This window comes from Modestobacter sp. VKM Ac-2983, from assembly GCF_026967885.1.
Lineage (GTDB): Bacteria > Actinomycetota > Actinomycetes > Mycobacteriales > Geodermatophilaceae > Modestobacter.
The window spans coordinates 715323-918319 of sequence record NZ_JAPVBK010000001.1; the positions used below are offsets into that span (position 1 = coordinate 715323).

The window sequence follows — 202997 nt, forward strand, 5'->3', positions numbered from 1 at the left end:
TCGCGCAGCAGGGTCACCAAGGCGGCTCCGGCGAGCCCGACGCCGCCACCGCCGTAGGCGGCACCGGTCGCCAGCCGCCGCGCCCTGCTCGCTCGCGTCACCCGGCCCGTCCCCTCTCCCCGGCTCCCCGGCCGCATGGCGCGGTCGAGAGTGCTGATCTCCAGGCTAGCCACCCCCTACGGTTGTGCCGTGGCCGACCGCACCGAGATCACCCCTGCTGGCGAGCACCCCGACGACCGGCAGCAGCAGATCGTCGACGTCCTCGTCGACGCCTTCTCCGGCCTGATGGCCGCCGACGCCGATGCCTTCCGGACCAAGTTCCGCAAGATGGCGGCGGACCCCTTCGCCTTCTACCGCGGGTCGGCCTGCCTGTTCTACGCCGACATGGCGACGCTGGAGGACCGCTGGTGTGACGAGCGGACGTCGCGCGTGTGGATCCAGGGTGACCTGCACGCCGAGAACTTCGGCACCTACATGGACGGCCAGGGGCGGATCGTCTTCGACGTCAACGACTTCGACGAGGCCTACCTCGGTCACGTCAGCTGGGACCTGCGCCGGTTCGCCGCCAGCTTCGCCCTGCTGGCCTGGCGCAAGGCGCTCGGCGACGACGTCATCGATGCCGTGCTCCGCCGGTACCTGGAGTGCTACCTCGACCAGGTGCACGCCTTCGTCGCCGCCGACGACGACCGCTCCTTCGCCCTCCGCCGGGAGAACACCGAGGGCGCGGTGCACGAACTCGTCCTGGAGACCACCGAGCACACCCGGATCGCCCTGCTGGAGCGGATGACGGTGATCGAGGGGCACCAGCGCCGCTTCACCGACCGCCCGCGCACCCGCCGGCTGGACGACGCCGAGCGGGACCGCGTGCTGGCCGCGGTGGAGCGCTACCGGGAGACCCTGCCGCCGGGCAAGCGCCGCCGGGAGGTGACCTACGACGTCAAGGACGTCGTCGCCACCGGGGGCTTCGGCATCGGCAGCGCGGGGTTGCCGGCGTACAACGTGCTGATCGAGGGGTACGACCAGGCGCTGGAGAACGACGTGGTCCTGTCGATGAAGCAGGGCAACGTGCCGGCCCCCAGCCGGGTGGTGACCGACCCGGAGATCCGCCGGCACTTCGAGCACGAGGGGCACCGGACGGCGATGAGCCAGCGGGCGCTGCAGTCCTACGCCTCGAGCTTCCTCGGGCACACCGAGATCGACGGCGTGGGGTTCGTGGTGGCCGAGCTCTCGCCCTACGAGCTGGACCTGGACTGGGAGGACCTGACCGAGCCCGAGGAGATCCTGCCGGTCGTCGCCCAGCTGGGGCGGGCCACGGCCAAGATGCACTGCGTCGGGGACGCCGACAGCGACCACGAGCTGGTCGACTTCCAGACCGAGGAGGCGATCACCGAGATGATCGGCGACCGGCGGGAGGAGTTCATAGCCGACCTGATCGCCTTTGCGCACTCCTACGCCGAGCGGACTCGCACCGACCACCGGCTCTTCGTGAACGCCTTCCGCTCCGGCAAGATCCCCGGGGTCAGCTCCAGCGGAGCCCACCCGGTCACCTGATCGGCAGCTCGATCATCATGCCGCGGTGCCCGCCCACCGGCCGCAGGTCGTACTCGTCGGTGATGATCGTGAAACCCAGCCGCTCGTAGAAGCCGACGGCGGACGCCCGCGCATCGCACCAGACCAGCTGGCCGCCGAGAGCCGACACCCGGGCCAGGCCCTCGGCCACCAGGGCCCGGCCGGCCCCGAGCCCCCGCACCCGGGGGTCGGTGGCCATGCCCCGCAGTTGCCAGGAGCCCTCGCCCTCCCGCCAGGGGCAGTCGCGCGGGTGGAAGCGGACCACGCCGACCACCTCGTCCCCGTCGATCCGGGCGGCCAGGTGCAGCGTGTACGGGGCGTCGTCCTCGTCGATCTCCACCGGCCGGCCCTGGCGCAGCTCCTGGGCGCGCAGCGGGTAGGTGGTCGCCGCGTCCACCTGTTCGATGGTGATCGTCCCGGTCTCCGCCTCGGTGGTCACCACAACAGTCTCCCCGATCCCGGACCAGCGCGTCGTTCGCGCACGCAGCGATCACGGCCGGTCACCGACCGCGGCGACCGCGGCGCGCTCGCAGGTAGTCGGCGACGACGTACTCGCCGAGCCGCTCGCTGTCGGGCTGGAAGACCCGCCCGCCGGCCCGCGCGGTGATGTCGTGCACGAACTCGACCAGCCCGGGCTCCGGGTCCAGCGCGAACACGTTGAGCGTCGCCCCCGAGCGGGCCACCCGCTCCACCTCGGCCACCGTGCGGGCGATCGTCTCCGGCATCGGCGGCCAGCAGAAGTACGGCGTCCCGTCGTCCTCCAGGTGGGCCGTCGGTTCGCCGTCGGTGACCACCAGCACCACCGGCTCGGCGTCCCGGTGCCGGGCCAGGAAGCGGCGGGCCAGCATCAGGCCGTGCTGCAGGTTGGTGCCCTGCAGGGTGTCCACGCTCAGCTCGGCCAGCGTCTCCGGGCGCAGCACCTGGGCGGTGGAGGAGAAGCCGATGATCTCGATGGCGTCCTGCGGGAACTGGGTGGTCACCAGCGAGTGCAGGGCCATCGCCGTCGACTTGGCCGCGCCCCAGGTGCCGCGCAGCGCCATCGAGTAGGAGAGGTCGACCAGCAGCGCCACCGCGGCCCCGGTGCGCCGTTCGGTCTCCACCACCTGGAAGTCCTCGACGGCGATCTGCACCCGGCGCTGGCCCTCCTCGCGGGGGCTGCCGGCGCTGCGCAGCACCGCGTTGCGCACCGTGCGGACGACGTCCAGCGGCTGCTCGTCGCCGAACCGCCACTCCCGCGAGGCGCCGGTCAGCTCCCCGGCGGCGCCGGCGTCGGCGACGTCGTGCTCCCCGCGGCCGGTGGCCGACAGCTTCGCGAACACCCGGCGCAGCGCCGTGGCGCCCAGCCGGCGCACCGCCTTGGGGGAGAGCTGCAGCGCCCCCTCGGAGCGGTCGAGCCAGCCCTGCCGCTCCAGCTCCCGCTCCAGCCGGCGCAGCGCCGCGAGGTCGTCGACGGCCGACCGGCCCAGCGCCTGCTCCAGCAGCTCCTCGTCGACGTCGGCCAGCGAGGCGCCGGCGTAGCCCTGGGAGAGCTGCTGGGACAGCGCCTCCAGGTCCGCGAGCTCGGCGACGGCGGTCGTCGCGTCGCCCAGCCCCAGCGGCTGGTCCCCGTCCGGGACCGGGCCGCGCTGGCCCCACGGCAGGTCCGGCCGGGCCTGCCGCAGCGCGTCGGACAGGTGCGCCATCTCGCTCTGCAACCCGAGGTCGCCCATCGCCTGGCCCATCAGGTCCTGCAGCTCGGCTCGCTGCTCGGGGGAGAGCCCGGCCATCATCCGCTCCTGCGCGGCGGCGCGGCGGGCGAGGGAGTCGATCAGCTCCTCCACCGACTGCGGGTCGTCGGGGAAGAACTGGCCGTGCTCCGCCATGAAGTCGGCGAACTGCTGGTCGGTGTCCTCGCCCCGGTTGTGCGCGTCGACCAGGGCGGAGAGGTCGGCCACCATGTCCTTGACCGCCTGCATCGCGGCGCCGTCGCCGTCCTGCATCTGCTGCAGGGCCTGCTTCATCCCCTGGAACGAGCTGTCCAGCACCTCCTGCCGGAGCAGGTCCTCGATCTCGCGGTAGGCCTGGGCGGCCTCCGGGGAGCGCCAGGCGTGGTCCTTCAGGGCGCGGACGGCCCCGGCGGTGTCCTCCGGCAGGGCGTCGAGCTCCGCCTCGGCCAGCCGGGCCGCGTCGTCGGGGTCGGGGAACAGCGCCGCGCGCTCGGCCTCGACCGCCTGGTCCAGCAGCTCCCGGACCTGCTCCAGCGTGCCGTCGAGCCGGCCGGCCTCGCGGGCCTGCCGCAGCCGGTCCCGGACGTTGCGGCGCAGCTGGTCGAGACCGCGCCGGCCGTCGACGCCGCGGCGCAGCAGGTCCCGCATCGCCTCCCGGACGCCGCTGCCGGCCAGCACCTGGTCGCCGATCTCGTCGACCGCGGCCGCCACGTCGTAGGGCGGCGCCAGGGGGTCGGGGCCGCCCCGCCACTTGCCGTACCGGTACCCGCCGTGCCGTCGCTGGGGCACGTCAGGCTCCGTAGACCGTGCGCGAGCCGTCGGTGTCCTTGGCGAGCCGGCGGGTCAGCCACAGCCCCTCGAGCGCGAACTCGACGGCGGCGGCGGCCTGCTCGGCGGACTGCTCCCCCTCGGGGACCCCCAGCCGGCCCAGCAGCTGCGCCAGGTGCGGGATCGTGCCCAGCTGCCCGAGCAGGACGGCGGCCGGCACCAGGTCGCCGGACTCCACGGTGTCCCCGCCGGTGAAGTGCTCCTGCAGGCCGGTGAGGTCCAGACCGCCGCAGCGGGCCCGGAAGGTCTGGGCGGTGGCCTGCCGGAGGAGGTGCTCGAGGACCTCGAGGCTGCGGTCGTCGTCGGCGTCGTTGCCGGCGTCGGCGAACTCCACCTTGCCGCGGCTGGCCGGGACGATGCTGGGCAGGTCGACCACCCGGGCGACCGGTCGGCTCTCCCCGGCGACCGCAGCCCGGCGCACCGCGGAGGCGGCCACCGTCTCCAGCCCGGCGATGGCGAACCGGGCGCTGACCCCGGAACGCTGGTCGACGTGGCTGGACTCGCGGACCAGCCGGGTGAACCGGGCGACGATCTCCACCAGGTGCTGGGGCACCAGCGGGGTGGCGAACTCGCCGCTGCCGCCCAGCCAGGTGGTCTGCGCCTCCTGCTCGAGCAGCCGCACCTCGTCGGCGAGCTCGATCGGGTAGTGGGTGCGCACCTCGGCGCCGAACCGGTCCTTGAGCGGGGTGATGATCCGGCCGCGGTTGGTGTAGTCCTCGGGGTTGGCGCTGGCCACCAGCAGCAGGTCCAGCGGCAGCCGCACCCGGTAGCCGCGGATCTGGATGTCCCGCTCCTCCAGCACGTTGAGCAGGGCCACCTGGATCCGCTCGGCCAGGTCGGGCAGCTCGTTGACGCTGAAGATGCCGCGGTTGGTGCGCGGCACCAGCCCGTAGTGGACCGTCTCCGGATCGCCCAGCGTGCGGCCCTCGGCGACCTTGATGGGGTCGACGTCGCCGATCAGGTCGCCGACGCTGGTGTCGGGGGTGGCCAGTTTCTCGCCGAACCGCTCGCTGCGGTGCAGCCAGCCGACGGGGGTGGCGTCGCCGTGCTCGGCGACCTGCCGGTGCCCCCAGACGCTGATCGGCTGCAGCGGGTGCTCGTTGAGCTCGCTGCCGACCAGCACCGGGGTCCACTCGTCGAGCAGGCCGACCAGGGTGCGGATCAGCCGGGTCTTGCCCTGGCCGCGTTCACCGAGCAGCACGAGGTCGTGCCCGGCGATGAGCGCCCGTTCCACCTCGGGGACGACGGTGTCCTCGAACCCGACGATGCCGGGCAGGGTGGGCTCGCCGGCGGCCAGCCGGGCGAGCAGGTTCTGGCGGATCTCGGCCTTGACCGGCCGGGGGGTGGCTCCGCTGGCGCGCAGCTCGCCCAGCGTCGTCGGAGCAGGGGCCTCGGGAGCGGGAGGGGTGGGGGACTGGGAGGTCCCCGTCAGTGCGGCGTCCGTCACCTCGACCACGGTACGACGGACCTGTGACACCCGGGTGTCCGTCGGCCCGCGCACCTGGGGACTGCGAAGATCGACGGCGTGTCCGTCCCCGGTGCAGTGCCCCTGGTCAGCGGGGCCGACGTCGAGTCGGCCGCGCACCTGCTCGACGGCGTGGTGCGCCGGACGCCGCTGGAGCACTCCCGGGCACTGGCCGAACGGGTCGGTGGGCCGGTGTGGCTCAAGTGCGAGAACCTGCAGCGCACCGGCTCGTTCAAGATCCGCGGGGCCTACACCCGGATCGCCCGGCTCAGCGACGCCGAGCGCGCCCGGGGCGTGGTCGCGGCCAGCGCCGGCAACCACGCGCAGGGGGTCGCGCTGGCCGCCCGCGAGCTCGGTGCGGCCGCGACGGTGTTCATGCCGGAGAGCGCTCCGCTGCCCAAGGTCGCCGCGACCCGCGGCTACGGCGCCGACGCCCGGCTCGGCGGGGAGACCCTCACCGAGGCGATCGTCTCGGCGGTGGAGTTCGCCGACCGGACCGGCTCCGTCTTCATCCACCCCTTCGACCACCCCGACGTCATCGCCGGGCAGGGCACCGTGGGCCTGGAGGTGCTCGACCAGTGCCCCGACGTGGCGACGGTGGTGGTCTGCACCGGCGGGGGCGGCCTGGTCTCCGGGATCGCCGCGGCCGTCAAGGCCCGTCGGCCCGACGTCCGGGTGGTCGCCGTCCAGGCGGCGATGGCGGCCGCCTTCCCGGCCTCGCTGGCCGCCGGTCGGCCCGTGCCGCTGACCACCATGGCGACGATGGCCGACGGCATCGCCGTGGCCGCCCCCGGTGACCTCACCCTGGCGCACGTCTCCGGCCTGGTCGACGAGGTCGTGACGGTCAGCGAGGGGGACCTCTCCCGGGCGCTGCTGTTCTGCCTGGAGCGGGCCAAGCTGGTGGTCGAGCCCGCCGGGGTCGCCGCGGTCGCCGCGCTGCTGGCCGACCCGGCCGCCTTCGCCCCGCCGGTCGTCGCGGTCGTCTCCGGCGGCAACATCGACCCGGTGCTGATGATGAAGGTCGTCCAGCACGGCATGGCCGCCGCCGGGCGCTACCTGTCCCTCCGGGTCCAGGTGCCCGACCGGCCGGGGTCACTGGCCGGGCTGCTGCGTGAGCTGGCCGGTCTCGCCGCCAACGTGCTGTCGGTCGAGCACGAGCGGTTGACGCCACGCCTGGTGCTGGGCGAGGTGGAGGTCGGCGTGCACCTGGAGACCCGCGGCCCCGACCACGCCGAGCACGTGCTGGCCGCACTCTCCGCGGCCGGGTACGCCCCGCGCGTCGACTGACCGGCGCGGACCGATGACTTCTCCGGGCGGGGCGGGTCTGCACCCCTGAGCCGTCGCACCGCGACGGACCGCCCGTCGTCGCGAGGAGTGTTCATGGAACGGACCCGCCGGGGGCCCGGAAAAGGCAGTGAGAACTGTCGGCGGACGGGCCTAGCGTGCCTGGCATGACCGATGCCGTCGTCGTCGAGGGGCTCGTGAAGCGCTTCGGTGAGAACACCGCGCTCGGTGGGGTCGACCTCACCGTGTCCGAGGGCACCGTCCTCGGGCTGCTGGGGCCCAACGGCGCCGGCAAGACCACCGTCGTCCGGATCCTGAGCACCCTGCTGCAGCCCGACGAGGGCCGGGCGGAGGTGGCCGGTCTCGACGTGCGCACCCAGGCCGACCAGGTGCGCGCCATGATCGGGCTGACCGGCCAGTACGCCGCGGTCGACGAGTACCTGACGGGTGCGGAGAACCTGGAGATGGTCGGGCGGCTCTACCGCCTGGGCAAGCGGGAGGCCAGGTCGCGCGCCGGCCAGCTGCTGGAACGCTTCGACCTGTCCGACGCGGCCAACCGCCCGGCGAAGACGTACTCCGGCGGCATGCGCCGGCGGCTGGACATCGCCGCCTCCCTCATCGCCCGGCCGCGGGTGCTGTTCCTCGACGAGCCGACGACCGGGCTCGATCCCCGCAGCCGGCTCGGCATGTGGGAGTTCATCGCCGACCTGGTCAGCGACGGGACGACGATCCTGCTCACCACCCAGTACCTGGAGGAGGCCGACCGCCTGGCCGACCGGATGGTGGTCATCGACCGCGGCAAGGTGATCGCCCGCGGCACCGCTGACGAGCTGAAGGCCCAGGTCGGTGGCGAGCGGCTGGAGCTGACCGTGGGCACCGTCGAGCAGCTCGCGGTGGTGACCGACGCCCTGCGTCCGCTCTCCCACGGGGAGCTGCACGCCGACCGGCAGACCCGGCGGCTGTCGGTGCCGGTCACCGGCGGCACCGACACGCTGGCCGAGGCGCTGCGCCGGCTCGCCGGCACCAGCGCGCAGGTGCTCGACATCGGCCTGCGCCGACCCGACCTGGACGACGTCTTCCTGACCCTCACCGGGCGCTCCGCCGAGGACGCCGACACCACGACCGACGCCGAGGGCTCGGCCACCGTCAGTGCAGGAGCGCAGTCATGACCACCCTGGCCGAGACGGTCTCCGACAGCGTCGTCATCACCAAGCGCAACCTGATCAAGGTCAAGCGGGTGCCCGACCTGATCGTCTTCGCGACGCTGTCGCCGATCATGTTCGTGGTGCTGTTCCGCTACATCTTCGGTGGGGCCATCGGAGGGCTGCCCCCGGGCATCAGCTACGCCGAGTTCCTGCTGCCGGGGATCTTCGCCCAGACGGTGGTCTTCGGCTCCACCGTGACCGGGGCGAGCATCGCCGAGGACCTGCAGAAGGGGCTGATCGACCGGTTCCGGTCGCTGCCGATGTCCCGGTCGGCGGTGCTGATCGGCCGCACGGTCGCCGACCTGGGGCTCAACGTCATCTCGATCACGGTGATGGCGCTGACCGGGTTGGCCGTGGGCTGGCGGATCAACTCCTCGATCGGGGAGGCGATCGGCGGGTTCCTGGTGCTGCTGGTCTTCGCCTTCGCGATCTCCTGGCTGATGGCGCTGGTCGGTCTGCTCGTCCGGACCCCCGAGGTGGTCAACAACGCGAGCTTCATCGTGATCTTCCCGTTGACCTTCGCCTCCAACGCCTTCGTCCCGCTGGAGAGCTTCCCGGCACCGCTGCGGGCGTTCGCCGAGTGGAACCCCGTCTCCACCGTCGTCCAGGCGGCCCGGGAGCTGTTCGGCAACGTCCCTGCCGGGGCCCCGGTCCCCGACGTCTGGTCGCTGCAGAACCCGGCGCTTTACACCGTGCTGTGGACCGTCGTGATCCTGGCGATCTTCGTGCCGCTCGCGGTGCGGGCCTACCTGCGCACCGCCAGCCGCTGAGGAAGGACCCCGCTGCCCTGCCACCACTCGCAAGCTCGCGGCGGGACCGTGCAGCGGGGCGATCCAGATGACGGCCGGCCGGGTGCGGGGGTGAAGATGAGCGGGATGAGCACCGCTGCACCGGCTCCCTCGCCGGACTCAACGCCCCTGTCCGAGTCGCCCCTGTCCGAGTCGCCCCTGTCCGAGTCGCCCCTGTCCGTGTCCAACCCGCTGGCCGCCCCCTCGGCGTTGCCCTACGAGCTGCCGCCGTTCGCCGACATCTCGCTGGAGCACTGCCGGGAGGCGTTGCTGGCCGGGATGGCCGAGCAGCGGGCCGAGGTCGCCGCCCTGCTGGCCGACCCGGCCGAGCCGACGTTCGAGAACACCGTCGTGGCCCTCGAGCGCTCCGGTCAGCTGCTCGGCCGGGCGGAGGCGGTCTTCTGGAACCTGTCCTCGTCGATGTCCAGCGACCGGCTGCGGGAGATCGAGCGGGAGGTCGCCCCGCTGTCGGCGGCGCACTCCGATGCCCTGCGACTGGATCCGGCGCTGTTCGCCCGGATCGACGCCGTGCACTCCACCCGGCACGAGGCGGGTCTGGACGCCGAGTCGCTGCGCCTGGTGGAGCGCTACCACCTGGACTTCGTCCTCGCCGGCGCCGGGCTGGACGACGCCGGGCGCGAGCAGCTCCGCGAGCTCAACCAGCGGCTGTCGGAGCTGTCCACGACCTTCGGGCAGAACCTCGTCGTGGCCACCGAGGCGGCGGCGGTGCTGGTCACCGACGAGACCGAGCTCGACGGGCTGAGCCCCGCCGAGGTGCAGGCCGCCGCCGGCGCCGCCGCCGAGCGCGGCCACGAGGGCGGGTACCTGCTCACCCTGGTGCTGCCCAGCGGCCAGCCGGCGATGGCCAAGCTGCGCAACCGGGAGCTGCGCCGTCGGCTGCACGAGGCGTCGCTGACCCGGGCCTCGGCCGGCGAGCACGACAACGGCCCGATCGCGGTGGAGATGGCGCACCTGCGCGCGGTCCGGGCCCGCCTGCTGGGCTTCGACACCCACGCCGACCTGATCGCCGCCGACCAGACCGCCCGCACGTCGGCCGCCGTCGACGAGCTGCTCGGTGCACTGGTGCCGCCGGCGATGGCCAATGCGAAGGCCGAGGCAGAGGTGCTGGCCGAGGTGGCCGCCGCCGACGGGGTAGAGCTCGCCGCCTGGGACTGGTCGTTCTACTCCGAGCGGGTGCGGGCTGAGCGCTACGCCGTCGACAGCGCCGCGCTGCGGCCGTGGTTCGAGCTGGACCGGGTGCTGGTCGACGGGGTGTTCCGCGCCGCCGAGCTGCTCTACGGCCTCACCTTCGCCCCCCGTCCGGACCTGCAGGGCTACCACCCCGACGTCCGGGTCTGGGAGGTCTTCGCCGATGAGCAGCCGATCGGGCTCTACCTGGGTGACTTCTTCGCCCGCGAGGGCAAGCGCGGCGGCGCCTGGATGAGCTCGTTCGTCAGCCAGTCCGGCCTGCTGGACACCCGCCCCGTGGTGTTCAACTGCCTCAACGTCACCCGGGCGGCAGCCGGTCAGCCGACGCTGCTGACCCTGGACGAGGTGACGACGCTCTTCCACGAGTTCGGGCACGCGCTGCACGGGCTGTCCTCGGCGGTCACCTACCCGCGGTTCAGCGGCACCAGCGTGCCGCGCGACTTCGTGGAGTTCCCCAGCCAGGTCAACGAGATGTGGGCGCTGTGGCCGGAGGTGCTGGCGCACTACGCCAAGCACGTCGAGACCGGGGAGTCGCTGGCCCAGGAGACGGTCGACGCGCTGGAGGCCGCGGCCCTGTGGGGCGAGGGGTTCGCGACCGTCGAGTACCTGGGGGCCACGCTGCTCGACCAGGCCTGGCACCGGATCGGGCCGGAGACCCAGGTAAGCGATGCGCAGGCATTCGAGGCCCAGGCGCTCACCGACGCCGGGGTCGCCTTCGACCTGGTGCCGCCGCGGTACCGGACGACGTACTTCCAGCACGTCTTCGCCGGCGGCTACTCGGCCGGCTACTACTCCTACATCTGGTCGGAGGTGCTGGACGCCGACACCGTGGAGTGGTTCAAGGAGAACGGCGGCCTGCGCCGGGAGAACGGCGACGTCTTCCGCGGCGAGCTGCTCTCCCGCGGCGGCTCGGTCGACCCGCTGGGCGCCTTCGCCGCCGTCCGCGGCCGGGCCGCCGACACCGGGCCGCTGCTGCGCCGCCGGGGGCTGACCCCCGTCGCCTGACCCCGACACGCAGAAACGGCCCCGCGGACGACGTCCGCGGGGCCGTTCTGCGTGCTGCCCGGTCTGCGCCCGGCGGCCCGGGGCCCGCCCGGTCGGGTGGCGGACGGTCGCTCCGCACGCGTTCGTCCGCTCCGCACGCGCTGCACCACGTGCAGAGCGGAGGAAGAGCGTGCACTGCGGCGGAGGTGGCGAGGCGGCGGCCGGTTCAGAGCCAGGGGAGGGCGAGCACCAGGTCGAGGTCGTCCGGGGCGGCGCCGTCCCGGACCAGGCGGTTGGGCTGGCGGTGGCCGCAGGCGGTGCAGCGGTGCACCACCTGCCAGCCCTTGCCCGACTTCTCGACGAGGCCGATGGGCTCCATCAGCTGCCGGCACTCGCTGGCCCGGTCGCCGGGCAGCTCGTCGACGTGCAGCGACCAGAGGCACCAGGGGCAGTGGTTGCGGTAGTGCCCGTCGGTGTTCGCCGGCACCAGGGTCTGGCAGTGCCCGCAGACGAAGGTGGTGTTCTCCGTCCGCCGGGAACGCGCCCGCCCGCCGTCCACCGTGCTCGTCCCCTCCGTCACCGCCGTGCCCGTCACCGTCCTGCCCGTCACCGCCCTGGCCCGGGGGTCAGGGGATGAACGGCTCGACCGCCAGGACCTTCACGGAGATGTCCTTGCCGTTCGGTGCCTGGTAGGTGACCGTCGCGCCGGGCGCGGCGCCCACGATCGCGGCACCCAGCGCCGACTCGGGGGAGTAGACGGTCAGGTCGGTGGTGCCGGCGATCTCGCGCGAGCCCAGCAGGAACTTGTCGGTGTCGTCCTCGTCGCCGTCGAAGGCGATGGTGATGACCGTGCCGACGGCGGCGTTGGTCGCCGTCGTGGGCGGCTGGCCGACCCGGGCCTTGCGCAGCAGGTCGGTGAGCTGCCGGATCCGGCCCTCCGCCTTGCCCTGTTCCTCGCGGGCTGCGTGGTAGCCGCCGTTCTCCTTGAGGTCACCCTCCTCGCGGCGGTCGTTGATCTCCTTGGCCATCGCCGGTCGGTTCGCCACCAGCTGCTCGAGCTCGGCTCGCAGCCGGTCGTGGGCCTCCTGCGTCAGCCAGACGCCCTGGTCCTGCTCGTCAGTGGGGGTGGACACAGTTGCTCCCGGTGCTCGTCTTCGCGACCCGCTGTTCGCGGGGTCACCGCTGGTCAATCCGAGCAACGTAACACCGGATCGGAGCGGCGTGCAGCCGTCAACGGAACGGGTCCGACCGGGGAGGCTCCTGCGCCGGAGGTCCACGGGAGTGGTGCGGGGCACACCAGGAGTCGCCGGGGTGCCTGCCGCGATCGGCCGGCCGGGGGGACAATGGAGGTCGAGACCGGGCGTGCGCGTCACGAACGGCGTGAGGGCACCGTCGAGCGCGGGCTCGACGAGCGGAGCGAGGAGCAGCACAGGTGAGCGAACCGGACCAGTTGCGCCTGCTCGCGGTGCATGCCCATCCCGACGACGAGTCGAGCAAGGGCGCCGCGACCATGGCCAAGTACGTCGCCGAGGGCGCCCGGGTGATGGTGGCGACCTGCACCGGCGGGGAGCGCGGGTCGGTGCTGAACCCGGCGATGGACCGCCCCGAGGTGTGGGAGCGGATGGCGGAGATCCGCACCGAGGAGATGGCCCGGGCGCGGGAGATCCTCGGGGTCGAGCAGGAGTTCCTGGGCTTCGTCGACTCCGGGCTGCCCGAGGGCGACCCGCTGCCGCCGCTCCCGGAGGGCTGCTTCGCCCTGGTACCGGTCGAGGAGGCCGCCGCGCCCCTGGTCGAGCTGATCCGGCGCTTCCGGCCGCAGGTGGTGCTCACCTACGACGAGCGGGGCGGCTACCCGCACCCGGACCACATCAAGACCCACGACATCTCGGTGCACGCCTTCGAGGCGGCCGGCGACCCGGACCGCTACCCCGACCTCGGAGAGCCCTGGCAGCCGAGCAAGCTCTACTACCACATGGGCTTCACGCTGCCCCGCACGAAGGCGCTGCACGAGGCGATGCTGGCCGAGGGGGCCGAGTCGCCGTACACCGAGTGGCTGGCGAAGTGGGACCCGGCCAACGACATCTCCCACCGGGTGACCACCCGGGTGCCCTGCGCCGAGTACTTCCCGGTGCGGGACGCCGCCCTGATCGCCCACGCCACCCAGATCGACCCCACCGGCCGCTGGTTCTCCGTCCCGCTGGACCTGCAGACCCGCACCTGGCCGACCGAGGACTACGAGCTGGCCCGCTCGCTGGTCGACTCCGTCGTCCCGGAGGACGACCTGTTCGCCGGCGTCCACACCTCGGAGCGTGTCTCGTGACCACCGCACTCACCCTGCTCGCCGTCAACCAGCAGCAGGTCCCCGAGGACGTCGGCAAGGCCGGCCCGCTGGGGCTGCTGCTCATCGTCCTGCTGCTCATCGCGGTGCTGTGGCTGGGCCGGTCGATGACCCGGCACCTCAAGGGGCTGCCGCGCAGCTTCGACCCGGCCGACCAGGTGCCCGACAGCCCGGCCGAGCTGATGGTCGACGTCCCGGCCCGGGCGCCCGGCGCCGAGCTGCTGGACACCCTGCGGCGTGCCCCGCTCGCGATCGAGCCGCCGGCCCGTCCTCAGGACGACGACCCCCGGGACGGGCGGCCCACCGCGCCCTGACCGCGCCGGCACCGCTGGACCGGGTACAGCCTGGGTGGTCCGGTACTGATCGGCCCTGGCCGGCCGGGACCTGACCCCCGAGAGGGACGCGCACCGTCGTCCGGGCGCGTGCGGGGCGGCGGTCGGCGATGATCGCGCGATGGCGACCCAGCGGGCCCGGCGGGACCCCGACCAGCACGACCGATCGCTCCCCGGTCGGTGGGGCACCCGCGCCCTGGAGATCGGCGAGAACGTCGTCTACGCCGGCATCGCGCTGTTCCTCGTGCTCAGCGCTCTCGTGCTGCTCTTCATCGCCGGGAGGACGACCTGGGGGATGGTCGGTGACCCCTCCCAGGCCCCGGTGCTCGAGTTGCTGGACGTGCTGCTGCTCGTCTTCATCGTCGTCGAGCTGCTGTTCGCCGTGCGGATCACCGTGGAGCGCCGGGAGCTGGTGGCCGAACCGTTCCTGCTGGTCGGGATCATCGCCTCGATCAAGGAGATCGTCGTGCTGTCGGTCGAGGCGGCGGGGGTGCTGGGCAAGGGCGCGGAGTTCGACGACCGGATCACGGAGATCGCCGTCCTCGGCGTGCTGGTGGTCCTGCTCGGGGCCACGGCCTGGCTGCTCCGCCTGAAGGAGCGCGAACCCGACGAGGGCGACGCGCCGGCGCCGGGCTGACCGGCCGGTCGCCCCTGCCGGGGCTCACCACCGGTGCGCGACGTCGACCACGACGCGGGCGCCGTCGGGGTGTCCCGGTGCACCCGCGAGCACGAAGACCCGGAAGGGCAGCCGGGCCCGGGTGCCGACCGCCAGCGACGTCTGCCCCTCGAACGAACCCGCCCAGGCCACCTGGCGCAGGGTCCGGGCGGCACCGACGTCGACGACCTGGGTCCGGTCCGGCAGGTAGGTCGGGGTGCGCGACCCGTCGTAGGCAGGTGCGCGGACGACGAGCTGCAGGACGGCGCCGCCCGCGACGGGCACCGGCGTGCCCGACCCCTGGGCACCGACCTGGTCCACGTACCGGACGTCGTAGCCGGTGTCGCCGGCCGCGGCCAGGTCGACCACCAGCCGGTCGAAGCACGGGTGCTGCCCGGCGCGGACATCCGTGACGGTGCCCGGCGGGTAGACGCCCATCGGCTGGCCCTCGGGCAGCGATCCCCAGCGGATCCCGCAGTACGGGCCACTGGTCGCCTGGGCGGGCAGTGCGCCGCCCAGCAGTGCGACGGCGGCGAGCAGCACGATGACGAGCGTCCGCGGATGCGTTCGGTGCTGGTCCATGACGACCTCCTCGGTGTCGTCCCTGGTCGTGCCCCCGAGGGCCGCTGGCTGAACGTGACGATCTCGTGACTGCCCGTCCGTTCGGGCGTCGAGGCGCCACCGCCCCCCGCACGACCGGGCGGCAGTCGCGGGACCCGCCTACGGTCGGGACATGTCGCTGACCCTCGGTACCGGTCCTCTCGCCCGGCCTTCGTCCGGACAGCTGAACGCCGACCTGTGGTCGGTCGCTCCCGCGCACGCGCTGTACCTCCACCCGCTGCAGGAGCGCATCCGCGGGGTGTCCGGCGAGCGCACCGTCGTGGACACCACGGGGGCGCAGCTGCTGCACGAGACCGGGCTGCTGCCCCGCTGGTACCTGCCGGAGGCCGACGTGGCGGCCGGTGTGCTGCAGCCCAGTGGCACCCGCACCACCTGCCCGTTCAAGGGCGAGGCCCGGTACTGGCACCTGGAGGTCGACGGGCGCCGGGTGACGGACGCGGCGTGGTCCTACCCGGAGCCCATCGACGGCTGCCCCCCGCTGGCCGGGCTCGTCTCCTTCGACCTGGCGAGCCTGGACTCGTGGTGGATCGAGGACGAGCAGCTGCTCGGGCACCCGCGCGACCCGTTCCACCGGGTGGACGCCCGCCGCTCGTCCCGACACGTGGTGGTGCGGGTCGGTGACCAGGTGGTCGCCAACACCTCTGCGCCGATCGCGGTGTTCGAGACCGGCTTGCCGGTGCGCTGGTACGTGCCCGAGGCCGACGTCCGGGCCGAGTTCCTGGAGCCGAGCGACACCACGTCGGAGTGCCCGTACAAGGGCGTGGCGAGCTACGAGCACCTGACCGTCGCCGGCCGGCGGTACGAGGACGCGGTGTGGTGCTACCGGGAGCCGCTGCTGGAGGCGCTGCCGGTCGCAGGGCACCGGTCGTTCGACGGGGACGGCGTCGAGGTCGAGGTCGCCGGCTGAGCCGTGATCGGCTGGGACGGGGACCCGGGGCCCTGCCTGGGCGTCGCCGTCCTCAGGCGGTGCCCTCCGCGGCGATCAGCTCGGCGACCGCCGCGGGCCGCTCGCTGCAGTCGTCATCGGAGTCCGGCTCGTCGGCGGCCAGCCCGGTGACGCCGGCGTCCTCGACGGGCTGGAACCCCAGCCGGTCGAGATGACGTGGCAGCCGGTTCTGGGCGTTGACCACGTGCGAACGGGAGAACCAGCCGAGGCCGTCCTCGACCTCGAAGTCGAGCCCACCGCCAGGGGCGCGGCGGACGTGCCCGGGGGAGGGCAGCAGCCCGGCGAGCTGGACGGCCTGGTGGGGGTGGAGCGTGTCCGGTGGCGTGTCGAAGTAGTACCAGCTGGCCGCACAGACGCCGTAGAGCGTGGGGCCGAACTGGGCGTGGTTGACGTAGAGCTCGAGCATCCGCCGGTCGTCGACGACCAGCGCCAGCTCCGCGGCCAGGCCGGCCTCCACCGCCTTGCGCCAGGCGCTCAGCTCCTGGTTGAGGAACAGGTTCTTGGCCACCTGCTGCGGGATCGTCGACCCGAACGGGTCGTCCTCGCCGCGCAGGTGCGCCTCCGCGCGGGCCATCAAGTCGTCCCACTCGAACGCGCCGGAGCGGTAGGGGAGCGGGGCGTCCTCGTGGGCGATGACGGCGGCGAGGAAGTTCCGGGAGACGTGCTCGACCGGCACGGACTGCTGGATCGAGCCGGCCGGGTTGGCGGCCATGAACGCCGTCGTCGGCGGGTCCACCCAGCGCAGCGACACCAGTACCAGCGCCTGGAGGACGAAGACGACGGCGACCAGTCGACCGAGCGTCCGGAGGGCGCCGCGACGGCGTCCGCGCCAGGGCCGCCCGGGGCGCGGCTCCGGGGCCTGCGGCGGTGACCCGTCGGCCCGGCCGCCGCGCCGCCAGCGCCGCTGGGGACGGGAGTGCTCCTCGGCCGGCGGGGGTGGGTACCAGCCGGCGTCCGGCGGCAGGCCGTACCGGTCGTCGCCGTACGGCGGAAACGGGTCGGACGGGTACGCAGTGCCCGCAGGTGGCCCGTCGGCCGGGCGGCGGAACCGCGCGGTCGGCCGGCGGTCCGGCGGGACGTGGGCCATGCGGTGGAGCTCCCCGGGGTCGACGCGAGCCGCCATCGTACGGGCGCCGGCCCGGCAGGCGGCGCCACTCGAGGCCCGGGGCACCGTTCGGGCGAGGCCGAGGACGGGAAGGAGAGGGCCATGCCCAACCGCCTCGCCACCGCGACGAGCCCCTACCTGCTGCAGCACGCCGACAACCCGGTCGACTGGCGGGAGTGGGGGCCCGACGCGTTCGAGGAGGCCCACCGGCGCGGCGTGCCGGTGCTGGTGTCCGTCGGCTACGCGGCCTGCCACTGGTGCCACGTGATGGCGCACGAGTCGTTCGAGGACCCGGAGACGGCCGCGCAGCTGAACGCCGGCTTCGTCTGCGTGAAGGTCGACCGCGAGGAACGACCGGACGTCGACAGCGTCTACATGACCGCCACCCAGGCGCTGACCGGCCAGGGCGGCTGGCCGATGACGGTCTTCACCACCCCTGACGGCGCACCGTTCTACTGCGGCACCTACTTCCCGCCCCGCCCGCACCCGCAGCTGCCGTCGTTCCGGCAGGTGCTGAGCGCGGTGACCGAGGCGTGGGCCAGTCGGCGCGGTGAGCTGGAGGAGGCGGGGGAGACCATCGTCGCCGGCATCTCCCGCCGGCTTGACCTCGGTGACCCCGGTCCGCTGTCGGCCGAGCTCCTGGACCGGGCCGTCGACGCGCTCGCCGAGAGCCACGACCCCCGTGCCGGTGGCTTCGGCGGCGCACCGAAGTTCCCGCCGTCCATGGTGCTGGAGTTCCTGCTCCGTGCCCACGCCCGCCGGGGCGACCCGACGTCCCTGGGCCTGGCCGTGCACACCGCCGAGGCGATGGCGCGAGGCGGCGTCTACGACCAGCTGGCCGGTGGCTTCGCCCGGTACTCCGTGGACGAGCACTGGGTGGTGCCGCACTTCGAGAAGATGCTCTACGACAACGCCCTGCTGCTGCGGGTCTACTCGCACCTGTGGCGCGCCACCGGCGCCGCCTGGGCCCGGCGGGTCGCCGACGAGACGGCCGCCTTCCTCGTGCGGGACCTGGGCACCGCCGAGGGCGGGTTCGCCTCGGCGCTGGACGCCGACACCGAGGGCGTCGAAGGGCTCACCTACGTCTGGACCCCGGCCCAGCTGGTCGAGGTGCTCGGCGCCGACGACGGCGCCTGGGCCGCTGAGGTCCTCGGGGTGACGCCGGAGGGCACGTTCGAGCACGGCAGCTCCACGCTGCAGCTGCTGCGCGACCCGGACGACGCCCCCCGACTGGCCCGGGTGCGGGCCGCGCTCTCCGCGGCGCGGGCGCAGCGTCCCCAGCCGGCCCGCGACGACAAGGTGGTCGCTGCCTGGAACGGGCTGGCGATCGCGGCGCTGGCCGACCACGGGGCGCTCACCGGTGACGAGGACCTGGTCGGGGCCGCGGTCCGGGCAGCGGAGCTCCTGCACCGGGTCCACTGGGTGGACGGGCGGTTGCGCCGGGCCTCCCGGAACGGCGCGGTCGGTGCCCACGCCGGCGTGCTGGAGGACCACGGCGACCTCGCCGAGGGCCTGCTGGCGCTGCACGCGGCCACCGCCGACGGGCGGTGGCTGACCTGGGCCGGGGAGCTGCTCGACGTCGTCGGTGCGCAGTTCGTCGACGGCGAGGGCCGGTGGCACGACACCGCGGCGGACGGCGAGGCCCTCGTCCACCGCCCGTTCGACCCGGCCGACGGTCCGGCCCCGGCGGGCATCGCCGCCGCTGCGGGTGCGCTCGTCGGCTACGCGGCCCTGGCCGGCTCGCCGGACCACCGGGCCCGCGGGGAGGCGGCGGTCGCCTCGCTGGCCCGGCTGGTCGCACAGGCGCCCCGGGCGGCGGGCTGGGCGGCCGCGGTCGGTGAGGCGCTGCTGGCCGGGCCGCTGGAGGTGGCGGTGAGCGGGCCGGCGGGTCCGCAGCGGGACGCGCTGGCGGCCGCGGCGCGCGCCTCGGTCAGCCCCGGCGCGGTCGTGGTGGCCGGCGAGCCGGACGCGCCGGGCGTGCCGCTGCTGGCCGGGCGACCGGTGCGGGAGGGCCGCCCGGCCGTCTACGTCTGCCATGGGTTCGTCTGCTCGGCGCCGGTCATCGAGGTGTCCGCTCTCAGCGCAGCGATGAGCCCGGGCAGCGCCTGATTACACGATTACAGTGCATGGTGTCCGTACTGAACGAGGAGGAACCGTGCACGCACACCACCGCTTCCCGCCCGAGGGATTCCCCGGCCGCGGGCGTGCCCGTGGCCGCGCGGCGGACGCCCCGCCGCCGGTCGAGCGCGCCGAGGTCGCCGGCTGGTTCGCCGGCCGGCTGCCCGACGAGTGGTTCACCGGCCCGGTGGAGCTGGTCGTCGACCGCGACGAGATCACCGTCGTCGGGGCGGTCCCCGAGCCCGACGTGGGCGACGGCGACCCCGCGGCCGCCCGGGCCGGGCGGATCGCCCGCTTCCGGGAGCAGACCCGCGGCCAGCGGATGGCGATCGCCGACGCCGCCCAGCAGCGCTACGGCCGGTCGGTGGCCTGGGGGGCGTCCTGCGGCGACGTCCGGGAGCTGTTCACCACCCTGTCGGTGCCGGTGATGACCCGGCTGCGCCAGCCCGAGCGCCTGGTCCTGGACACCTTGGTCGACGCCGGTATCGCCCGGTCCCGGTCCGAGGCCCTGGTCTGGGCGGTTCGTCTGGTCGGCGAGCACGCCGAGGACTGGCTGGCGGAACTGAGGCAGGCCATGGCCGCCGTGGAGGAGGTGCGCGCCCGGGGTCCCCAGTAGGACGCCCGGGGGCCCGTGCGGGGATCGGGGACACTGGGCCTCGTGCCCCCCACTGCAGAGCCCACCGACACCGACGTGCTCGTGGTGGGGGCGGGCCCGGCCGGTGCGGCTGCCGCCGCGTGGGCCGCCCGCGGTGGCGCCGAGGTCGTGCTCGCCGACGCCGCCGTCTTCCCCCGGGACAAGACCTGCGGTGACGGGCTGACCCCCCGGGCCATCGCCGAGCTCGACCGGCTCGGACTCGGCGACTGGGTGCGCTCGCACGGCCTGAACCGGGGGCTGCGGGCGGCCGGCTTCGGGCAGGAGCTGCTGCTGCCCTGGCCCGGTGGCGCGCTGCCCGACCACGGCGGCGCGGTCCCGCGCACGGAGCTGGACGACCGGATCCGCTCGGTGGCCCTGGAGGCCGGGGCCGTCCCGCTGGAGGGCGCGCGGGCGGTGGACGTCGAGCGGGACGGCGACCGGGTGGGTGCGGTCGCGTTCCGCCGTCCCGACGGGTCGACGACGACGGTCCGCTGCCGCCGGCTGGTGGTGGCCGACGGGGTCCGCTCCCCGCTGGGCCGGGTGCTCGGCCGGGAGTGGCACCGCGACACGGTCTACGGCGTGGCCGCGCGCGGCTACGTGCGCTCGGGACGCAGCGACGACGAGTGGATCAGTTCGCACCTGGAGCTCCGCGGCGCCGAGGGGGAGCTGCTGTCCGGCTACGGCTGGGTGTTCCCGCTGGGTGCCGAGCGCGGTGAGGTCAACGTCGGCGTCGGCACCCTGGCCACCGAGCGACGCCCGGCCGAGGTGGGCCTGCGCAGCCTGCTGGAGCTCTACACCGACCAGCGGCGCGCGGAGTGGCAGATCGAGGGCGCCGTCCAGGCCCCCGCCAGTGCGCTGCTGCCGATGGGCGGAGCGGTCTCCGGTGTGGCCGGGCGCAACTGGGCGCTGGTCGGCGACGCCGCAGGGTGCGTGAACCCGCTCAACGGCGAGGGCATCGACTACGGGCTGGAGACCGGCCGCAGCGTGGTCGAACTGTTCGACGAGGACGACTGGTCGAAGGTTTGGCCCACGACCCTGCGGCGGCACTACGGCGAGGCGTTCTCCATCGCCCGCAGGCTGGCCGGCCTCCTCACCGTGCCGCGCTTCCTGCCGGCCGCCGGGCCGGTGGGGATGCGGTCCCGGGTGCTGATGACGGTGGCGCTGCGGGTGATGGGGAACCTGGTGACCGACGCCGACCGGGACCTCACCGCACGCCTGTGGCGCCGGGCCGGCCGGCTCTCGGTGCGCCTGGACGACCGCCCGCCCTTCAGCTGAGCAGTGCGGCGCGCCGGACGGGTGCGGAGCCGCTACCGCGTTCTGCACAGTACTGTGCGGTGCACCGACCAACCCGGAGGACGTCGATGGACACCACGCAACTGCTCAAAGGGGTGCTGGACCTCGCCGTCCTCGCGGTGCTGCACGGCGAGGACGGCTACGGCTACGACGTCGTCCGGCGGCTGCGCGCGGCCGGGCTGGAGGAGGTCGGCGACGCCTCGGTCTACGGCACCCTGCGGCGGCTGTACGCCGCCGGGCACCTGACCAGCTACGTCGTCCCCTCGGCCGAGGGGCCGCACCGCAAGTACTACGGGCTCAACGTCTCCGGGCGCGCGCAGTTGGAGATGGCGACCAAGACCTGGCACGGTTTCGCCGACACGATGGCGGCCCTGCTGCAGACCGATCCGGAGGTGGCGGCATGACCGGCGCGACGAGTGTGGGCCGGCAGGCCGAGGTGCGGGAGTACGCGGCGGCGGTGCGAGCGGCGCTGACCGACGTCCCGGCCGACCGGTGCGAGGAGCTGCTCGAGGACCTGGAGGACCACCTGGCGGAGGTGGCGGCGGACGGCGAGGCACCGCTGGAGTTCCGGCTGGGATCGCCGCGCCACTACGCCGACGAGCTGCGGGCCGCCGCCGGCCTGCCGACCGCGCCGGTGGCCGAGCAGGACCAGGTCGGGCTGACCGAGCTGCTCGGCCGGGTCCGGGCGTGGGAGCCGGTGCGGCAGGTCGAGGCGTTCCTCCCCGAGCTCCGTCCGGCGTGGTGGGTGGTGCGTGCCTGGGCCGCCGTGACCGCGGTCGACGTGGTCTTCGTGGGGGGCACGTCCTTCCCGGTGCCCACCCTCGGTCTCGGCCCGGTCGGCCTGCTGGTCACCGGTGCGGCGATCGCCTGGTCGGTGCGGCTGGGCCTGCGCGCCCGGGCGGAGCAGCGCGAGCCGGGGCACCGTGCCGCGCTGGTCAACGCCGGGCTCGGGCTGCTGACGCTGGTCGCGCTCGTCGGCCTGGCCGACGGTCCTGGTGTCGCCACCGCCGAGACGGTGTACGTCGACGATCCGCAGCCCGACCAGCTGGTGCACGAGGACGGCACGCCGATCACCAACATCCTGCCGTTCTCCTCGACCGGTGAACCGCTGAGCGGGGTGCTGCTCTACGACCAGGACGGGCGGCCGATCGACGACCTCGCCGACGTGACGAGCGACGGCGCCCAGGTCGAGACGGTGCCCGATGCTCCGCTGCAGCCGGGCAACGCCTATCCGCAGCAGCGTCAGGTGCGGGACTGGGACGAGTACGGCCAGGAGACCGTCGTCCCGATGCCCCTCCCGAGCAGCGCACCCACCAGCGGTGGCGCGCTGGAGGAGCCGGCGCCGTCCGTGCCGGGGGAGACCCCGGCGACCGACCCGGGCGCGCCGCCGACGCCGTGAGCGTCCGGGCGGCTCAGGCGAGCGGGGAGTTGTAGAGCGCGAACCAGACGGCGATGTAGTGGCAGATGGCGGCCACGATCGTCATCGCGTGGAAGACCTCGTGGTAGCCGAACGTCCCCGGCCAGGGGTTGGGCCGCTTGCTCGCGTAGGCGATCGCACCGATGCTGTAGAGCAGCCCGCCGACGGCCAGCAGCACCATCGCGGTGACGCCGACCAGCTGCAGGATGTCGACCATCACAAAGACCGCGGCCCAGCCCAGTGCGAGGTAGATCGGCACGCCCAGCCAGCGGGGCGCGTGCGGCCAGATCACCTTCAGGGCCACGCCCAGCCCGGCGCCGGTCCAGACCAGGGCCAGCAACCACCACCCGGTCGGCTCGGGGACGGCCAGCAGCGCGAACGGCGTGTAGGTGCCGGCGATGAACACGAAGATCATCGAGTGGTCGGCGCGCTTCATCAGCTTCCAGCCGCGCGGTGACCAGCGCCGGCGGTGGTACAGCGCGCTGACCCCGAAGAGCCCGAGGATGGTGACGCAGTACAACGCCACGGACCAGCCGGCCCGGGCCCCCTGCACGGCGGCGAGCGGGATGAGCACCGCCCCGGCGATGATCGACCCGAAGAACGCGAACAGGTGCAGCCAGCCCCGCATCCGCGGCCGGGTGTCGGGGTGGTCGGGGTCTCCGTGCTCCGCCAGGGTCCACGAGCCCGGGCGCTCGACGGACTCGACCCGTTCGCCCTCCTCGTGGACGGTGGAGACCGCCTCGTCGGCCGGTGCCTGGAGCTCGGCGCCGTCGGCGGTGACCCGGACGTGGTCCTCGCGGTCTGAGGAGACGCTCATGAGCCGAGGTTACGGAGCAGTGGGTACCGCGTCATCCTGGGCGGCCTGTGACGTTGCTGGGAGACGCGCAGGCCGGGCTCGGCGCGCGGTCCGGCCACAGCCGGGGACGGGACCTAGGGTGAGGGCGTGGGGGTGCGCGCGAAGGTCCGGGACGCACTCACCCTCGTCTACGAGAAGCGGCTGGCGCGCGAGCTGCTCGGCGCCGACACCCCGCGGCACGTCGGCGTGATCATCGACGGGAACCGACGCTGGGCCCGGGCCATCGGCCTCGAGGACGTCAGCGAGGGGCACCGCCGCGGCGCGGACAAGATCGCCGACCTGCTGTCCTGGTGCGACGAGGCCGCGGTGGAGGTCGTCACCCTCTTCCTGCTCTCCACCGACAACCTGACCCGCCCGGCGCCCGAGCTCACCCCGTTGCTGCGGATCATCGAGGGCGTCGCCTGCGACCTGGCCGGTCCCGACCGGCGGTGGCACCTGCGGGCGGTGGGCGCACTGGAGCTGCTGCCCCCCGAGACCGTCGGCGTCCTCACCCGGGCCGAGCGCGACACCCGGGACCGGCCGGGGGCGACGGTGAACCTCGCGGTCGGCTACGGCGGCCGCCGGGAGATCGCCGACGCCGTGCGCTCGCTGCTGGCCGAACACGTCCAGCGGGGGACGACGCTGCCGGAGCTGATCGAGGTGCTCGACGCCGACCAGATCGCCGAGCACCTGTACACCCGCGGGCAGCCCGACCCGGACCTGGTGATCCGCACCAGCGGCGAGCAACGGCTCTCCGGCTTCCTCACCTGGCAGACCGCCCACTCGGAGTTCTACTTCACCGACGTCTACTGGCCGGAGTTCCGCCGGGTCGACTTCCTGCGGGCGCTGCGTGCCTACGCCGCCCGGCACCGCCGCTTCGGCGGCTGACCCGGGCCTCCTCGGGACGGCGCCCGGGGGCTGACAGACTCGGGGGCATGGCAGCCGGCGCGGTCGACGTCCCCCTGGAGTACGTGCGGCTGGGGCTGCGCTTCGACCGGCTGGAGGCCGGCTTCGTCGACGCCTACACCGGTGACCAGCGGCTGCGGGCGCAGGTCGCCGACGAGCCGGCGCCGCAGCCGCACCAGCTGCGCGACCAGGCCCGGGCGCTGCTGGCCGAGCTCGACTCCGCCGCCCTGCCCGCCGCCCGGACCGCCTACCTGCGCGGTCAGCTGACCGGCCTGGAGTGCACCGCCCGCAAGCTCGGCGGTGAGCCGGTCGGCTTCATCGCCGAGGTCGAGGCCTACTTCCAGGTGTCGGTCGCCCTCGGGGACCCGGCCGAGTACGCCGCCGCGCACGCCGAGCTCGAGCAGCTGCTGCCCGGCAGCGGCACGCTGGCGGAGCGGTACGCGGTGCACCGGCGGCGGGAGGAGTGCCCGCCGCAGCGGTTGGAGGAGGCGGTGCACGCGCTCTCCTCCGCGCTCCGCGACCGGGTGCGCGGCCAGTACGGCCTGCCCGAGGCCGAGACGGTGCGCTACGAGGTGGTCACCGACAAGCCGTGGTCGGGGTTCAACTACTACGAGGGCGACTACCGCTCCCGGGTCGCGATCAACGCCGACCTGCCGCACCGGCTCGCGCAGCTGCCGCACCTGGTCGCGCACGAGTCCTACCCGGGGCACCACACCGAGCACTGCCGCAAGGAGCGGGGGCTCGTCGAGCGCGGCCAGCACCTGGAGCACACGGTCTTCCTGGTCAACACCCCCGAGTGCCTGATGGCCGAGGGGCTGGCCGACCTCGGCGTCGAGGCGGCGATCGGCGCCGGCTGGGGTCCCTGGTCGGCCGACGTCCTCGGTGACCTGGGGCTGCGCTTCGACGGGCACCTGGCCGAGCGGGTCGCCGCCGCGGCTGCGCCGCTGAACCGGGTGCGCCAGGACGCCGCGATCCTGCTGCACGACCGCGGCGCCGACCCGGACGTGGTGATCGCGCACCTGCAGCGCTGGGGGCTGGTCAGCCACGACCGCGCCGTCCAGCAGCTGCGCTTCCTGACCGACCCGCTGTGGCGGGCCTACATCTCCACCTACGTCGAGGGCTACGACCTGCTCTCGACGTGGCTGGCCGCCCGGCCGGCCGGGCAGCCCGTCGCCGACCGCTTCCTGCGGCTCCTGGACGAGCCGCTGACCCCGGCGGTCGTCGCCGCCGAGCTGGCCGGCGCCTGACCCTCGTGGCGGGCGGGACGACGGAGGAGCGGCAGGCCCTGGGGCTCTGGACAGCGGGCTGGATCGCCCTCTTCCTGCTGGCCGGGCTGCTCTGGCTGGGCGACGTGGCGCTGCAGTGGCCGGTGCTGCTGGTGCCGGCGGTCTGGGCGCTGGTGGTGCTGCGGCCGCGCCGCGAGGGCCGCGGCGCCCGCCGCTGATCGTCCGCCGGGAGCGGAACCCGGTCGACTCCTGTCGGTGGGCCGGTGGAGGATCCCCGGCGTGATCCACGCCCGCGGGCTCGCCCGCACCTTCCGGAAGAAGAAGCAGGAGGTGCACGCCGTCGCCGGGGTGGACCTCGACGTCGAGGCCGGCGAGATCGTCGGCTTCCTGGGGCCCAACGGGGCCGGCAAGACCACCACGCTGCGGATGCTCACCACCCTGCTGACCCCGACCGCGGGCACCGCCACGGTGGCCGGCTGCGACCTGGTCGCCGACCCGGTCGGGGTGCGCCGCCGGATCGGCTACGTCTCGCAGAGCGGCTCGACCGCGCCCGAGGCCCGCGCCGGGGAGGAGGTCGTCGACCACGCCCGGCTCTACGGGATCAGCACCGCGGAGGCGACCGCCCGCGGCAAGCAGCTGTTCCGTGAGCTCGACCTCGACGGGCTCTGGGAGCGCCAGCCCAAGGCGATGTCCGGGGGACAGCGCCGCCGGTTGGACATCGCGCTGGGCCTGGTGCACGTCCCGGGCCTGGTCTTCCTCGACGAGCCGACCACCGGGCTGGACCCGCAGGCCCGGGCCAACCTGTGGCAGCACATCCGCGGCCTGCGCGCCGAGCGCGGGACGACGGTGTTCCTGACCACGCACTACCTCGACGAGGCCGACGCGCTCTGCGACCGGATCCTGGTCATCGACTCCGGCCGGATCGTCGCCTCGGGCACGCCTGACCAGCTCAAGTCCGACGTCGGCGGCGACGTCCTGACCGTCACCGCCGAGCACGCGGACTCGGCCGGGCAGGTCGCCGGCCTGATGGCCGCCCTGCCCGGAGCCGAGGCGCCGCAGGTCGACGGCACCCGGGTGGTCGGTCGGGCCCCGAACGGCGGCGCTGCCCTGGTCGCCCTCGTCCGTGAGCTGGACGCCGCCGGCATCGCCGTGGCCGGCATCGAGAGCCGCCGGCCGAGCCTGGACGACGTGTTCCTCGGCCTCACCGGCCGGTCGCTGCGGGAGACCGGTGCACCGGCCGCCGCCCCCGCCGAGCCGCTGGAGGCAGCCCGATGAGCACCGTCGCGACCCCGCAGGAGACCAGGCCGACCAGCGCAACCGCGACCAGCGACCTGGTCCGGGACACCTACACCGTCTTCGCCCGGGCGATGCGGATGTCGCTGCGCAACCCGGCCTGGCTGGTGATCAGCCTGATGCAGCCGATCCTGTACATCACCCTCTTCGGCCCGCTGCTGACCTCCGACGCCGTCCAGCTCGGCGCGGGCAACGCCTACCAGGTGTTCGTGCCCGGGATCCTGGTCCAGCTCGGGATCTTCGGGGCGCTGTTCGTCGGGTTCGGGCTGATCGCGGAGTACCGGGCCGGGGTCATCGAGAGCCAGCGGGTCACCCCGGCCAGCCGCACCGCGTTGCTGCTGGGGCGGGTGCTGCGCGACGTCGTCGTCCTGCTGGTGCAGGGCACGTTGCTGGTGCTGGTCGCCATCCCGCTGGGGCTGCGCGCGCCGCTGGTCGGTGTGCTGCTGACCCTGGTGGTCATCGCGCTGCTGGGGGCGGCGTTCGCCTCGGTCTCCTACGCCCTCGCGCTGACGCTGAAGAGCGAGGACGCGTTCGCGCCGCTGCTCAACGCCGTCGTCCTGCCGGTGCTGCTGCTGTCGGGGATCCTGCTGCCGATGTCGTTGGCGCCGGGCTGGCTGCAGGCGATCAGCGACGTGAACCCGCTCAAGCACGTCGTCGAGGGCACCCGCGCGTTCTTCGACGGCGACTACGGCAGCAGCACCGCCTGGTGGGGTGCCGCGCTCACCGTCGCGATGGGGGTCGCGGGCTGGTGGTTCGGAGTCCGACGTTTCCGGCAGGAGTCCAGCTGACGAACGACAGGTCTCCTCTCACCCCTGCGCGTGTCAGGGGGGTGTTCCTGTCGGTCTGAGGGCATAGCGTCCGCAGTGGAGGACGAGCTCACCTCGCCCTCCACGGGAGGCCCGGTTGGTGCGACGGAGTTCGTTCACCAGAGGGGCCGTGTCCCGGCCCCAGCGCCGGGACCCGGTCACCTTCGAGCCGGGGCGCGCCTTGACACCAGGGTGGCGTCCCACGGGAGCCGATTCGTGAGCACTCGCCGCACCTACGTCCTCGACACCTCCGTGCTCCTCTCCGACCCGGGCGCGCTGCTGCGCTTCGACGAGCACGACGTCGTCGTCCCCCTCGTCGTGATCGGTGAGCTCGAGGACAAGCGCGACCACCCCGACCTCGGCTGGTTCGCCCGCCAGACCCTGCGGATGCTCGACGACCTGCGGGTGCAGCACGGCCGGCTGGACGCCCCGCTGCCGGTCGGTGACCAGGGCGGTTCCCTGCACGTGGAGCTGAACCACAGCGATCCGTCCGTGCTCCCGCCCGGCTTCCGGAACGACAGCAACGACAGCCGGATCATGGTCGTCGCGCTGAACCTGCGCAGCGAGGGCCGGGACGTCTGCCTCGTCACCAAGGACGTGCCGCTGCGGGTGAAGGCCGCCGCGGTGGGGCTGGACACCGAGGAGTACCGCGGACTGGGCGCGGTCGACACCGGCTGGACCGGGATGGCCGAGCTCGCGGTCGAGGAGTCCGACGTCCAGGCGCTGTACGACGCCGGAACGGTGTACCTGGAGGCGGCCGCGGAGCTGCCCACGCACACCGGGCTGGTCCTGCTCTCCGGCCGGGGCTCCGCGCTGGGCCGGGTGACCCCGGACAAGCAGGTGCGGCTGGTCCGCGGTGACCGGGACGCCTTCGGCCTGCACGGGCGCTCCGCCGAGCAGCGGGTCGCCCTCGACCTGCTGCTGGACCCGGAGATCGGGATCGTCTCGATGGGCGGCCGGGCGGGCACCGGCAAGTCGGCACTGGCGCTGTGCGCCGGGCTGGAGTCGGTGATGGAGCGGCGGGCGCACAAGAAGGTCGTGATCTTCCGGCCGCTGTACGCCGTCGGAGGTCAGGAGCTCGGCTACCTGCCGGGCAGCGAGGGCGAGAAGATGGCGCCCTGGGCCCAGGCGGTCTTCGACACGCTGGGGGCCCTGGTCTCCGGTGACGTCGTCGAGGAGATCGTGGCCCGCGGGCTGATCGAGGTGCTGCCGCTGACCCACATCCGCGGCCGCTCGCTGCACGACTCGTTCGTGATCGTCGACGAGGCGCAGTCGCTGGAGCGCGGGGTGCTGCTCACCGTGCTCTCCCGGCTGGGCACCAACTCCCGCGTCGTCCTCACCCACGACGTCGCGCAGCGGGACAACCTCCGGGTCGGCCGGCACGACGGCGTGACCGCGGTGATCGACCGCCTGAAGGGCCACCCGCTGTTCGCCCACGTGACCCTGACCCGCTCCGAGCGCTCCCCGATCGCCGCCCTCGTGACCGAGATGCTGGAAGACCTCCCCCTCTGAGCGCAGGCCCCGCCCCGCTCTTGCGCCGTTCCCGTCGCTCTCGCGCTGTTGCACCAGAGCGAGAGCGCGGACAACGGCGCAAGAGCGGGTCAGTGGCGGCTGCCCCGGGTGAATGCTCGCTGCAGGCGGGCGGCCACCACGCCGGGCTCGTCGATCTCGGCCCAGGTCCAGCGGACCACCTCCCTACCCAGATCGCGCATCTCGTCCTCCCGCAGCTTCTCCCGGTAGATCGCGTCGCCGGCCGACTCACCGGGTCGCAGCAGTCGCCCGTACTTGATCCGGCCGTCGAACTCCCCGAGCGTGCGTGACGAGGACCAGCCGAAGTCGCTGCGACCGACCAGGGACCCATTGCGCCGGCGCACCTCGACCTGCAGGTCCGGTGGGGGCAGCCCCGCCCGCGCCAACATCACCCGGCTGCGGCTCTCCCCGACGCTCTCGCTGCGCCGGTCGGCGAAGGCGATGACCCGAGCCGCCCGGCGGGTCCCGGGCGCGCCGCCCATCCGTTGCAGGGCGTCGTCGAGCTGAGCTGCCGTGGTGGACCCGACCGCGAGTGCGGCGTCGGCCGTGACGACCGCCGACTCGAAGGTCAGCGTCCGGGCGAGGTCGACGACGGTCCGGGTGACGTCAGTCGTGAGGACGCCGTCCACCAGGGTGGTCTCCTCGGCGGCCAGCCGGGCGACGTGCAGGTGGACACGCCCACTGTTGGCTCCGGACGACGGGGGCGTACGGGTCACATGGACGCGCGCCGAGTCGACTCTCCACGTGGGCAGCCCGTGCAGCGCCGCGCCGATGCATGGCTGACGGCCCCCGGCACCCGGAGGCCGGCCACCGTCGCGAGGATCACCGCTCGGGCACGGGCAGCTCGATCAGCGTGCGGGTCGATGTAGGCGCCACGCTGCAGGCGGTCGAGTTGTTTCGAGCGGACCAGGCGCGCCAGCTCGCCGTCGTCGAAGCCCTGGCGGACTGCCGATGCTCGGAGCAGCACTCCCGGGGGCAGCGGATCCGTCATCCAGCCAGCCTGGCTCCTCGCTCGGCAGCGATGTGGCGTGACGGCCGACCTGTGGACAGGGACGCGGCGGGCTCTTGCGGCTGAGTCCATGTTCTGGCGCCGTTGCAGCGACGGGCCATCGGGCACAACTGCGCGAGAGCTTCGGCCAGGCGTCAGGTCGGGGCGGCGGGCTGGTCTTCTGGTGCCGTGCGGCTGGGTCGGGTCGGGAACGGGGTGCTGGCCCAGCGGAGCAGGCCGACCGCGACCCAGGCTGCGCCCAGGCACCACAGCAGGCGGACGGTGACGTCGTCGAAGGAGAAGTCGCCGCGCAGTCCCAGCAGGAACACCGGGATGGCCAGCACGAAGCCGGTCACCACGACGTCCCTGCGGAACGGGCCGATCACGCCTCCATCTCCTCCAGCCGCTCACACAGCAGTGAGGCCCAGCGGTGCGCGGTGGCCCGGGTGCCGTCGACCATGGCCACGGGCACCGGGACGTGGTCCAGCACGGCGGCCGGGTCAGCGGTCGAGTCGGTGTCCTCGACGACGACGGCGTCCAGGCGGGGCAGGCCGTCCAGCCACGGCACGAGGTCCTCGGGCTTGCGGGTGGCGTCCATGACCGCCCACACCGCCGTCGGCGACCACACCGAGAGCATGTGCTCCATCCACGGCCCACCGGACGTGCGCAGCGGGGCGTCCACGGCGACGACCGTGACAGCGCCGGTCGTCGCGCTCGTCCGGCGGCGTGCCAGGGCTGTCTCCACCGAGGTGATCCGGCTGGCCTCCGGGGCCAGGCCCGCCAGCGCACCGGAGGCGGCCCACAGCACCGCCTCGGGCTCCAGCCGCAGCGAGGAGGCCAGTGACCGGGCGGCGGCGAACGTCTCGGCGCCGGGGCCGGCGAGCATCAGCACGTCGCCGGGCTCCGTCGGCGCCGGCGGGGCCGCGGGCAGGCGCTCGGACAGGGTGCGGGTCAGTGCGGCGTACACCCCGCGGGCGGCCGCGTCGCTGGTGAAGTCCGGCCCCAGCAGGGAGTCGGGCAGCCCGAGGGTCAGCAGCCGGATGACCAGCTCCTCGGGCCCGCTCATCGGATACGTGGCGAGCGCCGTGGACGACGGCGCGGGGACCAGCCGGGTCACGGTCGCCAGGCGGCCGCCGGGCTCGTCGGCGGCCGGCAGCGCTGGGGCAGCCGGCCGGGGGGCGACGGGGAGAGCCGTCGGGCGGGTCGGTGCCTGCGGACGGCCGGACAGCGCGGGCCGGGTGCTCGCCGGCACCGGCGGGCGCGACCGGCGGACCGGCGGGACACCGGGACGGGAGGCCAGCAGCGGCTGCGAGCCGCCGAAGTGCTGCGGCGGCATCAACGACAGCGGCGGCAGGATGGTGGTGGCGTCCAGCGGCAACGGAGCCGGGTCGCTCGCGGTCCGTGCCATCCCCGGGGCCATGATCGGGGAGACGGCCACCGGGACGGCGAACCGCTCGCGCTGTTCCATCGACGGTGACTCCATGAAGCGGACCTCCTCGGCCGGGGACTCGTCGACGACGACGGCGTCCACGACGAGGTTCTGGGCGGCCGCGAACTGCGCCGCCCGCTGGGCGATCCGGTCATCGCTGGCGTAGCCGGTGTGGGCGTCGGCCCGGTAGGCGCCGGTGTCGTAGGCGTTGGGCTCGGCCACGGTGGTCTCGTAGGCCCACGGCTGCGGGACGTCGCGCACCCGGTCCTCCGTGAGCGCCGGGGCCGGCCACGCGCGCGCGGCCGCGGACTCGATGATCGCCGAGGCAGCCGCGACGGCCGCCTCGCCGTCCCGATCGGCCGCCGCGGCGGACCGCTCGGCACCCGCCTCGGGGGAGCGGTGCCGGCCGCGGCCGGAGCCATTGGCGGCCAGGACCTCCTCGAGCAGGTCGGCCAGCTCCTCGTCCGCACTCCGGACGGACTCGACCATGGACAGGGCCGGGGCTGCCGTCTCGACCTCTGCGGCCTCGATCCGCGCAGCTTCGATCCGTGCAGCTTCGGCCAAGACCCGAGCGGCCTCGGCCTGGGCGCTGGCCGCCTCGATCCGGGCTGCCTCAGCCGCGGTGGCTGCCTCTGCCGCCGCCTCGGCCTGGAGACGAGCGACCTCGGCCTCGGCCTGGATGCGGGCTGCCTCGGCGGCTGCCTCGGCTTCGGCCTGGATGCGGGCTGCCTCGGCGGCTGCCTCGGCTTCGGCCTGGATGCGGGCTGCCTCGGCTTCGGCCTGGATGCGGGCTGCCTCGGCGGCTGCCTCGGCTTCGGCCTGGAGCCGCGCTGCCTCGGCCGCTGCCTCGGCTTCGGCCTGGAGCCGCGCTGCCTCGGCGGCTGCCTCGGCTTCGGCCTGGAGCCGCGCTGCCTCGGCCGCTGCCTCGGCCTGGAGCCGCGCTGCCTCGATCCGCGCTGCCTCGATCCGCGCTGCCTCGATCCGCGCTGCCTCGGCGGCAGCCGCCTCGATGCGCGCCGCGGTCAGCCGGGCGGCCTCTGCGGCCGCGGCCTCGACCGCAGCCGCCTGGGCAGCCGCGGCCTCGACCGCGGCCAGCTCCGCAGCGGCCTCGGCGGCCGCCACAGCGGCGTCCTCGGCTGCGGCCTGCACGGGGCCGGAGGCAACCATCCGGGTCAGCGCTGCGGCGAAGGGAGAGGGGCCCGACGGCTCGTCGACGGCCGGTGCCGGCGCCGGCGTCGGCACGAGGTCCTCCGCCGAGAGCATCAGGGTGTGCTTGGCAGGGGTGAACAGCTTGGCCGCCACCGGGGCGGCCGCAGCCGGGGCTGACCGCGCCGGCCGCGCAGCGGACCGGGCGCCGGCGGAGGAGCCGGTGGGGGAAGCGGTCGCTCGCTCGGGGGCGGTGCGCCCGGCCGGCGCGGCGGCCGCGGGTGTGCCGGCGGGGGTCCGCACCGAGCCGGAACGGCCGTAGAGGTCCACGTCCGGGCTGTCCGGGGCTGCCGAACCGAGCAGGTCGGCGAGCTCCTTCATCCGGTCGTCCATCGACGGCCCGGCAGCGGTGGTCGGCCGCGCGGGTCGGGCAGGGTCCTTGAGCACGGTCGACGAACCGGTGCTCGGCCCGGTGGTCGTCCCGGCCGCGGGCACCTCGACCTCGGCGATGAACCGCTCGTTGGTGAAGAAGCCGAACATGCCGCCGGAGCGGATGCGACGGACCCCGACCACCCGGGCCGAGGCCCCGAACTCTGCACGCGCGGCCGCGACGGCCTCCTCACGCGTGGCTGCCTCAACGGATCGCGACGGCACCGCTCACCACTCCCAGGGACTCGATCTGTGCCGTGCGGGACACCTCGTTGTACGAGATGACCGACAGGCGGGGCAGGACCTGACGGATCAGGCGGGACAGGGCGGCTCGCACCTGCGGCGAGCAGACGAGCACGGGGGAGAGGTTCATCCGCTCGGCCTCGTCGAGGAGCTCGGTGCAGCCGCGGACCAGGACGTCGACGGTGTGCCCGTCCAGGGCGAGCACCTGACCGCCCTCGGTGGGACGCACGGCCTCCAGGAGACGCTGCTCGAACGACGGCTCGAGGGTGATGACGTGCAGTCGTTCCTCCTCGGTGACGTACGGGTGGCTGATCGCCGCGCCGAGGGCGGTCCGGGCCGCCTCGACCAGGCCGTCGAGGTCGGTGGAGACCTTGGCCCGCAGGGACAGGGCCTCGAAGATCCGCACCAGGTCGCGGATCGACACGCCCTCGTCCAGCAGGGCCTGCAGCACGCGCTGCACCTCCCCGAGGCTGAGCAGCGCCGGGGTGAGCTCGTCGGCGACGGCCGGGTGCGAGCGGCGGATCATCTCGACCAGCACCTTGACGTCCTCCCGGCCCAGCAGCGCCGAGGCGTTCTGCCGGACGACCTCGGCCAGGTGGGTGGTGATGACCGAGGAGCGGTCGACGACCGTGGCGCCGGCCATCTCGGCCTGCCGCTGCAGCTCGGCGGGCACCCACTTGGCGGCCAGTCCGAAGACCGGCTCGCGGGTCGCCTTGCCGGGCAGCCCGTCGAGGTGGTCACCGATAGCGAGCACCGTGCCGGCCGGGGACGTGCCCTTGGCCGCCGGGACGCCGTTGAGCCAGATGACGTACTGCGAGGCGGGCAGGTCCAGGTTGTCGCGGGTGCGGACCAGCGGGATGACCAGGCCGGTCTCCATGGCGACCTTGCGGCGCAACGCCTTGACCCGGTCGAGGAGGTCGCCGCCGCGGGCGGTGTCCACCAGCTCGACCAGGTCGAAGGCGACCTCCAGCTCCAGGGGGTCCACCCGCATCCGGTCGGCGATCGCCTCGGGGGAGTCCGGCTGCGGCTCCGCGGCGACGGCGTCCCCGGGGGTGTCGTCCTCGTCGTCCTCCTCGACCTGGTCGGTGAGCCGGGTCGAGATGAACAGCACCAGGCCACCGATGAGCAGGAACGGCAGCTTGGGCAGGCCGGGGATGAGGCAGAGGGCCAGCGCGGCGAGGCCGGCGATGCGCATCGGCTGCCTGTTGCGGCTGAGCTGGCTGATCAGGTCCGAGCCCATGTCGCCCTGGGAGGCCGAGCGGGTGACGATCAGGCCGGTCGCGGTGGAGATCAGCAGGGCCGGGATCTGGGAGACGAGACCGTCGCCGACCGACAGCAGCGAATAGGTGGTGACGGCCTCGCCCGGGGGCATGCCGCGCTGCAGCACGCCGATGGCGAAGCCACCGATCAGGTTGATCAGCGTGACGATGATGGCGGCGATGGCGTCGCCCTTGACGAACTTGCTGGCGCCGTCCATCGAGCCGTAGAAGTCGGCCTCGGAGGTGACCTCGCTGCGCCGCTTGCGGGCCTGCTTCTCGTTGATCAGGCCGGCGTTCAGGTCGGCGTCGATGGCCATCTGCTTGCCGGGCATCGCGTCGAGGGTGAAGCGGGCGCCGACCTCGGCGACGCGGCCGGCACCGTTGGTGATGACGACGAACTGGATGATCGTGAGGATCACGAAGATCACCAGGCCGACGATCAGCGAACCGCCGATCACGAAGTGCCCGAAGGCCTCGATGACCTTGCCGGCGTAGCCGTCGGTGAGGACCAGCCGGGTCGAGGAGACGTTGAGCGCCAGGCGCATCAGCGTCGCGATCAGCACCAGTGACGGGAAGATGGCGAAGTCCAGCGGCCGCCGGATGTTCATCGACACCAGCAGGATCAGCAGCGACCCGACGATGTTCAGCGCCAGCAGCACGTCCAGCACGGGCGCCGGCAGCGGCACGACGAGCATCAGGACGATGGAGACGACCCCGATGGGGACGGCGGCCTTCGTCAGCTTTCCCACGAGACCTCGATCCTGTGCGGTGCCGCTCCGGCAGCGGGGGAGGGCGCCGGTGCACCCTCCACCGCCCTTCTCGGCAGTCCGGGGAGGGCTCCGTACCGCGCCGCCGGTCGCCCGCACCGTGCGTCACAACCGCGCGGCGGACCTCAGTGCGGCGGCGTCCCGATGTGGGCGGGAGCGATGCGTCAGCGGCGCCGGCCGGCGCGCGGCAGGCCCTCGGTGACCGGCGCCTCGAAGCCGGGCCGGTGCACCCCGCCACGCACGCCGCGCGCGGACAGGTGCATGACGAAGGCCAGCACCCGGGCGACGGCGGTGAACAGCTGGGCGGGCACCTCCTGGCCCAGGTCGCAGGAGGCGTGCAGCGCCCGGGCCAGCGGGATGTCCTGCACCATCGGCACCTTGCACTCCTCGGCCCGGGCGCGCAGCCGGGTGGCCATCTCGTCGGCGCCCTTGGCCACCACCCGGGGGGCGCCCTTCAGCGGGTCGTACTTGAGCGCGACGGCGACGTGGGTGGGGTTGACCAGGAGCACGTCGGCGTCGGCGACCTCGGCCATCATCCGGTTGCGGGACATCGACAGCTGGGTCGAGCGGCGCTGGGCCTTCATGTAGGGGTCGCCCTCGGACTGTTTGTGCTCCTGCTTGATCTCGTACACGCTCATCTTGAGCTGCTTCATCATCTTGTGTCGCACCACGATGTAGTCGGCGACCGCGATCACCAGGCCGGTGATGCCCACGACGCGGAACATCAGCACCGCGGAGTCGGTGAAGGTGTGCACGACCTCCGACAGCGGCAGCGCACCGGAGGCGGAGACCAGTTGCATGGCGTTGTCGGACGTCACGCCGATGACGACGGCCAGCGCGACGGTCTTGATGATCGCCTTGGTCGCCTCCCATAGGCCCTGGGTGCCGAACATCCTCTTGATCCCGGGGAACGGGTTCAGCTTCTTCAGGGTCGGCTTCATCGCCTTCGTGGCGAGGGTGACCCCGCCCTGGGCGGCGGAGGCGACGGTGCCGATCACCATCATCGCCAGGGCCATCGGCAGCAGCGCGGTCATGAAGACGGCCAGCGCGGTGCCGAACAGCGCCTGCGTGGTGGCCAGCTGCGGGTCGTTGGCGACCACGCCGACCTGCACGAACAGCTCCTGGATGGAGCTGAACGCACCGCCCACGAGCATGGGCAGCAGGACGCTCGCCGCGGCGGCGCCCAGCCAGGTGCCCAGTTCCTGGGTGCGCGGGATCTGCCCTTCCTTGCGGGCGTCCTTCAGCTTCTTCGGTGTCGGTTTCTCGGTCTTCTCACCACCGGGACCGTCCTTGGCCATCAGTCACCTCCCGCCACGTCAGCCGCTGCGCAGCGAGGTCATCGCGTCGAGCGCGGAGTCCAGGAGCCCGTCGAGCGCCGGCGGCAGCAGCGGGAAGGTCAGCCCCAGCAGGGTCAGGGTGATCATGATCTTGACCGGGAAGCCGAAGGCGAAGATGTTCAGCGCCGGTGCCGCCTTGGAGAGGAGCGCGAGGGCGACGTCGGCGAGCAGCAGCACCGCCACCAGCGGCCCGGCGATCTGAAGCGCGGCCAGGAACATCATCGAGAAGGCGGTGATGAGCACCGAGCCCAGCTGGTCGGTGGGCAGGGAGCCGCCGACGGGGAGCCCCTCGTAGGAGGTGACGAAACCCCGCACCAGCAACAGGTGTCCGTTGCTGGTGAACAGCAGGGTGATGGCGAGCAGGTAGTGGAGCCTGCCGATCACCCCCTGCGTGGTCAGCGACATCGGGTCGTAGGCCGGCTGCAGGGAGAACCCGCCGGTCACGTCGATCAGGTCACCGGCCAGCTGGACGGCGCTGAACAGCAGCTGGACGACGAAGCCCAGTGCGGCGCCGATGACCGCCTCGGTGACCGCAGTCGCGATGAGGAAGCCGGCGGTGACCTCCGGGATGGTGCCGGAGATGTGCGGGAAGGTGACCAGGGCGATGCAGAGGGCGAGTGCGCCCTTGACCACCCGCGGGATGCCGTTGGAGTTGAACGGCGGGGCCAGGGCGATGAACCCGGCCGCCCGCGTGCTGGCCAGCAGCAGTGCCGCGAGGGTCGCGGAGGGGACCTCGAGGTCCACTGCGGCCTCAGGTCCTGCCGAGCAGCCGCGGCAGCGACTCGAACAGCTGATCGGTGAAGGAGACCAGCTCCGCGAGCACCCAGTTGCCGGTCACGAGCAGTGCGATCGCCACCGCGATCATCTTCGGCACGAAGGACAGGGTGGGTTCCTGGATCTGGGTGGCCGCCTGGAACAGCGAGATCATGAAGCCCACCAGCAGGGCGGTCAGCAGGATCGGGGCGGACACCTTCGCCGCGACGATCATCGTCTGGGTGGCGATCTCGGTGACGTCGGCGTCGCTCATCCGTACGACCCCACCAACGCCGTGGTGACGAGCGCCCAGCCGTCGACGATCACGAAGAGCATCAGCTTGAAGGGCAGCGACACGATCGTCGGCGGCACCATCATCATGCCCATCGCCATCAGCGCGGCGCTGACCAGCATGTCCAGCACCAGGAACGGGATGAAGACGACGAGGCCGATGATGAAGGCGCTCTTGAGCTCCGAGAGCACGAACGCCGGGACCAGGGTCAGCATGCTCACCGCCGCGGCGTCCGCCGGTGCCTCCTCCCGGGACAGCCCGACCATCAGCTTGAGCTCGTCGTCCCGGGTGTTGGCCAGCAGGAAGGTCTTCAGCGGCTCGACGCCGGAGTCGTAGGCCGCCGAGGCGGTGATCGCGCCGTCGAGGTAGGGCTGGACGGCGACGTCGTTGACCTCGGTGAGCACCGGGCCCATGACGAAGATGGTCAGGAACAGCGCGATCCCGGTGAGCACCTGGTTCGGCGGTGAGGTGGGCAGGCCCAGTGCGTTCCGGGTCAGCGCCAGCACGACGAGGATCTTGGTGAACGAGGTGACCAGGAGCAGGGCCGAGGGGGCGATCGACAGCACGGTGATCGCCAGGATCAGCGTCACTGCGGTGCTCGGGCTGTCCCCGCCGATGGAGATGTCCAGGCCAGCGTCGTCCACCACCGGGGCGACCGGCTCGGACGGCGGGGTGGGTGCGGTCGGGGCGGCCGACGCGGGGCCGGCCAGCAGGACCAGCAGGACGACGGTGCCCAGCAGCAGCAACGGCAGCAGCCAGGCGGCGCGCCGACGGGAGGGCCCGGGGGCCGGCGCGAGCACCGGCAGCCGGACGGGGACGGCGGCCATCAGCGGCGCACCGTCCGCTCGCGCAGCTCGTGCACGGCCGTCGTCCACGTGCTGCGGTCGAGCACCGAGCCGGCCAGGGCGCCGCTGCTCGCGCGGGGCACCGGCACCCGGGCGGCGGGCAGCTCGGTGGTCGCGCCGTTCGCGCCGGTGGTCCCGGGGCGGGCCTGGGTGGCCAGCGCGGCCTGCAGCTCGTCGTCCTCCAGCTCGGCCAGCAGGGTGACCTGCTCCTCCGTCGAGCCGACCACCAGCACCCGGCCGGCGACCCGCAGCACCGAGACGCTGCTGGCCCGGCCCATCCGCTGGCGGGCGACGACCTCGATGACGCCGGTGGCACCGCCGAGCCCGCGCTTCTTCGCCACCTTGCTGGCGAAGAGCAGGACCGCGGCGACGAACACCAGCGACAGCACCAGGCGGAAGACCATCCAGCTCATGCGGGCGGAGCCCCGTACTCGCCGGCCTCGGTCACGATCTCGCTGATCCGCAGACCGAAGTCCTCGTCGACGACGACGATCTCGCCCCGGGCGATCAGGGTGCCGTTGACCAGCAGGTCGGCCGGGGCACCGGCGGCGCGGTCGAGCTCGATCACCTCACCGGGGTAGAGGGAGAGCAGCTCGGACACAGTCATCCGGGTCCGACCGATCTCCACGGTGACCTCCATGGCCACGTTGCGCAGCAGGTCCAGGCTGCCGCGCCGCTCGCGCGGGCGGGGCAGGGTGACCTGCAGGGCCAGGGTGGCGGCGATCTCGGTGCCGTTGATCAGCGGCACGGCGAGGAAGACGCCCTTGTCCCGCAGCCCGTCCAGCGCCGCGACGACGTCCTCGACCCGCTCGGCCGCGACCCGCACCCGGCCGAGGGCACCGGCGGCGGCCTCGAGTGCGGGGCGCAGCGCGGTGGCGACGTCCATCGGGCCGACCGGGCTGTTGGTCAGCGCACTGACGATCTCCTCGGAGAGCACCAGCACGATGTCGCCACTGACCTCCCCGCCCAGTGCGGCGGTGACGGCCGCGCCGGGGGTCGGGGGGAGGGGGACCGACTCGGGGTCGGCCACCGTCTCCCCGGCCCGGAGGACGAGCTCGGCGGGCATGGCGGCTGCTGCGGCCTGGGCCGCGGCAGCGACGGCTGCGGCGATGGTGTCGGAGTCCGACGAGCGGTCGGTGCCGAAGGCGGTGGTCATGCGGGGTCCTTTCCGCCGGTCGCGGTGTCGGGGACGATCTCGGCCGCCAGGCGGCGCCGGTGGTTGCTGGGGAGGGCGTGGGCGAACGTCACGTCGTTCGTGGTGACCTGCAGCGGGCTGTCCTGCGCGTGGCGCAGCAGCAGCACGTCGCCGACGGCGAGGCTCAGCAGGTCACCGGAGGGCACCTCCAGCGGGTTGAACCGCACGCTCACGTCGACGGGGACGTCGTTGAGCCGTTCGGTGATCGCCTCGAGCGCCCGCTGCCGCTTGTGCTTCGCGGTCTCCGAGAGCTGCGGGGACGCGGCGTTGTTCAGCGGGCCGGCGAAGGAGGAGAAGGGCAGCACGAGGGTGACCTCGGGCTCCCGGGCGCCGATCCGCATGCTGTAGGTGGCGACCATGACCGTCTCGGAACCGGAGGCGGCCTGGGCCAGCTGCGGGTTGTACTCCACGCTGTCCAGCGTCGGCGCCAAGGTGGTGACCGGGGCGAAGGCCTGGCCGAGCTCGTCGAGCAGCCGGGCCAGCAGGTGGCCGGTGATGCTGCTCTCCATGCCGGTCATCGGCCGGTTCGGCTGGTCACCGGCGCCGGAGCCGCCGAGCATGTGGTCGACCATCGCCATCGCGGTGTCCAGCGGCCAGGCGAGCACGCCCTTGCCGGCCAGCGGCTCGAGGGTGAAGGTCGCTACGAACCAGGACGCCGGCAGGGTGGCGATGTAGTCGTCGTAGGAGAACTGCTCGATGCCGGTCAGCTCGACCCGGACGCCGGTGCGGAGCAGGGACGTCAGGGTCGTCGTCGCCTGGCGGGCGAAGGACTCCTGGGTGATCTGCAGGATCCGGACGTGCTCGCGGGAGAGCTTCGTCGGACGACGGAAGTCGTAGGTGCGCGGTTCCCGGCGCCGGACGCGCCCCTGCCCCTCAGGGAGTCGGGGGGCGGCGGCGCTCGGGGCGTCGGCCACGGTGTCGGACAGGCTCACGCATGTCCTCATCGGCGGGGGGTGCGGTGACCCTGACCGCCGGACACCAGCCGGCGCCGATGTGCTCGGCGCCGGCTGGTGCAGGTGTGCCCCGATGGGGGCGATGGGGGAGGAGCGTCCCGCGTGGGACGCCCTCCGGCGTCACTGGGTGACGTACTCCGTGTACCAGAGCTCGTAGACGTCGCCGTGGTAGGCCTCGACGACCGCTGCCTCGAAGGCGGCCTTCATCGCCTCCCGGTTGCTCGTCACGTCGGACAGGGCAGCCCCGGAGAACTGGGAGATGGCGATGTCGAGGGCCTTGGAGCCGTCCGGGGTGGCGCCGGCGCCGTGCCCGCCGCCGCCGGCGTGCTCGTCGTAGGCGAGGGAGAACTGCAGCGTGAAGCCGAGCTTCAGGTAGCTCCCGCCGGCCAGGTTGATGGCCACCGGTTCCACCGCCAGCACGACGCTGCCGGCCTCCGGCGCGGGCTCGGCCTCGGCCTCGCCGCTGCCGCTGAAGACGAAGAAGTACGCGGCCGCGCCGAGCGCCAGCACGGCGACCAGCGCCATGACCAGCAGCTTCTTCTTGCCGCCGCCCGTGACGCCGTCGGAGTCCTCGGGCTCTTCCTTCTTTCTCTTGCTCATTCCTGACTCCCCTCGGAGGTCGTGCCGGTGGTCTGGGTGGCTGCCTCGATGCCGGGCAGCAGCGCGTTGGCCTCCGGGGAGGCGGTGGACAGGAGGACGACGTCCACCCGCCGGTTCACGGTCACGTAGCTGGGGTCGGTGTCCGGCACGAGCGGCCGGGTGTCGCTGTAGCCCACTGCCGACATCCGGTTCTGCCCGACGCCGTTGGCGTCCACCAGGTGCCGCAGCACGGTGGTGGCCCGGACGGCGGACAGCTCCCAGTTCGACGGCCACGGGCCGCCGCGGGTGACCGGGAGGGAGTTCGCGTGGCCCTCGACCCGGACCAGGTTGGGCAGGTCCTTGATCGCCGGCCCCATGGCGTTCAGCACGGTGACGCCCTGCGGCATGAGGGCCGCGGACTCCGGCGCGAAGAGCACCGGGTCGGAGACGACACGCACGACCAGGCCCCGCTCGTCGATGATGAACTGGGCGGCCCCGGTCTGGCCGGCGGCGGCCAGCGCCGCGGCGATCGCCGCCCGCGCGGCCGCGAGCTGGTCGTAGGCCGACTGCGCCTCGGCGGCGACGGCCCGCGCCTCCGCCTCGGCGGCCGCCACCGCCGCTGCCAGCTCCGCCTCGGTCTGGGCGGTGCCGTCGATGGCCGCCTCCTGGGCCACCTGGACCGGCTTCAGCGGGCTGTCGTTCTCGACCGGCGCGTCGATGGCGGCGCCGTCGTTGAGGATGGTCACCGGGGCGCCGGCGCCGTCCCGCGCGCCGTTGGCGAAGGCGGTGAACTTGGCCAGGTCGATCGAGCTCATCGCGTAGAGCACCACGAAGAGCACGAACAGCAGCGTCATCATGTCGAAGCCGGACACCAGCCACCGTTCGTGGTTCTCGTGCTCCTCGTGCTCCTCGTGCTTCTTGGCCCGGCGGCCACCGTGGCCGCCGTGCCCGCCGCCCTTGCTCATGCCGCCTCGCGCTGCTGCTCACTCGGCGGCACCAGCGAGCTCAGCTTGGCGCGCACGGTCCGCGGGCTGGTCCCTGCCTGGATCTCCGCGATGCCCTCGACGAGCAGCTCCATCTGCGCGGCCTGCAGCGCGCTGACCCGCAGGATCTTCGCGCCCATCGGCAGGAACCAGAAGTTGGCCGCCATGACGCCCCACAGCGTGGCGATGAACGCCGCGGAGACCATCGGGCCCAGCGCCTCGGGGTTGCTGAGGCTGCCCATCACGTTCATCAGGCCGACGATGCAGCCGAGGATGCCGATGGTCGGCGCGTAGCCGCCCATGTTGTTCATGAACTTGGCGGCGACCTTGTCCTCGGTCTTCTTGGCCGAGATCTCGCCCTCGAGGATGCTGCGCAGGTCCTCCGGGTCGGTGCCGTCGATGCTCATCTGCAACCCGCGCTTGAGGAACGGGTCGTCGATGTCCTTGACCTGCGCCTCGAGCGCGAGCAGCCCCTCCTTGCGGGCCTTCTCGGCCAGGCTGACCAGCGTCTGGATCTGCTCGGTGGCCGGCGGCACCTTGGCCGGCAGCACGGCCATCTTGAACCAGGTGGGCATCTTCTTCAGGTCGTCCATCGTCTGGCTGGCCATCGCCGCGCCGAAGGTGGCGACGACCACCAGGACGATCGCCGGGAGGAAGATCAGCGACGTCGGGTCGGCGCCCTCCAGGATCATGAAGACGACCAGGGCGATGATGGAGACGACGAACCCGATCAGGGTGGCGGGGTCCATGGCTCAGCGCTCTTCTCGGCTCGGGAACGGCACGACCGAGGAGTCCTCGGTGCCCTTCACGGTGTGTGCGGTCGGCATCCGGTACTCGCCGCGGTCCATCTGGAAGGCGACCGCCTGGATGCTGGCCCGGTAGTCACGCACCGCGCGGACCACCTCGTCGACGGTCTCGGTGACGACGTACTTGGTGTCGTCGCGGAGCGTGACGACGGTGTCGGGGTGGCCCTCCACGCGCTGGATGAGCTCGACGTTGAGCACGAAGTGCTCGCCGTTGAGGCGCGTCAGACGGATCACGGACTGCTCCAGGGGTCGGGTGTGGCGAGGTCGCCACGAACGGGCCTCATCGCGCCGCAGTCAGGTCATCGGCGTGTCGAGGGCGGTGCTTGAGCTGAACGGCCCGGTCCCCCCATCGGGGTGACCGGGCCATCCGTGCAGGTGAGCGCCTCACCCCCCACCGGAATGGCCATCTCGGTGGGGAGGGGGATCAGCGCTTGAGCTGGACGAGGTCCTGGAGGATCTCGTCGGAGGTGGTGATCACGCGGCTGTTGGCCTGGAATCCGCGCTGGGCCACGATCAGCCCGGTGAACTCCTCGGCCAGGTCGACGTTGGACATCTCCAGTGCGCCGGCCGACAGGCTGCCGCGGCCACCGGTGCCGGCCTGCCCGACGAGCGGGTTGCCGGAGTTGTCGCCGGCCCGGTAGGAGCTGTTGCCCGCCTTCTCCAGGCCGCCGGGGTTCACGAAGGTGGCCAGCGCCAGCTGGCCGATGTTCTGCCGCAGCCCGTTGGAGTAGATGCCGACGATCGTGCCGTCGTTGGCCAGCGAGTAGCCCTCCAGCACGCCCATCGCCGAGCCGCTCTGGGCGGTGGTCTTGGCCGCGGCGTCGCTCTTGCCGCCGAACTGGGTGAGCCCGGACAGGTCGACCGTCACGTCTCGGGTCCAGGCACCACCGCCCGCGGTGATGACGATCTGCTGCTGGGCAGCGGGGAGTGTGCCGTCTGCGGCGAAGGTGACGGTCGTCGGGGTGGCGGTGAGCGTCCCCGGCGGCGGGGCGGAGGTGTCCGCGAACGCCACCGACCAGGTGTTCTCCGGGGTCGCGACCTTGGTCATGGACACGCTCACCGGGTGGGGGTTGCCCAGGTCGTCGTACATCTGGATCTGCGACGTCACGGCCGTGTCGGCGGGCGTGGCACCGGCGGAGAGGTTGCCGCCGATGGCGGCTCCGGTGGTGGCGACCGGGGCGAGCACCTGACCGGTCGGGATGCGCAGATCCTGGATCGGGCCGTTGGGGTCGACCACACCGAGCGCGTTGGCCATCCAGCCCTGCAGCTTCGCCCCGTCGGGCGTGACCAGGTTGCCGACGCCGTCGGTGTCGAAGGAACCGGCCCGGGTGTAGAGGCTCTCGTTGCCCACCTTGGTGACGAAGAAGCCGTCGCCGCTGATCATGAAGTCGCTGGCCCGGCCGGTGTTCTGGGTCGAGCCCTGGCCGAAGTTCGTGGTGATGCCGGCGACCTTGACGCCGAGCCCGACCTGCGCCGGGTTGGTCCCGGCGACGTCGCCGTTCGGCGCGGCACCGTTGCGGAGCACCTGGCTGAGGGTGTCCTCGAAGACGGTCTGGCTGGCCTTGAAGCCGACCGTGTTGACGTTGGCGATGTTGTTGCCGGCGACGTCGAGCTTGGTCTGGTGGGCGCGCAGGCCGGAGATGGCCGAGAACATGGAACGAAGCACGGTGGAGCTCCTCGCGATCGGTGTGGGGAGGCGGGGACGCCAGGTCAGCGGGTGGTGGTGGCGGGGGTGTCGACCTCGGGGAGGGTGATCTCGGTGATCCGGCCCAGCGGCACGGCCTTGTCGCCGACCACCGCCCGCGGCTCGCTGCCGCCGGTCACGATCACCGAGGAGACGGCGCCGGTGACCGTGGTGCCGTCGTCGGCGGTGTAGGCCACGTGCTTGCCGACGAGTGCGCCGGCGCTCAGCGAGCGCTGCAGGGTGAGCAGCTCGGCGTTCTGCTTCGCGATCTCCTCGAGCTTCTCCACCTGGGTGAAGGTCGCGGTCTGGGCCATGAACTCGCTGCTGCTGGTCGGGTTGCTCGGGTCCTGGAAGCGCATCTGCGCGACCAGCAGCTTGAGGAAGGTGTCCTTGCCCATCTGGTCCGAGCGGTCGGTCGCGGTGGTCGCGGTGGTGGTCGGCGTACCGACGGTCCCGGTGATCGGGGTGGTCATCGCACGGTCTCCAGATCAGACGCGGACGTCCACGCCGGCTGGCGTGGACTGGTCGGCGGCCAGGGCGGCACTGCCGCGGCCGAGGGGGTCGGTGGTCTGCCCGTCACTGCGCCGGCTGCCCTGCTGGTCGGGCTGGCCGGAGCGGCCCTGCTGACCGGTCTGGGCGTCGAACAGCTGTTGCGCGGTCCGCGCACCCGTGCCGGCGTCGCCGCCGTCCGCGCCCACCTCGACCCGGCCGGCGGTCAGGCCGGCGCTGTCGAGCTCGCGGCGCAGGTCGGGCAGGGCGTCCAGCAGCGCCTGCCGGCCGGCCTCGTGCGCCCCGTGCAGGGTCACGTCGAGCACGCCGCGGGCGATGGTGACCTGGACCGACACCGGGCCCAGGTCGTCCGGGGTGAGGACCACGGTCATGGTCTGGCTGCCGTCCGGGGCGTTGTGCAGCACGGCGAGCTGGCGGCCGAGCTGGGCGGCGACGGGGGTCTCCGCCGCGGCCGGCACCGCAGCCCCGGCCGTCGCGGCGGACGGGGCGACAGCCGCTGTCGGGCCGGGGAGCCCGAACACGCCGTCGGCCTCGGCGGCCGATGCCGTCGGCCCGGCAGCCGCCGGGGTGGGTTCGTCCCCGGCGCTCCCCGACCCCGTGCCCGCCGTGTCCGGGGCGTCGCCAGTGGGCGGCAGCAGCAGCGGCGTCCCCGCGGTGTCGATGGTGGCCGCCGGGTCGGCACCGGGAGCGCCTGCGGGAGCTGGACCGGTCGCGGGGAGCGCCGCCGGGGCACCGGCCGGGTCGACGACGACGGTGAGCCCGGCGGCCTCGGCCAGCGCTGCGGTCGCATCGACGGCGGCGGGGACGGCCAGCGCGGGCACGGTCGGCGCGGGCAGGAGCGGGGCGGGCAGCGGCGTGGCCGGAACCGGGGTGGCGGCTGCGGTGGCCGGCGGCGGCATCGCCGCAGCGGGCAGGCCCACCAGGGTGGCCGAGCCGTCGGCGGACTGCCCGGCGCCGGTGACGGCGCCGATCAGACCCGCCGCGGCGGCCGTCGTCCCCAGGCCCGCGGTGCTCTCCGCGGTCAGGGGCGCGGCCGCGGCCAGCAGCGCCCACAGCCCGGGTTGCAGGGGGACCGGGGGAGCGGTGGCGGCGTCGGTGCTGCCGTCGGCGGCCTCCGCCGCGGGGTCGGCCGCCGACGGGTCGACCCGGTCGGCGGGGGCGTCGACGGTGCGGTCGACCCGGTCGGCGGAGGCGTCGGCGGTGCGGTCGGGCCGGCCGGCGGCGGCGCGGTCCGGGGACCGGACGGCGGACCGGTCCGCCGCCCGCTCGGTCGCGCGGTCGGCCGCCCGCTGGGACGCGCGGGAGGGGCCGCGCTCGCTGCCGAGCGCGTCGTCGAGGGCGCTGGCGAACGCGGGTGCGCGGTCGCCGGCGGCGGTCCGGCCGGTCGAGCCGTGGCCGGCAGCACCGGAACGGGCCGGGGCCGAGATCACCGGCAGGGTGGTCGGGCTGCTCATGCGTAGGCCTCCGCGGCTCTGGTGACCTTCTGGACGTAGGACTGGGTCTCGGGGTAGGGCGGGATGCCGCCGTGGCGCTGCACCGTGCCCGGGCCGGCGTTGTACGCGGCGAGCGCCAGCTCGGTGGAGCCGAACTGCTTGGTCAGCTGGCTCAGGTAGCGGGCGGCGCCGTCGATCGAGGACGCGGGGTCGAGGGCGTCCACGCCGAGCCCCTTGGCGGTGGCGGGCATGAACTGCATCAGCCCGGTGGCGCCCGCGGACGACCTGGCGGAGCTGTTGAAGCCGGACTCGGTCTTGGCGACCGCGGCCAGGAGTGCGGGGGAGACGCCGTGCCGGGCGCCGGCCTGGGCGAAGAGGTCGGCGTAGGGCACCCCGGCGAGGCCGCCGCCGGCCGCAGGGGCGACGGGGGTGGTGCTGGCGCCCTCGGGCAGCACCCGGCGGATCAAGGTCGGGTTGCCGACGTCCTGCACCTTGACCACCTCGCCGGCCTGCGGGGCGGCGATCATCTTGCCGCCGCCGATGTAGAGCCCGACGTGGTCGATGCCGGGCCGGGAGGACGTGTTGTCGAAGAACACCAGGTCGCCGGGGAGGGCCTCGGTCAGGGAGGCGACCGGCCGGCCGGCGGTGGCCTGCTGGGCGGACGTGCGGGGGATGCTGATCCCGAGGTCGGCGTAGACCCGCTGGGTGAAGCCGGAGCAGTCCAGGCCCGTCGCCGGGTCGGTGCCGCCCCACTTGTAGGGGACGCCGAGGTACTTGGTCGCTGCACCGACGACCTCGGCGCCGGTGTCGGTCGCTGCGGTGCTCGCTCCGGCTGCGCTCGCCGGGGTGCTGGCGGTGAGGCCGGCGGCGGAGGCCGCGCTGGTCCAGGCGGCCTGCTGGGTCACCGGCGGGGTGAAGCGTGCCTGGATCTGCCCGATCCGGCTGTGCACCGCGATCAGTCCGTCCACGTCGTCTCCTCCCTGCTCGTCCTGGTGGTGCTGTGCTGGCGGGTGACCAGGTCGTCGACCACGCGTTCCTCGGCGGCGTCGGCCGCCTCCTGCAACGCCGCCACGTGCCGCTCGCGCAGGCGTTCGAGGCCCTTGGTGCGCTGGGCGGCGGCGGTCCACCGGGCGCGGACCAGTTCGGCCTGCTCGGCGCGTGCGACGGCCAGTGCCCGTGCAGCAGACACATCGGCAGCCGCAGCGGCCGATGCGACCATCGCGGCGATGAAGGCGGAACCGCTGGGGTGCCCGGGCAGCGCTCGCCCGGTCAGCGCGGCGGCGTCCTGCTCGGCGCGCTCGGCGGCCTCGGTCGCCTCGCGGGCGGCCTGGGCCGACGCGAGGGCGGCGGCGCGCTCCTCGGTCCGGCGCAGCTTCAGCACCGGTTCCAGGCGGAAGGCCGGCTGTCTCACCGCAGGTCGTTCACGCCGTGGTGGCGATCGCGTGCAGCCGGGCGAACGCCTCGGGGGTCGAGGTCGGGTCGTCCACGGTCTGCCGCAGGAAGGCGTCGATCTGCGGCACCAGCCGGCGGGCCCGGTCGACGAGCGGGTCCGAGCCGGTCTGGTAGGCGCCGATCTCGATCAGCTCCCGCACGTCGCGCAGTGCGGCCATCATCCGGCGGACCTCCCGGGCGTCGGTCATCTGCGGCGACGGGACGATGGTGGTGGCGACCCGGGAGATCGACTCGAGCACGTCGATCGCCGGGAAGTGCCCGGCGGTGGCGAGCTTGCGGGTGAGCACGACGTGGCCGTCGAGGATCGACCGGGCGGTGTCGGCGATCGGCTCGTTGTGGTCGTCGCCCTCCACCAGCACGGTGTAGAGGCCGGTGATCGAGCCGGTGGTGGACGTGCCGGCCTTCTCCAGCAGCTTGGGCATCATGGCGAAGACGCTCGGCGGGTAGCCGCGGGTGGCCGGGGGCTCGCCGGCGGAGAGCCCCACCTCGCGCTGGGCCATCGCCGTGCGGGTGATCGAGTCCATCATCAGCAGCACGTCCCGGCCCTGGTCGCGGAAGCCCTCGGCGATCCGGGTGGCGACGAACGCCGCCTTCAACCGCACCAGCGGTGGCTCGTCGGAGGTGGCGACGACGACGACGGTGTTCGCCATGCCCTCCGGACCGAGGTCCTCCTCGAGGAACTCGCGGACCTCCCGGCCACGCTCACCGATCAGCCCGATGACGCGCACGTCGGCGTCGGTGCCCCGGGTGATCTGGCTCATCAGCGTGGACTTGCCGACGCCGGAGCCGGCGAAGATGCCCAGCCGCTGGCCGCGGCCGACCGGGACGAGGGTGTCCAGGGCCCGCACGCCGGTGGCCAGCTGCCGGTTCACCCGTGCCCGGGTCAGCGCGTTGGGCGTCTGGCTGGTGAGGTCGACGTACCGGATCGCGCTGCCCAGCGGGGGGCCGCCGTCCATCGGCCGGCCCAGCCCGTCGAGCACCCGGCCGAGCAGCGCCTCGCCGACCGGTACCTGCAGGGGCATGCCGGTGGCCCGCACCCGGGCGCCGGAGCGGACGCCGGAGAGGTCGCCCAGCGGCATGCAGGTGAGCCGGTCCCGCTGCACGGCGACCACCTCGGCCAGCAGCGGCTGCGGGCCGGTGCGGACCTCGACCAGGTCGCCGACGGCCGCCGAGACGCCCTCGACGGAGAGGGTGAGGCCCATCGCGCCGGTGACGATGCCGGTGAGCTGGGGGCGGGCGGCCGCACGCGCCCTGTCGATGAGGTCGCTGCTGTCCAGGGCGTCGACGGTCGCCCTCATGACCGGAGCACCTCGCGGACGCGGTCCAGCGCCGCGCTCAGCTGGGCGTCGACCCGCTGGGTGCCGGCCTCGGCCAGCGCGCCGGCCCGCTCGACGTCGGCGTCCCCGCGGACGGTGACCGACGCCGGCAGCTGGGCCAGCGCCTCGGCCGGCACCTCCGCGAGGTCGTCGGGGTGCAGCCGGACGACGACCGGCACGTCGTCGGGGCACAGGGTCAGGGCCCGGCGCAGGGCGTCCAGGCCGGGCTCCGCCGCCATGGCCAGCTCCCGGCCGAACAGGTCGCCGACCAGGATGACGACGGCGTCCAGGATGCTGTCCCGCAGCTCGTCGACCACCGGGGCGGCGGTGCCGTCCAGCCGCTCGACGGCGGCGCCCATGGCCGCGGTGGCCGAGGCGAGCCGGCGCTCCCAGCGGGCCTGCACGTCGGCGAGCCGCTCCTCGGCGGCCTGCTCGGCGGCGCGGACGACCTGCTCGGCGGCGACGAGGCCCTCGGCGTGGCCGGCGGCCCAGCCGTCCCGGCGGGCCTCCGCCCGCAGCCGGGCCAGCTGCTCGGCGTAGACCTCGCCCAGCCGGAGCCCGACCCGCGCGGTGGCGGCCTGGTCGCTGTGCGCCGCGGTGGGCTGGGCGGCGACCGGGGGGACGACGGAGGGCGCCCGCGGCGCCCGGGGCGGGGGGACCGGTGCGGCCGGGGCCGGCGCGGCGGCGTCCTGCGCGGCGGGGCGCACCGCCGACGGACGTCCCCACACCGGCGCACCCTGGGGCACGCGCTGGTAGGGGACGGCGCCGGCGGCCGGTGCCCCGCGCAGCAGCAGGGTCTCGCGGCCGCTGCCGTCAGGCGACGAAGTCATCCTCACCGCCCCGCGAGATGGTCAGCGCACCCTGCTCCTCGAGGGTGCGGATGACCGCCACGATCTTGGCCTGGGCCTCCTCGACGGTCCGGGTGCGGACCGGGCCGAGCAGCTCGATCTCCTCGAGCAGGTTCTCCCCGGCGCGCTCGGAGAGGTTGCGGACCACCTTGTCCCGGACGTCGGCCTTCACGCCCTTGAGCGCGGTGGCCAGGTCGTTGGCCTCGACGTCGCGCAGCACCAGCTGCAGCGACCGGTCGTCGATGGTGACGATGTCCTCGAACACGAACATCTGCGAGCGGATCCGCTCGGCCAGCTCCGGGTCGCTGTTCTCCAGCCACTCCAGGATCGAGCGCTCGGTGGGCCGGGAGGAACGGTTGATGATCTCCACCAGCGTCTCGACGCCACCGACGGTCGCCATGTCCTGGTAGGCCAGCAGGGAGCCCATCCGGCGGCCGAGCTCCTCCTCGACCATCCGGACCATCTCCGGGGCGGTGCGGTCCATCATCGCGATCCGGTAGGCGACGTCGGCCTGCTGGTCCGGCGGGAAGCCCGACAGCACCTCGGCCGACTGCGGCGCCGGCAGGTGTGCCAGCACGAGGGCCACGACCTGCGGGTGCTCGTCCTTCAGGAAGGTGACCAGCTGCCGGACGTCGCTGTTGCGCAGCGAGGCGAAGGGCAGCTCGGTGTAGACGACGTTGAGCCGGGAGAGGATGCCGTCGGCCTTCTCCTCGCCCAGCCCCGCGGCGAGCACCTCGCGGGCGAACTCGATGCCGCCGGTGCCGACGAAGCGGCGGGCCTGCATGAGCGAGTGGAACTCGCCGAGCACCTCGTCGACGTCCCTGCCGTCGACCCGCTGCAGCGCCATGAGCTCGCTGGTCAGCTGTTCGACCTCGGAGGGGCGCAGCTGGGCGAGGACGGCGCCGGCCTCCTCCTTGGTCAGCTGGGCCAGGAACACCGCGGCCTTGCGCAGGCCCGGCAGCTCCTTGCGGGGCTTGGCGAGCTGCACGGACGGCGTCGTCGCCGGCACCCCGACGAGCTGTTCGACGCTGGCGATGCTCACTGCTCAGCTCCCTTCGCGATGCTCACGGCAGTCCTCTTGTCGTTCCGGGACGCCACCGGCGCCCACCTCCTGCATCGGCAGTCCGGGGCCCCACCCGGCAGGGCGGCTGCCCCGCCGGGGGAGGCCCCGGACCGTGCGCTCACTTGGCGTCGGCGAACCAGCCGCGCAGCATCGTGGCGACCTCGTCGGGACGGTCGCTGACCATCTCCGAGATCTCGCCGCGCACCCGCTCGCGCTGCTGGGCCTCCAGCAGCGCCGTCCGGTCGTCGAGGGCCGGGTCCCGGACGCTCTCGACCTGGATGCGCTCCTCGGTCTCCTCGTCCTCGTACTCCTCGTACTCCTCGCGGTTGCGCCGCGAGCGCAGCCACACGATGAGCACCAGCAGGGCGATGCCGAGGGCGATGCCGCCGGTCTTGATCATCGACCACATCTGGGCGGTCTTCTCCGCCTCCTCGGCGGCTGCCAGGTCGGCCGCGGCCCGCTCGGCGGCGGTCTGGTCGAAGGCCATCGCGGCGACCGTGATGGCGTCCCCGCGGGCGACGTCCAGGCCGACCGCGTTGCCGATCAGGTCCTGGACCTGCGCCTGGTTCAGCGCGCCGGCCGCGGCCTGGTCCATCACCACCGAGACGGTCAGCCGCTCGACGGCACCGGGCGCTCCCTCGATGGTCTCCACGGTCTTGTCGACGGCGTTGTTCCGGGTGGCCGTCTCCTTGTCGTAGGCGGACTCGCCGTTGCCGTTGACCCCGAGGTCCTCGGCACCGAGCACCCCGCCGACGGCGGCCCCGTTGCCCTCGTAGTTCTCGATGGTGGTGCTCTCCGACAGGGCCGGGGTGCCCTCGTTGAAGTCGTAGCTCTCGATCGTCGTGCCGCGCTGGTCGAAGTCCAGGTCGGCTCGCACGGACACGACCGCGTTGCCGGGACCGGCGACCCGGTCGAGGATCTGCTGGGCGTTGGCCGCCAGCCGGCCCTCGAACTCCTGCTCCATCTGCGACTGGGCGTCGCCGGCAGCGGAGGACGCGCCCTCCCCGGCGGCGGAGAGGACCGCGCCGGTGGAGTCGGCGACCGTGACGTCGGCCGGGTCCATCTTCTCGATGCTGGAGGAGACCAGGTGGGTGACCGCCTGCACCTGCTCGCCGGCGAGGCTCGTTCCGGGGGCGAGGTCGAGCAGGACCGACGCGGTCGGCTTGCCCTCCTCGGTGGCGAAGACGTCGTCCTTGGGGAGCGCGACGTGCACCACGGCCGACCGGACGCCGTCCAGCGCCTTGAGGGTGGTGGCGAGCTCGCCCTCCAGCGCACGCTGGTAGGAGACCTGCTGCTGGAACTCGCTGGTGGTGATGCCCTGCTCGTCCAGCAGGGAGTAGCCGGTCTCGTCACCGGCCGGCAGGCCCTGGCCGCTCATCGCCAGGCGCAGGTCGTAGACCTTCTCCTTGGCCACCATGATCGTCTGGCCGCCGTCGGTGAGTTCGTAGGCGACCCCCTGGGCGTTGAGCTCCTCCACGATCGCCGAGGCGTCGGTGGAGGCGAGGTTGCTGAACAGCGGCGACAGCGTGGGCGCGGTGACCCACCGGGTGAAGAAGAAGCCGCCGAGGAGCAGCCCGGCCAGCAGCAGACCGATGACGATCTTCTGGCCGGCGCTGATCGTCGCCAGCAGCGTGCGGACCCGGTCCATCGGTCCGGCGAGCGCGGCGGGCATCAGATCTGCATCCGCATGATCTCGGTGAAGGCCGCGACCGCCGAGTTCTTCAGGGTCACCACGGTGTCGGTGGCCAGCCGGGCCTCAGTGCTGGCGATCATGTAGTCGTGGGCGTCCTGCAGGTCGCCGGTGGCGGCCTGCAGCGCGAGGGCGTCCGCGTTGCCCTGCACGGCGTTCAGCGAGTCGATCGAGCCGGTGAGGACGGCGGCGAAGCCGCCGTCTCCGGACACGGAGCGCGGAGCGGCGGCGTTGGCGGCGCCGGCGACCCCGGTGACGTCGGTGATGCCCGGCATCCCGATGGAGATCCCTGCGATGGGCGAGGTCATGATCAGCCCTTCCCGAGCTGGAGGGCCTGCTGGTAGGCCTCGGTGGCGCTCCTGATGGTGGCCAGGTTGGCCTGGTAGCCACGCTGGGCCATCAGCAGCTGGGTCATCTGGTCGCCGAGGTCGATGTCGGGGTAGCGGACGTAGCCCTCGTCGTCGGCCAGGGGGTTGCTCGGCTCGTAGACCATCCGGCCCTCGGCGCTGCCGAGCTCGGTGCCGGCGACGCGCACGCCGCCCTGGCCGGAGCCGTACTGGACGGCCTCGGCGACGATCATCCGCTCCTGGAAGGCGTCCTCGCCCGGGCCGTTGACCGTGTTGATGTTGGCCATGTTGTCCGCGACGGCGTCCATCCACTTGCGGTGGACGAACAGCGACGAGCCACCGATGCGCAGCGTGTCGAAGACCGCCATCACTGGGTCCGCAGGGCGGAGCGCAGCAGGGCGTACTTGCCGTCCAGGGCGCTGATCGACAGCTGGTAGCGCAAGCCGGTCTCGGTGGCGATGACCGTCTCGGTGTCCAGGTTGACGTTGTTGCCGTCGGTCCGGGTCGGGTCCATCGAGCGGGTGACGGAATTCCGGCCGCCCGCCGCGACCTGCCCGTTGGCGATCTCGTTCTGCAGGGTCGACTCGAAGTCGACCCGGCCGGCCAGGAAGCCCGGCGTCTGGACGTTGGCGATGTTGTCGGCGGTCACCCGCTGGCGCTGCTGCAGTCCGGTGAGGGACGCGTGCAGCGCCGTCATGGTCGAGTCGGTGATCACCGGACGCCCAGCAGGGAGCGACGGAGCACGAGGTACCTCCGGGTACGGCGGGACGCGCTCCCAGGGGAACCTGGGAGCGAGGGGGCCGCCGATCCGTGGCGAAGTTGGTGCGTTCCGTGCCCTTGAGTCATCGGCAGCGGCAGCAGCTGTCATGACCACTTGCACCCGATCGGGCACTTCCCGTCACACAACGCACACGTCCCCCGGGGCCGAAGTCGCGTCTTCGGCCCCGGGGGACGGGGGAGTGCCGGTGCTGCGGGTGAGGTCAGAGCACCCGGTCGATGAAGGAGGCGACCGGCCGGGTCGGTGCGTAGGACATCCGGGCGGCGACGTCCCGCTGCTTCTGCGACTGGGTGATCCGCTCGACCAGTTCCTCGGCGACCGCCAGCTGGTGTTGCAACAGCCGGGCGGCGCGCTCCCTCAGGTCGTCGGGCAGCGGGCCCAGGTTGCTCGGCGGGATCCAGTCGGTGGACCGGCGGCCCCAGGCTGCGATCTCCTCGGCCCGGCCGCGGGCGAGGGTCTCCTCGGCCTCGTACACGTCGCCCTCGAGCGCGTCCAGCACCGCCGGCCAGTTCCGCCCGCCGGCCAGGGCGGGGACGTCCCCGACCCGGTTGCGCCCGGCAGGCGGGCCGCCGGTCACGCGGGAGCCACGGCGAGGGAGGCCGCGGCCTCCCGCCACGCGTCGCGCAGCGGCTCGACGATCCTGCGGCAGTCGGCGACCCGGCGCAGGTCGCCCTTGACGATCGCGGAGCCGAGCTCGGTGATCAGCCAGTTGTAGAGGGCGGCCAGCCGGGGAGCGCCGTCCCAGGCGTCGACCTGCAGGCTCTCCAGCAGACCGAAGACGACGTCCTGGGCGTGCTGCAGCTGCTCGGTCGCCGCGTCACGGTCACCCGCGGTCAGGGCGGCATGCCCGCGCTCCAGGTCCAGGGCGAGGCGGTCGTACAGCATCACCAGCAGTCGCTGTGGGGAGGCGGTCGTGACCGTGTCACCCAGGTAGCGGGCGCGGAGGGAAGCGGTGCTCATCGGTTCGGGGCTCCAGGGGAAGACGCGGCAGCGGGTCAGGACTACTTGGAGGAGGACCAGGAGGGCAGCCCGGCGATCTGCGAGGTGAGCCAGGCCGCCTGGTTCTGCATCGAGCTCAGCGCGGTCTCCATCGCGGTGAACTGTCGGGTCAGCGTGGTCTTGCGCATCTCGAGCCGGATGTCCCAGGCGGCGATCCGGTCCTCGATGTCCTTGGCCAGGGAGTCCCCGCTCTTGGCGAGCAGCACCAGCGAGCCGGTCGTGCTGTCGCTGGCGCCCTTGGCCAGCAGCTCGAGCTGGGCGGCGAAGCCGACCGGGGAGGTCACGTCGTCGGCGTTGCCGCTGATCCCGTCGGTGCCCGCGCTGACGATCTTTCTCTCGGAGAGCAGCGCCTGCGTCGCGGCCGGGTCGCTGCTCAGAGCCGTGGTGAAGGCCGCCTTGTCGAAGGTGAGCTGGCCGTCGCGGGTGAGCTCGATGCCGACCGTGGAGGCCGACTTCCCGCCGACGGCGCTGGAGACGACGCTGAGGATCTGGGTCGACAGGCCGCGCAGCGTGCTGTCGCCCTTGAGGATCGCCGCGGAGCTGTCGGCGTCGGTGTAGGAGGAGACCGCCGAGAGCAGGGAGTTCGCCGCGTCGACGAGGCTCTGCACCTTCGTGGCCGTCGCGTCCGGGTCCTTGGCCACGGTCACGGTGGCCGCGGCGTCCTTCTTGCTGACCGTGAACGTGCTCCCGGGGAGCACGTCGGTGAAGGTGTTCGTCGACGAGGTCACGTCGTAGCCCTGGGTCGCGTCCCCGACCCGGAGCTTGGCGTCGGTGCCGGTGGTGAGGGCCGTGACGGCGACGTCCCCGCTCACGGTGAAGGTGCCGGCCGCACCGGAGGTCTTGGAGGTGAGCTGGAGCCGGACGCCGGCGCCGGTGTCGATCGCCACGGCGGTGACCCCGGCGGTGGAGGCGTTGATGGCCTTGACGGCGTCGTTCACCGTCTGGCCGGCGGTCAGCGTGACGCCGACCCCGGCGATGGTGAGGGTGGTCGGGCCGTTCGGGTTCAGCGCGGTGTCGGCCGTGGCCCAGCTGCCGGTGCTGTAGACGGAGTGGGTCGCCGCCAGGCTCGTGACGGTGAAGCTCAGCGACCCGGTGGCCGCGCCGATGGAGGCGGTCGCGGTCACGGAGGGGTCCGAGCTGCTCGCCTTGGTCGAGGTCCAGGCGGTGGCGTCGGTGAGCGCGGCCGCGGCAGTGCGCAGGGCGTCGAACCGGGTGTTGACCGCGCGGTAGGCGGCGGCGTCGGACTTGGTGGCGGACAGCTGCTGCTTGAGCAGCGTCTGCGGGTTGGCCTCCACCTGCATCAGCTGGGTGATCATGGTGCTGTAGTCGATGCCCGAGATGAGGCCCGTGCTCACGCTCATGCCCGCCATGCCGGTGCCTCCGTGGTTCGGGGATCAGGGGTGGAGCGCCAGTGAGGGGGGAGGCCCGAGGGCCTCCCCCCTCACCGGGTGTTCAGGTGGTGCGGGTGGATCAGCCCAGCAGCTTCAGGATGCCCTGGGGCGCCTGGTTGGCCTGGGCCAGCATCGCGGTGCCGGCCTGGGTCAGGATCTGGGTCCGGGTGAAGTTGGTCATCTCCTGGGCCATGTCGGTGTCGCGGATCCGGCTCTCGGACGCCGACAGGTTCTCGACGGCGACGTTGAGGTTGTTGATGGTGTGCTCGAACCGGTTCTGGATGGCACCCAGGTCGGCGCGAGTGGTCGACACCGACTTGATGGCGCTGTCGATGTCGCCGATCGCCGACGTCGCGCCGCTGGCGGCGGCGAAGGTCGGGGTGGCCTTGGCGATGTCGCCGGCCGAAGTGCTCAGGGCACCGGCGTCGGTGTAGCCGGCGACGTTGGCCGGGGTGGTGAAGGTCAGGACGGCACCGGCGTGGCCGAACGGGGCTGCGCCGTCGGCCAGACCGAACGCCGAGGCGGCGGCCTTGTTCAGCACGGCCAGGTGCTGGGCGTCGGTGCCCACCGTGGCGGCGTCGCCGTCACCATCGGCGTTGGAGTAGTCGACGCTGGCCAGGTCCAGGGTCTTGCCGCCGAAGCTGATCGTGCCCTCGAGGCTGCCGTAGGCGGCCTGGTGAGTGGTGCCACCGGCGAAGACGTTGGTGCCCGTGGCCGAGAGGCCCAGGGTCGCCGCCGTGGTGTCGGTGGCCGCGGTGGTGACGACGACACCGGCAGCCGCGGTGGCCCCGTTGGTGTAGGCGCCCTTGCCGGCCACGTCCACGCCGCTGACCCCGAGACCGGCGGAGCCCATCGCGGTGGCGATGTTGACCGAGATGGTCTCGCCGGCGTTCGCGCCCACCTGGAAGGTGGTGGCGTAGTTGCCGTCGAGCAGCTTCTTGCCGTTGAAGGTGGTGGTGCCGGCGATCCGGTCCAGCTCGGACTTGAGCTGCCCGATCTCGGACTGGATGTTCTTCTTGGCGTCGCCGTTCAGGGAGCCCTCGTTGGAGGCCTGCACGGACAGGTCACGCATGCGCTGGAGGATCTTGTGCGTCTCGGTGAGGGCACCTTCCGCGGTCTGCACGACCGAGACGCCGTCCTGGGTGTTGCGGACGGCGACCTTGAAGCCACCGATCTGCGAGCGCAGGCCCTCGGAGATGGCCAGGCCCGCGGCGTCGTCGGCGGCGCGGTTGATGCGGAAGCCGGAGGAGAGCTTCTCCAGCGACTTGCTCATCTGGCTGTCGGTGACCGACAGGTTGCGGTACGAGTTCATCGCCGCGATGTTGTTGTTGACGCTCATGCCCATGGTGTTCCTCCGTGGAATCGGGGCTTCCGGTTGGACCCGCTGCATCCGTGCTGCGGGGTGGTGCACTACCTGTTACGGCTGGGACGGTCCCGTTCTTGACTCGAATGGGACAGAGCTTTTGCGTCGCCTCGAGGTCGTGCACCTGTGACGGAAAGCCGGGCAGAGCAAGGTGCGGCACCCGATGAGGGAAAGGCCGAGGGGCCTCCCCCTCATCGGGTGTTCAGGTGGTGAGGGTGGATCAGCCCAGCAGGCGGAGGATGCCCTGGGGCGCCTGGTTGGCCTGGGCCAGCATCGCGGTGCCGGCCTGGGTCAGGATCTGCGTGCGGGTGAAGTTGGTCATCTCCTGGGCCATGTCGGTGTCGCGGATCCGGCTCTCGGACGCCGACAGGTTCTCGACGGCGACGTTGAGGTTGTTGATGGTGTGCTCGAACCGGTTCTGGATGGCACCCAGGTCGGCGCGAGTGGTCGACACCGACTTGATCGCGTCGTCGATCTTGCCAATGGCGGCCTCGGCGCCGCTGGCGGCGGCGAAGGTCGGGGTGGCCTTGGCGATGTCGCCGGCCGAAGTGCTCAGGGCACCGGCGTCGGTGTAGCCGGCGACGTTGGCCGGGGTGGTGAAGGTCAGGACGGCACCGGCGTGGCCGAACGGGGCTGCGCCGTCGGCCAGACCGAACGCCGAGGCGGCGGCCTTGTTCAGCACGGCCAGGTGCTGGGCGTCGGTGCCCACCGTGGCGGCGTTGCCGTCACCATCGGCGTTGGAGTAGTCGACGCTGGCCAGGTCCAGGGTCTTGCCGCCGAAGCTGATCGTGCCCTCGAGGCTGCCGTAGGCGGCCTGGTGAGTGGTGCCACCGGCGAAGACGTTGGTGCCCGTGGCCGAGAGGTCCAGAGTCGCCGCCGTGGTGTCGGTGGCCGCGGTGGTGACGACGACACCGGCAGCCGCGGTGGCCCCGTTGGTGTAGGCGCCCTTGCCGGCCACGTCCACGCCGCTGACCCCGAGACCGGCGGAGCCCATCGCGGTGGCGATGTTGACCGAGATGGTCTCGCCGGCGTTCGCGCCCACCTGGAAGGTGGTGGCGTAGTTGCCGTCGAGCAGCTTCTTGCCGTTGAAGGTGGTGGTGCCGGCGATCCGGTCCAGCTCGGACTTGAGCTGCCCGATCTCGGACTGGATGTTCTTCTTGGCGTCGTCGTTCAGGGAGCCGTTGTTGTTGGCCTGCACGGACAGGTCACGCATGCGCTGGAGGATCTTGTGTGTCTCGGTGAGGGCACCTTCCGCGGTCTGCACGACCGAGACGCCGTCCTGGGTGTTGCGGACGGCGACCTTGAAGCCACCGATCTGCGAGCGCAGGCCCTCGGAGATGGCCAGGCCCGCGGCGTCGTCGGCGGCGCGGTTGATGCGGAAGCCGGAGGAGAGCTTCTCCAGCGACTTGCTCATCTGGCTGTCGGTGACCGACAGGTTGCGGTACGAGTTCATCGCCGCGATGTTGTTGTTCACGCTGAAGCCCATGGTGATCCTCCTTGGCAGGGGTGACCGCGGCATCCGTGCCGCGGTCGTCGTACCCCTGTCAACGGAGCGGGTCGGCGGCTGCTTGAGGGCCTCCCGGCGATGTCCCCCGAACGGGTGGGTCACCCGTTCAGCGCAGCAGTTGCAGCACCCCACGCGGCGACTGGTTCGCCTGGGCGGCCATCGCCGTGCCGGCCTGGGTGAGGATCGACGTTCGACTCATCGTGGTCATCTCCGACGCGATGTCGGCGTCCCGGATCCGGCTCTCCGAGGCGGCGGTGTTGTCCAGCGCCACGCCCACCTTGGCGATGTTGTGCTCGAACCGGTTCTGCGCGGCACCGAGGTCGGCGCGCGCCGTGGACACCTGCCCGATTGCCGCGTCGATCGCCGCCAGCGCCGTGGCGGTCCCGGCAGGCGCGGTGACGTCCACGCCGGCGACCCCCAGGCCGGCCGCGCTCATCGCCGGTCCGAAACCGACGCTGATCGTGTGCCCGGCGTCCGCGCCCACCTGGAAGGTCCCGCGGTAGCTGCCGTCCAGGAGCTGCCGGCCGTTGAAGGACGTCGTCTTCGCGATCCGGTCCAGCTCGGCCCGCAACTGTCCGATCTCGGTCTGCACGTTCGCCCGGGCGGCGTCGTCCAGCCCGCCGGTGTTCGCGGCCTGGACGGCGAGGTCCCGCATCCGGTGCAGCAGGGAGTGGGTCTCGGTGAGCGCACCCTCGGCGGTCTGCAGCACCGAGATGCCGTCCTGGCTGTTGCGCAGCGCGACCCTGAACCCGCCGATCTGGGTGCGCAGGCCCTCGGCGATCCCCAGGCTGGCGGCGTCGTCGGCGGCGCGGTTGATCCGCAGGCCGGAGGAGAGCCGCTCGATCGACGTGCTCTGTTGCCGATCGACGATGCCGAGGACGCGGGTTGAGTTCAACCCGGCGATGTTGCTGTTGACGACCAGGCTCATGCGGGCCCTCCGTGGACCGGGAACGAGAAGGAACCGCCGCAGCCGTGCGGCGGGATCGATCTCTTCTACGGTCCGGAGGACCCGGTCTCAACCCGAACGGGTGAGGTCCGTGGTGTGGATGTGACTCGAGCCGGGCGGCGGCTCAGGCGGGCTGGGCGGCCGCGCCGCGCTCGGGGACCACCCAGCCGCGCCGCGCACGGCCCCGGGGCTGGGGCACCGGGAACGGGGGAGGGGTCGCCGCGGTCCAGCCGGCGGACTGGCGGGCGGCGACCCGCTCGACGTAGGCGCGCTGCTGGTTGCGGGCGCGCACGCCACCGTCGGCGGGGACGGCGGTGCCGTCCCAGATCTCGCTCATCGCGGCGTGCAGCAGGGTGAGCGCGCGGGCCCGCATCTGTGAGACACGGGACAGGGTCACGCCGAGGGAGTCGGCGATGTCGGTGAGGGACTCGTCGCCGAAGAAGTTGCGCTCCACGACCTCGTCGAGCTTGTCGGGCAGGGCGCGGATCGCCTCGTGCAGGTGCCGGGCCCGCTCCCCGCGCAGCAGTGCGCGCTCCGGGGAGTCACCGGTGTCGGGCAGGTCGAGCGAGCCGCCGTCGGTGCCGGTCTCGGCGTCCATGCTCACCATCACGGCCCGGTGCACGTCGATCTGCAGGGAGTCCAGCTCCGAGCGCTGGACGCCGAGGCTCGCGGCCAGCTCCTCCTTCGTCGGCGGGCGGCCCAGGCTGATGGTCAGCGCATCGGTCGCCGCGTCCGTGCGCCGCGCCGCGGCCCGGACCGAGCGGCTGGCCCAGTCGCCGGAGCGCAGCTCGTCCAGGACGGCGCCCTGCAGGCGCGGCAGGGCGTAGGTGGCGAAGGTCGCCCCGGCGGTCGAGTCGAAGCGGCGGGCCACCTCCACCAGCGCGACGCTGGCGCAGGAGAGGAGGTCGTCCCGGCTGACGTGGCTGGGCAGCGAGATGCGCGAGGCCACTGCGTTCACCGCGAACTGGGCGAGCGCGAGATGGGTGGTCACCAGCGCGTCGACGTTGGCGGGTCGGCGCTCACTCACTGCGGGGCGGGCTGCGGTCACGCCCTCCTTCTCGGCTGACCGCCGCTCACGTGGCACCGCCATCGACACATTTCCGGGCGACCTTGAGCCATCTCGGCTTGACCGGGCGCCGCCGGGTGCCGAAGTGGAGATCGACAGCGCCCGCCGGTCCCGGTGGGCTCAGGCCTGCACGACGGGCTGCACACGACGACGGAAAGGCCGGCATGGACCACCAGCACCTGTCGACGTTGCTCTGGCGAGAGCAGGAACTGCTGGACCTCCTGCTCTTCAAGGCCGAGGAGAAGCAGTACCTCATCGTCACCGGCAAGAGCCGGTGGCTGGCCCGGATCGCCCACGAGATAGAGGTGGTCCTGGAGCAGCTGCGGACCCTCGAGCTCGAGCGGGCCGCGGCCACCGAGCAGATCGCCGGCCGGCTGGGGCTGGAGGCCAACCCCTCGCTGCGCCAGCTCGCCGACTCGGCCCCCGCCCCGTGGGACGACCTCTACGCCAAGCACCACGAGGCCCTCCTGCTCCTCGTCTCGGAGCTCCGCGGGCTCTCCGACACCAACAAGGAGCTGATCGAGAGCGGCCTGGCCGTCATCAACGACGCCCTGAACACCACCCAGCCGAACACCGCGGCCGGCACGTACACCCAGTCCGGCCGCGCGGCCGGCAACGCCTATCGCTCGGTCACCCTGGACGGTGCGCTGTGAGCTCGTTCTCCGGTCTGAACACGGCGACGACGGCCCTGTGGGCGCAGCAGCGCGGGCTGGACGTCACCGGGCAGAACATCGCCAACGTCAACACCCCGGGCTACTCCCGCCAGCGGGCGGAGCTGCAGTCGATCGGGGGCAACGCCGTCCCGGCGATGTACGCGATCAGCAACCAGGTCGGCCAGGGCGTCGACGCCGACAAGGTGATCCGCATCCGGGACGGCTTCTTGGAGAGCCGGGCGCAGATCGAGTCCGCCTCGACCGCCCGGATGACCGCTCAGGACGCCACCCTCGCCCAGATCGAGCAGGCCTTCCGCGAGCCCGGCGAGACCGGCATCCAGGCCAAGCTCACCGCCGTCTTCACCGCGTGGGGCGACGTGGCCAACCACCCGACCGAGGACGGCGCCCGGACGGCCGTGCTGCAGAAGACCGCCACGCTCGTCGCGGAGCTGCACACCACGAGCAGCAACCTGGACAAGCAGTGGACCCAGACCCGGGACAGCCTGGACACGCTGGCGCAGGACGTGAACGCGAAGAGCCAGTCGATCGCCGACCTGAACCGGGCGATCAAGCGTGCGACCCAGGCCGGCCTGCCGGTCAACGAGCTGGCCGACAAGCGGGACGGGCTGGTGAAGGAGCTGGCCACCGCCATCGGTGCCACGTCCAGCCCCGGGGACGACGGGCAGGTCGACGTCTCCGTCGCCGGCGCGATGCTGGTCTCCGGCGTCTCGGCGATCGGCATCCGGGTCGTCGGCACCGAGGTGCCCGCGGAGGCCACCGCCCTGGACCCCTCGTTCGTCACCGACCCCGGTGGCACCCGGCTCGCCCTCGGCGGCACCGCGGGCGGTGCGCTGACGGCGCTGAGCCAGACGATCCCGCGGTACCAGCAGAAGCTGGACGCGGTCGCCCAGCAGCTGGCCGACCAGGTCAACGCCGTGCACACCGGTCCGGGCGCCTACGACAAGACCGGCGCCCCGGGCGGCCCGATGTTCGGTTCGGGCACCGTGCCGGCCGTCCCGGTCACCGCGGCGAACATCACCCTGCTGATCACCGACCCGACGAAGCTCGCTGCCGCGTCGATGGCGCCGATCCCGGCGGTCGCAGGACCGCCGGCCGTCGCCGCCAGGCCGTCGGCCGACGCCGGCAACGCCGCGAAGCTGGCCGCCATGGCGCGGGCGGACACCGGGGCGGCCGTCGCCTACCGGCAGCTGATCGTCGACCTCGGCGTGGAGGCATCGGTGGCCACGAGCAACCTGCAGACGCAGACGGTGGTCGCCGCGCAGGTGGACGCGTCCCGCGAGTCCGTCTCGGGGGTCAACCTCGACGAGGAGATGACGAACATGCTGCAGTTCCAGCACGCCTACTCCGCCGCCGCGCGGATGATCACCACCATCGACGAGACGCTCGACGTGCTGATCAACCGCACCGGCCGAGTGGGGCTGTGACCTGATGCGGATCACCCAGCGCTCGCTCGCCGTCACCGCACTGCAGGGCCTCAACCGCAACCAGGAGGCCATCGCCAAGCTGCAGGCCCAGCTGACGTCGGGCAAGACGATCAACAAGCCCTCCGACGACCCCACCGGCACGAACGCGGCGATGCAGACCCGCCAGGAGCTCGCCGGTGCCGCGCAGTACGCCCGGAACATCAACGACGGGATCGGCCTGCTCGACGCGACGGACTCCGCCCTGCAGAACATGATCAAGCAGGTGCAGAACGTCCGGGCGAAGACGGTGGCCGGCCTCAACGACGGCGCCCTGTCCGGCCCCTCCCGTGCCGCCTACCAGACCGAGGTCGCCGGGATCCGCGAGAGCCTGCTGGGTCTGGCCAACACCACGGTCCAGGGCGTGCCCGTCTTCGGCGGGGTGACCAGCGGGTCGACGGCGTACGACGTCACGAGCGGCGCCTACCAGGGCTTCGGTGGCACGACCGTGCCGCCGGTGCCGGTGATCCCGGTCAACCGCCAGGTGTCCGACGCCGACACGATCCGGGTCGACCTCACCGGGCCGGAGGCCTTCGGTGACCCGGCGACCGGTGACCTGTTCTCCGTCGTCCAGTCCATCGCCACCGACCTGGTCGACGACCCGGCCGCCCTCGCCGGGCACCTCGAGGACCTGGACGCCGTGCTGAACCGGATGCTGACGGCGGCGGCGGACATCGGTACGCGCACCAACCGGATCGAGACGGCCCAGCAGGTCAACAAGGACCTGCAGCTGTCGCTGACCAGCCGGTCCTCGGTCATCGAGAACGTGGACCTGCCCAAGACGATCATGAACCTGCAGATGCAGCAGGTCGGCTACGAGGCCGCGCTCGGGGCCACTGCGAAGGCCATCCAGCCCACTCTGCTGGACTTCCTGCGCTGATCGTCGGAGCAGGGTGGACCCTTCTCGGGGCCAACCTGCCGAGAGAACAAGAGCAGGGCGCGCCCACCCGGGTGGGCGCGCCCGGTCCCGCCGACCGGCGGGGCGATGCCACGGACGGCCCACACGAACCCAAGGAGGGGTACCCATGCTCACTCTCACCCGCAGCGTCGGCGAGAGCATCCGGATCGGCGAGGACATCGAGGTCTACGTCGTCGAGGTCCGCGGCGGGACCGTGCGGCTGGGCTTCAAGGCCCCCCGCGAGGTGACGATCCACCGCGAAGAGGTCTACAAGCAGATCGCCGAGGCGCAGAGCCTCGCCGCCGAGGTGGCCGCAGACGCCGTGGCTGCGTTGTCGGCATTTGCACCAGCGCCAGGCAAGCCAGCTGGCAACTAGTGCCATGAAGATGACCGATACGGCCCAATAACAGCTCACCTCAGCCGTCACAGTAGTCACAGGGCGGCGAGTCTCGCCGTCGGCGGCTGCGATCGTGCGCAAGTCTCTCCCCACAGCACCACGGTTACAGGGGGAGACGAACATGGAACTCAGCGCACTCGCATCGGGCCCGGCAGACGGCGTCGAGCTGTCGGTCGACCTGCGCGTCGGGCCGTCCGGCGCCGACGACCTGCGTCCCTGTGATGCCGTCGACGGCTCCTTCGGTGAGCCGGTCGCCGGCGCAGCCTGGTCGGAGACGGTCGTGGTGCACGTCCAGCTTCGCCCCCGCCGGCCGGCCACCCGTCGGTGCCTCGCCGCCCTCGCGGCGCTGGCCGCCCGGCACGAGTCGGTGGCCTTCGCGCTGACCGGCCTCAGCGGCGACGACCGCGCCGTCCGGATCACCGTCGGCGTCGAGCTCGGCCCGCGCGAGCTGATCGCGAAGTTCTCCGACCAGGCGCAGGCCGCCTACGCCTTCGTGGACGGGCTCTTCACCGACCTCTACGACTTCATGCCGGTGTACGTCGCCGAGCCGAACGAGGTCGAGCGCGCAGCGGCCGCCGGTGTGCTCGAGGCCGTCGAGACGCCCCGGCCCCGCATGCCGGCGCCCCGGGTCCCGGCCCCGCGCATCCCCTCGCCGCGCCGTCCCTCCGGGGACAGCGTCCACGCCCCCGCCCGCCGCGGGGTGCCCGCCCTGGTCTGACGCCGGACGCAGTCGGCCCACCGAGGGCCGGCTCCGCGCTCGCTGCCGCAACGCCCCAGACACGCCCCACCCCAGCCCACCTGCACTTCCCCTCAGGAGGACCGGTGTCCCAGGACATGCTCACCCCCCAGCTCGCCACCGACCCAGGCCGCATCCGTGAACCGCTGGTCTTCGGCGGGCTCACCGAGGCCGAGGGCTGGGTGCTGGCCCCGATCACCCCCCGCGACCGGGTGCACTTCCGCACCGACCGCGAGCTGCCGCTGGACACCTTCCGGGCGGCCCTGCCGGCCCAGGTCACGGTGACCTACGACGAGGGCGACGGCCTGTACCGGGTCGACGGCGAGACCGGGACGGCCGAGGAGCTCGCCGGCCTGATCCGCGCCTGGTGCGCCACCGAGGGCTACGCGACGGTCGGGCTGCGGCCGGAGACCGGCGTGCGCCGCCGGGCGCCCCGCGACCTGCCGGCCACCTTCCTCGACGGGCTGTGCCGACACTACTGCCGGGTCAGCCTCAAGCGCCTGCAGCGGAACATGAGCACCATCCGGCTGCACCTGCCCGACAACGACGACGTCGACCAGCAGGTGGCCGAGTGGGTGCTGAAGGCGGTGAGCCAGTACGACGAGACCAAGTCCGTCCCCTTCGGCGCCTTCCTGGCGACCCAGCTCTCCAAGTGGGTCCACGACCTGGGGCGCAACGCCTACGGCCGGACCGCGGCCGACACGGAGAACAAGCAGCAGAAGGCGGTGGCCGCGTTCACCGCGGAGCACCAGCGCCGGCCCAGCGAGAAGGAGCTGGCCTCCTACATGGGCCAGAGCGTGGCCACGCTGCGCCGCAACTCCCAGACCGTCGCCACCCTGAACGGTCTGCGCAACCTGCAGTCCCTGGACGGCGGGGCCGACACGGTGGAGTTCGTCGTCCCCGACAGCGCCGAGGTGCCCGACGAGATCATGGGCGAGGCCGAGCAGAGCCTGCTGTCGCACGCCCTGACCGCCGCGTGCGCCCCCGACCCGACCGCCCGCCGGGACCAGCGGGCGGCGCAGCCGAACGTGCTGGGCTGGGCGACCTGGTACCTGACGACCTGGGGCGGGCAGACCAAGACGCAGCTGTCGGCCGACCTGGGCACGTCCGTGCGCAACATGAACGTGCACGCCGACCGCGCCGAGAAGGCCCTCAAGGACCGGCTCTCCGAGCTGGGCGGCTGAGCTCTGCCGGGCCGCCGGAACGTGCGGCGACCCGGTGGCCGGGAGCGGGCGACGGGAGGCGGAAAAGGTTGCGATCCGGGTCCATTGGCCCTCTCACCTGCCGATATCCATGTCGTGAACGCGCCGGAGCCCACTCGCCGCACTGCGGGGGCCGGTCGTCCGGCCGGGGCCCAGCGCCCGGCGGTGGGGGAGTGAGCGGCCCTCCGGCCGAGGACCCGGCGCAGGCGGTCCTGGTGCCGCACTGGCTGAGCAGCCCGGACCGGCTCGAGGTCGAGCGGGCCGTGCGGGCCGCCCTCGACAGCGGACCGCTGCACCCGGTCGCCGCCGTCCACCTGAGTGAGGTGCTCACCGAACTGCACGTGGCCGCCGCCCGTGAGGTCGTCTGGCCCGCACCCACCGCACGCGTCCGCCGGGCCACCGGCTGGTCCGACGACGTCGTCCCGGTGCGGCTGTCCGCCGTCGAGCTGGCGAGCGTGTTGTCCCTGCCCGGTCTGGCGACCGTGGCCCGAGAAGCCCTGACCGGAGGACGCAGCGCATGACCGGAGCGCTCTTCGGCACCCCGGCCGGGCTCCTCCAGCGACTGAACCGGGCCGAGGTCCGGGTGCCCGACGTGTGGGCTGCCGTGGAGCTGCTGGCCGACCGGGGGGTCCACCCGGACCTGGAGCTCGGCGTCCTGGACGGGGCGGGCCGCGGGCCGATGCTGGTGCTGGACGACACCGGTCGCCGCACCCGGGTCCTGCTCGCCGAGCTCGCCGCGGAGATGACCCGGGCCCGGGTGCCCGTGACGGCCGAGTCGGTCGCCACTGCGCTGGGTGCCTGGCTCGCCCGCCGCCCCGTGCCCGATCCGGTCGCCCTCGCCACCGGTGTCGCCGTCCTGGACTGGTCCGACGCCCGGCACACCGCGCTGGGCTGGCGGGTGGTGGTTGCGCGCGAGCAGCTGGTCGTGCCCTGGCGGCCGTCCCGCACCGCGACGCTGCCCCTGGTGCACCAGGTTCGCTCGGCGGCGCTCGGCCGGGCCGCGATCGTCCGGACCGCGCTCCGGGTCGAGGGCCCGGTGGGCCTGTGGACCTCGACCAGCGTGCCCGGCATGGACACCGCGGTGTTGGTGCGCCCCGAGGAGCTGCTCGTGGAGATGGCCGCCGCCGGGCTGCCGCTGCGCGACATGCACGTCGTCGTCACCCCGCACCGGCCGGTCGCCTGCGCGGAGGCCGCCGTGGCGCGCCGGCTGGTCGCGGAGGCGACCGATGCCTGCGCGACCCTGCCGTGGCAGGAGCTGGCCGACCTCGGCTGGGCCTGACCCGTCCGCCCCGGCCGACCGCCGGTCAACTCAGCTCGCCGTACTCCCAGTGCCACGGCTCCGGGTTCTGGCCGCCCGCCTGCGCCCAGTCGGGGTGCAGCCAGCCGAAGTGGCCGGCGTTGCGCTGCATCCACGCCGTCTGCGCGGTGCCGAAGACGTTGATCCCGCCGCAGAGGTCGACCGCCAGGGCCCAGCCGTGGTTGGAGGTCCCCGGCACCGCGGTGATCTTCGGCTTCCGGCGGTGCGCGTCGACCTGGGCGCCCAGCGACCGGTAGGAGTCGGTGATGCACAGGGGGGTGCCGAAGGCCTGCGCGTAGGCCGCGGACATCGCCCGGTAGGCCGCCGCTGCGTCACAGCGCAACCGGTGCCCGCCCCCGATCGGGCAGAGCTGGTCGGCCGGGATCTGCCCGTTGGCCCAGCCGCCCCACGCGCCGGACGTGGGCCCGGCCGCGTTCCCCGGGGTGGGCAGCGGAGCGCCACACGTCGCCGTGACGGGGCCGCTGGCCGGCACCGGTGTGGGCGTGGTCGGCGGCACCGACACCCGGACGGCGGTGCTCAGGTCGGCCAGTTCACGCACCGCCACCTGATGCCGGTCGGCGGAGGCGGACAGCACGCTGGTGCCGCCCACGTACAGGCCGACGTCGTCCAGGCCGCTGCGCGGATCGGTGCTGAACACCAGGTCGCCCACCTGGAGCTGCCCGGCCGGGACCGGCGTGCCCTGGGCCCACTGGCCGGGCAGGTCGGTGGGCAGTCCGACGCCGCCCTGCGCCCAGGTCGTGGCGGTGAGCCCACCGCAGTCGTACCCGTCCGGCCCGTGCTGCCCGAGCAGGTACGGCTTGCCGAGCTGGGCGAAGGCGGCGCTGACCGCGGCGACGGTCTCGGCCGGGAGCACGGTGAGCGTGCCGCCGGCGGTGTAGGTGGTGGCCACGCCCGGCACCGGTGCGCCCGTGGGGTCGCGCAGCGCGGCGAGCCCGGCCGGCAGCGTTCCCGGGTCGGTCAGCGCCGCGGCCGGCGGCGGGGTGACGCCGGCCGCAGCCAGCCGGCCGAGGTGGTCCTGCCAGCCGGTCAGCGCGGCGGTGTTGCGTGCCTGCTGGTCGGGCGCGGCGGCGCTCGTCGACAGCGCAGCCCACTGGGCGCTCACGGTCGGGTCGAGCTCGGCGACGATCGCGCGGACCTCGGTGAGCACGTCGGCTGCGCGGCTGCGCGCCTGCGCCGCGGCCGCCTCCGCCGCGGCGGCGGCGTCGGTGTGCTCCGCCGCCTGGACGGCGGCCAGGGCGGCGCGGGCGACCGAGCTCTCCTGCTGCTCGGCCAGCTGCTCGGCCAGGCCCTGCGCGTGCAGGACGTCGGAGGTCGACCCGGGCTGGTGCAGGGAGAGCTGTGCCAGCGGCCAGCGCTCTTCCGGGCTGCGCCGGTACGCGGTGGCCGCATGGGCACCGACGGCAGCCCGGTCGGCGGTGACCACGGTGAGGGCGGCCGTGCCGGCGTCGCGAGCCTGCTGCGCCTGGGCGTCGAGGGCCTCCGCCTCGGCCAGCGCGGCCCCGTGCCGTGCGGCGGCGTCCGCGAGGGTCGCGGCGGTGGCCGCCACCTCACCGGCGGCGGCCGCTGTGGGCACCTGTCCGGCCTCGGTGGGTGGCTGGACGCTGACGGCCAGGACGCCGATCAGGGCCAGCGTCGCACCGCCGACGACGGCCAGTCGGTGCCACCAGCGTCGGGGGTCACCGGCGGTCCGGGCACGCCGGGGAGCGGGTCGGCGGGTGGCCGGAACCGGACGACGACCGGCGGGGACCGGTCTCCGCCCCGTGGGCTGACGGACCGGGGCGCTGCCGACCGCGGGTGCCTTCCGGGCGGGTGCCCTCTGCCCGGGTGCCTGCCGTGCAGGTGCCTGCCGTGCAGGTGCCTTCCGTGCGGGCTGGCCGGCAGCGCCGGGCCGGGCGCGAGGCCGCGGCACAGGAGCGTGCGCGCGTGGTGCGGACACCGTCGTTCCCCCAGCTGCGTCGGATCGGCCCGGCCGCCAGGTGGCGCCCGTTGTCCTGATCCCATCGACGTGCCAGCCGGGCCGGTGGAGGTCCCTCACCGGTTCGGGGGGTGCAGCTCACCCCTTCGGGGGGAGACGACGAGACCCCGCCGTCCATCAGGACGGCGGGGTCTCGGGTGGTGCGGTCCGGCGGCTACCGGTTGTCGAGCTCCACGAAGGAGCGCTCGGCCGGGCCGGTGTAGACCTGCCGCGGGCGGCCGATCTTCGTGGCCGGGTCCTCGATCATCTCCCGCCACTGGGCGATCCAGCCGGGCAGCCGGCCGATCGCGAACAGCACGGTGAACATCCGGGTCGGGAAGCCCATCGCCCGGTAGATGAGGCCGGTGTAGAAGTCGACGTTCGGGTAGAGCTTGCGCTCGACGAAGTAGTCGTCGGAGAGCGCGATCTCCTCCAGCTGCCGGGCCAGGTCGAGCAGCTCGTTGTTGCCGCCCAGCTTGTCCAGCACCGTGTCGGCGGTCGCCTTCACCAGGGCCGCGCGCGGGTCGTAGTTCTTGTAGACCCGGTGCCCGAAGCCCATCAGCTTGACGCCGGGCTCCTTGTCCTTCACCCGCGCGACGAAGCGGTTGATGTCGCCGCCATCGGCCTTGATCGCCTCGAGCATCTCCAGCACCGACTGGTTCGCCCCGCCGTGCAGCGGGCCGAACAGCGCGTTGATGCCGGCCGAGACGGAGGCGAACATGTTGGCCTGCGAGCTGCCGACCAGCCGGACCGTGGAGGTGGAGCAGTTCTGCTCGTGGTCGGCGTGCAGCACGAAGAGCATGTCCAGCGCCTTGACCAGCTCCGGGTCGGCCTCGTACGGCTCGGCCGGGAAGCCGAAGGTCATCCGCAGGAAGTTCTCCACCAGGCCGAGGGAGTTGTCCGGGTAGAGGAACGGCTGCCCGATCGACTTCTTGTAGGCGTAGGCGGCGATGGTCGGCAGCTTGGCCAGGAGTCGCACGGTCGACAGCTCGACCTGCTGCTGGTTGAAGGGGTCGAGCGAGTCCTGGTAGAAGGTCGACAGCGCGCTGACCGCCGAGGAGAGCACCGGCATCGGGTGCGCGTCGCGCGGGAAGCCGTTGAAGAACCCCTTGAGGTCCTCGTGCAGCAGGGTGTGCCGGCGGATCCGCTGGTCGAACTCCCCCAGCTGGTCGGCCGTCGGCAGCTCGCCGTAGATCAGCAGGTAGGAGACCTCGAGGAAGCTCGCCTTGCCGGCCAGCTGGTCGATCGGGTAACCGCGGTACCGCAGGATGCCCTGGTCGCCGTCGATGTAGGTGATCGCCGAGGTGCAGGACGCGGTGTTCACGAACCCGATGTCCAGGGCGACCTGGCCGGTGGTGGCCAGCAACTTGCTCGTGTCGATTCCCTCGGACCCCTCGGTCGCGGGGACGACCCGGAGCGGCAGTTCGCCGCCGGGCCAGCGCAGGGCTACGTCTGGGGTGTTCGCTGTCTCGCTCATCAGGTCTGGACGCTACTCAGTTCTCGTCGGGATGCGACACGGCCCCGCCGCAGGAAGGTGTGACGGGGCCGTGGAGGACGGTGGTCGTCGTCAGGGGTGGGTCATCGACAGCACGTCGAGGGCGGCGTCCAGCTGCTCCTCGGTGAGCTTCCCCTGCTCCACGTAGCCGCGCTCGACCACGACCTGGCGGATGGTCTTCTGCTCCGCCAGCGACTGCTTGGCGACCTTGGCCGCCTCCTCGTAGCCGATGTACTTGTTCAGCGGCGTGACGATCGAGGGGGAGGACTCGGCGTAGGTGCGGCACTGCTCGACGTTGGCGGTGACGCCGTCGACGCAGCGGTCGGCCAGCAGCCGGCTGACGTTGGCCAGCAGCCGGATCGACTCCAGCACGTTGCGGGCCATCAGCGGCAGCGTCACGTTGAGCTCGAACACGCCGGTGGTGCCGGCGTAGGTGACGGCGGCGTCGTTGCCGATCACCTGTGCGCCGACCTGGATCACCGCCTCGGGGATGACCGGGTTCACCTTGCCCGGCATGATGGAGCTGCCCGGCTGCAGGTCGGGCAGGGCGATCTCACCCAGGCCGGTGCGCGGTCCCGAGCCCATCCACCGCAGGTCGTTGGCGATCTTGATCAGCCCGACGGCGATCGTCTTGAGCTGGCCGGAGCCCTCGACCAGGGCGTCCCGGGAGCTCTGCGCCTCGAAGTGGTCGCGCGCCTCCGACAGCGGCAGGTCCAGCTCGCCGGCCAGCCGCTGGATGATGGCCGCGGCGAAGCCGGGCGGGGTGTTGATGCCGGTGCCGACCGCAGTGCCGCCCAGCGGGAGCTCGCCGATCCGGGGGAGCGAGGCGTGCAGCCGCTCGATGCCGTAGCGGACGGCGGCCGCGTAGCCGCCGAACTCCTGCCCCAGGGTCACCGGGGTGGCGTCCATCAGGTGCGTGCGGCCGCTCTTGACGACCTCGGCGAACTCGATGGCCTTGCGCTCCAGTGAGCCGGCCAGGTGCTCCAACGCGGGCACCAGGTCGCGCACGATGGCACCGGTGGCCGCGACGTGGATGGCCGAGGGGAAGACGTCGTTGGACGACTGCGAGGCGTTGACGTGGTCGTTCGGGTGCACCGGCGAGCCGAGGGACTCGGTGGCCAGGGTGGCGATGACCTCGTTGGTGTTCATGTTGCTCGACGTGCCCGACCCGGTCTGGAAGACGTCGATCGGGAAGTGCGCGTCCCAGTCACCCCGGGCGACGGTCGCCGCGGCCTCGGTGACGGCGTCGGCGATGTCCTGCGGCAGCACGCCGAGGGAGGCGTTCACCCCGGCGGCCGCACCCTTGATCGCCGCCAGCGCACCGATCAGCTCGCGCTCGATGGGCGTGCCGGAGATCGGGAAGTTCTCCACGGCCCGCTGGGTCTGCGCGCGCCACTTCGCCCACGAGGGGACGCGGACCTCCCCCATGGAGTCGTGCTCGATGCGGTACTCCGCGCCGTCGGTGTCGGTGGCCACGCTGCGCTCCCGGTGTGGTGTGGTGGTTGTCCTGCGGGAGCGACCCTAGACACCGCGGGACAGCCCCGCGGCTAGGGTCCGCAGCATGAGCGAGCAGCAGGCCGGGGAGCCCGGTCCCGTCCCCGTCGTCCGTGCCTCCGACGCCGAACGCGACGCGGTCGTCACCCGGTTGCAGACCGCCCTCGGCGAGGGGCGGATCAACGTGGACGAGTTCACCCAGCGGGCCGACGTCGCCTACGCCGCGGTGACGACGGCCGACCTCGACGGGCTGCTCGCCGACCTGCCCGCGCCGGCCTCCGCCGTCCCGGCGTTCGGGGAGGTCGTCGGCGAGCGGACGACGGGCACCATCGCGACCGTCTTCGGCGACGTGAAGCTGACCGCGACCACCAGCGTGCCGGAGCGGGCCAGCACCGTCTTCGGCGACGTCCGCATCGACCTGCGGGGGCTGCGCACCTCCGAGGAGGTGGTGGCGCTGCAGCTGGGCACGGTCTTCGGGGACGTCGAGGTGATCGTCAGCGAGGGCGTGGCCGCCGAGATCGAGGGCTGGACGGTCTTCGGTGATCGCAAGACCCAGCTGGCGCCGGTGCCCCGGCTCCCGGGGACCCCGCGGGTCGTCGTCCGGGGTTGGACGGTCTTCGGCGACCTGAAGCTCCGCAGCCTGGCGCCGGGGGAGTCGCCCAGCCGCTGGCGGGCCGTCCTGGACCGGCTGGCCGAACGCCGGTCGGCCCCGCCGCCCGCCGGCTGAGCCGGGCGGCGGGGGCGGGCGGTTCAGGACTCGTCGTCGCCGAAGGGGACGGCCGAGTACTGGTTGAGCTTCTCCAGCGAGTGCAGGCTCTCGATCGAGCGGATCGTGCCCGAGCGCGAGCGCATCACCAGCGACTGGGTGGTCGCCCCGCCGGCGCGGTACCGCACCCCGCGCAGCAGCTCGCCGTCGGTGATGCCGGTGGCGACGAAGAAGACGTCGCCGCCCACCAGGTCGTCGATCAGGAGCACCCGGTCCAGGTCGTGGCCGGCGTCCAGGGCGCGCTGCCGCTCCGCGTCGTCCTTGGGCCACAGCCGGCCTTGCAGCGCGCCGCCCATGCACTTCAGGGCGCAGGCGGTGATGATCCCCTCCGGCGTGCCGCCGATGCCCATCAACAGGTCGACACCGGTGCCCTCCTGGGCGGCCGCGATCGCCCCCGCGACGTCGCCGTCGGTGATGAACTTGATCCGGGCGCCGGCCTCGCGCACCTCCCGGACCAGGGTCTCGTGCCGCGGCCGGTCCAGGATGCAGACCGTCACGTCGCCCACCGAGCTGCTCTTGGCCTTCGCCACCTTGCGGATGTTGTCCGCCACCGGTGCGGTGATGTCGACGACGTCGGCGGCGGCCGGCCCCGTGGCGATCTTGTCCATGTAGAAGACGGCGGACGGGTCGTACATCGCCCCCCGGTCGGCCACCGCCATCACCGCGATCGCGTTGGGCATGCCCTTGGCCATCAGCGTGGTGCCGTCGATCGGGTCGACCGCGACGTCGTAGTCGTTGCCCCAGCCGTCGCCGACGTGCTCGCCGTTGTAGAGCATCGGGGCCTCGTCCTTCTCGCCCTCCCCGATGACGACGACGCCGCGCATGTGCACCGTGCCGATGAGGGCGCGCATCGCGTCGACCGCGGCGCCGTCCCCACCGTTCTTGTCACCGCGGCCGACCCACCGGCCGGCGGCCAGGGCAGCGGCCTCGGTGACCCGGACGAGCTCCAGGGCCAGGTTGCGGTCCGGCGCCGGGCGGTCGGTGCGCAGCGTCGAGGCCGGCCGTGGGTTCAGCGGGCCATCGGGCAGGGGAAGGGACACGGGACCTCCTGTGGGCCGCCGAGCGGCGCTGCTCGACGGGGTGGTGGAGCGGTCCTGCGATCCTAGGGGCATGCCCGACACCGGCCAGGACGGCGAGCAGCCCCGGCCCGCCCAGCCCTCCGCCACCGTGACCGACGCCGCGACCGGCGCCTCTCCCGACGCCGGCGCCCCCGCTGCCTCCCCGGCCAGCGACCGGATGCTGCGCTTCACCCCGGCCAACATGATCCGGTCGTTGCTGCCCCTGCTGGTCGTCTGCCTGGTGATCGTGGGCGTCACCGCCCTGCGGCAGAACCCCGAGGACCCGGTCCGCGACGTCGACCCGACCAGCGCGCAGCGGGCGGTCGCCGCACTGGCCGGCTACGAGCTGCTGGTGCCGACCGACCTGCCCGAGGGGTGGCGGTCGACGAGCGTGCGGACCGACGCCGGGTCGGTGCAGGCCGGCGACCCGGTCACCCTGAAGATCGGCTGGTTCACCCCCGGCGAGGAGTACGCCGGCTACGTGATCAGCGACGACCCGGGCGCCCCCGCGGTCGCCGACGTCCTCGGCGGGGCGGCTGCCGACGGCACCGAGCAGGTCGACGGGGAGACCTGGGACCGGCTGGAGACGCAGCGCGGGGAGACGGCGCTGACCCGGGTCGCCGACGGCGCCACCCTGGTGGTCACCGGTTCGGCGACGGAGGAGGAGCTGACCACGCTGGCCGGCTCGCTGGAGCCCTACGCCCCCTAGTCGTCCTGCCCGGGGGGAGCCGCTGCGGCCAGTCGTTCCCGGGCCCGGTCGAGCCAGTGCTGGCACAGCTCGGCCAGCTGCTCGCCGCGCTCCCAGAGCGCCAGCGACTCCTCGAGGGTGAGGCCGCCGGATTCGAGGCGGCGCACCACGTCGGCGAGCTCCTCGCGGGCCTGCTCGTAGGTCTGGGTCGGCTCGACGGCCTGCTCGGGCTGTTCGGTCACGGTTGCCCATCCTCCCCGGCGGGCGTGCGGTCGACCCGCACCGGGAGCCGGCCACCGGCCACCCGGACCTGCAGCCGCTCGCCGTCGGCCACCCCGGCCGGGTCGCGGACCAGCTCGCCGTCGGCCCGCTGGACCAACGCGTAGCCGCGCTCCAGCGTCGCCGCCGGGGAGAGCGCCGCGACCCGGGCACGGGCGTGGACGAGGTCGCGCTCGGCGCCCTCCACCCGGTGGCTCAGCGTGCGGGTGGCCCGGGCGCGCAGCGCGGTGACGTCGTCGGCGCGGCCGGCCAGCAGCCGCTGCGGGTCGGCGAGCACGGGACGGCTGCGCACCGACTCCAGCCAGCGTTCCTGCTGTTCCAGCCTGCTGCCCAGCAGGTGCCGGGCGCGAGCGCGCAGCCCCTCGACCAGCCGCGTCTGCTCACCGATCTCCGGGACGACCCGGTGGGCGGCGTCGGTGGGGGTGGCTGCCCGGACGTCGGCCACGTGGTCGACCAGCGTGGTGTCGGTCTCGTGCCCGACCGCCGTGACGACGGGGGTGCGGCTGGCGGCGATCGCCCGGACCAGGCCCTCGTCGGAGAAGGGCAGCAGGTCCTCGACCGACCCGCCGCCGCGGGCGATGACGATCACCTCCACCGTCGGGTCGGCGTCCAGCCGCTGCAGCCCGGCGATCACCGACTCGGCCGCCGTCGGGCCTTGCACGGCGCAGTTGTGCATCGCGAAGCGCACCGCGGGCCAGCGCCTCCGGGCGGTCACCAGCACGTCGCGCTCGGCGGCGCTGTCCCGCCCGGTGATGACGCCGACGACGGCGGGGGCGAAGGGCAGCGGGCGCTTGCGGACGACGTCGAACAGGCCCTCGGCGGCCAGCAGCCGGCGGATCCGCTCGATCCGGGCCAGCAGCTCACCCAGGCCCACTGCCCGGATCTCGGTGGCACGCAGCGAGAAGGACCCGCGGGCGACGTAGTAGTCGGGGCGGGCGCGGACGATCACCCGGGAGCCCTCGGTGAGCTCCAGGCCCGGCCGGTCGGCGACGTCCCGGTGGCAGGTGACCGGAACCGAGAGGTCCGCGGCCGGGTCGCGGAGGGTGAGGAAGACCGTGGCGGCGTTGCCGCGCCGGGACAGCTGGGCCACCTGGCCCTCGACCCACACCTCGCCCAGCCGGCCGATCCACTCGGCCACCTTCCGGGCCACGGTGCGCACCGGCCAGGGCGACTCGGGGGACGACGGACTGGTCACCCGCCCGAGCCTGCCAGACGGCGGACCCCCTCCTCCCCGGACCTCGTGAGCCCGGGGCGGGCCTCCGGCGGGGACCGGCTCAGCCGGGGTAGCCCGGGGCAGCGGGGAGGCCGAAGAACTCCTCCATGGTCGGCACCCCGGTGCGCTGCATCTCGGTGGCCAGCGGGACGCCGACGTACCGGACGTGCCAGGGCTCGTACTTGAACCCGGTCACGTCCTGCCTGCCCTCGGGGTACCGCACGAGCCAGCCGAACTCGGCGGCGTGGGCGGCCACCCACTGGCCCTCGGCCGTGGTGGCGAAGCAGCTCTCGATGTCGCAGCCGCCCCCGCCGACGTCGGCCGCCAGCCCGGTCTGGTGCTCGCTGTACCCGGGCCGGGCCACCTGCACCTCGGCCCGCTCCTCGCCGAACCGGCTGACCTGGGCGCTGAAGAGCCCCACCTGGTACTCGTACGGCCGGTAGGCGCTCTGCACCCCCAGGTCGAGTCCCTGGGCCGCGGCGGCGCTGATCATCGCGTCCATCGCCTGCGCCGCCTCCGCCCGCAGCTGGTACCCGTTCCCGATCGGGACCAGGTCGGCCGGGGCCCAGTCGATCGGGCTGAGCGGGCGGGCCTTGTTGACGACCACCCAGCTGCTGGCCGGGTCGGTGATCGACAGCTGGGTGCGGTCGAAGGCCGGCGGGGTCGTGGGCTCGGGTGACGGGGGCAGCGGCGTCGGAGGCGTCGCGGTGGCCGTGGTGGGGGCGATCGTGGCGGGGCCGCCCTCGGCGATCGGGACTCCCTCGTCCCCGTCGCCCTGCAGCCAGACCGCACCGCCGACGGCGAGCACGGTCACCAGGGCGAGCAGCAGCAGGAGCCAGCGGCGTCCGCGGTGCCGTGCCGGTGCCGCCGGTCCTGCCGTGCCCTGGTCGTCCACCGTCTCCTGCTCGCCTGCCTGCGTCGTCCTGGTCACCGGCTCAGCCGCGGTCGGCGCTGAGCTTCTCCAGCCGGTTCTGCAGCAGGGTCACGTAGGGCGCCCGGGCGCGGGTGGCCCGCTCGTAGTCCAGCAGGTCGGCCACGGTCTCGGTCGGGTAGGCCCGCAGGTGCCCGCGCAACGCCGGGATGCTGAAGGAGTCGTAGCCCTCGACCGGGCTGACCGGCGCCCCGTCGCCGGCCGGCTCGGTCCCGTCCGAGGGGATCAGCGGGTCGCTGGCGGCGCTGTCGGTGACATCGCTGCCGGGAGTCACGCTCTCCGCGGCCTCCGGGCCGCCGAGGTCGACCAGCTCGTCGGCCGCGTCGTCGAGCGCGGGGACGTCGGGCACCGCGTCGTCGACGATCTGGGTCTGCCCGGGCACCTGTTCCGGAGCGACGTCCTCCAGCGTCGACACGCCGCCGGCGAGGACCTCCGCGGGCGGGGTGCCGGGCACCGCGGGCTCGGCGACGAGCTCGTCGGCGACCGCCTCCCCGATCTCGGTCTCCTCCTCGACGACGTCGGAGACGGTGTCGGCGGTGAGGTCCTCGAGCACCTCGTCCGGGACGGCGTCGGGCACCTCCGCCGCGACCTCGTCGGCGACCTCGGCGGCCAGCTCGTCGACGACCGCGGTCACCGCGTCGGCGGCCGGGTCGTCGGGCAGCGCAGCGACCTCGGCCGGGGTCAGGTCGGCGACGGTGTCGTCGGAACTGGCCGCCAGCACCGCCGCCACCTCCTCGGAGAGGTCGTCGGGGTCGGCCACCGGCAGGTCGGCGGCGGCGAGGTCGTCGGCCAGCGTGTCGGCGAGCTCCTCGGCCGGTGGCTCGTCACCGAGGTCGTCGTCGAGGTCGACGACCCGGTCGAAGGCCGAGCTGCGCCCGGCCGAGGTCGGCCGGGCCGGGGGTGGCGTCGGGGCCTCGTCCACGTCGTCGTCGAAGGTCGCCATCCCCGGCTCGGCGTCGCCGCGCAGGCTGGTGAGCACCTCGTCGCCGCGGGCCACGAGCCCGGAGTACTGCTGCTGCAGGTGCAGCGAGGTCTGCAGGGCCTGACCGATCAGCCGGACCGGGAGCCCCGGCAACGTCGTGGGGAGCTTGCGTGCCTCATCGAGCACGGTGGCGGCCAGTCCGGCTGCCGCGCGGACCACCTCGGGGATCTCTCGAGCCATGGGGCACAGGGTGCCGCACGTGGCGATCACCGGCAGCCCGACCCCGCGCGCCGTCCCCCGTCCGGGCGGACCGCCCGCCGTCCCGGCGTGTCCAGCGCCACCCGTTCCGGCCTGCGGGGGCCGGTCCGGCGCGGCGGACCCACCTACCATGGGGTCATGGCTGAACCTCGTGGACGCGTCCTGCTGGCCGATCCCCGGGGGTACTGCGCCGGCGTGGACCGGGCGGTCATCGCCGTCGAACGGGCGCTGGAGATCCACGGCGCCCCCGTCTACGTCCGGAAGCAGATCGTCCACAACAAGCACGTCGTGGCGACCCTGGAGCGCCGGGGCGCGGTGTTCGTGGAGGAGACCGACGAGGTTCCCGAGGGCGCGGTCGTCGTCTTCAGTGCCCACGGGGTCTCCCCGGCGGTGAAGGCAGAGGCGCAGGAGCGGTCGCTGCGGACCATCGACGCCACGTGCCCGCTGGTGAGCAAGGTGCACATGGAGGCCAAGCGCTTCGCCAAGGACGACTACGACATCCTGCTGATCGGTCACCGCGGGCACGAAGAGGTCGAGGGCACGATGGGCGAGGCCCCGTCGAACACCCAGCTCGTCGACGGCGCCGAGGACATCGCCAACGTCCAGGTGCGCGACCCGGAGAAGGTCGTCTGGCTCTCCCAGACCACGCTCTCGGTCGACGAGACGCTGGCCACGGTCGACTCGCTGAAGACCCGGTTCCCCGGTCTGCAGAGCCCGCCGAGCGACGACATCTGCTACGCCACGCAGAACCGGCAGCAGGCCGTCAAGCAGATGGCCGCCGAGTGCGACCTGGTGCTGGTCGTCGGATCCACCAACTCCTCGAACTCGGTGCGGCTGGTCGAGGTGGCCCTGGAGGCCGGTGCCCGCGACTCGCACCTGGTCGACTTCGCCTCCGAGATCGACGAGTCCTGGCTGTCCGGCGTCGGCACGGTCGGGGTGACCAGCGGCGCCTCGGTGCCGGAGATCCTGGTCAGCGAGGTGCTCGACTGGCTGGCGACCCGCGGGTACGCCGACGTCGAGACGGTCAAGGCCGCGGAGGAGCGGTTGGTGTTCGCGCTGCCGCACGAGCTGAAGCCGCGCCGCGAGGCGCTGGCGGTCGAGGCCGAGTAGCGGCTCCCGCGCGGCGAGAGCGGCCGGGACGCAGGACGGGCCGGCATCCCCGCGGGGGTGCCGGCCCGTCCTGCGTCCGAGGTCGGTCAGCGGCGGGCGGCCAGCCGGCCCAGGGTGATCACCAGCGCGGCGCCGGTGGCCAGGCCCATCGCCGGGAAGCCGCGCACGAGCAGCGTCGCCAGCGTGGGGAGGTTCAGGCTGGCCGACGGTGCCAGGCCGATGTTCAGCAGGGCCACCGCGACGAAGACCAGGGGCGGGGCGACCAGGACGCTCAGCAGGTCGCCTCGCCGGGTGACCAGGGCGGCGCCGATGGTCCCGACGGTGAGCGCCACCAGGGTGATCGTGCCGAGGCCGAGACCGATGTAGGAGTCCGCCGCTGCGGCGACCAGGGTGACCAGGAAGACGCCGGCGATCGCGAGAGCTCCCCGGATCCCGGTGCTCGCGGCACGCGCGCCGCTGGCGGAGGACCCGCGCCGACGCCCGTCGCCGGGCGCATCGGCCGGCGGGCGGCCGGCGCCACGGGGGTCGGCCGCCCGACGCTCGGGCGGGCGGGGGGCACGCTCGGGGGGACGGCCGGGGACGGCACCCCCGGCGGCCCGTGGCGACGGGTAGCCGCGTCCTGCGGCCCGGCCGGCGTCGCTGCGTTCTGCACGCACGGCGTCCTCCCGCCTGTCTCGAACTCGGGCATCGACAGTGACCGGAGCGATGGTGCACCTCCTCGTCGGCGATGGAGGGCCCAGGCCACCCCACCGGTCGGGCCACGGTATCGGCCCGACCTGAGTGAACGCCGGACCCGGCCGGGAGTGGCGGGCCAGAACTCGCCGGTGTCGCACCGCCGGGGTGGCGCATTCTGGGCACGGGCACCCCAGTCACCCCACGCGTCTCGGTGGTCACCTCCTGGCTGTCGCACCGGCCGGCGGGTGGCCGGCGGTGGCTGCCCGGGCAACACGAGCCGGGCACCGGACACGGGCGGCCCACCGTGCGGGACAATGGCAGGTCGTGCGGGCACCGCGTCCGCCAGGATCCCTCCAGGAGGACCGGCCCGCATGAGCTCGGTGAGCGAGGTCCCCGAGGTCGCCGCGCGGGACGACGAGCGGCTGACCGCCCGCGACGCATGGGCGGTCCTGCGCAGCTGCCGGGTGACCGAGCTGTGGCGCACCTCGTGGTCCCGCTTCCGCTACGGCGACGGCTTCTCCCACGCCCGGGCGCTGGGGCTGCAGTTGTCGCTGGCCGCGGTGCCGCTGCTGATCGCCGCGATCGGGTTGAGCAACCTGCTCGAGACGCCGTCCGTGCGGTTGCTGGTCGACCGGACGGTCCTGCAGCTCTCGCCCAGCTCCTCCGACGCGATGGTCCGGCGGGTGCTGTCGCCGTGGAGCGGCGAGCCGGACGGGATCCTGCTCGCCACGGTGCTGGGGCTGGCCGCCGCGACGTTCGCGATGGCCACCGCGATGGGCCAGCTGGAGCGCGGGGCCAACCGGATCTACGGCATCCAGCGGGACCGGCCCACCGTCGCGAAGTACCGCCGAGCGCTGCTGCTGGCCGGCCTGGCCGGGGTGCCCCTGCTGGTGGGTTCGCTGCTGGTGACCACGCTCGTCGCCGCGGCCGAGGCGATGGACGACGTGTACGGCGTCGAGGAGGAGGGCGTCGTGCTGGTGGTCGGCCCGATCGCCGTCGGGCTCCTGCTCGCCGCGATCACCCTGATGCTGCGCCGGGCCCCGCATCGCCGGCAGCCCGGCTGGTCGATGCTGGTGCTGGGCAGCGTCCTCGCCCTGGTGCTCTGGACCGGGTTCACCCTGCTGCTGGCGGGTGCGCTCGACCTGATCGGCGAGCTGGGCTCGGCCTACGGGCCGCTGACCGGTGTCATCGCCCTGCTCTTCTGGGCGCAGCTGACCTCCGCGGCGATCTTCCTGGCCTTCGCCGTCTCCGCCGAACTCGAGCTGGCCGCCATCCGGACGGTCGAGGGGCGGCTGGCCCGGAACGGCACGCCGCCCGCAGCGGATTCCCGCTCGAGTGGGTCGACCACTGCGGGCGCGACCACCTGACCGACCGCGGTCCGGGTCCGGCGAGGAGCGGTCGCATCAGCCCGTGGTGCCATCGCGTTCGCCGATCTCGGGCAGCTCCTGCGTCGGCGGCCGCAGGGCGCGCACCGTGCCCTCGACCGGTGCCGGCGTCGGTACCGGCGCCGCGGCGACGCCGAGGTCGTCGAACCGGCGGGTGGCCACCAGCACCGAGCGCTCGTAGGACCCGACCGTCTCGTTGTACCGGGTCAGCGCCGAGCCCAGAGCCGAGCCGAGGCGGGTCAGGTGCCCGGACAGGGTGCTCAACCGGGCGTGCACCGTGCGCCCGGCCTCGAGCACGGCCGCGGCGTCGTGGGCCAGCCGCTCCTGCCGCCAGGAGTAGGCGACCGTGCGGAGCAGGGCCAGCAGCGTGCTCGGGGTGGCGATGATGACGTCGCGGCCGAAGCCGTGCTCCAACAGTGCCGGCTCCGCCTCCAGGGCCGTGGTGAGGAAGCCGTCGGCGGGGACGAAGAGCACGGTGAAGGGCGCCGCGGTGCCGAACGCACTCGGGTAACGGCGCGCGGCGAGGACGTCGACGTGGGCCCGGAGCTGCCGGGCGTGGTCGGCGACCCGCTGGGCGCGCACCGCCGGGTCGGTGGCCTGGACCGCCTCGATGTACCCGGTGAACGGCACCTTCGCGTCGACGACCACCTGCCGTCCGTCGGCCAGGGTGACGACCAGGTCGGGGCGCACGCCCGTGCCCTGGTCGGTGGTGCCGGAGGGCTGCTCGACGAAGTCGCAGTGCTCCAGCAGGCCGGCCACCTCCACGACCCGGCGCAGCTGCAGCTCGCCCCACCGGCCGCGCACGTGCGGGGTGCGCAGCGCGGTGACCAGGGCGGCGGTCTCCTGGCGGAGCAGGGCCGAGGTCTGGCCGATGGTGCCCACCTGTTCCCGCAGCTCACCGTGGGCGGTGGCCCGGTCGCGCTCGATGCCGGCCAGCAGCCGGTGCAGGTGGTCCAGCGACTCGTGCACCGGCTCGAGGGCCTCCGGCGCGGCACCGGCCCGCCCGCGGACGGCCACCAGCCCGAGGGTGACGGCGGCGGCCAGGAGCGCACCGATGAGGAGCCCGACGAGCAGGGAGGCGGCGTCCATGCCGGCCAGGTTGCCGGACGGGTGCGACAGTTCCGGTGAGGCGCCCCAGGTGTCAGGCATAGGAAGCTCTTCACCTGGTCTGTGGCTCAGAACCGGGTGAAGAGCTTCCTATGCCTCGGCGGGGACCGGGGCGTGTTCGGCCTCGTGGTCCAGCAGCCAGCGCTTCACCGGCGTGCCCCAGCGGAAGCCGCCCAGGCCGCCGCCGGTGGACAGCACCCGGTGGCAGGGGACGAACAGCGCGGCGGCGTTGCGCGCGCAGGCCCCCGCCGCCGCCCGGACCGCCGACGGGCGGCCGCAGCGCTCGGCGAAGGAGGCATAGGTGTCCGGCTGACCCGCGGGCACGGTGCGCAGCACCTCCCAGGCGTCGGTGAGGAACGGTCCGGAGCGCTGGCGCACCGGCACCGCGTCGATCGCGGTCACGTCGCCGGCGGTGAAGGCGGCGACGACGTCGAGCACCGGCAGTGCGTCGGCCCGCTCCACCCAGGTCGGCCGCAGCGCGCGGTGCACGACCGGCAGCAGCTCGCCGACGTCGTCGGTCCAGCCGCTGGCGAGCACGACGTCCGCGCCGTCCTGGCCGGTGGTGACCAGCACGGTGAACGGGCCGGGCGGGGTGGCCGTGGTCGCGTAGCGGGCAGCTGCGGTGGTCATGACGGGCTCCGATCGGGAGTGGTGCCGCGGGTGAACAGGGAGGGGACGGCCAGCGCCCACAGGTGCATGACGGCGTAGGAGCGCCACGGCCGCCAGCGGGCCGCGGCGTCGGCGTCGGAGCTGTCCAGGGCGGCCAGGCTGCGCCGCAGCGCCAGGTCGCCGGGCAGCCACACGTCGGGGTCGGCCAGCCCGCGCAGCCCGACGAGCGCCGCGGTCCACGGGCCGATGCCGGGCAGGGCCAGCAGCCGACCGCGGGCCTCGTCGCGGTCGGCGCCGGGGTCGAGGGGGACGCTGCCCTCGGCCAGCGCTGCGGCCAGGGTGTGCACGGTGCGCCGGCGGGCGCCGGTCAGCCCCACCGCCGAGATGTCGGCGTCGACGAGGGCGTCGGCGCGCGGGAAGGCGTGGGTGAGGGTGCCGACCGGCTCGGCCAGCGGCCGGCCCGCCGCGGTGACCACTCGGGCGGTGAGCGTCCGGGCGCCGGCCACCGACACCTGCTGGCCGAGCACCGCGCGCACCGCCAGCTCCTCCGCGTCGGGGGCGGCCGGCACCCGCCGTCCGGGGGCGCCGGCCACCAGCGGAGCGAGCGCCGGGTCGGCGCCGAGCACCGCGTCCACGGCGGCCGGGTCGGCGTCCAGGTCCAGCAGCCGCCGGCACCGGGAGACGGCCACGCCGAGGTCTCGCAGCTCGGTCAGCCGCAGCCGGGCGAGCACCGCCGGGCCGCCGTCGGGGGCCGGGGAGAGCCGGACGACGGCCGGGCCGTGTGGGAGGTCGAGGACCCGGGAGAACGTCGTCCCGTCCCACTCCTCCAGCCCCGGGGTGGCGTGCGCGCCGAGGAAGAGCAGCACCTCGTCGGCGGCGAACGGCGCGCGGGCGGCCAGCCGCAGGGTCAGCCAGCCGGGGGCACCGCCGTCGCTGCGCGGGGTGGCCGGGCGGAGGGCGGAGGGGGTCGTCCCGAACACCGACCGCACCGTGTCGTTGAACTGCCGGATGCTGGCGAAGCCGGCCGCGAACGCGACGTCGGCCATCGGCAGCAGCGTGGTCTCGATCAGCAGCCGCGCGGTCTGCGCGCGCTGCGCGCGGGCCAGCGCCAGCGGGCCGACGCCGAGCTCGGTGGTGAGCAGCCGGTGCAGCTGGCGCTCGGAGTAGCCCAGCCGCGCGGCCAGCCCGCCGACGCCGCCGCGCTCGACCTCGCCGTCGGCGATCAGCCGCATCGCCCGGGCGACGACGTCGGCGCGCACGTCCCACTCCGGCGACCCGGGGACGGCGTCCGGGCGGCAGCGGCGGCAGGCGCGGAAGCCGGCCGCCTGGGCCGAGGCGGCAGTGGTGTGGAAGGAGACGTTGCGCTCCAGGGGCGTGCGCGCCGGGCAGGACGGGCGGCAGTAGATGCCGGTGGTGTGCACCGCGGTGACGAACCACCCGTCGAAGCGCGGGTCGCGGCTGGTGACGGCGCGGTAGCAGTGCTCCACGTCGAGCCGTCCGCGTTCCAGCACCTCGGTCATGGCACGAGCATGGCACCGTCCGGCGGGGTCGACTGGCGGCTTTCGGACACGGCGGTGACGGCCCCGCCGTCCACCGATCGGTGGACGGGCGACCCACGCTCCGGTGGTCCCGGCGGGCCGGGCGCGGCGACAGGCTCGGGTCATGACGACGACGGAGGCAGCACCCCTGCCGACCACGACCGGCGGGGACACCGCCGCCATCGTGGTCCGCGGGCTGCGGAAGAGCTATGGCGGGAAGGCCGTCCTCGACGGGCTGGACCTGGAGGTCCACCGCGGCGAGTGCTTCGCGCTGCTCGGGCCCAACGGCGCGGGCAAGACCACGACGATCGAAGTGCTCGAGGGGGTCCGGCGTCGCGACGCCGGTGACGTCGAGGTGCTGGGGGAGGACCCGGCCACCGCCGGCCGCTCCTGGCGGGCCCGGATCGGGGTGGTCAGCCAGGGCGAGGGCGCCGGCCAGGCGCTCAGCGTGCGGGAGACCCTCGACCACTTCGCGCACTACACGTCCACGCCGCGGCCCACCGACGAGCTGCTCGCGGCGGTCGGCCTGGCGGAGAAGGCCGACACCCGGGTGGCTCGCCTCTCCGGCGGCCAGCGACGCCGGCTCGCCGTCGCCCTCGGGGTGCAGGGCCGGCCGGAGCTGGTCTTCCTCGACGAGCCGACCACCGGGATGGACCCGGTGGCCCGGCGGCAGTTCTGGCAGCTCGTCCGCGACCTGCGGTCCGGCGGGACGACGGTGCTGCTGACCACCCACTACCTGGACGAGGCCGCCGAGCTGGCCGACCGGGTCGGCGTCATCGCCGGCGGCCGGCTGGTGGAGGTCGCCCCGCCGGCCGAGCTCGGTGTGCCGCTGCGCCGGCAGGCCACGGTGCGCTGGCGTGAGGACGGCGGCTGGCGCGCGGTGCCCACCGAGACCCCCGCCGCCGTCCTGCGCGACCTGCTCGCCGCGAACCCGCACGGCGAGGTCCCCGGCCTGACCGTCACCCGCCCCGACCTGGAGGACGTCTACCTCGCCCTCGTCGCCACAGCCGGAGGAGAGCCCCGATGACCGCCCTGACCACCACCCGCCCGGCCCCGCCCTCGACCGCCCGCATCGCGCTGGCCCGGGTCGGCGTGGAGCTGCGGCTGTTCGCCCGGGAACGCCAGCAGGTGGTGTTCTCCTTCGCCTACCCGGTCGTGATGATGGTCGTCTTCGGCTCGGTGCTCGGCGGTGACGTGCTGCCCGGCGGAGTGCCGTTCCCGCAGTACTTCCTGGCCGGGATCGCGGCCACCGGGATCATGCTGACCAGCTTCCAGGCGGTCGGGACGGCGATCGCCGCCGAACGCGAGGCAGGCCAGCTGGAGCGGCTGCAGCTGCTGGGCACCCCGCCCGCGGCGTACTTCGCCGGCAAGGCCGGGCAGGTGCTGGTGACGACGGCGGCGCAGCTGGCGTTGCTGCTCCCGGTGGCCCGCTATGGCTACGACGTGCCGTTGCCGGTGGACCTGGGGCACTGGCTGACGTTCGGCTGGGTCGCCGCCCTGGGGGCCCTCGCCGGCACGGTGCTCGGCATCGCGGTCTCGGCGCTGCCGGGCAGCGCCAGCTCGCTGACCACCTCGATCTCGGCGTTCGCGATCGTGCTGCAGTTCTTCTCCGGGGTCTTCTTCGCCTTTCCCGAGCTCCCCGGCTGGATGCAGCAGGTCGCCGCGGTGTTCCCGCTGAAGTGGCTGACCCAGGGGATGCGCTCGGCGTTCCTGCCCGAGCAGGCGGCCGCGTTCGAGGTCGCCGGCGGGTGGGAGCACGGCAGGACTGCCCTGGTGCTGGTGGCATGGGTGATCATCGGCGTCATGGTGTGCGTGCGCACGTTCCGCTGGCGCCGGGCCGACGGGTGACCGTCGGTTCCCGGATCCGGTCCGCCGTCGTCCCCACGCCCGGTGGGGACGACGGCGGACCGCCGCTGTCCGAGCGGGGGTGGCGGGTCACCGTGCTGGTGCTGCACGTCGCCTTCGGGCTGTTCCTCACGCTGGCGGTCCTGAACACGCTGCTGAGCGACGTCGGCTCCCGGGCGGTGCTGCTCAGCGCCCTCGGCGTGCTGCTGGTGGCCTACGCGACGCTCGGCGCGCCCGCCGTCACCAGCCGCGACCAGCGCCGGGCCACCGCCTACCTGACGGTGCTCGTCGGGGTGGTCGGGGTGCTGGCCTGGGAGTTCCCCGAGCTGCTCTTCCTGATGTTCCTGGCGTTCCCGCAGGTCTGGTTCCTGGCGGAGTCCGCCATCGCGGGGCTGTGCTGGACCGGCGCACTGACGGTCGCGGCCACCCTGGGCCCGCTGGTGCACTGGTCGGAGGGCACCGAGCCGATGTCCGGGCCGGGACAGACCCTGGTCGGGGCGGCCTTCAGCGTGGCGATGGGCCTGTGGATCACCCGGGTGCTGGAGCAGAGCCGCGAGCGGGCGCTGCTGATCCGGGAGCTGGAGGCGACCCGCGCCGAGCTCGCCGCGGCGCACCGCGAGCAGGGCGTCGCCGCGGAGCGGGAGCGGTGGGCCCGCGAGGTGCACGACACCCTGGCGCAGGGCTACACGAGCATCGTCGTCCTGGCCCAGACCGCCGCCGGGCAGCTGCCCGGCGACCCGGGCGCGGCGGGGGAGCGGGTGGCCCTGATCGAGGAGGTGGCCCGGGAGAACCTGGCCGAGGCCCGGGCGATGGTCGCCGCCTTCGCGCCGGTGGCGCTGGACTCGGCGACGCTGGTCGAGGCGTTGGCGCGGCTCGCCCAGCGGTTCGGTCGGGAGACCGGCCTGGCGACGCGGCTGGACACCGCGGCGCTCGCCGACGACGCCGGCCTGACCCGGGCGGAGGAGATCGTGCTGCTGCGCGGTGCCCAGGAGGCGCTGGCCAACGTGCGCCGGCACGCCGCGGCGAGTGCGGTGGTGCTGCGGGTCAGCCGGGTGGGGACCGGGGAGGAGGCGCAGGTGTCGGTGCACGTCGAGGACGACGGGGTGGGCTTCGAGCCGGGGACGGCGGCCGGGGTGGGGCTGGCCGGGCTGCGGGACCGGGCCGAGCAGGTGGGCGGCGGGGTCGAGGTCGTCTCGGCACCGGGTGCGGGCACCCGGGTGACGGTGCGGGTGCCGGCGCGATGACCCGCATCGTGGTGGTGGACGACCACCCCGTCGTCCGTGGCGGGCTGGTCGGCTGGCTGGCCGCCCAGCCGGACCTGGAGGTGGTGGCCGAGGCCGGCGACGGGCTGGCGGCGCTCGCGGCGGTCGCCGAGCACGAGCCGGACGTCGTCCTGATGGACCTGCGGATGCCACGGATGGACGGCGTGACGGCCACGGGCCGGATCGCGGCCGCGCACCCGGGCGTGCGGGTGCTGGTGCTGACCACGTACGACACCGACGCCGACATCGTGCGCGCGGTCGAGGCCGGGGCGACCGGCTACCTGCTCAAGGACACGCCGTTGCCGCAGCTGGCCGACGCGGTGCGGGCGGCGGCCCGCGGGGAGACGGTGCTGGCGCCACCGGTCGCGGCCCGGCTGGTGTCCCGGATGCGGGCGCCGGCGTTCGAGACGCCGACGGCCCGGGAGCTGCAGGTGCTGTCCGGGGTGGCGCGCGGGCTGACCAACGCCGACATCGGACGGGAGCTGTTCATCGGTGAGGCGACGGTGAAGACGCACCTGCTCCGGGTGTTCGCCAAGCTCGGGGTCGACGACCGCACCCGGGCGGTCCTGGTCGCGGTCGAGCGCGGCCTGCTGGCGGGCCCCGGCTCGGCCGGCTGATCGAGGCTCCCGGTCGCTCTGTCAAGGGGCTGCGCACATCTGTGGACAGGCGCCTGAGCTGGGGATTCGCGTTGTGAGGGTGCGTCCTCGGCGGTATCATTCGTACACACGTTCGAATGCGTCGGGAGGTGTCTGTGAGCGAGTTCCAGTCGGCTCTCGATGCCCTGGCGGCCGAGGACCTGCATGGGTTGACGGACGGCGCCGTGCTGGACCGGACGGCGTTGCTGGTGCAGGTGGTCAACCGTGCATCGGCGGAGTTGACCCGCACGGTGCGGCACGCGGAGACCACGCAGGCTGCGGAGTACGACGGGTTGAAGTCGATGCGGTCGTGGTTGATCGGGCACGCGCGGCTGTCGCAGACGGAGGCGTCCCGGGTCGTGCGGTCGGGGCGGGCGCTGGAGCACTTCCCGGCTTTGGCGGCCGGGTTCGCCGAGGGCAGGGTCACCGCGGCGCAGGTGAACGTGGTGGCGGAGAAGATCGGCCCCCGCGAGGTCGCGCAGGCCGAGGAGCAGGGCATCGACCTGGGTGCCTTCGACCAGGTGTGGGCGCGGGTGGCCACGGAGTCCCCGCACGAGTCGCTGGCCGCCGCGGTGCAGGCCTTTAAGACCGCCCTGGACCCCGACGGACCGGAGCCAGATCCGACCGAGGGCCGGCGGTTGACGATGGTCAAGCACGCCGATGGCACCGTCACCGGCCACTTCGAGCTGGATGCCGCCGGTGGGGAGAAGGCGCAGGCGGCGATCGAGTCCATCGTGCAGGCCGACCGGCCGAAGGGTGACGAGCGGACCCGCGCGCAGCAGAACGGCGATGCCTTCGTGCAGCTGTGTGACAACCAGCTGGCGGCGGGGAACCTGCCGGTGCTGCGGACGGTGAAGCCGCACGTGGTCGTGGGCATCGACCTCGATGACCTGGTCGACCCTGCGACCGGTGCCGGTGCGGGGAAGATGGGCTTCGGGGCCACGATCTCCGCGGCGCGGGCCCGCTACCTGGCGTGTGACGGCAGCATCTCCCGGATCGTGATGGGCCCCGATGGAGCTCCGCTGGACCTGGGCCGGGATCACCGGGTGGTCACCCCGGGTCTGCGCAAGGCGGTGGAACGGCGGGACAAGTCCTGCGTGTTCGCCGGCTGCGGCGCCCCGAGTTGGTGGTGCGACGTGCACCACGTCATCCACTGGCTGCACGGCGGCGAGACCAACCTCGAGAACTCAGCGTTGTTGTGCGAACGGCACCACACCAAGGTCCACCACGGCTTCCGGGTGGAGCGAGGTCCGGGTGGGCGATGGCGCACCTACCGCCCCGACGACACCCAGATCCTCATCGGACCACCGCTGTAGCGCGTGCTCAGACGACCCTGCGCTCAGACAACTCTGCGTTCGGCGGTCAGCTCGCTGGGGGTGTCGCCGGTGTTGACCGTCGCGCTCGGCTCGACGAGCAGCACCTGGGCGCCGTTCGGGCTGTACGGCTGGTGCGGGGTGCCCTTCGGGACGACGTACAGCTGCCCCGGGCCGAGGGTGACGTCGCCGTCGTCCAGCCGGATCGTGAGCGAGCCGGAGAGGACGAGGAACACCTCGTCGGTCTCCGGATGGCTGTGCCGGGTGAACTCGCCGCGGGTGTGCACGACGCGCAGGTCGTAGTCGTTCAACACGGCCACGGTGCGGGGCGACCACGGCTGGTCGACGGTGCTGAGGACGGCGGCGAGATCGACGGGTTCGGGCATCTGACCATCCTCGCCCACCGGGGGAGTGCGTCAACGGCCCGTAAGCTGGTCTCCCGTGAGTCTCACCATCGGGATCGTCGGCCTGCCCAACGTCGGCAAGTCGACCCTCTTCAACGCCCTGACCAAGAACGACGTGCTCGCCGCGAACTACCCGTTCGCGACGATCGAGCCGAACGTCGGCGTGGTGGGCGTGCCCGACCCGCGGCTGGCGAAGCTGGCCGAGGTCTTCGGCTCGCAGAAGATCATCCCGGCCACGGTGTCCTTCGTGGACATCGCCGGCATCGTGCGCGGCGCCAGTGAGGGTCAGGGCCTGGGCAACAAGTTCCTGGCCAACATCCGCGAGAGCGACGCGATCTGCCAGGTGATCCGGGTGTTCACCGACCCTGATGTGGTGCACGTCGAGGGCAAGGTCTCCCCGTCCGACGACATCGAGACGATCAACACCGAGCTGATCCTCGCCGACATGCAGACGTTGGAGAAGGCCGTCCCGCGGCTGGAGAAGGAGTCGCGCAAGGACAAGGACCGCAAGGTCCTGCACGACGCCGCCGTCGCCGCGCAGGAGGTGCTCGACAGCGGCAAGACGCTGTTCGCCGCCGGTGTCGACCCGGAGCCGCTGCGTGAGCTGACCCTGCTGACGACCAAGCCGTTCCTCTACGTCTTCAACGTCGACGCCGACGAACTCGCGAACACCGAGGTGCTCGACGAGCTGCGGGCGCTGGTCGCCCCGGCCGAGGCGATCTTCCTCGACGCGCAGACCGAGTCCGAACTGATCGAGCTGCCCGACGAGGAGGCCGCCGAGCTGCTGGCCTCCATCGGCCAGGACGAGCCCGGCCTGGACCAGCTGGCCTCCGTCGGGTTCCGCACGCTGGGCCTGCAGACCTACCTGACCGCCGGGCCCAAGGAGTCGCGGGCCTGGACGATCCCGGTCGGCGCCACCGCCCCTGAGGCGGCCGGCGTCATCCACACCGACTTCCAGCGCGGCTTCATCAAGGCCGAGGTCGTCGGTTTCGACCAGCTGATGGAGGCCGGCTCGATGGCCGAGGCCAAGTCCAAGGGCTGGGTGCGGATCGAGGGCAAGGACTACGTCATGGCCGACGGCGACGTCGTGGAGTTCCGCTTCAACGTCTGACCTCACGCGACCGCGCAGGTCGGGGAGGCGCCAGAGCAGTCGACTGGCCGACCTCTACGCACCATGCTGTGCCGGTGGACGTGGGCGAGCCGGTGTGGCAGGAGCTCCCGAGTCCGCGCGACCTGTCGGCAGCGGAGCGCCGGCTGCTCGACAGGCTGGTCGGCGCCGTCGGCGATCCGGTGCTGCAGCGCCAGGTGGACACTGCCGCCGTCACGGCGAGCTGCCGGTGCGGGTGTTCGTCGGTCCGGTTGCTCAGCGAAGGGCCGCCCGTGGCGGAGGCTCGCATGCTCCAGCTCTCAGAGGTCGACCGGTCCGACCACGTCCAGGTGGACGCCTGGAGCAGCACTCCAGTGCACCCGGACGTGCACGTCGTCCTGCACGTCGTGGCCGGTCTGATCGCCGAGCTGGAGCTGTTCGCCGGGGAGGGGATCGCCGTGTCGGTCGCAGAGCTCGCCGACCCGACCGGCATCACCGTGGCCTGAACCTCTCCGCGCCGGACGGGGGCCGGCTTGAGGCCGGCCCCCGAACGCCTCCGACGGGGGTGCCGCTGCGGGACGGGCGCGATCAGCCCAGGGTCGCGGTCATCACGACGTTCTCGGGCGTGACGGTCGTGCACTCGAGGCTGAGCGGCCCGGCCGACACGGTCTCGCCCTCGCTGCAGGAGACCTCCTGGCCGGCGATGCCGACGGTGGCCTCACCGTTCTCCACCTGCCCGAGGGTGACCGTCTGGCCGAGGACCTCCACCTCGGTCCCGTCGCCGGAGAGCGTGACCACGCAGGAGCTCCCGGAGCACTCCACTCCGGACTCCATGGCCATGGCGCCGTCGGTCTCGGTCGCCATCGCATCGGTCTCGGTGGCATCCGTCTCGGTGGCGGAGTCGTCCGTCATCGTCGGCTCGCTGGTCTCCCCCTCACCGGGGGTCTCGATCGCGGTGTCCAGCGCAGTCGTGGCGTCGTCCACGGGCTCGTCGGAGCACGCGGAGAGTGGGACGAGCAGCAGGCCGGCGGCGGCGAGGCCGGACGCCAGGCGGCGGGTGCGTGTCGGAGTAGTGGCCATACCAGGAGCGTAATGTGATCTGCGTCACACCGCGCCCGGTGTCGGGAAAGTGTCACGTCAGCGTGACCTGCCGGCCACCTGCGGTCCGGCCCGAGGGCCTCCGGCGGCGCGCCTGACTGGTCCCCGGCCTCCTGGAGCATCATCCCGGCATGCCGGTCGCTCTGCATCTCACCGACGTCCTGGCCGCGGTCGAGGACGTCGACGTCGTCGTCGAGGACGACATCGCGGTCAGCGAGGTCGTCCAGGCGCTGGCGGTCTTCCTCGCCTCCATCCTGCTCGCGGTGCTGCTGCGACGGCTGCTGGTCCGGGCCCTCGACCGCGACGCGAACCGGCACGTCGGGCTCGTCGCCGGCCGGTTCCTCGGGTTGCTGGCGGTCGCCGTCGGTGTCGTCTACGCACTGGGCCTGCTCGGTGTGCAGATCGGCCCGCTGCTCGGTGCGCTCGGCGTGGGCGGCATCGCCATCGCCTTCGCGGCCCAGGACATGCTGCAGAACCTGATCGCCGGGGTGATGCTGCAGATCCGTCGTCCCCTGCGGCTGGGCGACCAGGTCGCCAGTGGCGACTTCGAGGGCGTCGTCACCGACGTCAACCTCCGGACGACGGTGCTGCAGACCTACGACGGCCTGATCGTCTACCTGCCCAATGCCGAGGTGCTGAAGAACCCGATCATCAACTACACCCGCACTCCGCTCAGCCGGACGACGCTCACGGTCGGGCTGGCCTACGACACCGACCTGGAGAGGGCCCGGGAGGTGCTGCTGCAGGCGTGCGCGGCGGCGGACGGCGTCGCGGACACCCCTGCCCCAGAGGTGTGGGTGGAGGAGTTCGGCGACTCCTCGATCAACCTCGCGGTGCGCTGGTGGCACCCCGCCGACATCGCCAGCCGCTGGCGGGTGCGCAGCGGTGTCGCCATCTCCGTGAAGTCCGCGCTGGACCAGGCCGGCATGACCATCCCGTTCCCCCAGCGGGTGCTCTGGTCGGGGGAGCAGGACTGACCGGCGCCGCACGTCAGGGGCGGATGACGACGTCCGTGCCGCGGGTCCGCAGCACCAGCCCCTCCTCGGCGCCCTCGATCGCGGTCAGCTCCTGGCCGAAGGGCAACGGGTCCAGCGGCACCCGCAGCGAGAAGCGCTGGCCGAGCAGGAGCCGGCTGGCCTCCTCGAGGTCGGTCTCGGTGTCCAGTGCGGTGGGCGCGACGGACAGCGCACCCAGCTCGGGGGACAGCTGCGCCAGGGCGGAGGCCGAGACGGACTGGCCCAGGAGGTCGACCGTCCCGGTCAGCCGGACCTCCTCCCCGGGCGCCGGGCCGATCGTCACCGGGCGCCCGGTGACCTCCAGGTAGCGGTTGAGGTCGTCGTAGCCCAGGAACGCCTCCCCGACCGACCGCTCGATCCACACCGCCGCCGGGTCCTGGACCAGGAGGTCGTGGAAGGAGACGTGCACGCCGCTGAGCCGGGCCTCCGCCCGGTCGACCGACATCGGCCCCGACGTCACCTCGCGGACGGCGACCTCCACGTCGTCGTAGCGGCCCTGCACCGCCTGGAGCAGGAAGAAGACACCGTTGACCTGCACCGACGGGCGCACGGAGACGCCGGTCGCCTGCTGGATGTCGCGCGCCAGCAGGGACTCGGCCGCCCACCGGGCCAGCCGGTCGGACCCCCACAGCAACAGCAGCGTGCCCAGCACCACGGACGCGCCCAGGGCCACGGTCCGCCGCGCCGGCCGAGGTCGTGGCCGGGCGGCCTGGCGGGTGGCCTGGTGGGCGGTCGCCCCGCCGCCGTCCGAGCCCACCGAGCCGTCGTGGGCGGGTTCGCCACCACCGGTCACCGTCCGCCCACCTCCGACCCGGCCGACTGGGTCTCGCGTGCCCCGTCCTCGCGCGTCGCGTCCTCCCGCGCCGCCTCCTCCCGCACCTCGTCCTCCAGCGACTCGTCCTGCAGGACCTCCGGGCCTCCGCTCCGGGCTCCCACGACGCCGGTGCGGCGCAGCTCGTCGACCGGCACCGACTCGGTGCGCACCCGCCGGCTGGGCCAGCTGGCCGCCCGGCCCAGCAGGGTGAGCACGGCCGGGGTGAGCACCGGACGGATCAGGAACGTGTCGATGAGCAGACCGGCGGCCATGGTGAACGCCACCTGTCGGAACGTCTGCAGCGGGATGATCGCCACCATCCCGAACGTGGCGGCGAGGATGAGCCCGGCTGCGCTGATCGCCCGGGAGGTGCTCGGCATCGCCAGCATGATCGCCTTGCTCAGCGGATGTCGTGCGGCCGCCTCCCAGATGGAGCCGACGGCGAACACGTTGTAGTCCGACCCCAGCGCCAGCAGCAGCACGGCGGTCGCGAACGGGACGTAGAAGGCCAGCCCGGGGTCGCCGAGCACCACCTGGAAGAGCAGGACGCTCAGCCCGAGCGCCGCCGCGACGCCCAGCGCGCTGCAGGCCATCAGCACGAGCGGGGCGCAGAGCGCGCGCAGGTAGACGATCAGGATCAGCAGCTCCACCAGCAGCACCGCGGTCAGTGTGATCCGGAGGTTCTCCCGGGTGATCGCGGCGAGCTCACCGGCGATCGCGGTCTGCCCCGTCACCGCCACCTCGGCGCCCTCCAGCCCGGCCTGCGTGGCCAGGGTGTCCAGCTCGTCGCTGAGCTGGCGCAGGTCGCTGATCGCCGGTGCGGCCAGCGGGTCGCTGTCCAGGATCACCACGAAACGCGCGGCGTCGCCCTCGGGGGAGAAGACGACGCCGTAGCCCTCGGGCAGCGGGTTCTGGGCCGGGCCGAGCACCTCGGCCACCCCCGGCTGGGCCTCGATGGCCGCCTGCAGCCGTTCCAGCGCCGGCCGCTGCTCGATGACCGCGTCACCCTCGATGATCACCTCGGTGGGGGCGATGACGCCCCGGATCCCGGAGTCCTCGAGCACCGCCGCGCCCCGGCTCACCGGGTCGTCGGCCGGCAGCCCTGAGGTGAAGGACAGGTCCAGGCGCATCTGCAGCAGCGGCGCCGCGGCGAGGACGAGCACACCGGTGGCCAGCACTGCCGCCACCGCCGCGCCGCGCCGGTCGACGACGATCCGGAGCAACCAGCCGTTCCCTCGGCGACTCGGGGGGCGGCGTGAGGTGTGCAGGGTCCCCAGCCCGAAGAGCCGCTCGCCCAGGATCGCCATCAGCGCCGGCACCAGGGTCAGCGACACCAGCACCCCGATGACGACGGTCAGCGACAGCGCCGGCCCGAACGCCTGGAACAGCTGGAAGTCCGCGGCCAGCAGGGCCGCGGTGCCGGCTGCGACCGTGATCCCGGCGACGGCGATGATCGGCGCGTTGGTGCGCACCGCCCGCCGGGTCGCCTCCAGCCGCGGGAGCCCCCGGTCCAGCTGCTGTCGCAGGCCGGCGAAGAACAGCACGCAGTAGTCGGTGACCACCCCGATCAGCAGCGCGGCGATCAGCGGCTGCAACTGGTCGGGGAGCGCGAAGCCGAGGGAGGCAGCGAGCACCCCGAGGCTGCGGATCGCGACCAGGTAGCCCAGCCCGGCGGCCAGCAGCACGACGAAGGGCGCCACGACCGAGCGGAAGGTGAGCCCGACGACGGTGGCGATCAGCACCAGGGTCGCGACCTCGAACAGGTGCAACCGCGCTTCGAGGTAGTCGGCCTGCGCGACCTGGGCCGGGACCACCCCGGTGACGTACGTCTGCACGGAGCTCTGGTTGTGGAAGTGGGCGGCGTACTCGCGGGCGAGGTCCCTGGTCCGCTCCAGCGACGTGTAGTTGGAGACGTACAGGTAGGTGACCGCGGTCTCCGGCGTCGACGTGGGCAGCGGGACGGCGGCGACGATCTGCCCGCGCCCGGGTGGCACGGTGCCGTCCAGGTACGCCTGGGTGTGGGTGGCTGCCCAGAGCGCCACGTCGGCCTGGGTGAGGACGCTGAGGCCGTCGGGGTCGTGCACCACCACGGAGACCTGCGAGAGCACCGGCACGTCGAACAGCTCCAGGGAGCGGTCCTGGACGGCCGCGGCCGGGCTGTCCTCGGGCAGCAGGTTGCCGATGTCGGCCCCGCCGCCCCCTCCGGCCGTGGGGAGGAACAACGACACCACCACGGTCAGCAGGAGCCAGCCTGCCACCACGAACCAGCGGGCCTTGACGACGGCGTCCCGGTAGGCGCGGGCGGCCCGTCGGGTCGCGTACCGGGCCGGTCGGGTCGCCCACCGGGCGGCACGGGTCAGCCCGGAGAGGCGACGCGTCGCGGCCGTGGCTGGCACCGGGGCCTCCAGCCTCGCGGTCCTACCGATTGAGCTGAGCAGCCGTAGGCTACCGGCGGTTGTGCGCCTGCGCTCGACGGTGAGAGGACGACCATGGCCGATCCCGAGACCGACCCTGACGCCGATCCCGAAAGCAGGCCCCCGGCCTCCGGGACGGGCGCCGGCAGTGCGGTGCGCTGGTGGCTGGCCGCGGCCACGTTCGTGGTCGGGCTCTTCCTCGGGGGGCTCGTCGTCGGCCTGCTGAGCGAGGGGTCGGCGCCGGTCCCGGTCGCCGCCCAGGACGCACCCACGACCGACGACGCCGTCCCGCTGCCGGAGGCCCCGGCGACGGGGGAGACCGCCGAGGTGGTCGTCAACGCCGCCTGCCTGCGGGCGGTCAACGGGGCGCAGGACGTCGTCGCCGTCATCGACGACCTGGGTGAGGCGGTCAGCGAGTTCAACGCCGCCCGGCTGGACGAGGTGGTCCGGCGGCTGCAGCCCCTGCAGGGACGGCTGGCCGTCGACATCGCCGGCTGTCAGGTCGTCAGCGAGGTGCAGGAGGCCACACCTCCCGGGACGCCCACCGGGACACCCACCGGGACACCCACCGGGACGCCGCCGGGTGAGCCGGCGCCGCCGCCTCCCACCACGGTCGCACCGCCGAGCTGATCCGGGACACTGGCGGAACAGCGTCCGGCTGGCGGACCGCACTGGCTCGGCACCCACAGGCAGGGCACACCTGCAGCACAGCGGCGTGCCGACGAGCCCGGTGAGGCTGGCGGCATGCAACCCCGGACCTCACCCGACACCGATGCGAGCGCACCAGTCGGGAGGGCGGCGGACATGGACGACGGTGCCTCTCCGCCGCGGCGGGAGTTCCCGTTCCCCGAGCCCAGCGGTCACCACATGCGGGAATGGCCGCTGGTCTGGGACCCGGAGCGCGGGCGCTACGGCCGCACCTGCCCGCACGGCGTCGGTCACCCGGACCCCGACGACGTCGTGTTCCTCCAGTCGGTCGGCGGCGTCTCCGGCGTCCATCCCTGTGATGGCTGCTGCATCGCCCCGCTCCGGGACTGACCACGTCATCCGGGTGTCGGAGCCCGGCAGGTTCCTCCTGGGTACCGTCTCACCCTCGTCGTGAGAGGCCCCAGCGGTCAGCGCGGCTTCGTGCCGAGGTAGACCGTGTTCGTGGCCGGCCGGTCCTGCAGCGGGTTGGGGAAGCTGACGACCTCGGCGGCGACGTCGGTGAAGACCTCGGCCAGGACGGACAGGTAGCCGTCCTCGGGCGGGTCGTTCGACCACAGGGAGAACACCCCTCCCGGCCGCAGGTGCCCGGCCAGCCGCCGGGTGCCGGCGACCCCGTAGAAGCCGGCACTGCCGTCGGCGAGCAGGTGCTGCGGTGAGTGGTCGATGTCGACGACGACGGCGTCGAAGACCCGGCCGGGCGTCGCCGGGTCGAATCCGGTGCCCTCGGTCATCGCGAAGAAGTCCCCGTGCACGAGCCGGCAGCGTGGGTCGGCGGTGAGCGTGGGGCCGACCGGCACCAGCCCACGCTGGTGCCAGCTGATCACCGGCTCGAGCAGGTCGACGACCACCAGCTCCCGCACCCGCGGGTCGGCCAGGACCGCCTCGGCGGTGTAGCCGAGCCCGAGCCCGCCCACGGCGACGTCCAGCCCGGGCGCACCGGGGGTGGGCCCCTCGAGCCGCGCCAGGGCGAGCCGGGCCACCGCCACCTCGGCCACGGTGAACTGGGTGGACATCAGGAACTCGTCGCCGAGCTTGACCTCGAAGACGTCGAGTCCGGTCACCGGGTCCCGCCGCCGACGGAGGCTCACCTCGCCGATCGGCGTGGGGCTCCAGTCCAGCTCCTCGATCCGGGCGCTCATCCCGGGACCACGATCATCGGCCGAGCCTACGAGGGCGGAGGAGCCGACCAGTCGATCCGCTCGGCCAGGCCGTGCAGCCGGGCGCCGAACCCCGGGTCGACCGAGGCGGCCCAGGCCACCCGGCCCAGCACGTGGTCGCGGAACGTCGCCGGGTCGCGGCCGCGGGTCTGGGTCGTCCAGCCGTGGACGGCGCAGTTGTGCAGCAGCGCCCGCAGCGCGTCCCGCTCCGGCCGGGGCAGGGTGGGGTGGTCGTTGACCACCGTGCCCAGCACCGACTGTCGGCGGGCCGCGCTGGTGGCCGAGGTCTTCGCCGCGTTCACCTGGAAGCCCTCCTCCTCGACCACCGCGGTGACCAGGGCGGCGAACCGGTCGCGCGCGATCCGCCGGTCCCCGCTGAAGGTCAGGTCGTCGACGTAGCGGGTGTAGGTCGCGCCGGCGGCCATGGCGAGTCCGGTCAGCCGGCGGTCGAGGCGGTGGCAGACCAGGTTGGCCAGCGCCGGGGACGTCGGCGCCCCCTGCGGCAGGTGCGGCACCGCCAGCCGCTGACCCAGCCGCCGGTGCCGTTCCCGCGCCTCGATCCCGTCCGGGGCAGGGACGTGCCGCCACACCTCGGTCGGCAGCACCGTCGTCACCAGGCCGGTGAGCACGTGCGCCACCGGCTCGGGCAGACCGGCGACGCCCAGCAGCAGGCCGTGCACCCGCCCGGCGGCGACGCTGGCGAAGAACGCCTCCAGGTCCATCCGCAACACGAACGTGGACCCCGCGTGCGGGGCGACCGCGGTGCGCACCGAGCGTCCGGGCACGCAGCCGTGCGCGGCGTCGTGCACCGGGATGCAGTCGAGCACGCGCCGCAGCACCCGCCGCTGCGCCTCCTTCAGCCGGGGCTTGGGCGCGGCGAGCAGCCGCACGCCGGACGGGCGCTGGACCACCCGCCAGCGGTAGTGCCGCAGCGCCTCGCCGGCGGTGCGCTCCAGCCGGCGGGCGTCGGCGAACCACGCCAGCTCGCCGGCGTCGACGTCGAGCAGCCGGGCGACCGCGGCCTGGTCCGGGAGGTCGGCGACCGGCCACCGCCGCCAGGCCAGCGCGGTCGGCACCGGTTCCCACCGGACGGCCCGGGGGAGTGGTCGGTGGGACTGCCCGCGTTCCCACCCCTGGGTCGTCCGGACGATGCGGGCCAGCTCCCGCGGCCGGTCGACCGGGGCGGTGGGGTAGACCGTCTGCACCTCCCCGACCAGGGTGCCCACCCAGGTGCGGGCGCGGGCCTGGCCCAGCGCCACCGCCACCCGGCGGACCATGTCCCGCCGCCGCCACGGGCCGGCCAGCAGCGCGGTCGCGATCGCTGCGGCGGTGGTCGCGGCCTGCCGCTCGGCGGTCACCGCGACCTCACGGGTGCACGGCGGGGCGGCCAGCCGCTCCTCGCTGGAGGCGCCGCCTGGTGCGCGGAGCGCACAGCGCGGCTCATGACGCCATGCCCGACCTGCTCACGATGCCCCGGGGTTGCCCCGGGGTGATCGGCTGCTGCCGATCGTCCTGCCCGTCCCGCCGTGCACCCGGTCACCGTAGTGGCTGGGACGTCGACCGTCGCCGGACCGACGGGACGGCAGGGGAGCAGGCCGCGGTGCTCCCGGCGCCGGCCGGGAGGCGGATGCGGGACACGGGCACCCGTCGTGCCCCAGGATGGGCTGCCCGCAGTACCCGACCCCCAGGAGCACCGCTGTGACCTCGTCCCCCTCTGGCCAGCCGCCGGCCCCGATGGTCGTGCCTGCCTTCTTCGTCGCCCAGCGGATCACCATGATGGTCAACCGCTACGAGATCCGGGCCGTGCAGCCGGACGGCTCCGAGGGCCACCTGCTCGCGCTGGCCGAGCAGAAGCGGATGAAGCTGAAGGAGGAGGTGGTCTTCTACGCTGACGAGGCCAAGAGCCGTGCGGTCTTCTCCTTCAAGGCCCGCCAGCGGCTGGACGTCTCGGCCCAGCACGACGTCTTCGACGAGTACGGCGCACCGCTGGGCATGTTCAGCAAGCAGTTCGGGGCCAGCCTGCTCCGCTCGACCTGGACCCTCTCGGCCCCGGGCATCGAGGCGGTCGGCCGCGAGCGCCGGCCGGCCCTCGCGGTCGTGCGCCGGGTCTGGACCGCGCTCCCCGTCGTCGGCGACGTCCCGGTGCCCTTCGTCTTCCACTTCGACTTCGTCGACACCGCGACCGGGGCCCCGGTGCTGGTCAGCGAGCGGAAGAAGGCCATCCGGGACCGCTACACCGTCACGGTGCCCGACCCGCGGCTGGACTTCCGGGTCGCCGCCGCGATGGCCGTGGCCCTGGACGCGCTGCAGAGCCGCTGAGCCGGGCCGGCGCTAGAGGTACCGGCTCTCCAGCTCCGCGAAGAAGGCCTTCGCCAACGCGGTGAAGTCGGCCTCGCGGACGGCGATCTCGTCGCCCACCCGGTACTTCAGCACGGTGCGCGCCGGATCCAGCCGGATGTGCTTGTCGGCGATCATCGTGCCGCCGTGCACCAGCGACTCGGCGATCAGCCGAACCTCGTTGAGCGCGTTGCCGTCCGAGCCCTCGATGCCCCGGCCGCGGTGCACGAACCAGTTCTCCAGCACCACGACCAGGTCGTTGAAGAAGACCGGCTCGAACTCGTGCAGGGCGGCCGGCTCGGTGGCGACGGCCAGCTCCCGGTAGGCGGCGACGCGGGCCTCGACCGCCGTACGCCGTCCGTCGATGTAGTCCAGTGCGTAGGTGCTCTGACACAACACGGCTGCTCCTCCCCGGCTCGCGACGTTGCGCGCCGGCTGGTGCCCCCAGGGTGACACCGCGCGCGGCCGTCCGGAACCGGTCCGCGTGGCGGACCGGTCGGTCAGGCCCGGCTGGTGTCGGGCTGCAGGCTGCGGGGGACCGGCAGCGGGGGGAGCGGCGTCGGGGTCCGCCGGGCGCGCTCCGCGCCGGGGAGCAGCAGGTCCGGCCGGGTGCGCGGCTCGAGCGGGGTGGGGACCCGTGAGGCGGTCTGGGGCAGGCGGAGGTCGGCCAGCTGCATCCAACTGGTCCGGCGGAGCCCGGAGACGACGGCCTGGACGTGCACCCGGCAGGTGCCGTCGGGATCGTGCTGCCAACCGAGCAGGACCGCGGGCTGCCAGTCCCCGTCCAGCAGGAACTCCACCGGCAGGGGTACACCCAGCAACGTCGCCATCTCCTGCACGGCGGCGACTGTAGGTGCGCTCTCGATCACGGAACGGCAGGCGCGCGTGCGGCGGCCCGGTCGGGAAGTGCACCGGCCCGTGCTGCGTTGACCCGGACAACCAACGCGAAAGGCACCTCCCTCATGCGCATCCCGCTGTCCGTCCTCGACCTCGCCCCGATCGCCCGCGGGGAGACCGTCAGCAGCAGCATCGCGGCCAGCGTCGCCCTGGCGCAGCGCGCGGAGGAGCACGGCTACCAGCGGGTCTGGTACGCCGAGCACCACAACATGCCGAGCATCGCCTCCTCGGCCACCAGCGTGCTCATCGCCCACGTCGGCGCGCAGACCAGCCGGATCCGGCTCGGCGCCGGTGGGGTGATGCTGCCCAACCACGCGCCGCTCACCATCGCCGAGCAGTTCGGCACCCTCGACGCGATGTACCCCGGCCGGATCGACCTCGGGCTGGGCCGCGCGCCGGGCTCGGACCAGAACACGATGTACGCGCTGCGGCGCGACCCGAACTCCGCCGACACCTTCCCGCAGGACGTGCTGGAGCTGCAGGGCTACCTCACCGGCCGCACCCGGGTGCCCGGCGTCGACGCGATCCCCGGCAAGGGCTCGGACGTCCCGCTGTACGTGCTCGGCTCCTCGCTGTTCGGCGCCCACCTGGCCGCCGCGCTGGGCCTGCCCTACGCCTTCGCCAGCCACTTCGCCCCGCAGGCCCTGGAGGCCGCCGTCGCGACCTACCGACGGGAGTTCCAGCCCTCCGACCAGCTGGCGGAGCCGCACGTCATCGCCGGGGTCAACGTCATCGCCGCCGACACCGTGCGCCAGGCGGAGGAGAACCTCCAGGCGGTCCGCCGGAACATGGCGGTGGGCCTGTTCGGGCGGGGGCGCAGCTTCACCGACGAGGAGGCCGACCTGCTGCTCGAGCAGGGGGCCGGGCAGCACGTCAGCTCGATGTTCACCTACGCCGCGATCGGCACCCCGCGGGAGATCGGCGACTACCTCGAGGGGTTCCGCAAGCAGGCCGACGCCGACGAGCTGATCGTCGCCCACCAGGCCCCCACCACCGAGGGCAGGCTGCGCTCGGTGACCCTGACCGCCGAGGCCATGGAGTCCGTCAGCGTCTAGCTCCGTCAGGCGGTGGGGCGGGTGCCGCCGATGAAGCCGCTCCACCGCATCGACGTGACGCGGAGGACCGAGCCGCTCTGCGGCGCCTCCAGGATCTGGCCGCCCCCGAGGTAGATGGCCACGTGGTGGATGGTCGCGGGGCTGTTCGTGTTGGTGGCCCAGAAGACCAGGTCGCCGCGCTGCAGCTCCGACCGGGAGACCGTGGGCAGGGCCGCGTACTGGGCGCGGCTGTTGCGCGGGATCGAGATGCCGGCCTGGGCGTAGGCGTAGCGGGTGAGCCCGGAGCAGTCGAAGCCGACGATGCCCGCGTCCACCCCCCAGCCCATGCTGGGCCCAGTGAGCGACCCGCCTCCCCAGGAGTAGACGGTGCCCAGGTGCCGGCGCGCGGCGGAGATCGCGGTCTCGACCGCGGAGGAGTCGCCGGTCCCGGCGGAGGTGTCGCTCTGCGGTGCGGAGACGAGGGAGCGGGTGGGAGCCGGCGTCCGCTCGGTGGCGGCCCGTTCGGCGGCAGCCCGTTCCGCGGCAGCCCGTCCCGCAGCAGCGCGCTCCGCGGCGGCCTGCTGGACGGCGTGCTGCTCGGCGGCGGCGCGGGCGCCCTGCAGGCCGAGGAGGGCCTGCTGGGCCTGGGCGAGCTCCTGCTCGAGGGTGGCCTGTCGGTCGGCGAGCCCGGCCGCCTGCGCCCGCGCGCCGGCCTCCAGCTCCTCGGCGGTGGCCAGCGCGTCCTCGGCCTCCTGCTTCAGCGTCGCGGCCACGGTCAGGCTGGCCTGCGCCGCGGACTCGGCTGCGCGGGCCTGCTCCTCGGCGACCGTCACCGCGACGACGACGTCGCCCTGGTGGGCACCGGCGGCCTCGAGGAGGGCGGCGCGCTCCAGCATCTGCGCCGGGCCGTCGGCGGTGGTCAGCGCCTCCAGCGTCGGGGAGGTGCTGCCCTGCTGGTAGCTCTGCCGGGCGAACGTGGCGATGTCCGTGCGGGCGGTGGCCAGCTCGGCCGCGGCCCGGTCGGCGGAGGCGGCAGCGGCGTCGGACGCGGCGTGGGCCGCCTCGTACTCGGCCTGCTGGGCCTGGAAGGAGTCCAGGGCGATCGCCGACTGCGCCCGGGCGGCGTCCACCTCGGCCTGCGCGGTGGCCAGCTCGGCGGAGAGGGACCCGACCTGCTGCGCGGCGGCGTCCTGCTGCTGCCGAGCCGCGCTGATCTGCTCGTCGGAGGGGTTGGTCGGGGTCGCCGCGGCGATGCCGGGGGCCGCCACCAGGCAGAGCGCCGCCGCGACGACCACGCCGGCCATGCGGCGCACCGGACGGGTGCCGGTCCGTCGCTGGGTCGATGCCTTGGTGCCCATGTCCTCGCGTCCCTCCGCTGCTGTCGTTCACCCGATCAGGTGACTGACAGAGAGGTCGGACGTTCCCGGACGCTCCTTGAGCGCCTCGACACCCTGAGTTGGCGAAACCAACATCGCCCCGATCCGGGGCCTGCGTGGCGCGCGGGAGACCATGGGGGCATGAACGTCTTCACCGACTACGCCGAGACGCACTGGGTCCCGATCAACGGGGACATGGTGACCGTGCAGACCGTCGACGCCGCGGGGAAGCGGGAGACGCACGTGCTCTCGGTGCCGGACGCGCTCGCCCAGTTCAAGGTCAAGTACCCGTTCGTGGACGACGCCCAGGCTGTTGCGCTCTTCGCCCAGGGCGGCTGAGGCGCCGCTCCGAGGCCCGGATCACGGCACATCCCACTGCGCCGGACCGTTGACCAGGGTGTGACGCTCCACTTCCTCGTCCTCGGTGACTCCCTCGCCTTCGGCACCGGTGCCGCGACGGCGGAGGACACCGTCGGCGCGCGGCTGACCCGTGCGCTCGTGCAGGCCGGGCACGAGGTCGAGCTGCAGGTGGTCGCCGTGCCCGGTGCCACCTCCCTCGACCTCGACGCACAGGTCCGCCGGGTGACCGGGCCGGTCGACGTCGCGCTGCTGGTCGTCGGCGCGAACGACCTGACCCGCCAGGTGTCACCCGTCCGGGCGGCCGCGGCGCTGGGGGCGGCCGTCCAGGACCTGCGCGGGGCCGGCGCCTCGGTGCTGGTGGTCCCGACGCCCGACCTGTCGTCGGTGGCCTGGGTGCCCCCGGCCTTCCGCGCGGTCGTCGCCGGCCTCTGCGACCAGCTGCGCACCCGGCAGACCGTCGCCGCCGCCCGGGCCGGGGCCGTCGTCGCACCGGTCGCCCCGGAGCTGTCCCGGCGGTTCACCGCCGACCCCGCACTGTTCTCCGCCGACCGGTTCCACCCGTCCTCGGCCGGCTACGCGCTGGTGGCCGAGGCCCTGGCCCCGGCGCTGCTCCGGCTGGCCGCCGAGCGCACCGACGCTGCGGCCTGACTCAGCCGGGATCGCGCGGGGGCAGCCGGCAGGCCGCCGTGCCGCCGGGGAGCCGGTGCCGGTTGGCGGCGACCAGGCGGTAGCCGAACGGGGCCACCCACCGGATCGGTGGCGCGGCGAGGACGGCGCCGAGCAGCCACCACGGCCGGCCCGCCGCCCGCAGCGCCCGCGCCACCGCTGGCGCGCCACCGGTCACCGCACCGTCCCGGCCGACCCACAGCACCTCCGTCTGCGCCCGCTCGGCGCTGACCCCGATCTCCGCGAGGTCGACGAACTGCCAGGGGACCACCTGCACGTCGGCCGGCAGCAGCCGCCGGGCGACGTCGGCGCAACGGGTGCAGAAGGCGCAGTCGCCGTCGAAGACGAGCGCGGGTCCGGTCACGGGTGTCATCGTCGGCCCTGCCTCACCCGACGTCGACGGTCAGCGCGCGGTGGTCCGACAGCGGCAGCACGGGTGCAGAGGTCGCCGTCACCGGCGGCAGCGACCCGCGGAGCAGCACATGGTCCAGTTGCCGGTCGGGCTCCTCGAGCGGGAAGGTGAGCCCCTCGGCCAGTGGCGTCCACCCGGTCACGGCGGCGGGCGTGGGCGGGGTCAAGTTCAGGTCGCCCATCAGCACCAGCGGCCCGGGGAACGCGGTCAGGTCCCGTTGCAGCCGCCGCAGCTGGCGGCGGTTCCAGCCCGGCACGAACGACAGGTGGGTGGTGACCACGGTCAGCTCGCCGTGCGGCGTCTCCACCACCGCGACCACGGCGGCCCGGGGCTCCTCGTCGACGACGATCACCTTGCGCGGTCCGGGCAGCCACATCGGGAAGCGGAACGGGATCGCCGGCAGCCGGACCACCTGCCAGGAGCGCACCGGGTACCGCGAGAGCAGCGCGATCCCGTACTCCGCCGTCCCGGGCTGCTCGTCCCCGGTGGCGGCCATCCACGTCGCCCCCGGGGTGCCGGCGATCGCTGCGACGAAGCGGTGCGCGACCGCGCCCATCGCCTCGGCGGCGACCGCCGTCAGGTCGGCGTGGTGGGAGCGGGGCTGGGCCCGGTCCACCTCCTGGAGCGCCAGGACGTCGGCGTCCAGCGTCCGGACGGCCGCGGCGAAGCGCTCGGCGTCGACCCGGCCGTCGGCCGGAGAACGCCCGTGCAGGATGTTGAAGGTCGCGAGTCGCACGCGTGTGCGCCTACCCGATCGGGTAGGCGCACACCCGATCCGCACCGCCGGAGACGCAGCCGCACAGCGAAGGAGCGCCCGTGACCGCCGATCGCGAAGCGCGGCGGCTCGCGCTCAAGCGCACGGCGTCCGCCCTGAAGCGCGACGGGGTGCCGTTCGCGCTGGCGGGCGGCTGTGCGCTGTGGGCGCACGGTGCGCCGGAGTCGGAGAACGACGTCGACTTCGTGGTGGCCGAGGCGGACACCGAACGGGCGGCCGCGGTGCTCGCGGCAGCCGGCTTCGAGGTGGTCCGGCCGACGGAGGACTGGCTGTTCAAGGCCCGGACCGACGGCGTCCTGGTCGACCTGCTGCACCGGCTCGTCGGCGAGCCGGTGACCGCCGAACTGCTCGACCGGTCGGAGGAGATGGACGTGCTCGGCATCCGGATGCCGGTGCTGCCGGCCACCGAGCTGCTGTCGGCAAAGCTGCGCGCGATGACGGAGTTGTACTGCGACATGGCGGGGCTGCTGCCGCAGGTGCGGGCGGTGCGCGAGCAGCTGGACTGGCCCCGGCTGCGCAAGGAGGTCGGCGACAACCCCTTCGCCGCCGCGTTCCTCTTCCTCGCCGACCGGCTGGGGATCAGCCCGGGCTGAGCGGCCCGCGACCCCGGGACGCCGAACGGGCCGGCACCCCAGGTGGGGTGCCGGCCCGTTCGTCCCCTTGGAAGGGGGTCCTTCGTCAGCTCATCGGGACGGCGCCGGCGCGCAGCGCACCGAGCAGGTCGTGGTTGAGCCGGGAGATGGTCTCCATCGAGATGCCCTTGGGGCACACGGCGGAGCACTCGCCGATGTTGCTGCAACCACCGAAGTCCTCGGCGTCCTGCTGGGCCACCATCTTCAGGACCCGGGTGTCGCGCTCGGGCTGGCCCTGCGGCATGAGCCCGAGGTGGGCGACCTTGGCCGCGGTGAACAGCATCGCCGAGCCGTTGGGGCAGGCGGCCACGCAGGCGCCGCAGCCGATGCAGGTCGCGGCGTCGAAGGCTGCGTCGGAGTTCTTCTTCGGCACCGGGGTGGAGTGCGCCTCGGGAGCCGTGCCGGTGGGGGCGCTGATGAACCCACCGGCGGAGATGATCCGGTCGAACGCCGACCGGTCCACCGCGAGGTCCTTGACCACCGGGAAACCCCCCGCGCGCCACGGCTCGATGTCCAGCACGTCGCCGTCGGAGAACGACCGCATGTGCAGCTGGCAGACGGTGGCCTGCTCGGGGCCGTGCGCGATGCCGTTGATCATCAGACCGCAGGAACCGCAGATGCCCTCGCGGCAGTCGTGGTCGAAGGCCACCGGGTCGTCGCCGTCGAGGATCAGCTTCTCGTTCAGCACGTCGAGCATCTCGAGGAAGGACATGTCGGGAGAGACGTCGGTGACGTGGTAGGTCACCATCTTGCCCTTCTTGGTCCGGTCGCGCTGACGCCAGATGCGCAACGTCAGGCTCATCATCGGTGTCTCTGTGCTGGTCACTTGTAGCTCCGCTGTGCGAGGTGGACGTACTCGTACTCGAGGGCCTCGCGGTGGAGCACCGGCGGCTCGCCCTCCGGGGTGTACTCCCACGCGGCCACGTAGGCGTAGTTCTCGTCGTCGCGCAGCGCCTCGCCCTCCGGCGTCTGGCTCTCGACCCGGAAGTGCCCACCGCAGCTCTCGTTGCGGTGCAGCGCGTCGACGCACATCAGCTCGGCGAGCTCGATGAAGTCGGCGACCCGGCCGGCGTGCTCCAGGTTCTGGTTGAAGATGCCCTGCTCGCCGGAGACCTTGACGTTGGTCCAGAACTCGTGCCGGATCTCCGGGATCCGGTCCAGCGCCTTGCGCAGGCCCTCCTCCGAGCGCTCCATGCCGCAGAGGTCCCACATCAGCCGGCCGAGCTCGCGGTGGAAGGAGGCCACCGTCCGGGTGCCGTTGATCGACAGCAGCCGCTCGGTCTGGGCGCGGACCGACTGCTCGGCCTCGACCGCCGCCGGGTGGGTGGCGTCGACCGCCGGGAACGGGCCGTCGGCGAGGTAGTTGCTGATCGTGCTGGGGAGCACGAAGTAGCCGTCGGCCAGGCCCTGCATCAGCGCGCTGGCGCCGAGCCGGTTGGCGCCCTGGTCGGAGAAGTTGGCCTCACCGATGACGAACAGGCCCGGGATGTTGGACGACAGGTCGTAGTCGACCCACAGCCCGCCCATCGTGTAGTGCACGGCCGGGTAGATCCGCATCCCGGTCTCGTAGGCGTTCTCACCGGTGATCCGGTTGTACATGTCGAAGAGGTTGCCGTACTTGGCCTCGATCGCCGCCTGGCCCACCCGGGCGATGGCGTCGCTGAAGTCCAGGTAGACGCCCAGGCCGTTCGGCCCGACGCCCCGGCCCTCGTCGCAGACGTTCTTCGCCTGGCGCGAGGCGATGTCACGGGGCACCAGGTTCCCGAACGCGGGGTACTTGCGCTCGAGGTAGTAGTCGCGCTCGCCCTCGGGGATGTCCTTGGGGTTGCGGTCGTCGCCGCGCTCCTTGGGCACCCAGACCCGGCCGTCGTTGCGCAGCGACTCGCTCATCAGCGTCAGCTTCGACTGGTAGTCGCCGCTGACCGGGATGCAGGTCGGGTGGATCTGCGTGTAGCAGGGGTTGGCGAACAGCGCGCCCCGCTTGTGCGCCCGCCAGGCCGCCGTGACGTTGGAGCCCTTGGCGTTCGTGGAGAGGTAGAAGACGTTGCTGTAGCCGCCCGAGGCCAGCACCACGGCGTCGGCGAAGTGGCTGGTGATCTCGCCGGTGATCAGGTTCCGGACGACGATGCCCCGGGCCTTCCCGTCGACGACGATCAGGTCGAGCATCTCGGTGCGCGGGTGCTGCTCGACGTTGCCGAGGCCGATCTGCCGCTCCAGGGCCTGGTAGGCGCCGTAGAGCAACTGCTGGCCGGTCTGGCCGCGGGCGTAGAAGGTGCGGGAGACCTGGGCGCCACCGAAGGAGCGGTTGTCCAGCAGGCCGCCGTACTCGCGGGCGAAGGGCACGCCCTGGGCCACGGCCTGGTCGATGATCGCGGCGCTGACCTCGGCCAGCCGGTAGGAGTTGTCCTCGCGGGAGCGGAAGTCGCCGCCCTTGACCGTGTCGTAGAACAGCCGGTGCACGCTGTCGCCGTCGTTGCGGTAGTTCTTGGCCGCGTTGATGCCGCCCTGGGCAGCGACGCTGTGCGCGCGCCGGGGGCTGTCCTGGAACCAGAAGTTCTTGACCCGGTAGCCCATCTCGGCCAGCGTCGCCGCAGCCGAGCCACCGGCCAGGCCGGTGCCGACCACGATGACCGACAGTCGGCGGCGGTTGGCCGGGTTGACCAGCCGGGCGCGGAACTTGCGCTCGTTCCAGCGGTCGGGGAGCGGGACGTCGCGCGGGGCGGTGGTGTCGGCGATCGGCTCGCCCAGGGTGAAGAGCTCGAGAGGCATGGCGGTGTGTCCTTCTCTCTCAGTCGATCAAGCCGAAGGCGACGGACAACGGCACGAGCAGGAAGCCGACGGTGATGACCCCGGCGACGACGTAGGCGAGGCCGTTCACGGCGCGCTCGCGCTTCTTGTTGGTCTGCCCCAGCGTCTGCGTGGCGGCGAAGATGCCGTGTCGCAGGTGCAGGCCGAGCAGCACCATCGAGACCACGTAGAAGAGCGTGATCGGGATGTTCGAGAAGCTGGCGACCAGGCGGTCGTAGGGCGTGGAGTCGTGGCCGACCGGGTTCACCGCACCGAGGGTGAGGTCCAGGATGTGCCAGATGATGAACAGGGCCAGGATCAGCCCGCCCCAGCGGACGGTGCGGGAGGCGAAGCTCTGCTGCACCCGCTTCTTGGTCACGTAGGGCACCGGGCGGGCCCGGCGGGCCTGGCGCCACAGCGAGATGGCCGCCCAGAAGTGCAGCACCACGGCGGCGAGCAGCACCAGCCGGATGATCCAGAGGACCGTCTGGGTCGGCAGCGCCGGCTCGCCGATGGTGCGGATCCACCCGGAGTAGCTGTTGAACGACTCAGCGCCGGAGAAGGCCTTCAGGTTGCCCACCATGTGGGCGAGCAAGTACAGGATCATGATGATCCCGCTGACCGCCATCACGGTCTTCTTCACGACCGAGCTGTCGAACCGGCCGGTCTTGGGGGCCCTGCGCTGGGCCGGCTGCGTCGTCACTGTCGCCACAGGGCCAAAGGTAAGCCCAGTGCCCACATGACACCCAGGTGAACGCACCGTGACACAGCTCATGTAAGGCCACCCTCACCGGTCGGCCGGCCCTGCGGGACGTCCGCCACCCAGGGGGACAGCCGCCTCGAGGGTGGAGGAAGATCGGCTCCGCCCCAGTCCGGTGCCCCGAGAGGACGACGACGTGCCAGGACCCACCCGCGGCTTCCTCGGCCGCCGCCGCGCGGCCGGAGACCCCCGGCTCCCACCCGGTCAGTACGACGCCGGCAGCGACTGGCCGGTGCTCACCGCCGAGCCCACCCCCCGGATCACCCCGGAGACGTGGAGCATCACCGTCGACGGCGAGGTGGAGATCCCGACCACCTGGACCTGGGACGAGGCGCACGCGCTGCCCGCGGCCGAGTACCGCGGCGACATCCACTGCGTCACGACCTGGTCGAAGTTCGACACCCGGTTCGGTGGCATCAGCGTGGACTCGCTCCTGGACGTCGCCCGGCCCACGGCCGAGGGGCGGTTCGTGATGGCCACGTCCAAGACCGGCTACACCACCAACCTGCCGATCGAGGACGTCACCGGCGGCAAGGCCTGGCTGGTGTGGGAGTTCGACGGCAAGCCGCTGACCGCCGAGCACGGCGGCCCGGTCCGGATGCTGGTGCCGCACCTGTACTTCTGGAAGAGCGCCAAGTGGATCAGCCGGATCACCGTGCTGAAGCGGGACCAGCCCGGCTTCTGGGAGCAGAACGGCTACCACGACCGCGGCGACCCGTGGAAGCAGCAGCGGTACCAGGGCGACTGAGCCGGTGAGCGACCTGATGAAGGACCCCGTCCTCCTCACCGCTCGCAAGCTCGCGGCGAGCCTCTGGACGGGGCCGTGACCGCCGCCGGCGCACCCGGTGGGAGCCCGGCACCGGCCGGCGGCTGGCGGGCGGCGACCGTCGCCGGGCTCCGCCGCCCGATCGTGCGCTCGGTGGAGCTGCGGCTGGACGTCCACGACCGGGTCGACCACCTGCCCGGCCAGCACTACGTCGTCCGGCTGACCGCCGAGGACGGCTACACCGCGCAGCGCTCGTACTCGGTGGCCTCGGCGCCGGGCGACCCGCTGGTGGAGCTGTTCGTCGAGCGGCTGGACGACGGGGAGGTCTCCACCTACCTCGCCGACGTCGTGGAACCCGGCGACGAGCTGGAGGTCCGCGGTCCGATCGGCGGCTGGTTCGTCTGGGACGGCGCCACCCCGGCCCTGCTGGTCGGCGGCGGCAGCGGCGTCGTCCCGCTGGTCGCGATGGTCCGGCACGCGCGGGCGCTCGGGCGGCTCGACCTGCTCCGCGTCGCGGTGTCGGCCCGCACGCTGGCCGAGCTGCCCTACGCCGACGAGCTGGTGGAGGCGGGGGCGTTGATCGCCCTCACCCGGGAGGCGCACGGCATCCGCCCGGCGGCCCGGCTGACCGCGATGGACCTGCTCCCGCTGTGGGAGCCCGGGCAGACCGCCTACGTCTGCGGTTCCGCCGGCTTCGCCGAGTCGGCCAGCCAGCTGCTGGTCGGGCTGGGCCTGCCGCCGGCGTCGGTGCGGGTGGAGCGGTTCGGGCCGTCGGCTCTGGAGCTGCCGAAGCGCTGAGCCGGACGCCCCGGACGTCGCCGGGTGGGCCCGGGCCCAGACCTCGTGTCGGCCCGGCGACGTGTGACGTCGTCGGCGCCGGGTGTGGGCCCCTCGGCTCCGGGTAAGTCGCGCCCGGACCGCGGCGCCCGACTGCCCGGCCGTCATGGCAGGAGAGACCGTGGGCACCACCCGTGAGGACGTCAGCGGAAGCGATCCCGCGCACGATGAGTTCGGTGACACCGACCCGGCCCGCGAAGAGCTCGGGGAGACCGACGGCCCCACCGAGGACGAGCTCCAGCAGGCCTTCGACGCCATCGTCAGCGACGGGGCGCAGCGGCTGCACCGCAACTGGCGTGAGGTGCTCACCACCGGGTTCGCCGGGGGGCTCGAGGTCGGCACCGGCGTGCTGCTGTTGTTCGCCGTCTACGCCGAGACCGGCAGCCACCTGCTGGCCGGGCTGGCCTTCTCGGTTGGGTTCATCGCCCTCCTGCTGGCCCGCAGCGAGCTCTTCACGGAGGGCTTCCTCGTCCCGGTGACCGCGGTGGCGGCCGGCCGGGCCGGGTTCGCGCAGCTGGGCAAGCTGTGGGGCGGCACCCTGGTGGCCAACCTGCTCGGCGGCTGGGTGTTCATGTGGCTGGCGGTCCGGGCCTTCCCCGACCTGCGGGCCACGGCGATCGAGAGCGCCGTCCATTTCGTGGACTCTCCGCTGGACCTCCAGTCGGCCTCGCTGGCCTTCCTGGCCGGGATCGCCATCACCCTGATGACCCGCATGCAGCACGGCACCGAGTCCGACCCGGCGAAGGTCGTCGCCGCGATCGCCGGCGCCTTCGTGCTCGCCGGGCTGCAGCTGTTCCACTCGATCCTGGACTCGCTGATCATCTTCGCGGCGCTGCACGCCGGGGCGCCGTTCGGCTACGGCCACTGGCTCGCCTGGCTCTGGTACACCGTTCTGCTGAACATGGCCGGTGGGCTGTTCGTGGTCACCCTGCTGCGGCTGGTCCGCAGCAAGGACATGATCAAGGAGGAGCGGGCGAAGGCCGGGGCCTGAGCTCAGCCGGCCCGTGCGGCGCGGCGGATCGCGACCACGTAGCGGTCGAGGGCCAGCCGCTGCACCTGTCGGCTCACCGGGCCGCCCAGTCGGGACAGCGGCGTCGCCAGCCGGGAGAACGCCCGCAGCGTGTAGACGACGTCGCCGTCGGGCTGCAGCGTGACGACGAAGGACTCCTCGCCGCTCTCCGGGTGTCCGGGCAGCGTGCCGTACCCGAACCCGCGGCACCGGGGCTCGTCGACCACCCAGACCACCCGGCAGGGGATGTCCACCCCCAACCGCCGCAGCCCCGCCGTCATGAGCACGACCGTGCCCGGGGTGCTGGCCGGCCCGTCGGCCCGGATGCGCAGACCCGCGCCCCGCTGAGCGGCCCAGCGGAACACCGCGGCGGCGGCCCGGTCGAAGTCACCGCCGCCGGAACCGACGACGGCGGACCGCTCGACGTGGTGGTAGCCGGCCGGCAGCGTCGCGTGCCGCGTCGCCCCCACCTCGGGGTAGGTGAAGGGCGCGCCCGCCAGCTGCGGCAGCGTCGTGCGGCAGAGGAGTCCCACGCCGTCAGTCTCCCCGGCCGCGCGCCGACCCGCCGGTAGGGTGCGCAGCACTGTGCTCCCCGCCGTCTCCGCCACCCGGTACGTCACCCCGCTGCGCGAGGGTGGCTCGCTCCCGGGGCTCATGGAGGCCGACGACCTCGGCACCTACGTGGTCAAGTGGCGGGCCGCCGGGCAGGGCGTGAAGGTGCTCGCCGCAGAGGTGGTCTGCGGGGAGCTGGCCCGCCGGCTGGCCCTGCCGGTGCCCGCGCTCGTGACGGTGGACGTCGTCCCGGAGCTGGCAGTGGGAGAGCCGGACCAGGAGGTCCAGGAGCTGCTGCGCAGGTCCGCCGGGACCAATCTCGGGATGGACTACCTGCCCGGCGCGCTGGACTTCGAGGCCGGCGCCGCCCAGGTCGACCCGGAGCTGGCCGGGCGGGTGCTGTGGTTCGACGCGCTGATCGGCAACGTGGACCGGTCGTGGCGCAACCCGAACATGCTGTTCTGGCACGGGCGAGTGCACCTCATCGACCACGGTGCTGCGCTGACGTTCCACCACAACTGGCCCGGCGCCCCCGCCGCCGTCACCCGCGCCTACGACGCGACCCAGCACGCGCTGGTGGAGTGCGACCCCGACGTCGTGGCCGCCGACGCCGCGATGGGGCCGCAGGTCACCGGCCCGCTGCTCACCGACGTGCTGGCCCAGGTGCCCGACGCGTGGCTGGAGGGGGCGACGCCCGAGGAGACCGCCGAGGAGGTCCGCGCCCGCTACGTCGGCCAGTTGCTGCAGCGGCTCGCCGCTCGCGACGCCTGGTTGCCCGGCCTCGTCGCGGCAGCCGCCGCGGGCGGAGCCGGCCGGCGCACCGCCCCCCGCGGGCAGAACCGTCCCTCGTGGCTCGGTCCGCCGCCGCCGGAGGGCGTGAGCCAGCGATGACCGGTCTGGACACCTTCGAGTACGCCGTCCTGCGGGTGGTGCCGCGCATCGAGCGCGGGGAGTCGCTCAACGCCGGGGTGCTCGTCTACTGCCGGCAGCGGGACTACCTGGGCTCGCGCGTGCACCTGGACGTCGACCGGCTCCGGGCACTCGACCCCACGGCGGACCCCGCCGCGATCACCGCCGCACTCCAGGCGGCCGCCGACGTCTGCTCGGCCGCGGTCGCGGCCGGCGCGGCCGGGCGCGAGGCGCTGGGGTCACGTTTCCGCTGGCTGACCGCCCCACGCAGCACCGTCGTGCAGCCCAGCGCCGTGCACACCGGGCTCACCGCCGACCCGGACGCCGAGGCCGACCGCCTGCTGCAGCTGCTCGTCCTCCCCGTCCAGGCCTGACCTCCCAGTCCGAGGACCGCGGTCCTGCCCCCTCCGGTGGCGTGTCCACGACCCCGACGCCGCACCCGTCCCGGTCGGTGGCTACTCACTGTCTACGGCTGGGCACGATGCGCTCAGACGCCCCGTCGGGATCCCCCAGGTCACCCAGCACTCGCGCCTCGCCCGTCGAGAGAGTGATGTACGTCACTTAGCGTCCCGGTCCTCAGCGCCGACCTGACCAGAGGACCCCCCATGACGGACATCGCGCCCACCCGCCGTCGCCTGCTCCTCCCTCTCCTGGACTCCTTCCGACATGGCAGTCGCACGCACACGACGTGCCACTACAAGTGCGGCAACGCCTGCGATGTCCCCGTGCCGAACAAGTCGGACAACCCGACCATCGGCGAGGTCGTCGAGAGCGCCTTCAGCCGGCGGACCCTGCTCAAGGCCGCCGGCGCCGGTGCGCTGGTCGTGGCAGTGGGCCCCTTGCGCTCCACGCCCGCGCTGGCCACCGGGCCGGGCGGAGGCTGGCAGCCGCACCCGGATGCGCCACTCACCTTCGAGCCGGTCGAGCAGAACCTCCTGGACGAACTCGTCACCGCCACCGGCTACCAGTACGCCGTCGTCCTGCGCTGGGGCGACCCGGTGCTGCCGGACGCCCCGGAGTTCGACGTCGACGCCCAGACGCCGGAGGCCCAGGCGAAGCAGTTCGGCTACAACTGCGACTACATCGGCGTGCTGCCCCTGGACCGCCGCGGGCACCGGGCACTGATCGTGGTCAACCACGAGTACACCAACGAGCAGCTCATGTTCGCCGGCGTGGCGGACGAGGACGCGCCCACCACCGACCAGCAGAAGCGCATCGCGATGATGGCCCACGGCCTCTCGGTCGTGGAGCTGCACCGGGAGGGGGACTCGGGCAACTGGCGAGCGGACCGGATGGGGAAGCGCAACCGTCGGCTGACGCCGATGACGCCCTTCGAGCTCACCGGACCGGTGGCCGGCTCGGAGTACGTGCAGACCAGCGCCGACCCCGCGGGCCGCCTCGTCCTGGGGACGCTGAACAACTGTGCCGGGGGCACGACGCCGTGGGGCACCACCCTGCACGGTGAGGAGAACTTCAACCAGTACTTCGGGGCGACGACGCCGTTCGTGGAGGACCCGAGGGAGCCGCGGTGGTCCCGCTACGGCATCTCCACCGAGGAGCCCGGCGGCCGCCGGTGGGACCAGGTCGATCCCCGGTTCGACGTCACCCAGGAGCCCAACGAGCCCAACCGCTTCGGGTACATCGTCGAACTCGACCCGTACGACCCCACCTCCACGCCCAAGAAGCGGACGGCGCTCGGCCGCTTCAAGCACGAGGGGGCGAACGTCCAGATCGCCGAGGACGGACGCGTCGTCGCCTACTCGGGTGACGACGAACGGTTCGACTACATCTACAAGTTCGTGTCGAAGAAGCACTACCGGCCAGGCTTCGACCGCGCGTCGCGTGCGCACAACATGACGCTGCTGGAGGAGGGGGACCTCTACGTCGGGCAGTTCACCGGCGACTCGCCCCCCGAGCAGATCGACGGCCTCGCGACGCTGCCCGCCGACGGTGAGTTCGACGGCACCGGCCACTGGCTGCCCCTGGTCAAGGACGGGCAGTCGATGATCCCGGGCAAGTCGGTGCCCTGGGTGCTGACCTTCACCCGGCTGGCCGCCGACCGGCTGGGCAGGCAGCTGGACGCCAACGGCGACTTCCCCGACCCGGCGGCCCCGGTGGTCCTCGACCCGTCCCAGCTGCCCACCCGGATGGACCGCCCCGAGGACATCCAGGTCAACCCGGTCAACGGCCGGGTCTACGCCGCGCTGACCAACAACTCGCAGCGGGAGGTGGCCGACGAGCCCAACCCGGTGTCCCGGTCCTTCGCCTTCGACCTCGAGGACGGCACCTACGAGTTGCGGGACGGGAACCGGAACGGCCACGTCCTGGAGTGGCTGGAGACCGACGGGATCGCCGGGGACGACTTCTACTGGCGGGTGTTCATCGTGGCCGGTGACCCGGAGACGCCGGGGACCTACTTCGCCGGCTACGAGAAGACGCAGGTCAGTGCCCTCTCGTGCCCGGACAACCTCGAGTTCGACCCCGCCGGCAACCTGTGGATCTCGACCGACGGGACCGTGCTGTCGACGAGGAACCGGGAGGTCGGCACGTACGCCGGGACCAACGACGGGCTCTTCGCCGTGCCGACGGCGGGGCCGGAGCGTGGCCACCTCAAGGCGTTCCTGACGGTGCCCGTCGGTGCGGAGTGCAGCGGGCCGCTGATCACCCCGGACGTCCGCTCGGTCTTCGTCGCGGTGCAGCACCCCGGCGAGACGCCCGGGTCGACCCGGGAGGCGCCGTCGAGCACCTGGCCGGACCGGCTGGCCGAGCGGCCCTACCCGCGGCCCAGCGTGGCGGTCGTCTTCCGGACCGACGGCGGTCGGATCGGCAGCTGACCCGGTGACGCAGGGGCCCGGCCGCACAGGGCGGCCGGGCTCCTGCTGCGCTCCGGCCGCTGGACTCCCAGGCCGCTGCGGCCCACGTCGACCCGGAGCCGGCCGGACGGTCGCTGTGGTCCGACGCGCTGATCGGCGGCCACCTCGGGTCGCCGGCGGGAGTGCATCGGCGCGACACGCCCGGTCGTCCCCAGGGACCCCACCGGTCACCTTCGTTTCTGCTGCCGTTCACCGGCTGGGTGGGCAGCCCTTCCTAGCGTCCGGGTCGGACCGTCCACCCGACCAGAGGACCCCTGCCATGACGGACATCGTCCCTGCCCGCCGTCGTCTCCTGCTGCCGCTCCTGAACTCGGTTCGGCATGGCAGCCGCAGCCACACGACGTGCTACTACAAGTGCGGCAACGCGTGCGACGCCCCCGTGCCGAACAAGACGGACAACCCGACCATCGGCGCGGTCGTCGAGGGTGCGTTCAGCCGGCGGACCATGCTGAAGGCCGCTGGGGCAGGGGCCCTGGTCGTGGCGGCCGGCCCGCTGCAGGCGGCCCCCGCGCGGGCGGATGAGGCAGACCTGCTGAACTGGCGGCCGGCGCCCAACGCGCCGCTCACCTTCGAGCCGGTCGAGCAGAACCTCCTCGACGAACTGGTCACCGCCACCGGCTACACCTACGGCGTGGTGATGCGCTGGGGCGACCCGGTGCTCCCGGACGCCCCGGAGTTCGACGTCGACGCCCAGACGCCGGAGGCCCAGGCCATGCAGTTCGGCTACAACTGCGACTACATCGGCCTGCTGCCGCTGGACCGCAAGGGGCGGCGGGCGCTGCTGGTCGTCAACCACGAGTACACCGACGAGCAGCTGATGTTCGCCGGCGTGGCCGACGAGGAGGCGCCCACCACCGAGATGCAGAAGCGCATCGCGATGATGGCGCACGGCATCTCGGTGGTCGAGCTGGCCCGGGACGGGAGCTCGGGCAACTGGCTGCCCGACCGGCGGGGGAAGCGCAACCGCCGGGTCACCGCGATGACCACCCTGGAGCTCACCGGGCCGGTGGCCGGCTCGGAGTACGTGCAGACCAGCGCCGACCCGGCGGGCCGGCACGTGCTCGGCACGCTGAACAACTGTGCCGGCGGCGTGACCCCGTGGGGCACCACCCTGCACGGTGAGGAGAACTTCAACCAGTACTTCGGGACGTCGACGGTCATCACGGAGGACCCACGGGAGCCCCGGTTGTCCCGCTACGGCATCTCCGCCGAGGAGCTCCCCGGCCGCCGGTGGGACGAGATCGACCCTCGCTTCGACCTCACCCGGGAGCCCAACGAGCCGAACCGCTTCGGCTACGTCGTGGAGCTCGACCCGTACGACCCCACGTCCACCCCGAAGAAGCGCACCGCCCTCGGTCGGTTCAAGCACGAGGGCGCCAACGTCCAGATCGCCGAGGACGGCCGGGTCGTGGCGTACTCCGGTGACGACGAGCGGTTCGACTACATCTACAAGTTCGTGTCCAAGGCGCGTTACCAGCCCGGCATCGACCGCGCGTCGCGGGCGCACAACATGACCCTGCTGGAGGAGGGCGACCTCTACGTCGCGCGCTTCACCGGCGACTCGCCGCCGGAGCAGATCGACGGCCTGGCGACCGTGCCGGCCGACGGCGAGTTCGACGGCACCGGCCAGTGGATCCCGCTGGTGAAGGACGGGCAGTCGATGGTCCCGGGCAAGTCGGTGCCCTGGGTGCTCACGTTCACCCGGCTGGCCGCTGACCGGCTGGGCAAGGAGCTGGACGCCAACGGCGACTTCCCCGACCCGGCGGCCCCGGTGGTCCTCGACCCGTCCCAGCTGCCCACCCGGATGGACCGGCCCGAGGACATCCAGGTGAACCCGGTCAACGGCCGGGTCTACGCGGCCCTGACCAACAACTCGCGGCGCGAGGTCGCCGACGAGCCCAACCCGGTGTCCCGGTCCTTCGCCTTCGACGTCGAGGACGGGACCTACGAGGAGCGGGCCGGCAACCGCAACGGGCACGTGCTGGAGTGGTTGGAGACCGACGGGATCGCCGGGGACGACTTCTACTGGCGGGTGTTCATCGTGGCCGGTGACCCGGAGACCCCCGGGACGTACTTCGCCGGCTACGACAAGAGCCAGGTCAGCGCGCTGTCCTGCCCGGACAACCTGGAGTTCGACCTGTCCGGCAACCTGTGGATCTCCACCGACGGGAACGTGCTCTCCACCCGGAACCGGGAGGTCGGCACCTACGCCGGGACCAACGACGGGCTCTTCGCCGTGCCGACGGCCGGACCGGAGCGCGGTCACCTCAAGGCGTTCCTCACGGTGCCGATCGGTGCCGAGTGCAGCGGGCCGCTGATCACCCCCGACTCCCGCTCGGTGTTCGTCTCGGTGCAGCACCCTGGGGAGACCGCCGGGTCGACGCGTGAGTCGCCGTCGAGCACCTGGCCGGACCAGCTGGCCGAGCGGCCCTACCCGCGCCCCAGCGTGGCGGTCGTCTTCCGACCCGACGGCGGCCGGATCGGCAGCTGAGCGGGGGAGGGCCGGGTCCCGGCCGCGCTCCGCGGCCGGGGCCCGGGCTCAGCCGGGGAAGAGGACGTCCACCCGGCGGGCGAGCTCGAGATCGAGTTCGGTCAGCCCACCGGCCGAGTGGGTGACGACGGCCAGCCGCACCGTCGTCCAGCGCAGGTCCACGTCCGGGTGGTGGTCCAGCTGCTCGGCGACGTCGGCGACCACGCTGATCGCCTCGACCGCCGCGCGGAAGGTGGGCAGCTGCAGGGTGCGTTCCATGCCGTCCGGGCCGCCGCTCCACAGCGGCAGGCCGCTCAGCGCGGCGTCGACATCGGCGGGGGAGAGGCGCGGCGGGCGGGGCATCCGCTCATCCTGGTGCCGATCAGCTCAGGTGTGCAGGCCGCACTCGACCTTGTTCTTGCCGGCCCAGCGGCCGGCGCGCGGGTCCTCGCCCGGGGCGACCGGGCGGGTGCAGGGCGCGCAGCCGATCGAGGCGTAGCCGATCTCCGACAGCGGGTTCACCGGCACCTGGTGCTCGGCGATGTAGGCGTCCACGTCGTCCTGCGACCAGGCGGCGAGCGGGTTGACCTTCACCATGCCGCGCTTGGCGTCCCAGTCGACGACCCTCGTGCCGGTCCGGGTGGCCGACTCGTCGCGGCGGACGCCCGAGCCCCAGGCGGTGAACCCGGCCAGCGCCTGCGCCAGCGGCTGCACCTTGCGCATCGAGCAGCAGAGGTCGGGGTCGCGCTCGAAGAGCTTCGGCCCGTGCTCGGCGTCCTGCTCGGCGACGGTGCGCAGCGGCTGGACGTTGTGCAGCGTGATCGGCAGGACGCTGGTGATCCAGTCGCGGGTGCCGATCGTCTCGGCGAAGTGGTACCCGGTGTCCAGGAAGACGACGTTCACCCCGGGGACGGCGCGGCTGGCAAGGTGCGCCAGCAACCCGTCGGCCATCGAGGAGGTGATGGCGAAGGACTCGCCGAACGTCTCCCCGGCCCAGGTGAGCACGGCCAGCGCCTGCTCGACGGGGTCGGTGATGCCCTCGAAGCGCGCATCGGCCTCGGCCGCGAGCTCCGGCGTCGGCGTCGTGATGGCGATCGTCATGGGTTCCGCACCCCCGTTCCGGTAAGCCGCAGGGTGAAGGTCCGCAGGCAGGCACCGCAGTGCCAGCCGGTCGCATCGTCACCGTGCGGGGTCAGGTCCTCTTCGCCGCAGTACGGACAGTGGAACGGTGGCAGCTGCCGCGTCCTTCCGGACGTGCTGTCTGTCACACCAGCCACTCGTCGTCGGCCCGCGCCACGTAGGCGGCGAACCGCTCGCCGGGCTCGCGGCGGTCCAGGTAGCCGCGGAGCACCCGCTCGCAGTAGTCCGCGGTCTCCTCCTTGGTGATCTTGTGACCGCGGAACTTGCGGCCGAACGAGGCGTCGACGCCGAGGTGGCCGCCCAGGTGCACCTGGAAGCCCTCCACGCTCTCGCCCGCGGCGTTGCGGACGATCATGCCCTTGAAGCCGATGTCGGCGGTCTGGAACCGGGCGCAGCTGTTCGGGCAGCCGTTGACGTTGATCCCGATCGGCTCGTCGAACTCGGGCAGCCGGCGCTCCAGCTCGGCGTAGAGCTCCTGGGCGTGCTGCTTGGTCTCGACGATCGCGAGCTTGCAGAACTCCAGCCCGGTGCAGGCCATGGTGCCGCGGCGGAACGCGCTCGGGCGCACCAGCAGGTCGTGCTCGGCCAGCGCGTCCACCAGGTCCTCGACCCGCTCGTCGGGGACGTCGAGGATGACCAGCTTCTGCTGCGTCGTGGTCCGGATCCGCCCGCCCTGGGTGCCGTACTCCTCGGCCAGGTCGGCGATCCGGGTGAGCAGCGTGCCGCTGATCCGGCCGGTGCGCAGCGCGAAGCCCAGCGCGTTGGTGCCGTCCTTCTGCTTGCTGACGCCGACGTGGTCGCGCTGGTCGTGCTTCGCGGGGGCCGGGGCCGGGCCGTCGGGCAGCTCGGCCTGCAGGTACTCGTCCTGCAGCACCTGACGGAACTTCTCCGGGCCCCAGTCGGCCATCAGGAACTTGATCCGGGCGTGGTTGCGGGACCGGCGGTAGCCGTAGTCCCGGAAGATCGAGGTGCACGCCGCCCAGACGTCGGTGACCTGGTCGGGGCGGACGAAGACGCCGATCCGCTTGGCGAACATCGGGTTGGTCGACAGACCGCCGCCGACCCACAGGTCGTAGCCGGCCTCGCCCGCCTCGTTGACCACGCCGACGAAGGAGACGTCGTCGATCTCGGGCTCGGTGCAGTGGTCGACGCAGCCGGACATCGACGTCTTCCACTTGCGCGGCAGGTTGCTGAACTGCGGGTCGCCGAGGTACTTCGCGACCGTCTCGGCCAGCACCTCGGAGGCGTCGATCACCTCGTCCTCGAGGATGCCCGCCATCGGGCAGTTCAGCATCACGCGCGGCACGTCGCCGCAGGCCTCCATCGTGCTCAGGCCGACCGACTCGAGCCGCCGCCAGATCTCCGGCACGTCCTCGATCCGGATCCAGTGGTACTGGACGTTCTGGCGGTCGGTGACGTCGGCGACGTCCCGGCCGAACTCGGTGCTGATCCCGCCGAGGACCCGGAGCGACTGACTGGTCAGCGCCCCGCCGTCGATGCGGGCCCGCATCATGAAGTACGAGTCCTCGAGCTCCTCGGCCTCCAGCACGGCGGTCTTGCCGCCGGGGATGCCCTGCGCCCGCTGGGTGTACAGGCCCATCCAGCGCATCCGCCCGCGCAGGTCGCCGGGGTCGATGCCGTCGAAGCCGGTGTGCGCGTAGATGTCCAGGATCCGCTGGCGCACGTCCAGGCCGTCGGAGTCCTTCTTCATCCGCTCGTTCGGGTTCAGCGGCTCGCGGTAGCCCAGCGCCCACTGCCCCTGTCCGCGGACGGGGCGGTTGCTGCTGCGGGTGGGGGTCGACACGTCAGTCGTTCTCCTCTGCGCCGGCACGGGAGCGTGCGCGACGCGGCCGGGTGTGGGTGCAGCAGGGAGGCTGCGGGGGAGCGGGGCCGTGGTCAGCGCGCGGCGCGACACGCGGCGCTGGAGACCCGCGCCAGGTCGACGTGCAGGCGCTCCACGAGGAGGGCGCCGCAGTCCGTCACGGTTCGATCGTGCCACACCCGGCCGACTCGTGGAGCGGAGCGGCGGCAACGGGTCACTCCGCGGCCGGGACGCCGAAGGAGCGCCAGGCGCTCTCCAGCTCGATCATCTCGGCGACCGACGGCGGCATCGTGCCGTCGACGACGTCGGCCAGGGTCACGTTCTCCAGCACCCGGCGGTAGGCCTCCCGGGCCGCCACCCACACCGAGGCGAGCGGCTCGGCCGCGCCCGGGTACTCGACGTCCTCGGGGCGCTGCCCGTGCACCTCGGCGAGGAACCCCTGCTCGACCCGCATGACCCGGGCGATGGAGATCTCCGACGGTGGCATCGCCAGCCGGTAGCCACCCTCCCGGCCGCGCTGGCTGGTCACCAGCCGGGCGTGCTGCAGGTCGCCGAGGATGGCCTGCAGGAACCGGGCCGGGATCCCCTGCGCCTGGGCGATCCGCTCGGAGGTGAGCGAGCCGGGCGCCACGGCGGCCAGTTCCACGGCAGCGCGGACGGCGTAGTCGACCCGGGCGGAGATGCGCACGTCGAGCATCCTGCCGTGTCTGGGACGCTGCTCCCCGTGTTCCAGCTGCGGTTCACCACCTTGGTGGAGGCCCCTCTGACCGTCGCCTTCGACGTCGCCCGGTCCCTGGGCCGGCCGTGGCCGGCCCCGCTGCAGGAGGTCGTCTCCGAGCGGCCCTGGCGCGACGTCCAGGTGGCGGCCTCCGGCAGCGGCTGGCGGACCCTGGTCCACACCCGTTCCTTCACCGCCACCGAGGCCGGCACGCTGGTGACCGATCAGGTCGACGCGGAGGCGGCTCTGCCGGGCTGGCTGGGCGCCCTGGCCGACCGGGCGGTGCTGCGGCGCCGCGCCGTCCGGTCGATGCAGGCCCACCTGGACGCGTACGCGGCCGCGGCCGCGCAGCGGGCGCAGGGAGTGACCCAGGTGGTCGGGGCCGCGTTGGTCGACGACCGGCAGCGGGTGCTGGTCGCCCAGCGGGGTTCGGGGTCGCTGGCCGGGTTGTGGGAGTTCCCCGGCGGGAAGGTCGAACCGGGGGAGCCCGAGTTGTCCGCGCTCATCCGGGAGTGCCGGGAGGAGCTCGGCGTCGGGATCTCGCCCCGGTCGTTCCTCGGGGAGGTGCCGCTGGACGGCGTGGTCGCCGGCGGCGTGCCCGGCGCCTCGACCCTGCGCGTCTGGTGGGGGCGGATCACCGCGGGTGAGCTGGTCGCCCACGAGCACAGTGAGCTGCGCTGGCTGGGCTCGGACGAGCTGGAGGAGCTGGCCTGGATCCCCGCCGACCGCCCGCTGCTCCCCGCCGTGCGCGCGCTCCTGTCCCGCCGCTGATCCCCGGCCGGGGAGCGGAGGCCGTCGGTGCCCGCCGACCGGGACCGCGCCCGGAGGGCGCACACGCTGCGTGAGCACAGCAGGACGGCGCCATGATCACGTCGTCCGGGGCCTGCGCCACACCGCCGGAAAGTCTTCGGTCGAGGACCCCGTATTGCCAGGAAGTTCCAGGCTGCTCACGGTGGTCGTTTGCACAGGTCACAAAATGATGACGGCCGTGGACGGCCTTCTCCGGCTCTGCCTAGGGTCTGGCCGTTGCGCCCGTCTGAAAGCGATCCGACAGCTGGATGACAGCGCGTGTTCATGTAGGAGCCCAGTCCGCCCGGCGATCCCGGTCGGTCAGACCTGATCGTCCCCCCGCACTCGCGGGTCGAGGAGGCAAGCGAACGTGAAGTTGAGCAAGCGCACTTCCATGCTCATCGCTACCGGGCTCACCGGCGCGATGGCGCTCTCCGCGTGCGGCGGTGGCAGCGAGGACAGCGAAGGCGGCGAGGCCAGCGGTGGCTCGGGTCGCGTCGTCTTCGGTGAGTCGACCGACTTCCCGGAGAACCTGTACCCGAACATCGCCGCCGGCAACGCCACCTCGGTGGCCAACGTCCTGATCAAGGTGCTGCCCTCGGCCTACCAGGTCCAGCCCGACTTCACCGTCGAGTTCAACGAGGACCTCTTCACCGGCGAGCCGACCCTCGAGGAGGTCGACGGCCAGCAGGTGAACACCTACGAGATCAACCCGGACGCGGTGTGGAGCGACGGCACCCCGATCACCGCGGACGACTTCGAGTTCACCTGGCGGGCCAACCGCAGCGGTGACCCGGCCGACGGCGGCTGCGCTGCGGTGCTGTCGACCACCGGCTACGAGCAGATCGCCTCGGTCGAGCCCGGCGAGGACGAGAAGACCGTCGTCGTGACCTACGAGACGCCCTTCGCCGACTGGCAGGGCAACTTCGAGAACCTGCTGCCGGCCCACCTGATGGACGCCGACGACCCGGCCGCGGTCTGCGAGACGATCACCGAGGGCTGGCCGATCTCGGAGGGTCTGCCGGAGGGCATCTCCGGTGGCCCGTGGCAGGTGTCGAACATCGACGTCGGCGCGCAGGTCATCGTGCTCGAGCCCAACCCCGAGTGGTGGGGCGACGGGCCGCAGCTCGAGCAGCTGATCATCCAGAACATCGGCAACGACCCGACGGTCGCCGTCCAGGGTCTGCAGAGCGGCGAGCTCGGCGTCATCTACCCGCAGCCGCAGCTCGACCTCGTCGAGCAGGTCCAGGCCCTGGAGCCGAACGTCGAGAGCGAGATCAACTTCGGTCTCACCTTCGAGCACCTCGACCTCAACACCCAGGACCCGCACCTCGCGGACCCGCTGGTGCGCCAGGCCCTCGCGTACGCCCTGGACCGCCAGGAGATCGTGGACCAGACCGTCGGGCAGTTCTCCTCCGACGCGCAGGTGCTGAACAACCGGATCTGGCTGAACACCCAGCCGGAGTACGAGGACACCGCGCCGGAGCAGGTCAAGACCCAGAACGTCGAGGAGGCCCGCGCGCTGCTGGAGCAGGCCGGCTACACCGCCGGTCCGGACGGGTTCTACACCCACCCCGAGCGTGGCCCGCTGAACATCCAGATCGACACCACGGAGAACAACCCGCTGCGGGCGACCACGATCGAGGTGATGATCCCGCAGCTGGCCGAGGCCGGGATCAACGCGTCGCTGAACACCAACCCGGACATCTTCGCCGGTGCCGAGTCGCCGACCTCGCTGGAGGGTGGCGGCTTCCAGGCAGCGCTCTTCGCCTGGGTGGGCAACCCGTTCATCACCTCCTCGCAGTCGATCTACCAGTCGCCGCAGGGTGACAACATCCAGCAGAACTACAGCCGGATCGGCAACCCTGAGATCGACGCGCTCTTCGCCGAGCTGGCCACCGAGCCGGACCGTGAGCGGCAGGCCGAGCTGGGCAACCAGATCGACGGCCTGCTCTGGGAGCAGATGGCCACCATCCCGCTCTACCAGAAGCCGACCTTCGTGGCGCACCAGGCGAACATCGAGGGTGTGCAGGACAACCCGACCGAGGCCGGTCCGCTCTGGAACTCGGAGAACTGGACCGTCGAGTGACGCAGAGCTCCACCCAGCACGGCTAGCACGACCGCACCACCGGTGACCGGCGCCGCTCTCGGCGGCGCCGGTCACCGGCAGCCGCGGCCCCCGGGGAGACCGTTCCCGGGGGTCGCGGTGCGTCCGGACCCAGCACGACCTGCCGGGGTCCGGCGAAGGCACGCTGATCTGGTCGTTCGACCGGACGGCTTCCGCTCTCGGCGTAAGGTCACCACATGTTCTTCTTCACGATCCGGCGTCTGCTCGCGTCGGTCCTCGTGTTGCTGGTCAGCTCGTTCCTGGTGTTCGCGCTCTGTGCGGCGAGCTTCGACCCGCTGGAGAGGTACTACACGCAGAACCCCCGGCCGCCGGAGTCGTTCTTCAACAACCTCCGAGAGACGCTGGGCCTGAACGACAACTTCTTCGTCCGGTACTGGCGCTGGCTCTCCGGGGTGGTCACCGGCGACTTCGGGGAGACCGTGAACGGCACGCCGGTCGTCGACCAGCTCCTCCCCCGGATGCTGGTGACCGGGCGGATGATCATCGGCGCGGTGGTGATCGCCATCCTGCTGGCGATCATCGTGGGCGTCATCGGTGCCGTCCGGCAGTACAAGGCGTCGGACTACACCTTCACGTTCATCGCCTACATCCTCATCGCCCTGCCGACCTTCTGGTTCGCCGCGCTGCTCAAGGAGTACGTCGCCCCGGCTGGGAACTCTGGTCCGACCGGCTCGGGCACCTGGTGCTGCCCACGATCAGCCTGGCTGCGCTGTCCTTCGCCGCGTGGAGCCGTTTCCAGCGCGCCGCCATGCTGGACGTGCTGGGGTCGGACTACATGCGCCTGGCCCGGGCCAAGGGGCTCACCTACCGCCGCACCGTGCTCAAGCACGGCCTGCGCAACGCGCTGATCCCGCTCACCACGGTGGTCGCGCTGGGCGTGGGCACGCTGTTCGGCGGGGCGGTCATCACCGAGACGGTCTTCGTCTGGCACGGCATGGGCGAGTACCTGCTGAGCAACGGCATCGACCAGGAGGACATCAACGTGGTCCTGGGCTGGCTGCTGGTCAGCGCCGTGTTCATCGTCGTCTTCAACCTGGTCGCCGACATCCTGTACGCGGTGCTCGACCCGCGCATCCGGCTGTCCTGACCCGGCATCGCGAGAAGGAACGAGCCCATGGCCACCACCCAGAGCACCACCGGACCCGTCATCCCCGCGACCCCCGGCACGCCCGAGGGCGGCAGGGTCGAGCGTGAGTTCACCGTCAAGGCGCGCAGCCAGCGCCAGCAGATCCTCGGCCGGTTCCTGCGCAACAAGGTGGGGATGGCCGGGGCGGTCATCTTCCTGCTGCTGCTGGCGTTCGGGTTCCTGGGCCCGCTGGTCACCGGCGTCGACTACGCCGACCAGGACAGCGCCTTCCAGTCGGTCCCCCCGGGCACCGCGGGCTACCTGATGGGCAGCGACGCGATCGGCCGCGACCTGATGGCCGGGATCATGACCGGGGTCCAGCGCTCGCTGTTCATCGTGCTGCTCTTCGTCGCGATCGCGTTCCCGCTCGGCCTGCTGGTCGGGGCGCTGGCCGGCTACTTCGGCAGCTGGGTCGACAGCGTCCTGATGCGGCTGGTCGACCTGATCCTCACCGTGCCGCTGCTCGTCGTGCTGATCGTCGTGGCCAGCAACTTCCCGGGTTCCCGCACCCCGCTGGGCGTGGGCATCATCCTGGGGCTGTTCGGCTGGCTGGACCTCGCCCGGATCATGCGCAGCCAGTTCCTCTCCCTGCGGGAGAAGGAGTACGTCGAGGCCGCGCACGCGATGGGCGCCTCCAACGGGCGGATCATCTTCAAGCACCTGATCCCCAACGCGCTGGGGTCGCTGATCGTCTGGACGACGCTGGCCGCCGCCACCGCTATCACCCTCGAGGCCGCGCTCACCTACCTGGGCTTCGGCGTCAACGGCGCCAACCAGACCTCGCTGGGGCGCCTGGTGTCCGACGGGGTGCAGGCCGCGAGCACCCGGCCCTGGCTCTTCTACTACCCCGGCATCACCCTGCTGGTCATCGTGCTGTCGATCAACCTGATCGGCGACGGAGTCCGGGATGCCTTCGACCCGAGCAACCGCCGCGTGCGGGCCTGAGGAGCTCCATGTCCACCATCGGGACCACGGGCCCCGCCACGTCCGGTGCCACCTCCACGGGGGCCATGACCCAGGGCCGGACCACCAGCCTCCCCGGCTTCGACCCGAGCGCGCCGCTGCTGGAGGTCACCGACCTCAACGTCCGGTTCCCCACCGAGGACGGCCTGGTCCACGCCGTCCGCGGGGTCGACTACAGCCTGCGCTCCGGTGAGGTGCTGGGCATCGTCGGCGAGTCCGGCTCCGGGAAGTCGGTGACGTCGCTGGCGGTGATGGGCCTGCTGCCCGGCTCGGCGCGGGTCACCGGATCGATCAAGTACCGCGGCCAGGAGCTGCTGGGGCAGAGCGACCGGAGCATGTCGCGGGTCCGCGGCAAGGGCGTCTCGATGATCTTCCAGGACCCGATGACGTCGCTGGACCCGGTCTACAAGGTCGGGGCGCAGATCGAGGAGACCCTGCGCATCCACGACAGGCAGCTGTCGTCGAAGGCCGCCGGGGCGCGCGCCGTCGAGCTCCTGGAGCTGGTCGGGATCCCGAACGCCACCGACCGCGTGGACGCCTACCCGCACGAGTTCTCCGGCGGCATGCGCCAGCGGGTGGTCATCGCGATCGCGATGGCGAACCAGCCGGAGGTGATCATCGCCGACGAGCCGACGACGGCCCTGGACGTCACCGTGCAGGCGCAGATCCTGGAGGTGCTGCAGACCGCGCTCCAGGAGACCGGCGCCGCGATGGTCATGATCACCCACGACCTGGGCGTCGTCGCCGGGATCGCCGACCGCGTCCTGGTCATGTACGCCGGCCGGCCGGTGGAGATCGGCAGCGTCGAGGACATCTACTACGAGCCCCGGATGCCGTACACGCTCGGGCTGCTGGGCTCGCTGCCCCGGCTGGACTCCACCAGCCGCGAACGGCTCACCCCGATCAAGGGCTCGCCGCCCTCGGTGGTCAACATGCCGCCCGGCTGCCCCTTCGCCCCGCGCTGCCCGCTGCACATCGCCGCGTGCGACGAGGCGGAGCCCGAGCGGTTCCAGGTCGGGCCCGGTCACACGGCCGCGTGCATCCGCACCGAGCAGGTCGCCGCCGCGCACGGACGGGCCGCCGACATCTTCAGCGAGTCCGCCGACGACACGGCCCTGGCGGCGGACCGCACCCCGGCCGGGATCGCCCTGGCCCAGGACGACCTGGACGGCGACGGTCCCGCCGTCCCGCCCGGCGACCAGACCTCGCCCCGGGCCGGGCTCGGTGACGCCGGCACCCAGAGCGTCGTGAGCTCCCCGCCACGCCCCACGAACGGAGACCGGGCATGACCGCCCCCACCACCCAGCGGCCTGCCGGCGGCACACCCGACCGGGGTGAACCGATCCTCTCGGTGCGCGGCCTGGAGAAGCACTTCCCGATCAAGGGCGGCGGCCTGGTCAAGCGGACCGTCGGAGCCGTGCGTGCCGTCGACGGCATCGACCTGGACCTCTACCCCGGTGAGGTGCTCGGGCTCGTGGGTGAGTCCGGGTGCGGCAAGTCCACGACCGGGCGCGCCATCCTCAACCTCCAGCCGGCCACCGCCGGTTCGGTGGTCTTCGAGGGGCGGGAGCTCGTCGGGCTCAACCGCAAGCAGATGCGCCCGCTGCGCCGGGACATCCAGCTGATCTTCCAGGACCCCTACGCCTCGCTGAACCCGCGGCTGCCCGTGTTCGACATCGTCGCCGAGCCGATGGTCATCCACGGGCTCACCGAGGACGAGACCGAACTGCGCTCGCGGGTGCGGGAGCTGGTGGAGACCGTCGGGCTGAACCCCGAGCACACCAACCGCTACCCGGCCGAGTTCTCCGGCGGGCAGCGGCAGCGCATCGGCATCGCCCGGGCGCTCGCCCTGCAGCCCAAGGTGCTGGTCCTCGACGAGCCGGTGTCGGCGCTGGACGTCTCGATCCAGGCCGGCGTCATCAACCTGCTCGAGGACCTGAAGAACGACCTCGGGCTGAGCTACCTGTTCATCGCCCACGACCTCTCGGTGGTCCGGCACATCTCCGACCGGGTGGCGGTCATGTACCTGGGGCGGATCATCGAGATCGCCGACCAGGAAGAGCTGTTCAGCCGGCCGGCGCACCCCTACACGCAGGCCCTGCTGTCGGCGATCCCGCTGCCCGACCCGCGCCGCGAGCGCGCCCGCCAGCGGATCATCATCAGCGGCGACGTGCCGAGCCCGGCCAACCCGCCCTCGGGCTGCCGGTTCCGGACCCGCTGCCAGAAGTTCGCCAACGAGCTGACCGACGGCCAGCGCGAGCTGTGCCTGACCGTCGACCCGAAGCTCGAGGACCGCGGCGCCGGCCACCTCAACGCCTGCCACTACGCGGAGGCCAGGTCGGTGCTGTGATGTCGGCGATCCTGGCGGATCGCACCGCGGCCAGGTGCCGTCCCCACTGGCGCTGAGCCGTTTCGTCCTCCGGGCGTGGTGGGTGCGCGATGGCCGCTTTCCTCACTCCAGGAAGATGGGTCCTGTGACTGCCGCGCGCCGCGTCCTCTTCGTGCACGCCCATCCCGACGACGAGACGATCAACAACGGGGCCACGATGGCCCGGTACGTCGCGGAGGGGGTGCAGGTCACCCTGCTCACCTGCACCCTGGGGGAGGAGGGCGAGGTGCTGGTGCCCGAGCTCGCCCAGCTCGCCGCCGACCAGGCCGACCAGCTCGGTGGGTACCGGATCGGTGAGCTGGCTGCGGCCATGTCGGCGCTCGGCGTCACCGACTGGCGGTTCCTCGGCGGGGCGGGCCGCTACCGGGACTCCGGGATGATGGGGACGGCGGCGAACGACCACCGGCGCGCCTTCTGGCAGGCCGACCTGGACGAGGCGGTCGCGCACGCGGTCGCCGTCGTCCGCGAGGTGCGCCCGCAGGTCCTGGTCACCTACGACGAGGACGGCGGCTACGGCCACCCGGACCACATCCAGGCGCACCGGGTCGCGATGGGCGCCGTCGAGGCGGCCGCCGACCCCGGCTACCGGGCCGACCTCGGACCGGCCTGGCAGGTCGGGAAGGTCTACTGGAACGCCGTGCCCCGCTCGGTGGTGCAGCGGGGGATCGATGCGATGGCCGCCCTGGGGCAGGAGTCCCCCTTCGCCTCGCTGGGCGACCTGGACGAGGTGCCGTTCGCGGTCGCCGACGACGTCGTCACGACCGAGGTCGACGCCCGCGCCCACGCCGGGGCGAAGGAGGCGGCGATGCGTGCCCACCCGACCCAGATGACCGTGGACGGCCCGTTCTTCGCGCTGTCGAACAACCTGGGCCAGGAGGTCCTGGCGACCGAGCACTACCGGCTGGTTCGCGGGGAGCGGGGCCCGGCCGGGGTGGGCCCGCAGGGCTGGGAGGACGACTTGTTCGCCGGGCTGCCGGGGTGAGGCTGCTCCGGCTGCTGGGCTGGTCGGTCGTGGCGGTGGTCGTGTCGGCCTGGCTCGCACTGGTCGAGGTGTTCTGGTTGCCCTGGCGGGTCGGCGGGGTGCCGGTGCCGATCTCCCTGCTCGTGGCCGTGGTCGGCAACCTGCTGCTGGTCGATGCGGCCCGCCGGCTGTCCGGCTCCCGGCTGGTGGCCGTCCTCCCGGCCGTGGTGTGGCTGGTCATCGCGCTGGCCGGCGCGATGCGCCGTCCGGAGGGCGACCTGCTGCTGCCCGGCGGCAACGCCGTCACCGAGGCGATCACCCTCGGGTTCCTGCTGGTCGGGGTGGTCGCCGCGGCGTTCGCCGTCGGCCGTGCGCTGGGCGCCCCGCCGGTCAGGCCGGCCGGTGCCGGTAGTGGTAGCGGTGGTGCTCGATGAACCCCGCCTGCCGGTAGAGCGCCCGGGCTGCGGCGTTCCCCGCGGTGACCTGCAGGTAGGTGGAGTGCGCGCCCCCCTCGGCCGCCCAGCGGCCCAGCGCCGCCATCACGGCGGTCGCCAGCCCGCGGCGCCGGTGCTCCTCGGCGACGGTCACCGCGGTGACGCCCAGCCAGCCGTCGGTCAGCGCACCCCGGCCGACCGCGGCCAGGGGTGCCGGCTCCGGGTCCAGCCGCACGGACGCGAAGACGACGTCGGTGGCGGAGGTCAGCACCTGGCGGGCGACCGGCGGCAGCGGTGCGCCGCGGTGCCGGTACCCGGCCAGCCAGGCGTCGTCCGGCGTGGGGGAGAGGTCGACCCGAACCGCCGGCTCGGCCGGCCGGGCGACCGGTGCGGTCAGCACCAGCACGTCCTCGTCCCGGGTCCAGCCGGCCGCGTCGAAGGCGGCGTCGGCGCGCCGGGACTGGACGCCGGGCAGCTGGGCGGCCGGGCGGAGCCCCCGGTCGTCGTACCACCGGGAGACGGCGGCGACCGCCTCGGGCAGTGGCACCCCGGGGTCGCCGGCGACCAGGGCGGAGTTGGCCCGTCCGGTGAAACCGCCGCCGGCGCGCAGCAGCCAGTCGCCCAGCCGTTCCTCCTCCAGGGCCTGCCAGCCACGTGCAGCGAGCAGTTCCAGCTCCGGTACCCCCAGGGGTGAGCGCCTCTGTCCCATGGGTCGATCCTGCGGTCTCAGCCGGACAGCGGCGTCGCCGGGGTCGGCAGCTGCTGGGCGAGCCAGTCGAGGAAGTGCTCGGCCGGCATCGGCCGGGCCACGTGGTAGCCCTGGGCGACGTCGCAGCGCCACTCCCGCAGGGTCGCCAGCGCGGCGGCGTCCTCGACGCCCTCCACCACGATCGTCATCCCGAGGTCCCGGCCCAGCTGCAGCGTGCTGCGCACGATGGCCGCGGCCCGGACGTCGGAGGTGAGCTGGCCGACGAAGCTGCGGTCCAGCTTGAGCTCGTGCACCGGCAGCGCGCGCAGGTACGTCAGCGACGAGTAGCCGGTGCCGTAGTCGTCGATGGAGAGCCGGACGCCGAGAGCCCGTAGCCCGGCGAGCACCTGGGAGCTGCGCGCCGCATCGGCCATCAACACGTCCTCGGTGATCTCCAGGGTGAGCGCCGAGGCGGGCACACCGGTCGCCTCCAGGAGCATCGCGACCTGGTCGGGCAGGGCGACGTCGGCGAGGTTGGACACCGACAGGTTCACCGCGACCGACAGGTCGTGGCCGGCGGCGCGCCAGCCCTGCAGGTCGCGGAGCGAGCGCTCCAGCACCCGCAGCGCCAGCCGGCGCATCAGGCCGGCCTGCTCGGCGAGGCCGAGGAAGGCGTCCGGGGCGAGCAGGCCGCGCTCGGGGTGCGCCCACCGCACCAGCGCCTCCACGCCGGACACCCGGCCGGTGTGCAGGTCCAGCTGCGGCTGGTAGTGGGGGACGAGCTGGTCGGAGTCCAGGGCGCCGCGCAGCTCCTCCAGGGTCTGCAGCCGGTCACGGGGGTCCGCCTCGCCGTCCGGGGTCCAGACCTGGGCGCCGTCCCGGGCCCGCTTGGCCGAGTACATCGCGGTGTCGGCCCGGGCGAGCAGCAGCGAGCGGTCCCGGCCGTGGTCGGGGCACACGGCGATCCCCACGCTGGCGTCGACGTGCAGCGACATGCCGTCGAGCACGAACGCCTCGCGCAGGGCCGCGCCGATCCGGTCGGCCACCTCCTGCGCCCGGGCCGTGTCGGCGTCGGGCAGCAGGACGGCGAACTCGTCACCACCCATCCGGGCCAGCAGGTCCGTCGGCGCCAGCGGCTGCTGGAGCCGGGGGCCGACCAGGCGCAGCAGCTCGTCGCCCACGCTGTGCCCGAAACTGTCGTTGACCTCCTTGAAGCGGTCCAGGTCGATCATCAGCACCGCGCAGGACCGGGCCGGCGTCGCGTAGACGGTCCGCTCCAGTTCCTCGGTGAACCGCCGCCGGTTGGCCAGCCCGGTGAGCGGGTCGTTGTGCGCCTCGCGGGCCAGCTGCTGGACGCGCAGCTGCTCCACCGCTCGCAGCTCGGCGTTCTGCACGACCAGGGCGCCCTCGAGCACCACCTGCTGGACCGCCTGGCGCAGCGCCGGTGACCACTCGGCGGCCCCGCTGGAGGAGCCGGTGACGACCATGCCGAGCAGCCGGTCACCGGACAGCAGCGGCACGGTGAGGTAGGCGGTGAGGTTCAGTGCGCGCACCAGGTCGGCGTCCAGCAGGTCGCTGGCGACGGCGTCGGGGACGAAGACCGGGCGTCGGTCGCGGGCGGTCAGCTGCCACAGCCGGACGTCGCTGACGTCCCGGCCGACCAGCCGTTCGCGGATCACGCCGATGTTCTCCGCGGACCAGCCGACGTGGCGGACCTCGGCGAGCCGACCGGCGTCGTCGACCAGGAAGGCGGCGCTGCGCTCGGCGCCGGTCAGCCCCCGGACGACGCTGGCCAGCACCTCGCCGGCCGCGGCCACCCCGGTCACCGACGCCCCGTCCACGAGCAGCTGGCGGACGGCGCGCGCCGTGCTGAGCGATGCGGCACGGGCCTCGGTGGCGCGGGCCTGTTCGATGACCCCGCCCAGGTGGGCCCCGGCGGCGGAGGCGAGCCGGCGGACGTCCTCCGGGAAGGGCTGGATCGACGAGCTGTCCAGGGTCAGGACGCCGGACAGCTGCGGGCTGCGACCCAGGGGCACGGCCAGGCCGGAGGCGATGCCGAACGCATCGACCCACCAGCCGGTCAGCAGGTCGGAGTCCCGGTCGGCGGTCAACGGCCGGCCGGTGCGGAGCACCTCGTCGGCCAGCCGGAGCGGCTCCGGTGCCTGGCGGAACTGGGTCCACGAGTCGGGGTCGCGCCGGCCGTCGGCGTAGCTGGCCATCCGCGGCACCAGGACGCCGTCCTCCAGCAGGAACACGCAGGCGCGGTGCACCTCGCCCAGCGCGGCCAGCTGCTCGCACGCCGATCCGAGCAGCTGGTCCATCGACCGGGCGAGGGCGGCGCTCTCGATCAGCCCCAGCAGCACGTCGGACTGGGCCAGCCGGCGCTGCGCCGACCGTCGCGTCCAGGCCTCCTGCAGGGCCAGGGCCAGCCGTGGGGTGGCGTGCCGGAGCTGTGACGCCGAGGCGGCGGCGGCCGGCTCGATGATGAGGGCACCGACGACGTCGTCGCCCACCAGGAGCGGTTCGCCGTGGGCCGAGCGGACGCCGTACCGGCCCGCCTCGTCGGCGAGGGACTGCGGGGCGTCGTCCTGGTGCATGTTCAGGGTGCGGCGCTCACCGATCACGGCGGACATCACCGGGGAGCGGTCCAGGGACAGCGGCACGCGGTCGGAGGCCGGCACCTGACCGACCGGCTCGCCGGACCGGACCTGCCGGAAGGGGAACGCGACACCGGTGCTCGCCTCGTGCACCCAGACCGCCACCCGGCTGGCCCCGGAGCTGCGCTGCAGCCGGAGCATCAGCTGCTCCAGGGCGGCGACCGCGTCGTACGGCGAGGGTGAGCGCTCGGCTGGCTGCGCACCTGCACCGGACGTCGGGACCTCTGACACACCGCTCCATCGGCGGCACCGGCCGGCTCTTGAGCGTGTGCAGCAGGTCACCCCCCGATCGGGGGGCGTGGTCCGGTGGTGTGTCGGCGGCCCACCCGTCGCGCTGAGCGAGGGGGCTTCGGGTGATACTGGGGAAGATCGATCCGCAGTCCCTGGCCCGCCAGGGAGCTCACCGCCCCGCACGTCCCGGAGGAACCCCGTGACCTACGTCATCACCCAGGCCTGTGTCGACGTCCTCGACAAGGCGTGCATCGACGAGTGTCCGGTGGACTGCATCTACGAGGGCGACCGGATGCTCTACATCCACCCCGACGAGTGCGTGGACTGCGGTGCCTGCGAGCCGGTCTGCCCGGTGGAGGCCATCTACTACGAGGACGACGTCCCGGACAAGTGGAAGGACTTCTACAACGCCAACGTGGAGTTCTTCTCCGACCTGGGCAGCCCCGGTGGTGCAGCCAAGACCGGCAAGATCCACAAGGACCACCCGCTGGTGGCCGCGCTCCCGCCCCAGGGCGAGTGAGCACGGTCCGGCTGCCGGACTTCCCCTGGGACTCGCTGGGCCCTGCGCGCGCTCGCGCCGCTGAGCACCCCGGTGGTGCGGTCGACCTGTCGATCGGCACGCCGGTCGACCCGACCCCGCCCGTGCTGGGAGAGGCGCTGGCCGCGGCCGGCAACGCGCCCGGGTACCCGACGGCGCTGGGCACCGCGGACGTGCGGCTGGCCGCGGCCGGCTGGCTCAGCCGCCGGCTCGGCGTCGAGGTCGCCGACCCCCTGGGCGCCGACCCGTCGGTGATCCCGACGGTCGGCTCCAAGGAGCTCGTCGCGCTGCTGCCGACGCTGTTGGGGCTGGCGGGCACCGGGACGGTGTTGATCCCCGAGGTCGCCTACCCGACCTACGAGGTGGGGGCGGTCGTCGCGGGCCTGCAGGTGCTGCGCACCGACACCCCGCCGGCCGACCCGGGCGATGTTGTCCTGGTCTGGCTGAACTCGCCGGGGAACCCGCACGGCCGGGTGCTCACCGACGACGAGCTGCGCGCGTGGGTGAGCTGGGGCCGGGCGCACGGCGTGCCCGTCGTCGCCGACGAGTGCTACATCGAGCTGGGGTGGGGGGCCGTCCAGCCGCGGTCCCTGCTGCACCCCGACGTCGCCGGACCGGACCACGCCGGGCTGCTGGCCGTCCACTCGCTGTCCAAGCAGTCGACGGCGGCGGGCTACCGCGCCGGGCTGCTGTCCGGCGACCCGGTGCTCGTCCGCCGGGTGTGGGAGGTGCGGCGGCACCTCGGTCTGCTGGTGCCGACACCGGTGCAGGCGGCGATGGCCGCGGCGCTCGCCGACGACGAGCACGTGGACGCCCAGCGGGAGCGCTACCGGTTCCGCCGCGACCGGCTCGCTCCGGCCGTGCGGGCCGCCGGTGCCCGGATCGACCACTCCGCGGCCGGCCTGTACCTCTGGGTGACCCGGGACGAGGACTGCTGGGCGACGATCGACTGGCTCGCCGGACTCGGCATCGTGGCCGCCCCCGGCAGCTTCTACGGACCGGCCGGGAACCGGCACGTGCGGATGGCGCTCACCGCCACCGACGAGCGGATCGACGCCGCCGTGGAGCGCCTCGCCGGCTAGCCCGCGAGGGTGGCGCGGTGGGCCGCCGGGCTCACCCCGGTGGCCCGCTTGAAGGCGGTGCTCAGCGCGAAGGGGCTGGCGTAGCCCACCCGGCGGGCGATGCGGGCGAGGGTCAGCGTGCGGTCGCGCAGCAGGTCGGTGGCGAGCGCGATCCGCCAGCTGGTCAGGTAGCCCATCGGTGGCTCGCCGACCAGCTCGGTGAACCGGCGCGCCAGCGTGGCCCGGGCGACCCCGACCGCGTCGGCGAGCGAGGCGACGGTCCACGGCTCCGCCGGGCGGTCGTGGATCAGGGTCAGCGCCGGCCCGACGACCGGGTCGCCGGCGGCGACGTACCAGCCGGGGGCACCAGCCGCCGGCCGGGCGGCCCAGACCCGCAGCGCGGAGACGAGGGCGACGTCCAGCAGTCGGTCGAGCACGGCCTCCTGGCCCGGCGCCTCCCGGGCCACCTCTGCGGCGAGCAGCCGGGTCACCGCGGCGGTGCCCTCGTCGGCGGGGACGGCCACCAGGGGCGGGAGCGCCTGCACCAGCCGCTCACCCACCGCGCCCGGCCGGGCGTAGGTGCCGGTGAGCAGGACGGTGCCTCCTGCGGCGTCGTTGCCCCACGCCCGGGTGCCCAGCTCGGTCATCCCGGTGCCCGGCCCGACGGGGGTGCACCGCTGCCCGGGACCGACGGTCACCTGCGGGCGCGTCGACGGCTGGTCGGCCACCGTGTAGTGCTGCGGGCCGCGGACCAGGGCGACGTCGCCGGCGCCGATGCGCTCGGTGCGGCCGTCGGCGAGCACCACCCACGCCGAGCCGCGCAGGACGGCGAGCAGGGTCAACGGCGCCTCGTCGGCGATCCGCATCGACCAGGGCGGGCTGAGCAGCGAGCGCAGCAGGAAGGCCCCGCGGGCGTGCGGACCGTCGAGCAGGCCGGAGACGGCGTCCATGCGGCGCAGCGTAGACGCTCGCACATGTTCCTGCGGCCCTTGGCCATGGATCGTCTCGGTCCCCGGCACTGTACTGATGTCATGACCGAACAGCTGATCCTCGTGACCGGCGGCACCGGCATGACCGGCAGCCGCATCGCCCACCGACTGGTGCGCGGGACGTGCTCGTCCGCGTCGCCTCCCGGAGCGCCGCCTGCCGGCTCGACTGGGCCGACCCCACCACCTGGGACGCCGCCCTGGCCGGGACATCGGCGGTGTACCTGGCGTATGCGCCGGACCTCGCCGTCCCCGGGTCGGACGACGTCCTGACCGCGTTCACCGAGCGGGCCGCCCGCGCCGGGGTCGGCCGGGTGGTGCTGCTGTCCGGGCGGGGGGAGCCCGCCGCGCAGCGGGCCGAGCAGGCGGTGCAGCGGACGGCCACCGCCGCCGGGCTGGCGTGGACGGTGGTGCGGTGCAGCTGGTTCGTGCAGAACTTCACCGAGGGCCAGTTCGCCGGTGCGGTGCGCGCCGGTGAACTCGCGCTGCCCGTGGACGACGTGGTCGAGCCGTTCGTGGACGCCGACGACATCGCCGAGGTGGCCGTCACCGCACTGCTGGAGGACGGGCACGCCGGACGGACCTACGAGCTGACCGGCCCGCGGGCGCTCGGCTTCGGTTCGGCCGTGGCCGAGATCGCCGCGGCGACGGGCCGACCGGTGGCCTTCCGCCCGGTGCCGCTGGGGGAGTTCACCGCCGGCCTGACGGAGGAGGGCGCGCCGCCGGAGGTGGTGGGGCTGATGGCCCACCTGTTCACCGAGGTCCTGGACGGCCGCAACGCCGCGCCCGCCGACGGGGTGCAGCAGGCACTGGGCCGCCCGGCCACCGACCTCATCGACGCGGTGCGGCGCAGCGCGCTCGCCGGGAGCCGGGCGTGATGGGGGAGCGCCCACCCGTGCTGGTGGTCGCGACGATCGGGTCGGGGCTGGTCGCCGGCGCCTTCGCCGTCTTCAGCCTGATGGTGCTGCCGGCGCTGACCGCCCTGCCCGGCGCTGCCGGGGCGACGGCGATGCAATCGGTGAACCGTGCCGCGATCCGCCCGGGCTTCATGACGCTGCTGTTCGGCACCGCGCTGGTCTGCCTGGTGCTGGGCGGCGCCGAGCTGGCCGGGACGCGCCGGCCCGCGGTGCTCACCGGTGCCGCGCTCTACCTGTTCGGCGTCGTGGGGGTGACCGTGCTGGCCAACGTGCCGCTCAACGACGCGCTGGCCCAGCTGGACGCCGCCGCGCCGGGAGCAGCGGAGACGTGGCGGGAGAACGCGGCCCGCTGGAGCAGGTGGAACACCGTCCGCGCGCTCGCCGCGACGGGTGCGGCGACCGCGTTCGTCCTCGTGCCGGCCGACTGAGCCTGGTCCGATCGCCGCCAGAGCGGCGGGTTGGACGTGCTGGGGGTGTGGAGAGCAGGGACCGGTCACGGTGTCGTCTCGGGACGGGGCGCGCGCCGCTTCTCCGCTCCCCGCCGATGGCCGCAGGGGCGACACCCACGCGCAGGCCGACGGTGCACGTCATGTGGTGTCGCCACCCAGAGTCCACCGCAGTAGCGACACGTCCACGTGCACCTGTCGGTGCTGTTGGGCTTGAGGTCGGTCAGGCTCTGCCCCGGGTTCGTCTGGTCGCTGACGAAGTACGCGATCAGTTCCGGGTGCGCGTCCGCGAAGCTGCGTCCCGCTCGCGGCATGGCGGCACGGATCGCTCCCCGCCGACTGGAACAGGGCGGGCACCCGGTTCCGAGCGCCGTACGGTTGGCGACTCTGGCCTCCCAGAGGTGCCCGCAGTCAGGGCACTGCCAGAGGACTCGATCATCTCCGGCGGGTGCCAGGTCGGTCGGCGTCGCGCCCGGCCGCGAGATGGTGCGGACGAACTGCGACGAGATGTCTGGGTGCTCGCTGGCCAGGCTCCGGCGGGGATGGCCAGCCCGCAACACCCGCCAGCGCGCATCTGCTCGGATCAACGCAGCAACGCGTGCGCTTTCGGGCAGCTCGTCCGCCAACGTGAGGGATCTGGACCCCGTGAGAGTCCGGACCACGGCCGTTGCCCACGTGTCCGGTTGGTCCACGGGACCGTCGAACAACACCTGCTGCGCTTCAGTGGCGCGTGTCGTGGGGAGCCGGCCGAGAGCTGCCGGTCGGATGCGCACGTACGGCCTGCCAGCCAGTCGTTCGAGCTTCTTCGCGTCGCGGGTGATCGCCACCGGTCCGGAGTGCCATCGGGGCGGGTCGAGGTCCACGAGGAGATCGACGTCGTCGATGAGCAGGTCGACGAGCTCGTCCGACGCGCGATCGGCACGCGGGAGTCGCGCACCCACGGTGACAGCGGACCCGGTCGCGACGCTGACGAGTTCGGCGACCTCGAACTCGAGTCGACTGGTCCAGAGACCTGCCAGGCAGGTGGGGCACTGGGTCGCGTACTTGACACGCTGGCGAGTGCTCGCCTCCCAGTGATGACCTCGACTGCAGCGCCACCGCACGCGGTCATGGGACCCGCTCGGGGTGGTGCTGGCGTCGCGGTCCGGCCGGCTGATGTTGGTCACGAACTCGGCGGCCGCATCTGGGCGTGCAGCCGACAGCGCCGGCGTCCTGGCGGTCCGCGCTCGGGCCAGCAGCCTGCCCCTCTGCCGTGCGCACGCCGGGCATCCAGACCTGCGCGTGGTCCTGTTGGCGACCGATGTCACCCACTCACCTGAGCAGTCCGGACACCGCCACCGGCAGCGGGCGCCGCTTCCGGCCGTCAGGTCCACCGGGCGGCTTCCCGAGGGCGCACCATCGACGACGTCGACGAACTGAGCAGCCACCTCTGGGTGCGTCACCGCGAGTCCCAGCGAGCGCGCGCGGAGCCGGCGGCAGTCCAGACCCCACCGCCGCGCGACGAGCCGGACCATCGAACCGCTGCGGTCGTAGAGCCTGCCCACCTCATCTGGCGTGAGCCCGGAAGCCAGCAGACGCGCGAGCTCGTCAGGGGTCATCTGGCGCCATTCCTGCGGCCGGCCGCGGGACTCACTCACATCGCGACAGTGGCAGTCCCTTCTGACAGTTCCGTCTACACGAGGCGCAGCTGGAGCGGCAGCTCGAAGGTGCTCGGGGTGCTCTCCCAGCCCACCTCCGGGGTCCAGCGCCAGCCGTCCATCGTCACCTCGGTCAGCCCGAACCGCTCGGCGTGCGTCACCGCCCAGGTGGCCTCCGGCCAGCCGGCGTCGGCGATCGTCACGGTGCCGTCGGTCTCGACCGTGGGAGCACCGGCCTCCCGCCGGGCGGCCTCGGTGACCAGCGCCGTCCGCTCGGCAACGGGGGCCGGTTCTGCAGCTGACGTGTAGCTGCACGACAGCTGGCCCGGCTGATCGGAGAGCAGAGCCGGAGCCAGGGACTCCGCCATCGCGGTCCACTGTCGGTAGGCGAGCGGGAAGGCGCTGCGCTGAACAGCGTCTGCCACGGTCGTCAGGTCTCCGGTCTCCCAGCCGGGCACCTTCACCAGGCCGTCGAAGAACTTGCCGGCCGAGTAGACCGGGTCCTGCACCTGGGCCTCGCTGCCCCAGCCCTGGGAGGGCCGCTGCTGGAAGAGGCCGAGGGAGTCGCGGTCGCCGTAGTCGAGGTTGCGCAGCCGGGACTCCTGCTGGGCGGTCGCCAGCGCGATCACGGTGGCCCGCGGAGGCAGCCCGCGGGAGCGGGCCACCGCGGCGATCGTCGCGGCGTTGGCGGCCTGCTCGGTGGTGACGGTGACGTCCGAACCGGGCACGGTGCACCCGGCGGCCACCGACGGCGCGCCCTCCTCCTCGCGCCAGAGCAGGGCGACGGCGGCGATCAGGACGGCGACGACCACCAGCGGCCACAGGCCGCCCGCACGGGACGTGCGTGCGGTCCTGCGGGCCGGGGGGCGAGCCGCCGGCCGGCCCGCGCGGGCCGGTGGCCGGCTCGACGGGCGACCCGCCGGGCGAGGTGCCCGGGCCGGGGGCCGTCGGCTCGCGACCGGGCTGCTGACCATCGCGCCGATGGTAGGTCGCCGCGCTGGGAGTCAGCTGGACGTCGGTGGCCTGCGCGGCGGTCGTGTCCGGTGGGGAGGACGAGCCCGATGAGCCGGTCGCGCCCGCGTCAGTTGGCGTGCAGTGCGGCGTTGAGCGCGCCCCAGTCGCCGTCGCGGGGCAGGGCCTCGAGCGCGCCGCTGAGGGAGTTGCGGCGGAACAGCAGGCCGCTGCGCCCGGAGAGCTCGCCGCCCTTGATCGACGTCCCGTCGGGGAGGAGCACCTTCGACCCGGCGGTCACGTAGCAGCCGGCCTCGACCACGCAGCCGTCGCCGAGGGAGATGCCGATGCCGGCGTTGGCGCCGAGCAGGCAGCCCTTGCCGATCGAGATGACCTGCTTGCCGCCGCCGGAGAGCGTGCCCATGATCGAGGCGCCGCCACCGATGTCGGAGTCGGCGTCCACGACGACCCCGGCGCTGATCCGGCCCTCCACCATCGACGGGCCCAGCGTGCCGGCGTTGAAGTTGACGAAGCCCTCGTGCATGACCGTGGTGCCCTCGGCGAGGTGGGCCCCGAGCCGGACCCGGTCGGCGTCGGCGATCCGCACACCCGAGGGGACGACGTAGTCGACCATCCGCGGGAACTTGTCGACCCCGAAGACGGTCAGGTGCCCGCCGTCGGACCGCAGCCGGGCGCGCGCCGCGTTCAGCTCGGTGGCGAGCACCGGGCCGGCGCTGGTCCAGGCCACGTTGGCCAGCAGCCCGAAGACGCCGTCCATGTTGACCCCGTGCGGCCGCACCAGCCGGGCGGACAGCAGGTGCAGGCGCAGGTAGACGTCATGGGCGTCGACCGGCGGGGCGGAGAGGTCGGCGATGGTCGTGGAGACGGCGACCGACTGCACGCCGCGGGCATCGTCGGTGCGCACCAGCCCGGAGAAGTCCGGTCCGAGCAGGCCCTCCAGCTCCAGCACCCCGATCTGCTGGGTGCCGCTCTCGCCCTGGTCGGCACCGCTGAGCGCCGGCGAGGGGAACCAGGTGTCCAGCACCGTCCCGTCGGTGGTGAGGGTGGCGATGCCGACGCCGTTCGCGCCGGTGGTCTCTGCTGCGGTCGTCACGGGCAGTCAGGCTACCCAGGGCGCCGCGGCCTGGCCTGGCTGCAGGGCTGCGCCGCCTGGCCTGGCTGCCGGGGCGGGTGCGGGCGTCGGCGAGGGGCGGGGGGAGCCGGGGCCTCCCTCACTAGGCTCGGCGGTCGTGAGCCCCGCCGAGCAGCCGCTGCCCCCGCTCGACCTGAGCGCCGACGTCCTCACCCTGACCCGGGCACTGGTCGACGCGCCCTCGGTGTCCGGCAGCGAGGGGGCGCTGGCCGACGCCGTCGAGGCGGCGCTGCGCGGGCTCGGTGGGCTGGAGGTGGAGCGGATCGGCGACTCGGTGCTGGCCCGGACGAACCTGGACCGGGACACCCGGATCGTGCTCGCCGGGCACCTGGACACGGTGCCGATCGCCGACAACGTGCCCAGCCGGCTCGAGGTCGTCGACGGTGAGGACCGGCTCTACGGCTGCGGCACCAGCGACATGAAGGCCGGTGACGCGGTCATGCTGCGGCTCGCCGGGATGTTCGGCGTCCCCGGGGCGCAGCCGGCCCGCGACCTCACGTTCGTCTTCTACGACAACGAGGAGGTCGAGGCGGTCCGCAACGGGCTGGGCCGGGTGGCCCGCGAGCGCCGCGGCTGGCTGTACGGCGACCTGGCGGTGCTGCTCGAGCCCACGGACGGGGTGGTCGAGGGCGGCTGCCAGGGCACGCTGCGCGTCGTCCTCACCGTGTCGGGCACCCGCGCGCACAGTGCCCGGTCCTGGCTGGGCGTCAACGCCGTGCACGGTGCCGCCGGCATCCTCGCCACCCTGGCCGCCCACCGGTCCCGCGAGGTGGAGATCGACGGGCTGCTGTACCGCGAGGGGCTCAACGCCGTGCGGATCGAGGGCGGGGTGGCCGGGAACGTCGTCCCCGACGAGTGCCGGGTGACCGTGAACTTCCGGTTCGCCCCTGACCGGGACGAGGACCAGGCCCTGGCGTACGTGCGGGAGGTCTTCGCCGATGCGCTGGCCGCCGGGGTCACCCTGGAGCTCACCGACAGCTCCGGCGGCGCGCTGCCGGGTCTGTCGGAGCCGGCCGCGGCAGCGTTCGTCGCCGCGGTCGGGCAGCCGGCCCGGGCGAAGCTGGGCTGGACCGACGTGGCCCGCTTCGCCGCCTTCGGCATCCCGGCGGTGAACTACGGCCCCGGTGACCCGAACCTGGCCCACACGGTCGACGAGCACGTCCGGGTCGACCGGTTGCAGCCGGCCGAGGACGCCCTGATCGCCTACCTGAGCGGGAGTGACGCATGAGCCAGACCGACGACGGCGGACGACGGCGGCCGATCCGGCACCGCGGGCCGATCACGTTGCGCGGCGGCGAGCCCGACCCGCAGATGGCCGGGACGACGACCGACCAGCGCCTGCTGGACCGGCGCGGCAGCAGCGACTGGGTGCACACCGACCCGTGGCGCGTGCTGCGGATCCAGGCCGAGTTCGTGGAGGGCTTCGGGCTGCTGGCCGATCTGCCGCGGGCGGTCAGCGTCTTCGGCAGCGCCCGCACGCCGCGGGACTCCGAGTACTACGCCACCGGGGAGCAGTTGGGTGCGGCGCTGGCCGAGGCCGGCTACGCGGTGATCACCGGCGGCGGGCCGGGCGCGATGGAGGCGGCGAACAAGGGCGCCTGCGACGCGGGTGGCACGTCGGTCGGGCTGGGCATCGAGCTGCCGTTCGAGCAGGAGCTCAACGAGTGGGTCGACGTCGGCGTGCTGTTCCGCTACTTCTTCGTGCGCAAGACGATGTTCGTCAAGTACGCCCAGGCCTTCGTGATCCTGCCCGGCGGCTTCGGCACCCTCGACGAGCTGTTCGAGGCGCTCACCCTGGTGCAGACCGGCAAGGTGACCCGCTTCCCGGTGATCCTGTTCGGCAGCGAGTACTGGGCCGGGCTGGTCGACTGGATCCGGCAGACGATGGTGGCCCAGGGGACGGTGAGCCCGGGGGACCTCGACCTGCTGCACGTCACCGACGACGTCGCCGAGGCGGTCGCCATCATCCAGGCCGCGGACGCCACCCGCGCCGAGCACGAGTCGGAGCCGCCCGCCGGGGAGGCGGTCCCCGACCCCGCCCCGGTCGACGACTGAGCATGGCCGGTCTCGTCTTCGTCATCGGCCTGCTGCTGGTCGGCGGGCTGCTGTTCCTCGGCGCCTCGCTGCTGCTCGGCCGGGGCGAGACCCAGCCGCCCGCCGAGCCGGAGCGCTCTCCGGTGCAGTTGCCCGAGGGCCGGGCGGTGGTCGCCGACGACGTCCGGGCACTGCGGATCTCGGTGACCGTGCGCGGCTACCGGATGACCGAGGTCGACTGGCTGCTGGACCAGCTGGCCTCGGTGCTGGACGACCGGGACGCCGAGATCGCGGCCCTGCGCGCGCAGCTGCCGGCGGCGCACCCGCAGGACGACCAGCGCGACACTGACCCCGGGGGCGTGCCCGTCCCCGGGGACGGCCTCCGTGCCGGACCTGACGACGACGAGAGGCGGACCGGTGCCTGAACTGGTGGAGCAGATCGAGGTGGACGCGCCACCCGAGCAGGTCTGGGCGGCGCTGGTCGACTGGGACCGGCAGGGCGAGTGGATGCTGCTCACCGACGTGCGGGCCGGCGCCCGGGACGGGCAGGGGGTGGGTGGCGAGCTCGCGGCCACCACCGGCGTCCGGCTGCCGGGGGTCGGACGCAGGGTGGGCGTGCTGGACACCATGCTGATCACCGGCTGGGAGCCGCCCCGCCGGGTCGACGTGCGGCACACCGGCCGGGTGGTGCGCGGCACCGGCACCTTCGAGGTGCGGCCCCGGGACGGCGGCGGGTCGACGTTCGTGTGGACCGAGGGGCTGGATCTCCCGCTGGGGGCGCTCGGCCGGGCCGGGTGGCCGCTGGTGCGTCCGGTGATGGCCGCCGGGGTGCGGCTGTCGCTGCGCCGGTTCGCCGGCTACGCCCGCGCCCACGGGCGCTGACCGGCCATCTGCTCAGCGTCCCGGACCGCCGCCCGGCTGCGGTACCACTGACGCCACAGCAGCGCGGCGACGACCACGTGCACCACGGTGCCCCCGTCGTAGAGGAGGCGCGCGCCGGCCTCGGCGTGCGTCACGCCCGCCGGCGGGTGGGCGTAGAGCCACTTGGCGAGCACGTCGTGCCCGGCCATGCCGGCCCCAAGGGCCACGGCACGGGGGACGACGCCGCGCCGGTGCGGCGCCGGGTCCACCGCGAGGACGGCGGCCGTGGCCAGCCAGCCGGTCACCAGCACGTGCAGCGAGACGAGCAGGTGCCAGCCCGGGGAGTGCGCGACGGTGCCGAGCAGCCCGCCGACGTGCAGCACCCACAGTCCCCCGACGTTGAGCGCGACGGCGACGAACGGGTCACCGAGCACCCGGGCCGGGGCCGTGCGGAGCAGCCGGCTCACGGTCCGGGCCCGGTGCACCGGCAGCGCGCGCAGCAGCAGGGTGACGGGGGCGGCCAGCACCAGCAGCAGCGGCGCCACCATCCCCGCCAGCAGGTGGGCGGCCAGGTGCGCCCGCAGGTCGCCGTGCGCCGCGGCCAGCGGGCCGGTCAACCCGGCCGCCGCGACGGCGAGCCCGGCCAGCCAGCTCACCGTGCGCAGCGGCGACCAGCGCAGGTCGACCGCGGCCAGCACGTAGAGCACCGCCGCGAGTGCCAGGACGGCGAGGACGACGCTGCTCACCGGTCGGCCGCCGGGGTCCGTCCGCGGGCCAGCAGCGCGAGACCGGCGGCGAGCAGGAGCACGCCGGCGCCGATCCAGGCGATGTCGTAGCCGAGCAGGTCGACGCCGTAGCGCACCTGGTGAACCCGCAGCACCTTGTGGTCGACGACCCCGTCGAAGACCTGGAACGCACCGGCCCCGGTGAGCACCGCGCCCCACCAGGTGCGGGGTGCGAAGGTGCCCCTCCGGCGGAGGTCGGCCAGCAGCGCCAGCCCGGCGACCGTCACCGACCAGGTGGTGGCGTGCAGCAGCCCGTCGGAGACCAGCGCCGCGTCGCCGCCGGCGCGGTCGTAGAAGTGGTGCCAGTGCAGCAGCTGGTGGAAGACGATCTCGTCGAGCGCGCCCATCGCGCCGACGCCGAGGAGCAGGCCGGAAAGCAGCAGCCGGCGGCGGTCGGGGGAGGCAGCGGCGGGGTCGGTCACGGTGCTCCCTCGGCGGACGGGGCGGTTGCCTCCCGCTTCCCGGTCGCCCCGGCCGGGAAACGCCCGCCTCTCCCGCGCCCGCCGAGTGCGCACCGGCCTACCCGAGGGGGGCTGCGGTGACCACGACGTTGTCGGCGTAGTTGCCGGTCCGCTCGTCGAAGGCGCCGCCGCAGGTGATCAGCGCCAGTTGCGGCGGCCCGTCGAGGCGGAACAGCTCCGCCGGCAGCGCCGACTTGGGGAACGACGTCCGGGAGGTCACCGCGAAGCGGTGCACGCCGCCGGCCGCGTCGGTCACCTCCACCGGGTCCCCCTCGTGCAGGGACAGCAGCGTCTCCAGCGGCCCGGCGCCGTGGACGGCGGAGTCGACGTGCCCGGCGATGACCGCCGTGCCGGCCGGGTCGCCGGGGACGGCGCCGGCGGCGTACCAGCCGAGCACGGTGGGCCGCTCCGGGAGCTGCAGCGCACCGGAGTCCAGCGTCCCGACCGGCACCAGCGGGACCGGGTCCGGTGTCGCGGGCAGGGAGACGGTGACCGGCGCGGGAACGGACGGCGGCACCACCGCGGGCGCCGGCAGTACCGGCGGCGGCAGCACCGACGGCGTCGCTGCGGGCGGCGTCGGTGCGGAGGGGGGGCTCGCCGGGGACGGCGGTGCCGCCGCCACCGGCGAGCCGATGTCCGGGGCGTCGGCCCGGGGCGTCGCGAACGTCGTCGCGAGCCCCGAGCCGACCAGCACCGCCCCCGCGGCGACCAGCACGACCAGGTGCTGGCGGCGCAGGGTCCTCACGTGGGGCTCAGGCGGCCGTCTGGCGGCGGCGGACCAGTCCGACCGTCCCGCCGAGCACCGCGAGCGCCCCGACCCCGACGAGCCCGACGCCGAGCGCACCGGCCCCGCCATCTGCCGCCTGCCCGCCGGTGCCGCCGGGCACGGACGTCGGGACACCGAACTCGCCGGCGAGTGCGCGCAGCCGCTCCAGGTGTCCCTGGATGACGGGGAGCGCGGTCCGGGCCAGCTCGACCACCTGCGGGTCCGTACCCGTGGCGATCTCCTGCTGCGTCGCAGCGGCGGAGTTCACGTGACCGGTGATCTGTGCGGCGATCCAGGCGGAGTCGAACGCGCGGCCCGACTGCTCCTGGACGCGGGCCAGCGCTGCCTGCTGTGCCGCGGTCGGCTCGGCGGGCAGTTCGACGCCGAACTCCTCCGCGGCCTGGGTGAGGGACTGGTCGAGCGTGCTGTGGTCGGCGACGAGGACGGCGCCGAGGTCGCGGACCTCCTGGGTGGTGGCCGACTGCTGGGCGGCCTCACCGGCAGCGATCTCGGCGAGGTTGCTCTGGTGGGCCGACTGCATCCACGTGACGTCCTGGTCCGACGGTGCGGCCAGAGCCGGCGTGGCGGCCAGGGCGACGAGGCCGGCCACGGCGACGGGGACCAGGGCGAGGCGGGAGGGCATGCGCATGCGGAAACTCCGATGTCAGAGGATCGTGCCTCAGCGCCTGTGCTCAGCTCCGCGGCTGTGGCCGCCGGTACCCGGATCGACCGGTCTCACGCCATCGAGTTGTGACGGGTCTTCTCCCCTCGACGTGTCCGCAGGTCAGCGTGTCGTCCGTGGCCGCGGTCCCGCGCCGGGTGGTGACCGGCGCGAGACCGTCGGACCGGGCGGCCATGATGACCCGGTGCGGACGGCAGCAGGGGGACGAGGGTGAGTCGGCGGGGCTGGGTGCTCTTCGTGGCGATGTCGCTGATCTGGGGCCTGCCGTACCTGCTGATCAAGGTGGCGGTCGAGGACTTCTCCCCGGTCGTCGTGGTCTTCCTGCGCTGCGCGATCGGCGCGGCCCTGCTCCTGCCGTGGACCCTGGCCCGGGGGCACCTGGGCACCGCGCTGCGCCGGCACTGGCGGGCCCTCCTGCTCTTCACCGTCCTGGAGATGACCGGCCCCTGGCTGCTGCTGCCGTGGGCCGAGCAGTCGCTGTCCAGCTCGCTGACCGGGCTGCTCGTGGCGGCGGTGCCCTTCGTGGCCGCGGTGGCGGCCCTGCTCGCCGGCGACGAGGACCGGCTGTCCAGGGTGCGGGTCCTCGGGATGGTGGTCGGGGTGGTGGGCATCGCCGCGCTGCTGGGTCTGGACGTCGGCGGGGCCCAGCTCAGCGCGATCGGGGCGGTCGCCCTCGTGGTGGTCGGCTACGCCGTCGCCCCGATCGTGATCAGCCACCGGCTGCCCGACGTGCCGGGCGTGACGGCGGCGTCCTTCGCGCTGCTGTTCACCGCGCTGGTCTACGCGCCGTTCGCGGTGCCCCAGCTCGGTGACGCCGTCGACGCCCCGCCCCGGGCCTGGGTCGCGCTCCTGGCCCTCGGCACGGTCTGCACCGCGCTGGCCCTGGCGCTGTTCTTCGCGCTGATCCGGGAGGCCGGGCCGCAGCGGGCGCTGGTGATCACCTTCGTCAACCCGGCGGTCGCCGTGCTGCTGGGCGTCCTCGTGCTCGACGAGCCGTTCACCCTCGGCCTGGCGCTCGGGCTCCCGCTGGTGCTGGCCGGCTGCGTGCTGGCCACCCGGCGCAGCCCCGTCCGCACCGCGCGGTCGGAGTTCGACGACCTCGACACGGCCGTCCCGTGACCGCCCAGACGCCGGCCCCGGTGGAGCGCTCCGTGGTCGGCAGATGTGGCTGGGCGACGAGCGCCCCCGAGTACGTCCGGTACCACGACGAGGAGTGGGGGGTGCCGCTGCACGGCGACGACGCGCTGTTCGAGCGGCTCACCCTGGAGGCCTTCCAGTCGGGCCTGTCCTGGATCACGATCCTGCGCAAGCGCCCCGCCTTCCGGGCCGCGTTCGCCGGCTTCTCGATCCCGGCGGTGGCCGCCTTCACCGACGACGACGTCGAGCGGCTGATGGCCGATGCGGCGATCGTCCGCAACCGCGCCAAGGTGACCGCCGCGCTGCGAAACGCCCGGGCTGCACTCGACCTGCCGGAGGGTCTGTCGGCCCTGCTGTGGTCGTTCGCGCCGCCGCCGGGACGTCCCCGGCCGGAGACCCTCGCCGACGTCCCGGCCACCAGCCCGGAGTCGGTTGCACTGGCCAAGGAGCTGAAGCGGCGGGGGTTCTCCTTCGTCGGACCGACCACCTCCTACGCCCTGATGCAGGCCACCGGGATGGTCGACGACCATGTCGCGACGTGCTTCCGGGCGGGGGTCACGTACCCGGACTGAGGGGTCCGGGTTGGTCGATGGCCGGTGATACGGGATCATGGACCGCACAGCTCTGCAGGAACAGTTGCCACACCACGGTCCAGCCGGGCCGTGGGTGGCCGGTGAAGGAGGCACGCATGGCGGCCATGAAGCCGCGTACGGGTGAAGGTCCCCTCGAGGTCACCAAGGAGGGCCGCGGCCTGGTCATGCGCGTCCCGCTGGAGGGTGGTGGCCGGCTGGTCGTCGAGCTGTCCCCCGACGAGGCGAGCGCCCTCTCCGAGGCCCTGAAGGGCGCGATCAGCTGAACACCGACGCGAGTCTGCCCCCGGGCAGCCCCGCGACCGACGACGCGGCCCCGGCCGCCGGCACCACGCCGGCGACCGGGGCCGCGCCGTTCCCGCGGGTCGAGGTCGTCCCGGCGCTGCCGGACCTGGGTTCCGACGACGTCCTGGCCGTGCCGGTGGGTGCCCAGGGCTCCCTCCCGGACTGGCTCACCGCGGCTGACCATCCGCCGGTCGACACGGAGTTCCTCACCGCGGCGCTGGCCGACACCGGCAACGGCGGCAAGCCCGGCGGGATCACCAACGTGCCGCTGGCCGGCCGGCGCCCGCGCAGCGTGGTCGCCGTCGGGGTGGGCGACGCGACCCTGCCGCACCTGCGCTCCTACGTGTCGGTCGCCGTCCGGCGGGCGCAGACGCTCGCCGAGTCCGGCGCCCGCCGGCTCGTGCTGCCGCTGGACACCGGCGTCGCCCCGGCCGGTGCCGACGAGGTGCGCACCGCCGTCGAGACGGCGCTGCTGGCCGGCTACCGCTTCCGGAACACCTCGACCCCGCACCCGCCCCGGCTCGCCGAGGTGCTCGTGGTGGCCGCCGGTGCGGACCACCCAGCGGTGGCCGCCGGTGAGCTCGCCGGCCGGGTCGCCGCCGAGTCGGTGGCCTGGGCCCGCGACCTGGTCAACACCCCCAGCAGCACCAAGAACCCGCCCTGGTTGGCCGAGCAGGCCCAGCGGCGGCTGGGTGCCCTTCCCGGCGTGACCGTGACCGTGCTCGGGCCCGACGAGCTGCGGGCGGGGCGCTTCGGTGGCGTGCTCGCCGTCGGCGGGGGATCGGCCTCCCCGCCGCAGGTGGTCGTCGCCACCTACCGGCCACACGGGGCGGGCCCGGCCCACCCGGTGCTGGTCGGCAAGGGCATCACCTTCGACACCGGCGGCATCTCGATCAAGACCAACCCGGGCATGCGGGAGATGAAGACCGACATGGCCGGCGCCGCCGCGGTCCTCGGAGCCGTCGACGCCGCGGCCCGGCTGGAGCTGCCCGGGGCCGTCACCGCCGTCGTCGCGCTCTGCGAGAACGCCGTCTCCGGGGCCGCCTACCGGCCGGCCGACGTCGTGCGGCACGTGGACGGGCGCACCACCGAGGTGCGCAACACCGACGCCGAGGGCCGGCTGGTGCTCGCCGACGCGCTGGCGCACGCCCGGCTGGTGCTGGGGGCCACCGTGCTGGTCGACGTCGCCACCCTCACCGGGGCGATGAAGACGGCGCTGGGTGCCCGCACCGCCGGGCTGTACGCGACGGTCGACGGGCTGGCCGACGCGCTGCTCACCGCGGGCGGCCATGCCGGCGAGGCGTTCTGGCGGATGCCGCTGACCGAGGAGCACGTCGGGCACCTGCGCGCGCAGCTGGACTCGGAGGTGGCCGATGCGAACAACGCCCCGGGCAACCCGGGCTCGACCACGGCGGCGCTGTTCCTGCAGCCCTTCGCCGGGGGCCTGCCGTGGGCGCACCTGGACATCGCCGGCCCGGCGCGCGCCGGCAGCGACGACGCCGAGGTGGTCAAGGGCGGCTCGGGGTTCGCCGTCCGCACGCTGCTGCGCTGGCTGGAGGCGGGCGCGCCGGCCGACCTGCCGGAACCGGTGGTGCGCGACTGAGCGGTTGCCGGCACCGGTCGGCGGGCATCCCGGGGGCGAGCCGCGCCGTCGGTGCGGCCGGATCGCAGGGGGAACACCCGTGAGCATGATGGACAAGGCCAAGGGCGCACTGAACAGCGACAAGGGCGAGAAGGCCAGCGACTCGGCGCTGGACAAGGGCGAGCAGTTCGCCGACAAGAAGACCGGTGGCACCCACGACGCGCAGATCGACAAGGGCCGGGACGCCGCCGACGGCAAGATCGGCAACCAGTAGTCGAGGTGGTCGGCGGCTGGGGCACGGGAGCCTCGGCCGCCGTCGTCGGGCCGGGTCGGGCAGGATCGGCCCGTGACCGAGGATCAGCGCGGAGTCGTCTTCCCGGCCGGGCCCGACGGCCGGCGCAGCACCGCCACGCTCGGCCGGGCGGTCGTCGCCGACGCGCTGCGGCCGGTCGACCCGACGGGGGCGCGGGCCGCTGAGCAGGAGACCAACTGGCGGGCCGGCTACCTGACGCACCTGCGCCGCACGGTGGAGGCGGGGCTGAGCTCCCGGGCCGCAGCCCTGCAGATCGCCGGTGCCGGACTGGACTCGCTGCACGCCCGGATGCGGGTGGCCGGCCCGGATGGCGAGACCGACGTCGGCGCGCTGCAGACCGCGCCGCCGGCCCGCCCGCTGCGCACCGTGGAGCTGGCCGGGGAGGCCGAGCCCGAGCGTGAGCTGTCGCTGCCGTACCGCGGCACCCGGCTGCGCGGGGACGACCTGCACCGCCGGCTGGTCGCCTGGGTCGACGCCGGGGTGATCGAGCCGAGCTGCGCCGACGCGGTGCGCACCGTCGCCGACCACCCCGAGTGGCTGGCCCTGCCCGACCACACGGTCGCGGTGCTGGGGGCCGGCGCGGAGATGGGGCCGCTGACGGCGCTGCTGCGCTGGGGCGCCCGGGTCGCCGCCGTCGACCTGCCGCGGCCGCAGTTGTGGGAGCGGGTCCACGAGACCGCCCGGCGCGGCGCGGGCACGCTGCTCACGCCGGTCGGGGTGGACGACGCAGCCGGCGCCGACCTGATCACCGAGGTGCCCGCGGTCGCCGACTGGCTCGCCGCCCTCCCGCGGTCCCCGGTGCTGGGCAACTACGTCTACGCCGACGGCGCGACCAACGTCCGCGTCTCGACGGCCGTCGACGCGCTCACCCGGCGGCTGACCGGCGCGCGCCCTGACCTGGCGCTCGCCTTCCTCGCCACCCCGACCGACGTCTTCGCGGTGCCCGGCGAGGCCGTCGACTTCTCCGTCGCCGCGTACGCCTCCCGGCCACGGACGGCGAAGCTGGTGGGCCGGCCGCTGCGCACGCTGTCGGCCGGACGGTTGCTGCGCCGGGCGTACGTGCCGGGCAGCGACCCGGGCATCGCCGACAGCCTCGTGCCGCAGCAGGGGCCGAACTACGCCCTGGCCAAGCGGCTGCAGCGCTGGCGTGCCGCGGTGGCCCGGGAGGCGGGCAGCACCGTGTCGATGAACGTCGCCCCGCCCACCCGCACCCGCTCGGTGGTCAAGAACCGGGCCCTGGCCGCCGCCTACGCCGGTGCGCACCGCTTCGGGGTGGAGGTGTTCGAGCCGGCGACGTCGAACGTGCTGATGGCGGCGCTGCTGGTGCACGACCTGCACACCGGCGGGGGCCCCGCGCAGCAGCACCCCTGGCAGGACGAGGCGCACGCCGCCGCACACGGCGGCCTGTGGCGCACCCCGTACGCCCCGCGCAGCGCGCTGGGGCTGGCGGCGGTGCTGGGCCTGGGCGCCGCACGCAGCTGACACTCCTGCCGGGGTGAACTCGGCCCGTGGGGCGGGCGTCCGCAGCGGTTCCGCTCAGGGGCTGCTCAGGGACGCAGGTCAGGGGCGCTTCAGGGTCGGTTCAGGGCGCTCCCCGATGTTCCTGGGACGGCTCCGCCGACAGGCTCGTCGGCATGGACACCACCTCTTGCGCCCACCTCGGGGGGACGCTGTGATCGTCGCCCGGGGACTCATCAAGACCTACGGCCCCAAGACCGCTGTCGACCACCTGAGCTTCACCGTCGAGCCCGGCCGGGTGACCGGCTTCCTCGGCCCCAACGGGGCCGGCAAGTCCACCACGATGCGGATGATCCTGGGCCTGGACCGGCCCACGTCCGGCCGCGTCACCGTGAACGGCCGGTCCTACGCCGCCTCGCCGGCGCCGCTGCGCGAGGTCGGTGCGCTGCTGGAGGCCCGGGCCCTGCACCCGGGCCGCAGCGCGCGTGACCACCTGCGCTGGCTGGCCGCCAGCAACGGGATCCCGCGCACCCGGATCGACGAGGTGCTCGACCTGGTCGGCCTGGACGCCGTCGCCGACCAGCGGGTGGGCCGCTTCTCCCTCGGCATGGGACAGCGGCTGGGCATCGCGGTGGCGCTGCTCGGCGACCCGCCGGTCGTCGTCCTGGACGAGCCGGTCAACGGGCTGGACCCGGAGGGCATCCGCTGGGTCCGCACCCTCGCCCGGGAGCTCGCCGGGCAGGGGCGCACCGTGCTGGTCTCCAGCCACCTGATGTCGGAGATGGCGCTCACCGCCGACCACCTGATCGTCGTCGGCCGCGGGCGGATGCTCGCCGACTGCTCGATGGCCGACTTCATCACCGACCACGCGTCCTCCTACGTCCGGGTCCGCAGCCCGCGGATGGGCGACGCCGAGGCGATGCTCCGCAACAACGGCCTGGACGTCGACCGGGTCGACGACGAGCTGCGGGTGCGGGGCCGGAACGCCGCCGAGATCGGTGAGCTGGTCGGCGGGGCCGGCCTGCACATCCACGAGCTGTCCCTCGTCCAGTCCTCGCTGGAGGACGCGTTCATGACCCTGACCGCCGACAGCGTCGAGTACGCCACTCACTCGACCGAGACCGCAGGAGCCGTCCGATGAGCACCACGACCGCGAACGCCGCCCCGGCCCGGCCCGGTACCGGCGCCTCGCCCGCCCCCGACGTCGTCTCCCTCGACCCGAACCGGCACGTGCCCGGTGTCCGGCGCCCCGGCTTCGCCCAGGTGCTGCACGCGGAGTGGGTCAAGTTCTGGACCGTCCGCTCCACCCGCTGGTCGCTGGGGCTGCTGTTCGCACTCGGCGCCGGCCTGACGACGCTGGTCTGCTGGGCGGCAGCCGCCGACCTGGCCGCGGGCGACACCGGGGAGGTGCCTGCGGCCTTCCTCACCTGGGGCCTGCTCTTCTCCCAGCTCACCGCGCTCGCGCTGGGCACGCTGGTGGTCACCAGCGAGTACGGCACCGGCATGATCCGGGCCACCGTCACCGCGGTGCCGCGCCGCGGCCGGGTGGTGGCGGCCAAGGCCGTGGTGCTCGCCGGCGTGCTCTTCGTCGCCGGCGTGGTCACCGCGGTGGCCGGCTACTTCGGCGGCAACTGGTTCCTGGAGCGGGAGGGCGTCGGCATGGCGCTCTCGGACGACGGCGTGATGCGCGCCCTGCTCGGCAACGGGCTCTACCTCGCCGGGCTCGGGCTGTTCGCCCTGGCCACCGGGCTGCTGATCCGGCACACCGCCGCGGCCGTGACCGTCGGCATGGCGCTGGTGCTGGTGGTCGGCAACGTCGCCTACGCCCTGCCCGGCACCTGGGGGGAGTGGGTGGCCAAGCTGCTGCCGGGCAACGCCGGCGGGTCGGTCGCCCAGGTCGCTCCCTTCAACGGCGGGGCGGTGCTGGCGCCGTGGACCGGCTTCGGGGTCTTCGTCGCCGAGGTGGCCGCCCTGATGCTGGTGGCGGTCCTGGTCTTCCGCCGTCGCGACGCCTGACCAGAGCCGGTCCGTCCCTCGACTCCTCCCTCACCCCGACCGGTGAGGGAGGAGTCGCTGCGTGTCCGGACGGCAGGGCCTGGACGGCGACGCGAGGGGCGCGGGAGGCTGCCGGCCGTGCGGCTGCGTGTGCTCGACCTCGCCCGCCGACGGCCGCTGCCCCTCGCCGCCGCGGTCACGGTGCTCTGGCACCTGGTGCTGTTCGCCGTCGAGGACCTGCTGCCGCCGTTGCAGCCGGGGTGGTTCCCCGACCTCGGCGCGGCGGTGGTGAACGTCGTGCTCGCCGCGCACACGCTCGCGCTGATCGGCTGGCTGGGCTGGTGGCGCGAGACGGGGCTGGCCTGGCGGTGGCCGGACCGCTCGTGGTGGCTGCTCCTGCCGTTGCTGGCCGAGGGGCTGCTGCACCTCGTCGACGGGCTCACCGGTTCGGCGACGGTGCTGGCCAGCGCCGCGGTGACCATGCTGGCGGTCGGGCTGGCCGAGGAGTCGCTCAGCCGGGGGCTGGTGCAGCGGCTGCTGAGGCCGTTGGGCCTGGCCCGGACGGCGGTGCTGGTGGGCGTGCTGTTCGGCCTCGGGCACGCGATGAGCGGGCTGTGGTTCGGGCGGCCGGTCGACGAGATCGCCTTCCAGGTGCTGAACACCGCCGCCTTCGGGTTCTGCCTGGCTGCGCTGCGCTGGCACGTGGGCACCATCTGGCCATTGGTCGGGCTGCACGCGCTGGTGGACTTCACCAGCATCAACAGCCCCGGTGCGCTGCCCGACGTCGTCCAGGTCTCGATCATCGTGCTGCTGATCGCCTACGGCTGGTGGTTGCTGCGGCTGCTCGACCGGCGACCGGAACGGGCCCGGGCCCCGGCCTCCACCGGCTGACCGGTGCTCAGGCCGGGCCGATGAGCCCGGCGACGATCTCGGCGGAGAGGGTGACCAGCGGCAGCCCGCCGCCGGGGTGCGCCGAGCCGCCGACCAGGAACAGTCCGGGCACCCCTGCCGCGTTGGCCGGCCGCAGGAAGGCCGCCCGGGCCCCGTTGCTGGACGTGCCGTAGATCGAGCCGCCCGGGCTGGCGGTCTCCCGCTCCAGGTCGGCCGGGGTGCGCACGACCCGCCAGCGGACCCGGTCGCGCACGTCCAGGCCGCGGGCGGCCATCGTCGCCAGCACCTGGTCGGCGTAGCGGTCGGCCAGCCCGGGGGCGGCCCAGTCGACGCCGGTGCCCGGCTCGTGCCCTGGTTCGTGGCGGGGCGCGTTGACCAGCACGAACCACGACTCGCTGTCGGCGTCGGGTCGGGTGGCCGGGTCATCCGGGGCGCTCACGTAGACCGTCGGGTCGACCACCGGCCGGCTCGGGCCGCCTCGTCCGAACAGCGCGTCGAACTCGGCGTCGTAGTCGGAGGGGAACAGCACGGTGTGGTGGGCCAGCCCGGGCGTGCGGCCCCGCAGCGCCAGGAGCAGCACGAACCCCGACGAAGACGGGGTGACCCGCTGGAGCGCGGCCCGGGCCCGCTGGACCGGTGCCTCGCGTGGGAGCAGCCGACCGTAGAGGCTGGCCGCGTCGGCGTTGCAGACGACGACGTCGGCCGGCAGCACCTCGCCGTCGGCCAGCCGCACCCCGGCCGCCCGGCCACCGGCCACCAGCACCTCGGTCACCGCGGTGCCGGTGCGCAGGACCGCTCCTCGTTCCACGGCGCGTGCGGCCACCGCCTCGGGCAGCCGGCGCAGCCCACCGGGCACGTACCAGGACCCGAACTCCTGCTCGGCGTAGGGAACGGTGAGCAGCGCGGCGGGTGCCCGCCGGGGGTCCGAGCCGGAGTAGGTCGCGTACCGGTCCAGCAGCATCCGCAGCCGCGGGTCGGTCAGGTAGCGGCGGCCCAGGCCGCGCAGCGTCCGACCGGGGGCGACCGTGCGCAGGTCGGCGGTGTTCCGGGCCAGCCTGGCCAGGGTGGCCGCGCCGGCCAGCGGGGTGCGCAGGAACGGCTGCTCGGTGGCCCGCCACATCGCCTCCGCCCGGGTCAGCAGCGCTGCCCACTGCGCGCCGCTGCCGGGGCCGAGGTCGGCGTCGAGCCGGGCCGGGACGTCGTCGCGGTGGCCGGGCATCGCCGTCGTCGTCCCGTCGGCGAACCGGTAGGCGACCGCCGGGTCCAGGCGCTGCAACGGCAGCACCTGCGACAGCGGGGCACCGGTGGCGGCGAAGAGGTCCTCGAGCACCTGCGGCAGGGTGACCAGGCTCGGGCCGGTGTCGAAGCCGTGGCCGTCGCGGGCGTACCAGCCGAGCTTGCCCCCGACCTGCGGCGCCTGCTCCAGCACGGTCACCGCGTGTCCGGCCGCGGCCAGCCGGGCGGCGGCGGCGAGACCCCCGAGCCCGGCGCCGACGACGACGACCCGGGCCACGTCGCCACGGTAGCCGTTGGTCACGCAGCGCTGTGTCGGTCGCCGCGAGGCCGCGCTCAGCGACCAACGGTCAGAAGTCGGACTCCAGGCGGGCCAGCAGGGCGGCGGAGTCCCAGGTGGGCGGCGGCATGATCCGGCGGATGGTGAGCAACGGCTGCGCCGGGTCGGTGGCGTCGGCGAGCTGGAACGCGGCCCGGTAGCCCGCGGCGGCGACGTGCGGCAGCGTCTCCTGGTCCCACATCCCGTGCGGATAGGCGAGCAGGTCGACCGGGTGACCGAGGACGTCGGCCAGGGTCTGGCGGGGCTGGTCCACCTGTTCGGCCCACTGGTCGCCGGAGATGCGGTCCATCCGCTGGTGGTCCCAGCTGTGCGCGCCGATCGTCATGCCCGCCGCGTCCAGCTCCCGCAGCTGGTCGCTGCTGAGCCAGTCCGGCTTGTCCAGCACCACGGTCATCGGGAAGAACGCCGCCGGGAAGCCGAACTGCTGGAGCACCGGCAGGGCCGCGGTGGCGTGCGTGGCCGATCCGTCGTCGAAGGTCAGCAGGACCGGCCGGTCGGGGAGTGCGGCGCCGAACTGCAGGTGGTCGACGAGCGCCGGGGCGGTGACCGGGGTGTACCCGCCGTCGCGCAGCGCCTGGAACTGGGCGGTGAGCGCGGCCGGAGGCGTGGTGATCGTGCGGGCGTAGGCGCTGTCGTCGGCGCGGAACTCGCGGATCTGGTGGAAGCAGAGCACCGGGACCGTCGACCGGGCGAGGATCTCGGCCAGGGTCCCCGGGGTGGGTGCCGGTTCCTCGGTCGGGCTCGGGGCCGCGCTCGACGTCTCGGCTGCGGAGGTCGTGGCTGCGGACGTCGAGGGTGCGGACGTCGTGGGTGCCGCCACCCGGTCGCTGCCGGACCGGCTGCACCCGGCGAGGAGGAGGGCGCCGCCGGCGGCGAGGAAGTCACGTCTGCGCACGGACCTCACCGTGGTGCACCAGGGGGCGCGGGTGCAAACCACCGGCGTGGCGCCGCCGGGCGCGCCGCCGCCGGGTCGAGCCGCCCCACCGACCGTGGAGCCGGGCCGCAGCCCGGCCCCACGGTCGGCCCCGCGGCTCAGGGTCGGCTGGGTCGAGGGCCGACGCCCGGCCCCGTCAGCGGTAGACGACGTCCACGCTGCGGAAGGCGCCCAGGGCGTGGTCGGCGACGAAGTACTCGTGGTCCCGGCGGACCCGCTCGGTGGCCTCCTCGGCGAAGCGCAGGACGTCGTCGACGAACAGGTCCCGCCCGCCGATCGCCTCCAGGATCGCCGGCTCGACGTCGTAGTCGACGTTGCCGGTCTCGTCCGACATCGCGTGCGTGTGCGCCAGCACCCGGCCGCAGATGTCCGCGTACTCCTTCCACTCGTCGGTCGACAGGGAGCCGAGGCTGATGTCGTCGCGGAACGGTGCCCGCTCGCGCACCATGAAGCTCTGGCCGTCGATGTCGACGCTGCCGTAGAAGACGTCACCGCTGACCAGGTGGACCCGCTGCGCGTGCCGGATCCGGTCACCCTGCTTGTCGACCTCGTAGCCCGAGGGCGGCACCAGCCCGGCCAGCGCCGAGCGGCGGGCGCGCTTGAACTCCAGCAGCAGGTCGTCGGTGCCGTCGTCGCGCACCCCGGCGATGAGCACGTAGTACCGGGCCAGCCCGAGGGAGGCGGTGCCGGCGCCGCGCCGCTCGGCGACGTCCTTCACCCGCATCCGGCCGGCGCGCTCGGGTACCGGGACCTCGTTCTCGGCGACGTAGCGGTCGACCATCTGCTGGAACTCCTCCCGACGGCTGCTGACCGGCACCAGCTCCTCGTCGGTGCGGAAGCCGCTGCGGGTCTCGTCCAGCAACTCGGCCAGCCAGTCGGCGCGGCTGGTCTCCAGCGTGCTGGCGATCAGCTCGGCGATCAGCGGCGGTGCATTGTCCATCCGGAGCTGCTCGTTCTGCTCCTGGCCGTCGGCGGCATAGGAGGCGATCCCGGCCACGTAGCCGCGCACGAAGCGGCGCGCGATGGCCCGCTGCTTCTTCGGGCCGTGCCCGGACTTCTCGGCCGCACCCAGCATGAACCCGACCGCACCGCGCTTGAGGTCCCAGGTGAAGGGCGCGTAGTAGGCGTCGTCGAAGTCGTTGACGCCGAAGATCGGCACGTTGTCCGAACTGGGCATCACGCCGAAGTTACCGGGGTGGACGTCGCCGAGCGCGAGCACCGTGGGCAGCCGGGCGTCCTCACCCACCAGGTCGCGGTAGAAGAGCAGGTTGGTGCCGCGGAAGAAGTGGAAGACCGAGCCGGCGAGCTTGTCGAACTTCGCCCGCGCCTCCAGGTCGCCGGTCGCGATCCGGGTCTCGTGGTCCTCGCGCACGGTCTCCCGGACGTGCACGCGGCGGTCGTTGCCGGTGAGCATCCGGGGGATGAGCACCATCTCGCCGCGGGCCCGGGCCTCGGCCAGCAGGCGGAAGGCATCGACCCGGGAGTGCACCGGGCGGGAGCCGTCGCCGCGCATGCCGTCAGGGGAGGTGGCGTCGCCGTGGTCGTCCGACGTCAGTGCGTCCAGCAGTTCTTCCTTGCTCATCGAGGAGCGTCCGGGCACCTCCTGCTCACGCGCGCGGCGCAGCAGTTCGGTGCGGGTGGCGGACTCGAGGTCTGTGTCCATGCCCTCCGCCTACCCCGGTCGCCCCCGGTCCTGAAACCCCGGCCGGCTGCACGATCAGTGCAGGTCGCGCCGGGTGAACAGCACGGTGCCCACGGTGAGCACGACGGCGGTGACGACGGAGAGGAAGACGGCGGCCTGGAGGTTGCCCAGCAGGTACTCGGTGGAGACCCCGGTGGCCGGGTCGAAGCCGGTGTAGACGGTGAGTCCGTCCGGCATCACCAGGGCTGCGGCGTTGTCGGTGAGCAGCCAGGGCTGCCAGGCCGGACGCACGGCCCGCACCGCCGTCTCCAGCACCGCGAAGTAGACGAACCCCACCCCGAGCGCCGCGCCGGTGTTGCGCACCAGGTTGGTCAGCCCGAACCCGAGCAGCCCGACCAGGGTGGTGAGCAGCACGCCGCGGCCCCCGGTGGCCAGCAGCTCCGACCAGAACCCGTCGGGCAGTGCAGCGCCGTCGCCGGCGACCGCCTGCCACAGGCCGGCCGTCGCCAGCCACGCAGCTTGCGCCACCACCCCGAGGACGGCGGAGGCGACGGCGACGACGGCGATCTTCGCCCCGAGCACCCGGGGCCGCCGGGTCTCCCAGAACAGCAACGCCACGATCGACCGGGACGACCACTCGGCGCCGACGAACGTGGCGCCGATCAGGAAGGCCAGCACGGCACCGGCGGCGCCGAACGCCACGGCGCCCGCCGTGCCGCCGTCCGCGAGGGAGAAGGGCGCCGGGTCGAGGTACCAGTCGAGGTCCAGGTCGGCGGCGGTGACCGGCGTGCCGCACCACTCCTCGGGGGAGACGTCCGCCGGGACGTCGTCGGAGGCCAGGCACTGCTCCCGGTACGCGTTCGACCGTTCCACCTCCGCCTGCAGCTCCTGCTGGGCCGCGGCGAGCCGCTCGGGGGTCGCGGACGCGAACTGGGTCAGGCCGATGACAGTGGCGGTGACCCAGCCCAGCGCCGCGAGCAGCAGGACCACCTGGATGAACCGGCGGGCCACGAAGCGGTGCGCCTCGGCCCTCAGCAGCCCGCCGAACCGGCCGGCGGGCGCCGTCGGGGGCGCCTCGGTGCGGACGGCGCTCACGCCGGCTCCGCCGTCAGCGCCAGGAACGCGCTCTCCAGGTCGGCCGCCACCGGGGTGAGCTCCTCCAGGTAGTGACCGTGCTGGGCGAGCACCCGGGTGATCTCACCGGGTGCCGGGACGCCGGAGACGACGAGCACGTCGGCGGTCGGGGTGACGGTGAAGCCGGCTGCGGTGAGGACGGCGGCCGCGGCGGCCTGGTCGGGCACCCGGACCCGCACGTCCCCGGAGGAGCGGCCGGACAGCACCTCGTGCACCGGGCCGGAGGCGATGCAGCGGCCCCGGGCCATGATCGAGACCTGGTCGGCGACCTGCTCGATCTCGGCCAGCAGGTGGGAGCTGAGCAGCACGGTGGTCGAGCCGTCGTTGCCCAGCCGGCGGATGAGCTCACGCACGTCCCGGATGCCGGCCGGGTCCAGGCCGTTGCTGGGCTCGTCCAGGATCAGCAGCCGGGGCGACTTGAGCAGCGCAGCGGCGATGCCCAGCCGCTGCTTCATCCCCAGCGAGTAGCCCTTGAACCGGTCATCGGCCCGGTCGCGCAGCTCGACGGTCTCCAGCGCCTCCTCGACCCGGGTCCGCGGCACCCCGGCGGTCTCGGCGAGCAGCCGGAGGTTGCGGCGGCCGGAGAAGCCGGGGAAGAACAGCGGGGTCTCGACCAGCGCACCGACGCTGCCGATCACCTGCGGGAGCCCGTCGGGCACCGGCCGGTCCAGCAGCCGGACGTCGCCGGCGTCGGGGCGGATCAGGCCCAGGAGGACCCGGATCGTCGTCGTCTTGCCCGAGCCGTTCGGGCCGAGGAACCCGTGCACCCCGCCGGACTCGACGACCAGATCCAGGGAGTCCAGGGCCTGCTGCGGCCGCCGACCCCGCCGGGCGTAGCTCTTGGACACCGCGTGCATCTCCACGGCCGGCACGGACGCCTCCTGACACGACGTGGCTGGGCGGGAGCACCGTGGCACACCCGAGCGCCTGCGCGACAGCACCCGGCGCGTGTGTCCGGCGCGGCAGGGGCGCCCGGGGTCAGCGGTCCGCGCTCGGCCGGCCGAGCAGGCCGGCCAGCGCGGCGTCGGAGGCGGCCAGCGCCGCGCGGTCGTGGGTGCTGCTGGAGGCGACCAGCTCGGCGGCGCCGGTCCGGTCGACCAGCTCGGCCAACCTGCTCGCCACCTGGGCGGGAGTGCCGGCGATCGCGGCGGCGGCGGTCTGCTCGACGTACTGCTGCTGGCGTGGGCTGAGCGTGCGGGCCCGGATCCCCGCCACCGGCTCCAGGGGTCGGAAGACGCCGGTGGTGCGGGCCGAGGCCATCGCCCAGGCCTCGGGCAGCAGCAGGTCGGTGGCCTCGGCGGCGGTGTCGGCGACCAGCACGTCCAGGCTGACCGGGAGCCCCAGCTCAGCGGCGACCTGCAGGCCCTGGCCGGTGGCCAGCACGTACATCGGGACGGCGGTGGTCGGCCGGGGGTACGCGGTGATCTCCGCCGACCCGGTGAGGAACGCCCGCAGCTCGGCCAGGTCGCCGGCGAAGTCCTGCTCGTCGGTGGAGCGCAGCGCCCGGCGCACCGGCGCGGTGAAGCCGGGGGAGCGGCCCAGCCCCAGGTCGACCCGGCCGGGGGCGAGGGCGCTCAGGATCGCGAACTGCTCGGCGACCACGAGCGGCTGGTGGTGCGGCAGCATCACGCCCGCCGAGCCCAGCCGGAGGGTCGTCGTCCGGCCGGTGATCGCGGCCAGCAGCACCGCGGGCGCCGACCCGGCGACGCCGGGCACCCCGTGGTGCTCGGCCACCCAGAACCGGTCGTAGCCCAGCTGCTCGGCGCGGGCGGCCCGCGCCACGGTGCCGGCCAGCGCGGCGGCGTCCGGCTCGCCCGCCCGGGTGCGGGCACGGTCCAGCAGGGAGAGCTGCATCAGAACGCGTACCTGACCCGCAGCCACGGGGCGTGCTGCCGGATCAGCTCCTGCAGCCGCAGCACCCCGGCCCGCTTCACGTCGTTGCGGTAGCGGACGTTCACCTGGCCGTTCTGGCTGACCTTGGGCTGCTGCAGCTCCGGGCGCCAGAGCAGCTCCTCGGCCTGCGGGTGCCACCCGAGGTTGACCTCGTGCAGGCCCTCGTTGTGGGTCAGCATGATCACCTCGGCGGCGGCCTGGGCCTTCGTCGCGTCGGCGAGCTGGTCGTCCAGCTGCCGCAGCAGCGTCGTCCAGTCGGCCTCCCACCCGTCCCGCAGCACGACGGGGGAGAGGTTGAGGTGCACCTCGTAGCCGGCGGCGACGAAGTCGTCGATCGCACCGATCCGCTCGTCGACCCGGCTGGTGCGCAGGTCGAGCACCCGGGCGTCGGCGTCGGGCATGAGGGAGAAGCGGACGCGGGTGCGGCCCTGCGGGTCCAGGTCGAGCAACTGCCGGTTCACGTACTTGGTGGCGAAGGATGCCTTCGCGGTGGGCAGCGTGCGGAAGGTGGCGATCAGGTCGGCGACGTTGTCGCTGACCAACGCGTCGACCGAGCAGTCGCTGTTCTCGCCGATGTCGTAGACCCAGCTCTCCGGGTCGCACTGGTCGGGCTCGGTCTTCGGCCCCTGCCGGGCGACGTGCCGGCGCAGGTGGCCGGCGATCTGGTCGATGTTGGTGAAGACCGTGATCGGGTTGGCGTAGCCCTTCTGTCGCGGCACGTAGCAGTAGGCGCAGGCCATCGCGCAGCCGTTCGCCGTCGACGGCGCGATCCAGTTGGCCGACCGGCCGTTGGGCCGGCACGACAGCGACTTCTTGACCCCGAGCACCAGCGTCTCGGTCTTCACCCGCACCCAGCGGTCGATGTTGCCCTCGTTGCCGTGCAGCTCGGGGATCTGCCAGTGCGAGGGCACCTCCACCACCTCGGCACCGGGGAACCGGGCGAGCACCTGCAGTCCGCGGGGGGAGGCGGCGGCCGCGGGCTCGGCGTAGACGGTGCGCACCTGCAGGAGTCGACTCCGCACCGGCTCCTCGGGCGGGAGGACGTCGTCGAACAGGGTCAGCGCGTCCGTCACGACCGGTGCAGCGTCGCCGGATCGACGCCTGTTCCACGGGGCGATGTGGTGATGGCCCTAGGCTCAGCGCTCCGCTGTCCCCCATCCCGGAGGTCCTCTGTGCTGGCCAGCATCGGCTACGCCGTCGCCTACACCGGCGTCGGCATCATGCTGCTCGTGGTGGGCGCCCTCGCTCTCGACCTGCTCACCCCCGGCCACCTGGCCAGGCACATCTACGAGGAGCGCTCGGTCAACGCCGGCATCGCGCTGGCGGCCGGGTTCCTCGGCCAGGGCGCGATCGCGTTCACCACCATCTGGACCAACGCGACCAGCGGGTTCGGGCGGGCGCTGCTCTACACCGTGGTGTTCGGGCTGCTCGGCGTGCTGCTCCAGGCGCTGGCGTTCCTGCTGCTGGACCTGCTCACCCCCGGGCGGCTGGGCCAGCACCTCACCGAGGTGGCCTTCCACCCCGCCAGCCTGGTCTCGGCCGGCGCGACGCTGGCCGTCTCGGCGATCATCGTCGCCTCCATCTGGCCCTGACGGACCCCCGGACGGGTCCGTCGGGTCGTCGTCGCCAGCAGCACCCCGGCGACGACGAGGGCGCCGCAGCCGAGCTCCACCGGTGACGTGGTGTCGCCCAGCACCAGCCACGAGGTGCCGATGCCGACCACCGGCACCAGCATCGAGAAGGGGGCCACGGTGCTCGACGGGTGCCGGGCCATCAGCGCCGTCCAGAGCCCGGACCCGAGCAGGGTGGCCACCACGACGGTGTAGAGGAGCCCCGCCAGCGCCAGCAGCCCCTGCTGGCTGCCCAGCGTGGTGAACGAGCGGGCGATCGCCTCCGGGCCCTCGGCGACCAGGGCCACCGCGGCCATCGGCAGCGGGGGCACCACGCTCATCCAGAGGGTGAGCTTGAGCGGCTCGGACGCCCGTGCCTGCCGGGCGCAGAGGTTGCCCAGCGCCCAGCCCAGCCCGCCGCAGAGGGTGAGCAGCACGGGCAGCGCCAGCGCGGTGCCCCCGAGGTCGGCCCGGTACAGGGCGATGCCGCCCAGCCCGGCGACGGCTGTGCCGATGCCGGTGAGCTGGCGGGCGGTCAGCCGCTCGTGCAGCAGCAGCCCGGCCAGCAGCACGGTGAACGGCGCCGAGGACTGCAGCACCAGCGAGGCGAGCCCGGTCGGCATGCCGGTGTCCATCGCCAGGTAGAGGAAGAAGAACTGCAGGACGCCGAACCCGGTGCCGTAGCCGATCAGCCAGCGCAGCGGGACGTCGGGGCGCGGCACGAACAACAGCGTCGGGACGGCGAGGAGGGCGAACCGCAGCGCCACCAGGGCGAAGGGCGGGAACTGCTGCAGCGACAGGTGGATGGCGGTGAAGTTCAGCCCCCAGAGCACGGCGACGAGGCAGGCGAGCAGGCGGTCACGACGGGGCACGGGGTGAGCTTGCCGCCCGGCGCCGTGCAACTCCAGTGAAGAGGACTTGACCGTCCTTGCAGACTGGCTACATGGACTTGCGCACCCTGGAGACGTTGCGCGCCGTCCGCAGCCAGGGCGGGGTGACCGCGGCCGCCGCCGTGCTGCACCTGACGCCGTCGGCGGTCTCCCAGCAACTGGCCGGGCTGACCGCGGAGATGGGCGTTCCGCTCACCGAGCGGGTGGGGCGCGGGTTGCGGCTCACCCCGGCGGGGACGGCGCTGGCCGATGCCGCCGTCGACGTCGCCGTCGCGGTGGAGCGGGCCCGCGCGGCCTGCCAGGGCCACCGGGACTCACCCGTCGGCACGGTGCGCGTCTCGGCGTTCCAGAGCGCGGCGCAGCTGGTCTTCCCCCGGCTGCTCGATGCGGTCGCCGGGTGGGACGGCGTGACGCTGCAGTGCGCCGACGAGGACGTCGCGCTCGCCGACTTCCCCGACCTCACCGATCGCTTCGACGTGGTGGTCGCCCACCGTCCGGACGGCGCCGCGGACTGGCCTCCCGGCGTGCGCGTGGTGCCGCTGTTCCGGGAACCGCTGGACGTCGCGGTGAGCCCGGGGCACCGGCTCGCCGATCGGGTGGCGATCAGCCCCGAGGAGCTCGCCGACGAGGCGTGGATCACCGTGCGGGAGGGCTTCCCCGTCGCGCCGGTGCTGGCCGCGGTGGCGGCGCGATCCGGAGCCGCACCGCGCATCGCGCACCGGATCAACGACTTCACGGTCGCCACGGCGATGGTCGCGGCCGGGCACGGGATCTCGCTGCTGCCCCGGCACACCGCGCCCGCCTTCCCCGGGGTGCGGTTGCTGCGGCTGACCGGGGTGCCGGCCGGGCGTCGGGTGGAGGCGCTGCTGCGCCCGGACCGGGCGGAGCGGCGGGTGGTGGCGCGGGTGGTCGGCGCGCTGACGGCGCTGGCTGCCGAGATCGACCACCGGGCCGGCCGAGGCGTCTGACCGATCCGGGTGAGGTGGCGCCGCGAACCGGGCCGGCCGTCGGCGGCAGGCGACTACGTTGCCCGCAACGGAACTCGCCGGTCTCGTACCGTTCTCTCCCACCCGGCCGGCTCCTGAGACCCCCCGCACCTCGATCCGGAAGGCGGCACGAACGGATGCGCAGCGGACCCGAGGTGGCGAGCGCTCGCGTCACCGGCCCGGTCATCGGGGCGCTGTACGTGGCCGGAGGGCTCGCGGTCCTCGCCATCGTCCTGCTGGGCGGTAGTGGCGACGACGGCATCTCACCCGTGCTGGCGGTGATCGGTCCGCTCGCGCTGCTGGCCGGCGGCGCAGTGATCCGCTGGGGTCACCACCTGCCGCGGTCGGTGTTCCACCTGATGGTGCTGCTGGGCACCGCACTGATCAGCGCGGTCGTCTACGCGGCGCCCGACGAGACCTCGGCCGTGGCGTTGGCCGGCATGTACCTGTTCATCGCCGTGGCGGCGTTCTTCCTCTTCGCGCTCCCGGTGGCGTCCGCGTACCTGGGCACCGCGATCGGGGCGTGCACCGTCGTGCTCGCCCTGGGCGGGGTGGCGGCCGGCCCGGTGGTCGCACTGGCCGTCGTGATGGCCGCGATGGGGCTGGTGGTCGCGACCCTCGCCCGGCGCGCCTCGGCGGCCAGCCTGGACGGGCTCACCGGCCTGGCCAACCGGCGCGGCTTCGACGACGCGCTCGAGGAGACCGTGCGGGTCGCCCTGCGCACCGGCACCGACCTGTCCGTGGCGCTGGTGGACATCGACCACTTCAAGTCCATCAACGACCGGCACGGGCACGCCGCAGGCGACGAGCTGCTCCGGGCCGTGGCCGACGAGTGGCTGCCGCGGGTGCCCCGCGGATCGGTGCTGGCCCGGCACGGCGGGGACGAGTTCGCGCTGCTGCTGCCCGCCCACGCCGGCCCGGCTGCCCTGGCGGTGGTCGAGCAGCTGCGGGTCGCCTGCGCGGGCGTGCCGCTGTCGATCGGCGTCGCCCAGCACGAGCCGGGGGAGCCGACCCCGCAGTTCATGCGCCGCGCCGACAGTGCGCTGTACCGGGCGAAGGCAGCCGGGCGTGCGCGCACCGTCCTGCACGAGGACGGCTGAGCGGTTCCGCTCAGCGGCGGGCGGCGAGCACCGACTCGTAGACCTCGGCGGTCTGCTGGGCGATCGCCGGCCAGCCGAACTCGGCCAGGACCCGCTCCCGGCCGGCCGCGCCCATCGCGGCGGCGCGGTCGGGGTCGGCGAGCAGCTCGGCCATCCGCGCCGCCAGCCCCGCGGCGAAGGCGGCCGGGTCCTCGGCGTCGTAGGGCACCAGCAGCCCGGTGCGGCCGTCGTCCACGACCTCCGGGATGCCGCCCACGGCGCTGGCCACGACCGCGGTGCCGCAGGCAGCGGCCTCCAGGTTCACGATGCCCAGCGGCTCGTACACCGACGGGACGACGAAGACCGTCGCCCCGGTGATCAGCGGCACCAGCTGCTCACGGGGCAGCATCTGCTCGATCCAGACCACGCCGCTGCGGCGGGTCTGCAGCTCGGCCACGGCGTCGGCGACCTGCGCCCGCTCGGCCGGGGTGTCGGGTGCGCCCGCGCAGAGGACCAGGCCGGCCTCGGGCGGCAGCTGCTCGGCCGCGGCCAGCAGGTGCACCAGCCCCTTCTGCCGGGTGATCCGGCCGACGAACAGCGCGTACGGCCGGTCGGGGTCGACCCCGACCGAGCGGACGACGTCGGGCGCCTGGACCGGCCGGTAGGCCTGGGCGTCGACCCCGTTGCCGACCACGACGACCTTCGCGGGGTCCAGGTCCGGGTAGACGTCGAGGACGTCGGCCCGCATGCCCCGGCTGACCGCGATCACCGCGTCGGCGGAGGCGTAGGCGGTCCGTTCCACCCAGGAGGACAGCCGGTAGCCCCCGCCCAGCTGGTCGGCCTTCCACGGCCGGCGGGGCTCCAGGGAGTGGGCGGTCACCACGTGCGCCGAGCCGTGCACCAGCGAGGCCAGGTGCCCGGCGTGGTTGGCGTACCAGGTGTGCGAGTGCACCAGCTCGGCGTCGGCCAGCGCGGCGGCGATCTCCACGTCGATGCCGACGGCCTGCAGCGCGCCGTTGGCGGCCTGCAGCCCCGCGGGCACCCCGTGGCCGGTCGCGTCCGCACGCGGACCACCGAAACAGTGGACGTCCAGCTCCGGCCCCTGCTCCAGGCCACGCAGGGCCGCGACGAGGTGCTCGACGTGCACCCCGGCCCCTCCGTAGACGTCCGGCGGCCATTCCCTGGTGATCACTCCGACGCGCACGAGGTCACCCTAGGTGGTGGAGGTGCCCAGCAGATGGGGCGAAGGCCCGGCCGAACCGTTACGGTCCGTCCATGCGTGCTGGTCCTCGGGTGCTCGGAATCGTCCTTGCTGGTGGTGAGGGGAAGCGGCTCGCCCCGCTGACCCAGGACCGGGCGAAGCCCGCCGTCCCGTTCGGGGGCAACTACCGGCTCATCGACTTCGTGCTCTCCAGCCTGGTCAACGCCGACATCCGGCGGATCGCGGTGCTCACCCAGTACAAGAGCCACTCGCTGGACCGGCACATCACCACGGTCTGGCGGATGTCCACGCTGCTGGGCAGCTACATCACCCCGGTCCCGGCGCAGCAGCGCCTGGGCCCGCGCTGGTACACCGGCAGCGCCGACGCGATCTACCAGAGCCTCAACCTGATCTACGACGACCGTCCCGAGATCGTCGTCGTCTTCGGTGCCGACCACGTGTACCGGATGGACCCGTCGCAGATGATCGACCAGCACCTGGCCACCGGCGCCGGCGTGACCGTCGCGGGCCTGCGGGTGCCGCGCCATGAGGCGACCGCCTTCGGGGTCATCGACGCCGACGAGAACGGCAAGGTGCGCCAGTTCCTGGAGAAGCCGGCCGACCCGCCGGGGATGCCGGGCAGCCCGGACGAGACCTTCGCCTCGATGGGCAACTACGTCTTCACCACCGACGCGCTGCTGGAGGCCCTGCGGGTCGACGCCGCCGACGAGAACTCGGTGCACGACATGGGCGGGTCGATCATGCCGATGATGGCCGAGGCCGGCGACGCCTACGTCTACGACTTCAGCAGCAACGCCGTGCCGGGGGAGACCGAGCGCGACCACGGCTACTGGCGCGACGTCGGGACCCTGGACGCCTACTACGACTCGCACATGGACCTCGTGTCGGTCAGCCCGATCTTCAACCTCTACAACGACCGCTGGCCGATCTACACGCTGCCGCCGATGCTGCCGCCGGCCAAGTTCGTGCTGGGCGGCCGGGCCGAGGAGTCGATGGTCAGCGCTGGGGTGATCATCGACGGCGGGTCGGTGCACGGCTCGGTGGTCGCACCGAACGTGCGCGTGGAGCGCGGTTCGCGGGTCGAGGCCAGCGTGCTGATGGACGGCGTCCACATCGGTGAGGGCGCCGTCGTGCGGCGCGCCATCCTGGACAAGAACGTCGTCGTCCCACCCGGTGCGCAGATCGGTGTCGACCCCGAACGGGACCGGGAGCGGTACCACGTGACCGCGAGCGGGATCACCGTCCTGGGCAAGGGCTCCCGCGCCATCCACTAGACCCGCCGCCCACCGGACCACCGTGCAGCCGCCGCTGATCGTGACGCTGCTGCTGGACGAGGCTGCGCAGCAGCGGTTCGACCGGCTCCGGGCAGCGCACTTCCCGCCCGAGCGCAACTGGCTGGCGGCGCACGTGACGCTGTTCCATGCGCTGCCCGGCGAGCACCGGGCGGCCGTCGGCCGGGAGCTGGCGGCGGTGGCTGCGCGGTCGAGGTTCGCGGTGGCTGTCACCGGCGTCCGCTTCCTCGGGCGCGGCGTCGCACTGGACCTGTCGGCACCCGAACTGACGACGCTGCGCGCCGGCCTGGCCGACGCCTTCGACCCGTGGCTGACCCCGCAGGACCGCCAGTGGTCCCGCCCGCACGTGACCGTGCAGAACAAGGTCGCCCCGGACACCGCGCGGGCGCTGCACGCCGAGCTGGCCGCGTCCTTCGTGCCGCAGACGGTGACCGCCCGCGGCCTGGGGCTGTGGCGGTACCTGGGCGGGCCGTGGGCTGCGGAGGCGGAGTTCCCGTTCCGGCCCGGTCAGGACACCTAGGTGCGCTTGGTGGCGACCAGCAGGCCGGTGCCGATCGGCAGCACCGCGCAGGTCAGCGTCTCGTCCTCGCTCAGGGTCCGGGCGATCTCCCGCCACGCGACGGTCTGCGCGTCCCGGGCCGAGGGGTCGGCGATCCGGTCCTCGGCGAGCAGGCCGTGGCAGATCAGCGACCCGCTGTGCCGGATCAGTCCCAGCAGGCCGGTCAGGTTGCCGGCGTACTCCAGGGGCGGGCCGGCGCAGCTGACCAGGTCGTAGGCGCCGGGGGACAGTCGCGGCAGGACCTCGCCGGGCGTGCCGAAGATCAGCCGGGTGCGCCCGCTGGGGATGCCGGCCTCGGTGAAGGCCTGCCGGGCCGCACGCAGCTCGGCCGGGTCGGCGTCCAGGGCGGTGAGGACGCCGTCGGGGCGCATCCCCTGGAGCAGCCAGAGCCCGGCCACCCCGCCGCCGCTGCCGATGGACACCACCGAGCGGGCGTCACAGGCCGCGGCGAGCACGGAGAGCGTCGCGCCCACGGCCGGCTCGACCGGAACCTGGGTCCCGAACGCATCGGCCGAGGTCACGGCGCGCTGGCGAGCGGCCACCTGGGCGGGGGTCTCGGCGGCGAAGCCGTCGGCATAGGCCGCCGCGTCGGTCGGGGTGCCGCCGGTGGGGGGCGGTCCGGCAACGCTGGTCACCGGGCGAGGGTAGTGGCGGGGGTGGGGCCCGCGCCCGGCCGGGTGCGGGAGGCCGGGCCGACCTGGCCGGCTGCCTGGCAACCGGCTGTGTGTCTGCTCCGTGCGGGAACACCGGCCGCGCCCGACCGTTGCACTGGACGTGCGTCTCTCGCGTACCACCAGCCAGCGCTCCGCCGAGCGGTCCACCCCTGCAGGGGAGGTGCCGAGCGCGGCCGTCTGCGATCCTGGGTCCGTGACCGAGCCCTCCGCGACCGGGTCGGCGGCCCCCGCCGACCTCGAGCCCGCGGCCGCCGCGGCCGAGGGCTGGGTGGCGCCCACCTGGGAGCAGGTCGTCCGCGACCACTCCGCACGGGTGTACCGGCTGGCCTACCGGCTCTCGGGCAACCAGCAGGACGCCGAGGACCTCACCCAGGAGACCTTCGTCCGGGTGTTCCGCTCCCTCGCCGACTTCTCCCCGGGCACCTTCGAGGGCTGGTTGCACCGGATCACGACCAACCTGTTCCTGGACATGGTGCGTCGGCGGCAGCGCATCCGCTTCGACGCCCTGCCCGAGGACACCGAGCGGCTGCCCGGCTCCGCGCCGTCCCCGGAGCAGGTGTACGCGGACACCCACCTCGACCCGCAGATCCAGGCCGCCCTCGACGCGCTGTCCCCGGAGTTCCGGGTCGCGGTCGTGCTCTGCGACATCGAGGGCCTCACCTACGAGGAGATCTCGGCGACCCTCGGCATCAAGCTGGGCACCGTCCGCAGCCGCATCCACCGTGGTCGCGTGCAGCTGCGCGAGGCGCTGGCCCACCTCGCCCCGGGTCGGCCCGTCCCCGCCGTGGAGGTGTCGTGAGCATCCCGGAGAGCCACCTCGCCCAGGAGGCGATCGCCGCGCTCGTCGACGGAGAGCTCTCCGGCGGCGCAGCGAACCGGGCGACCCGGCACCTGACCGGCTGCGCGCAGTGCCGGATGGCGGTCGCCGCGCAGCGCGAGGCCAAGGACGCGCTCCGACACGGCGTCGACGTCGCGGTCCCCGGTGACCTCCTCTCCCGGTTGCAGGCCATCCCGTTCACGACCGCCGGCCCCGGCGGCGGCCTGGGTCAGCTGAGCGCCGGCGCCGACGGGCTCACCGCCACGGGTGCGGGTGGTTCCTGGGCGATCCCGCTGGCCCCCACCGAGACGGCACCGCGTTCCGACGGCGGCGCCCGCTGGCTGCGTCGAGGGATGACCGGGGCGCTGGCCGGGCTCGGTCTGGGCGTCGCGGTGCTCGCCGTCAACCTGCCCACCGCGGAACTGCCGAGCCGGGAGCCGGTCGCCGGCCCTGTCCGGTACACGGCGCCGACCGAACGCACCGACATCGTCCCGCCGGTGGTGCGGGCGTTCACCGTCGGTTCCCGCACCGGCGTGGCGGATGGCGGGACGCCCTGAGCGCGACGCCCGGCACCGAGCCGTCCGACGTGGGCTCACCGCTCCCGGACGCCGACCACGCCCCCGGCCGGCCCGAGGAGCAGGCGGCGGCCTACGCCCGCCCCGCGGGGACGACGGGCGCCTTCGCACCGACCGACTCCCGGCTGCAGCCGCACACCCCGCCCGCCCCGGCCCCCCAGCCCGAGCAGCGGGCCGCCTTCGGCCGGCCGGACGCGGTCGAGGGGTCCTTCGGCGCCGACCGTCCCGTGCCCGCACCCCGGCCGCTGCCCCCGCCGCCGCCGGAGGCCGTGCTGCGGGCGTTCGCGCCGCGGGACGGGGCCACCGGGCTGGGCGAGCCCCCGGGTGGCCGTCCCGCGCGGCGGCGCACCGCGGCCGCCCCGTTCTGGAAGCCCGACGCCGCGGCGGACCCGTGGCGCGACCCGCACGCCCCCGCCGCGCTCGGTGCGCCCGCGCAGTACCCCGAGGAGCCCCAGCAGCCCGGCCCGGTGGTGCTGGACCCGCAGGGCCGCCGCAAGGTCCGGGTCCGTGACCTCTCCGTCCGGCTGACCGTGCTGGCGCTGCTCAGCCTGCTGCTGGTCGGCATGGTCGGTGGCACGACCGCCTGGTACCTGGGCCGGACGGCCGACGAGGCGCCGCTGCTGGCCGAGGGCACCCAGCTCTCCGAGGTGTCCCCGGGCACCAGTCGGGAGCCCGGTTCGATCTCCGACATCGCCGGCCGGATCATGCCCGCCGTCGTCTCCGTCGAGGTCCGGCTGGCCAGCGCAGGCGCCACCGGGTCGGGGGTCGTGGTGGACGCGGACGGCGGCTACATCGTCACGAACAACCACGTGATCTCCGGTGCGGCCGACGTCGAGGGCGCGGAGATCCGCGCGGTCTTCAGCGACGGCAGCGGTTCGACCGCCCGCATCGTCGGTCGCGACCCGGCGAGCGACCTCGCCGTCCTCAAGGTGGACAAGCCGGGCCTGGTTGCGGCGTCGCTCGGCAGCGTCAGCGACCTGGTCGTCGGCGACCCCGTGGTGGCCATCGGGTCACCACTGGGCCTGGCCGGCACGGTCACCAGCGGCATCGTCAGCGCGCTGGACCGCCCGGTGCGACTGTCCGGGGAGGGCAGCGACACCAACGCCGTGATCAGCGCGATCCAGACCGACGCACCGATCAACCCGGGCAACTCCGGAGGTGCCCTCGTCGACGCCACCGGCGCGGTCGTCGGGATCAACACCGCGATCGCCTCGGTGGCGGGCGCGGGCACCACCGGCGGTTCGATCGGCCTCGGCTTCGCCATCCCGATCGACACGGTGCGGGACATCAGCGAGGAGCTGATCAGCACCGGGACGGCCGTGCACGCCTCGCTCGGGGTGAACGCCCGCACGGTCACCGACGGCACCCGCGACGGGGCGCTGGTGCTCAACGTCGAACCGGACAGCGGTGCCGCCGAGGCCGGCGTGCAGGAGCAGGACGTGGTGATCGCGGTCGACGGGGAGCCGGTGCGCAGCTCAGAGGAGCTGGCCGTCGAGGTCGATGCGCACGAGCCGGGCGACACGGTCACCCTGGAGCTGGTGCGGGGCGGCAGCTCCCGCGAGGTCGACGTCACCCTCGGCGTGGCCTGAGCCCCGACACGTTCTGTTGGGCCGCGGGTCGCCTGGCGGCAAGCCGGTCCACCTACGCTGGACACGACCGCGGTGCGCGGTGGGCGCGAGGAGGAGCGGTGTTCGACTCGATCGGCTGGGGCGAGATCGTCGTCCTGGCGTTGGCGGCGCTGTTCATCTTCGGCCCCGACCGGCTGCCCACGCTGGCCAAGGACGCGGCCAGCGGGTTGAAGAAGGCACGTGAGGCGGTCACCGGGGTGCGTGGGCAGCTGCACGAGACCCTGGGCGACGACTTCGACCACCTGCGGGACATCGACCTGCGGCAGTACCACCCGAAGACCTTCATCCGGTCCCAGCTGATGGGCGACGACGACGCACCGGCCCGCACCGGGAGCACCGCCGCCGGGGCGACCGCCGCCGGGGCGACCGCCGCCACGGCCCGTGCCACGGCAGGGCAGATGACCGGCAGCCGGGACACGAGCACCCCGCCGCCCTTCGACGTCGACGCCACCTGAGCAGGGACCCCGTCCTCCCCACCCTTCGCAGGCTCGGGGCGGGCCCCTGGACGGGGTCGGGAACAGCAGAGGCCGGTCACCCCGCGGGGTGACCGGCCTCTGTCGTGCCGAGGGTGACTAGCGCTTGACCGGGGTCAGCCCCAGCGACATGCCGGACAGCCCGCGCTGGCGGACGGCGAGGGCGTCGGCGATCGCGGACAGCGACTGGGCGGCGGGGGCGTCGGGCTGAGCGAGCACGATCGGCGCACCGGCGTCACCGGCCTCGCGCAGCCGGGTGTCCAGCGGGATCTGGCCCAGCAGCGGCACCCGCGCACCGAGGGTCTTGGTGAGCGCGTCGGAGACGGCCTGGCCACCGCCGGAGCCGAAGACCTCCATCCGGGAGCCGTCGGGCAGCTCGAGCCAGGACATGTTCTCCACGACCCCGACGACCTGCTGGTGGGTCTGGGTGGCGATCGCACCGGCCCGCTCGGCCACCTCGGCGGCGGCGAGCTGCGGCGTCGTCACGACCAGGATCTCGGCGTTGGGCACCAGTTGGGCCACCGAGATCGCCACGTCACCGGTGCCAGGCGGGAGGTCCATCAGCAGCACGTCCAGGTCGCCCCACCACACGTCGGCGAGGAACTGCTGCAGCGCGCGGTGCAGCATCGGGCCACGCCAGACCACCGGGGTGTTGCCCGGGGTGAACATGCCGATCGAGATGACCTTCACGCCGTAGGACTGCGGCGGCATGATCATGTTGTCGACCTGGGTCGGCTTGTCGTCCACGCCGAGCATCCGGGGCACGGAGTGGCCGTAGATGTCGGCGTCCACGACGCCCACCGACAGGCCCTTCTTGGCCAGCGCGGCGGCGAGGTTGACGGTGACGCTGGACTTGCCGACCCCGCCCTTGCCCGAGGCGACGGCGTAGACCCGGGTCAGCGAGCCGGGCTGGGCGAAGGGGATGACCGGCTCGGCGGTGTCGCTGCCGCGGACCGTCTTGCGCAGCTCCGTGCGCTGCTCGTCGCTCATGACGTCCAGGCCCACCTGGACGGAGGTGACGCCGGGGACCGCGGAGACGGCCTGGGTGACGCGGTTGGTGATGGTCTCGCGCATCGGGCAGCCGGCGACGGTCAGGTAGACCTCGATGCGCACTGCGCCCGGGTCGCCGCCGACGCCGATCTGCACGTCCTTGACCATGCCCAGCTCGGGCAGCGGACGGTTGATCTCGGGATCCTGGACGGTCGCCAGCGCCGCGTTCACGGCATCCAGCTCCGGGGATCCGGTCAGCGTGTCGGACATGCGCGTTGTGTCTCCTTCGACGGGGAGCCTGCGGATTCCGGGCCCCTGCGGGGGCCCGCGCGCGGGCGACCCCCACTGTACGGCGGCTGGTCAGCTCGCCCCGGGTCAGCGGGTGTGAGCCAGCCGACCGAGAGCCCTAGGGTCGGCGGGTGCCGTCCTCCGCCCGCACCGCCACGCTCCGGGACGCCGTCGGGCTCGGCGTGGCGGTGGGGCTGTACGGGGTCGCCTTCGGTGCGGCGGCGGCCGGGGCCGGGCTGGACACCTGGCAGGCGGTGGCGACGTCGGCGCTGATGTTCACCGGCGCCTCCCAGTTCGCGATGATCGGCGTGCTCGGTGCCGGCGGGGGAGCGTTCTCCGCCGTGGGCAGCGCCCTGCTGCTGGGCACCCGCAACACCGTCTACGGCGTCCGGCTGGCCCCGATGCTGGCGCCGCGGGGCTGGCTGCGCCGGGCCGGGGCGGCGCACTGGGTGATCGACGAGACGACGGCGATGGCGGTGGCCGCACCGGACCGGGAACTGGGCCGGCTGGCGTTCTGGGTCACCGGCGCCACCATCTACCTCGGCTGGAACGTCACGACGTTGATCGGGTCGCTGGGCGCCGCGGCGCTGGGCGAGACGGCGCAGGCCGCGCTGGACGCCGTCGTGCCGGCGGCCTTCCTGGCGTTGCTGTGGCCCCGGTTGCAGCGCTCGGCGCGGGAGCCGGGCGTGCAGCGGCGGGTGGCCCTCGGCGGCGGGGTGATCGCGTTGGCGCTCACCCCGTTCGTGCCGGCCGGGGTGCAGGTGGTGCTGGCCGTGGTCGCGGTGGCGCTGGCCGGTCGGCCGCGGACGGCGACGTCTCCACGGGAGGGGGCCGCGTGAGCACCGGGATGCTGTGGGCGGTGGTGCTGGTCGGCTCGCTGGGCTGCTACCTGCTGAAGCTGGCCGGGCTCTCGGTGCCCGCGGCCTGGGTCGAGCGGCCGTGGGTGACCCGGGTGGTGGAGTTCGTGCCGGCGGCGCTGCTGGCCGCGCTGGTCGCCGTCCAGGCCGCGACGTCGGGGCCCGACCTGGTCGTCGACGGCCGGCTGGTCGGGCTGGCGGTGGCCGCGGTGGCGCTCGCGCTGCGGGCGCCGTTCATCGTCGTCCTGGTGCTGGCCGGTGCGGCCGGCGCGCTGGTGCACGTCCTCACCGGCTGAGCGCGACGGCTGGTGGGGGTCGCCGCCGGGACGGCGACCCCCACCCTGGTCAGCCGGCCGTCGGGGCCTTGACCGACAGCACCGGGCACTCGGCCTCCAGCAGGATGCGCTGGGCGTCGCTGCCGAAGACGAGCTTGCCGGTGGGGGACCTCCGGCGGATCCCGATCACGATGAGCGAGGCACCCAGCCGCGCCGCCGTCGCCACCACCTCGTCCGCCCCGCTCTGGCCGCCGACGTGCTGCTCGAGCTCGAAGGTCAGGCCGGTCTCCTCGAGCAGGCCGCGGACCTCGGCGAGGTCGTCGGGGCTGGCGTACGAGGGATCGACGTAGGCGTCCCCGCGCGAGGTGTTCAGCACGTGCAGCTGCTCCCCGCGCAGGTCGGCTTCCTCCACCGCCGCCCGCAGGGCCGCGCGGCCCTCCGGCTTGGGCACGTAGCCCACCACGATCGTCATGACGAACTCCTCTCGGACTCGGCAGGCGTGGCGGCCGCGGCGGCCAGCTCTGCCTCGGTACGGGCCTGGCGGCGACGCAGCCACCAGCCCAGGAACAGGAAGACCACGAGGGCCGCGTACACGACCGCCGCGAAGGGGCTGGTCACCAGGACCGTGGCGTCGCCCTGGCTGATGGCCAGGGCGCGGCGGAGCTGCTCCTCGGCGATGGGGCCCAGGATCAGCCCGACCACCGCCGGCGCGATCGGGTAGCCGAAGTTGCGCATGGCCCAGCCCAGCAGGCCGAGGAGGAACAGCAGGACCAGGTCCTCGACCGAGGCGCCGACCGAGTAGCTGCCCAGCGCGGCGAAGGTGAGGATGCCGGCGTACAGGTAGGGCCGGGGGATCTGCAGCAGCTTCACCCAGATGCCCACCAACGGCAGGTTCAGCACCAGCAGCAGGACGTTGCCGATGTAGAGGCTGGCGATCAGGGCCCAGATCAGCGCCGACTCGTCCTCGAACAGCAACGGCCCCGGCTGGATCCCGTAGCTCTGGAAGGCGACGATCAAGATGGCCGCCGTCGCCGAGGTGGGGAGCCCCAGGGTGAGCAGGGGCACGAGCACCCCGGCCGCCGAGGCGTTGTTCGCCGCCTCCGGGCCGGCGACGCCCTCGATGGCGCCCTTGCCGAACTCCTCGCGGTGCTTGGAGAGCTTCCGCTCTGCCGAGTACGACAGGAAGGTCCCGACCTCCGCCCCGCCGGCCGGCAGGGTGCCGATCGGGAAGCCGATGGCGGTGCCGCGCAGCCACGGCTTCCACGAGCGGCGCCAGTCGTCCTTGGTCATCCAGCCCTTGCCCGCCGGCACCAGGGGGATGGGGCCGCGGCGCAGGCGGGACGCGACGTACAGCGCCTCCCCGACGGCGAAGACGCCGACCGCCACGACGACGACGTCGATGCCGTCGGCGAGCGCGGGCAGCCCCAGGGTGAACCGCTGCTGCCCGGTGAGCGTGTCGGTGCCGACCAGGCCGAGGAACAGCCCGATCCCGAGCGAGGCGATCCCCCGGGACGGGCTGGAGCCCAGCACCGCGGCCACCGTCAGGAAGGCGAGCACCAGCAGGGCGACGTAGTCCGCCGGGCCGAGCTGGACCGCCAGGCGGGCGATCGCCGGCGCCACCAGGGTCAGCGCCACGGTGGCGATCGTGCCGGCCACGAAGGAGCCGATGGCCGCGGTGGCCAAGGCCGCCGAGCCCCGGCCGGCCTTGGCCATCCGGTTGCCCTCCAGGGCGGTGATGATGGAGGAGGACTCACCGGGGGCGTTGAGCAGGATGGACGTGGTCGACCCGCCGTACATGCCGCCGTAGTAGATGCCGGCGAACATGATGAAGGCCGCGGTGGGCTCCAGCGAGTAGGTCAGCGGCAGGAGCAGCGCCAAGGTCATCGCCGGGCCGATGCCGGGCAGGACGCCGACGGCGGTGCCCAACGTGACGCCGATCAGCGCGTAGAGCAGGTACATCGGCTGCAGGGCGGTGGCGAACCCGTCGACCAGCGCGCCGAAGTCACCCAAGGAAGCTCACCCCCTCCAGTGGTCCGGCCGGCAGGTAGAGGTCCAGCAGCTGGGTGAACAGGATCTGCGTGGTGAAGGCGAGCACGGCCCCCACGAGCACGGGCCGCCACCACGGGCGGGCGCCCAGCGACCAGGCGGCACCGCCGAAGAGCACGGTCGCCGCGATGGGCCAGCCGAGGGGTTCCACCAGGACGACCAGGGCGGCGAAGGACCCGGTCAGCTTGAGCACGGTGGGCCAGTCGGTGGTGGCCGACGGATCGACGTCCTCCCCCTCTTCGGCGGCGCCACCGCGCCCGCGGGCCAGGTCGACGAAGAGGGCGAGGGAGGTGAGCACCAGCAGGACCCCGACCGCGTACGGGAAGGCCTGCGGGCCCACGGTGTTCACCGAGCTGGGTGCGACGATGGTGCTGGCGTCGACCAGGGTGAAGACCCCGAGCGCCAGCAGCCCCACGGGGAAGGCAGCCTCTGCCCAGGACCACGCCCGCCCCGGCGTACCGGTGCGGGCGTGGTCCTGCGCGGCTGCGGAGGAGCTCACTCCACCAGCCCGATGTCCTGCAGGACACCGCGCACCCGCTGCTGCTCCTCCTCGAGGAAGGCGTCGAACTCGTCGCCGGACAGGTAGGTGTCCTCCCAGTCGTTGAGCTCCAGCCGCTCCTGCCAGGCGTCGGACTGGACCGCCTCGTCGACGAGGTCGATCAGGTTCTGCCGGGCCTCGTCGGACAGGTCCGGCGGGCCGACGACCCCGCGCCAGTTGCTGAGCTCGACGTCCAGCCCCGCCTCGGTCAGCGTGGGGGCGTCGATGCCCTCGACCCGCTCGGCGCCGGAGACGGCCAGCGCGCGCAGCTCGCCGGCCTCGATCTGCGTGGCGTACTCGGAGACACCCGAGATGCCGGCGGAGACCTGGCTGCCCAGCAGCGCGGCCAGGGACTCACCGCCGCCGGAGTAGGCCACGTAGTTCAGGTTCTCGATCGGCACGTCACCGGCCTGGGCGATCAGCCCGGCGAGGATGTGGTCGGTCCCGCCGGCCGAGCCGCCGGCGATCGACACCGACCGGCCGTTGGCCTTCATGTCGTCGACCAGGTCCTGGATGTCCTGGTACGGCGAGTCCGCGGGGACGACGACGATCTCGTCCTCGGCGGTGAGCCGCGCGATCGGGGTGCTGTCCTCCAGCGTGGCCTGGGACTGGTTGGTCTCGATGGCGCCCAGCATCACCAGGCCCATCACCATCAGGAACTCCTCGCTGCGCTCGTTGGCGAGCTCGGCCAGGCCCACGGTGCCGCCGGCACCGCCGACGTTGGTGACCTGGGTGCTGTCGGCGAGTTCGGCCTCCTCGATGGAGGCGGCGAGCGCCCGGGCGGTCGAGTCCCAGCCGCCGCCGGGATCAGCCGGGGCCATCAGCTCCAGGCGGCCGACCGATGCCTGGGCGTCGGTCCCGCCGTCACCACCGGAGTCGCTGCAGCCGGTGAGCAGGCCGAGCAGGGACGCGCCGGCCACCGCGGTCAGCCGCCAGGGGCGGGCGGCGGTGCGGGATCGTGCACTCAGGGTTCGGGACATCGGGTGGACCTCCTCGTCCGCCGGGCCGGGCTCGGCTCGGTTCGGTTCGGACGCTAGGAAGGCCGCTGCGCGGTGGGAACGTCGCGGTCGTACTGGTTGTTTCGGTCTTTGTGGTCTGTGCCACATCCGACCGGGTGGGCGGCACACTGGGGACGTGCCCCGCCGGACCATGCCCCGCCGGACGATGCCCCTCGGTGTGCAGCTGCTCCTGCTGCAGGTCGGCATCGTGCTGGTCGTGGTCGTCGCCGCCGGCGCGGTGGCCGTGCAGCTGCAGTACCAGCAGATCCGCGACGCGTACCGCCAGCAGGTGCTCACCGTGGCCAGCAGCACCGCGCGGCTGCCCAGCGTCGTGCAGGCCTACGGCGAGCCGGACCCGAGCGCGACGCTGCAGCCGCTGGCCGAGCTGATCCGCGAGGCGTCCGGGGTCACCTTCGTCGTGGTCACCGATGCCGAGGGGGTCCGGTACTCCCACCCCGACCGCACCCGGATCGGGCAGCGGGTCTCCACCGATCCGGGCCCCACGCTCGCCGGTGAGGTCTTCGTCGGCACCGAGCAGGGCACCCTGGGGGAGTCGCTGCGGGCCAAGGTGCCGGTGCGGGATGACTCCGGCCGGGTGATCGGGGCTGCGTCGGTCGGGATCCTCGAGACCGAGCTGGCCGCCGAGTTCCGGCGGGACGCGCCGGCGCTGGTCGCCTGGCTGGGCGGTGCGGCGCTGCTGGGCTCCCTCGGTGCGGTGCTCGTCGTCCGGCTGGTCCGCCGCCGGATCTTCGGGCTGGAGCCGGAGGAGATCGCGCGGCTGCTGGAGACCCGTGAGGCGATGGTGCACGGCATCCGCGAGGGCCTGGTCGCCGTCGACGACCGCGGTCGGGTCGTCCTGGTCAACGACGAGGCGTCGCGGCTGCTCGACCTGGCCGACGACGTCGTGGGCCGCCCCGCCGCCGAGGTCCTGGACGCAGCGATGCTCCCGCTGGTCGCCGGCGACCGCCCGGTGACCGACGAACTCGTGCTGTCCGGGGAGCGGCTGCTGGTGGCGAACCGGACCCCGGCGGTCGTCGGCGGCCGCCGGGTCGCCGAGGTGCTCACCCTCCGCGACCGCACCGAGCTGGCCGGCGCCCTGCGGGAGCTGGACGGCCAGCGCAACCTGACCAACACCCTGCGCGCCCAGGCCCACGAGTTCAGCAACAAGCTGCACGTGATCCAGGGGCTGATCGAACTGGGCCGGGAGTCCGACGCGGTGGCTTTCATCGACCGGGCCGGTGGTGGTCAGTTGCTCGACGGCCGGTCGCTGGCCGAGGTGGCCGACCCGGCGGTGACCGCGCTCGTGCTCGCCAAGGCGGCGGTGGCCCACGAGCGCGGCATCGAGCTGTCGCTCGTCCCGGGCTCGTCCCTGGGGTCCGGCAGCGGGGACGACGTGGTGACCGTGCTCGGCAACCTGCTGGACAACGCGATGGACGCCACCGGGACCGGCGGGACGGTGACGGTCTTCCTCGGGCCGGACCCGGACGGCGGGCTCGTCGTGCGGGTGGACGACGACGGGCCGGGAGTGGCCGAGGAGGACCGGGCCCGGGTCTTCGATGTGGGCGTCACGACCAAGCGGGCGGCCGCCGCCGACCACGGCCGTGGCATCGGCCTCGCGCTGGTGGCCCGGATCGCGGCCCGCCGCGGGGGCTCGGCCACGGTCAGCTCCGCACCCCTGGGCGGCGCCCGCGTCGAGGTGCGCCTCGGGGCTCCCGCCCCGGCGATGGCCGAGGTCACGACGCCGTGACCGGTGAGCGGACGGTGCGGGTGCTGGTGGTGGACGACGACTTCGCGGTCGCGGCGGTGCACCGCGGCTACGTGGAGTCCGTGCCCGGCCTGGAGGTGGTGGGGGAGGTGCACCGCGGGGTCGAGGCGCTGGAGGCCGTCCAGGTCCTCGCCCCGGACCTGGTGCTGCTGGACATCCACCTGCCGGACCTCTCCGGGGTCGAGGTGCTGCGGCGACTCCGGTCGCTGTCCGGCCCCCAGCCCGACGTCATCGTCATCACCGCCGCACGGGAGGTGGAGACGGTCCGGGCGGCGATGACCACCGGTGTCGTCGACTACCTGGTCAAGCCCTTCTCCCTCGGCGCGTTCCGGGAGCGGCTGGAGGCCTACCGGGTGCACCGGGTGGAGCTGCTGCGCCGCACGGCCGAGCCCGGGCGGGGCCTGCAGCAGAGCGACGTCGACCGGCTCTTCTCCACCCGGCGGCGGGTCAACGAACGGCCCCCGGCCGCCCCGCTGCCCAAGGGCCTGTCCCCCCGGACGTTGGAGTTCGTCGCCCGGACGCTCGCCAGCAGCCCCGCGGAGGACCTGTCGGCCGGCGAGGTCGGTCAGCGCTGCGGCCTCGCGCGGGTGAGCGCCCGGCGGTACCTGGAACACCTGGAGCGGTCCGGGCTGGCCGCCGTCCGACCCCGGTACGGGGCCGCAGGACGCCCGGAGAACGGGTACCGCTGGACCGGCTGACCGGAGCGCGGCGGCCGCCCGGACCGGTCAGTGCGCCAGCGGCAGCTGGGCCTGCTCCTCGGCCAGCCGCTCCGCACCGCTGGTGGTCTTCAGCGGCTTCTCCTTGATGAAGAGCACCACCAGCAGGGCCAGCGCGGCCAGCGGGGTGGCGATCAGGAACAGCTCGGCGGTGGCGTTGCCGTAGGCGTCCTGCACCACCCGGGCGACCTCCGGCGGCAGGGCCGAGACGTCGGGGACGGTGGTCTCGCCGCCGTCCGTACCGCCGCCCAGCACGGCCAGGTCCCCGGCCACCCGGCTGGCCAGAACCGCGCCCAGCACGCTGACCCCGATCGTGCCGCCGAGGCTGCGGAAGAACGACAGCACCGAGGTGGCCGAGCCGAGCTCCCGGGCGGGCACGTCGTTCTGCGCGGCCAGGACCAGGTTCTGCATCAGCAGGCCGACGCCGACGCCGAGCACGACCATGAAGGCGCCGAGCAGCCAGATCGAGGTCTGCGCGTCGATGGTGGCCAGCAGGCCGAAGCCGACGGTCATCAGCACGCCGCCGGCGACCAGGAACCGCTTCCAGGTGCCGGTCTTGGTGATCAGCGCGCCGGCGACGGTGGAGGAGACCAGCAGGCCACCGATCATCGGCAGCGAGAGCAGCCCGGCCTCGGTGGGGGAGTAGCCCAGCGAGATCTGGAAGTACTGGGACAGGAAGACGGTGCCGCCGAACATCGCGATGCCGACCAGCGCGCTGGCGACCACGGTGAGCGTCACGGTGCGGTTGCGGAAGATGCCGAGCGGGATGACCGGCTCGGCCACCCGCGACTCGACGAAGAGCGCCAGGGCGAGCAGCACTGCGGCGCCACCGACCATCAGCGCGGTCGTGCTGGAGAGCCAGTCGAAGTCGTTGCCGGCCAGGGTCACCCAGATCAGCAGGGTGCTCACCCCGGCGGTGATCAGCAGCGCGCCCAGCCAGTCGATCCGGACGTCGTCGCGCGTGACCTGCTTGAGCTTCAGCGTCTTCTGCAGCAGCACGATCGCGGCCAGGGCGAACGGCACGCCCATGAAGAAGCACCAGCGCCAGCCGAGCCACGCGGTGTCCACGATGACGCCGCCGATCAGCGGCCCGGCGACGGTGGCGACGGCGAACACGGCGCCGAAGATGCCGGCGTACCGGCCCAGCTCGCGCGGCGGGATCATCGCCGCCATCACGATCTGCACCAGCGCGGTGAGGCCGCCGGCGCCGATGCCCTGGACCACCCGGGCCACGATCAGCATCGTGGTGTCCTGGGAGAACCCGGCCAGCAGCGACCCGGCGACGAAGAGGGTCAGCGAGAGCTGAACCAGCAGCTTCTGGCTCACCAGGTCGGCGAGCTTCCCCCACAGCGGCACCGAGGCCGTCATCGCGAGCAGCTCGGCGGTGACCACCCAGGTGTAGATCGACTGGCTGCCCTCGAGGTCGGCGATGATCACCGGCAGGGCGTTGGAGACGACGGTCGCGGCCAGGATGGACACGAAGATGCCCACCATCAGGCCGGACAGCGCCTGGAGTACCTCCCGTCGGCTCATCCTGGCCTCGGTGCTGGCCGCGCCGGCCGGGTCGGTCTCCGTGGTGGCGGACATGGTGCTCCTGTCGATGGTGCGGATCGGTGGTTTCCGGGGGTCAGTGCGTGGGCTCGGGCAGGCCGGCGGCCAGTGCGTCCAGCGCCTCGTCGAGCAGGGTGGTGAGCGGGACGGCGCCGCGCTGGGCGTGCCAGCGGGAGAAGGTCACCCGGACGGCGGCGGACAGCACCGCGGCGAGGAGGCCGGGGTAGAGGTCGGTCTCCGCGGTCTGGCCGGTCCGCTCGGCGATCGCCACCGCGACCTCCCGCTCGTCGGCCGCACCGATCTCCACCAGCCGGGGGAGCAGCGAGGGGTTGCCGGCGACGACGGTGATCCGGTCGCGCAGCGCCGCGGCGTCGGCCTCGAGCTCGGTGAGGTCCGCGTGCAGGGCGGCGCGGGCGGCGGCGAGCACGCCGCTGCCGGCCGGCTGGGCACGCAGCCGGGCGGAGAGCCGCGGCTGGTCGGTGCCGCCGGGGAACAGCAGCGCCTCTTCCTTGGCGGAGAAGTGGTTGAAGAACGTCCGGTAGGAGACGTCGGCCGCCGCCGCGACGGCCTCCACGGTGACGTTCTCCCAGCCGAGCTCGATCGCCAGCCGGAGGGTGGCCGCGGCCAGCGCGGCCCGGGTGTCGGCCTTCTTCCGCTCACGCAGCCCTCGCTCGGTCATGCGCTCAGGATGCGCCGCTCGCTGCACGGTGTGCAAGCTTGCTCGCTGTGCAGCTGATCACCACCGTGCGGCGCGGCGGACAGAGCTGGGCGGACGGCGGCGGCACGATCGGTGCCGTGACGGCGACGATCGAGGCACCGGCCCGCCGGCGGGCGCCCCTGGTGCTGGCCCTGCTCGCCGGGCTGCTGACCGGCGCCGCGGCGAAGGCGGGCGACGAGTCGGGCTGGCGGTGGGCCGCCGACCTGGGCAGCTACCCCGCCGCCTGGGTGCTGGTGGTCGCGCTGATCGGCTGGTCGGCGCCCTCGCCGGCGGCGGCCGCCCTCCGCGCCGGGGTGTTCTTCGCGGCGATGACCGTCGCCTACTACGCGTGGGCCGCGCTGGTCCTGGACTTCGGCTGGTCCGTCCGGCTGCTGGTCGCCTGGCTGGTCCTCTCCGCCACCGCGGTGCCGGCCACCGCCGTGGCGGCGCACGTGGCGACCCGGGGCTCGGGGTGGCTGCCAGGAGCCCTGCTGGCGATGGCCGCCGGCATCACCCTGGGCGGTGGTGCGCTGGCCGACGCCGGTGTCCACCCGGTGCAGGCGGTGGCCGACGTCGTCGTCGCACTGGTGCTCGTCGTCGTCCTGGCCCGTGACCTGCGCACCCGGCTGTGGGCCGCGGCGCTGACGCTCCCGCTCACCGGGGTGGCCGCGGTGCTCCTCGGTCTGCTGCGCGACCTGCTGGGCTGAGCGGGTGCTCATCGTGCTGGGCGGCCTGCCCGGGGTCGGGAAGACGACGGTCGCCCGATCGGTGGCCGGCGCGCTGGGCGCGGCCCACCTGCGGGTCGACGCCTTCGAGGTCGCCCTGCTCCGGCAGGGCCTGGTGCCCACCCCGGCCGAGGTCGGCGCGCACGGCTACGACCTGGCGCTGGCCGCCGCCGACACCTGCCTGACCGCCGGCACCGACGTGCTGGTCGACGCGGTCTTCGACGTCGCCGCCGCCCGCCGGCCGTTCCGGGACCTGGCGATCCGGCACGGGATCCCGGTGCACTGGGTGCGGCTGATCTGCACCGACCGGGCCGAGCACCGGCGCCGGGTCGAGGAGCGTCCCGCCGACCTCCCCGGCCACGTCCTCCCGACCTGGGAGCAGGTGCGGGCCCGGCGGGTCGACCAGTGGCACGACCGGCACACCGTCGTCGACACCGCCGGCGGCGACCCGGTCGTCGCCACGCTCGCCGCGGTCCGCGGCTGAGGCCCTCAGCCGACGGGGTCGGCGGCCGCCTCGCGGCGCTTCTTGTTCTTCTTCTTGCGCTCGGCGGCCTCGTCGTCCGGGTCCTCGGGCACCAGTCGGTTGAGCTCGCCGCGGATGAAGTCGCGGGTGGCCAGCTCGCCGACCGACACCCGCAGCGAGGCCAGCTCCCGGGCCAGGTACTCGGTGTCGGCGCGGGTCTGCGCCGCGCGGTTGCGGTCCTCCTCGGCCTGGATCCGGTCGCGGTCGGCCTGCCGGTTCTGCGCGAGCAGGATCAGCGGTGCGGCGTAGGCGGCCTGGGTGGAGAAGGCCAGGTTCAGCAGGATGAACGGGTAGGGGTCCCAGCGCAGGTCGACCGCGACGACGTTCAGCGCGATCCAGACGATCACGAGGATCGTCTGCACCGCGAGGAACCGGCCGGTGCCCAGGAACCGGGCGATCCCCTCGGCGAACCGGCCGACCGCGTCGGGGTCCAGTCGCAGGAAGCTGCCGATCCCCCGGGCGGTGCGGGGCTGGTCCAGCCGCAGGTCGGCGCGGCGTTCGGCCTCAGCCACGGCGGGACCTCTCGCGCCAGTCCTCGGGCAGCAGGTGGTCCAGGACGTCATCGACGCTCACCGCACCGACCAGCCGGCCCTGCGGGTCGACCACCGGCGCCGCGACCAGGTTGTAGGTCGCGAAGTAGCGGGTGACCTCGGTCAGCGGGGTCTCCGGCCGCAGCGGCTCCAGGTCGTCCAGCACCCCGCTGACCAGCCCGGACGGCGGTTCGCGCAGCAGCCGCTGGATGTGCGCCAGCCCCAGGTACCGCCCGGTCGGCGTGGCCGAGGGCGGCCGGCAGACGTACACCTGGCTGGCCAGCGCCGGGGAGAGCTCGGGGGTGCGGACCCGGGCCAGCGCCTCGGCGATCGTCGCGTCGGGGGCGAGGATCACCGGCTCGCTGGTCATCATCCCGCCGGCGGTGTCCTCGGAGTACTTCAGCAGCTGGCGCACCGGCTCGGCCTCGTCCGGCTCCATCAGCTCGAGCAGCCGGTCCCGGTCCAGCGTGGAGAGCTCGGCCAGCAGGTCGGCGGCGTCGTCGGGGTCCATCTCCTCCAGGACGTCGGCGGCCCGCCGTTCCTTCAGGGTGCCCAGGATGGTGATCTGGTCGGCCTCGGGCAGCTCGCCGAGCACGTCGGCGAGCCGGGGGTCGTCCATCGCCTCGGCGACCTCGTGCCGCCGCTTGATCGGCAGCTCCTGCAGCGCGTGCGCCGCGTCGGCGGCGTTGAGCTCGCGGTAGGTGGCGATCAGCGTCTCCGCGCTCTGCCCGGTCTCGGGCAGGGCGAGCCCGCTGACCTCGTCCCACGCCAGCTGGTGCAGCTGCCCGCGGCGGCCCAGCCGGCCCGGCTCCTGGACGGCGAGGCGGGAGACGACCCAGTCACCGGTCCGGGTCTGCTCGATCGCGGCGTCGACGACGGCAGCCGGCCGGTCGGACTCCTGGATGGTCACGCGCCGGTCCAGCAGCTCGCCCAGCACCAGGGTCTCCCCGGCCCGCTGCTCGAAGCGCTTGAGGTTCACCGTGCCCGAGGACAGCCGCACCGAGGCGGAGTCCACGCCGGTCACCCGGCCCATCGGGCAGAAGATCCGGCGCCGCGGCACCACCTCGACGATGAGACCCAGCACCCGCGGCGCGGCAGTGCCCACCCGCAGCGCGATCAGCACGTCGCGGACCTTGCCGACCCGGTCGCCGTTGGGGTCGAAGACGGTCAACCCGGCCACCCGGGACACGTACGCCCTCGTCACCGTCGTCACTGGCCCCTCCTCGATGCTGCGTAGGTCCGGGGACCAGTGGCCGGCGGTGACCTCGGGAACTCGGCCACCGGAGCGGAAGGCTACCGTCGCCGTCGTGGCGGCTCCGGGACCCGATCGACTCAGCTACGAGGTCGTGGACGTGTTCGCGCCCCGGCCCTATGCCGGCAACCCGCTGGCGGTGGTGTTCGACGCCGACGAGCTGACCACCGAGCAGTGCCAGGCGCTGGCCTTCGAGTTCCACCTCTCGGAGACCTCGTTCCTCTGTGCCCCCACCACCTCCGACGCCGACTACCGGGTGCGGATCTTCACGCCGTTCGCCGAGCTGCCCTTCGCCGGGCACCCGAGCGTCGGGGCCGCGCACACGCTGGTCCGCACCGGTCGGCTGCCCGCCGGGCGGGTGCGCCAGGAGTGCGGCGTCGGCGTCCTCGGCCTGACCGTGGACGACGCGGGGGCGACCCTCGGCGGTGGCCGGCCGACCCTCGAGCCGGGTCCGGACCCCGCCGTCCTGGCGGCCGCGCTGGGGCTGTCGGCCGCGGACCTGGCCGACTCCCCGGTGCACGTGGCCGGCTGTGGCCTGCCCTTCGCGTACCTGGCCGTGCAGCCGGGCGCGGTCGACCGGGCGCGCCCGGACCAGGGCGCGCTGGACCTGCTCGGCGTGGGGGAGGGCGTCTCGGTGCTCAGCTGGGACGGCGCCACGGCCACCGCGTACGCCCGGGTGTTCGCCGGCGACCTGCGCTGGGGCGAGGACCCGGCCACCGGTTCGGCGGCGCTGGGCACGGGGGTCTGGCTGGCCGCGACCGGCCTGGTGCCGGCGGACGGGACGACGGAGTACACGATCCGGCAGGGCGAGCGGCTCGGCCGGCCGTCCGTGCTGTCCTGCACGGTCACCGCCGCCGGCGGCCGGGCCACCGCGGCCACCGTCGCGGGCACCGTGCTGCCGATCGCCAGCGGCACGATCCGGGTCCCGGCGCGGTGACCGATCCCGCCGCCCCGCCCCGGTCCCCGGCGCGCGGGGCGGGCGCCGCCGCGCCGTCGGTGTCGCCCTGGGCGGTGCACCGGCCGGGCGGCCGGGAGGTGGGGCTGATGGCGGTCGCCGTCATCGGGGTGTCGTTCTCCGGCCCGCTCACCGCGATGGTGGCCACCTCGTTCCTGGCGATCGCCTTCTGGCGCAACGCCGCCGGTGCGGTCCTGCTGCTGCCGGTGTTGCTGCACGAGCGCGCGACGCTGACCGGCCTGCGACCCCGGCAGCTGGTCAGTTCCGTCGTCGCCGGGCTGTTCCTGGCCGCCCACTTCGCCGCCTGGCTGCCCAGCCTCTCGATGACGACGGTCGCCGCCTCGACCGCGCTGGTGACCACGACGCCGATCTGGACGGCGCTGGCCGCCCGCGTCTCCGGCGTCCACCTGCCCCGGCAGGTGTGGTGGGGGCTGGCGCTGGCGGTGTTGGGTGCCGCGCTGATCGCCGGGGTCGACGTCACCGTGTCCTGGACGGCGCTGGCCGGTGACGGGCTCGCGCTGCTGGGGGCGATCTGCGCCGGTGGCTACATGCTCGCCGGGGCCCGGGCGCGGGAGCGGTTGACCACCTCGGCCTACGCCGTCGTCTGCTACTCGACGTGTGCGGTGGTCCTCGCCCTCGCCGCACTGGTCGTCGGGGTGCCGCTGGCCGGGTTCAGCGCGCGGGACTGGTGGCTGATCGCGGCGATCACCGTCTGCGCGCAGCTGTTCGGGCACACGCTGTTGAACCTGGTGCTCTCCTCGGTGGGCCCGACGGTGGTGGGGCTGGCGGTGCTGCTGGAGGTGCCGGGCGCGCTGCTGGTCGCGCTGGTGCTGCTGCAGCAGGTCCCGCCGCTGCTCGCGCTGCCCGGGATGATCGCCGTGGTGATCGGGGTGGCGTTGGTGATCCGGGGCGGGCGCCCGACCCCGGAGGCCGATCCGGTCTGATCCGGGACGGGGCGACGTTGATCATCGGCGAACGGCTGCTCGGCACGCCGATGGCGGCCGCCGTTCGACGATGATCACGCGGGGGCCGGGTCGTTCAGCGGACTCAAGGCGATCGAGCTGTCAGTCGTGCAGCAGGACGAGGCCCGGGCGCCCGTTCGGCGCATCCGGACCGTGGCCGATCCGGCGCCAGCCGCGTCGTTCGTAGAGAGCCAGTGCAGGCGTGGGCTCGTCGCGGGTCATGAGCCACGCACGCTCCCCGGTCTCGGCCAGCAGTGTGTCCAGCAGCGCCCCGCCGAGCCCCTGCCGACGGCGGCTCGGGTCGACGACCAGCAGGCAGACCGCGAAGCTGCCCTCCAGCAGGTCCGCCGCCACCTCGAGGCGTGCCCGGAGCTGGCGTCCCCACGGGTCGGACTGCTCGGGCCAGTGCCACGGGTGGCCGTAGCCGAACCCGACCAGTCGCCCGTCCGCGCGCAGCGAGGTGGTGAGCAGGTCCGGTCGGGGGAGGAGTGCGCCGTACAGGGCCGCGAAGACTGCGGCGACCTCAGGTGGCTCACCCAGCGGTGCGCCCCGGGACGCGTCTCGGTACAGCTGCTCGACCTCTGCCGCCGCCGGTGCCCCGTCGCGTCCTCGTGTCACCGAGGGGTCTGGACCCACGGAACGACCGTAGCCGTCCGCGTGGCTCCGCCGCTGTCGACCATCGGCGAACGGCTGCTCGACACGCCGATGGCGGCCGCCGTTCGACGATGATCACGCGCGGGCCGAGGAGTCGCGGAGGAGCGTCGCTACTCTCCGGTAACCAACGTCGACCAGCGGGGTTGTCCACCCACCCCGCCACCCCAGCGGAGGCACCGTGGCCGAGCTCCGATCCCGTCGTTCCAACCTCGCCGTCCCGGGCAGCAACCCCCGGTTCCTGGAGAAGGCCAAGAGCCTCCCGGCCGACCAGGTCTTCCTCGACCTCGAGGACGCCTGCGCCCCGCTGGCCAAGCCCGGGGCGCGGAAGAACATCGTCGCCGCGCTCAACGAGGGCGGCTGGGGGAGCAAGATCCGCACCGTCCGGGTCAACGACTGGACGACGGAGTGGACCTACCGCGACGTCGTCGAGGTCGTCGAGGGCGCCGGCGCCGAACTCGACTGCCTCATGCTGCCGAAGGTCGCCGACGCCGCCCAGGTGAAGGCGCTGGACCTGCTGCTCACCCAGATCGAGAAGAGCAACGGGCTCGAGGTCGGCCGGATCGGCATCGAGGCGCAGATCGAGACGGCGCAGGGCCTGATCAACGTCAACGACATCGCCTTCGCCAGCGACCGGATCGAGACGATCATCTTCGGCCCGGCCGACTTCATGGCCAGCATCAACATGAAGTCGCTGGTGGTCGGCGCCCTGCACCCCGACTACCCGGGCGACCCGTTCCACCACATCCTGATGACGATCCTGATGGCCGCCCGCGCCCGCGGCGTGCAGGCCATCGACGGCCCGTTCCTGCAGGTCCGCGACGTGCCGGCGTTCGAGGAGGTGGCCAAGCGCTCGGCCGTGCTCGGCTTCGACGGCAAGTGGGTGCTGCACCCCGGCCAGATCGACGCGGCCAACGAGATCTACGCGCCGTCGCAGGAGGACTTCGACCACGCCGAGCTGATCCTCGACGCCTACGAGTGGGCCACCTCGGAGGCCGGCGGCGCGAAGGGTTCGGCGATGTTGGGCGACGAGATGATCGACGAGGCCAGCCGGAAGATGGCGCTGGTGATCGCCGGCAAGGGGCGCGCGGCCGGGATGTCCCGCACCTCGAGCTTCACCCCGCCGGAGTAGCAGGACCCCGTCCCGCGGAGGACGGAGCCCTCGCTCAGGGGGCGAACGTGCCCTCGCTGATCGAGGCGAGCAGGCCGATCCAGACGAGCAGTCCGGTCGCCATCAGGGTCGTGCCGAGGCCGCCGACGATCACGGCGGCCAGCGCCAGGCCGTCGCCCTGCTCGCCGCTCCGCCGGATCTGGCCGCGGGCCAGCAGGCCGAGCACCAGGCCGACGGGGGCGAAGACGAACGCGGCGATCAGGGCGACGATCGCCAGCTGGTTGGTCGGCCGCCGCCATCCCGGCCAGTACCCGACCGGCCCGTAGGGCGGCGGTCCGTACCCGGGTGGCCCGAAGGGCGGCGGCCCGTACCCCGGCGGCCCGGTGGGGGCGCCGGGGGGCGGGGCGTCGTGCGGCGGCGCGGCGTAGCCGGGCGGGTCCCCGCGGTAGAAGTCGTCCTGGCTCACCGCGTCAGTGTGCCGGTCAGGCCCCGACCGCCTCGGCAGGCAACGCGGCGATGCGGGTGGCGATCGACCGGCCGGCGGCGGCCGTGGTCTCGGGGTCGTCCCCGATCAGCACCGAGAGCACCTGGCCTCGCGCCTGGGCGAGGACGACCTGGGTGGTGCCGTCGCCGAGGCGGTACTGGAAGACCACGCTGTTGGCGGCCAGGCCCTCCGCGCTCGGGCCCGGCTCGAAGGTGTACTCCTCGACCGGGCAGCGGGCGAACGCCTCGACCAGCTCCTGGACGGCGCTCGTCGCGGCGGCCGGGGTCGCGTAGGCGATCGCCTCCGACGACAGCTGCGCGGTGCCCTCGGCGTCCAGCCCCACCACCGGCTGCTTCGCCGTCCGCTGCGACTCGGAGGCGAAGGTGTACCCGCAGATGCCGTCGAGGCTCGGGTTCCCCGCCAGGTCGGCGCCCGAGGGGACCGGGTTGGCCTGCACCGACCAGCCCTCGGGCAGGTCGGCTGCCCGCAGGGCGGTGGCCACGATCGCCTCGGCCGGGTCCTGTGCGGCGGCGGGCTCGGCTGCCGCCGCCGCCTCGGCGGCCGCCCCGGCCGGGGCGGGCTCGGCGGTGCCCGGGCTGGCCGCCGCACCGTCGGCGGGCTCCTCGGCTGCCCCGCACCCGGCCAGCGCCAGCAGGGCTGCGGCGGCGGGGACGAGGAGTCGGTGGCGGGGCGTCACCACAGCGACGGTAACCGCATCAGCTGGGCGGCCGGGACGCCGGAGAGCCGCCCCGGACGTGCCCCATACTCGCCGGTAACCGAGACACCGTCGTCCCGAGGAGTGTGCGCATGACCCGCCTGGCCCAGACCGCGGACCTGACCGACGTCCAGATCGAGATCCTGTCGACGGTCCGCAGCTTCGTGGACAAGGAGATCATCCCCAAGGCCCAGGAGCTGGAGCACGGGGACGTCTACCCGACGGAGATCGTCGAAGGGCTGGCGGAGATGGGCATCTTCGGGCTCACCATCCCCGAGGAGTTCGGTGGACTGGGGGAGTCGCTGCTGACCTACGCCCTGGTCGCCGAGGAGATCGCCCGCGGCTGGATGAGCGTCTCCGGCGTCATCAACACGCACTTCATCGTGGCGCACCTGATCACCCAGCACGGCACCCCGGAACAGCAGGCCGAGTACCTGCCGCGGATGGCCACCGGCGACCTGCGGGGCGCGTTCTCGATGTCTGAGCCGGAGCTGGGCAGCGACGTCGCGGCGATCCGGACGAAGGCCACCCGGGACGGCGACGAGTACGTCATCAGCGGCTCGAAGATGTGGCTGACCAACGGGGAGAACGCCACCCTGGTCGCCTTCCTGGTCAAGACCGACGAGGGCGGCGACTCGCCCTACAAGAACATGACCACGTTTCTGGTGGAGAAGACCCCGGGCCTGGGTGAGCGGCTGCCCGGTTTCTCCATCCCCGGGCGCATCGACAAGATGGGCTACAAGGGGATCGACACCACCGACGCCAGCTTCGACGGCTTCCGGATCGGCGCGGACAAGGTCCTCGGCGGGCAGCCCGGGCGCGGTTTCTACCAGATGATGGACGGCGTCGAGGTCGGCCGGGTGAACGTCGCCGCCCGGGGCTGCGGGGTCGCGATCCGGGCCTTCGAGCTGGCCATCGAGTACGCCCAGCAGCGGGAGACCTTCGGCAAGCCGATCGCCCAGCACCAGGCCATCGCCTTCAAGCTCGCCGAGATGGCCACCAAGGTCGAGGCGGCCCACACGATGATGGTGCGCGCGGCCCGGCTGAAGGACTCCGGCGCCCGCTTCGACGTCGAGGCCGGCATGGCCAAGCTGCTGGCCAGCGAGTTCGCCAGCGAGGTCACCCAGGACTCGTTCCGCATCCACGGCGGCTACGGCTACTCCAAGGAGTACGAGATCGAGCGGCTGATGCGCGAGGCGCCGTTCCTGCTGATCGGTGAGGGCACCAGCGAGATCCAGAAGACGATCATCAGCCGCGGCCTCCTCAAGGAGTACGCCAGCAAGCGCTGACCCCATCAGGGGCCAAAGTCGCGACTTTGGCCCCCCGGGCGTGTGGAACAGCGGGGCGGGTGGGCGCCTTGCACCTCCCATGAGAGCTGCAGGAGTGACGGAGTTCGGTGGTCCGGAGGCCCTGCGCCTGATCGACGTGCCGCAGGAGCCGCTGGGCCCGGGGCAGGTGCGCGTGCGGGTGACGGCCGCGGCGGTCAACCCGACCGACACCTACGCGCGCAACGGCACCTACGCCCAGCGTGACCCGGTGAAGGAGTTCCCCTACGTGCCCGGCATGGACGTCGCCGGGGTGCTGGACGAGATCGGGGACGGCGCGGACACCGACATCCACGTCGGTGAGCACGTGATGGGCATCGTCGTCCCGACCGGTGCCCACGGCGGCTACCGCGAGGACGTCGTGCTGCCCGCCGGCTCGATCGCCCGCGCCCCCGACGGTGTCGGCGACGCCGCGGCGGCGACGCTGCCGATGAACGGCCTGACCGCCCGGCTCGCGCTGGACCGGATGGCGCTGCAGCCGGGCCAGGTGCTCGCGGTGACCGGCGCGGCCGGGGCGTTCGGTGGTTACGTCGTCCAGCTGGCCAAGAGCGAGGGGCTGACCGTCGTGGCCGACGCCAAGCCCGAGGACGAGCAGCTGGTGCGCGACCTGGGTGCCGACGTCGTGGTCCGGCGGGGGGACGACGTCGCGGCGCGGATCCGCGAGGAGTTCCCCGACGGCGTCGACGGGCTGGCCGATGGCTCGGTGCAGGACGCCGCCGTGCTGCCCGCGGTGAAGGACGGCGGGGCCGTCGCGACGGTCCGCGGATACCGCGGCGACGGGCAGCGCGACCTGCGGGTGTTCCCGGTGATGGTGCGCGACTACGCCGAGGAGCAGGCCGAGCTCGACCGGTTGCGCGAGCTGGTGGAGAAGGGCGTGATCACCCTCCGGGTGGCGCAGACCTTCCCGGCGGCGAAGGCCGCGGAGGCGCACCGCCGGCTCGAGGCCGGTGGCGTGCGGGGACGTCTGGTCCTCACCTTCTGACAGCGGTAGACACGCCGGCATGAGACGTCGGCGGCGCAGGGGTTCGTGGGGCTCGCTGTGGTCGAAGGGCTCGGTGCTGTCGATCGGCTCGACCGGGTCGGTGCTGTCCATCGGCAGCGTCGGTTCGGTGCTGTCGATCGGCAGCATCGGCTCGTCGTGCTCGCTGTTCAGCATCGGGTCGAGCACGTCGATCGGGTCGGTCGCGTCCTGGCTGTCGATCGGCTCGGTGCTGTCGGCGCAGTCCCGGGGGTCGCTGATGTCGTGGCGGTCGGCGGGCGCCGGCACGGGGGAGTGCGGCTGCTGCGGGTCAGCCGGCTGAGCTGCCCAGGTGCTTGGCCGCCTCCCGGCGGGAGAGCGGGCTGAGCTCGTGCTCGGCGAGGAACCGGCGCACCCAGTCGGGGTCGGTCTTGGTGTGCTCGCGCAGCGCCCAGCCGATCGCCTTGCGGACGAAGAACTCCGGGTCCTCGGCGTTGACCTCGATCACCTCGGCGAGCAGCGCGGTGTCGGTGCGCTCCTTGGCTCCGAGCTGCGCGATGACCGCGCTGCGCCGCAGCCAGCGGTCCGGGCTCCGCGCCCAGCCCTGGAGCACCGGCCTCAGCTGCGCGGGGTGGGCGAGCAGCAGGTCGCGGACCCGGGGCTGGACCCCGTCGACCAGGTCCCACCACGCGCCCGTGGTGACCATCTCCTCGTACAGGGGCAGCATCCGCAGGTCACCGCGGGCCACCGGAAGGCCGGTGAGCGCGATGGCGGCGTGCCGCTCCTCGCGGGCGGACGCCTCCCGCCACAGCTGACCGGCTGCCCGTTCGACGTCGGCCGGGTGCGTCGCCGCGGCGGCCCGGACGATCCGGCGGACCTCGGGCAGCCGCACCCCGAGGCAGGGCTCCGCCGTCTTCAGGTAGGCCTGCATGCCGCGACCCCGCTCGGGGTCGGCCGCAGCCCGCAGCGCGGCGCGCACCTCCGGGACCAGGTCAGCGGCCATGTCGGCGATCCTGCCGCAGTCGGATCGCCCAGCGGGAGCCCCCGTGCGAGGCTGCCGTGGAGGTCGCCCGCCGGAGTGCGGCCCTGGTCGGGAGGTCCCGTGAACGGCGCGCAGGCAGTCATCCGCACCCTGGTCGAGGGCGGGGTGGACGTCTGCTTCGCCAACCCCGGCACCTCGGAGATGCACTTCGTCGCGGCGCTGGACGACGTCCCGGAGATGCGGGCGGTGCTCACCCTGTTCGAGGGCGTCGCGACCGGCGCCGCTGACGGGTACGCCCGGATGACCGGCTCGCCGGCGGCCACCCTGCTGCACCTGGGGCCGGGGCTGGGCAACGGGATCGCCAACCTGCACAACGCACGCCGGGCCCGGACACCGCTGGTCAACGTCGTCGGCGACCACGCGCTGACACACAAGCGGCTGGACGCGCCCTTGGAGTCCGACATCGACGCGCTGGCCGGCACGGTGTCGGGGTGGGTGCGCCGGTCGCTGGCGACCAGCGAGGTGGGTGCGGACACCGCCGACGCGATCGCCGCCGCCGCCCGCGGTCAGGTGGCCAGCCTGGTGCTGCCGGCCGACGTCTCCTGGAGCGAGGGCGCACGGGTGGCCGCCGTCCCGGCGCGGCGCCCGGCCCCGCAGGTGCCGGCCTCCGTGGTCGAGGAGGTGGCCGGCGTGCTCGGCGGTTCGACGATGCTCTTCCTCGGCGGCGACGCGGTGCTCGAGCCCGGCCTGCGGGCCGCTGCTCAGGTCGCTGCGGGCACCGGTACCCGGCTGCTGTCCCAGCGATCGCCCGCGCGGATGCAGCGCGGGGCCGGGCTGCCCGACGTCCTCAAGCTGCCCTACGCGCCGGACAGCGCCCGGAAGCAGCTGGACGGCGTGCAGCACCTGGTGCTGGTCGGCGCCGCCGAGCCGGTGGCGTTCTTCGGCTACCCCGGCATGGACGGCCGGCTGGTGCCCGAGGGCTGCACCGTGCACGTGCTCGCCGAGCCCGGGGAGGACGGTGTCGCGGCGCTCCAGGCGCTGGCCGAGCTGGTCGCACCGGACGCCGTCCCGGAGCTGGCCGAGGCCCGCCGCCCGGACCTGCCGACCGGGGAGCTGGACACCAAGGCCTTCGCCGCGGTGGTGGGCGCGTTGCTGCCGGAGCGGGCGATCGTCGTCGACGAGGCGCTGACCAGCGGCCACTTCCTGCCCGCGGCGACCGTCGGCGCGCCGGCGCACGACTGGCTGACCCTCACCGGTGGGGCGATCGGGCAGGGCATGCCGGTGGCCGTCGGTGCCGCGGTGGCCTGCCCGGACCGGCCGGTGGTGTCGCTGCAGGCCGACGGCAGTGCGATGTACACGATCCAGGCGCTGTGGACCCAGGCGCGCGAGGGCCTCGACGTCACCACCGTCATCTGCGACAACAGCGCCTACGCGATCCTGGCCGGCGAGCTGGAGAGCGTGGGGGCGGCCGGCGGGGGAGAGCGCGCCGGGAAGCTGCTGGACCTCGGCGGGCCGGCGCTGGACTTCGTCGCACTGGCCACCGGGATGGGCGTGCCGGCCACCCGGGCGAGGACGGCGGAGGAGCTGGCCGAGCAGTTCCGTGCCGCGCTGGCCGAGCCCGGGCCGCACCTGATCGACGCCGTCCTCCCGCGCGGCTGACCCGCCGCCGGGTCAGGGGCCGCCGTCGGGTGAGCTGTCCGCGACCCGGGCCTCCTCCTCGGCCGGTGAGCGACGGCCGAAGTAGAAGATGCCGATCCCCAGCGACACGGCCAGCAGGACGGCCATGAAGACCAGCAGCGGGATCGGGCCGAACTGGGCGATCAGCGGCAGCGCCGCCGCGGTGACCAGGCCGCCGCCGAAGAACGGCTCGAACGCCAGCTGTTTGTAGCCGAAGGCCTCCATCGCCGGGGTCGCGGCGTTGGGGTCGGCGACCCGGATCAGGATCAAGCCGGTGGCGGTGACGCCGAGGGACTGCCCGAGGTCGCCGATGCCGCGTTCGAACCAGAACCGCGGGATCATCCGGCGGGCCAGGAAGACGAAGACCCCGACGTTCCAGGCCAGTCCGGCGATCGCCAGCAGCAGGAACGTCACCCAGTTGTCGGCGATCGCCTGGATGGACAGCGTGGCCAGCGCGCTGATGATCAGCAGGTCCAGCGCGATGCCCTGGATCCGCAGCATCATCTGCCGGTCGACGATGCCGGTCGCGTCGAACCGATCGACCAGCTTCTGCACCAGGACGCCGCCGATCATGGCCAGCGGGAACAGCGGCACGTACTCGAAGAGCTCGACGCTGTCGGCCCACAGCAGCTGCTCCAGCGCCTGCAGCCCCTCCAGCAGGGCGAGCCCGACCAGGATGGCCACGGCGACGATGGCGAAGTGGATGGCCAGCGGCTCGACCGAGGCGGTGCGCACCGTCAGCATCGCGGCCGGCTTCTGCTCCTCCCGCTCGTAGAGCCCGCGCTGCTCGGCCAGCGAGGTCTTCGCGTCGCTCTCCAGCACCTCGGCGCGGCCGGTGTGCACCCCCCAGTTGATCAGCGCGATGCCGACGACGACGCCGGCGACGACGCCCACCGTGGCCAGGCCGAGCGCCAGGTCCTGTCCCTGCGGGAAGCCGAGCTCGGCGAAGGTGTCGCCCAGCCCCGCCGCGGTGCCGTGGCCGCCCTCGAAGCCGACCTCGATGAGCGCGCCGACCATCGGGTCCTGGCCGAGGAACGGCACCAGCAGGAGGACGGCGAGCAGGAGCCCGATCACGTACTGGCCGGACGCCATGGTGACGCCGAGGGCCAGCTGCGGGCCGGCCAGTGCGGCGGCCTCCTTCACCTTGGGGATGCGCTCGCCGAGGAACAGCGTCGCGAAGACCACCGAGATGAGCAGTCCGGGCAGCGACGCCCAGACGTCGAGGAACTCCTCCGGCCACAGGCCGCCGGTCAGCGGGGCGTCCGGCCCACCGATCGCCTCGGCGATCGAGCCGACCACCTCCGGGCCGATCAGCAGGGCCAGGAAGCCACCGATGATCGAGCTGGGGAGGAAGAGCTTCTGGGCGATCCGCGACCTGATCCGGATGAGCTTGGCGACCAGGAGCAGGACGCCCAGCACCAGCAGGCTGAGCCCGATGACGTCGGCGGACACGGTGCCTCCCACGGGTGGGTCCGTGTCGGGGACCGGTCACGCCGGGTGGTCCCTGACGGGTGCGTACACCCTGGCGGCTCGCGTGCCCACGGACAACCCCCGGTCGGCGAGGCGGGCCGGGTCAGTCCGTCAACAGCACCTCCGTGCCTCCCGTGGCCCGGTCCCACACGATGGACCCGCCCTGGAAGTCGCTGCGGCGCCCGCCCTCGACGTCGTACTCCCCGCTCACCGGGTAGCCCAGCGGGCCCTGTTCCCAGTTCAGCTCGGCCCAGCGGTTCCGGATGGCGCCGTAGACCTCGTGGGCTCCGGTGTCGGAGGTCCAGTAGATCGAGCCGCCGCCGCTGCCGTCGAAGTGGTTGTAGCGGCCGACACCGTCGGCGGTGGGGCTCTCGCCGGTCACCGGGTAGCCCAGCGGGCCTTGTTCCCAGTTCAGCTCGGCCCAGCGGTTCCGGATGGCGCCGTAGACCTCGTGGGCTCCCGTGTCGGAGGTCCAGTAGATCGAGCCGCCGCCGCTGCCGTCGAAGTGGTTGTAGCGGCCGACACCGTCGGCGGTGGG

At 73.7% G+C, this 202997-nt stretch carries 210 protein-coding genes and 2 pseudogenes (1 of these 212 only partly in view); 102 read left to right on the forward strand and 110 right to left on the reverse strand.

The features are described 5' to 3' along the window. Positions 1 to 101, reverse strand: the beginning of a protein-coding gene (locus tag O2W18_RS03305) for an SGNH/GDSL hydrolase family protein (RefSeq protein ID WP_269186141.1). The gene continues 919 nt to the left of window position 1, outside the view; only the first 101 of its 1020 coding nucleotides appear in the window; the start codon lies at positions 99 to 101; its stop codon lies off the left edge, out of view. Between the two features lie 88 nt (positions 102 to 189). Here O2W18_RS03305 and O2W18_RS03310 point away from each other — a divergent pair, with 88 nt between their 5' ends. After that, a complete protein-coding gene (locus tag O2W18_RS03310; RefSeq protein ID WP_269186142.1) occupies positions 190 to 1551 on the forward strand; it encodes a DUF2252 domain-containing protein in 1362 nt (453 codons plus the stop codon). Here the strand turns inward: O2W18_RS03310 and O2W18_RS03315 are convergent. The 3 genes from O2W18_RS03315 to O2W18_RS03325 form a co-directional block, all read right to left on the reverse strand. Then, positions 1544 to 2008 (reverse strand): GNAT family N-acetyltransferase, encoded by a 465-nt coding sequence (locus tag O2W18_RS03315; RefSeq protein WP_269186143.1) that lies wholly within the window; start codon positions 2006 to 2008, stop codon positions 1544 to 1546. The genes O2W18_RS03310 and O2W18_RS03315 overlap by 8 nt on opposite strands. Positions 2009 to 2069: 61 nt before the next feature. Further along, on the reverse strand, positions 2070 to 4064 hold the full coding sequence (locus O2W18_RS03320; RefSeq protein WP_269186144.1) for a VWA domain-containing protein: 1995 nt from the start codon (positions 4062 to 4064) through the stop codon (positions 2070 to 2072). 1 nt (position 4065) lies between these two features. Continuing rightward, on the reverse strand, positions 4066 to 5550 hold the full coding sequence (locus O2W18_RS03325) for a sigma 54-interacting transcriptional regulator (RefSeq protein WP_269186145.1): 1485 nt from the start codon (positions 5548 to 5550) through the stop codon (positions 4066 to 4068). A 78-nt stretch (positions 5551 to 5628) separates the two neighbouring features. Here O2W18_RS03325 and ilvA point away from each other — a divergent pair, with 78 nt between their 5' ends. From ilvA to O2W18_RS03345, 4 genes are all read left to right on the forward strand, one after another. Next, entirely contained in the window at positions 5629 to 6855 is a 1227-nt protein-coding gene (ilvA, locus tag O2W18_RS03330; RefSeq protein ID WP_269186146.1) for a threonine ammonia-lyase, read from the forward strand. A gap of 164 nt (positions 6856 to 7019) precedes the next feature. After that, positions 7020 to 8021 carry an ATP-binding cassette domain-containing protein gene (locus O2W18_RS03335; protein WP_269186147.1) on the forward strand — a complete coding sequence of 334 codons (1002 nt, stop codon included), beginning with the start codon at positions 7020 to 7022 and terminating at the stop codon, positions 8019 to 8021. Then, positions 8018 to 8827, forward strand: coding sequence for an ABC transporter permease (locus O2W18_RS03340; RefSeq protein WP_269186148.1), 810 nt, complete (start codon positions 8018 to 8020; stop codon positions 8825 to 8827). The genes O2W18_RS03335 and O2W18_RS03340 overlap by 4 nt, the downstream gene beginning before the upstream one ends. Positions 8828 to 9025: 198 nt before the next feature. After that, on the forward strand, positions 9026 to 11059 hold the full coding sequence (locus O2W18_RS03345; RefSeq protein WP_269186149.1) for a M3 family metallopeptidase: 2034 nt from the start codon (positions 9026 to 9028) through the stop codon (positions 11057 to 11059). Between the two features lie 205 nt (positions 11060 to 11264). Here O2W18_RS03345 and O2W18_RS03350 read toward each other — a convergent pair whose 3' ends face one another. Then, positions 11265 to 11618, reverse strand: a complete 354-nt coding sequence (locus O2W18_RS03350; protein ID WP_269186150.1) for an RNHCP domain-containing protein — start codon at positions 11616 to 11618, stop codon at positions 11265 to 11267. Positions 11619 to 11664: 46 nt separating this feature from the next. Next, positions 11665 to 12171, reverse strand: a complete 507-nt coding sequence (greA, locus tag O2W18_RS03355; RefSeq protein ID WP_269159973.1) for a transcription elongation factor GreA — start codon at positions 12169 to 12171, stop codon at positions 11665 to 11667. A 299-nt stretch (positions 12172 to 12470) separates the two neighbouring features. On the opposite strand from greA, the gene mca reads away from it, so the two are divergent. From mca to O2W18_RS03370, 3 genes are all read left to right on the forward strand, one after another. Continuing rightward, on the forward strand, positions 12471 to 13358 hold the full coding sequence (gene mca / locus O2W18_RS03360) for a mycothiol conjugate amidase Mca (protein WP_269186151.1): 888 nt from the start codon (positions 12471 to 12473) through the stop codon (positions 13356 to 13358). After that, entirely contained in the window at positions 13355 to 13690 is a 336-nt protein-coding gene (locus tag O2W18_RS03365; protein ID WP_269186152.1) for a hypothetical protein, read from the forward strand. Before mca ends, O2W18_RS03365 begins: the two co-directional genes overlap by 4 nt. Positions 13691 to 13829: 139 nt before the next feature. Beyond that, entirely contained in the window at positions 13830 to 14345 is a 516-nt protein-coding gene (locus O2W18_RS03370) for a phosphate-starvation-inducible PsiE family protein (protein ID WP_269186153.1), read from the forward strand. Positions 14346 to 14369: 24 nt separating this feature from the next. Here O2W18_RS03370 and O2W18_RS03375 read toward each other — a convergent pair whose 3' ends face one another. After that, positions 14370 to 14945: an AMIN-like domain-containing (lipo)protein gene (locus O2W18_RS03375; protein WP_269186154.1), complete on the reverse strand. Its 576-nt coding sequence runs from the start codon at positions 14943 to 14945 to the stop codon at positions 14370 to 14372. 151 nt (positions 14946 to 15096) lie between these two features. Here O2W18_RS03375 and O2W18_RS03380 point away from each other — a divergent pair, with 151 nt between their 5' ends. Continuing rightward, on the forward strand, positions 15097 to 15891 hold the full coding sequence (locus O2W18_RS03380; RefSeq protein WP_269186155.1) for a DUF427 domain-containing protein: 795 nt from the start codon (positions 15097 to 15099) through the stop codon (positions 15889 to 15891). Positions 15892 to 15943: 52 nt separating this feature from the next. Here the strand turns inward: O2W18_RS03380 and O2W18_RS03385 are convergent, their stop codons facing one another. Further along, positions 15944 to 17017, reverse strand: coding sequence for a transglycosylase domain-containing protein (locus O2W18_RS03385; RefSeq protein ID WP_269186156.1), 1074 nt, complete (start codon positions 17015 to 17017; stop codon positions 15944 to 15946). Between the two features lie 120 nt (positions 17018 to 17137). Here O2W18_RS03385 and O2W18_RS03390 point away from each other — a divergent pair, with 120 nt between their 5' ends. The 5 genes from O2W18_RS03390 (at position 17138) to O2W18_RS03410 (ending at position 22479) form a co-directional block, all read left to right on the forward strand. Further along, the gene (locus O2W18_RS03390) at positions 17138 to 19144 is read left to right on the forward strand and encodes a thioredoxin domain-containing protein (RefSeq protein ID WP_269186157.1); all 2007 of its coding nucleotides are present in this window, start codon (positions 17138 to 17140) and stop codon (positions 19142 to 19144) included. Between the two features lie 46 nt (positions 19145 to 19190). Beyond that, on the forward strand, positions 19191 to 19769 hold the full coding sequence (locus O2W18_RS03395; protein WP_269186158.1) for a hypothetical protein: 579 nt from the start codon (positions 19191 to 19193) through the stop codon (positions 19767 to 19769). A 42-nt stretch (positions 19770 to 19811) separates the two neighbouring features. Continuing rightward, a complete protein-coding gene (locus tag O2W18_RS03400) occupies positions 19812 to 21062 on the forward strand; it encodes a geranylgeranyl reductase family protein (protein ID WP_269186159.1) in 1251 nt (416 codons plus the stop codon). A gap of 86 nt (positions 21063 to 21148) precedes the next feature. Further along, the gene (locus O2W18_RS03405; RefSeq protein WP_269186160.1) at positions 21149 to 21484 is read left to right on the forward strand and encodes a PadR family transcriptional regulator; all 336 of its coding nucleotides are present in this window, start codon (positions 21149 to 21151) and stop codon (positions 21482 to 21484) included. After that, complete coding sequence (locus O2W18_RS03410; RefSeq protein WP_269186161.1) at positions 21481 to 22479, forward strand: HAAS signaling domain-containing protein; 999 nt, start codon at positions 21481 to 21483, stop codon at positions 22477 to 22479. The genes O2W18_RS03405 and O2W18_RS03410 overlap by 4 nt, the downstream gene beginning before the upstream one ends. 13 nt (positions 22480 to 22492) lie before the next feature. On the opposite strand, the gene trhA is transcribed toward O2W18_RS03410, so the two are convergent. Further along, entirely contained in the window at positions 22493 to 23314 is an 822-nt protein-coding gene (gene trhA, locus O2W18_RS03415; RefSeq protein ID WP_269186162.1) for a PAQR family membrane homeostasis protein TrhA, read from the reverse strand. A gap of 126 nt (positions 23315 to 23440) precedes the next feature. Between trhA and O2W18_RS03420 the strand changes: the two genes are divergently transcribed. From O2W18_RS03420 to O2W18_RS03445, 6 genes are all read left to right on the forward strand, one after another. After that, the gene (locus tag O2W18_RS03420) at positions 23441 to 24220 is read left to right on the forward strand and encodes an isoprenyl transferase (RefSeq protein WP_269186163.1); all 780 of its coding nucleotides are present in this window, start codon (positions 23441 to 23443) and stop codon (positions 24218 to 24220) included. Between the two features lie 47 nt (positions 24221 to 24267). Then, on the forward strand, positions 24268 to 25485 hold the full coding sequence (locus tag O2W18_RS03425; RefSeq protein WP_269186164.1) for a DUF885 domain-containing protein: 1218 nt from the start codon (positions 24268 to 24270) through the stop codon (positions 25483 to 25485). Positions 25486 to 25490: 5 nt separating this feature from the next. Beyond that, positions 25491 to 25682 carry a hypothetical protein gene (locus tag O2W18_RS03430; RefSeq protein WP_269186165.1) on the forward strand — a complete coding sequence of 64 codons (192 nt, stop codon included), beginning with the start codon at positions 25491 to 25493 and terminating at the stop codon, positions 25680 to 25682. Between the two features lie 61 nt (positions 25683 to 25743). Further along, on the forward strand, positions 25744 to 26739 hold the full coding sequence (locus tag O2W18_RS03435; protein WP_269186166.1) for an ATP-binding cassette domain-containing protein: 996 nt from the start codon (positions 25744 to 25746) through the stop codon (positions 26737 to 26739). Further along, positions 26736 to 27545 (forward strand): ABC transporter permease, encoded by an 810-nt coding sequence (locus O2W18_RS03440; RefSeq protein WP_269186167.1) that lies wholly within the window; start codon positions 26736 to 26738, stop codon positions 27543 to 27545. Before O2W18_RS03435 ends, O2W18_RS03440 begins: the two co-directional genes overlap by 4 nt. Positions 27546 to 27779: 234 nt before the next feature. Next, positions 27780 to 29075 carry a PhoH family protein gene (locus O2W18_RS03445; RefSeq protein WP_269186168.1) on the forward strand — a complete coding sequence of 432 codons (1296 nt, stop codon included), beginning with the start codon at positions 27780 to 27782 and terminating at the stop codon, positions 29073 to 29075. Positions 29076 to 29164: 89 nt separating this feature from the next. Here O2W18_RS03445 and O2W18_RS03450 read toward each other — a convergent pair whose 3' ends face one another. From O2W18_RS03450 to O2W18_RS03615, 34 genes are all read right to left on the reverse strand, one after another. Beyond that, positions 29165 to 29722, reverse strand: a complete 558-nt coding sequence (locus O2W18_RS03450) for a hypothetical protein (RefSeq protein ID WP_269186169.1) — start codon at positions 29720 to 29722, stop codon at positions 29165 to 29167. A 514-nt stretch (positions 29723 to 30236) separates the two neighbouring features. Then, a complete protein-coding gene (locus O2W18_RS03455; protein ID WP_269186170.1) occupies positions 30237 to 30467 on the reverse strand; it encodes a hypothetical protein in 231 nt (76 codons plus the stop codon). Next, positions 30464 to 33196, reverse strand: a complete 2733-nt coding sequence (locus O2W18_RS03460) for a hypothetical protein (protein ID WP_269186171.1) — start codon at positions 33194 to 33196, stop codon at positions 30464 to 30466. The genes O2W18_RS03455 and O2W18_RS03460 overlap by 4 nt, the downstream gene beginning before the upstream one ends. A 94-nt stretch (positions 33197 to 33290) precedes the next feature. Beyond that, complete coding sequence (gene flhA / locus O2W18_RS03465) at positions 33291 to 35336, reverse strand: flagellar biosynthesis protein FlhA (protein WP_269186172.1); 2046 nt, start codon at positions 35334 to 35336, stop codon at positions 33291 to 33293. A gap of 182 nt (positions 35337 to 35518) precedes the next feature. Then, positions 35519 to 36652, reverse strand: a complete 1134-nt coding sequence (locus O2W18_RS03470; RefSeq protein ID WP_269186173.1) for an EscU/YscU/HrcU family type III secretion system export apparatus switch protein — start codon at positions 36650 to 36652, stop codon at positions 35519 to 35521. A gap of 18 nt (positions 36653 to 36670) precedes the next feature. Then, on the reverse strand, positions 36671 to 37435 hold the full coding sequence (gene fliR, locus O2W18_RS03475) for a flagellar biosynthetic protein FliR (RefSeq protein ID WP_269186174.1): 765 nt from the start codon (positions 37433 to 37435) through the stop codon (positions 36671 to 36673). Between the two features lie 7 nt (positions 37436 to 37442). After that, positions 37443 to 37718, reverse strand: a complete 276-nt coding sequence (gene fliQ, locus O2W18_RS03480) for a flagellar biosynthesis protein FliQ (protein ID WP_269186175.1) — start codon at positions 37716 to 37718, stop codon at positions 37443 to 37445. After that, positions 37715 to 38563 carry a flagellar type III secretion system pore protein FliP gene (gene fliP, locus O2W18_RS03485; protein WP_269186176.1) on the reverse strand — a complete coding sequence of 283 codons (849 nt, stop codon included), beginning with the start codon at positions 38561 to 38563 and terminating at the stop codon, positions 37715 to 37717. The genes fliQ and fliP overlap by 4 nt, the downstream gene beginning before the upstream one ends. After that, positions 38563 to 38994 carry a FliO/MopB family protein gene (locus O2W18_RS03490; protein ID WP_269186177.1) on the reverse strand — a complete coding sequence of 144 codons (432 nt, stop codon included), beginning with the start codon at positions 38992 to 38994 and terminating at the stop codon, positions 38563 to 38565. The genes fliP and O2W18_RS03490 overlap by 1 nt, the downstream gene beginning before the upstream one ends. Further along, complete coding sequence (gene fliN / locus O2W18_RS03495) at positions 38991 to 39737, reverse strand: flagellar motor switch protein FliN (protein ID WP_269186178.1); 747 nt, start codon at positions 39735 to 39737, stop codon at positions 38991 to 38993. The genes O2W18_RS03490 and fliN overlap by 4 nt, the downstream gene beginning before the upstream one ends. Beyond that, a complete protein-coding gene (locus O2W18_RS03500) occupies positions 39734 to 40708 on the reverse strand; it encodes a flagellar motor switch protein FliM (RefSeq protein WP_269186179.1) in 975 nt (324 codons plus the stop codon). Before O2W18_RS03500 ends, fliN begins: the two co-directional genes overlap by 4 nt. Positions 40709 to 40849: 141 nt before the next feature. Further along, positions 40850 to 41329 carry a flagellar basal body-associated FliL family protein gene (locus O2W18_RS03505; protein ID WP_269186180.1) on the reverse strand — a complete coding sequence of 160 codons (480 nt, stop codon included), beginning with the start codon at positions 41327 to 41329 and terminating at the stop codon, positions 40850 to 40852. Beyond that, a complete protein-coding gene (locus tag O2W18_RS03510; protein WP_269186181.1) occupies positions 41326 to 42273 on the reverse strand; it encodes an OmpA/MotB family protein in 948 nt (315 codons plus the stop codon). The genes O2W18_RS03505 and O2W18_RS03510 overlap by 4 nt, the downstream gene beginning before the upstream one ends. After that, positions 42270 to 43040 carry a motility protein A gene (locus O2W18_RS03515; protein WP_269160004.1) on the reverse strand — a complete coding sequence of 257 codons (771 nt, stop codon included), beginning with the start codon at positions 43038 to 43040 and terminating at the stop codon, positions 42270 to 42272. The genes O2W18_RS03510 and O2W18_RS03515 overlap by 4 nt, the downstream gene beginning before the upstream one ends. 3 nt (positions 43041 to 43043) lie before the next feature. Continuing rightward, entirely contained in the window at positions 43044 to 43331 is a 288-nt protein-coding gene (locus O2W18_RS03520) for a flagellar FlbD family protein (protein ID WP_269160005.1), read from the reverse strand. A 190-nt stretch (positions 43332 to 43521) separates the two neighbouring features. Further along, positions 43522 to 44763: a flagellar hook protein FlgE gene (locus O2W18_RS03525; RefSeq protein WP_269186182.1), complete on the reverse strand. Its 1242-nt coding sequence runs from the start codon at positions 44761 to 44763 to the stop codon at positions 43522 to 43524. A gap of 44 nt (positions 44764 to 44807) precedes the next feature. Next, a complete protein-coding gene (locus O2W18_RS03530) occupies positions 44808 to 45254 on the reverse strand; it encodes a flagellar hook capping FlgD N-terminal domain-containing protein (protein WP_269186183.1) in 447 nt (148 codons plus the stop codon). A 15-nt stretch (positions 45255 to 45269) separates the two neighbouring features. After that, the gene (locus O2W18_RS03535) at positions 45270 to 46745 is read right to left on the reverse strand and encodes a flagellar hook-length control protein FliK (protein ID WP_269186184.1); all 1476 of its coding nucleotides are present in this window, start codon (positions 46743 to 46745) and stop codon (positions 45270 to 45272) included. Beyond that, complete coding sequence (locus O2W18_RS03540) at positions 46742 to 47692, reverse strand: transglycosylase SLT domain-containing protein (protein ID WP_269186185.1); 951 nt, start codon at positions 47690 to 47692, stop codon at positions 46742 to 46744. The genes O2W18_RS03535 and O2W18_RS03540 overlap by 4 nt, the downstream gene beginning before the upstream one ends. Further along, positions 47680 to 48135, reverse strand: a complete 456-nt coding sequence (locus O2W18_RS03545) for a flagellar export protein FliJ (protein WP_269186186.1) — start codon at positions 48133 to 48135, stop codon at positions 47680 to 47682. Before O2W18_RS03545 ends, O2W18_RS03540 begins: the two co-directional genes overlap by 13 nt. 10 nt (positions 48136 to 48145) lie before the next feature. Continuing rightward, on the reverse strand, positions 48146 to 49474 hold the full coding sequence (locus O2W18_RS03550) for a FliI/YscN family ATPase (protein WP_269186187.1): 1329 nt from the start codon (positions 49472 to 49474) through the stop codon (positions 48146 to 48148). Beyond that, the gene (locus O2W18_RS03555) at positions 49471 to 50322 is read right to left on the reverse strand and encodes a FliH/SctL family protein (RefSeq protein WP_269186188.1); all 852 of its coding nucleotides are present in this window, start codon (positions 50320 to 50322) and stop codon (positions 49471 to 49473) included. The genes O2W18_RS03550 and O2W18_RS03555 overlap by 4 nt, the downstream gene beginning before the upstream one ends. Further along, positions 50306 to 51382 carry a flagellar motor switch protein FliG gene (fliG, locus tag O2W18_RS03560; RefSeq protein ID WP_269186189.1) on the reverse strand — a complete coding sequence of 359 codons (1077 nt, stop codon included), beginning with the start codon at positions 51380 to 51382 and terminating at the stop codon, positions 50306 to 50308. The genes O2W18_RS03555 and fliG overlap by 17 nt, the downstream gene beginning before the upstream one ends. Positions 51383 to 51521: 139 nt before the next feature. Beyond that, on the reverse strand, positions 51522 to 53075 hold the full coding sequence (fliF, locus tag O2W18_RS03565) for a flagellar basal-body MS-ring/collar protein FliF (protein WP_269186190.1): 1554 nt from the start codon (positions 53073 to 53075) through the stop codon (positions 51522 to 51524). Beyond that, a complete protein-coding gene (gene fliE / locus O2W18_RS03570) occupies positions 53075 to 53401 on the reverse strand; it encodes a flagellar hook-basal body complex protein FliE (RefSeq protein ID WP_269160015.1) in 327 nt (108 codons plus the stop codon). Before fliE ends, fliF begins: the two co-directional genes overlap by 1 nt. A 2-nt stretch (positions 53402 to 53403) precedes the next feature. After that, entirely contained in the window at positions 53404 to 53808 is a 405-nt protein-coding gene (locus O2W18_RS03575) for a flagellar basal body rod protein FlgC (protein WP_269186191.1), read from the reverse strand. After that, the gene (locus O2W18_RS03580) at positions 53808 to 54137 is read right to left on the reverse strand and encodes a flagellar basal body rod protein FlgB (protein WP_269186192.1); all 330 of its coding nucleotides are present in this window, start codon (positions 54135 to 54137) and stop codon (positions 53808 to 53810) included. The genes O2W18_RS03575 and O2W18_RS03580 overlap by 1 nt, the downstream gene beginning before the upstream one ends. A gap of 283 nt (positions 54138 to 54420) precedes the next feature. Continuing rightward, positions 54421 to 54795: a hypothetical protein gene (locus O2W18_RS03585; protein WP_269186193.1), complete on the reverse strand. Its 375-nt coding sequence runs from the start codon at positions 54793 to 54795 to the stop codon at positions 54421 to 54423. Then, complete coding sequence (gene fliS / locus O2W18_RS03590; protein ID WP_269186194.1) at positions 54792 to 55178, reverse strand: flagellar export chaperone FliS; 387 nt, start codon at positions 55176 to 55178, stop codon at positions 54792 to 54794. Before fliS ends, O2W18_RS03585 begins: the two co-directional genes overlap by 4 nt. A 41-nt stretch (positions 55179 to 55219) precedes the next feature. Continuing rightward, positions 55220 to 56578 carry a flagellar filament capping protein FliD gene (fliD, locus tag O2W18_RS03595; protein ID WP_269186195.1) on the reverse strand — a complete coding sequence of 453 codons (1359 nt, stop codon included), beginning with the start codon at positions 56576 to 56578 and terminating at the stop codon, positions 55220 to 55222. Positions 56579 to 56687: 109 nt separating this feature from the next. Beyond that, entirely contained in the window at positions 56688 to 57947 is a 1260-nt protein-coding gene (locus tag O2W18_RS03600; protein WP_269186196.1) for a flagellin N-terminal helical domain-containing protein, read from the reverse strand. A 244-nt stretch (positions 57948 to 58191) separates the two neighbouring features. Further along, positions 58192 to 59457, reverse strand: a complete 1266-nt coding sequence (locus O2W18_RS03605; RefSeq protein WP_269186197.1) for a flagellin N-terminal helical domain-containing protein — start codon at positions 59455 to 59457, stop codon at positions 58192 to 58194. Positions 59458 to 59584: 127 nt separating this feature from the next. Beyond that, positions 59585 to 60406 (reverse strand): flagellin N-terminal helical domain-containing protein, encoded by an 822-nt coding sequence (locus O2W18_RS03610; RefSeq protein WP_269186198.1) that lies wholly within the window; start codon positions 60404 to 60406, stop codon positions 59585 to 59587. A 142-nt stretch (positions 60407 to 60548) separates the two neighbouring features. Then, positions 60549 to 61472, reverse strand: a complete 924-nt coding sequence (locus O2W18_RS03615) for a sigma-70 family RNA polymerase sigma factor (protein WP_269186199.1) — start codon at positions 61470 to 61472, stop codon at positions 60549 to 60551. 182 nt (positions 61473 to 61654) lie between these two features. Between O2W18_RS03615 and O2W18_RS03620 the strand changes: the two genes are divergently transcribed. The 8 genes from O2W18_RS03620 to O2W18_RS03655 all read left to right on the forward strand — a co-directional run bounded on the left by O2W18_RS03620 (position 61655) and on the right by O2W18_RS03655 (position 68136). After that, positions 61655 to 62143, forward strand: coding sequence for a flagellar protein FlgN (locus O2W18_RS03620; protein WP_269171949.1), 489 nt, complete (start codon positions 61655 to 61657; stop codon positions 62141 to 62143). Then, positions 62140 to 63588: a flagellar hook-associated protein FlgK gene (flgK, locus tag O2W18_RS03625; RefSeq protein ID WP_269186200.1), complete on the forward strand. Its 1449-nt coding sequence runs from the start codon at positions 62140 to 62142 to the stop codon at positions 63586 to 63588. Before O2W18_RS03620 ends, flgK begins: the two co-directional genes overlap by 4 nt. 4 nt (positions 63589 to 63592) lie before the next feature. After that, positions 63593 to 64504 (forward strand): flagellar hook-associated protein FlgL, encoded by a 912-nt coding sequence (gene flgL, locus O2W18_RS03630; RefSeq protein ID WP_269186201.1) that lies wholly within the window; start codon positions 63593 to 63595, stop codon positions 64502 to 64504. Positions 64505 to 64649: 145 nt separating this feature from the next. Continuing rightward, the gene (gene csrA, locus O2W18_RS03635) at positions 64650 to 64898 is read left to right on the forward strand and encodes a carbon storage regulator CsrA (RefSeq protein ID WP_269186202.1); all 249 of its coding nucleotides are present in this window, start codon (positions 64650 to 64652) and stop codon (positions 64896 to 64898) included. Positions 64899 to 65040: 142 nt separating this feature from the next. Then, on the forward strand, positions 65041 to 65637 hold the full coding sequence (locus O2W18_RS03640) for a hypothetical protein (RefSeq protein WP_269186203.1): 597 nt from the start codon (positions 65041 to 65043) through the stop codon (positions 65635 to 65637). Positions 65638 to 65741: 104 nt separating this feature from the next. Continuing rightward, positions 65742 to 66839, forward strand: coding sequence for a flagellar biosynthesis protein FliA (locus O2W18_RS03645; protein WP_269186204.1), 1098 nt, complete (start codon positions 65742 to 65744; stop codon positions 66837 to 66839). 191 nt (positions 66840 to 67030) lie between these two features. Further along, a complete protein-coding gene (locus O2W18_RS03650; RefSeq protein WP_269186205.1) occupies positions 67031 to 67378 on the forward strand; it encodes a hypothetical protein in 348 nt (115 codons plus the stop codon). Then, on the forward strand, positions 67375 to 68136 hold the full coding sequence (locus O2W18_RS03655) for a hypothetical protein (RefSeq protein ID WP_269186206.1): 762 nt from the start codon (positions 67375 to 67377) through the stop codon (positions 68134 to 68136). Before O2W18_RS03650 ends, O2W18_RS03655 begins: the two co-directional genes overlap by 4 nt. Positions 68137 to 68161: 25 nt before the next feature. Here O2W18_RS03655 and O2W18_RS03660 read toward each other — a convergent pair whose 3' ends face one another. The 3 genes from O2W18_RS03660 to O2W18_RS03670 all read right to left on the reverse strand — a co-directional run bounded on the left by O2W18_RS03660 (position 68162) and on the right by O2W18_RS03670 (position 73100). Further along, positions 68162 to 69748, reverse strand: coding sequence for an NlpC/P60 family protein (locus O2W18_RS03660; protein ID WP_269186207.1), 1587 nt, complete (start codon positions 69746 to 69748; stop codon positions 68162 to 68164). 556 nt (positions 69749 to 70304) lie between these two features. Continuing rightward, positions 70305 to 71606, reverse strand: a complete 1302-nt coding sequence (locus O2W18_RS03665) for a citrate synthase (protein ID WP_269171940.1) — start codon at positions 71604 to 71606, stop codon at positions 70305 to 70307. Positions 71607 to 71696: 90 nt separating this feature from the next. Continuing rightward, a complete protein-coding gene (locus tag O2W18_RS03670; protein ID WP_269186208.1) occupies positions 71697 to 73100 on the reverse strand; it encodes a class II fumarate hydratase in 1404 nt (467 codons plus the stop codon). Positions 73101 to 73185: 85 nt separating this feature from the next. Here O2W18_RS03670 and O2W18_RS03675 point away from each other — a divergent pair, with 85 nt between their 5' ends. Then, entirely contained in the window at positions 73186 to 73845 is a 660-nt protein-coding gene (locus tag O2W18_RS03675; RefSeq protein ID WP_269186209.1) for a DUF1707 SHOCT-like domain-containing protein, read from the forward strand. 23 nt (positions 73846 to 73868) lie between these two features. On the opposite strand, the gene glpX is transcribed toward O2W18_RS03675, so the two are convergent. Further along, positions 73869 to 74924 carry a class II fructose-bisphosphatase gene (gene glpX / locus O2W18_RS03680; RefSeq protein ID WP_269186210.1) on the reverse strand — a complete coding sequence of 352 codons (1056 nt, stop codon included), beginning with the start codon at positions 74922 to 74924 and terminating at the stop codon, positions 73869 to 73871. A 70-nt stretch (positions 74925 to 74994) separates the two neighbouring features. Between glpX and O2W18_RS03685 the strand changes: the two genes are divergently transcribed. Beyond that, positions 74995 to 75651, forward strand: coding sequence for a DUF4245 domain-containing protein (locus O2W18_RS03685; protein WP_269186211.1), 657 nt, complete (start codon positions 74995 to 74997; stop codon positions 75649 to 75651). Here O2W18_RS03685 and O2W18_RS03690 read toward each other — a convergent pair. From O2W18_RS03690 to O2W18_RS03705, 4 genes are all read right to left on the reverse strand, one after another. Beyond that, positions 75648 to 75872, reverse strand: coding sequence for an exodeoxyribonuclease VII small subunit (locus O2W18_RS03690; RefSeq protein WP_269186212.1), 225 nt, complete (start codon positions 75870 to 75872; stop codon positions 75648 to 75650). The two genes, O2W18_RS03685 and O2W18_RS03690, sit on opposite strands and share 4 nt — an antisense overlap. Continuing rightward, entirely contained in the window at positions 75869 to 77104 is a 1236-nt protein-coding gene (gene xseA / locus O2W18_RS03695; RefSeq protein WP_269186213.1) for an exodeoxyribonuclease VII large subunit, read from the reverse strand. The genes O2W18_RS03690 and xseA overlap by 4 nt, the downstream gene beginning before the upstream one ends. Positions 77105 to 77183: 79 nt before the next feature. Next, the gene (locus O2W18_RS03700; RefSeq protein WP_269186214.1) at positions 77184 to 78053 is read right to left on the reverse strand and encodes a M15 family metallopeptidase; all 870 of its coding nucleotides are present in this window, start codon (positions 78051 to 78053) and stop codon (positions 77184 to 77186) included. 4 nt (positions 78054 to 78057) lie between these two features. Next, a complete protein-coding gene (locus O2W18_RS03705) occupies positions 78058 to 79215 on the reverse strand; it encodes a hypothetical protein (RefSeq protein ID WP_269186215.1) in 1158 nt (385 codons plus the stop codon). Between the two features lie 156 nt (positions 79216 to 79371). Here O2W18_RS03705 and O2W18_RS03710 point away from each other — a divergent pair, with 156 nt between their 5' ends. Continuing rightward, positions 79372 to 80343, forward strand: a complete 972-nt coding sequence (locus tag O2W18_RS03710) for a 4-hydroxy-3-methylbut-2-enyl diphosphate reductase (protein WP_269181996.1) — start codon at positions 79372 to 79374, stop codon at positions 80341 to 80343. An 86-nt stretch (positions 80344 to 80429) separates the two neighbouring features. On the opposite strand, the gene O2W18_RS03715 is transcribed toward O2W18_RS03710, so the two are convergent. Next, positions 80430 to 80999, reverse strand: coding sequence for a DUF6542 domain-containing protein (locus tag O2W18_RS03715; protein WP_269186216.1), 570 nt, complete (start codon positions 80997 to 80999; stop codon positions 80430 to 80432). 390 nt (positions 81000 to 81389) lie between these two features. Here O2W18_RS03715 and O2W18_RS03720 point away from each other — a divergent pair, with 390 nt between their 5' ends. After that, the gene (locus O2W18_RS03720; RefSeq protein WP_269186217.1) at positions 81390 to 82385 is read left to right on the forward strand and encodes a YihY/virulence factor BrkB family protein; all 996 of its coding nucleotides are present in this window, start codon (positions 81390 to 81392) and stop codon (positions 82383 to 82385) included. A 36-nt stretch (positions 82386 to 82421) separates the two neighbouring features. Here the strand turns inward: O2W18_RS03720 and O2W18_RS03725 are convergent, their stop codons facing one another. Genes O2W18_RS03725 through O2W18_RS03735 form a run of 3 tightly spaced genes read right to left on the reverse strand, consistent with a single transcriptional unit; the run spans position 82422 to position 85639 of the window. Next, positions 82422 to 83552, reverse strand: coding sequence for a DNA recombination protein RmuC (locus O2W18_RS03725; RefSeq protein ID WP_269186218.1), 1131 nt, complete (start codon positions 83550 to 83552; stop codon positions 82422 to 82424). 48 nt (positions 83553 to 83600) lie between these two features. Then, a complete protein-coding gene (locus O2W18_RS03730; protein ID WP_269186219.1) occupies positions 83601 to 84140 on the reverse strand; it encodes a methylated-DNA--[protein]-cysteine S-methyltransferase in 540 nt (179 codons plus the stop codon). After that, positions 84137 to 85639: an AlkA N-terminal domain-containing protein gene (locus tag O2W18_RS03735; protein ID WP_269186220.1), complete on the reverse strand. Its 1503-nt coding sequence runs from the start codon at positions 85637 to 85639 to the stop codon at positions 84137 to 84139. Before O2W18_RS03735 ends, O2W18_RS03730 begins: the two co-directional genes overlap by 4 nt. Positions 85640 to 85781: 142 nt before the next feature. Between O2W18_RS03735 and O2W18_RS03740 the strand changes: the two genes are divergently transcribed. From O2W18_RS03740 to O2W18_RS03760, 5 genes are all read left to right on the forward strand, one after another. Continuing rightward, entirely contained in the window at positions 85782 to 86684 is a 903-nt protein-coding gene (locus O2W18_RS03740; protein ID WP_269186221.1) for an ABC transporter ATP-binding protein, read from the forward strand. Next, on the forward strand, positions 86681 to 87505 hold the full coding sequence (locus O2W18_RS03745) for an ABC transporter permease (RefSeq protein WP_269186222.1): 825 nt from the start codon (positions 86681 to 86683) through the stop codon (positions 87503 to 87505). Before O2W18_RS03740 ends, O2W18_RS03745 begins: the two co-directional genes overlap by 4 nt. Further along, positions 87502 to 88746 (forward strand): sensor histidine kinase, encoded by a 1245-nt coding sequence (locus O2W18_RS03750; protein ID WP_269186223.1) that lies wholly within the window; start codon positions 87502 to 87504, stop codon positions 88744 to 88746. The genes O2W18_RS03745 and O2W18_RS03750 overlap by 4 nt, the downstream gene beginning before the upstream one ends. Continuing rightward, entirely contained in the window at positions 88743 to 89381 is a 639-nt protein-coding gene (locus O2W18_RS03755) for a response regulator (RefSeq protein ID WP_269186224.1), read from the forward strand. The genes O2W18_RS03750 and O2W18_RS03755 overlap by 4 nt, the downstream gene beginning before the upstream one ends. A gap of 134 nt (positions 89382 to 89515) precedes the next feature. Then, positions 89516 to 90715, forward strand: coding sequence for an HNH endonuclease signature motif containing protein (locus tag O2W18_RS03760; RefSeq protein ID WP_269186225.1), 1200 nt, complete (start codon positions 89516 to 89518; stop codon positions 90713 to 90715). Positions 90716 to 90738: 23 nt separating this feature from the next. Here O2W18_RS03760 and O2W18_RS03765 read toward each other — a convergent pair whose 3' ends face one another. Next, the gene (locus tag O2W18_RS03765) at positions 90739 to 91098 is read right to left on the reverse strand and encodes a cupin domain-containing protein (RefSeq protein WP_269186226.1); all 360 of its coding nucleotides are present in this window, start codon (positions 91096 to 91098) and stop codon (positions 90739 to 90741) included. A gap of 55 nt (positions 91099 to 91153) precedes the next feature. Here O2W18_RS03765 and ychF point away from each other — a divergent pair, with 55 nt between their 5' ends. Together ychF and O2W18_RS03775 are read left to right on the forward strand one after the other, a co-directional pair. After that, positions 91154 to 92227 (forward strand): redox-regulated ATPase YchF, encoded by a 1074-nt coding sequence (gene ychF, locus O2W18_RS03770; RefSeq protein WP_269186227.1) that lies wholly within the window; start codon positions 91154 to 91156, stop codon positions 92225 to 92227. Between the two features lie 284 nt (positions 92228 to 92511). Further along, on the forward strand, positions 92512 to 92709 hold the full coding sequence (locus tag O2W18_RS03775) for a hypothetical protein (protein WP_269186228.1): 198 nt from the start codon (positions 92512 to 92514) through the stop codon (positions 92707 to 92709). An 82-nt stretch (positions 92710 to 92791) separates the two neighbouring features. On the opposite strand, the gene O2W18_RS03780 is transcribed toward O2W18_RS03775, so the two are convergent. Next, a complete protein-coding gene (locus O2W18_RS03780) occupies positions 92792 to 93283 on the reverse strand; it encodes a hypothetical protein (protein ID WP_269186229.1) in 492 nt (163 codons plus the stop codon). Between the two features lie 149 nt (positions 93284 to 93432). On the opposite strand from O2W18_RS03780, the gene O2W18_RS03785 reads away from it, so the two are divergent. Further along, entirely contained in the window at positions 93433 to 94278 is an 846-nt protein-coding gene (locus tag O2W18_RS03785) for a mechanosensitive ion channel family protein (RefSeq protein ID WP_269186230.1), read from the forward strand. 13 nt (positions 94279 to 94291) lie between these two features. Here O2W18_RS03785 and O2W18_RS03790 read toward each other — a convergent pair whose 3' ends face one another. Further along, positions 94292 to 95110 carry an LmeA family phospholipid-binding protein gene (locus O2W18_RS03790; protein ID WP_269186231.1) on the reverse strand — a complete coding sequence of 273 codons (819 nt, stop codon included), beginning with the start codon at positions 95108 to 95110 and terminating at the stop codon, positions 94292 to 94294. After that, a complete protein-coding gene (locus O2W18_RS03795; RefSeq protein WP_269186232.1) occupies positions 95107 to 97527 on the reverse strand; it encodes an MMPL family transporter in 2421 nt (806 codons plus the stop codon). The genes O2W18_RS03790 and O2W18_RS03795 overlap by 4 nt, the downstream gene beginning before the upstream one ends. A 93-nt stretch (positions 97528 to 97620) precedes the next feature. On the opposite strand from O2W18_RS03795, the gene O2W18_RS03800 reads away from it, so the two are divergent. Together O2W18_RS03800 and O2W18_RS03805 are read left to right on the forward strand one after the other, a co-directional pair. Next, the gene (locus O2W18_RS03800) at positions 97621 to 98175 is read left to right on the forward strand and encodes a hypothetical protein (protein WP_269186233.1); all 555 of its coding nucleotides are present in this window, start codon (positions 97621 to 97623) and stop codon (positions 98173 to 98175) included. A gap of 174 nt (positions 98176 to 98349) precedes the next feature. Beyond that, positions 98350 to 98583, forward strand: a complete 234-nt coding sequence (locus tag O2W18_RS03805) for a hypothetical protein (protein ID WP_269186234.1) — start codon at positions 98350 to 98352, stop codon at positions 98581 to 98583. Positions 98584 to 98660: 77 nt separating this feature from the next. On the opposite strand, the gene O2W18_RS03810 is transcribed toward O2W18_RS03805, so the two are convergent. Then, complete coding sequence (locus tag O2W18_RS03810) at positions 98661 to 99392, reverse strand: spermidine synthase (protein WP_269186235.1); 732 nt, start codon at positions 99390 to 99392, stop codon at positions 98661 to 98663. 26 nt (positions 99393 to 99418) lie between these two features. After that, positions 99419 to 100768: a reverse transcriptase family protein gene (locus O2W18_RS03815; RefSeq protein ID WP_269186236.1), complete on the reverse strand. Its 1350-nt coding sequence runs from the start codon at positions 100766 to 100768 to the stop codon at positions 99419 to 99421. A gap of 340 nt (positions 100769 to 101108) precedes the next feature. Between O2W18_RS03815 and O2W18_RS03820 the strand changes: the two genes are divergently transcribed. Next, entirely contained in the window at positions 101109 to 101729 is a 621-nt protein-coding gene (locus O2W18_RS03820) for a hypothetical protein (protein ID WP_269186237.1), read from the forward strand. A 12-nt stretch (positions 101730 to 101741) separates the two neighbouring features. Here the strand turns inward: O2W18_RS03820 and O2W18_RS03825 are convergent, their stop codons facing one another. Further along, positions 101742 to 102146: a hypothetical protein gene (locus tag O2W18_RS03825; protein WP_269186238.1), complete on the reverse strand. Its 405-nt coding sequence runs from the start codon at positions 102144 to 102146 to the stop codon at positions 101742 to 101744. 101 nt (positions 102147 to 102247) lie between these two features. Further along, entirely contained in the window at positions 102248 to 102586 is a 339-nt protein-coding gene (locus O2W18_RS03830; RefSeq protein ID WP_269186239.1) for a hypothetical protein, read from the reverse strand. Between the two features lie 123 nt (positions 102587 to 102709). Here O2W18_RS03830 and O2W18_RS03835 point away from each other — a divergent pair, with 123 nt between their 5' ends. Beyond that, positions 102710 to 103699 (forward strand): LLM class flavin-dependent oxidoreductase, encoded by a 990-nt coding sequence (locus O2W18_RS03835; protein WP_269186240.1) that lies wholly within the window; start codon positions 102710 to 102712, stop codon positions 103697 to 103699. Between the two features lie 5 nt (positions 103700 to 103704). Here O2W18_RS03835 and O2W18_RS03840 read toward each other — a convergent pair whose 3' ends face one another. Then, complete coding sequence (locus tag O2W18_RS03840; RefSeq protein ID WP_269186241.1) at positions 103705 to 105036, reverse strand: C40 family peptidase; 1332 nt, start codon at positions 105034 to 105036, stop codon at positions 103705 to 103707. 159 nt (positions 105037 to 105195) lie between these two features. On the opposite strand from O2W18_RS03840, the gene O2W18_RS03845 reads away from it, so the two are divergent. After that, on the forward strand, positions 105196 to 105393 hold the full coding sequence (locus O2W18_RS03845) for a hypothetical protein (RefSeq protein WP_269186242.1): 198 nt from the start codon (positions 105196 to 105198) through the stop codon (positions 105391 to 105393). Positions 105394 to 105453: 60 nt separating this feature from the next. Further along, the gene (locus O2W18_RS03850; RefSeq protein WP_269186243.1) at positions 105454 to 106062 is read left to right on the forward strand and encodes a GDSL-type esterase/lipase family protein; all 609 of its coding nucleotides are present in this window, start codon (positions 105454 to 105456) and stop codon (positions 106060 to 106062) included. A gap of 1 nt (position 106063) precedes the next feature. Here O2W18_RS03850 and O2W18_RS03855 read toward each other — a convergent pair whose 3' ends face one another. Together O2W18_RS03855 and O2W18_RS03860 are read right to left on the reverse strand one after the other, a co-directional pair. Continuing rightward, complete coding sequence (locus tag O2W18_RS03855) at positions 106064 to 106444, reverse strand: thiol-disulfide oxidoreductase DCC family protein (protein ID WP_269186244.1); 381 nt, start codon at positions 106442 to 106444, stop codon at positions 106064 to 106066. A 22-nt stretch (positions 106445 to 106466) separates the two neighbouring features. Continuing rightward, positions 106467 to 107228, reverse strand: coding sequence for an endonuclease/exonuclease/phosphatase family protein (locus O2W18_RS03860; RefSeq protein ID WP_269186245.1), 762 nt, complete (start codon positions 107226 to 107228; stop codon positions 106467 to 106469). A gap of 80 nt (positions 107229 to 107308) precedes the next feature. On the opposite strand from O2W18_RS03860, the gene O2W18_RS03865 reads away from it, so the two are divergent. Further along, positions 107309 to 107860 carry a nucleotidyltransferase gene (locus tag O2W18_RS03865; protein WP_269186246.1) on the forward strand — a complete coding sequence of 184 codons (552 nt, stop codon included), beginning with the start codon at positions 107309 to 107311 and terminating at the stop codon, positions 107858 to 107860. Positions 107861 to 107945: 85 nt separating this feature from the next. Here the strand turns inward: O2W18_RS03865 and O2W18_RS03870 are convergent, their stop codons facing one another. From O2W18_RS03870 to O2W18_RS03880, 3 genes are read right to left on the reverse strand one after another with little or no spacing between them, the layout of a single operon-like run. Beyond that, entirely contained in the window at positions 107946 to 108725 is a 780-nt protein-coding gene (locus O2W18_RS03870) for a succinate dehydrogenase/fumarate reductase iron-sulfur subunit (protein WP_269160516.1), read from the reverse strand. Then, entirely contained in the window at positions 108722 to 110668 is a 1947-nt protein-coding gene (locus O2W18_RS03875) for a fumarate reductase/succinate dehydrogenase flavoprotein subunit (protein ID WP_269186247.1), read from the reverse strand. Before O2W18_RS03875 ends, O2W18_RS03870 begins: the two co-directional genes overlap by 4 nt. Positions 110669 to 110687: 19 nt before the next feature. Next, positions 110688 to 111398 carry a succinate dehydrogenase cytochrome b subunit gene (locus O2W18_RS03880; RefSeq protein ID WP_269173934.1) on the reverse strand — a complete coding sequence of 237 codons (711 nt, stop codon included), beginning with the start codon at positions 111396 to 111398 and terminating at the stop codon, positions 110688 to 110690. Between the two features lie 184 nt (positions 111399 to 111582). Here O2W18_RS03880 and O2W18_RS03885 point away from each other — a divergent pair, with 184 nt between their 5' ends. The 3 genes from O2W18_RS03885 to O2W18_RS03895 all read left to right on the forward strand — a co-directional run bounded on the left by O2W18_RS03885 (position 111583) and on the right by O2W18_RS03895 (position 114040). Then, positions 111583 to 112194, forward strand: coding sequence for a sulfite oxidase-like oxidoreductase (locus O2W18_RS03885; protein WP_269186248.1), 612 nt, complete (start codon positions 111583 to 111585; stop codon positions 112192 to 112194). Positions 112195 to 112269: 75 nt separating this feature from the next. Next, a complete protein-coding gene (locus O2W18_RS03890) occupies positions 112270 to 113010 on the forward strand; it encodes an FAD-binding oxidoreductase (protein ID WP_269186249.1) in 741 nt (246 codons plus the stop codon). 160 nt (positions 113011 to 113170) lie between these two features. Beyond that, entirely contained in the window at positions 113171 to 114040 is an 870-nt protein-coding gene (locus O2W18_RS03895; RefSeq protein WP_269186250.1) for a formate/nitrite transporter family protein, read from the forward strand. Positions 114041 to 114042: 2 nt separating this feature from the next. Here the strand turns inward: O2W18_RS03895 and O2W18_RS03900 are convergent, their stop codons facing one another. After that, positions 114043 to 114591, reverse strand: a complete 549-nt coding sequence (locus O2W18_RS03900) for a DUF1990 family protein (protein WP_269186251.1) — start codon at positions 114589 to 114591, stop codon at positions 114043 to 114045. 40 nt (positions 114592 to 114631) lie between these two features. Here O2W18_RS03900 and O2W18_RS03905 point away from each other — a divergent pair, with 40 nt between their 5' ends. From O2W18_RS03905 to O2W18_RS03920, 4 genes are all read left to right on the forward strand, one after another. Beyond that, positions 114632 to 115501, forward strand: coding sequence for a HipA family kinase (locus tag O2W18_RS03905; RefSeq protein ID WP_269186252.1), 870 nt, complete (start codon positions 114632 to 114634; stop codon positions 115499 to 115501). Next, positions 115498 to 115893 (forward strand): DUF3037 domain-containing protein, encoded by a 396-nt coding sequence (locus tag O2W18_RS03910; protein WP_269186253.1) that lies wholly within the window; start codon positions 115498 to 115500, stop codon positions 115891 to 115893. The genes O2W18_RS03905 and O2W18_RS03910 overlap by 4 nt, the downstream gene beginning before the upstream one ends. A gap of 231 nt (positions 115894 to 116124) precedes the next feature. Next, positions 116125 to 118353: a PhoX family protein gene (locus tag O2W18_RS03915; protein ID WP_269186254.1), complete on the forward strand. Its 2229-nt coding sequence runs from the start codon at positions 116125 to 116127 to the stop codon at positions 118351 to 118353. 298 nt (positions 118354 to 118651) lie between these two features. Further along, positions 118652 to 120883: a PhoX family protein gene (locus tag O2W18_RS03920; RefSeq protein ID WP_269186255.1), complete on the forward strand. Its 2232-nt coding sequence runs from the start codon at positions 118652 to 118654 to the stop codon at positions 120881 to 120883. A gap of 48 nt (positions 120884 to 120931) precedes the next feature. On the opposite strand, the gene O2W18_RS03925 is transcribed toward O2W18_RS03920, so the two are convergent. The 5 genes from O2W18_RS03925 to O2W18_RS03940 form a co-directional block, all read right to left on the reverse strand. Next, complete coding sequence (locus tag O2W18_RS03925; protein ID WP_269186256.1) at positions 120932 to 121225, reverse strand: 4a-hydroxytetrahydrobiopterin dehydratase; 294 nt, start codon at positions 121223 to 121225, stop codon at positions 120932 to 120934. A gap of 24 nt (positions 121226 to 121249) precedes the next feature. Beyond that, complete coding sequence (locus tag O2W18_RS03930) at positions 121250 to 121963, reverse strand: phosphoadenylyl-sulfate reductase (RefSeq protein WP_269186257.1); 714 nt, start codon at positions 121961 to 121963, stop codon at positions 121250 to 121252. A 163-nt stretch (positions 121964 to 122126) separates the two neighbouring features. Next, positions 122127 to 123806: a nitrite/sulfite reductase gene (locus O2W18_RS03935; protein ID WP_269186258.1), complete on the reverse strand. Its 1680-nt coding sequence runs from the start codon at positions 123804 to 123806 to the stop codon at positions 122127 to 122129. 92 nt (positions 123807 to 123898) lie between these two features. Continuing rightward, positions 123899 to 124042 carry a putative leader peptide gene (locus O2W18_RS21680; RefSeq protein ID WP_442929120.1) on the reverse strand — a complete coding sequence of 48 codons (144 nt, stop codon included), beginning with the start codon at positions 124040 to 124042 and terminating at the stop codon, positions 123899 to 123901. After that, the gene (locus tag O2W18_RS03940) at positions 124039 to 124512 is read right to left on the reverse strand and encodes an RrF2 family transcriptional regulator (RefSeq protein WP_269186259.1); all 474 of its coding nucleotides are present in this window, start codon (positions 124510 to 124512) and stop codon (positions 124039 to 124041) included. Before O2W18_RS03940 ends, O2W18_RS21680 begins: the two co-directional genes overlap by 4 nt. Before the next feature lie 15 nt (positions 124513 to 124527). Here O2W18_RS03940 and O2W18_RS03945 point away from each other — a divergent pair, with 15 nt between their 5' ends. From O2W18_RS03945 to O2W18_RS03985, 9 genes and pseudogenes are all read left to right on the forward strand, one after another. Then, on the forward strand, positions 124528 to 125313 hold the full coding sequence (locus O2W18_RS03945; RefSeq protein ID WP_269186260.1) for an NUDIX domain-containing protein: 786 nt from the start codon (positions 124528 to 124530) through the stop codon (positions 125311 to 125313). Between the two features lie 412 nt (positions 125314 to 125725). Beyond that, positions 125726 to 127420, forward strand: coding sequence for an ABC transporter family substrate-binding protein (locus O2W18_RS03950; RefSeq protein WP_269186261.1), 1695 nt, complete (start codon positions 125726 to 125728; stop codon positions 127418 to 127420). 215 nt (positions 127421 to 127635) lie between these two features. After that, positions 127636 to 127806 (forward strand): annotated as a pseudogene (locus O2W18_RS03955) (ABC transporter permease); the annotation flags it as partial. A gap of 335 nt (positions 127807 to 128141) precedes the next feature. Continuing rightward, on the forward strand, positions 128142 to 128546 hold the full coding sequence (locus tag O2W18_RS03960) for an ABC transporter permease (protein ID WP_269186262.1): 405 nt from the start codon (positions 128142 to 128144) through the stop codon (positions 128544 to 128546). 27 nt (positions 128547 to 128573) lie between these two features. Next, positions 128574 to 129530, forward strand: coding sequence for an ABC transporter permease (locus tag O2W18_RS03965; RefSeq protein ID WP_269186263.1), 957 nt, complete (start codon positions 128574 to 128576; stop codon positions 129528 to 129530). 8 nt (positions 129531 to 129538) lie between these two features. Further along, complete coding sequence (locus O2W18_RS03970; RefSeq protein ID WP_269186264.1) at positions 129539 to 130837, forward strand: ABC transporter ATP-binding protein; 1299 nt, start codon at positions 129539 to 129541, stop codon at positions 130835 to 130837. Then, the gene (locus O2W18_RS03975) at positions 130834 to 131898 is read left to right on the forward strand and encodes an ABC transporter ATP-binding protein (protein ID WP_269186265.1); all 1065 of its coding nucleotides are present in this window, start codon (positions 130834 to 130836) and stop codon (positions 131896 to 131898) included. The genes O2W18_RS03970 and O2W18_RS03975 overlap by 4 nt, the downstream gene beginning before the upstream one ends. 115 nt (positions 131899 to 132013) lie before the next feature. Beyond that, positions 132014 to 132919 carry an N-acetyl-1-D-myo-inositol-2-amino-2-deoxy-alpha-D-glucopyranoside deacetylase gene (gene mshB / locus O2W18_RS03980; RefSeq protein WP_269186266.1) on the forward strand — a complete coding sequence of 302 codons (906 nt, stop codon included), beginning with the start codon at positions 132014 to 132016 and terminating at the stop codon, positions 132917 to 132919. Further along, positions 132916 to 133332, forward strand: coding sequence for a hypothetical protein (locus tag O2W18_RS03985; RefSeq protein ID WP_269186267.1), 417 nt, complete (start codon positions 132916 to 132918; stop codon positions 133330 to 133332). Before mshB ends, O2W18_RS03985 begins: the two co-directional genes overlap by 4 nt. Here the strand turns inward: O2W18_RS03985 and O2W18_RS03990 are convergent. Both O2W18_RS03990 and O2W18_RS03995 read right to left on the reverse strand, forming a co-directional pair. Next, on the reverse strand, positions 133289 to 134041 hold the full coding sequence (locus O2W18_RS03990; RefSeq protein WP_269186268.1) for a GNAT family N-acetyltransferase: 753 nt from the start codon (positions 134039 to 134041) through the stop codon (positions 133289 to 133291). The two genes, O2W18_RS03985 and O2W18_RS03990, sit on opposite strands and share 44 nt — an antisense overlap. A 17-nt stretch (positions 134042 to 134058) precedes the next feature. Further along, positions 134059 to 136908 carry a bifunctional diguanylate cyclase/phosphodiesterase gene (locus O2W18_RS03995; RefSeq protein ID WP_269186269.1) on the reverse strand — a complete coding sequence of 950 codons (2850 nt, stop codon included), beginning with the start codon at positions 136906 to 136908 and terminating at the stop codon, positions 134059 to 134061. 199 nt (positions 136909 to 137107) lie between these two features. Here O2W18_RS03995 and fdxA point away from each other — a divergent pair, with 199 nt between their 5' ends. Together fdxA and dapC are read left to right on the forward strand one after the other, a co-directional pair. Continuing rightward, the gene (fdxA, locus tag O2W18_RS04000) at positions 137108 to 137428 is read left to right on the forward strand and encodes a ferredoxin (protein WP_269173910.1); all 321 of its coding nucleotides are present in this window, start codon (positions 137108 to 137110) and stop codon (positions 137426 to 137428) included. After that, entirely contained in the window at positions 137425 to 138528 is a 1104-nt protein-coding gene (dapC, locus tag O2W18_RS04005) for a succinyldiaminopimelate transaminase (protein ID WP_269186270.1), read from the forward strand. Before fdxA ends, dapC begins: the two co-directional genes overlap by 4 nt. Here dapC and O2W18_RS04010 read toward each other — a convergent pair. Beyond that, positions 138525 to 139457 carry an AraC family transcriptional regulator gene (locus O2W18_RS04010; protein WP_269186271.1) on the reverse strand — a complete coding sequence of 311 codons (933 nt, stop codon included), beginning with the start codon at positions 139455 to 139457 and terminating at the stop codon, positions 138525 to 138527. The genes dapC and O2W18_RS04010 overlap by 4 nt on opposite strands. A 161-nt stretch (positions 139458 to 139618) precedes the next feature. On the opposite strand from O2W18_RS04010, the gene O2W18_RS04015 reads away from it, so the two are divergent. Both O2W18_RS04015 and O2W18_RS04020 read left to right on the forward strand, forming a co-directional pair. After that, positions 139619 to 140371: an NAD(P)H-binding protein gene (locus O2W18_RS04015; protein WP_269186272.1), complete on the forward strand. Its 753-nt coding sequence runs from the start codon at positions 139619 to 139621 to the stop codon at positions 140369 to 140371. A 17-nt stretch (positions 140372 to 140388) separates the two neighbouring features. Continuing rightward, positions 140389 to 140838, forward strand: coding sequence for an anthrone oxygenase family protein (locus O2W18_RS04020; RefSeq protein ID WP_269186273.1), 450 nt, complete (start codon positions 140389 to 140391; stop codon positions 140836 to 140838). 65 nt (positions 140839 to 140903) lie between these two features. Here the strand turns inward: O2W18_RS04020 and O2W18_RS04025 are convergent, their stop codons facing one another. From O2W18_RS04025 to dapD, 3 genes are all read right to left on the reverse strand, one after another. After that, on the reverse strand, positions 140904 to 142454 hold the full coding sequence (locus O2W18_RS04025) for a zinc-ribbon domain-containing protein (RefSeq protein WP_269186274.1): 1551 nt from the start codon (positions 142452 to 142454) through the stop codon (positions 140904 to 140906). A gap of 74 nt (positions 142455 to 142528) precedes the next feature. Beyond that, on the reverse strand, positions 142529 to 143305 hold the full coding sequence (locus O2W18_RS04030) for a hypothetical protein (protein ID WP_269186275.1): 777 nt from the start codon (positions 143303 to 143305) through the stop codon (positions 142529 to 142531). 269 nt (positions 143306 to 143574) lie between these two features. Further along, on the reverse strand, positions 143575 to 144558 hold the full coding sequence (gene dapD / locus O2W18_RS04035) for a 2,3,4,5-tetrahydropyridine-2,6-dicarboxylate N-succinyltransferase (protein ID WP_269186276.1): 984 nt from the start codon (positions 144556 to 144558) through the stop codon (positions 143575 to 143577). 136 nt (positions 144559 to 144694) lie between these two features. Here dapD and dapE point away from each other — a divergent pair, with 136 nt between their 5' ends. Genes dapE through O2W18_RS04055 form a run of 4 tightly spaced genes read left to right on the forward strand, consistent with a single transcriptional unit; the run spans position 144695 to position 147513 of the window. Continuing rightward, on the forward strand, positions 144695 to 145825 hold the full coding sequence (gene dapE / locus O2W18_RS04040) for a succinyl-diaminopimelate desuccinylase (RefSeq protein WP_269186277.1): 1131 nt from the start codon (positions 144695 to 144697) through the stop codon (positions 145823 to 145825). Beyond that, a complete protein-coding gene (locus O2W18_RS04045; protein ID WP_269186278.1) occupies positions 145822 to 146652 on the forward strand; it encodes a TIGR00730 family Rossman fold protein in 831 nt (276 codons plus the stop codon). Before dapE ends, O2W18_RS04045 begins: the two co-directional genes overlap by 4 nt. Positions 146653 to 146654: 2 nt before the next feature. After that, the gene (locus O2W18_RS04050) at positions 146655 to 147056 is read left to right on the forward strand and encodes a DivIVA domain-containing protein (RefSeq protein WP_269186279.1); all 402 of its coding nucleotides are present in this window, start codon (positions 146655 to 146657) and stop codon (positions 147054 to 147056) included. After that, on the forward strand, positions 147049 to 147513 hold the full coding sequence (locus O2W18_RS04055; RefSeq protein ID WP_269186280.1) for an SRPBCC family protein: 465 nt from the start codon (positions 147049 to 147051) through the stop codon (positions 147511 to 147513). The genes O2W18_RS04050 and O2W18_RS04055 overlap by 8 nt, the downstream gene beginning before the upstream one ends. Here O2W18_RS04055 and O2W18_RS04060 read toward each other — a convergent pair. The 4 genes from O2W18_RS04060 to O2W18_RS04075 all read right to left on the reverse strand — a co-directional run bounded on the left by O2W18_RS04060 (position 147489) and on the right by O2W18_RS04075 (position 150153). Continuing rightward, on the reverse strand, positions 147489 to 148238 hold the full coding sequence (locus O2W18_RS04060) for a cytochrome c oxidase assembly protein (RefSeq protein WP_269186281.1): 750 nt from the start codon (positions 148236 to 148238) through the stop codon (positions 147489 to 147491). The two genes, O2W18_RS04055 and O2W18_RS04060, sit on opposite strands and share 25 nt — an antisense overlap. Then, a complete protein-coding gene (locus tag O2W18_RS04065; RefSeq protein ID WP_269186282.1) occupies positions 148235 to 148699 on the reverse strand; it encodes a DUF2243 domain-containing protein in 465 nt (154 codons plus the stop codon). The genes O2W18_RS04060 and O2W18_RS04065 overlap by 4 nt, the downstream gene beginning before the upstream one ends. Positions 148700 to 148796: 97 nt before the next feature. Continuing rightward, the gene (locus O2W18_RS04070) at positions 148797 to 149483 is read right to left on the reverse strand and encodes a class F sortase (protein WP_269186283.1); all 687 of its coding nucleotides are present in this window, start codon (positions 149481 to 149483) and stop codon (positions 148797 to 148799) included. A 7-nt stretch (positions 149484 to 149490) separates the two neighbouring features. Then, a complete protein-coding gene (locus O2W18_RS04075) occupies positions 149491 to 150153 on the reverse strand; it encodes a DUF4142 domain-containing protein (RefSeq protein ID WP_269186284.1) in 663 nt (220 codons plus the stop codon). A 243-nt stretch (positions 150154 to 150396) separates the two neighbouring features. Here O2W18_RS04075 and O2W18_RS04080 point away from each other — a divergent pair, with 243 nt between their 5' ends. From O2W18_RS04080 to O2W18_RS04120, 9 genes are all read left to right on the forward strand, one after another. Continuing rightward, positions 150397 to 151305: a DMT family transporter gene (locus tag O2W18_RS04080; protein ID WP_269186285.1), complete on the forward strand. Its 909-nt coding sequence runs from the start codon at positions 150397 to 150399 to the stop codon at positions 151303 to 151305. Then, positions 151302 to 151895, forward strand: coding sequence for a DNA-3-methyladenine glycosylase I (locus O2W18_RS04085; RefSeq protein WP_269186286.1), 594 nt, complete (start codon positions 151302 to 151304; stop codon positions 151893 to 151895). Before O2W18_RS04080 ends, O2W18_RS04085 begins: the two co-directional genes overlap by 4 nt. Before the next feature lie 116 nt (positions 151896 to 152011). Then, positions 152012 to 152179 carry a DUF3117 domain-containing protein gene (locus O2W18_RS04090; RefSeq protein WP_064972432.1) on the forward strand — a complete coding sequence of 56 codons (168 nt, stop codon included), beginning with the start codon at positions 152012 to 152014 and terminating at the stop codon, positions 152177 to 152179. 149 nt (positions 152180 to 152328) lie between these two features. Further along, a complete protein-coding gene (locus O2W18_RS04095; RefSeq protein ID WP_269186287.1) occupies positions 152329 to 153801 on the forward strand; it encodes a leucyl aminopeptidase family protein in 1473 nt (490 codons plus the stop codon). Between the two features lie 85 nt (positions 153802 to 153886). Next, positions 153887 to 154054, forward strand: coding sequence for an antitoxin (locus O2W18_RS04100; protein WP_269173977.1), 168 nt, complete (start codon positions 153887 to 153889; stop codon positions 154052 to 154054). Between the two features lie 72 nt (positions 154055 to 154126). Next, positions 154127 to 155575: a hypothetical protein gene (locus O2W18_RS04105; RefSeq protein WP_269186288.1), complete on the forward strand. Its 1449-nt coding sequence runs from the start codon at positions 154127 to 154129 to the stop codon at positions 155573 to 155575. A 190-nt stretch (positions 155576 to 155765) separates the two neighbouring features. Then, a complete protein-coding gene (locus O2W18_RS04110; RefSeq protein WP_269186289.1) occupies positions 155766 to 156692 on the forward strand; it encodes an ABC transporter ATP-binding protein in 927 nt (308 codons plus the stop codon). Further along, positions 156689 to 157567: an ABC transporter permease gene (locus O2W18_RS04115; protein WP_269186290.1), complete on the forward strand. Its 879-nt coding sequence runs from the start codon at positions 156689 to 156691 to the stop codon at positions 157565 to 157567. The genes O2W18_RS04110 and O2W18_RS04115 overlap by 4 nt, the downstream gene beginning before the upstream one ends. Before the next feature lie 117 nt (positions 157568 to 157684). Beyond that, entirely contained in the window at positions 157685 to 158437 is a 753-nt protein-coding gene (locus tag O2W18_RS04120; RefSeq protein ID WP_269186291.1) for a CPBP family intramembrane glutamic endopeptidase, read from the forward strand. A gap of 7 nt (positions 158438 to 158444) precedes the next feature. Here the strand turns inward: O2W18_RS04120 and O2W18_RS04125 are convergent, their stop codons facing one another. The 7 genes from O2W18_RS04125 to O2W18_RS04155 form a co-directional block, all read right to left on the reverse strand. Next, complete coding sequence (locus tag O2W18_RS04125; RefSeq protein ID WP_269186292.1) at positions 158445 to 159974, reverse strand: phytoene desaturase family protein; 1530 nt, start codon at positions 159972 to 159974, stop codon at positions 158445 to 158447. 46 nt (positions 159975 to 160020) lie between these two features. After that, positions 160021 to 160905: a polysaccharide deacetylase family protein gene (locus O2W18_RS04130; protein WP_269186293.1), complete on the reverse strand. Its 885-nt coding sequence runs from the start codon at positions 160903 to 160905 to the stop codon at positions 160021 to 160023. Between the two features lie 175 nt (positions 160906 to 161080). Further along, a complete protein-coding gene (locus O2W18_RS04135; RefSeq protein WP_269186294.1) occupies positions 161081 to 162607 on the reverse strand; it encodes a DUF2252 domain-containing protein in 1527 nt (508 codons plus the stop codon). A gap of 54 nt (positions 162608 to 162661) precedes the next feature. Continuing rightward, positions 162662 to 163681, reverse strand: coding sequence for an ABC transporter permease subunit (locus tag O2W18_RS04140; protein WP_269186295.1), 1020 nt, complete (start codon positions 163679 to 163681; stop codon positions 162662 to 162664). Further along, complete coding sequence (locus tag O2W18_RS04145) at positions 163678 to 164592, reverse strand: ABC transporter ATP-binding protein (protein WP_269186296.1); 915 nt, start codon at positions 164590 to 164592, stop codon at positions 163678 to 163680. The genes O2W18_RS04140 and O2W18_RS04145 overlap by 4 nt, the downstream gene beginning before the upstream one ends. A 106-nt stretch (positions 164593 to 164698) precedes the next feature. Beyond that, entirely contained in the window at positions 164699 to 165574 is an 876-nt protein-coding gene (locus tag O2W18_RS04150) for an MsnO8 family LLM class oxidoreductase (RefSeq protein ID WP_269186297.1), read from the reverse strand. After that, on the reverse strand, positions 165574 to 166686 hold the full coding sequence (locus O2W18_RS04155; protein WP_269186298.1) for a spore photoproduct lyase family protein: 1113 nt from the start codon (positions 166684 to 166686) through the stop codon (positions 165574 to 165576). Before O2W18_RS04155 ends, O2W18_RS04150 begins: the two co-directional genes overlap by 1 nt. A gap of 99 nt (positions 166687 to 166785) precedes the next feature. On the opposite strand from O2W18_RS04155, the gene O2W18_RS04160 reads away from it, so the two are divergent. After that, positions 166786 to 167205, forward strand: a complete 420-nt coding sequence (locus O2W18_RS04160) for a DUF350 domain-containing protein (protein WP_269160570.1) — start codon at positions 166786 to 166788, stop codon at positions 167203 to 167205. A gap of 41 nt (positions 167206 to 167246) precedes the next feature. Here the strand turns inward: O2W18_RS04160 and O2W18_RS04165 are convergent. Continuing rightward, positions 167247 to 168095 (reverse strand): annotated as a pseudogene (locus O2W18_RS04165) (EamA family transporter); the annotation flags it as partial. A 71-nt stretch (positions 168096 to 168166) separates the two neighbouring features. Between O2W18_RS04165 and O2W18_RS04170 the strand changes: the two are divergent. Then, complete coding sequence (locus O2W18_RS04170) at positions 168167 to 169081, forward strand: LysR family transcriptional regulator (RefSeq protein WP_269186299.1); 915 nt, start codon at positions 168167 to 168169, stop codon at positions 169079 to 169081. Positions 169082 to 169254: 173 nt separating this feature from the next. Beyond that, the gene (locus O2W18_RS04175; RefSeq protein WP_269186300.1) at positions 169255 to 170199 is read left to right on the forward strand and encodes a GGDEF domain-containing protein; all 945 of its coding nucleotides are present in this window, start codon (positions 169255 to 169257) and stop codon (positions 170197 to 170199) included. Between the two features lie 10 nt (positions 170200 to 170209). Here the strand turns inward: O2W18_RS04175 and glgA are convergent, their stop codons facing one another. Continuing rightward, complete coding sequence (gene glgA, locus O2W18_RS04180; RefSeq protein WP_269186301.1) at positions 170210 to 171382, reverse strand: glycogen synthase; 1173 nt, start codon at positions 171380 to 171382, stop codon at positions 170210 to 170212. Between the two features lie 71 nt (positions 171383 to 171453). On the opposite strand from glgA, the gene glgC reads away from it, so the two are divergent. After that, positions 171454 to 172674 (forward strand): glucose-1-phosphate adenylyltransferase, encoded by a 1221-nt coding sequence (glgC, locus tag O2W18_RS04185; protein ID WP_269186302.1) that lies wholly within the window; start codon positions 171454 to 171456, stop codon positions 172672 to 172674. Positions 172675 to 172696: 22 nt separating this feature from the next. Beyond that, the gene (locus O2W18_RS04190; protein WP_269186303.1) at positions 172697 to 173212 is read left to right on the forward strand and encodes a 2'-5' RNA ligase family protein; all 516 of its coding nucleotides are present in this window, start codon (positions 172697 to 172699) and stop codon (positions 173210 to 173212) included. Here the strand turns inward: O2W18_RS04190 and O2W18_RS04195 are convergent. Then, complete coding sequence (locus O2W18_RS04195) at positions 173209 to 173886, reverse strand: O-methyltransferase (RefSeq protein WP_269186304.1); 678 nt, start codon at positions 173884 to 173886, stop codon at positions 173209 to 173211. The genes O2W18_RS04190 and O2W18_RS04195 overlap by 4 nt on opposite strands. Before the next feature lie 232 nt (positions 173887 to 174118). On the opposite strand from O2W18_RS04195, the gene sigE reads away from it, so the two are divergent. From sigE to O2W18_RS04215, 4 genes are all read left to right on the forward strand, one after another. Further along, a complete protein-coding gene (gene sigE / locus O2W18_RS04200) occupies positions 174119 to 174724 on the forward strand; it encodes an RNA polymerase sigma factor SigE (protein WP_269160577.1) in 606 nt (201 codons plus the stop codon). Further along, on the forward strand, positions 174721 to 175299 hold the full coding sequence (locus O2W18_RS04205) for an anti-sigma factor family protein (protein ID WP_269186305.1): 579 nt from the start codon (positions 174721 to 174723) through the stop codon (positions 175297 to 175299). The genes sigE and O2W18_RS04205 overlap by 4 nt, the downstream gene beginning before the upstream one ends. A 29-nt stretch (positions 175300 to 175328) precedes the next feature. Further along, positions 175329 to 176906 carry a S1C family serine protease gene (locus tag O2W18_RS04210; protein WP_269186306.1) on the forward strand — a complete coding sequence of 526 codons (1578 nt, stop codon included), beginning with the start codon at positions 175329 to 175331 and terminating at the stop codon, positions 176904 to 176906. Between the two features lie 98 nt (positions 176907 to 177004). Next, entirely contained in the window at positions 177005 to 177400 is a 396-nt protein-coding gene (locus O2W18_RS04215; protein WP_269186307.1) for a twin-arginine translocase TatA/TatE family subunit, read from the forward strand. Between the two features lie 117 nt (positions 177401 to 177517). Here the strand turns inward: O2W18_RS04215 and O2W18_RS04220 are convergent, their stop codons facing one another. Continuing rightward, complete coding sequence (locus tag O2W18_RS04220) at positions 177518 to 178678, reverse strand: Mrp/NBP35 family ATP-binding protein (RefSeq protein ID WP_269160581.1); 1161 nt, start codon at positions 178676 to 178678, stop codon at positions 177518 to 177520. Positions 178679 to 178827: 149 nt separating this feature from the next. Between O2W18_RS04220 and O2W18_RS04225 the strand changes: the two genes are divergently transcribed. Both O2W18_RS04225 and O2W18_RS04230 read left to right on the forward strand, forming a co-directional pair. Continuing rightward, positions 178828 to 179535 carry an AzlC family ABC transporter permease gene (locus tag O2W18_RS04225; protein ID WP_269186308.1) on the forward strand — a complete coding sequence of 236 codons (708 nt, stop codon included), beginning with the start codon at positions 178828 to 178830 and terminating at the stop codon, positions 179533 to 179535. After that, a complete protein-coding gene (locus O2W18_RS04230) occupies positions 179532 to 179849 on the forward strand; it encodes an AzlD domain-containing protein (RefSeq protein ID WP_269186309.1) in 318 nt (105 codons plus the stop codon). The genes O2W18_RS04225 and O2W18_RS04230 overlap by 4 nt, the downstream gene beginning before the upstream one ends. 49 nt (positions 179850 to 179898) lie before the next feature. On the opposite strand, the gene O2W18_RS04235 is transcribed toward O2W18_RS04230, so the two are convergent. Genes O2W18_RS04235 through O2W18_RS04250 form a run of 4 tightly spaced genes read right to left on the reverse strand, consistent with a single transcriptional unit; the run spans position 179899 to position 183392 of the window. After that, positions 179899 to 180300: a universal stress protein gene (locus O2W18_RS04235; protein WP_269186310.1), complete on the reverse strand. Its 402-nt coding sequence runs from the start codon at positions 180298 to 180300 to the stop codon at positions 179899 to 179901. After that, positions 180297 to 181838 carry a tripartite tricarboxylate transporter permease gene (locus O2W18_RS04240; RefSeq protein WP_269186311.1) on the reverse strand — a complete coding sequence of 514 codons (1542 nt, stop codon included), beginning with the start codon at positions 181836 to 181838 and terminating at the stop codon, positions 180297 to 180299. Before O2W18_RS04240 ends, O2W18_RS04235 begins: the two co-directional genes overlap by 4 nt. Next, positions 181831 to 182373: a tripartite tricarboxylate transporter TctB family protein gene (locus tag O2W18_RS04245; RefSeq protein WP_269186312.1), complete on the reverse strand. Its 543-nt coding sequence runs from the start codon at positions 182371 to 182373 to the stop codon at positions 181831 to 181833. Before O2W18_RS04245 ends, O2W18_RS04240 begins: the two co-directional genes overlap by 8 nt. After that, positions 182370 to 183392 carry a Bug family tripartite tricarboxylate transporter substrate binding protein gene (locus tag O2W18_RS04250; protein ID WP_269186313.1) on the reverse strand — a complete coding sequence of 341 codons (1023 nt, stop codon included), beginning with the start codon at positions 183390 to 183392 and terminating at the stop codon, positions 182370 to 182372. Before O2W18_RS04250 ends, O2W18_RS04245 begins: the two co-directional genes overlap by 4 nt. A gap of 154 nt (positions 183393 to 183546) precedes the next feature. Here O2W18_RS04250 and O2W18_RS04255 point away from each other — a divergent pair, with 154 nt between their 5' ends. Both O2W18_RS04255 and O2W18_RS04260 read left to right on the forward strand, forming a co-directional pair. Then, positions 183547 to 185157, forward strand: a complete 1611-nt coding sequence (locus tag O2W18_RS04255; RefSeq protein WP_269186314.1) for an ATP-binding protein — start codon at positions 183547 to 183549, stop codon at positions 185155 to 185157. Further along, complete coding sequence (locus O2W18_RS04260) at positions 185154 to 185873, forward strand: response regulator (RefSeq protein WP_269186315.1); 720 nt, start codon at positions 185154 to 185156, stop codon at positions 185871 to 185873. The genes O2W18_RS04255 and O2W18_RS04260 overlap by 4 nt, the downstream gene beginning before the upstream one ends. A 27-nt stretch (positions 185874 to 185900) precedes the next feature. Here O2W18_RS04260 and O2W18_RS04265 read toward each other — a convergent pair whose 3' ends face one another. Together O2W18_RS04265 and O2W18_RS04270 are read right to left on the reverse strand one after the other, a co-directional pair. Continuing rightward, a complete protein-coding gene (locus O2W18_RS04265) occupies positions 185901 to 187478 on the reverse strand; it encodes an MDR family MFS transporter (protein ID WP_269186316.1) in 1578 nt (525 codons plus the stop codon). 40 nt (positions 187479 to 187518) lie between these two features. After that, entirely contained in the window at positions 187519 to 188121 is a 603-nt protein-coding gene (locus tag O2W18_RS04270) for an acyl-CoA-like ligand-binding transcription factor (protein ID WP_269186317.1), read from the reverse strand. A 47-nt stretch (positions 188122 to 188168) separates the two neighbouring features. Here O2W18_RS04270 and O2W18_RS04275 point away from each other — a divergent pair, with 47 nt between their 5' ends. Continuing rightward, complete coding sequence (locus tag O2W18_RS04275; protein ID WP_269186733.1) at positions 188169 to 188846, forward strand: DUF6518 family protein; 678 nt, start codon at positions 188169 to 188171, stop codon at positions 188844 to 188846. Positions 188847 to 188850: 4 nt separating this feature from the next. Next, positions 188851 to 189348 carry an AAA family ATPase gene (locus O2W18_RS04280; protein WP_269186318.1) on the forward strand — a complete coding sequence of 166 codons (498 nt, stop codon included), beginning with the start codon at positions 188851 to 188853 and terminating at the stop codon, positions 189346 to 189348. Between the two features lie 5 nt (positions 189349 to 189353). Here the strand turns inward: O2W18_RS04280 and O2W18_RS04285 are convergent, their stop codons facing one another. Beyond that, complete coding sequence (locus tag O2W18_RS04285; protein ID WP_052091390.1) at positions 189354 to 189899, reverse strand: DUF1003 domain-containing protein; 546 nt, start codon at positions 189897 to 189899, stop codon at positions 189354 to 189356. Further along, positions 189892 to 191130 carry a magnesium transporter MgtE N-terminal domain-containing protein gene (locus O2W18_RS04290; protein ID WP_036337575.1) on the reverse strand — a complete coding sequence of 413 codons (1239 nt, stop codon included), beginning with the start codon at positions 191128 to 191130 and terminating at the stop codon, positions 189892 to 189894. The genes O2W18_RS04285 and O2W18_RS04290 overlap by 8 nt, the downstream gene beginning before the upstream one ends. 94 nt (positions 191131 to 191224) lie before the next feature. Between O2W18_RS04290 and O2W18_RS04295 the strand changes: the two genes are divergently transcribed. Together O2W18_RS04295 and O2W18_RS04300 are read left to right on the forward strand one after the other, a co-directional pair. Further along, positions 191225 to 192106, forward strand: coding sequence for a PhzF family phenazine biosynthesis protein (locus O2W18_RS04295; RefSeq protein WP_269186319.1), 882 nt, complete (start codon positions 191225 to 191227; stop codon positions 192104 to 192106). After that, positions 192103 to 193068, forward strand: a complete 966-nt coding sequence (locus O2W18_RS04300; protein ID WP_269186320.1) for a DMT family transporter — start codon at positions 192103 to 192105, stop codon at positions 193066 to 193068. Before O2W18_RS04295 ends, O2W18_RS04300 begins: the two co-directional genes overlap by 4 nt. Positions 193069 to 193188: 120 nt before the next feature. On the opposite strand, the gene O2W18_RS04305 is transcribed toward O2W18_RS04300, so the two are convergent. Next, complete coding sequence (locus O2W18_RS04305) at positions 193189 to 193704, reverse strand: GNAT family N-acetyltransferase (protein ID WP_269186321.1); 516 nt, start codon at positions 193702 to 193704, stop codon at positions 193189 to 193191. Between the two features lie 214 nt (positions 193705 to 193918). Between O2W18_RS04305 and O2W18_RS04310 the strand changes: the two genes are divergently transcribed. Continuing rightward, complete coding sequence (locus O2W18_RS04310) at positions 193919 to 194869, forward strand: HpcH/HpaI aldolase/citrate lyase family protein (RefSeq protein ID WP_269186322.1); 951 nt, start codon at positions 193919 to 193921, stop codon at positions 194867 to 194869. Between the two features lie 34 nt (positions 194870 to 194903). Here O2W18_RS04310 and O2W18_RS04315 read toward each other — a convergent pair whose 3' ends face one another. Beyond that, positions 194904 to 195314 carry a DUF4190 domain-containing protein gene (locus O2W18_RS04315; RefSeq protein WP_269186323.1) on the reverse strand — a complete coding sequence of 137 codons (411 nt, stop codon included), beginning with the start codon at positions 195312 to 195314 and terminating at the stop codon, positions 194904 to 194906. A 16-nt stretch (positions 195315 to 195330) separates the two neighbouring features. After that, entirely contained in the window at positions 195331 to 196029 is a 699-nt protein-coding gene (locus O2W18_RS04320; RefSeq protein ID WP_269186324.1) for a hypothetical protein, read from the reverse strand. Between the two features lie 110 nt (positions 196030 to 196139). On the opposite strand from O2W18_RS04320, the gene O2W18_RS04325 reads away from it, so the two are divergent. From O2W18_RS04325 to O2W18_RS04335, 3 genes are all read left to right on the forward strand, one after another. Then, complete coding sequence (locus O2W18_RS04325) at positions 196140 to 197336, forward strand: acyl-CoA dehydrogenase family protein (protein WP_269186325.1); 1197 nt, start codon at positions 196140 to 196142, stop codon at positions 197334 to 197336. 79 nt (positions 197337 to 197415) lie between these two features. Beyond that, positions 197416 to 198354, forward strand: coding sequence for a quinone oxidoreductase family protein (locus O2W18_RS04330; RefSeq protein ID WP_269186326.1), 939 nt, complete (start codon positions 197416 to 197418; stop codon positions 198352 to 198354). A 19-nt stretch (positions 198355 to 198373) separates the two neighbouring features. Next, positions 198374 to 198673, forward strand: a complete 300-nt coding sequence (locus O2W18_RS04335; protein WP_269186327.1) for a hypothetical protein — start codon at positions 198374 to 198376, stop codon at positions 198671 to 198673. On the opposite strand, the gene O2W18_RS04340 is transcribed toward O2W18_RS04335, so the two are convergent. Continuing rightward, on the reverse strand, positions 198662 to 199333 hold the full coding sequence (locus tag O2W18_RS04340) for a DNA alkylation repair protein (protein ID WP_269186328.1): 672 nt from the start codon (positions 199331 to 199333) through the stop codon (positions 198662 to 198664). The genes O2W18_RS04335 and O2W18_RS04340 overlap by 12 nt on opposite strands. A gap of 99 nt (positions 199334 to 199432) precedes the next feature. On the opposite strand from O2W18_RS04340, the gene O2W18_RS04345 reads away from it, so the two are divergent. Further along, positions 199433 to 200971, forward strand: coding sequence for an acetolactate synthase large subunit (locus O2W18_RS04345; protein WP_269186329.1), 1539 nt, complete (start codon positions 199433 to 199435; stop codon positions 200969 to 200971). Between the two features lie 12 nt (positions 200972 to 200983). On the opposite strand, the gene O2W18_RS04350 is transcribed toward O2W18_RS04345, so the two are convergent. Together O2W18_RS04350 and O2W18_RS04355 are read right to left on the reverse strand one after the other, a co-directional pair. Then, positions 200984 to 202441, reverse strand: coding sequence for a sodium/glutamate symporter (locus O2W18_RS04350; protein WP_269186330.1), 1458 nt, complete (start codon positions 202439 to 202441; stop codon positions 200984 to 200986). A 121-nt stretch (positions 202442 to 202562) separates the two neighbouring features. Then, on the reverse strand, positions 202563 to 202997 hold a 435-nt coding region (locus O2W18_RS04355), incomplete at its 5' end, for an LGFP repeat-containing protein (protein WP_442929121.1).

Bases quoted from the DNA above. Each gene is read 5' to 3' on its own strand.
- O2W18_RS03800 (WP_269186233.1), top strand. From the start codon at position 97,621: ATGGCCGATCCCGAGACCGACCCTGACGCCGATCCCGAAAGCAGGCCC.
- O2W18_RS04075 (WP_269186284.1), bottom strand. From the start codon at position 150,153: ATGCGCATGCCCTCCCGCCTCGCCCTGGTCCCCGTCGCCGTGGCCGGC.
- O2W18_RS03805 (WP_269186234.1), top strand. From the start codon at position 98,350: ATGGACGACGGTGCCTCTCCGCCGCGGCGGGAGTTCCCGTTCCCCGAG.
- O2W18_RS03405 (WP_269186160.1), top strand. From the start codon at position 21,149: ATGGACACCACGCAACTGCTCAAAGGGGTGCTGGACCTCGCCGTCCTC.
- O2W18_RS04250 (WP_269186313.1), bottom strand. From the start codon at position 183,392: ATGTCCCGAACCCTGAGTGCACGATCCCGCACCGCCGCCCGCCCCTGG.
- flgL (WP_269186201.1), top strand. From the start codon at position 63,593: ATGCGGATCACCCAGCGCTCGCTCGCCGTCACCGCACTGCAGGGCCTC.
- O2W18_RS03755 (WP_269186224.1), top strand. From the start codon at position 88,743: ATGACCCGCATCGTGGTGGTGGACGACCACCCCGTCGTCCGTGGCGGG.
- O2W18_RS04135 (WP_269186294.1), bottom strand. From the start codon at position 162,607: ATGGACACAGACCTCGAGTCCGCCACCCGCACCGAACTGCTGCGCCGC.
- O2W18_RS04050 (WP_269186279.1), top strand. From the start codon at position 146,655: ATGGCCGGTCTCGTCTTCGTCATCGGCCTGCTGCTGGTCGGCGGGCTG.
- O2W18_RS04025 (WP_269186274.1), bottom strand. From the start codon at position 142,454: ATGACCCCTGACGAGCTCGCGCGTCTGCTGGCTTCCGGGCTCACGCCA.
- O2W18_RS03440 (WP_269186167.1), top strand. From the start codon at position 26,736: ATGAGCACCGTCGCGACCCCGCAGGAGACCAGGCCGACCAGCGCAACC.
- O2W18_RS04340 (WP_269186328.1), bottom strand. From the start codon at position 199,333: ATGGCCGCTGACCTGGTCCCGGAGGTGCGCGCCGCGCTGCGGGCTGCG.
- O2W18_RS03730 (WP_269186219.1), bottom strand. From the start codon at position 84,140: ATGACCACCGCAGCTGCCCGCTACGCGACCACGGCCACCCCGCCCGGC.
- O2W18_RS04220 (WP_269160581.1), bottom strand. From the start codon at position 178,678: ATGTCCGACACGCTGACCGGATCCCCGGAGCTGGATGCCGTGAACGCG.
- O2W18_RS04010 (WP_269186271.1), bottom strand. From the start codon at position 139,457: ATGGACGCCGTCTCCGGCCTGCTCGACGGTCCGCACGCCCGCGGGGCC.
- O2W18_RS04115 (WP_269186290.1), top strand. From the start codon at position 156,689: ATGAGCACCACGACCGCGAACGCCGCCCCGGCCCGGCCCGGTACCGGC.
- O2W18_RS03710 (WP_269181996.1), top strand. From the start codon at position 79,372: ATGGCTGAACCTCGTGGACGCGTCCTGCTGGCCGATCCCCGGGGGTAC.
- O2W18_RS04045 (WP_269186278.1), top strand. From the start codon at position 145,822: ATGAGCCAGACCGACGACGGCGGACGACGGCGGCCGATCCGGCACCGC.
- O2W18_RS04100 (WP_269173977.1), top strand. From the start codon at position 153,887: ATGATGGACAAGGCCAAGGGCGCACTGAACAGCGACAAGGGCGAGAAG.
- O2W18_RS03600 (WP_269186196.1), bottom strand. From the start codon at position 57,947: ATGAGCGTCAACAACAACATCGCGGCGATGAACTCGTACCGCAACCTG.
- O2W18_RS03780 (WP_269186229.1), bottom strand. From the start codon at position 93,283: ATGGCCACTACTCCGACACGCACCCGCCGCCTGGCGTCCGGCCTCGCC.
- O2W18_RS04335 (WP_269186327.1), top strand. From the start codon at position 198,374: ATGAGACGTCGGCGGCGCAGGGGTTCGTGGGGCTCGCTGTGGTCGAAG.
- fliF (WP_269186190.1), bottom strand. From the start codon at position 53,075: ATGCCCGCCGCGCTCGCCGGACCGATGGACCGGGTCCGCACGCTGCTG.
- O2W18_RS03740 (WP_269186221.1), top strand. From the start codon at position 85,782: ATGACGACGACGGAGGCAGCACCCCTGCCGACCACGACCGGCGGGGAC.
- O2W18_RS03390 (WP_269186157.1), top strand. From the start codon at position 17,138: ATGCCCAACCGCCTCGCCACCGCGACGAGCCCCTACCTGCTGCAGCAC.
- O2W18_RS03555 (WP_269186188.1), bottom strand. From the start codon at position 50,322: ATGACTTCGTCGCCTGACGGCAGCGGCCGCGAGACCCTGCTGCTGCGC.
- O2W18_RS04090 (WP_064972432.1), top strand. From the start codon at position 152,012: ATGGCGGCCATGAAGCCGCGTACGGGTGAAGGTCCCCTCGAGGTCACC.
- O2W18_RS03505 (WP_269186180.1), bottom strand. From the start codon at position 41,329: ATGAGCAAGAGAAAGAAGGAAGAGCCCGAGGACTCCGACGGCGTCACG.
- O2W18_RS03910 (WP_269186253.1), top strand. From the start codon at position 115,498: ATGACCGGTCTGGACACCTTCGAGTACGCCGTCCTGCGGGTGGTGCCG.
- O2W18_RS03510 (WP_269186181.1), bottom strand. From the start codon at position 42,273: ATGAGCAAGGGCGGCGGGCACGGCGGCCACGGTGGCCGCCGGGCCAAG.
- O2W18_RS03950 (WP_269186261.1), top strand. From the start codon at position 125,726: ATGCTCATCGCTACCGGGCTCACCGGCGCGATGGCGCTCTCCGCGTGC.
- O2W18_RS03655 (WP_269186206.1), top strand. From the start codon at position 67,375: ATGACCGGAGCGCTCTTCGGCACCCCGGCCGGGCTCCTCCAGCGACTG.
- O2W18_RS03810 (WP_269186235.1), bottom strand. From the start codon at position 99,392: ATGAGCGCCCGGATCGAGGAGCTGGACTGGAGCCCCACGCCGATCGGC.
- O2W18_RS03705 (WP_269186215.1), bottom strand. From the start codon at position 79,215: ATGGCTCGAGAGATCCCCGAGGTGGTCCGCGCGGCAGCCGGACTGGCC.
- O2W18_RS03685 (WP_269186211.1), top strand. From the start codon at position 74,995: ATGCCCGACACCGGCCAGGACGGCGAGCAGCCCCGGCCCGCCCAGCCC.
- O2W18_RS04270 (WP_269186317.1), bottom strand. From the start codon at position 188,121: ATGACCGAGCGAGGGCTGCGTGAGCGGAAGAAGGCCGACACCCGGGCC.
- fliP (WP_269186176.1), bottom strand. From the start codon at position 38,563: ATGGCCGCCGTCCCCGTCCGGCTGCCGGTGCTCGCGCCGGCCCCCGGG.
- O2W18_RS03550 (WP_269186187.1), bottom strand. From the start codon at position 49,474: ATGAGGGCGACCGTCGACGCCCTGGACAGCAGCGACCTCATCGACAGG.
- O2W18_RS04235 (WP_269186310.1), bottom strand. From the start codon at position 180,300: ATGACGATCGTGGTGGGCTACGTGCCCAAGCCGGAGGGCCGCGCGGCC.
- O2W18_RS03605 (WP_269186197.1), bottom strand. From the start codon at position 59,457: ATGGGCTTCAGCGTGAACAACAACATCGCGGCGATGAACTCGTACCGC.
- O2W18_RS04170 (WP_269186299.1), top strand. From the start codon at position 168,167: ATGGACTTGCGCACCCTGGAGACGTTGCGCGCCGTCCGCAGCCAGGGC.
- fliQ (WP_269186175.1), bottom strand. From the start codon at position 37,718: ATGAGCGACGCCGACGTCACCGAGATCGCCACCCAGACGATGATCGTC.
- fliN (WP_269186178.1), bottom strand. From the start codon at position 39,737: ATGACCACCGCCTTCGGCACCGACCGCTCGTCGGACTCCGACACCATC.
- fliE (WP_269160015.1), bottom strand. From the start codon at position 53,401: ATGACCTCGCCCATCGCAGGGATCTCCATCGGGATGCCGGGCATCACC.
- O2W18_RS03410 (WP_269186161.1), top strand. From the start codon at position 21,481: ATGACCGGCGCGACGAGTGTGGGCCGGCAGGCCGAGGTGCGGGAGTAC.
- O2W18_RS03840 (WP_269186241.1), bottom strand. From the start codon at position 105,036: ATGGGCACCAAGGCATCGACCCAGCGACGGACCGGCACCCGTCCGGTG.
- O2W18_RS03965 (WP_269186263.1), top strand. From the start codon at position 128,574: ATGGCCACCACCCAGAGCACCACCGGACCCGTCATCCCCGCGACCCCC.
- O2W18_RS03610 (WP_269186198.1), bottom strand. From the start codon at position 60,406: ATGAGCCTGGTCGTCAACAGCAACATCGCCGGGTTGAACTCAACCCGC.
- O2W18_RS03340 (WP_269186148.1), top strand. From the start codon at position 8,018: ATGACCACCCTGGCCGAGACGGTCTCCGACAGCGTCGTCATCACCAAG.
- O2W18_RS03745 (WP_269186222.1), top strand. From the start codon at position 86,681: ATGACCGCCCTGACCACCACCCGCCCGGCCCCGCCCTCGACCGCCCGC.
- O2W18_RS03665 (WP_269171940.1), bottom strand. From the start codon at position 71,606: ATGAGCGAGACAGCGAACACCCCAGACGTAGCCCTGCGCTGGCCCGGC.
- O2W18_RS03920 (WP_269186255.1), top strand. From the start codon at position 118,652: ATGACGGACATCGTCCCTGCCCGCCGTCGTCTCCTGCTGCCGCTCCTG.
- O2W18_RS03335 (WP_269186147.1), top strand. From the start codon at position 7,020: ATGACCGATGCCGTCGTCGTCGAGGGGCTCGTGAAGCGCTTCGGTGAG.
- O2W18_RS03460 (WP_269186171.1), bottom strand. From the start codon at position 33,196: ATGTTCGGCTTCTTCACCAACGAGCGGTTCATCGCCGAGGTCGAGGTG.
- O2W18_RS03775 (WP_269186228.1), top strand. From the start codon at position 92,512: ATGCTCCAGCTCTCAGAGGTCGACCGGTCCGACCACGTCCAGGTGGAC.
- O2W18_RS03915 (WP_269186254.1), top strand. From the start codon at position 116,125: ATGACGGACATCGCGCCCACCCGCCGTCGCCTGCTCCTCCCTCTCCTG.
- trhA (WP_269186162.1), bottom strand. From the start codon at position 23,314: ATGAGCGTCTCCTCAGACCGCGAGGACCACGTCCGGGTCACCGCCGAC.
- O2W18_RS03470 (WP_269186173.1), bottom strand. From the start codon at position 36,652: ATGGCCAAGGACGGTCCCGGTGGTGAGAAGACCGAGAAACCGACACCG.
- O2W18_RS03765 (WP_269186226.1), bottom strand. From the start codon at position 91,098: ATGCCCGAACCCGTCGATCTCGCCGCCGTCCTCAGCACCGTCGACCAG.
- O2W18_RS03990 (WP_269186268.1), bottom strand. From the start codon at position 134,041: ATGGGACAGAGGCGCTCACCCCTGGGGGTACCGGAGCTGGAACTGCTC.
- O2W18_RS04150 (WP_269186297.1), bottom strand. From the start codon at position 165,574: ATGCAGCTCTCCCTGCTGGACCGTGCCCGCACCCGGGCGGGCGAGCCG.
- O2W18_RS03735 (WP_269186220.1), bottom strand. From the start codon at position 85,639: ATGACCGAGGTGCTGGAACGCGGACGGCTCGACGTGGAGCACTGCTAC.
- O2W18_RS03515 (WP_269160004.1), bottom strand. From the start codon at position 43,040: ATGGACCCCGCCACCCTGATCGGGTTCGTCGTCTCCATCATCGCCCTG.
- O2W18_RS03575 (WP_269186191.1), bottom strand. From the start codon at position 53,808: ATGGCGGTCTTCGACACGCTGCGCATCGGTGGCTCGTCGCTGTTCGTC.
- O2W18_RS03640 (WP_269186203.1), top strand. From the start codon at position 65,041: ATGGAACTCAGCGCACTCGCATCGGGCCCGGCAGACGGCGTCGAGCTG.
- csrA (WP_269186202.1), top strand. From the start codon at position 64,650: ATGCTCACTCTCACCCGCAGCGTCGGCGAGAGCATCCGGATCGGCGAG.
- O2W18_RS03970 (WP_269186264.1), top strand. From the start codon at position 129,539: ATGTCCACCATCGGGACCACGGGCCCCGCCACGTCCGGTGCCACCTCC.
- O2W18_RS03835 (WP_269186240.1), top strand. From the start codon at position 102,710: ATGCGCATCCCGCTGTCCGTCCTCGACCTCGCCCCGATCGCCCGCGGG.
- O2W18_RS03535 (WP_269186184.1), bottom strand. From the start codon at position 46,745: ATGAGCAGCCCGACCACCCTGCCGGTGATCTCGGCCCCGGCCCGTTCC.
- O2W18_RS04325 (WP_269186325.1), top strand. From the start codon at position 196,140: ATGACCCGCCTGGCCCAGACCGCGGACCTGACCGACGTCCAGATCGAG.
- fliS (WP_269186194.1), bottom strand. From the start codon at position 55,178: ATGAGCACCGCTTCCCTCCGCGCCCGCTACCTGGGTGACACGGTCACG.
- O2W18_RS03490 (WP_269186177.1), bottom strand. From the start codon at position 38,994: ATGAGCTGGATGGTCTTCCGCCTGGTGCTGTCGCTGGTGTTCGTCGCC.
- fliD (WP_269186195.1), bottom strand. From the start codon at position 56,578: ATGAGCGTGAGCACGGGCCTCATCTCGGGCATCGACTACAGCACCATG.
- O2W18_RS03385 (WP_269186156.1), bottom strand. From the start codon at position 17,017: ATGGCCCACGTCCCGCCGGACCGCCGGCCGACCGCGCGGTTCCGCCGC.
- O2W18_RS03875 (WP_269186247.1), bottom strand. From the start codon at position 110,668: ATGCCTCTCGAGCTCTTCACCCTGGGCGAGCCGATCGCCGACACCACC.
- O2W18_RS03785 (WP_269186230.1), top strand. From the start codon at position 93,433: ATGCCGGTCGCTCTGCATCTCACCGACGTCCTGGCCGCGGTCGAGGAC.
- O2W18_RS04330 (WP_269186326.1), top strand. From the start codon at position 197,416: ATGAGAGCTGCAGGAGTGACGGAGTTCGGTGGTCCGGAGGCCCTGCGC.
- O2W18_RS03425 (WP_269186164.1), top strand. From the start codon at position 24,268: ATGGCAGCCGGCGCGGTCGACGTCCCCCTGGAGTACGTGCGGCTGGGG.
- O2W18_RS03620 (WP_269171949.1), top strand. From the start codon at position 61,655: ATGGACCACCAGCACCTGTCGACGTTGCTCTGGCGAGAGCAGGAACTG.
- O2W18_RS04265 (WP_269186316.1), bottom strand. From the start codon at position 187,478: ATGTCCGCCACCACGGAGACCGACCCGGCCGGCGCGGCCAGCACCGAG.
- mshB (WP_269186266.1), top strand. From the start codon at position 132,014: ATGGGTCCTGTGACTGCCGCGCGCCGCGTCCTCTTCGTGCACGCCCAT.
- O2W18_RS03580 (WP_269186192.1), bottom strand. From the start codon at position 54,137: ATGACGGCGCTGCACGCGTCCCTCACCGGACTGCAGCAGCGCCAGCGG.
- O2W18_RS03375 (WP_269186154.1), bottom strand. From the start codon at position 14,945: ATGGACCAGCACCGAACGCATCCGCGGACGCTCGTCATCGTGCTGCTC.
- O2W18_RS03725 (WP_269186218.1), bottom strand. From the start codon at position 83,552: ATGCCTGACACCTGGGGCGCCTCACCGGAACTGTCGCACCCGTCCGGC.
- O2W18_RS03720 (WP_269186217.1), top strand. From the start codon at position 81,390: ATGAGCTCGGTGAGCGAGGTCCCCGAGGTCGCCGCGCGGGACGACGAG.
- O2W18_RS03925 (WP_269186256.1), bottom strand. From the start codon at position 121,225: ATGCCCCGCCCGCCGCGCCTCTCCCCCGCCGATGTCGACGCCGCGCTG.
- O2W18_RS03530 (WP_269186183.1), bottom strand. From the start codon at position 45,254: ATGACCACCCCGATCACCGGGACCGTCGGTACGCCGACCACCACCGCG.
- O2W18_RS03380 (WP_269186155.1), top strand. From the start codon at position 15,097: ATGTCGCTGACCCTCGGTACCGGTCCTCTCGCCCGGCCTTCGTCCGGA.
- glgC (WP_269186302.1), top strand. From the start codon at position 171,454: ATGCGTGCTGGTCCTCGGGTGCTCGGAATCGTCCTTGCTGGTGGTGAG.
- O2W18_RS03975 (WP_269186265.1), top strand. From the start codon at position 130,834: ATGACCGCCCCCACCACCCAGCGGCCTGCCGGCGGCACACCCGACCGG.
- O2W18_RS03845 (WP_269186242.1), top strand. From the start codon at position 105,196: ATGAACGTCTTCACCGACTACGCCGAGACGCACTGGGTCCCGATCAAC.
- O2W18_RS03930 (WP_269186257.1), bottom strand. From the start codon at position 121,963: ATGACGATCGCCATCACGACGCCGACGCCGGAGCTCGCGGCCGAGGCC.
- O2W18_RS03675 (WP_269186209.1), top strand. From the start codon at position 73,186: ATGAGCGAGCAGCAGGCCGGGGAGCCCGGTCCCGTCCCCGTCGTCCGT.
- O2W18_RS03370 (WP_269186153.1), top strand. From the start codon at position 13,830: ATGGCGACCCAGCGGGCCCGGCGGGACCCCGACCAGCACGACCGATCG.